The 230,686-nt window shown below is 39.9% G+C and carries 218 protein-coding genes, 1 tRNA gene, 4 pseudogenes and 1 other annotated feature (2 of these 224 cut by a window edge); of the genes and pseudogenes, 173 read left to right on the top strand and 50 right to left on the bottom strand.

The features are described from left to right. The 4 genes from EGX73_RS15435 to EGX73_RS15420 form a co-directional block, all read left to right on the top strand. Positions 1-1,981: the 3' portion of an HAD-IC family P-type ATPase gene (locus tag EGX73_RS15435; RefSeq protein ID WP_123867068.1), read on the top strand. The gene continues 674 nt to the left of window position 1, outside the view; only the last 1,981 of its 2,655 coding nucleotides appear in the window; its start codon lies beyond the left edge, outside the window; its stop codon occupies positions 1,979-1,981. Positions 1,982-2,125: 144 nt separating this feature from the next. Continuing rightward, positions 2,126-2,527 carry a MarR family winged helix-turn-helix transcriptional regulator gene (locus EGX73_RS15430; protein ID WP_005470921.1) on the top strand — a complete coding sequence of 134 codons (402 nt, stop codon included), beginning with the start codon at positions 2,126-2,128 and terminating at the stop codon, positions 2,525-2,527. 14 nt (positions 2,528-2,541) lie between these two features. Then, the gene (locus tag EGX73_RS15425) at positions 2,542-3,180 is read left to right on the top strand and encodes a nitroreductase family protein (RefSeq protein WP_021150054.1); all 639 of its coding nucleotides are present in this window, start codon (positions 2,542-2,544) and stop codon (positions 3,178-3,180) included. Between the two features lie 124 nt (positions 3,181-3,304). Next, entirely contained in the window at positions 3,305-3,664 is a 360-nt protein-coding gene (locus tag EGX73_RS15420; protein ID WP_003126026.1) for a DUF1304 domain-containing protein, read from the top strand. A gap of 181 nt (positions 3,665-3,845) precedes the next feature. Here the strand turns inward: EGX73_RS15420 and EGX73_RS15415 are convergent, their stop codons facing one another. Next, on the bottom strand, positions 3,846-4,448 hold the full coding sequence (locus tag EGX73_RS15415; protein WP_003126027.1) for an ECF transporter S component: 603 nt from the start codon (positions 4,446-4,448) through the stop codon (positions 3,846-3,848). Between the two features lie 103 nt (positions 4,449-4,551). Here EGX73_RS15415 and EGX73_RS15410 point away from each other — a divergent pair, with 103 nt between their 5' ends. From EGX73_RS15410 to EGX73_RS15395, 3 genes and pseudogenes are all read left to right on the top strand, one after another. After that, a complete protein-coding gene (locus tag EGX73_RS15410) occupies positions 4,552-5,148 on the top strand; it encodes a TetR/AcrR family transcriptional regulator (RefSeq protein ID WP_003126028.1) in 597 nt (198 codons plus the stop codon). 415 nt (positions 5,149-5,563) lie between these two features. Next, positions 5,564-6,927: pseudogene (locus EGX73_RS16035) on the top strand (NlpC/P60 family protein). 92 nt (positions 6,928-7,019) lie between these two features. Beyond that, positions 7,020-8,861 (top strand): glucosaminidase domain-containing protein, encoded by a 1,842-nt coding sequence (locus EGX73_RS15395; protein WP_123867065.1) that lies wholly within the window; start codon positions 7,020-7,022, stop codon positions 8,859-8,861. A gap of 218 nt (positions 8,862-9,079) precedes the next feature. Here the strand turns inward: EGX73_RS15395 and EGX73_RS15390 are convergent, their stop codons facing one another. After that, a complete protein-coding gene (locus tag EGX73_RS15390; protein ID WP_096710668.1) occupies positions 9,080-9,703 on the bottom strand; it encodes a hypothetical protein in 624 nt (207 codons plus the stop codon). Positions 9,704-10,312: 609 nt separating this feature from the next. On the opposite strand from EGX73_RS15390, the gene EGX73_RS15385 reads away from it, so the two are divergent. The 3 genes from EGX73_RS15385 to EGX73_RS15375 all read left to right on the top strand — a co-directional run bounded on the left by EGX73_RS15385 (position 10,313) and on the right by EGX73_RS15375 (position 12,987). Next, positions 10,313-10,675, top strand: coding sequence for a hypothetical protein (locus tag EGX73_RS15385; protein ID WP_005470943.1), 363 nt, complete (start codon positions 10,313-10,315; stop codon positions 10,673-10,675). Positions 10,676-10,819: 144 nt separating this feature from the next. After that, the gene (locus EGX73_RS15380; protein WP_005470945.1) at positions 10,820-11,590 is read left to right on the top strand and encodes a membrane protein; all 771 of its coding nucleotides are present in this window, start codon (positions 10,820-10,822) and stop codon (positions 11,588-11,590) included. Between the two features lie 203 nt (positions 11,591-11,793). After that, positions 11,794-12,987, top strand: a complete 1,194-nt coding sequence (locus tag EGX73_RS15375) for a 3D domain-containing protein (RefSeq protein WP_029486609.1) — start codon at positions 11,794-11,796, stop codon at positions 12,985-12,987. A 106-nt stretch (positions 12,988-13,093) separates the two neighbouring features. Here the strand turns inward: EGX73_RS15375 and EGX73_RS15370 are convergent. Together EGX73_RS15370 and EGX73_RS15365 are read right to left on the bottom strand one after the other, a co-directional pair. Beyond that, a pseudogene (locus EGX73_RS15370) lies at positions 13,094-14,040 on the bottom strand (L-lactate dehydrogenase). A gap of 159 nt (positions 14,041-14,199) precedes the next feature. After that, positions 14,200-15,669 (bottom strand): helix-turn-helix domain-containing protein, encoded by a 1,470-nt coding sequence (locus EGX73_RS15365; protein ID WP_029486610.1) that lies wholly within the window; start codon positions 15,667-15,669, stop codon positions 14,200-14,202. Positions 15,670-16,397: 728 nt separating this feature from the next. Here EGX73_RS15365 and EGX73_RS15360 point away from each other — a divergent pair. The 26 genes from EGX73_RS15360 (at position 16,398) to EGX73_RS15230 (ending at position 41,839) form a co-directional block, all read left to right on the top strand. Then, a complete protein-coding gene (locus EGX73_RS15360) occupies positions 16,398-17,261 on the top strand; it encodes a hypothetical protein (RefSeq protein WP_123867064.1) in 864 nt (287 codons plus the stop codon). A 27-nt stretch (positions 17,262-17,288) separates the two neighbouring features. Further along, positions 17,289-18,221 (top strand): LCP family protein, encoded by a 933-nt coding sequence (locus EGX73_RS15355; protein ID WP_029486612.1) that lies wholly within the window; start codon positions 17,289-17,291, stop codon positions 18,219-18,221. A 15-nt stretch (positions 18,222-18,236) separates the two neighbouring features. Further along, positions 18,237-19,016: a YveK family protein gene (locus EGX73_RS15350; RefSeq protein WP_005470963.1), complete on the top strand. Its 780-nt coding sequence runs from the start codon at positions 18,237-18,239 to the stop codon at positions 19,014-19,016. Between the two features lie 11 nt (positions 19,017-19,027). Beyond that, positions 19,028-19,732: a CpsD/CapB family tyrosine-protein kinase gene (locus EGX73_RS15345; RefSeq protein WP_029486613.1), complete on the top strand. Its 705-nt coding sequence runs from the start codon at positions 19,028-19,030 to the stop codon at positions 19,730-19,732. 20 nt (positions 19,733-19,752) lie between these two features. After that, a complete protein-coding gene (locus EGX73_RS15340; RefSeq protein ID WP_123867063.1) occupies positions 19,753-20,517 on the top strand; it encodes a tyrosine-protein phosphatase in 765 nt (254 codons plus the stop codon). A 12-nt stretch (positions 20,518-20,529) separates the two neighbouring features. Further along, positions 20,530-21,474, top strand: coding sequence for an NAD-dependent epimerase/dehydratase family protein (locus tag EGX73_RS15335; protein WP_123867062.1), 945 nt, complete (start codon positions 20,530-20,532; stop codon positions 21,472-21,474). A 43-nt stretch (positions 21,475-21,517) separates the two neighbouring features. Further along, positions 21,518-22,120, top strand: coding sequence for a sugar transferase (locus tag EGX73_RS15330; protein WP_253764173.1), 603 nt, complete (start codon positions 21,518-21,520; stop codon positions 22,118-22,120). Continuing rightward, positions 22,121-23,245, top strand: a complete 1,125-nt coding sequence (locus EGX73_RS15325) for a glycosyltransferase (protein ID WP_123867060.1) — start codon at positions 22,121-22,123, stop codon at positions 23,243-23,245. Between the two features lie 17 nt (positions 23,246-23,262). Further along, on the top strand, positions 23,263-24,294 hold the full coding sequence (locus EGX73_RS15320) for a glycosyltransferase family 2 protein (RefSeq protein WP_113849509.1): 1,032 nt from the start codon (positions 23,263-23,265) through the stop codon (positions 24,292-24,294). 13 nt (positions 24,295-24,307) lie between these two features. Then, positions 24,308-25,429, top strand: coding sequence for a hypothetical protein (locus EGX73_RS15315; protein ID WP_123867059.1), 1,122 nt, complete (start codon positions 24,308-24,310; stop codon positions 25,427-25,429). A gap of 1 nt (position 25,430) precedes the next feature. Beyond that, complete coding sequence (locus tag EGX73_RS15310; protein WP_113849511.1) at positions 25,431-26,390, top strand: glycosyltransferase family 2 protein; 960 nt, start codon at positions 25,431-25,433, stop codon at positions 26,388-26,390. Between the two features lie 256 nt (positions 26,391-26,646). Beyond that, positions 26,647-28,083, top strand: coding sequence for an oligosaccharide flippase family protein (locus EGX73_RS15305; RefSeq protein ID WP_123867058.1), 1,437 nt, complete (start codon positions 26,647-26,649; stop codon positions 28,081-28,083). 82 nt (positions 28,084-28,165) lie between these two features. Beyond that, positions 28,166-29,332 (top strand): nucleotide sugar dehydrogenase, encoded by a 1,167-nt coding sequence (locus EGX73_RS15300; protein ID WP_123867057.1) that lies wholly within the window; start codon positions 28,166-28,168, stop codon positions 29,330-29,332. 21 nt (positions 29,333-29,353) lie between these two features. Continuing rightward, positions 29,354-30,229: a UTP--glucose-1-phosphate uridylyltransferase GalU gene (gene galU / locus EGX73_RS15295; RefSeq protein WP_123867089.1), complete on the top strand. Its 876-nt coding sequence runs from the start codon at positions 29,354-29,356 to the stop codon at positions 30,227-30,229. A 64-nt stretch (positions 30,230-30,293) separates the two neighbouring features. Continuing rightward, positions 30,294-30,875, top strand: a complete 582-nt coding sequence (locus EGX73_RS15290; protein WP_113849514.1) for a VanZ family protein — start codon at positions 30,294-30,296, stop codon at positions 30,873-30,875. Between the two features lie 10 nt (positions 30,876-30,885). Continuing rightward, a complete protein-coding gene (gene rfbB / locus EGX73_RS15285) occupies positions 30,886-31,827 on the top strand; it encodes a dTDP-glucose 4,6-dehydratase (protein ID WP_003126058.1) in 942 nt (313 codons plus the stop codon). A gap of 97 nt (positions 31,828-31,924) precedes the next feature. Continuing rightward, entirely contained in the window at positions 31,925-33,031 is a 1,107-nt protein-coding gene (locus EGX73_RS15280) for an NUDIX hydrolase (RefSeq protein ID WP_003126059.1), read from the top strand. A gap of 752 nt (positions 33,032-33,783) precedes the next feature. Continuing rightward, positions 33,784-34,545, top strand: coding sequence for a PTS sugar transporter subunit IIC (locus EGX73_RS15275; protein WP_034707002.1), 762 nt, complete (start codon positions 33,784-33,786; stop codon positions 34,543-34,545). Continuing rightward, positions 34,546-35,403, top strand: a complete 858-nt coding sequence (locus EGX73_RS15270) for a PTS system mannose/fructose/sorbose family transporter subunit IID (RefSeq protein WP_003126061.1) — start codon at positions 34,546-34,548, stop codon at positions 35,401-35,403. It begins immediately after the preceding gene. 21 nt (positions 35,404-35,424) lie between these two features. Further along, positions 35,425-35,895: a PTS sugar transporter subunit IIB gene (locus EGX73_RS15265; protein WP_021150025.1), complete on the top strand. Its 471-nt coding sequence runs from the start codon at positions 35,425-35,427 to the stop codon at positions 35,893-35,895. An 11-nt stretch (positions 35,896-35,906) separates the two neighbouring features. Beyond that, entirely contained in the window at positions 35,907-36,896 is a 990-nt protein-coding gene (locus EGX73_RS15260) for a D-isomer specific 2-hydroxyacid dehydrogenase family protein (protein ID WP_041119618.1), read from the top strand. Then, positions 36,893-37,294, top strand: coding sequence for a PTS sugar transporter subunit IIA (locus tag EGX73_RS15255; protein ID WP_029486633.1), 402 nt, complete (start codon positions 36,893-36,895; stop codon positions 37,292-37,294). Before EGX73_RS15260 ends, EGX73_RS15255 begins: the two co-directional genes overlap by 4 nt. Positions 37,295-37,313: 19 nt before the next feature. Continuing rightward, positions 37,314-37,586, top strand: a complete 273-nt coding sequence (locus tag EGX73_RS15250; RefSeq protein ID WP_253764172.1) for a UxaA family hydrolase — start codon at positions 37,314-37,316, stop codon at positions 37,584-37,586. Further along, the gene (locus tag EGX73_RS15245) at positions 37,586-38,761 is read left to right on the top strand and encodes a UxaA family hydrolase (protein ID WP_086269113.1); all 1,176 of its coding nucleotides are present in this window, start codon (positions 37,586-37,588) and stop codon (positions 38,759-38,761) included. Before EGX73_RS15250 ends, EGX73_RS15245 begins: the two co-directional genes overlap by 1 nt. 484 nt (positions 38,762-39,245) lie before the next feature. Beyond that, positions 39,246-40,088, top strand: coding sequence for an acyltransferase domain-containing protein (locus EGX73_RS15240; protein WP_123867052.1), 843 nt, complete (start codon positions 39,246-39,248; stop codon positions 40,086-40,088). A 386-nt stretch (positions 40,089-40,474) separates the two neighbouring features. After that, complete coding sequence (locus tag EGX73_RS15230; protein ID WP_123867051.1) at positions 40,475-41,839, top strand: peptidoglycan DD-metalloendopeptidase family protein; 1,365 nt, start codon at positions 40,475-40,477, stop codon at positions 41,837-41,839. Between the two features lie 219 nt (positions 41,840-42,058). On the opposite strand, the gene EGX73_RS16410 is transcribed toward EGX73_RS15230, so the two are convergent. After that, positions 42,059-42,190, bottom strand: coding sequence for a hypothetical protein (locus tag EGX73_RS16410; RefSeq protein ID WP_005471013.1), 132 nt, complete (start codon positions 42,188-42,190; stop codon positions 42,059-42,061). A 249-nt stretch (positions 42,191-42,439) separates the two neighbouring features. Continuing rightward, on the bottom strand, positions 42,440-43,216 hold the full coding sequence (locus EGX73_RS15225) for a hypothetical protein (RefSeq protein ID WP_003126087.1): 777 nt from the start codon (positions 43,214-43,216) through the stop codon (positions 42,440-42,442). Between the two features lie 168 nt (positions 43,217-43,384). Between EGX73_RS15225 and EGX73_RS15220 the strand changes: the two genes are divergently transcribed. The 3 genes from EGX73_RS15220 to EGX73_RS15210 all read left to right on the top strand — a co-directional run bounded on the left by EGX73_RS15220 (position 43,385) and on the right by EGX73_RS15210 (position 46,030). After that, complete coding sequence (locus EGX73_RS15220) at positions 43,385-43,870, top strand: sigma-70 family RNA polymerase sigma factor (RefSeq protein ID WP_021150014.1); 486 nt, start codon at positions 43,385-43,387, stop codon at positions 43,868-43,870. Between the two features lie 544 nt (positions 43,871-44,414). Beyond that, a complete protein-coding gene (locus EGX73_RS15215; protein WP_034704267.1) occupies positions 44,415-45,236 on the top strand; it encodes an ABC transporter ATP-binding protein in 822 nt (273 codons plus the stop codon). Then, positions 45,233-46,030 (top strand): ABC transporter permease subunit, encoded by a 798-nt coding sequence (locus EGX73_RS15210; RefSeq protein WP_003126093.1) that lies wholly within the window; start codon positions 45,233-45,235, stop codon positions 46,028-46,030. Before EGX73_RS15215 ends, EGX73_RS15210 begins: the two co-directional genes overlap by 4 nt. Positions 46,031-46,120: 90 nt before the next feature. Here EGX73_RS15210 and add read toward each other — a convergent pair whose 3' ends face one another. Further along, positions 46,121-47,143 carry an adenosine deaminase gene (gene add / locus EGX73_RS15205; RefSeq protein ID WP_003126094.1) on the bottom strand — a complete coding sequence of 341 codons (1,023 nt, stop codon included), beginning with the start codon at positions 47,141-47,143 and terminating at the stop codon, positions 46,121-46,123. 336 nt (positions 47,144-47,479) lie between these two features. On the opposite strand from add, the gene EGX73_RS15200 reads away from it, so the two are divergent. From EGX73_RS15200 to EGX73_RS15175, 7 genes are all read left to right on the top strand, one after another. Next, the gene (locus EGX73_RS15200; RefSeq protein WP_005471020.1) at positions 47,480-47,986 is read left to right on the top strand and encodes a hypothetical protein; all 507 of its coding nucleotides are present in this window, start codon (positions 47,480-47,482) and stop codon (positions 47,984-47,986) included. Next, positions 47,970-49,316, top strand: a complete 1,347-nt coding sequence (gene celB / locus EGX73_RS15195) for a PTS cellobiose transporter subunit IIC (protein WP_123867050.1) — start codon at positions 47,970-47,972, stop codon at positions 49,314-49,316. Before EGX73_RS15200 ends, celB begins: the two co-directional genes overlap by 17 nt. A 153-nt stretch (positions 49,317-49,469) precedes the next feature. After that, complete coding sequence (locus tag EGX73_RS15190; protein ID WP_005471022.1) at positions 49,470-50,201, top strand: GntR family transcriptional regulator; 732 nt, start codon at positions 49,470-49,472, stop codon at positions 50,199-50,201. A 698-nt stretch (positions 50,202-50,899) separates the two neighbouring features. Next, the gene (locus tag EGX73_RS16345; protein WP_005471024.1) at positions 50,900-51,916 is read left to right on the top strand and encodes an adhesive domain-containing protein; all 1,017 of its coding nucleotides are present in this window, start codon (positions 50,900-50,902) and stop codon (positions 51,914-51,916) included. Further along, on the top strand, positions 51,913-53,916 hold the full coding sequence (locus EGX73_RS15185) for an Ig-like domain-containing protein (protein WP_253764171.1): 2,004 nt from the start codon (positions 51,913-51,915) through the stop codon (positions 53,914-53,916). The genes EGX73_RS16345 and EGX73_RS15185 overlap by 4 nt, the downstream gene beginning before the upstream one ends. Next, on the top strand, positions 53,913-53,984 hold the full coding sequence (locus EGX73_RS16485; RefSeq protein WP_081131684.1) for a hypothetical protein: 72 nt from the start codon (positions 53,913-53,915) through the stop codon (positions 53,982-53,984). The genes EGX73_RS15185 and EGX73_RS16485 overlap by 4 nt, the downstream gene beginning before the upstream one ends. Before the next feature lie 331 nt (positions 53,985-54,315). Beyond that, a complete protein-coding gene (locus EGX73_RS15175) occupies positions 54,316-55,029 on the top strand; it encodes a demethylmenaquinone methyltransferase (RefSeq protein WP_041119635.1) in 714 nt (237 codons plus the stop codon). A gap of 173 nt (positions 55,030-55,202) precedes the next feature. On the opposite strand, the gene EGX73_RS15170 is transcribed toward EGX73_RS15175, so the two are convergent. The 5 genes from EGX73_RS15170 to EGX73_RS15150 form a co-directional block, all read right to left on the bottom strand. After that, positions 55,203-57,011 carry an ABC transporter permease gene (locus EGX73_RS15170; RefSeq protein ID WP_005471034.1) on the bottom strand — a complete coding sequence of 603 codons (1,809 nt, stop codon included), beginning with the start codon at positions 57,009-57,011 and terminating at the stop codon, positions 55,203-55,205. 12 nt (positions 57,012-57,023) lie between these two features. Then, a complete protein-coding gene (locus tag EGX73_RS15165; RefSeq protein ID WP_003126103.1) occupies positions 57,024-57,776 on the bottom strand; it encodes an ABC transporter ATP-binding protein in 753 nt (250 codons plus the stop codon). A 7-nt stretch (positions 57,777-57,783) separates the two neighbouring features. After that, on the bottom strand, positions 57,784-58,149 hold the full coding sequence (locus tag EGX73_RS15160) for a YxeA family protein (protein ID WP_005471036.1): 366 nt from the start codon (positions 58,147-58,149) through the stop codon (positions 57,784-57,786). 242 nt (positions 58,150-58,391) lie between these two features. Further along, positions 58,392-58,739, bottom strand: a complete 348-nt coding sequence (locus EGX73_RS15155; RefSeq protein WP_029486646.1) for a hypothetical protein — start codon at positions 58,737-58,739, stop codon at positions 58,392-58,394. Further along, a complete protein-coding gene (locus tag EGX73_RS15150) occupies positions 58,736-59,398 on the bottom strand; it encodes a DUF1576 domain-containing protein (RefSeq protein ID WP_005471045.1) in 663 nt (220 codons plus the stop codon). The genes EGX73_RS15155 and EGX73_RS15150 overlap by 4 nt, the downstream gene beginning before the upstream one ends. Before the next feature lie 227 nt (positions 59,399-59,625). Here EGX73_RS15150 and EGX73_RS15145 point away from each other — a divergent pair, with 227 nt between their 5' ends. After that, positions 59,626-60,513, top strand: a complete 888-nt coding sequence (locus tag EGX73_RS15145) for an SDR family oxidoreductase (protein ID WP_003126107.1) — start codon at positions 59,626-59,628, stop codon at positions 60,511-60,513. A gap of 136 nt (positions 60,514-60,649) precedes the next feature. On the opposite strand, the gene EGX73_RS15140 is transcribed toward EGX73_RS15145, so the two are convergent. Then, positions 60,650-62,170, bottom strand: a complete 1,521-nt coding sequence (locus EGX73_RS15140; RefSeq protein WP_123867049.1) for a helix-turn-helix domain-containing protein — start codon at positions 62,168-62,170, stop codon at positions 60,650-60,652. 216 nt (positions 62,171-62,386) lie between these two features. Here EGX73_RS15140 and EGX73_RS16340 point away from each other — a divergent pair, with 216 nt between their 5' ends. Genes EGX73_RS16340 through EGX73_RS16325 form a run of 5 tightly spaced genes read left to right on the top strand, consistent with a single transcriptional unit; the run spans position 62,387 to position 66,169 of the window. Beyond that, complete coding sequence (locus EGX73_RS16340; RefSeq protein WP_005471050.1) at positions 62,387-62,671, top strand: hypothetical protein; 285 nt, start codon at positions 62,387-62,389, stop codon at positions 62,669-62,671. Then, complete coding sequence (locus EGX73_RS16335) at positions 62,613-62,963, top strand: WxL domain-containing protein (RefSeq protein ID WP_253764170.1); 351 nt, start codon at positions 62,613-62,615, stop codon at positions 62,961-62,963. Before EGX73_RS16340 ends, EGX73_RS16335 begins: the two co-directional genes overlap by 59 nt. A gap of 14 nt (positions 62,964-62,977) precedes the next feature. Continuing rightward, positions 62,978-64,000, top strand: a complete 1,023-nt coding sequence (locus EGX73_RS15130) for a DUF916 and DUF3324 domain-containing protein (protein ID WP_123867048.1) — start codon at positions 62,978-62,980, stop codon at positions 63,998-64,000. A gap of 5 nt (positions 64,001-64,005) precedes the next feature. Beyond that, positions 64,006-65,235, top strand: a complete 1,230-nt coding sequence (locus EGX73_RS16330) for an L-type lectin-domain containing protein (protein ID WP_253764169.1) — start codon at positions 64,006-64,008, stop codon at positions 65,233-65,235. Continuing rightward, positions 65,192-66,169, top strand: coding sequence for a hypothetical protein (locus tag EGX73_RS16325; protein WP_253764168.1), 978 nt, complete (start codon positions 65,192-65,194; stop codon positions 66,167-66,169). The genes EGX73_RS16330 and EGX73_RS16325 overlap by 44 nt, the downstream gene beginning before the upstream one ends. A gap of 71 nt (positions 66,170-66,240) precedes the next feature. On the opposite strand, the gene EGX73_RS15120 is transcribed toward EGX73_RS16325, so the two are convergent. After that, complete coding sequence (locus tag EGX73_RS15120; protein WP_005471055.1) at positions 66,241-66,417, bottom strand: hypothetical protein; 177 nt, start codon at positions 66,415-66,417, stop codon at positions 66,241-66,243. Between the two features lie 333 nt (positions 66,418-66,750). Between EGX73_RS15120 and EGX73_RS15115 the strand changes: the two genes are divergently transcribed. The 3 genes from EGX73_RS15115 to EGX73_RS15105 all read left to right on the top strand — a co-directional run bounded on the left by EGX73_RS15115 (position 66,751) and on the right by EGX73_RS15105 (position 69,956). Beyond that, positions 66,751-68,583, top strand: coding sequence for a heavy metal translocating P-type ATPase (locus EGX73_RS15115; RefSeq protein WP_005471057.1), 1,833 nt, complete (start codon positions 66,751-66,753; stop codon positions 68,581-68,583). Between the two features lie 356 nt (positions 68,584-68,939). Further along, positions 68,940-69,329, top strand: a complete 390-nt coding sequence (locus EGX73_RS15110; protein ID WP_003126117.1) for a hypothetical protein — start codon at positions 68,940-68,942, stop codon at positions 69,327-69,329. A gap of 249 nt (positions 69,330-69,578) precedes the next feature. Further along, positions 69,579-69,956, top strand: coding sequence for a hypothetical protein (locus EGX73_RS15105; protein ID WP_123867047.1), 378 nt, complete (start codon positions 69,579-69,581; stop codon positions 69,954-69,956). Between the two features lie 109 nt (positions 69,957-70,065). Here the strand turns inward: EGX73_RS15105 and EGX73_RS15100 are convergent, their stop codons facing one another. Both EGX73_RS15100 and EGX73_RS15095 read right to left on the bottom strand, forming a co-directional pair. Further along, positions 70,066-70,497, bottom strand: coding sequence for a MarR family winged helix-turn-helix transcriptional regulator (locus EGX73_RS15100; RefSeq protein WP_003126119.1), 432 nt, complete (start codon positions 70,495-70,497; stop codon positions 70,066-70,068). Positions 70,498-70,554: 57 nt separating this feature from the next. Continuing rightward, positions 70,555-70,965 (bottom strand): Ohr family peroxiredoxin, encoded by a 411-nt coding sequence (locus EGX73_RS15095; protein ID WP_003126120.1) that lies wholly within the window; start codon positions 70,963-70,965, stop codon positions 70,555-70,557. A gap of 233 nt (positions 70,966-71,198) precedes the next feature. Here EGX73_RS15095 and EGX73_RS15090 point away from each other — a divergent pair, with 233 nt between their 5' ends. Together EGX73_RS15090 and EGX73_RS15085 are read left to right on the top strand one after the other, a co-directional pair. Further along, positions 71,199-71,411 (top strand): hypothetical protein, encoded by a 213-nt coding sequence (locus EGX73_RS15090; protein ID WP_029486656.1) that lies wholly within the window; start codon positions 71,199-71,201, stop codon positions 71,409-71,411. Beyond that, on the top strand, positions 71,408-72,364 hold the full coding sequence (locus tag EGX73_RS15085; RefSeq protein WP_005471067.1) for an SPFH domain-containing protein: 957 nt from the start codon (positions 71,408-71,410) through the stop codon (positions 72,362-72,364). Before EGX73_RS15090 ends, EGX73_RS15085 begins: the two co-directional genes overlap by 4 nt. A gap of 146 nt (positions 72,365-72,510) precedes the next feature. Here the strand turns inward: EGX73_RS15085 and mprF are convergent, their stop codons facing one another. Then, positions 72,511-75,057 (bottom strand): bifunctional lysylphosphatidylglycerol flippase/synthetase MprF, encoded by a 2,547-nt coding sequence (gene mprF / locus EGX73_RS15080; protein ID WP_003126123.1) that lies wholly within the window; start codon positions 75,055-75,057, stop codon positions 72,511-72,513. 1 nt (position 75,058) lies between these two features. Then, positions 75,059-75,784 carry an alpha/beta fold hydrolase gene (locus EGX73_RS15075; RefSeq protein ID WP_003126124.1) on the bottom strand — a complete coding sequence of 242 codons (726 nt, stop codon included), beginning with the start codon at positions 75,782-75,784 and terminating at the stop codon, positions 75,059-75,061. A gap of 614 nt (positions 75,785-76,398) precedes the next feature. Between EGX73_RS15075 and EGX73_RS15070 the strand changes: the two genes are divergently transcribed. Together EGX73_RS15070 and EGX73_RS16010 are read left to right on the top strand one after the other, a co-directional pair. Continuing rightward, a complete protein-coding gene (locus tag EGX73_RS15070) occupies positions 76,399-77,268 on the top strand; it encodes a cation diffusion facilitator family transporter (protein ID WP_021149989.1) in 870 nt (289 codons plus the stop codon). 152 nt (positions 77,269-77,420) lie between these two features. Beyond that, on the top strand, positions 77,421-77,585 hold the full coding sequence (locus EGX73_RS16010; RefSeq protein ID WP_003126127.1) for a hypothetical protein: 165 nt from the start codon (positions 77,421-77,423) through the stop codon (positions 77,583-77,585). Positions 77,586-77,838: 253 nt separating this feature from the next. On the opposite strand, the gene EGX73_RS15065 is transcribed toward EGX73_RS16010, so the two are convergent. Beyond that, entirely contained in the window at positions 77,839-78,159 is a 321-nt protein-coding gene (locus tag EGX73_RS15065) for a multidrug efflux SMR transporter (RefSeq protein WP_003126128.1), read from the bottom strand. Positions 78,160-78,598: 439 nt separating this feature from the next. Here EGX73_RS15065 and EGX73_RS15060 point away from each other — a divergent pair, with 439 nt between their 5' ends. From EGX73_RS15060 to EGX73_RS15025, 8 genes are all read left to right on the top strand, one after another. Then, a complete protein-coding gene (locus EGX73_RS15060) occupies positions 78,599-79,090 on the top strand; it encodes a GNAT family N-acetyltransferase (protein ID WP_021149988.1) in 492 nt (163 codons plus the stop codon). Between the two features lie 135 nt (positions 79,091-79,225). Next, positions 79,226-80,524: a PTS sugar transporter subunit IIC gene (locus EGX73_RS15055; RefSeq protein WP_123867046.1), complete on the top strand. Its 1,299-nt coding sequence runs from the start codon at positions 79,226-79,228 to the stop codon at positions 80,522-80,524. A gap of 271 nt (positions 80,525-80,795) precedes the next feature. After that, positions 80,796-81,047 carry a hypothetical protein gene (locus EGX73_RS15050; RefSeq protein WP_202399198.1) on the top strand — a complete coding sequence of 84 codons (252 nt, stop codon included), beginning with the start codon at positions 80,796-80,798 and terminating at the stop codon, positions 81,045-81,047. Then, positions 81,044-82,138 carry a DUF871 domain-containing protein gene (locus tag EGX73_RS15045; RefSeq protein ID WP_029486662.1) on the top strand — a complete coding sequence of 365 codons (1,095 nt, stop codon included), beginning with the start codon at positions 81,044-81,046 and terminating at the stop codon, positions 82,136-82,138. The genes EGX73_RS15050 and EGX73_RS15045 overlap by 4 nt, the downstream gene beginning before the upstream one ends. A gap of 1 nt (position 82,139) precedes the next feature. Next, on the top strand, positions 82,140-83,255 hold the full coding sequence (locus EGX73_RS15040) for an amidohydrolase/deacetylase family metallohydrolase (RefSeq protein ID WP_123867045.1): 1,116 nt from the start codon (positions 82,140-82,142) through the stop codon (positions 83,253-83,255). Beyond that, positions 83,236-84,348 carry a DgaE family pyridoxal phosphate-dependent ammonia lyase gene (locus EGX73_RS15035; RefSeq protein ID WP_123867044.1) on the top strand — a complete coding sequence of 371 codons (1,113 nt, stop codon included), beginning with the start codon at positions 83,236-83,238 and terminating at the stop codon, positions 84,346-84,348. The genes EGX73_RS15040 and EGX73_RS15035 overlap by 20 nt, the downstream gene beginning before the upstream one ends. Next, the gene (locus EGX73_RS15030; RefSeq protein ID WP_021149981.1) at positions 84,345-85,085 is read left to right on the top strand and encodes a KDGP aldolase family protein; all 741 of its coding nucleotides are present in this window, start codon (positions 84,345-84,347) and stop codon (positions 85,083-85,085) included. Before EGX73_RS15035 ends, EGX73_RS15030 begins: the two co-directional genes overlap by 4 nt. Positions 85,086-85,101: 16 nt before the next feature. Next, a complete protein-coding gene (locus EGX73_RS15025; protein WP_034704280.1) occupies positions 85,102-86,115 on the top strand; it encodes a sugar kinase in 1,014 nt (337 codons plus the stop codon). Between the two features lie 194 nt (positions 86,116-86,309). Here the strand turns inward: EGX73_RS15025 and EGX73_RS15020 are convergent. The 7 genes and pseudogenes from EGX73_RS15020 to EGX73_RS14990 form a co-directional block, all read right to left on the bottom strand. Beyond that, positions 86,310-86,888 (bottom strand): annotated as a pseudogene (locus EGX73_RS15020) (TMEM175 family protein). 201 nt (positions 86,889-87,089) lie between these two features. Further along, positions 87,090-87,338: a hypothetical protein gene (locus tag EGX73_RS15015; RefSeq protein ID WP_005471087.1), complete on the bottom strand. Its 249-nt coding sequence runs from the start codon at positions 87,336-87,338 to the stop codon at positions 87,090-87,092. A gap of 46 nt (positions 87,339-87,384) precedes the next feature. After that, complete coding sequence (locus tag EGX73_RS15010) at positions 87,385-87,933, bottom strand: TetR/AcrR family transcriptional regulator (RefSeq protein WP_005471088.1); 549 nt, start codon at positions 87,931-87,933, stop codon at positions 87,385-87,387. Then, positions 87,923-88,813, bottom strand: coding sequence for a phytoene/squalene synthase family protein (locus EGX73_RS15005; RefSeq protein ID WP_003126141.1), 891 nt, complete (start codon positions 88,811-88,813; stop codon positions 87,923-87,925). Before EGX73_RS15005 ends, EGX73_RS15010 begins: the two co-directional genes overlap by 11 nt. After that, positions 88,803-90,290 (bottom strand): NAD(P)/FAD-dependent oxidoreductase, encoded by a 1,488-nt coding sequence (locus EGX73_RS15000; protein WP_003126142.1) that lies wholly within the window; start codon positions 90,288-90,290, stop codon positions 88,803-88,805. The genes EGX73_RS15005 and EGX73_RS15000 overlap by 11 nt, the downstream gene beginning before the upstream one ends. Before the next feature lie 34 nt (positions 90,291-90,324). Then, a complete protein-coding gene (locus tag EGX73_RS14995) occupies positions 90,325-91,014 on the bottom strand; it encodes an ABC transporter ATP-binding protein (RefSeq protein WP_003126143.1) in 690 nt (229 codons plus the stop codon). Between the two features lie 10 nt (positions 91,015-91,024). Next, the gene (locus EGX73_RS14990; protein ID WP_005471092.1) at positions 91,025-92,089 is read right to left on the bottom strand and encodes an ABC transporter permease; all 1,065 of its coding nucleotides are present in this window, start codon (positions 92,087-92,089) and stop codon (positions 91,025-91,027) included. Positions 92,090-92,399: 310 nt separating this feature from the next. Between EGX73_RS14990 and EGX73_RS14985 the strand changes: the two genes are divergently transcribed. Beyond that, positions 92,400-92,846 (top strand): DUF305 domain-containing protein, encoded by a 447-nt coding sequence (locus EGX73_RS14985; protein WP_123867043.1) that lies wholly within the window; start codon positions 92,400-92,402, stop codon positions 92,844-92,846. Positions 92,847-92,873: 27 nt separating this feature from the next. On the opposite strand, the gene EGX73_RS14980 is transcribed toward EGX73_RS14985, so the two are convergent. Together EGX73_RS14980 and EGX73_RS14975 are read right to left on the bottom strand one after the other, a co-directional pair. Beyond that, positions 92,874-93,509 (bottom strand): HD domain-containing protein, encoded by a 636-nt coding sequence (locus EGX73_RS14980; protein ID WP_005471094.1) that lies wholly within the window; start codon positions 93,507-93,509, stop codon positions 92,874-92,876. A 160-nt stretch (positions 93,510-93,669) separates the two neighbouring features. Further along, positions 93,670-95,283, bottom strand: a complete 1,614-nt coding sequence (locus tag EGX73_RS14975; RefSeq protein WP_123867042.1) for an ABC transporter ATP-binding protein — start codon at positions 95,281-95,283, stop codon at positions 93,670-93,672. Positions 95,284-95,384: 101 nt separating this feature from the next. On the opposite strand from EGX73_RS14975, the gene EGX73_RS14970 reads away from it, so the two are divergent. The 5 genes from EGX73_RS14970 to EGX73_RS14950 all read left to right on the top strand — a co-directional run bounded on the left by EGX73_RS14970 (position 95,385) and on the right by EGX73_RS14950 (position 99,230). Then, positions 95,385-96,287: an Rgg/GadR/MutR family transcriptional regulator gene (locus EGX73_RS14970; RefSeq protein ID WP_005471096.1), complete on the top strand. Its 903-nt coding sequence runs from the start codon at positions 95,385-95,387 to the stop codon at positions 96,285-96,287. Positions 96,288-96,354: 67 nt separating this feature from the next. Then, positions 96,355-97,335, top strand: a complete 981-nt coding sequence (locus tag EGX73_RS14965) for an aldo/keto reductase (RefSeq protein ID WP_086269130.1) — start codon at positions 96,355-96,357, stop codon at positions 97,333-97,335. Between the two features lie 42 nt (positions 97,336-97,377). After that, on the top strand, positions 97,378-97,770 hold the full coding sequence (locus tag EGX73_RS14960) for a MerR family transcriptional regulator (RefSeq protein WP_003126151.1): 393 nt from the start codon (positions 97,378-97,380) through the stop codon (positions 97,768-97,770). 145 nt (positions 97,771-97,915) lie between these two features. Beyond that, positions 97,916-98,272 (top strand): hypothetical protein, encoded by a 357-nt coding sequence (locus EGX73_RS14955; protein ID WP_156137050.1) that lies wholly within the window; start codon positions 97,916-97,918, stop codon positions 98,270-98,272. A gap of 316 nt (positions 98,273-98,588) precedes the next feature. Then, a complete protein-coding gene (locus EGX73_RS14950; protein WP_003126154.1) occupies positions 98,589-99,230 on the top strand; it encodes a YitT family protein in 642 nt (213 codons plus the stop codon). A 163-nt stretch (positions 99,231-99,393) separates the two neighbouring features. Here EGX73_RS14950 and EGX73_RS14945 read toward each other — a convergent pair whose 3' ends face one another. From EGX73_RS14945 to EGX73_RS14930, 4 genes are read right to left on the bottom strand one after another with little or no spacing between them, the layout of a single operon-like run. Beyond that, the gene (locus tag EGX73_RS14945) at positions 99,394-100,158 is read right to left on the bottom strand and encodes an ABC transporter permease subunit (protein WP_003126156.1); all 765 of its coding nucleotides are present in this window, start codon (positions 100,156-100,158) and stop codon (positions 99,394-99,396) included. Further along, complete coding sequence (locus EGX73_RS14940) at positions 100,155-101,063, bottom strand: ABC transporter ATP-binding protein (RefSeq protein ID WP_029486674.1); 909 nt, start codon at positions 101,061-101,063, stop codon at positions 100,155-100,157. The genes EGX73_RS14945 and EGX73_RS14940 overlap by 4 nt, the downstream gene beginning before the upstream one ends. Then, positions 101,060-101,281, bottom strand: a complete 222-nt coding sequence (locus tag EGX73_RS14935) for a PLD nuclease N-terminal domain-containing protein (RefSeq protein WP_003126159.1) — start codon at positions 101,279-101,281, stop codon at positions 101,060-101,062. Before EGX73_RS14935 ends, EGX73_RS14940 begins: the two co-directional genes overlap by 4 nt. Further along, positions 101,278-102,471, bottom strand: coding sequence for a helix-turn-helix domain-containing protein (locus EGX73_RS14930; RefSeq protein ID WP_041119647.1), 1,194 nt, complete (start codon positions 102,469-102,471; stop codon positions 101,278-101,280). The genes EGX73_RS14935 and EGX73_RS14930 overlap by 4 nt, the downstream gene beginning before the upstream one ends. A gap of 184 nt (positions 102,472-102,655) precedes the next feature. On the opposite strand from EGX73_RS14930, the gene EGX73_RS14925 reads away from it, so the two are divergent. Together EGX73_RS14925 and EGX73_RS14920 are read left to right on the top strand one after the other, a co-directional pair. After that, positions 102,656-103,816 (top strand): glycerate kinase, encoded by a 1,161-nt coding sequence (locus EGX73_RS14925; protein WP_003126161.1) that lies wholly within the window; start codon positions 102,656-102,658, stop codon positions 103,814-103,816. 123 nt (positions 103,817-103,939) lie between these two features. Further along, on the top strand, positions 103,940-106,504 hold the full coding sequence (locus EGX73_RS14920; RefSeq protein WP_123867041.1) for an HAD-IC family P-type ATPase: 2,565 nt from the start codon (positions 103,940-103,942) through the stop codon (positions 106,502-106,504). Position 106,505: 1 nt separating this feature from the next. On the opposite strand, the gene EGX73_RS14915 is transcribed toward EGX73_RS14920, so the two are convergent. Beyond that, positions 106,506-107,960, bottom strand: a complete 1,455-nt coding sequence (locus EGX73_RS14915; protein WP_021149954.1) for a helix-turn-helix domain-containing protein — start codon at positions 107,958-107,960, stop codon at positions 106,506-106,508. A gap of 204 nt (positions 107,961-108,164) precedes the next feature. Next, entirely contained in the window at positions 108,165-109,037 is an 873-nt protein-coding gene (locus EGX73_RS14910) for an AraC family transcriptional regulator (protein WP_005471117.1), read from the bottom strand. Positions 109,038-109,306: 269 nt separating this feature from the next. Here EGX73_RS14910 and bsh point away from each other — a divergent pair, with 269 nt between their 5' ends. Continuing rightward, positions 109,307-110,281 carry a choloylglycine hydrolase gene (gene bsh / locus EGX73_RS14905; RefSeq protein ID WP_003126166.1) on the top strand — a complete coding sequence of 325 codons (975 nt, stop codon included), beginning with the start codon at positions 109,307-109,309 and terminating at the stop codon, positions 110,279-110,281. A gap of 693 nt (positions 110,282-110,974) precedes the next feature. Here the strand turns inward: bsh and EGX73_RS14895 are convergent. From EGX73_RS14895 to EGX73_RS14880, 4 genes are all read right to left on the bottom strand, one after another. Then, on the bottom strand, positions 110,975-112,255 hold the full coding sequence (locus tag EGX73_RS14895; RefSeq protein ID WP_005471119.1) for a Y-family DNA polymerase: 1,281 nt from the start codon (positions 112,253-112,255) through the stop codon (positions 110,975-110,977). 153 nt (positions 112,256-112,408) lie between these two features. Continuing rightward, entirely contained in the window at positions 112,409-113,011 is a 603-nt protein-coding gene (locus EGX73_RS14890; protein ID WP_005471120.1) for a hypothetical protein, read from the bottom strand. 213 nt (positions 113,012-113,224) lie between these two features. Further along, positions 113,225-113,298, bottom strand: a tRNA-Arg gene (locus EGX73_RS14885). 89 nt (positions 113,299-113,387) lie between these two features. Continuing rightward, positions 113,388-114,083, bottom strand: coding sequence for an O-methyltransferase (locus EGX73_RS14880; RefSeq protein WP_123867040.1), 696 nt, complete (start codon positions 114,081-114,083; stop codon positions 113,388-113,390). Positions 114,084-114,701: 618 nt separating this feature from the next. Here EGX73_RS14880 and EGX73_RS14875 point away from each other — a divergent pair. Genes EGX73_RS14875 through leuD form a run of 4 tightly spaced genes read left to right on the top strand, consistent with a single transcriptional unit; the run spans position 114,702 to position 119,226 of the window. Further along, positions 114,702-116,222 (top strand): 2-isopropylmalate synthase, encoded by a 1,521-nt coding sequence (locus EGX73_RS14875; protein ID WP_005471121.1) that lies wholly within the window; start codon positions 114,702-114,704, stop codon positions 116,220-116,222. Continuing rightward, positions 116,219-117,256: a 3-isopropylmalate dehydrogenase gene (gene leuB, locus EGX73_RS14870; RefSeq protein ID WP_005471123.1), complete on the top strand. Its 1,038-nt coding sequence runs from the start codon at positions 116,219-116,221 to the stop codon at positions 117,254-117,256. Before EGX73_RS14875 ends, leuB begins: the two co-directional genes overlap by 4 nt. After that, positions 117,257-118,636, top strand: a complete 1,380-nt coding sequence (gene leuC, locus EGX73_RS14865; RefSeq protein WP_003126173.1) for a 3-isopropylmalate dehydratase large subunit — start codon at positions 117,257-117,259, stop codon at positions 118,634-118,636. Next, the gene (leuD, locus tag EGX73_RS14860; protein ID WP_005471126.1) at positions 118,636-119,226 is read left to right on the top strand and encodes a 3-isopropylmalate dehydratase small subunit; all 591 of its coding nucleotides are present in this window, start codon (positions 118,636-118,638) and stop codon (positions 119,224-119,226) included. The genes leuC and leuD overlap by 1 nt, the downstream gene beginning before the upstream one ends. A gap of 19 nt (positions 119,227-119,245) precedes the next feature. On the opposite strand, the gene EGX73_RS14855 is transcribed toward leuD, so the two are convergent. Next, positions 119,246-119,893, bottom strand: a complete 648-nt coding sequence (locus tag EGX73_RS14855) for a uracil-DNA glycosylase (RefSeq protein WP_003126176.1) — start codon at positions 119,891-119,893, stop codon at positions 119,246-119,248. Positions 119,894-120,038: 145 nt separating this feature from the next. After that, positions 120,039-120,110: a sequence feature (ribosomal protein L21 leader region), on the top strand. A 19-nt stretch (positions 120,111-120,129) separates the two neighbouring features. Here EGX73_RS14855 and rplU point away from each other — a divergent pair. The 43 genes from rplU to EGX73_RS16405 all read left to right on the top strand — a co-directional run bounded on the left by rplU (position 120,130) and on the right by EGX73_RS16405 (position 162,309). Continuing rightward, the gene (gene rplU / locus EGX73_RS14850) at positions 120,130-120,438 is read left to right on the top strand and encodes a 50S ribosomal protein L21 (RefSeq protein WP_003126177.1); all 309 of its coding nucleotides are present in this window, start codon (positions 120,130-120,132) and stop codon (positions 120,436-120,438) included. Between the two features lie 26 nt (positions 120,439-120,464). Beyond that, positions 120,465-120,809, top strand: coding sequence for a ribosomal-processing cysteine protease Prp (locus tag EGX73_RS14845; protein ID WP_003126178.1), 345 nt, complete (start codon positions 120,465-120,467; stop codon positions 120,807-120,809). A gap of 12 nt (positions 120,810-120,821) precedes the next feature. Further along, positions 120,822-121,115: a 50S ribosomal protein L27 gene (rpmA, locus tag EGX73_RS14840; RefSeq protein ID WP_003126181.1), complete on the top strand. Its 294-nt coding sequence runs from the start codon at positions 120,822-120,824 to the stop codon at positions 121,113-121,115. A 90-nt stretch (positions 121,116-121,205) separates the two neighbouring features. Next, positions 121,206-121,658, top strand: a complete 453-nt coding sequence (locus EGX73_RS14835) for an N-acetyltransferase (RefSeq protein ID WP_003126182.1) — start codon at positions 121,206-121,208, stop codon at positions 121,656-121,658. A 524-nt stretch (positions 121,659-122,182) separates the two neighbouring features. Beyond that, positions 122,183-123,109, top strand: coding sequence for a phosphate/phosphite/phosphonate ABC transporter substrate-binding protein (locus EGX73_RS14830; RefSeq protein ID WP_003126183.1), 927 nt, complete (start codon positions 122,183-122,185; stop codon positions 123,107-123,109). An 81-nt stretch (positions 123,110-123,190) separates the two neighbouring features. Then, entirely contained in the window at positions 123,191-123,979 is a 789-nt protein-coding gene (gene phnC / locus EGX73_RS14825; RefSeq protein WP_123867039.1) for a phosphonate ABC transporter ATP-binding protein, read from the top strand. Next, on the top strand, positions 123,976-124,758 hold the full coding sequence (phnE, locus tag EGX73_RS14820) for a phosphonate ABC transporter, permease protein PhnE (protein ID WP_003126185.1): 783 nt from the start codon (positions 123,976-123,978) through the stop codon (positions 124,756-124,758). Before phnC ends, phnE (EGX73_RS14820) begins: the two co-directional genes overlap by 4 nt. Further along, complete coding sequence (phnE, locus tag EGX73_RS14815) at positions 124,755-125,540, top strand: phosphonate ABC transporter, permease protein PhnE (RefSeq protein ID WP_172956420.1); 786 nt, start codon at positions 124,755-124,757, stop codon at positions 125,538-125,540. The genes phnE (EGX73_RS14820) and phnE (EGX73_RS14815) overlap by 4 nt, the downstream gene beginning before the upstream one ends. 151 nt (positions 125,541-125,691) lie before the next feature. Then, on the top strand, positions 125,692-126,600 hold the full coding sequence (locus tag EGX73_RS14810; protein WP_003126187.1) for a diacylglycerol kinase family protein: 909 nt from the start codon (positions 125,692-125,694) through the stop codon (positions 126,598-126,600). A 96-nt stretch (positions 126,601-126,696) separates the two neighbouring features. Then, positions 126,697-127,233, top strand: coding sequence for a GNAT family N-acetyltransferase (locus tag EGX73_RS14805; protein ID WP_005471134.1), 537 nt, complete (start codon positions 126,697-126,699; stop codon positions 127,231-127,233). A gap of 231 nt (positions 127,234-127,464) precedes the next feature. Beyond that, positions 127,465-130,290 (top strand): sigma-54-dependent transcriptional regulator, encoded by a 2,826-nt coding sequence (locus EGX73_RS14800; RefSeq protein WP_005471136.1) that lies wholly within the window; start codon positions 127,465-127,467, stop codon positions 130,288-130,290. A gap of 226 nt (positions 130,291-130,516) precedes the next feature. Then, the gene (locus EGX73_RS14790; RefSeq protein ID WP_029486684.1) at positions 130,517-131,011 is read left to right on the top strand and encodes a mannose/fructose/sorbose PTS transporter subunit IIB; all 495 of its coding nucleotides are present in this window, start codon (positions 130,517-130,519) and stop codon (positions 131,009-131,011) included. 70 nt (positions 131,012-131,081) lie between these two features. Next, complete coding sequence (locus tag EGX73_RS14785) at positions 131,082-132,071, top strand: mannose/fructose/sorbose PTS transporter subunit IIB (RefSeq protein WP_003126193.1); 990 nt, start codon at positions 131,082-131,084, stop codon at positions 132,069-132,071. Between the two features lie 29 nt (positions 132,072-132,100). Next, positions 132,101-132,904 (top strand): PTS mannose/fructose/sorbose transporter subunit IIC, encoded by an 804-nt coding sequence (locus tag EGX73_RS14780; RefSeq protein ID WP_003126194.1) that lies wholly within the window; start codon positions 132,101-132,103, stop codon positions 132,902-132,904. Between the two features lie 20 nt (positions 132,905-132,924). After that, positions 132,925-133,836, top strand: a complete 912-nt coding sequence (locus tag EGX73_RS14775; protein WP_003126195.1) for a PTS system mannose/fructose/sorbose family transporter subunit IID — start codon at positions 132,925-132,927, stop codon at positions 133,834-133,836. Positions 133,837-133,949: 113 nt separating this feature from the next. Continuing rightward, complete coding sequence (locus tag EGX73_RS14770) at positions 133,950-134,315, top strand: DUF956 family protein (protein ID WP_005471141.1); 366 nt, start codon at positions 133,950-133,952, stop codon at positions 134,313-134,315. Positions 134,316-134,387: 72 nt separating this feature from the next. Continuing rightward, a complete protein-coding gene (locus EGX73_RS14765) occupies positions 134,388-134,627 on the top strand; it encodes a GlsB/YeaQ/YmgE family stress response membrane protein (protein WP_005471142.1) in 240 nt (79 codons plus the stop codon). 80 nt (positions 134,628-134,707) lie between these two features. Beyond that, positions 134,708-135,220, top strand: a complete 513-nt coding sequence (locus EGX73_RS14760; protein WP_005471145.1) for an RNA polymerase sigma factor — start codon at positions 134,708-134,710, stop codon at positions 135,218-135,220. Then, positions 135,213-136,271 (top strand): anti sigma factor C-terminal domain-containing protein, encoded by a 1,059-nt coding sequence (locus EGX73_RS14755; RefSeq protein WP_003126200.1) that lies wholly within the window; start codon positions 135,213-135,215, stop codon positions 136,269-136,271. Before EGX73_RS14760 ends, EGX73_RS14755 begins: the two co-directional genes overlap by 8 nt. Before the next feature lie 108 nt (positions 136,272-136,379). Then, positions 136,380-137,444: a Xaa-Pro peptidase family protein gene (locus tag EGX73_RS14750; protein ID WP_003126201.1), complete on the top strand. Its 1,065-nt coding sequence runs from the start codon at positions 136,380-136,382 to the stop codon at positions 137,442-137,444. A gap of 202 nt (positions 137,445-137,646) precedes the next feature. After that, positions 137,647-138,072: an Asp23/Gls24 family envelope stress response protein gene (locus EGX73_RS14745; protein WP_003126202.1), complete on the top strand. Its 426-nt coding sequence runs from the start codon at positions 137,647-137,649 to the stop codon at positions 138,070-138,072. After that, positions 138,065-138,517: a transcription antitermination factor NusB gene (gene nusB, locus EGX73_RS14740; RefSeq protein WP_003126203.1), complete on the top strand. Its 453-nt coding sequence runs from the start codon at positions 138,065-138,067 to the stop codon at positions 138,515-138,517. Before EGX73_RS14745 ends, nusB begins: the two co-directional genes overlap by 8 nt. A 249-nt stretch (positions 138,518-138,766) precedes the next feature. Continuing rightward, on the top strand, positions 138,767-139,084 hold the full coding sequence (locus tag EGX73_RS14735; protein ID WP_005471157.1) for a cupin domain-containing protein: 318 nt from the start codon (positions 138,767-138,769) through the stop codon (positions 139,082-139,084). A 15-nt stretch (positions 139,085-139,099) separates the two neighbouring features. Further along, complete coding sequence (locus EGX73_RS14730) at positions 139,100-140,740, top strand: peptide ABC transporter substrate-binding protein (RefSeq protein ID WP_003126205.1); 1,641 nt, start codon at positions 139,100-139,102, stop codon at positions 140,738-140,740. Between the two features lie 261 nt (positions 140,741-141,001). After that, positions 141,002-141,853 carry a bifunctional methylenetetrahydrofolate dehydrogenase/methenyltetrahydrofolate cyclohydrolase gene (locus EGX73_RS14725; protein ID WP_005471160.1) on the top strand — a complete coding sequence of 284 codons (852 nt, stop codon included), beginning with the start codon at positions 141,002-141,004 and terminating at the stop codon, positions 141,851-141,853. A 1-nt stretch (position 141,854) separates the two neighbouring features. Next, complete coding sequence (gene xseA / locus EGX73_RS14720; RefSeq protein WP_123867037.1) at positions 141,855-143,207, top strand: exodeoxyribonuclease VII large subunit; 1,353 nt, start codon at positions 141,855-141,857, stop codon at positions 143,205-143,207. Further along, positions 143,188-143,406 (top strand): exodeoxyribonuclease VII small subunit, encoded by a 219-nt coding sequence (locus EGX73_RS14715; RefSeq protein ID WP_003126209.1) that lies wholly within the window; start codon positions 143,188-143,190, stop codon positions 143,404-143,406. Before xseA ends, EGX73_RS14715 begins: the two co-directional genes overlap by 20 nt. An 8-nt stretch (positions 143,407-143,414) precedes the next feature. Further along, on the top strand, positions 143,415-144,299 hold the full coding sequence (locus EGX73_RS14710; RefSeq protein WP_003126210.1) for a polyprenyl synthetase family protein: 885 nt from the start codon (positions 143,415-143,417) through the stop codon (positions 144,297-144,299). Further along, positions 144,299-145,129 (top strand): TlyA family RNA methyltransferase, encoded by an 831-nt coding sequence (locus EGX73_RS14705; RefSeq protein ID WP_003126211.1) that lies wholly within the window; start codon positions 144,299-144,301, stop codon positions 145,127-145,129. The genes EGX73_RS14710 and EGX73_RS14705 overlap by 1 nt, the downstream gene beginning before the upstream one ends. 93 nt (positions 145,130-145,222) lie before the next feature. Then, complete coding sequence (gene argR, locus EGX73_RS14700) at positions 145,223-145,672, top strand: arginine repressor (protein WP_003126212.1); 450 nt, start codon at positions 145,223-145,225, stop codon at positions 145,670-145,672. A gap of 12 nt (positions 145,673-145,684) precedes the next feature. Continuing rightward, positions 145,685-147,355, top strand: coding sequence for a DNA repair protein RecN (recN, locus tag EGX73_RS14695; protein ID WP_003126213.1), 1,671 nt, complete (start codon positions 145,685-145,687; stop codon positions 147,353-147,355). A 122-nt stretch (positions 147,356-147,477) separates the two neighbouring features. Then, positions 147,478-148,206: an alpha/beta hydrolase gene (locus tag EGX73_RS14690; protein WP_003126214.1), complete on the top strand. Its 729-nt coding sequence runs from the start codon at positions 147,478-147,480 to the stop codon at positions 148,204-148,206. Between the two features lie 410 nt (positions 148,207-148,616). Next, positions 148,617-149,471, top strand: a complete 855-nt coding sequence (locus EGX73_RS14685; protein ID WP_003126216.1) for a phosphate ABC transporter substrate-binding protein PstS — start codon at positions 148,617-148,619, stop codon at positions 149,469-149,471. A gap of 118 nt (positions 149,472-149,589) precedes the next feature. Next, complete coding sequence (pstC, locus tag EGX73_RS14680) at positions 149,590-150,510, top strand: phosphate ABC transporter permease subunit PstC (RefSeq protein WP_003126217.1); 921 nt, start codon at positions 149,590-149,592, stop codon at positions 150,508-150,510. After that, a complete protein-coding gene (gene pstA / locus EGX73_RS14675) occupies positions 150,510-151,394 on the top strand; it encodes a phosphate ABC transporter permease PstA (protein ID WP_003126218.1) in 885 nt (294 codons plus the stop codon). Before pstC ends, pstA begins: the two co-directional genes overlap by 1 nt. Positions 151,395-151,407: 13 nt before the next feature. After that, positions 151,408-152,214 carry a phosphate ABC transporter ATP-binding protein PstB gene (pstB, locus tag EGX73_RS14670; RefSeq protein ID WP_003126219.1) on the top strand — a complete coding sequence of 269 codons (807 nt, stop codon included), beginning with the start codon at positions 151,408-151,410 and terminating at the stop codon, positions 152,212-152,214. Between the two features lie 31 nt (positions 152,215-152,245). Further along, positions 152,246-153,004 carry a phosphate ABC transporter ATP-binding protein PstB gene (gene pstB / locus EGX73_RS14665; RefSeq protein ID WP_003126221.1) on the top strand — a complete coding sequence of 253 codons (759 nt, stop codon included), beginning with the start codon at positions 152,246-152,248 and terminating at the stop codon, positions 153,002-153,004. A 12-nt stretch (positions 153,005-153,016) separates the two neighbouring features. Continuing rightward, on the top strand, positions 153,017-153,694 hold the full coding sequence (phoU, locus tag EGX73_RS14660; RefSeq protein ID WP_003126222.1) for a phosphate signaling complex protein PhoU: 678 nt from the start codon (positions 153,017-153,019) through the stop codon (positions 153,692-153,694). A gap of 407 nt (positions 153,695-154,101) precedes the next feature. Then, on the top strand, positions 154,102-155,670 hold the full coding sequence (liaX, locus tag EGX73_RS14655) for a daptomycin-sensing surface protein LiaX (RefSeq protein ID WP_005471173.1): 1,569 nt from the start codon (positions 154,102-154,104) through the stop codon (positions 155,668-155,670). 51 nt (positions 155,671-155,721) lie between these two features. Continuing rightward, positions 155,722-156,027, top strand: a complete 306-nt coding sequence (locus EGX73_RS14650; RefSeq protein ID WP_003126224.1) for a PspC domain-containing protein — start codon at positions 155,722-155,724, stop codon at positions 156,025-156,027. Next, positions 156,027-156,386, top strand: a complete 360-nt coding sequence (locus tag EGX73_RS14645; RefSeq protein ID WP_003126225.1) for a phage holin family protein — start codon at positions 156,027-156,029, stop codon at positions 156,384-156,386. The genes EGX73_RS14650 and EGX73_RS14645 overlap by 1 nt, the downstream gene beginning before the upstream one ends. A gap of 603 nt (positions 156,387-156,989) precedes the next feature. Next, a complete protein-coding gene (locus EGX73_RS14640) occupies positions 156,990-157,715 on the top strand; it encodes a LytTR family transcriptional regulator DNA-binding domain-containing protein (protein WP_003126227.1) in 726 nt (241 codons plus the stop codon). 28 nt (positions 157,716-157,743) lie between these two features. Continuing rightward, positions 157,744-162,309, top strand: coding sequence for a bacterial Ig-like domain-containing protein (locus EGX73_RS16405; protein WP_005471174.1), 4,566 nt, complete (start codon positions 157,744-157,746; stop codon positions 162,307-162,309). Positions 162,310-162,536: 227 nt separating this feature from the next. On the opposite strand, the gene EGX73_RS14630 is transcribed toward EGX73_RS16405, so the two are convergent. Beyond that, entirely contained in the window at positions 162,537-164,237 is a 1,701-nt protein-coding gene (locus EGX73_RS14630) for a M3 family oligoendopeptidase (protein ID WP_123867035.1), read from the bottom strand. Positions 164,238-164,398: 161 nt separating this feature from the next. Here EGX73_RS14630 and hprK point away from each other — a divergent pair, with 161 nt between their 5' ends. The 6 genes from hprK (at position 164,399) to EGX73_RS14600 (ending at position 169,509) form a co-directional block, all read left to right on the top strand. Beyond that, complete coding sequence (hprK, locus tag EGX73_RS14625; protein WP_003126230.1) at positions 164,399-165,334, top strand: HPr(Ser) kinase/phosphatase; 936 nt, start codon at positions 164,399-164,401, stop codon at positions 165,332-165,334. Between the two features lie 15 nt (positions 165,335-165,349). Beyond that, positions 165,350-166,180, top strand: coding sequence for a prolipoprotein diacylglyceryl transferase (gene lgt / locus EGX73_RS14620; RefSeq protein WP_003126231.1), 831 nt, complete (start codon positions 165,350-165,352; stop codon positions 166,178-166,180). A 74-nt stretch (positions 166,181-166,254) separates the two neighbouring features. Beyond that, positions 166,255-167,277, top strand: a complete 1,023-nt coding sequence (locus tag EGX73_RS14615) for an NAD(P)H-dependent glycerol-3-phosphate dehydrogenase (protein WP_003126232.1) — start codon at positions 166,255-166,257, stop codon at positions 167,275-167,277. Positions 167,278-167,295: 18 nt separating this feature from the next. Beyond that, complete coding sequence (gene galU / locus EGX73_RS14610; RefSeq protein WP_003126234.1) at positions 167,296-168,216, top strand: UTP--glucose-1-phosphate uridylyltransferase GalU; 921 nt, start codon at positions 167,296-167,298, stop codon at positions 168,214-168,216. Between the two features lie 172 nt (positions 168,217-168,388). Next, positions 168,389-168,814, top strand: coding sequence for a DUF948 domain-containing protein (locus EGX73_RS14605; RefSeq protein WP_003126235.1), 426 nt, complete (start codon positions 168,389-168,391; stop codon positions 168,812-168,814). A 14-nt stretch (positions 168,815-168,828) separates the two neighbouring features. Beyond that, a complete protein-coding gene (locus tag EGX73_RS14600; protein WP_003126236.1) occupies positions 168,829-169,509 on the top strand; it encodes a YtxH domain-containing protein in 681 nt (226 codons plus the stop codon). 166 nt (positions 169,510-169,675) lie between these two features. On the opposite strand, the gene EGX73_RS14595 is transcribed toward EGX73_RS14600, so the two are convergent. Then, a complete protein-coding gene (locus EGX73_RS14595) occupies positions 169,676-170,542 on the bottom strand; it encodes an NAD-dependent epimerase/dehydratase family protein (RefSeq protein ID WP_003126237.1) in 867 nt (288 codons plus the stop codon). A gap of 15 nt (positions 170,543-170,557) precedes the next feature. After that, positions 170,558-171,658 (bottom strand): aminopeptidase P family protein, encoded by a 1,101-nt coding sequence (locus tag EGX73_RS14590; RefSeq protein WP_003126238.1) that lies wholly within the window; start codon positions 171,656-171,658, stop codon positions 170,558-170,560. A 195-nt stretch (positions 171,659-171,853) separates the two neighbouring features. On the opposite strand from EGX73_RS14590, the gene ccpA reads away from it, so the two are divergent. Continuing rightward, a complete protein-coding gene (gene ccpA / locus EGX73_RS14585) occupies positions 171,854-172,852 on the top strand; it encodes a catabolite control protein A (protein ID WP_003126239.1) in 999 nt (332 codons plus the stop codon). 134 nt (positions 172,853-172,986) lie between these two features. Here the strand turns inward: ccpA and EGX73_RS14580 are convergent, their stop codons facing one another. After that, a complete protein-coding gene (locus EGX73_RS14580) occupies positions 172,987-175,446 on the bottom strand; it encodes a transglycosylase domain-containing protein (RefSeq protein ID WP_123867034.1) in 2,460 nt (819 codons plus the stop codon). Between the two features lie 193 nt (positions 175,447-175,639). Between EGX73_RS14580 and tyrS the strand changes: the two genes are divergently transcribed. The 4 genes from tyrS (at position 175,640) to EGX73_RS14560 (ending at position 179,372) form a co-directional block, all read left to right on the top strand. Beyond that, the gene (gene tyrS / locus EGX73_RS14575) at positions 175,640-176,902 is read left to right on the top strand and encodes a tyrosine--tRNA ligase (protein WP_123867033.1); all 1,263 of its coding nucleotides are present in this window, start codon (positions 175,640-175,642) and stop codon (positions 176,900-176,902) included. A gap of 89 nt (positions 176,903-176,991) precedes the next feature. Then, positions 176,992-177,903 (top strand): AEC family transporter, encoded by a 912-nt coding sequence (locus tag EGX73_RS14570; protein WP_003126243.1) that lies wholly within the window; start codon positions 176,992-176,994, stop codon positions 177,901-177,903. Positions 177,904-178,004: 101 nt separating this feature from the next. Beyond that, the gene (locus EGX73_RS14565; RefSeq protein ID WP_123867032.1) at positions 178,005-178,895 is read left to right on the top strand and encodes a deoxyribonuclease IV; all 891 of its coding nucleotides are present in this window, start codon (positions 178,005-178,007) and stop codon (positions 178,893-178,895) included. A 90-nt stretch (positions 178,896-178,985) separates the two neighbouring features. Then, positions 178,986-179,372: a cytidine deaminase gene (locus tag EGX73_RS14560; RefSeq protein ID WP_029486697.1), complete on the top strand. Its 387-nt coding sequence runs from the start codon at positions 178,986-178,988 to the stop codon at positions 179,370-179,372. A 93-nt stretch (positions 179,373-179,465) separates the two neighbouring features. Here the strand turns inward: EGX73_RS14560 and EGX73_RS14555 are convergent, their stop codons facing one another. Beyond that, complete coding sequence (locus EGX73_RS14555) at positions 179,466-180,083, bottom strand: FMN-dependent NADH-azoreductase (protein WP_005471177.1); 618 nt, start codon at positions 180,081-180,083, stop codon at positions 179,466-179,468. Positions 180,084-180,241: 158 nt separating this feature from the next. Between EGX73_RS14555 and EGX73_RS14550 the strand changes: the two genes are divergently transcribed. The 16 genes and pseudogenes from EGX73_RS14550 to EGX73_RS14485 all read left to right on the top strand — a co-directional run bounded on the left by EGX73_RS14550 (position 180,242) and on the right by EGX73_RS14485 (position 198,909). Next, positions 180,242-180,937, top strand: coding sequence for a response regulator transcription factor (locus EGX73_RS14550; protein ID WP_029486699.1), 696 nt, complete (start codon positions 180,242-180,244; stop codon positions 180,935-180,937). Beyond that, positions 180,934-181,881 carry a HAMP domain-containing sensor histidine kinase gene (locus EGX73_RS14545; protein WP_123867031.1) on the top strand — a complete coding sequence of 316 codons (948 nt, stop codon included), beginning with the start codon at positions 180,934-180,936 and terminating at the stop codon, positions 181,879-181,881. The genes EGX73_RS14550 and EGX73_RS14545 overlap by 4 nt, the downstream gene beginning before the upstream one ends. A 90-nt stretch (positions 181,882-181,971) precedes the next feature. Continuing rightward, positions 181,972-182,745 carry an ABC transporter ATP-binding protein gene (locus tag EGX73_RS14540; protein ID WP_003126250.1) on the top strand — a complete coding sequence of 258 codons (774 nt, stop codon included), beginning with the start codon at positions 181,972-181,974 and terminating at the stop codon, positions 182,743-182,745. After that, the gene (locus tag EGX73_RS14535; protein WP_003126251.1) at positions 182,717-184,801 is read left to right on the top strand and encodes an FtsX-like permease family protein; all 2,085 of its coding nucleotides are present in this window, start codon (positions 182,717-182,719) and stop codon (positions 184,799-184,801) included. Before EGX73_RS14540 ends, EGX73_RS14535 begins: the two co-directional genes overlap by 29 nt. Before the next feature lie 187 nt (positions 184,802-184,988). After that, positions 184,989-185,684 carry an Ig-like domain-containing protein gene (locus EGX73_RS16005; RefSeq protein ID WP_172956419.1) on the top strand — a complete coding sequence of 232 codons (696 nt, stop codon included), beginning with the start codon at positions 184,989-184,991 and terminating at the stop codon, positions 185,682-185,684. Between the two features lie 135 nt (positions 185,685-185,819). Next, positions 185,820-186,068, top strand: coding sequence for a hypothetical protein (locus EGX73_RS16000; protein ID WP_143352204.1), 249 nt, complete (start codon positions 185,820-185,822; stop codon positions 186,066-186,068). Positions 186,069-186,196: 128 nt separating this feature from the next. Next, positions 186,197-186,268, top strand: a complete 72-nt coding sequence (locus tag EGX73_RS16305) for a hypothetical protein (RefSeq protein ID WP_229073500.1) — start codon at positions 186,197-186,199, stop codon at positions 186,266-186,268. Between the two features lie 309 nt (positions 186,269-186,577). Further along, positions 186,578-187,111 (top strand): hypothetical protein, encoded by a 534-nt coding sequence (locus EGX73_RS14525; protein WP_003126254.1) that lies wholly within the window; start codon positions 186,578-186,580, stop codon positions 187,109-187,111. 412 nt (positions 187,112-187,523) lie between these two features. Then, positions 187,524-189,047 (top strand): helix-turn-helix domain-containing protein, encoded by a 1,524-nt coding sequence (locus EGX73_RS14520; RefSeq protein ID WP_005471181.1) that lies wholly within the window; start codon positions 187,524-187,526, stop codon positions 189,045-189,047. 307 nt (positions 189,048-189,354) lie between these two features. Continuing rightward, positions 189,355-190,263: an ABC transporter ATP-binding protein gene (locus EGX73_RS14515; protein ID WP_005471183.1), complete on the top strand. Its 909-nt coding sequence runs from the start codon at positions 189,355-189,357 to the stop codon at positions 190,261-190,263. A 1-nt stretch (position 190,264) separates the two neighbouring features. After that, positions 190,265-191,068, top strand: a pseudogene (locus tag EGX73_RS14510) (ABC transporter permease). Positions 191,069-191,175: 107 nt separating this feature from the next. Then, positions 191,176-191,394, top strand: coding sequence for a YneF family protein (locus EGX73_RS14505; protein WP_003126258.1), 219 nt, complete (start codon positions 191,176-191,178; stop codon positions 191,392-191,394). A gap of 600 nt (positions 191,395-191,994) precedes the next feature. Further along, on the top strand, positions 191,995-193,746 hold the full coding sequence (locus EGX73_RS14500) for an ABC transporter ATP-binding protein (protein WP_003126259.1): 1,752 nt from the start codon (positions 191,995-191,997) through the stop codon (positions 193,744-193,746). Then, the gene (locus tag EGX73_RS14495; protein ID WP_029486710.1) at positions 193,743-195,527 is read left to right on the top strand and encodes an ABC transporter ATP-binding protein; all 1,785 of its coding nucleotides are present in this window, start codon (positions 193,743-193,745) and stop codon (positions 195,525-195,527) included. Before EGX73_RS14500 ends, EGX73_RS14495 begins: the two co-directional genes overlap by 4 nt. Before the next feature lie 505 nt (positions 195,528-196,032). Then, entirely contained in the window at positions 196,033-196,875 is an 843-nt protein-coding gene (gene licT, locus EGX73_RS14490) for a BglG family transcription antiterminator LicT (protein WP_003126263.1), read from the top strand. A 114-nt stretch (positions 196,876-196,989) separates the two neighbouring features. Then, the gene (locus tag EGX73_RS14485; protein WP_003126264.1) at positions 196,990-198,909 is read left to right on the top strand and encodes a beta-glucoside-specific PTS transporter subunit IIABC; all 1,920 of its coding nucleotides are present in this window, start codon (positions 196,990-196,992) and stop codon (positions 198,907-198,909) included. Positions 198,910-198,984: 75 nt separating this feature from the next. Here EGX73_RS14485 and EGX73_RS14480 read toward each other — a convergent pair whose 3' ends face one another. Beyond that, the gene (locus EGX73_RS14480) at positions 198,985-199,905 is read right to left on the bottom strand and encodes a MurR/RpiR family transcriptional regulator (protein ID WP_003126265.1); all 921 of its coding nucleotides are present in this window, start codon (positions 199,903-199,905) and stop codon (positions 198,985-198,987) included. A gap of 260 nt (positions 199,906-200,165) precedes the next feature. Here EGX73_RS14480 and EGX73_RS14470 point away from each other — a divergent pair, with 260 nt between their 5' ends. From EGX73_RS14470 to EGX73_RS14460, 3 genes are all read left to right on the top strand, one after another. Further along, positions 200,166-201,542, top strand: coding sequence for a 6-phospho-beta-glucosidase (locus tag EGX73_RS14470; protein ID WP_003126266.1), 1,377 nt, complete (start codon positions 200,166-200,168; stop codon positions 201,540-201,542). 33 nt (positions 201,543-201,575) lie between these two features. Next, a complete protein-coding gene (locus tag EGX73_RS14465) occupies positions 201,576-203,009 on the top strand; it encodes a 6-phospho-beta-glucosidase (protein WP_021149897.1) in 1,434 nt (477 codons plus the stop codon). A 73-nt stretch (positions 203,010-203,082) separates the two neighbouring features. Beyond that, positions 203,083-204,540 carry a family 1 glycosylhydrolase gene (locus EGX73_RS14460; protein ID WP_123867030.1) on the top strand — a complete coding sequence of 486 codons (1,458 nt, stop codon included), beginning with the start codon at positions 203,083-203,085 and terminating at the stop codon, positions 204,538-204,540. 104 nt (positions 204,541-204,644) lie between these two features. Here EGX73_RS14460 and EGX73_RS14455 read toward each other — a convergent pair whose 3' ends face one another. Next, on the bottom strand, positions 204,645-205,118 hold the full coding sequence (locus tag EGX73_RS14455) for a glutathione peroxidase (RefSeq protein ID WP_005471196.1): 474 nt from the start codon (positions 205,116-205,118) through the stop codon (positions 204,645-204,647). 380 nt (positions 205,119-205,498) lie between these two features. Next, entirely contained in the window at positions 205,499-206,884 is a 1,386-nt protein-coding gene (locus EGX73_RS14450; protein WP_021149895.1) for an MATE family efflux transporter, read from the bottom strand. Between the two features lie 186 nt (positions 206,885-207,070). On the opposite strand from EGX73_RS14450, the gene trxB reads away from it, so the two are divergent. From trxB to thrB, 6 genes are all read left to right on the top strand, one after another. Further along, a complete protein-coding gene (gene trxB, locus EGX73_RS14445) occupies positions 207,071-208,003 on the top strand; it encodes a thioredoxin-disulfide reductase (protein ID WP_003126271.1) in 933 nt (310 codons plus the stop codon). 146 nt (positions 208,004-208,149) lie between these two features. Further along, entirely contained in the window at positions 208,150-209,877 is a 1,728-nt protein-coding gene (locus EGX73_RS14440; protein ID WP_005471201.1) for a phospho-sugar mutase, read from the top strand. 230 nt (positions 209,878-210,107) lie between these two features. Further along, the gene (locus EGX73_RS14435; RefSeq protein ID WP_003126275.1) at positions 210,108-210,401 is read left to right on the top strand and encodes a metalloregulator ArsR/SmtB family transcription factor; all 294 of its coding nucleotides are present in this window, start codon (positions 210,108-210,110) and stop codon (positions 210,399-210,401) included. A gap of 116 nt (positions 210,402-210,517) precedes the next feature. Further along, on the top strand, positions 210,518-211,753 hold the full coding sequence (locus EGX73_RS14430; RefSeq protein ID WP_123867029.1) for a homoserine dehydrogenase: 1,236 nt from the start codon (positions 210,518-210,520) through the stop codon (positions 211,751-211,753). 3 nt (positions 211,754-211,756) lie between these two features. Beyond that, a complete protein-coding gene (gene thrC, locus EGX73_RS14425; protein ID WP_003126277.1) occupies positions 211,757-212,815 on the top strand; it encodes a threonine synthase in 1,059 nt (352 codons plus the stop codon). Beyond that, on the top strand, positions 212,812-213,681 hold the full coding sequence (gene thrB, locus EGX73_RS14420) for a homoserine kinase (RefSeq protein WP_003126278.1): 870 nt from the start codon (positions 212,812-212,814) through the stop codon (positions 213,679-213,681). Before thrC ends, thrB begins: the two co-directional genes overlap by 4 nt. Before the next feature lie 99 nt (positions 213,682-213,780). On the opposite strand, the gene EGX73_RS14415 is transcribed toward thrB, so the two are convergent. Further along, the gene (locus tag EGX73_RS14415) at positions 213,781-214,629 is read right to left on the bottom strand and encodes a pyruvate, water dikinase regulatory protein (RefSeq protein WP_003126279.1); all 849 of its coding nucleotides are present in this window, start codon (positions 214,627-214,629) and stop codon (positions 213,781-213,783) included. Between the two features lie 93 nt (positions 214,630-214,722). On the opposite strand from EGX73_RS14415, the gene EGX73_RS14410 reads away from it, so the two are divergent. From EGX73_RS14410 to recO, 9 genes are all read left to right on the top strand, one after another. Next, positions 214,723-215,154, top strand: a complete 432-nt coding sequence (locus tag EGX73_RS14410) for a Fur family transcriptional regulator (RefSeq protein ID WP_003126280.1) — start codon at positions 214,723-214,725, stop codon at positions 215,152-215,154. A gap of 168 nt (positions 215,155-215,322) precedes the next feature. Further along, positions 215,323-215,499: a 30S ribosomal protein S21 gene (rpsU, locus tag EGX73_RS14400; protein WP_002356740.1), complete on the top strand. Its 177-nt coding sequence runs from the start codon at positions 215,323-215,325 to the stop codon at positions 215,497-215,499. Positions 215,500-215,532: 33 nt separating this feature from the next. Next, a complete protein-coding gene (locus EGX73_RS14395; protein WP_003126298.1) occupies positions 215,533-215,982 on the top strand; it encodes a GatB/YqeY domain-containing protein in 450 nt (149 codons plus the stop codon). 211 nt (positions 215,983-216,193) lie between these two features. Then, positions 216,194-217,168 (top strand): PhoH family protein, encoded by a 975-nt coding sequence (locus EGX73_RS14390; RefSeq protein ID WP_003126299.1) that lies wholly within the window; start codon positions 216,194-216,196, stop codon positions 217,166-217,168. A 21-nt stretch (positions 217,169-217,189) separates the two neighbouring features. Then, a complete protein-coding gene (locus EGX73_RS14385; protein ID WP_123867028.1) occupies positions 217,190-219,391 on the top strand; it encodes an HD family phosphohydrolase in 2,202 nt (733 codons plus the stop codon). Then, entirely contained in the window at positions 219,391-219,867 is a 477-nt protein-coding gene (gene ybeY, locus EGX73_RS14380) for an rRNA maturation RNase YbeY (RefSeq protein WP_003126301.1), read from the top strand. Before EGX73_RS14385 ends, ybeY begins: the two co-directional genes overlap by 1 nt. Next, complete coding sequence (locus EGX73_RS14375) at positions 219,851-220,240, top strand: diacylglycerol kinase family protein (protein ID WP_029486721.1); 390 nt, start codon at positions 219,851-219,853, stop codon at positions 220,238-220,240. The genes ybeY and EGX73_RS14375 overlap by 17 nt, the downstream gene beginning before the upstream one ends. Positions 220,241-220,267: 27 nt before the next feature. Continuing rightward, positions 220,268-221,167, top strand: a complete 900-nt coding sequence (era, locus tag EGX73_RS14370; RefSeq protein ID WP_003126304.1) for a GTPase Era — start codon at positions 220,268-220,270, stop codon at positions 221,165-221,167. A 115-nt stretch (positions 221,168-221,282) separates the two neighbouring features. Further along, entirely contained in the window at positions 221,283-222,059 is a 777-nt protein-coding gene (recO, locus tag EGX73_RS14365; RefSeq protein ID WP_021149887.1) for a DNA repair protein RecO, read from the top strand. On the opposite strand, the gene EGX73_RS14360 is transcribed toward recO, so the two are convergent. Further along, positions 222,050-222,856, bottom strand: coding sequence for an AraC family transcriptional regulator (locus EGX73_RS14360; protein ID WP_003126306.1), 807 nt, complete (start codon positions 222,854-222,856; stop codon positions 222,050-222,052). The genes recO and EGX73_RS14360 overlap by 10 nt on opposite strands. A gap of 110 nt (positions 222,857-222,966) precedes the next feature. Between EGX73_RS14360 and EGX73_RS14355 the strand changes: the two genes are divergently transcribed. From EGX73_RS14355 to glyS, 5 genes are all read left to right on the top strand, one after another. Beyond that, the gene (locus EGX73_RS14355; RefSeq protein WP_041119731.1) at positions 222,967-224,979 is read left to right on the top strand and encodes a beta-galactosidase; all 2,013 of its coding nucleotides are present in this window, start codon (positions 222,967-222,969) and stop codon (positions 224,977-224,979) included. Then, positions 224,976-226,730 (top strand): beta-galactosidase family protein, encoded by a 1,755-nt coding sequence (locus EGX73_RS14350; RefSeq protein WP_123867027.1) that lies wholly within the window; start codon positions 224,976-224,978, stop codon positions 226,728-226,730. Before EGX73_RS14355 ends, EGX73_RS14350 begins: the two co-directional genes overlap by 4 nt. A gap of 484 nt (positions 226,731-227,214) precedes the next feature. After that, the gene (locus tag EGX73_RS14345; protein ID WP_003126309.1) at positions 227,215-227,454 is read left to right on the top strand and encodes a hypothetical protein; all 240 of its coding nucleotides are present in this window, start codon (positions 227,215-227,217) and stop codon (positions 227,452-227,454) included. 12 nt (positions 227,455-227,466) lie between these two features. Further along, positions 227,467-228,381, top strand: a complete 915-nt coding sequence (gene glyQ / locus EGX73_RS14340) for a glycine--tRNA ligase subunit alpha (RefSeq protein WP_147587160.1) — start codon at positions 227,467-227,469, stop codon at positions 228,379-228,381. Between the two features lies 1 nt (position 228,382). Further along, positions 228,383-230,455 carry a glycine--tRNA ligase subunit beta gene (gene glyS, locus EGX73_RS14335; RefSeq protein ID WP_005471223.1) on the top strand — a complete coding sequence of 691 codons (2,073 nt, stop codon included), beginning with the start codon at positions 228,383-228,385 and terminating at the stop codon, positions 230,453-230,455. A 99-nt stretch (positions 230,456-230,554) separates the two neighbouring features. On the opposite strand, the gene rlmD is transcribed toward glyS, so the two are convergent. Beyond that, a protein-coding gene (gene rlmD / locus EGX73_RS14330; protein ID WP_003126313.1) for a 23S rRNA (uracil(1939)-C(5))-methyltransferase RlmD crosses the window boundary here: on the bottom strand, positions 230,555-230,686 show its 3' portion. Its footprint extends 1,245 nt past the window's final position; 132 of the gene's 1,377 nt are visible here — the last part of the coding sequence; its start codon lies beyond the right edge, outside the window; the stop codon is at positions 230,555-230,557.

The following is a 230,686-nucleotide window of genomic DNA, read 5'->3' as shown; positions in this document are numbered from 1 at the left end:
GACTGGAAACAAAAGCGCGAAAACGCCTTTGGATATCGAGCTGGATAAATTAGGGAAAGCTATCATTATTGCGGCACTCTTTGCCGCCGTGACGGTCCTAATTGCAGGTCTTCTAACGGATCAGCCTTTGGTAGAAATGCTGCATATCTCGATTATCCTTGCAGTAGCAGCCATTCCAGAAGCGATGCCCGCTGTCTCAACCATTACTCTTTCTCGCGGCATGCGGATCATGGCTGAACACAAAGCATTAGTCAAAAACCTCTCAGCGGTTGAGACTTTGGGCGCTACGAGTATCATTGCCAGTGATAAAACCGGGACATTGACAGAAAATCAGATGACGATCGCTGAGATCATTCTAAGTAATGGAGAGCAATACACTGTGACCGGTAATGGGTACGAACCGACGGGGAGCTTCCATAAAGAAGGACAAGAAATCTCAGTTAATGAAGAGCCAGCACTTCAAGCGATGATTGAAAACGGTGCACTATGTACGTCCGCTTCTTTGAAAGAAACGGATGGCCAGTTTGAGGTCCTAGGAGATCCAACCGATGGAGCGTTTGTTGTATTAGGAAAAAAAGAAGGCATCGATCGTCAAACACTGATGGATCAAGGCATTGAAAAAATCGCTGAGCTTCCTTTTGACTCAGAAAACAAATTTATGATCACCGTCTATGAAAAAGAACAGCGAACGTTGATCATGAAAGGTGCACCGGATGTTTTGATCGAGAAAGCTGCCGTCGATCCGTCTGTGAAAGAGCAGTTGAAAGACATCAATCATACACTAGCTTCCAATGGGCAACGAGTGATTGCGGTGGCACAAATCAGTAACTATCAGGGTGGTTTGTCGGAGTCTGAGCTGACAGAATCATTGGATAATTTAGAGATCCAAGGTTTTGTTGGCATCATTGATCCCCCACGAACAGATGTTAAAGAAGCTGTCAAAGTCGCTCAAGAAGCGGGGATTCGTGTCAAAATGATCACAGGTGATCACCCGCAAACTGCCTCCATGATCGCACAAGAAATTGGTTTGATCGATTTTGATAAGACGATGACGGGAAAAGAGATCGACGCCTTGGCAGGTAAAGAAGCGTTTAATGAACGGATCGAAGAAGTGGCTGTATTTGCTCGGGTTTCGCCGGAAAATAAACTTCAACTAGTCAAAGCACTGCGGGAAGAAGGAGAGATCGTGTCGATGACCGGTGATGGCGTGAATGACGCTCCTGCTCTTAATGGTGCCGATATTGGGATCGCGATGGGCATTCGCGGCACGGAAGTAGCTAAGGAATCTTCTGATATGATCTTGACTGATGATCGCTTTGGGACGATCGTCGACGCAATCAAAGAAGGAAGAATCATCTTTGACAATATCAAAAAATACGTTTCTTTCCTTTTTTCTTGTAATATGGTCGAAATCGTGACAATCTTTCTAAGTGTCATTTTTCTTCTTCCCATGCCGATTCAACCGCTGCATATTTTGTTCTTGAATCTAGTGATCGATATCGCTCCTGCGATGGCGTTGGCCTTTGAACCTGCAGAAGAGGACCTGATGAAACGTCAGCCTCGTTCCAAAGAAGACAGTTTGGTCAATAAACGATTCTTAGGTCGAATTATTTTAAGCGGGATAGTGATCGGATTGACGGCATTTGGTTTTTTTAGTTTTTTGATACAAACAAATCATGAATTAGCTTATGCCCAGACCGCTACGTTTACCTTTATGGCGATCGCACAACTGATGCATATTTTTAATGTTCGCAAGCAAGGCGGATTTGGATTAGACAAGTCTTTCTTCAAGAATAAACCGTTGATCGGCGCACTGATCCTTTCGATGGGATTGCAGTTGTCAGCTGTTTATCTCCCTTTCATGAATGAATTATTAGGGACTTCACCATTGCAAGTTGGCACATGGGGAATCATTTTCTTAGCGGCTAGTCTTTCCACACTGGTTGTAATGGGATTAAAAAAAGCCTTTCAGTTGAAGTGAAAAAAACAGCAAGAAAACCAACGATGATGTTGGTTTTTTTGTTTGCTTTTTGTCTATCGCAGGAAATTATTTACAAAAGCAAGAAAAAAAGTTATTATTGACGAGTCAACGATTGATGAGTCAATTATTAGAGAGGAGTATTCCATGCAGCTAAGAGAAATCAGCCGCCTGCTTTATCAGTTGAAAATTGCCAATCAAGAATTGACGACAACTTTTGAAAAAAGCACCGGGTTCAGTCTGACCCGATATGAATTGCTGATGTTCATTAATGAAAATGGCCGTTGTTCGCAATCTGAGTTACAGACTGAATTGAAGATTGATAGTGCAGCAGTTACAAGACATCTAAAAATTTTAGAACAAAAGAATTATGTAGTGCGGGAAAGGAACAAAGACAACAATCGTGAAGTCTTTGTGGAAATAACACCTAAAGCCAAACAAGAGCTGTCTGCTTGCGAGAAACACCAAGAGAAGGAAGCATTCGCCCTATCGCTGACCGAAGAAGAAGCAGCTGCGTTTTTGCAGTTGTTGAATAAATTAATGAAATGAAAGAGGCTACTAATATGTCAACCAATAGAGTAAACAACGATTTTTCAGCTATCACTTTTGGAAGAAAATCCGTCCGTGTCTATGATGAGACGGTCAAAATCTCTCATGAGGAAATGTTAACGATGATTCAAGAAGCAACGACTGCCCCCTCATCTGTTAACATGCAACCATGGCGTTTCGTTGTTGTTGAAAGTGCTGAGCAAAAAGCAAAACTAAAACCACTGATCCGCTTCAACACACGCCAAAACGACACATCGGCAGCCATGATCTTGATTTTTGGTGATTTAGCTTGTTATGAATACGGGGAAGAAATTTACAATCAAGCAGTTGAAGCAGGAAAAATGCCGGCAGAAGTCAGAGACCAACAATTGGCTACGATCATTCCTTACTACAAGAGCTTCACGAAAGATCAAATGACCTCCATCGTAAAAGTTGACGCCAGCTTAGCGGCAATGCAGCTGATGTTAGTCGCGCGTGCCCATGGCTACGAAACGAATCCAATTGGTGGCTTTGAAGCAGACCAATTAGCAGAGGCTTTTGATGTCGATCCAGAACGCTACGTTCCAGTTATGATTCTATCAATTGGTAAAGCTGAAGAATTAGGCTATGAATCCATTCGTTTGGATGCAGAAAAAATCACGACATTTAAATAAATCTACTCTTACTTTCTATGTGGTCTTCCGTTTGTCTTTGTGTTCGCTAGAAGCATGAAGGACGGAAGATTGCTTGGTTTACTTTATAATAAAGAAAACCAGATTTAAAAAAGGAGGAAGCAAAATGTCCACTATTACTATAGGTTTAATCATGTTCGTTGCACTTGAATTTCTATTTATCATGTATTTGGAAACTTTTGCGACTACTTCAAAGAGAACACAACGGGTTTTCAATTTATCAAAAGAAGAATTAGAACGCCCTTCACTGAATACATTGTTCAAAAATCAAGGAATCTATAATGGGTTAATCGGCATCGGCTTGCTCTATAGCGTGTTTCTTTCCGCTTCTCCTGTCGAATTGAGTCGCCTGATTTTGATTTATATCATTTTAGTTGCTCTGTATGGCAGCATCACTAGTGACAAAAAAATTATATTGACACAAGGCGGTTTAGCAATCCTTGCATTGATAGCAACTTTTTTCTGATTTTTGAAAGATAATCAAAATGACCTCTCACAGTTATGTGTTCCATTAAATGATGGAACCGTTGCTAGTGAGAGGTTTTTTTGTTGATTTCATTTGTTAAATGAGAGGACAAGTTTGCACTTGTCGTAAAAAATGATAGGATAAAGCTAACGATACAAACCTAAAAGAATCGGACTTTTACTCAGCGGTTTTCTGGACGTAAACTGGTGGCTGCGAAAAGCGCTTTGACTAATATTGGTGTCAGGATCACTGCTGTGATCACTTCAGAAACGCCGTTAGTCACTGCAATAGCTCCTAATGTGACAAACAAAGCGGAAGCATCAACACCATAGGTAGTGGCCACCAAACTAGTGTACAGGGTTCCCATCAACGTTAACACGAGAACCGTGTTGGTAAGGGTACCAAAGATGGCTGCAACAATAGAAGCAAGGACGACTTTCTTTGTTTTACGATAGAGCCAAGTAAACAATATACCAGCGACGAGACCTACTAAGACCCTTGGCAGGACTGAGATGATCGGATTAGTGAATACTGTGATATCCAAAGGGGTCGTAGGGGAAGTGAATGCCCGAATAATCGTGAAAATCCCCCAAACCAAGCCGATAAACATCCCATCTTTCGTTCCTAAAACAATGGCAGCAACAATGACCGTGATATGAATGATCGTCAGACTAGTGATGCCGATAGGAATAAAGCCAAGGAAAGGCACCATCGTTTGTAAAATAATGATTGCGGTTAGAATTGCACGGATCACTAAACGATACGTTTTGTTTTTTGTGTTCATGAGAAAACACCCTTTCTTATAGAATGACACTCGTGTCATTTTTATGTTAGGATGATTATACAATAAAATGACACAGGTGTCATTAATAAAGTGAGGTGGAAGCATGAAAAAGCCGATCGAAGAAAAAAAACGGCAAAAACGAGAAGCGATTTTGGAAAGTGCCAAAGTAGTATTCAGCAAGAAAGGATTGATCGATGCGACGATGCAAGACATCATCGAAGAATGCGGCATCAGTCGCGGCGGGATCTATCTGTACTTTCAATCGGTGGATGCGATTTTCTTAGAAGTGCTGCAACAACGTTCGCAACGACGGTTTAATGAAGTTCGAGCAATGATCAAAGCAAATGCTTCTTTCGAGACTATCTTGACGAAATATTTTGAAGATCATAAATACCGATTGCTTCATAGCATATCCGACAGCATGCTGCGAGCGACGTATGAGTATTATTATACGCATAAGTCAGTTGAGACGAGTTCGTTGCAGCAAACGCAGTTGACTGAGACGAAACGCACGATCCAAGAGATTTTTCAAGTTGGGGTCGCGCAAGGTGTGATTGCCGATCGGAATCTGGAAGCAATCGCGGAAAACTATATGTTTGTTATAGAAGGTCTGGGTATTTTAGCTTTGACGGGTCATATTCAAGAAGAACAAATCGATCATCAAATTCAAGTGATGCGAACACTGTTGCCGTACCAATAAAAGATTTTAGAAGCTGTGATAGAAGATAATACAAAAAATGGAGAAATAGCCTTTCTCAAGTTCGATTGAGATCGAACGATCTCTGGACTTTTTTGTAGTGAATTCTTTTGTTACGGCTTTTTTCTACGGCTTTTTTTCTACGGCTTTGTAATCTTTTTGAAATCAAGAACGGTTTGTATCTTACAGATACTGCTTGATTTCATAAACTCACCAACTTAGATGTCTTTTCGAAAAGTGATCATAATGGAAGGTTGAGTGTTTTTTAAGAAACTATCGAGAATTAAAAAACAAGTGATTTCACTTGTAATGAAAATGTAAACGGGAAATCAATTGGGTTGTGAATAGGAGTATGTTAAAATGATAAATGTCAAATAAATGTAATTTGATGATCAAAATTGACGAATTGGAGGAGAAAATGAAAAAGAAACTTGCATCATCTTTGTGCATTTGTGCAATAGCGCTGACAAGTCCTGTCATCCCAACCGCCGTGTTCGCCGATGATTACGATCAATTAATTCAGCAAAAAAATAACGAAGTAGCTGAATTGAAACAACAGCATCAATCGGTGCAGACACAAATAGATCAGTTAACAAATGAAGTGTCTGACATCAATGAACAAGCAGCTGAATTAATCGCTCAGCAGAAAAAACTAGGGAATGAAATCAATGATTTAGAAAAAGAAGTGACTGATTTGGAAGCACGGATCGAGAAACGACAAGTAGCGATCCAGAATCAAGCACGAGACACTCAAGTCAATGGGAAAAGTGATCGCTTTATTTCCGTGCTTTTGGATTCCGAATCTTTCGGTGACTTTGTTCAGCGGTTCCACGGAATGACGACGATCGTCAATGCCAATAATCAGATGATCCAACAGCAACAAGCGGACCAAGCAGCTGTTAAGACAAAGAAAAATGAAGCAGAAACCAAAATGGCGGAAATGCAGCAAATGCAAGGCCAGCTGGAAGCCCAAAAAGGAAGCTGGCGTCCAAGCAAGCAGATCTGAATGTCTTGCAGACAAACCTTTCTTTACGGCAAGCAAATAAAGAAAGTGAAAAGGAAGCATTGCTCGCTCAAAAAGAAGCCTATGAGGCAGAACAAACTCGAATAAGAGAAGAATCAGAGCGGGTCGCAGCAAGACAGCAGGCAGCAGCTGAAGATCAGCTCATACCAACGACTACCAAGTCTTCTGAAAATTCTTCGATTTCTGAAGCTGATTCTTCTGAAACCGAACGTTCTGCTCAAGGAGAATCCACTGATGTTCAAGGGGATATCCAAGAAACACCAACAAATAATGAAACAAGCCCCGTAACTACTCCAGATTCTTCTTCGACGGCAGCAAGTACGGAAAGCAGCAGAAATCCTGCTCCTCAGCCTGCTCCTAGCTCTGAGCCTGCACCTCCGACACCATCTGCGCCAATTGGGAACGTTGGAGCTGCGATCGTAGCAGAAGCTTACCATCATCTCAATAAGCCGTATGTCTGGGGAGCAAAAGGACCAGATAGTTTTGACTGTTCAGGATTTACCCGTTATGTCTATTTACAAGTAACCGGAAAAGATATCGGTGGCTGGACAGTACCGCAAGAAACTGCTGGTACAATGATTTCTGTTAGTCAAGCGCAAGCTGGTGACTTACTGTTCTGGGGTGCTGCCGGCAGTACCCACCATGTAGCCATCTCTTTAGGAGGCAACCAGTACATTCATGCCCCTCGTCCAGGACAGACAGTTTCTGTGGGGAATACAGCATACTACACTCCGAGCTTTGCAGTTAGAGTCAATTAATTATTTTATCTTTATAAACACTTGATCCAGTGGACTGATTCTCATTGGACCCAATGGGCAGAATGAATCAGCGCTAGTAGAAGGAGAGAAAAATGAAAAGCAGAAAACAAATCCACAAAGAGTTGCAACGGCAAAAACGCAGTCAATTGTACCGAAAAGGAGCAGCTACCACTACCGCTCTCGTTAGTTCGCTGAATTTAGTACCGGTTAGTGTGCTCGCAACTTCTGTTGAAGAATCGAATGACACGGGTGTACAAGTGGTTGAACAGCCTACGGTAGCTTCGTCGGATGATACAGCCGATTTACACGATTTAGTAAATGAATCACAAGCGAGTCAAGCAACAACCACCGAGGATACTGGAACCGAAACATCGTTGACTGAGGACACAGATTCCACAGTATCATCAAGTGAGTCAGCAACCAGCGAGTCTTCAGAAGAACCTCTAGGAACGGAGCCTGCCAGTGACGCTGATTCTGCAGAATCGTCAAGTGAGATCCCAATGTTGTCAGAGGCAGAGCGAATTGCATTAGAAACAAAGATTATGCCTAATATCGATCGTGTGATGGCAAGATCTAATACACAACAAGCCTTCATCCAGCAAGTAGGACCAATGGCGCAACAAGTAGCAAGTGTCAACGATCTTTATGCCTCCGTCATGATGGCACAAGCGATCCTTGAATCAGGATGGGGACAATCCACACTTACGACGCAAGCAAACAATATGTTTGGGATCAAAGGTTCATACAATGGTCAATATGTTGAGATGCGAACAATGGAAGATGATGGCAACGGCAATCTTTATGAGATCGTTGCAAAATTCCGCAAATATCCGTCTTTAAAGGAATCATTTGAAGATAATGCCCATGTCTTAAAAACGACTTCTTTTTCACCAGGCGTTTATTTTTACAGTGGGGCTTGGAAATCCAATACCTCTTCCTATCGTGATGCCACACAATGGCTTCAAGGAAGGTATGCGACAGATACGACTTATGCCGGCAAGCTGAATAATTTGATCGAAACCTACAATTTGACACAATTTGATTCCGCGACCGGTGGCGGCAGCGGGAATGGCAACAACACCAATAATTCAGAACAAACGATCAATAAGCAATTCAAGACCATGGCAGCGCTGAATATTCGTTCAGATGCTTCAACCAGTGCCAGTGTAGTGGGGTCATTAGCCAATAATACGACCTTCAAAGCAGTAGACCAAAAACAAGGAACCAGTGTTAATGGCAACAGTACTTGGTATCGGGTGGAAGGCAAAGGCTGGGTCAGCGCTGCGTATGTGACGGAAGTAGGATCCAACAATAACAGCAATAATTCAGAGCAAACGATCAACAAGCAATTCAAAACCACGGCAGCGCTGAATATTCGTTCAGATGCTTCAACCAGTGCCAGTGTCGTAGGGTCATTAGCCAATAATACGACCTTCAAGGCAGTGGCCCAAAAACAAGGAACCAGTGTTAATGGCAACAGTACTTGGTATCGGGTGGAAGGCAAAGGCTGGGTCAGCGCCGCGTATGTTACTGAGGCAGGGTCCAACAATAACAGTAATAATTCAGAGCAAACCATCAACAAGCAATTCAAAACCACCGCAGTTTTGAATATCCGTTCCAATCCATCAACCAGTGCCAGTGTCGTAGGGTCATTAGCCAACAATGCGACTTTTAAGGCAGTGGCCCAAAAACAAGGAACCAGTGTTAATGGCAATAGTACCTGGTATCGGGTGGAAGGCAAAGGCTGGGTCAGTGGTGCCTATGTGAAAGAAGTCAGCAGTACCTCTAGTTCTAAGACATATACCGTAAAATCAGGAGATACCTTATGGGGAATTGCACAGAGCTATGGGGTCTCAATCAATCAGCTGATGCAATGGAACAATATCAGCGGCTCATTGATTTTTGTGGGACAACGATTGATCGTCAGCAAATGACCCTAATAATAGGCACTAGATAGAAACATTAAGATGAAAGTACAATGATGAAAGCACAAGAGGGCAATATTCGAATAGCTGCCAGATAAAAGAAATATGAGAAAAAAATCAGATGTAAATAATTTCCAAACGAAGGAAGGAGACCGCACAATTTTTGTGTTGGTCTCCTTCTTTTGTTCGTTTGAGTTTAAAGCAACGGCTGTTCTGCAATCATGCCTTTATTGAGGGCTCTCTTGGAAACTATCCATGATCTTTGTTAGTTCATCTTTTGAGGAATCAAAAAGACTTGCTAAGGTCCAACCATATAATTGAACATAATTATTGTCGGTTTCTGTTACATAATATAAGTAATGTATGTTCAACCCTTCTACAGTTGCAGCAAAATCAACCATTTGGGTTTGAGTACCAGGAACCGGTAAAAATGTCGCGTTGGTACCAAAATTCGATGCTAAACTGTCTTGAACCAATGCAAGATAACTGTCGAAATCTGCAAAGTCTTGTTTAGACTCCACAACAGCCGCCAGAAATTTTGTTTGTAACGAATCAGAAAGCATAAAATCATTATCTGGATTTAGTGACTCAAAATCGGCTACAGTTTGCCAATTTGTCGGCAGTTCCAGCGAATAGGAATAACCGCTTACACCAGTGATCGTCTGCTTCTCAACAGGAATCACATTTTCTGAAGTGCCAGTGCTGGCTGTTTCAGAAGATCCTACAGTGGAAGAAAATTGTGTACGCTCTTTTTCTTTTGTGGAAGAATCAACCGATCCCGATGGTTTTTCTGTACATCCTGCTAAAAATAACCCAAACCCAACTAAACCTAAAACCATGTGCTTTTTCATTTTTTTACTCCTTCTAGTTTTTTTAAAAAACTTATTTTATTTATCCTATAATAAGCTCGTAAATAAGGCAATAGAAGAATCTTTCTAAATGAGCACTATTGAAAGTAGTTTATCGAATTTTAAAAATTCAAGTTTCGTTTATCTGCTGGCTAAGTCTGGATAGTATAGGAGATTGTACACATTTTTCCTTACATGATGCAAAAATTGATTATAAAACCCACAAATCATTTGCTATGCTATATAAAAAGTGAATGCATCCCTCGCTGCTCAGGATGATTATTGTCGGAATAGAAGAATCTTTCTAAATGAGCACTATTGAAAGTAGTTTATCGAATTTTAAAAATTCAAGTTTCGTTTATCTGCTGGCTAAGTCTGGATAGTATAGGAGATTGTACACATTTTTCCTTACATGATGCAAAAATTGATTATAAAACCCACAAATCATTTGCTATGCTATATAAAAAGTGAATGCATCCCTCGCTGCTCAGGATGATTATTGTCGGAAAGGTACACTTGTGCTGTCATTGGCAATCAGAACTTTTTGTTAGCTGTCGATTATCCATTGATAGTCTCCTAAGCAGGGAAATGCTAGAAAACAGAGGTGAGTGGATGTTTTATCCAGATGTCAAAGAGTATTTGCGAAAGATGCGTGGGAATATTGATTTTGCAGTGATGAAGGAACGTCTGCCATTGGTCCATAGATACTGGCAAGTGACGGAAGCAGAAGTAGAAAGAATTGTTCGCGAAGAATCTGAGGAAGATTTCTGGACAAGTGTACAACAAATCATCTTACTCGATGCCAAATTGGTCCTTTTGCGAAGCTATATCAGCGAATTTGATTTCCAAGGTTTTTCAGAGGAAGAAATCATCGAGAATATCGAACTAGATCATAGCACCTATACAAAAGAATTGTGCGGTTACAATTTAACAGATACAGGACATCCCTCGATCCTTTTTGGAAAGGGCAGATGACTCGATCAGATTAACGCAAATCTTTTCTTTACCGACAAACGAAGCGTATACTGGAATAAGAAAGAAAAGTTTTCTACTATTATAATGCTCTTTTATAATGCTTTTCCAAAAATAGTTATTTACCATTCGTTAGGAGAGATTTCCATGACTGAATTTACTCAGATCGTTTTGCTGTTTTTCTTGTATTCTTTTGTGGGGTGGCTGTGGGAAACGGTTTACTGCTCGATAAAAGCCAGACATTTTGTTTATCGAGGATTTTTGGTAGGACCGATCACTCCTATTTATGGCTTTGGAATTTTAGGTGTCTTGTATTTACTGCGACCGTTACATAACCAATTGCTGCTGCTCTTTTTTGCAGCAGCTGTTTTAGTGACCTTATTAGAGTACGTGACGAGCTTTTTATTAGAAAAACTGTTTCATGCTTCATGGTGGGATTACCACAATGTTTTTTTGAATATCAATGGTCGCGTGGCTGTCCCAATTTCAATCTTTTGGGGCATTTGCTGTGTCTTGATCGTCCGCATTGTTCATCCGCAAATGTTGATCATTGTCCAAATGTTGGCTGAAAGATTCAGTTTTTATCTACCTGTTGGATTGTTGATGGCGATGTCGTTGGATATGGGCTATACATTGGCTAATCTTGCTGCTTTTCAACGAACGGTTCAACGACTGGACCGTGCTATTGAACAGCAGAAAGCCACTTTATCAGAAAGTTTGGAACAAAAGAAAAACAATTGGCAGGAACGTATTTCTGAACTGCCAATCGATTGGCAGCAATTGCGTGAAACGTTACCGAAGCTGAATTTTCATCAGCGAAGACTTTTAAAAAACTTTCAAAAACTGCAAATCAATGAGATTACCAATGTTCAAGACTTAAGGCGGTTTGTGGAAGAATTACGTAAGAAGAGAGAGTAATATTACAAAAGTATTACAATAAAAAAAGCCTTTTCAAGGCTCTGATTTCCCACTTTCACGTGAATTATTTTTTAATAGACTCTTATTTCTCCCACTTTGGCTAAAAATTGTAATAAATTGTAAAAGAGTTGCAATATATCTTGCCCCCAGAATTTGTATAATAATAAGCGTTGGAAACCTTAGTGAGAAGTGAGGGAATTTTTTTGAAGGCAAAGAAATTACGTACCATGGTCGTCGCAGTCTTTGCGGCAGGTATCGTTTCGCCGATCTTTGCGCAGGCTGAATCTCTGGAATCATTGAAGGAGAAAGAAAGTGCCGTTATGCAGCAAAGTCAGCAAATCAGTACAGAAGTACAAATCGCTTTGACCGATGTCAATAATAAATACAGCGAGGTTGAAGCATTAAAAGCACAAATCGCTAACAATGAAGAAACGTTGGCACAAACCAAAGAAGAAATAAAGGCAACTCAAGAAACGATTGAAAAACGTGAAGCTGTAGTTGCAGAACGAATGAAAGACATTCAGGTCAACGGTGGAGTAACTAGAGATTGGACAGTCTTGTTGGAATCTTCCAATATCCAAGATTTCATCAACCGGGCTTACGCCATGACAATGCTCCAAAATCTAGAAAAAGAAAAAATCGACTCGTTGACATCTGAAAAAGAAAAATTAGAGTCTCTGCAAGAAAAAGCCGAGTCTACCAAAGAATCCTTACAGCAGGATCAATCCTCTTTGGAAGCACAGGCGCAAGAGTTGGATAGTAAGATCGCCAACTTGCAGACACAGTTGAAAGAAAACGAATCGACCTTAGCAAAGATTGCTTCCAGCAAAGAAGCAGAAGAAGCTCGGATAGCTGCTGAAAAAGCAGCCAAAGAAAGAGCAGCCAAAGAAGCGGCCGAACAAGAAGCTAAAGAAAAAGAAGCGAAGGCAGCGGCAAAAGCAGCGAGTGAAAGCTCAAGTCAAGAGTCGTCATCTTCAAGTGAGAGCGCGCAATCAAACAGCAGTTCAAGCAGCAATTCAGCTTCAAGCAATACGAGCAGCAGTTCGACGAATAATAGTTCAAACAACTCGAATAACAGCTCCAACAATTCGGGTAGCAGCACACCTTCCAGCGGCAAGACAATGATCATGGAATCAACCGCATATTCTTATGCAGAGAAAGGTGCTAGCCACCTGACTGCCAGCGGAACAGATCTTCGCAGCAATCCAATGGCGGTCGCAGTCGATCCAAGTGTGATCCCATTAGGTACCTTGGTGAATGTTGAAGGATATGGCGTGGCGCTAGCGCTAGATACAGGAGGCGCGATCAAAGGAAATATCATTGATGTCCACTTTGATAATGTAGCCAAATGTCTGCAATGGGGCCGACGTCAAGTAAAAGTAACGATTCTAGACTAATAAACGAAAAAGCGTATCTTGTAATCCTACCATCATTCATGATTGATGGTGGACAAGATACGCTTTTTTATTTAGTGGGTAAAAGCATCATCTAGAAAAGCTCGTTTCATTCCTGCAACTGTGCCTGCATCGTTTTCAATGTTTGGATGGAATCGTACATTTGTTGTTGCTCGGACTCATTGAGAGGCATTTCAATAATTTCGCGAATGCCTTGACTATTGACGATTGCAGGGGAACTAATACAGACATCGGTTGCTTGATACTGTCCCTCTAAGTGTACAGAAACCGGCAGAACTGCATGTTCATCGTTTAAAATACTGCGGGTGATCCTAGCCAGCGAAATTGCTATCCCATAATGTGTCGAACCTTTGGCAGCAATGATGTCATAAGCGGCATTTTTCACTTTTTCTGCAATCAGGCCGAGATCTTGCTCCGAAAAACTTGGGTGTTTTTCCAGCCACTCGTGAACACTTAAGCCACCAATATTGCCATGGGACCAGACTGGAAATTGGGTATCACCATGTTCCCCTAAGACGTAAATCTGAATATCCCGTGGATCAATGGTCAACTGCTCGCCAATCGCATTACGCAAGCGCGCACTATCAAGCGCGCACTATCGAGAGAAGTTCCAGAACCAATCACTTTGTGAGCGGGAAAGCCAGTGATTTTTTTGACATAGTGAGTCAAAACATCTACTGGATTACTAGCAATCAAGAAGATCCCTTGAAAACCGCTAGCAATAACAGATTTCACGATCTTTTTCATGATCTGAGCATTCTTTTTCGTCAAATCCAGTCGTTTTTCATGGGGCAGCTGTGCTGCACCAGCGGTGATCACTACAAGATTTGCATCTCGACAATCCTCATAATCAGCAACGTATAGTGTTTTTGGACCAACATATGCCAAGCCATGATTTAAATCCTGAATATCACCCGCTGCTTTTGCCTTATCTAAATCAATAATACCAATTTCATTGCCAATCCCTTGAGCGACTAATGCAAAACTGTAACTCGAACCTACATCCCCATTTCCGATCAGAATGATTTTCTCCATGAAAGATCCTCCCAAATTTGATTCGACTTAAATACACCTAAACTGTATCAAAGAACCAGAAAAAAGAGTATTGATACGTTCTCAGGGGCGTTGCTGTCTTATAATTAGGGAAGCAATAGACGCTTAAGAGCACTTCCCCTGTCATAATCGGAAGTGCTCTTAAGCATTCATATGAGGATTGAGACATTTGGCTAGCTTATTCCAGTCATTTTTGTCAGGGAAAGTTTTAAAAATCAAACAATCAATGTCATTAGCATAATCGGAAACATATTCTGTGTAATTTGTTACCACGAGATCAATGTGATTCATCATTAAATAATCAGGTGACAATTCATTTGAATCAGGAAAGAAAAAGTTTTTTGAGCTATGCAAGTAATGCATCGATTTGCTTTTTAAATACTGACAGAGAATATATGAGCCTTCAAATAAGAAAGCAACATTTTTTTTGGTATGCCAATAAAGCGATTTGATAGATTCCAAATAGATCGTCAGACTGGCACTTAAATGGGATAAACTCTTTTTATTCCAAGTAGCAACAGCTAATGGATTTTCTGTGAGAAAATTCCGACATTTTTGATAAGACTCAGGAAACAAGCGCTGGGCGTAAAGATTGACATCGGCAATATTATGATTCAACAAAGGGGAGAGCAACTGTTTGATTTTGGCTACGGTAAAAAAAGATTCGATCAAGATATGATCGCGGGAGGAATTTTTGGTTTCAGGAATACAGGTAGCTACAAAATCACTGGCCAGCTGAGTGATTTCTGCCCACTGATTGTATTTTTGGCAGAAGACTTCCTCACCAGTAACGTCATTAATCGAACGCCGGCTCCAAACCAACAGAAAGAGATAGAGAATCTCTTCTTGGGGAAGTCTTTGTTGGTAGTGTTCAAAGATATGCTGATTGATTTCCGCAAATTCTTTGAAATCTTCTTTAGTTGAAAACAGTTTGCTGATTTTTTTTGGTAGTTTCACTGTGTGTCCCCCGCAATAGCGCTCAAGGGTTATGTACAAATAATAATTGAGCTCTCCAAATGAGCAGGCTTGCTTGTTGGTTCGCTGGCAGTCAGAAAAAGCTTTGACGGTGATGTCGTGAATCGCAATAGGGGGAAAGATCGTGTGTGCCGTGATTTCTGATTCATAATAAAAATCATGAAAAAATTTACGGATATCCATTTCATCACCAATGAATGTGATTGGGTTATAATCTAGCTGCAAGTGGTAGTCGCGAAGAACAGGTTGTACTTTTCTCAAGTAACGAAGAACCGTACTCTCAGAGATATGATACCTTTCTGCCCATTCTGAAGAACGCATTTCTTCATGCTGAAAAATACTCTCGACAATATGGAAAAGAATCTCGTCAGTAATCAGTGCTCGTTTCGCTGCGAGGTACTTCGCCGGGTTCAATACGGTGAAAATATAACCCTTGTGGGACGAATCGATATGGAGGGCATCCTTGAAATGGGACTTCATGTCTGTGATATCAGTCACAATCGTTCGCGTCGTACTTGAGGAAGCCTTTGCCAGTGCACGAGTAGAGCAAAGCGGCTCTAACTCAAATAAGTCGAGAATGCGCATCCAACGGATCGTTGCAGTATTCGTAACGAATTTCATCTGAAGCTCTCTCACTGGTGTGCTCCTTTCATTTTCCAATTAAAGAATTGAATCTGTCTATAGCTATCTTAATGAAGTTAGAATCGCAATAACAAATCACGTATTTCATCAAGCGGTGAAAAAATTGACATGAATTGCCGATAAACCATTCTTTTGCAGTCACTTATTGGCAAAAAACCAGATGAAAAAGAACAAACACCTTCCCATTTCAAAGAATAGAATATTGAAAAATAAGGTGGTTTATAAAAACAGATCAAAGCGAGCACTTAAAAATAGAAAATTAAATGAGTAAAAAATGGTTTTTTCAACTATTTAAATTATTTAATTACTAGATTGAAAAAAGACTCAAAAATAATTGCAAACATCCAAGAATCCTTTAAGAAACAAAATCGTGATTTTCTCGTTGTTCATGATGCTAGTTTTATTACAAGGGATACACCTTAACGAATGCCTAAATAAAGATGAAAAAGAGAATGAAATTATTTTAATGAAAAAATTGATCGTCAGAAATTAAATAACAAAATATATAGTTTTTAGTGTTTTTTTATATAAAAGAAATCGCTGTTTTATTCAAGTTAAATCACAATTTTTGCAAAAACATTGTTCTTAATGATGTAAAAACTTGGTAAATTACCTTTATTTAATTTCAATTTTCTCTTATAATTAACTAGAATTGAGCAAATTTGCTTTTCTTGATTGAAAAGATAAATTTATAAAGCACAAATAATTTAGGGAGTGTGTTCATGGGAAAGCCGTTACTTAAGACTTTGACCGTTGTGGCAGTCGGTGTTGGATCCGTTGCCATCTGTTTGGTTGGATATCGCCAGAACAATCAGCGACAATACCAGCAGCGGGTAGAATATGCGCAAACTGCGATCGCCAGTGAGACCGACAGTATTGCATCATTGAAGAAGGAGGTCGCAAGCCTTTATCTCAATGAGGATCGAACATTCTTAAAAGCGGGCATCACCGCTGATGATATCAGCCAGCTCGTCGGAAAGTTGTCCATGATCAAAGTATCTGGTGAAGAATACGGCATCGAAGAGAATGCATTGCCGGCAGATGCCAAAGAGATCCAAAAGCAGAAACAAGCCATTGACGATGAATTGAAGGATATCGAAGCAAAGCAAAAAATCCAAGAAGCAACCGATAAGCTCTTCAAGAAAGGCGTCTCCAACTGGCAGAAAGCCGAAAATGACGTCATCATCAAAAAAGATCTGAAAGAGACTGACGTTGGCAGCATTCGTGAAAACTTGAATTTTTTTGAGGATGACAAATGGACAGCGTTAGTGAAAGAATACCTTGGTTTTGCAGATGCGCAGCTTGATCGCGTGACAAAACTGCAAAAAGAATTTGATCGTATGCTCAAAGACGATAAAGTGACGGATGCAGTGACCTACGAGAACTACTTATCAGCCGTTGACAGCATCAGCAAAATTCGCAATAAAGACTTGAAAGAAAAATATACCAAGCTTGCAGAAACCGTTGCTTCACAAATGGGCTATGCTGGTTATTACGGTAATACAACAGATACGGCAACGACTGGTGATGGCTATTCAGATAGTATGACGGATAGTTCAGAGACAGATTCAGAATCCTATTATTGATAGGAAGAGCCAACTGGAGGAATAATTATGTCAAAAGGAAAAAAGATTTTTTTGATTATTTTTGGAATCGTTGCAGTGCTCGTGATCGGTGTGGTAGGAATCGGCGCCAAGTTATACATGGATCTATCCGGTTCGATCCAAAAGACCTATGAATCAGTGGAGCGTTCACAAGATGAAAAGAAACGGGAAAATCCTGTTGATTTAAAAAAACAAGAGTCCTTTTCAGTTCTATTGATGGGGATCGATACTGGGGACTTGGGACGTGTCGATCAAGGCCGTTCAGATACGATGATGGTAGCGACGGTTAGTCCAGAAGATCAACAAACAACGATCGTTAGTATTGCTCGGGATACTTATGTGGACATTGTCGGTCATGGTACGAAAGACAAAATCAATCATGCCTATGCATTTGGTGGTCCTGCAATGTCGATGGATACCGTGCAAAAATATTTAGATATTCCAGTAGATCATTACATCTCAATCAATATGGCCGGTCTGAAAGAATTGGTAGATGCCGTGGGAGGCATTGAGGTCAATAACGACCTGACTTTTAGTCAAGACAATTATGATTTCACGATTGGAAAAATCACTCTAGATGGCGATCAAGCATTGGCGTATTCCCGTATGCGGCATGAAGATCCCAATGGCGATTATGGCCGTCAAGAACGACAACGCAAAATCGTTGAGGGAATTGCTAAGAAAGTGTTGAGCTTTGATGGCGTCAGCAAATACCAAGATATCTTGAGTGCTGTCGAAAGCAATATGAAGACAGATATGAGTTTTGATAATATGCGGACGATTGCATTGGATTATCGGGATGCTTTCAAAACGATCAAACAAGATCAACTTAAAGGGGAAGGCTTCATGCAAGATGGCATTTCCTACCAACGGGTTAGTGAGGAAGAACTGAATCGAGTTCAAACAGAACTGAAAGAACAATTAAATCTTGAGAATGAATAAGAAAGTGGAGAAGAAATGGAAGAAACAATTAGCTTAAAAGAGATATTTGAAGTCTTGCGAAAACACTTGGCTTCAATCATTATTGCCATGTTTGCCGGCTTGGCACTTGCAGGAATTGCAACGTTCTTTGTGATCACACCAAAGTATAGTTCACAAGCCCAATTGATCGTGACACTGCCGCAATCGGAAACCGCAAATGTCAATGATGTCAATACCAATCTGCAAATGATCAATACGTATAAAGACATGATCGTCAGTGACTTAGTATTGAACGAAGTCAAAGATCGTCTGGAATCAGAAAGCAATGTCAAAATGACGGCTGGAGAGATCAAAGATGCGATTGCCGTCAATCAGTCACAAAATTCCCAAATGTTTTCGATTCAAGCAACCAACCCGAATGCGGTGACTGCCCAAAAAATTGCCAACACCACAGCACTAGTCTTTCAGGAAAATGCCAAAGACGTCATGAATGTGGACAAAATTTCCATCATTTCAAGTGCTGTTGCCAGCACATCACCGGTATCGCCAAATAATAAATTAAATTTGGCTATTGGATTAGTGCTGGGGCTGATGGTCGGTGTCGGACTTGCTTTCTTATTTGAATTATTAGATCGTACCGTAAAAGACGACAAATTTGTTACCGATACGATTGGCTATACGATTTTAGGGACTGTACCTCAAATGTCGCAAAAAGAATTAAATGCGACGATCCAAAAGAAACCAACAAGACCAACTTTGAAGAAACCAACGAATGACAAAACGACGGAATCTCGTCGCAGCCGTTCGAGAGTATAGGAGGAAGAGACATGGCTAAACAACAAGAACGTAAAGGGATCCAAACCCATGCAGTAAGTCTGATCACTTTAGTGGATCCTTCTTCTCCTATTTCAGAACAATATCGGACGATTCGAACCAATATTCAATTTGCGTCTTCAGCGGATCAACAAATAAAAACATTAGTCGTCACTTCTTCGGGACCAGGCGAAGGCAAATCGACCACATCTGCTAACCTAGCAGTGGTCTTTGCAAAATCAGGACAACGAGTATTGTTAGTGGATGCAGATATGCGGAAACCCACCGTCCACAAAACGTTTAATTTACTGAATAATGTGGGCGTTAGTACAGTTTTGAGCACTTCAACGAATCTAGCTGAGGCAGCCCAACAAACAGTGATCGACAATCTCTCCATTTTACCAAGTGGTCCTAAACCACCAAACCCTTCGGAATTATTGGGATCATCTAGAATGAACCAAGTGATGGCGGAAGCAAAGAAACTCTATGACATCGTGATTTTTGATATGCCGCCAGTAGTGGCAGTAACGGACGCCCAGATCATGGCGTCCAAAGCAGATGGGACGATTCTCGTTGTGCGCGAAAATGTTTCCCGCAAAGAGCCATTAACAAAGGCAAAAGAATTATTGAATATGGTGCAAGCTCGCGTATTAGGGGTAGTCTACAACGGAGCAGAGAATAACAAAGATTCAGGCTATTACTATTATTACGGGAATTAATGAATTAGGAGACGAACGAAATGATTGATTTACATTGTCATATTTTACCTGGTATCGATGATGGTGCCGAAACGATGGAAGCAAGTATTGCGATGGCCGAGAAAGCCATCAGTCAAGGAATCACTCACATCCTGTGTACCCCACATCACAATAACGGGAAATATCACAATCCAAAATCTGACGTTATTTCGTTGGTCTCTTCTTTGCAATCAGAATTAGACCAGCGAAATTTGCCGTTGACCGTATTAGAAGGACAAGAGGTACGGATAACAGGAGATTTAATTGAGGATATTCGTAATGATGAGATTTTATTTACGGATCTGGACGATACGTATATTTTGATAGAATTTCCTACCATGGAAGTACCAACATATTCCAAACAAGTCTTTTTTGAGTTGAAGAGTCTTGGAAAGACACCAGTTATCGTGCATCCAGAGCGAAACGCCTATTTTAGAAAAAATCCAAATAATTTGATTCCATTCCTAGAAATGGGGTGTATAGCACAATTGACAGCTCCAAGCTATATGGGAGTCTTTGGAAAAGACATTCAAAAAACGGCCAAATCAATGGTTGAATACAATTTGGTTCAGATGGTAGCTTCAGATGCTCACGGAGTCAAGAAACGGACTTTTTATATGAAAGAGGCTTATGAGCAAATCGCCAAAGATTTTGATCCAAATAAAGTGGCTTTAATGAAACAAGTGGCGAAAGATTTGATAAATGGAGATCAAATCGATTATCCAGAATACACAATGATAAAAAAGAAAAAGTTTGGGTTATTTTAGGGGGCTTAGTTTATGACTTATTTTATAACAGGTGGAGCTGGGTTTATTGGTTCATCACTAGCAAATTATGTTCTATCCATTGGTGAAAGAGTGGTAGTAATTGATGACCTTTCAATGGGGAAGAAATCTAATTTGTTGAAACATGAAAATTTAACTTTTATTGAAGGCTCGGTGACTGACTATGATTTAATGGAAAAAATATATAAGGACTTTAAATTTGACTATATCTTCCATTTAGCAGCAGTAGCTAGTGTAGCTGATTCAATTTTGAGACCTATTGAAACACATGAAGTAAATTACATTAGTGTGTTGAGGAATATAGAACTGTTAAAGAAATATCAAAAATATATTTCTAGAGTTGTTTTTGCTTCCTCAGCTGCAATTTACGGAGATGATCCTATATTACCTAAAAAGGAAACTTCTCGAATTATACCGTTAAACCAATATGCAATTGATAAATTTGCTTCAGAAAGAACCGTCATTAATGCGTATAAATTATATGGTATAAAAACTTCAGCTGTTCGCTTTTTTAATGTTTTTGGTAAAAATCAAAATCCAAATTCACCATATTCTGGGGTTATTTCAATATTAATGAAGAATTATTTTGATTGTTTAAATGGAAAAGAATCTCATTTTAAACTTTATGGAGACGGAAATCAGAGTCGGGATTTTATCTATGTTGAAGATGTTATAACTGCGTTAATGTTGATATCACAGCACAAAGAATCAGTAGGTCAAGTTTATAATATTGGAACTGGGAAAGAAACATCTCTAAATCAGATAATTAATTTTTTAGATAATGTTTACTCAATAAACCTTCCAATAGAATATATGAATAAACGAATAGGAGATATTGAAAAATCCGTAGCAGATATATCGAATCTAAAAAAACTCGGTTTTTCTTGTCAATTTTCAACGTTCGAAGGATTAAAAGATTTTATTCAGAAAACAAATTAAAAAAGGGGAACTAATTGTGGAGTGTAATAGGAAAAGTGAAAGTGTGAGAAGAATAAAAAATAAAAAAATAGTATATCGAATAAGTAAACGAATTTTTGATATTTTATTTTCAATTGTTATTGGTATAACTGTTTTTCCAATTGTTTTTGTTTTTTGTATTTTAATACTTATTGAAAGTCCTGGGTCCCCAATTTATCAGCAAAAAAGGGTAGGATTAAAAGGTAAAGAATTCACGCTATACAAATTACGATCAATGAGAAACAATGCAGAAATTAATGGAGCACAGTGGGCAGATAAAAATGATAAAAGAATTACCGGTATTGGAAAGTTTATTCGAAAAACTAGAATTGATGAATTGCCTCAATTAATAAATGTATATAAAGGTGAAATGAGTTTCATAGGACCAAGACCAGAGAGAAAAATCTTTATTGATGAGTTCTTAAAAGCAATACCAGATTTTAATGATAGATTACTTGTTAAACCTGGTTTAACTGGATGGGCACAAGTTAATGGAGGTTACGAAATAACGCCTCAAGAAAAATTAGAACTTGATATGTATTATATAGAGAATCGATCATTCCTTTTAGATTTGAAGATTATTTTTAAAACAATCAAAATTATATTTACTGGTGAGGGAGCAAGATAAATGTGCAAGAAGATTCTAATGGTTGCTACTGTAGACCAGCATATAAGACATTTTCATTTACCACTTATCAAAAAACTTTCAGAAAACGGAACAGAAATTCATGTTGCTGCCAGAGGAGAAGAGAAATTTGCTAAGGTATCGAAAAAATACTCTATACCTTTTGAAAGAAGTCCTTTTAAGTTTAATAATATTAAATCGTTTTTTTTATTAAAAAAAATTATAAAGAAAGAAAATTATGATGTTATTCATGTAAATACACCCGTTGGTGCTACTATTGGGAGACTTGCAGCTATATCATTTCTGCGGAAAAGCCCTAAAATAATATATACAGCTCATGGCTTCCATTTCTTTCAAGGAGCGCCATTATCTTTTTGGCTTATTTTCTTTCCTATAGAATATTTACTAGCAAAAATCACAGATGTAATCCTTACTATGAACAGAGAAGATACTTTGATTGCAAAAAAATTTTTTGGAAAAGAAAAAATTATACAAATTAACGGTGTTGGTGTAGATAAAAAAAAGTTTCATAAAACCACTAAGCAAGAATACCTAAGTGCAAGAAAAAGATTAAGTATAAAAGATAATGATATAGTGCTACTATATGTAGCAGAAATATCTGAAAGAAAAAATCAACGATTAATTATAGATATTATGTCGGATGCTGTAAATAATATTCCTAATTTAAAATTATTTTTACTCGGTGAAGGTTTGCTTTTTCCAGAAATTCGAGAGTTAATAAAAGAAAAGCATTTAAACAATGAAATTATAATGACTGGATATACAACTAGCGTTTCAGAATATTTAAAAGCAGCTGATATATACATATCTACTTCATTACAGGAAGGATTGCCGATAAATATAATTGAAGCAATGTTTACAAATATTCCATGTCTGGTTACAGGTTGTAGAGGAAATGTTGATTTAATTGAAGGATATTCTAATGGTAAAATAATTGCTTTGGATCAACATGTAAAAGAAAATTTTGTGCAAAGTTTGAATGAATTTGTTAATAAATTAGAAATTACTAATAAATTTATTGAAACAAGTAATGACGAAATTAATAAATATGACTTAGAACAGGTAACTAATGTACTATGGAAAATCTACAAAAATAAGTTGTTCTAAATCTATAAGGAGATAAAATGAAATCAAAATTAATTAGCATCGTGATCCCTTGCTATAATTCTGAGTTATACATTAGTAGAACCCTAGAATGTGTCTATAAGCAAACTTATAGACCACTTGAAGTTGTTATCATTGATGACGGTTCAAATGATCGAACTATAGATATAGTGAATCAATTTTTTGCAAGCCATGTAGATACTAAAATATACTCAAAAATAATTAAAAAAAATAACTCTGGAGTTTCAAATTCAAGAAATATAGGTATAAATATAGCTAAAGGAGAGAATATTTTCTTCTTAGATAGCGATGATGTTATTCCTCCCACATATATTAAAGCTCTCTCAGATAATATGAAAAATTATTATAGCGTAGTGTCTACCAATATGAAAAGGTTCGTTCAAGAAGAGAATATCGATTTTACTGAGAACAATCCCTTTGAGAAGAAAACTATTGCAGGTAACTCCAATATTTGCAGTTATTTTCGCCCTTTTTTCAATAAGTATTATTTTAACTCTGCCTCCAACAAGTTGTATAACTTAAATCTGATTAGAGAAAATAATATTTGGTTCAATACAGACCTAGATATGGGAGAAGATTTATTGTTTAATATATCATTGTTGCCATATATAAAAACATGGATTGTTCTTGACGAGGTATATTATTACTATAGAATAAATTTTCAGTCATTAACCTTTTCTTTTAGAGAGGATTATTTAGAGAAAAGATTTTTACTAATTGATTCTATTAGAAGGAGTCGTACATCGAGTTTTATTACCTCTAGAGATTTAAAAAAAGAAGAAATTAAAGCAATGTATTCAAACTTGATAATGCTTAATAATCATTCGAGAAAAATATCACGAAACAAATTGGATAAGGAAATAAGAAAAAGTAACCAGCTTATGAAAAATAAGATAACAATTAAGCAGTTGAAGGAAGTATCTTTGATGTTCAAATTTATGGGATCAATGTTATTTCTTCCTAATTTTATTCTAAATATATGGATTTCTTTAATTACATTTTTATGGAATACGAAAATGAAATCCAAATAGAAGGAGATATAAATTGAAAATGTATTTAGATTCAACTCAAAGACTTAATTTGTGTTCATTTTTATATATGATAGCAATGTTGATACTAGGCAATCCCTCTTTTAACTCAAATGCAATAGTAAATAATTTGAGTATGATATTACAAATCTTTGTACTTGTAATTCTTTTCTGTAATTTTATTGTAGGAAAACATATGATATACCAATGGATCTTTGTTATATTTGGGATATCGATCGTTATGCTTTCTACTTTTTTTTCTGGAACATCAACATTTCTCTTTTTTAGTCTTTTTTTTATTGGAGCATTTAATATAGATATTCATAGTTTTCTTAAAAATGATCTCAAAATAAGAATTTTTATGCTATTATTAATTTTTAGTCTTTTTCTTATTGGTGTTTTTCCAGATATGATTTCTTACCGAGGTGACATTATTAGACACTCTCTAGGTTTTAGGCATCCAAACACTCTGGGGGCATTTATCTTTTTGATCTGTTTCGAAATATTATTAGTGAATTGGAACAATCTTCGTTTCAAACACTACTTTATTAGTATAAGCCTGCTTTTTCTTAATAATTATATTAATAATTCTAGGAGTTCTCTACTTACAGGAATTGTAATTATATGTTTTATTTTCTTGATTAAAACTTTCCCCTCATTTTTGAACAATTCAATTGTAAAAAAAATATTGTTAATCAGTCCTTTTATAATAATAAGTATAATTCTTCTCATTGTTACTAAAGAAAAGATAGGGCCACTAAACTTTGATAAACTTAATTTGTTGTCTTCTGGACGTATTAGCCTTTATAAATCTATATATAATTATTATGGGGTAGATATTTTTGGACAACAATTACCGACTCTTTCAAAAGAGTTTGCAGAAAGATATTTTCTACAATATCATATATTAGATAATGTTTATCTCACATTGCTTATTAATTATGGCATCGTAGCTATTTCACTCTCTGGCATAATAATTTTCAGTATACTGAGTAAAGCTATTAAAGATAAAAAATACATATTTTTAGTAGTGGTTGTTTGTTACCTTATATTTGGGATAACAGAAAATACACCTTTACATCCAGAAATAAGTATTTTATGGATTATATCTAGTATATATTATAAAGGAGAGGCGTAAAATGAGTAAAAAAATAGATGTTTCAATAATAATACCAATGTATAACGTGGAAGATTACGTAGAAAGATGCGTTGAGTCAATAAAGTCACAAAAGTTTACTAATTATGAAGCTATATTTATAGACGACGGATCTACAGATTTGACAAATAAAACTTTTTCGGAACTCTTATTAGACACAAGATTTAAATTATATACTAAGAAAAATGAGGGGAGCGGCCCTGCAAGAAACTATGGTTTAAATATTAGTCAAGGTGAGTATGTTTATTTCATGGATCCTGATGATCAGATTAATGAAAACTTATTAAGCGAAAATATACCTTTAATTAAAAATAAAAATGCAGATATATTGATTTTTGGCTATCAACAGTTTGATTTAAATAATAATAAAATAACTAATTTTATACCTACTGAATTTAAATATGCTATAAACTCGGCTGATTTTCAAAAAAGTCTAAATGATATATATTTAGAAACAAGCATTCATGCTGTTTGGAATAAGATTTATAAAAAAGAATTTTTACAAAAAAATGATTTTTTGTTTTCCAACCTTTCTACTGCTCAAGATGCTAAATTCAACTGGGAAATTTTTAGAAAAGTAAAGAGAGCAATTATAAATAATAATAGTTATTATATGTATTATTTGAATAGAGAAGGCTCGGCTCGTACAAAATATAGTTCTAATACTTTTTTTAATGAAATAGAAGTGCTGAAAACTATGGAAGATACTGTGAATAATTGGAGATGTGAAGAAAAATTTAACTTCATAGTTAATAGCTATAAAATAAATATCATTAGAAATGAGTTTAAGAGCATAAAAAGAAGTGACATTGTAGGATATTCACATATTTTAAAAAATGGAGTGTATAAAGATGTGTTGAACATAAAGTATAGTGAGCTTTCAACACTTAAGGACAAAATCAAACTATTTTTGATAAAGTCAAATTTAATTTCTTATGTTTGACTTCGTTTTTTGTTTGTAAATAAATTTCTCAAAATAAAAAAACACGAAATATTTAGTTCAAATCATTCAATGAGAGTGTTGTAATAACTGTTTGCGTAAGAATAATTTGTATAATAATATAAAAGATAAAAAAACACGGATGTACAAACCTAAATAATTTCTTTGGTAACCAAAGATAATTCAGTGAATAATTTTTTGAGCAAGAGAGTTATCTTGTATAAGAAATAATTAATTATGAATAATAGAAAGGTTTAATATGAGTACTTTAAAAAAAAATTTTTTTTATCAATCGTTATTTCAACTAGTAAAAATTTTGATTCCAATTATAACGATTCCTATTATTTCGAAAGCATTAGGTCCAGGTGGTATTGGAGCCTATAATTATACTTTCTCTATTGTTCAGTACTTTGTATTATTTGCTGGACTAGGTGTAGCAACTTACGGCAATAGAGAAATTGCTATATCTTGGCAAAAAAAAGAGAATTTTTCAAAAACATTTCTTGAAATTTTTATTTTTAAAGCTGTTATAGCAATTTTATTAGTGGCTATTTACTTTATATTGATATTATTCCTTCCCTATAAGATTATTTTTCTTATACAAGGTATAAATATTATTTCAGTTATCTTCGATGTATCCTGGTTTTTTATGGGGATTGAAGATTTTAAAAAAACTAGTATAGTAAGCTTATCGATCCAAATTGTTAACTTTGTTCTGATAATAATTTTTATAAAAACACCAGATGATTTGGGTATGTACACTTTTTTTCAGTCAATGTCCAATTTATTATCTCAATTTTTTATACTTGCATTTCTGAAAGATTATATTCGGATTGAAAAAATAAAATTCAGCGATTGTTTTAAACATGTTAATGGGTCAATTAAATTCTTTATACCTCAAATTGCTATTATGTTTTACACAAATATAAATAAAACCCTTTTAGGGGTCTTTTTGGGAACGACTGCAGTAGGATTTTACACCAATTCTTTACAAATAAATAATGTATTTATCACTGTTATTACTACGCTTGATATTGTTTTGTTACCGCATATGAGTAGTTTATTTGCGAAAGATAATATTGATCAAATCATAAAATTAATTAGGAAAACAATTAATCTCCAACTATTTTTTTCTATTCCTATAATGTTTGGGATACTAACTGTCTTTGATAAATTAGTTCCATGGTTTTTTGGTGAAAGTTTTCTATTTATTAATAAGGTAATACCACTATTTTCAATACTAGTAGTTATTATACCCTTAGGAATGTCTGTTTCACGTCAATATCTTATGCCCATTGGCGAAATCAATGTATATAATAAATCAGTTTTGATAGGTGCCGTAATTAATATTCTTTTTAATGTTTTGCTTATCCCTTCCATAGGATTTTTTGGTGTAGTAGTATCAAATATTTTGGCAGAAGCATTTGTTACCTTAGTTAGAGTCTTATCCTTTTGTAAAAGTACCAAATTTAAGTTTGATTTTAAAAAAATAGGGATTTATTTTATATCAGGAGTAATTATGTGTGCTTTTACTAGATATCTAACAAATTCCTTGAAAGCTACTATGATAACTAATGCAATACAAGTGGTAATTGCTGTCCCAATTTATTTTGCTTTAACTTCACTTTTTAGGGCAAATCCGTTATTTAGTTATGTAAATGCGAGAAAGATAGATAAAAATCCAAATAATGAATAACTTTTAATTTTTTCCTACTTAATGATATTGGTTGAATCAAAAAATAAATATTTTTAAAATTTTAAGTATGGGGGTAGTGTTTATGAACATCAGCATTTTTGGTCTAGGATATGTTGGCCTAGCGAACGCATTGTTATTATCACAAAGACAAAATGTAAAAGCTTTTGACATTGTTGAAGAAAAGATTAATATTTTACAGCAACATGTTTCACCTATTGAAGATAAAGAAATTTGTGAATATTTACAAAGAGAAGATTTGAATCTGGAGTTTACTAGTAATTTTGAAGACGCGGTTAACTTTGGTGATATAATAATTATCGCAACACCCACAGATTACGATGAAGATAAAAATTACTTTAATACATCTACGGTAGAAGATATTATTGAAAAATCAATAAAAATTAAATCTGACGCGGTCTTTATTATTAAATCAACAGTACCCGTTGGGTATACAGAAGAGCTCAAATCCAGATTTAATACAAATAATATTATTTTTTCACCAGAATTTCTTCGAGAGGGGAAAGCTCTATACGATAACTTGCATCCATCTCGAATTGTAGTTGGAGAAATATCTGATCGAGGAAATGATATCGCGAATATATTTAAAGAAAGTGCTTTGGATGATAACGTACAAGTTCTATTGACTAATTCAACAGAAGCAGAAGCTATTAAATTGTTTTCAAATACTTATCTTGCCTTGCGAGTTGCTTATTTTAATGAATTAGATACTTACGCAGAAACAAGAGGATTAGACAGTCGTCAAATTATTGAAGGAGTGGGATTAGATCCGCGTATTGGCTCTCATTACAATAATCCTTCATTTGGCTATGGTGGTTATTGCTTGCCAAAGGATACCAAGCAGTTAAGAGCGAATTATGAAAATGTTCCTAGCAATATTATTGGTGCTATTGTAGATTCGAACACTACCAGAAAAGATTTTATTGCGGAACAAATCCTTTCCAAAAAGCCTAAAGTAGTAGGTATTCATCGATTAACAATGAAATCAAATTCTGATAATTTTAGATATTCTTCAATACAAGGTATCATGAAACGTATTAAAGCAAAAGGAATTGAGGTAGTGGTTTATGAACCTACCCTTGCTGATAAAACTTTTTTCAATTCTAAAATTATAAATGATTTTAATGAATTCAAGAGGATTTCTGACATTATTGTAAGTAATCGCTTTGAACGGTCGCTAAAAGATGTAGAAGACAAAGTATACACTAGAGATATTTTTGGTGATAATTAAACTTTATTTTTGATAATATTGATAACCAAAAAAGTTCGTAAAGCAGTTATTCCAGTAGCAGGATTGGGAACTCGTTTTTTACCTGCAACTAAAGCAATAGCTAAAGAGATGTTACTAATTGTTGACAAACCAACGATTCAATTTATTGTGGAAGAGGCTATTGCTTCAGGAATAGAGGATATTCTGGTTGTCACGGGTAAGGGCAAACGCCCGATCGAGGATCACTTTGACTCAAATTTTGAGTTAGAATCAAATCTTTCATCAAAAGGAAAAAAAGAGTTGTTGGCACTTGTCGAAGAAACAACAGGAATTAATCTGCATTTCATCCGTCAAAAACGACCTTTGGGATTAGGTCACGCCGTCTTGCAAGCAAAAGCATTTGTGGGAAATGAACCCTTCATAGTAATGCTTGGGGATGACATCATGGAAGATTCGATACCTTTGACTAAACAATTGATTAATAACTACGATAAAACATTAGCTTCTACATTAGCAGTTATGAAAGTTCCTCATGAAGAGACATCAAAGTATGGCACTATTAATCCAAGTGAAGAAATCGCTGAAGGCCTATACAATGTTAGTCATTTTGTAGAAAAGCCTGCTCCTAAAGATGCCCCTAGTGACTTAGCAATTATTGGTCGCTATCTACTTAAACCGGAAATTTTTGATGTGTTAGAAAATCAAAAACGGGGGGCGGGTAATGAAATCCAGTTAACAGATGCTATTGATGAATTGAACAAGACGCAACGTGTATTTGCCCATGAGTTTAAAGGTAAGCGATACGATGTAGGGGATAAATTGGGCATGATCGAAGCAAATATTGAATATGGCTTGAAACATGCAGAGATTAAAGATGATTTACGATCTTATCTTAAGAGACTAGCGGAAAAACTTTAAAATTATAAAAAGATTTAGTGATCAGCAATTTTGCTGATCACTTTTTTAAAAGGCGGGCATTTTCATGAGAACTTTGATGAAATATATAATAACTTTTGTGGCATCTTGTGTATCGAGCTACGGAATCATTCATTGGGTTGCGTTCCCAACATTGATGCATTATCCTAAACTAGTAAGAGCAATGAATCGTTTTGAGTATACTGAGTTAACACTAATTTCATTTCTATCTCTCAGTGTGTGGTTGTTTTATATTCAGTTTTCCAGAAAGAAAATATCTATTGTTTATTTGTATTTAGTATATAGTGTTTATCTGTTTTTGCTTTTTGTTGTTTTATTTGCAAAAGCTTCACACTATCGAGCGCTGGTTTTAGATCCTTTTGACTTTTTGGTAAAAGATAGGCGAGTGATTTTAGAAGCTATCTTGAATGTTCTGTATTTTATTCCTTTAGGTGGCTTATATGGATTGAAAGAAAGATTTAATGAGTTTCTTTTTACTTCACTGCTAACAATTTTAGGTATTGAGACTCTGCAATATGTTTTTTATGTAGGAACTTTTGCAGTCAGTGATATTCTATTAAATTGGTTAGGATGTTTCATAGGCTATGAGTTATGTAAATTTCTTAGACTTCGGATGAAGGTCATTTAGGGGGGATATTATGAATTTGTTGATTACTGGTGGAGCAGGATTTATTGGCAGCAATTTTATTCGACATATGTTAAAAGAGGATGATCATTGTTTTATCTTAAATGTAGATATTTTGACCTATGCTTCAAGTATTTTGTATTTATCGGAGATTTCCCCTGATCACCGTTATAGATTTGTAAGAGGCAATATTTTAGATAAGCAGCTCATTAGAAGACTGTTGAAGGATTATAAAATTGATTGTTTAATAAATTTTGCCGCAGAATCTCATGTTGATAATTCGATTAAAGATGCAAATTTATTCGTACAAACAAATGTTCTAGGAACAACTTGTTTACTGGATTGTGCGAAAGAAGCCAATATTCGGTTTATCCAAATTTCCACAGATGAAGTTTACGGATCGCTGTCTGAAGGTTATGCAGATGAAAATTGTCCGTTAAATCCAAGCTCTCCTTATTCGGCATCAAAAGCGAGTGCTGATCAGTTTGTATGTGCTTATCATAAAACGTATGGCTTACCATTTAACATCGTGCGTGCGGCAAATAATTATGGACCCAATCAACATTATGAAAAGATGATCCCACAGATGTTGATGAGAATGCAGAACAACGAAGCTTTACCAGTCTATGGTGATGGAACAAATATCAGAGACTGGTTGTATGTGGAAGATTTTTGTAGAGCCATTCATTTAATCTTACGTAAAGGTGTGAACGGAGAAATCTATAATATTAGTTCTCATCAAGAAATTGATAATTTATCATTAGTCAAAAAGCTATGTGATTTGATGCAACACGATGAAAAACGAATCACTTTCGTAAATGATCGTCCAGGTCATGATTTTCGTTATGGTGTAGATACAAGAAAAATTGAAAAGCTAGGATGGCAAGGTAACATTTTTCTGGACGAGGGATTAGCAAAGACAGTGTCATGGTATAATAAAGCAGAAATTAATTAAAAATTTTGATTTTGTTTATACAAAAATTTTTCTATTTTAAATATACTTTCAATTAGGTAGTTCAATAGTACTGATTGGTGGGAAAAAGGAGAACAAAATGAATGAGTCATTAGAAGAACAATTAAAAGCGATATACTCTGAGGGAAATAATCATCTACGGGAACAAACAACTAAAAGAGATCAAGTACTTGCGGCATATTTTATATTGATTTCTTTTTATATAACAAATCTGACTACATTGAAAGAATTTGATAGTTCTCTTTCTTTGTATAATGGCTTGGGTATAATGATTTTTTTTATTGGAATCATTGTTTGTTTTGTTATTGTTGAATTTCGCGTTTGGCATCAAATATACTTGGATGCATTGAAAATTACTACCTACTTACTCACGCACAAAGAAAATTATCAAACGGTGTATGATGTGAAAGCAACAATTGATAATTATTATTCTTCATTTAAAAAAGAAAAATTTAACTATAGCAAGTTCTTTTCAGGTTCAGATAACAAAATTATGACGGCACTTTTCTTTATTGTTGGAACAACAATTTATTTTTTCAATGGCATTATGCGTTTAGTACAGGCTAAGTATGATAGCCTTTTAGTTATTGGTAGCGGGTTGCTCTTTTTGCTCCTGTTTATTTTACAATATGCATGGAGACTTAAGAAAGCTCGATCTCGTACACCGTGGATTTTATGGGGAATCACAACTGTTTTTAATGAAGGATTAAATAACCCGTATTTTGAAGTCAAAGAGTTGAGTAAAGCGAAGATTTTTCTAAAACAAAAAACAGGTGGTGTCATTCTTGTTCCAAAGTACCAAGATAAATTTCTTTTAATCAACATCATACGAAATGGTCAAGAATTCTTAGAATTTCCACGTGGATTTTCTGAGAAGGATGAACCGCTTATCGAAGCGGCTAGAAGAGAAATAAATGAAGAAATTGGTATTCAAGTAACCCGTAATCAAATCACTAATTTGGGAAAGTTAATGACTGATTCAGGGCTAATCGAAGATAATATAGAATGCTTTGAAGTTATCCTGCAAAACTTAGACAATGTTTCACTACAATCAAGTGAGCAAATAATTGGTTATAAACTTTTAACTTCAAAGAAAATTAGTAAATTGATCAACGAAAAAAAAATAATTGATAATTTTACAATTGCTGGATTTACCTTATCAATTTCAAAACAAAAAATGAACTAAAAAAATTTCAATAATAGAGTTAAACTTTAAAGTTTTAATTTAACAGCTAAAATGGCTTCTTGTTATATTTTCAGTTCTGTTCAATAAAATATATTTAATATTTTAAGTGACACACTAGGTAAATAGAAACGACTAGCTAAAATAATGTATACGGCTAAGCTACACTCATTCGTATTTTCTTTTAACTCGAAAACCTATAACACCCCAAAGAAGATACTCCGTATCTTCTTTTTCTTTCCCAAAAAATCCCCTCAAAAAAACGCCGCGAAAACATATGTTCCCTCTTGCCAAAAGGTAACGCTTTCTATATGATGAAATGGAATAGAAACCAAATAAAAAAGGCACTTTCTACGGGTGTTGGCGCACCTGTAGAAAGCCCTGATCAGTCACCAAGTTTACACAGCTGACCAATCAAGTTGCCATAGTTGTTTCCCGAAGGAACCAACGTGTTTATTTTACCGAAAGTTGATAGCGATTACTAGTCGCTTTGTGCAATTTTTTGAAATTTTCACGTTTTTCCTGAGGTTTATTTCGCTATGTCAAAGGCATTGGACACGCTGGTCTGATGCCTTTTTTGCTGTTTCTTGATCGAGTGGTTTTCATGGGAATGGGACGCTGTTTCGTTATTGGAAGCTGCTTTTGTTGGCGGATCAAGAAATGCTTTCATCCTAGGTAAAAAGCAAGAGTTGGTTTCTATTCGCCTTTCATTTTTCACTGTTGGCATTGATAGAATTAGAAACGGAGGAAAACATATGTCAGTGATCCAGGCGTTGATCATCTCAATTTGGGTGGCGTTGATTCAAGCCCGCTTCTTCGGGTATGCAGGCTTGAATTTGCGGTTTAGTCCGCTTATGACGAGTTTATTTGTCGGTGTCGTTCTGGGAGATGTTGCCCAAGGGGTAACGGTTGGTGCAGCTATCCAATTGATTTCTATGGGTCAGATTGCGCCAGGCGGCCAGATGGCAACAGAACCGGCTGTCTCGGGAACTGTGGCTACAGCAGTCGCTATCTTGGGTAATCTAGAGCCGACAGCGGCAGTAGCAATCGCGATTCCCGTCGGAATTCTAGGAAGTTATTTATATACATTAAAAATTATCGTGAATTCTTTTGTGACCAAATACATTGATCGGGTGGTCAATAATCTGGAGGACAAGAAATTTACTTTTGCAATCGGTCTGTTGCCAACCCTATTGACGATGCTGACTCATGTGCCGGTATTGTTTATCGCTTTATATTTCGGGGCAGATTCGATAGCTAATGTTGTGACACAATTGGAAGGCACGGTTGTCTTTCATATACTGGATGTTGTCGCCAGTGCGTTAGCAGCTGTTGGGATCGCGATTTTGATTCGGATCATTGGTCAAAAGACCGATATGTTCTTTTTCTTTTTGGCATTCTTCTTAACGATTATTTTGAAAGATTTAGGAATCACCATGGTTACTTGGGCTGTACTGGGTATCGTGACTGCAGGCATTTACACCATGATTATGATCAATGCAAAGGAGGCAGCCTAGATGGATGCAGAGAATACTTCGACTGAAAACAATGGACTGACTAAAAAGGAACTGAACCAGATTTGGAATCGCTGGTACTGGATGAACGAGATCCCTCGCACCTATGAGCGACAAGTCGCACCAGCGTTGATGTATGCATTGACGCCTTTGCTCAAAAAAATCTATAAAGATCCTGAAGACTTGAGGGATGCCTACAATCGGCACTTGACCTTTTGGAACACTGATGCGATCTGGGGCGGTAGTACCATTTCTGGGATTACTGCATCTCTGGAAGAACAGCGGGCCAAAGAGTTGACAGAAACAGGTTCTGAGCAGACCGTTTCAACAGAATTGATCGAAGCAACGAAAGTCGGATTGATGGGACCAATGGCAGGGATCGGGGATTCCATTAATAATGGCACGTTGCAGTATCTATTGATTGCGATTGCACTGCCTTGGGCTGCAGATGGTTTATGGTTCGGTGCGGTTATTCCCTGGATCGTCTTTTCTGTTGTGACGTATCTCTATGGCCGTGCATTTGTCCACTTTAGTTATCGGTTAGGGAGGCAAGCGGCTCGAGAACTGATTGCTGGGACAAGAGCCAATTTAATCATGAAAGCGTTGACGATTCTTGGTATGTTCATGATGGGAGTGACGGCGGCACGGTTTGTGACGATTCAATCTTCATTATCTTTTGTCCTGTCAGAAAGAGAATTTGCTTTACAGAGTATTCTGGACTCTATCTTGCCAGGCATCTTACCACTTTCACTAGTCATGGGCTTGTACTTCTACTTTGAAAAGAAGGGTCTGAATGTACTAAAAGGGATGTTATTGTTGACTGTTATCGTTGGATTGCTGGCAGCGATCGGAATTTTATAAATCAGAAAGAGGGTGTCACAAATGGGGAAAATTACTTTTGCTCGAGTAGATAGTCGTTTGATTCATGGCCAGATCGTGACAAAGTGGGCCAAGTCTTCGGGTGCGAATACAATTTATATTATCGATGACGCGGTGCGTTCCGATGATTTTTCGATGGATATTTATATGGCTTCAGGAAAACGTTACGGTTTTCAAGTGAAGGTATACAGCATAGCGGAAGTACTGGCAGCTTGGGAAGCCAATCAGTTCGGTGCAGATAAAGTATTTGCTTTGTTCAAAACGGTAGCAACAGCGATCAAGTGTTTGGAGTTGGGGTTACCGTTACCTTGTTTGAATCTAGGCGGCACGCCAAAAAGACAAGCGGCCGAGTTCTTTATCAAAAATGTTGCCCTAACCGAGACAGAGTTGGAACAATTGCAGCAGTTATCAGCTGAAAAGGGCATCAAGATTTATGCGCAAACGGTTCCCGAAGCAGCGAAGAAATCGATCTAGGGGGGATGTCGATGAAAAAAATTGCAGTAGTCAATTCAAAAAGTTTTGGTAAGTTTTTTCCGGAACATATCCAACGACTGCAAGCATCTGGTGAAGTGGACTTTCATCTGTTTGAACCAACGATTAAAGGGGCACAACTGGCTGAGGCACTCAGGGACTATCAGTGCATTATCGCTAGTGTCACGCCAACTTTCGATCGTACGTTTTTTCAGAATACACCAAATCTTGGACTGCTTTGCCGTCATGGTCTAGGGGTCGATAATGTAGACCTTAGTGCTGCAACCGAAAATCAGGTACTGGTGACCAAAGTTTTAGGACCAATCGAACGGCAAGCGGTAGCAGAACATGCGATTGCTTTGTTAATGAACGAACTTCGTAAGATCAATAAAGGGCAGCGGCTGATCAAAAATGATGAGTGGCACTTGCGGTCGAGTTGCAATAGTTTTGAACTCAAGCACGCAACGGTCGGTGTGATTGGCTATGGCAATATCGGCTCCAAGGTTGGCCAGATTCTGCATGAAGGCTTTGGTGCTGAAGTGCTAGTCTATGATCCTTATAAGTCTGTTGAAGACATTCACAAAGCAAAAGGAAAAAAAGTATCTTTGCCGGAATTATTGTCAGAAGCGGATGTCATCACACTTCACTGCAATCTTTCAGATGAAAACCAGCGGATGCTTTCTGATGCAGCTTTTGATCAAATGAAGCAGCATGTCTTGCTGATCAATACTGCACGTGGGGAATTGGTGGATGAAGCAGCTTTGATCCGTGCGTTGGCTAGAAAAGAAATTTCCGGTTATGCTGCCGATGTCTTTTGCCACGAACCGTTAGATCCTGCGCATCCATTACTGGCTTTTGAAAATGTCACATTGACCCCTCATATCGGTGCGTATACTTCTGAAAGTTTAGCCGGAATGGGAGATCATGTAGTGACGAATATTGAGCGCTTTTTTGCGCACTTAGAACCCTTTGGTCTGGTGAATGAAAGGAGTTGGTCGGTATGATTGGTATGCAAATTATTTCTCATGGCGAATTCAGCCAAGGGATCGTTCATTCGTTACAAATGATCATTGGTGAGACACAGCAGATGGCGTTCGACACACTTGCTGAAAATGAAGAGGTCGACAGTTTCCGTCAAAAAATTTTAGATCAAAGCCGCAAGCTGGATAGGGGGCATGGGGTCTTGGTATTTGTCGATATGTTTGGAGCAACGCCTTACAACTGTGCTTATTATAATTCACAATTTTTTGACCCTAACCACTATCAGATCGTTGCCGGGTTCAATCTGCCGTTAGTGATTGAAGCAATCATGCAACGTGAACAGATGTCTTTGTCACAATTAGTCGCACATTTGCGTCAGGCAGCGATCGACACGATTGTCTTTCAAGACAAATATGAGTGAAGAGAAAGTGAGGCAGTCTATGTATACGTCATTAATGATGCGTCCCGAGGACAATGTTGCCGTGGTTTTGCAACCAACGCCGGCGGAATCATCCGTGAAGATTGTTAATCAAGCGACCTTAAATGAATTCCTGATTGTCCAGTCTATTGACAGCTACCATAAATTTTCTGTAAAAGATATTGAATCTGGCGAAGAGATTATCAAATATGGCGAAGTGATAGGGATTGCTACAGCAGCGATTACCAAAGGTGAACATGTGCATACACATAATGTGAGGAGCATCAGAGTCTAATGAAACCAATAATGGGTTATAAACGATCCGATGGGCAATATGGAATCCGCAACAAAATTTTAGTCATTGCGACAGTGGGCTGTGCCAATGAAACTGCACGCCGTCTGGCTGAACGAATTGCCGGCACGGTCTTTATCCCAGCTGGAAAAGGCTGTGGTCAAATTGGAGATGCAGTAGAAATCACCAAACGAACGTTGACGGGATTTGTCTTAAATCCCAATGTCTATGGGGCAGTCTTTGTCGGGTTAGGCTGTGAGACGATTCAGCCTCACGAAATGGTGGCTCGGGTTCAGAAGGTATCAGACAAACCGGTCTACTCTTTTAGCATCCAGGAAGAAGGCGGGACAACAAAAACAATCGCGACAGTCGTTCCTTTATTAGAAAGACTGGTAGGCGCGGCTGCCCGGATTGTGAGGGAACCCGTTGAACTATCTGCTCTTACTTTAGCGACCAATTGTGGCGGCAGTGATGCAACCAGTGGGTTATCCGTCAATCCTGCTTTGGGAGTTGCGACAGAACTTTTGGTAGCTGCAGGCGGTCGATCGATCCTAGGAGAAACGACAGAATTGATCGGTACAGAGCATATCTTGATCCGTCGTGCCAAAAACCAACAAGTCAAACGGGATATTCAGACTATCATTGGCGGTCTCGAAAAACAATTTGAACGTCTCCAAGTAGATATTCGAGGAGCAAATCCTTCACCTGGTAATCAAAAAGGTGGTTTGACGACACTTGAAGAAAAATCGTTAGGCGCAATCATGAAAGCAGGACACGCCACGATCAATCAAGTCGTCAAATATGGAGAGATCGCCACTGAAAAAGGGTTGATCATCATGGACACTCCAGGATATGATATTGAATCTGTAACGGGGATGGTGGCTGGTGGCGCCCAGATCTGTGTCTTTACAACGGGGAGAGGCACGCCCATTGGAAATCCCATCGTACCAATGATCAAGATTACCGGTAATCATGAGACGTATCAACGAATGACCGAACATATGGATCTTGAGTTATCTGCAATCATTACCGGCGAAATGTCCATCAAGGAAGGTGGCGAAAGAATCCTTTCTGAGATGATCGCAGTGGCAAATGGAAAACGAACTGCAGCGGAGAAATTAGGCTTTCAGGAGCTAGCGATTTATCGCAACAATGAAGTCTGGGGCTGTGATTTATAAAACAGCCCCAACTAAATACTGCTAAACATCCTATCTAGGTGATTTAGCAGTTGCTATTAAGCCGATCGTACTTTTGAAAAACTGTCACTTTTAACAATCGTCATTACTGCAATAAAAAAGAAATATTAAGAAAGTACAATCAAGAAAGAACTGTTATCGAAAAACGATGTAGCCCCCTCTAAAAGTTAGCTGTTTCAGCTATCCTATAGAGGGCGCTCTCTTACGAATAGATTCTTGAAGAAACGTGTGAGAGTGCCTTTTCGGATAGAGGACGGATTTCTTCGTGAAAAAATTGTCTAGAGAGACGACCCAAATGAGTCTATCTTCTTTGAAGCAATAAATGGGTTAGGATTTTAGTATAAACCGGTATATTTTAGTATCATTTAAGCCCTAAACTTTTTATAATTGGATGAAGCGGTTACAAACAAGCTTTGATGTCATTGATCAAAAAGAAAGATTCCACGTTGATAATAGGAGGAACAACATGTTAGCTAACAGTGAGCCATTACAGCAATTGATGGATTTAATTGAAATCCCCGTTTTAGTCCAAGAGAAAGTGAACGCAGCCTTAGAGGAGCTGCAAGAACAAGAGATGATTACTAGTGTACATAAATTGCTCGATCCAGTAACAGCTTCAGCAGAAGCCAAGTGGTTATCCCAACTGTACAAAGAGGAGTCGATGAAGGAATTGGCGATCCATTTGTATGCAGCGACCATCAGCTGGAAACATATTTATCAACCGCTGCAAATTCCTCATGAGATTTATTTGGCTACGATGAGGGCATTTACTCGATTCTTAAAAGAAACGAAACAAGTCGGTAATCAGGATGTGTTTGATCGTGGATTTTGGACATGGCGGTATTTGTGCGGATTAGAATTTAGGATCGATCAGCTAGAATTTGAAATGATCGCCGCTGATCATAAGAGTAAAGCACCACAACTTGAAGGTCAAACCTATCTTTCTCTTCACATCCCTTCAGATGCAAAACTGGTTCATGAGCAAGTCCAAGAAAATTATCAGTCAGCCAGAATGTTTTTTGAAACCTACTTTCCTGCATACGCTTCAGCACCAATTGTGACGGATACTTGGCTGCTTTCGCCCAAGTTGAAAGAATGGCTGCCAGCAACTTCCAACCTCGTTTTGTTTGGAAATGACTACGAACTGCTGTTGACAGAACCAGAAAAAAATGACAGCGTACTCTGGCTCTTCAATACTATTTCTAACGATGTCAGCAAGTATTCCGAAAACACCACCTTACAAAAAGCAGCGAAGGCATGGCTGTTAGCAGGGAATGCGATTGGATCGGCTGTCGGGCGCTTGCAGTAATTTTGCACTAGTAGGAACATGACTATCCCAATGCTTTTACCACCGGAATGGTTTTTCCTGAAGAAGCGATTGTAGTAGCTGCAGCTGATTTGGCAACTGGACGATTCAATTGACTGTGGTGTCGATCATTCAATGAAAATCAAACAGAGATAGAGGCGTGCGCAATGAGTGAGCATGCCTCTATCTCTTTGTGTAACAAACCTCCGATTTATTTAGTCTGAAAAGAATCAAAAAGCAATTTACGATTCATGCGGGAATCTAACAAGTTGATTGCAACGAGATGTCAGAATTTTGCATCCAGATGTTTTTCCTGTGATTCTGCCCAAAAGCAGCAAAATATTCGGTATGCTAGTAGAAATGAAAAGTAGGATTCAAAAGGAGATAGCATGAAAAAACTGGAAAAATTGATAGTCGCAAGCTCGTTGATGTTGATAGGTTTCCCATTGGTTGCAAACGCAGAGGATGTCGATCGTCAAATTCAACAACAAACCCAGCGAATCAATGAAATCAAAGGGGAATCTGCTTCAATAGAAGCGTTCAAACAAAAGACGGAAGCGGAGATCCAACAACTTGAATCTGAAATGGATTCGATTTTGGCGTCAAAGGCCAGCACCGAGCAAAAGGTCAACAAAATCGCAAGTGAAATCAAGGAATTGGAGGAAAAAATCGCCAAACGGAAAGAAACACTGGCGAATCAAGCACGAGAGATTCAAGTTTCAGAACCTTCGAATGCCATGATGACGACATTGCTTGATGCTGACTCACTAGGTGAAGCAATTCAACGAGCCATTGCTTCTGTCACCATCATGAATGCCAGCAATAGTATCGTTGAGCAACAGCAAAAAGACATCGAGACAAGTATCAAGCTCGAAAAAGAACTAGAAGAAAAACTATCCGAAATTGAAACTCATGCGAGCGAGCTGCAACAAAAGCAAGAAGAGCTTGCAGATGTACGATTGAATCAGGATGTGGCATTGGCCGACTTACGATTGTCTCTGAATCAAGAAGAGAGCAAAAAGTCTGATTTGGAAGCAGAAAAAGCGGCTGCTAAAAAGAAACGGGAAGAAACACTGAAACAATTAGCAGCAGAAAAAGCGTTAGCTGCAGAAGCTAAGAAACAGGCACAAGCTGAGGCAAAAAAAACTCAGGAACAAGCGAAAAAACAAGTAGCCGCTGAAGCAGCGGTCTCTCAAGAAAAAGAGTCGGCAAAAGAAACCGGCACAGAAGCAACGACATACGCTAATGCTTCTACACCAATCAATGAAGAGACCAACATTGAAGAAACAAGTAAAAAAGAAACCAATCAAGATACTGACCAAGAAACACCGGAGCTTGCTAGTGGAAATCAAACAAGCGGTTGGTCTTTACCGGTCGATTCTGTCCATATCTCGAGTCGTTTTGGATACCGTACAGATCCAACGGGCTCTTCCGGCAACCAGCACAATGGGATCGACTTTACCGGCAGCAGTGGAACACCGATTTATGCGATTCAAGGTGGGAAAGTGGTAGAAGCCGGTTATGGTCCGTCCACAGGAAATTATGTGATCATAAAGCATCCGAATGGCATCTATAGTTATTACATGCACTTCAATGCATTGCCTGCTGTTAGTAGCGGTCAAAATGTCACAGCACGTCAATACCTTGGTGGAATGGGAACAACTGGAAATTCGACTGGTGTCCATCTACATTTGGGAATGGCGACAGGACTATGGTCAGGCTTCTTTGACCCTGCGTCTGAATTAGGCCTCTAAATAAAAAAAGCAGCGGCTGCTTGCAGTGATCCGAAAAGTTGGACCAAAAGTCAACTTTTCGGACACACTTCATTTTTGCCGCTGCTTTTTATTATGGTCATTGCTTGCTGTTCTCTTTTGAGAAAAGAAAGGCATTTCAGGCATTGCATCAGCCAACTGCCAATGGGTTCAGCTGACTTGCGGTTTCGCTTGCGGATCTTGCTTCGAAGATCAGTTGCTCTACTCGGCTAAACCTTCTAACAACGCTAGCCATCGCTCAGCGAGCTGCTCACTGCTGCAAGTAACTGTAAATGATTCTTTCCCTGTCATTTCGACATAGATCTCTGTCTCTGAAATTTTAACAATACGCATACTAGTTTTCCTCCTTCGCAGCATTCCGCCACTATTTTCTTAAAGTAATTTTTTCTTAAAGCACTACTTTCTTAAAGCACTATCTTCTTAGAGCACTATTTTCTTAAACTAGTACCTTTTTGTTTCTCAAAAATAAAATACGCGAAAAGATCAAAAAATTTTTTTCTTTTGCATTTTCTTTTAAATTAATTGCAATTGCCCCTTTTTGGATCAAATGCGTTGGTAAGAGTAAAATTTGGCCAAATGCACTCATTTTTGGCGCATTTTTTGTTGGCTTTCTTCTGCATAGAGATCTTGATAAATCAGACTAAAACTTCCTCGTTTGCCGGGGAGATCGTGAAAATGAAGCTCCCCTAGTAAATGATTGGTGAGAGGAGAAAAAGAAAGGTCCAGAAATTCAGTGAGGCTAGTATTCGCCCGAGGCAGTTGATAGCTATGTTCCCGTTTGATAATGCCATGAGCAAGGAAACTGATCAGCATGGTTTGCTTTAGACGACGGGATTCAACCGAGCTGGGAAAAGAGAACTGATTGTGCAGTTCAATGAACAGCTGCGGTCCAGAAGCGGACAACGTCATGATTTTTCCAGGATTGACCCAAATGGTGTCTTTTTTGGTGGCGTTTGTTAGTGGTAGCAAGCTGTATTCGCTAGTTGCACAAGGAATCTTGTATTGACGTTTGATATTCGACTGGCTGAATAAATGGTACAGTGTATCTTTGAAAAGCGCGTACTCATAAAAATGGAAATGGAGAAGAATCTGTTTGATGATAGGAAATGGCGGCTGTGGAAGAAGTGAACAATAGTCTTGATAAATGATCAAAGAATGCGTGCGATCATCACGAACAAAAGGCAGAATGGCAAAAATTTCTTTCTCGAAGTCAATTGTCATGGTTGGACGGATCAAAGCAGCAAGTTCCTGGCAAGTGGCCTGATCACTAGAATTGAGGAATCGTTTACATTTTGGCTCAAAGGACAGACGATAAGGATCAAGTTTATTCGAACTTATAGGGGAGTAGCATCTCTTCATAGAAAAACTCCTTCATTTTAGATACTTCAACTATAAAATTATCTGACTATTTTTGCAATAAAAAGTGCATAATTCAAATGATTTATTGATTTTTGATAAAAATAGTCACTTCCTCTTTTTGCTATGGTTAATGTACCCGCGGGAACACCAAGCAAAAGGAGGAATACAATGAAAGAATGGCATACACTGATGGCTTCTTATGAGCGCCTCTTTTACAAAGTGCTGATTCGGGCGGGCATCTTCCCCAGTCATCCAGATTTTGAAGATTATTTGCAAGAGTTGCGACTCATGCTCTTTGAGCGCGCACGAAGGTATCCTGATGAAGGGATCTTTCGCAACGAAAATGAAGTGAATTATCTATTTGGCTTTTTGCTATGGCGAGTGATTGATTTACAACGAAAAAGTAATCGTCAAAAACAACTGATTCAAGCAATCGCATCAGAGCAGGAAGAAACGATTGATCTGAAAGAAGACATCGACAATCATCTATTGCTGATGCAATTCTGGGCATTTCTGAAACCGAAAGAACGACAAATGTGGCTTGATTGGGTCAATCAAGAGGGATCAAAACAGTCTCGCTATTATTATCGTCAGAAGTTGAGAGCCCGTTGGCAGCAATTTATTCACGAGGAGACGACAAGCAGCAAAAAATAGGTGTTCTATTTAGTCAGAATAAAAGTGAAGGACCCAGACAGGAGCTTTCTTACTCGTTCCTCTTGTATCGTGCAGCTTCTTTTTGTAAACTGAAATCAAGGAACAAAAGGCACCTTTTGTCTAAACTGTTTTCGCATTATCGACAGGTAATGACAGTTTTTCTTGGTACTTGATAAACTCCTTTTATGTTGACCATGATTTGGTGCCTTAAGTTCTAATTGAATGAGAAGCGTCATTTTTCCAAATCATATTAACAGCAATCGTCGAATAAAGCGGTCTTCGAATGGAAGAGGCCGCTTTTTTTCGTCAATTCGCGACTTAAAAAGGCGCTTTTTTTGGTCAGACTATTTCTAGAATACGGTGGATATTTTGGTAGTCAAAAACAGCAACATAGGCTATACTTTGGCTATCATCATACGATATGTATGGCAAAGACCGAGGGCCTTGACTGATCACTTGCAAAACGGGAGTATCAAAAAGCAAGTGGGCAAACCAGCAAACGATTTGCTAGTGAATAGACGTTGGTCAATAGGAGGAATGAATGATGGGGAAAATTGATATTTCCAATCTGACACGAGATTATGGCAATGGCAAAGGAATTTTTGACCTGTCATTTTCTGTGGAAGCAGGAGCGTTTGGTTTTCTGGGTCCTAATGGCGCTGGGAAGACCACAACGATCCGTCATCTAATGGGGTTCATCAAACCTCAAAGCGGCAACTGTTTGATCAATGGGATGAATTGCTGGCAGCAACGAGAACAAATCCAAAGAAATTTAGGCTACATCCCTGGCGAAATGACTTTTTTTGATGATATGACCGGAAGCGAATTTATTAAATTTATCGCAAAGTATCGGGGAAATGCTGAAAATGGACGGGCCAAAGAATTACTTGATCGATTTGAGTTAGATCCGAACGGCAAGATCAAGAAAATGAGTAAAGGGATGAAACAAAAAATTGGCATCGTTGTGGCTTTCATGCACGACCCAGAGATCTTGATTTTAGATGAGCCTACTAGTGGCTTAGATCCCTTGATGCAGTCACGTTTTATTGATTTAATTACTGAAGAAAAAAAGCGCGGCAAAACCATCCTCATGTCTAGCCACATGTTTGAAGAAGTTGAGCGGACCTGTGATCGAATTGGCATCATTCGTGCCGGAAAATTAGTTGCGTTGGATTCCACCGACACATTAAGAGAAAAACATCTGCGTCGTTATACCGTCACTCTGCCAAATGAACAACTGGCGGCAGCCTTTGCAGCAGATTTCAATGGAGAAATCGATCCGGCACAACCTAGTCAAGTTCAAGTCAGTACGAGTCAAACATTGGAACAGATTTTTATGGATTATTATGGAGGTGAAGAGAAATGATCAATTTCACCCTTTACAAACGCGAATTGCGCCGCAGCATCCTGACGCTTGTGATTTTTGGTGCCGTCATGACCCTCTACATCTCAATCATTGTCAGTATGTACAATCCAGAAATGATGCAGTCTCTTGAAGAAATGCGCAAGATGCTGCCAGAATTGATGTCGGCAGTCGGCATGAAAGCCGGCGCTAACTCATTATTGGGTTTCATGTCTTCTTACCTCTATGGTTTTATTTTGATCATTTTTCCAATGGTATTCTCGATTCTTCGAGGGAATGCATTGATTGCCAAATATGTGGACAGCAACGCGATGGTGGCCCTTCTGGCAGCACCCATCAAGCGGAGAACGATTGTCATGACGCAGATGTCGGTTCTTTTAACGGGTATTTTCTTTTTGATCATCTATGGCACTGCATTAGAGATCCTTTGCGGATTACAATTTAAAGGAGAACTCGAGATTCCCAAACTGTTGCTGCTGAATGGTGGGTTGCTTTGTTTGCAGTTGTTTATCGCAGGAATCTCTTTCTTAGCTTCTTGTGTTTTTAATGATTCAAAATACAGTATTGCTGTCGGCGGTGGGATACCTGCATTAATGTACGTCTTACAGATGCTTGCCAACACCGGCGGAAATGCAGAAAAAGTAAAGTATTTTACTTTCTTTACATTGTTTGATCCAGATGCTTTGATCGCAGGAGATCGTAGTGGTCTCATCGGAATCTTTGTCCTATTGATTGGAGCGTGTATCCTGTTCGTGGCATCGGGCATGGTCTTTTGTAAGAAAGATCTTCATATTTAGTGAACAAGCAAAAAACAATCACTCCAATCCTGTATTTGGAGTGATTGTTTGTTTTACCCTTGTGCAGCTTTGCCTGTATAAGAATAAAAATTAATTGTTTTTCTCCGCGACAAAAGCATCGACTTCCGCTAGATACAACTTCTTCTCTTCTTCTGGTAACCAAGCAATCTCAAAGGCATTTCTGACCAATTGAATGATTTGGTCCTCTGTTAGCTGATAATTTTTGCTCAATGCATAAAGGTCGTCAGAAATATAGCTTTGGAAATAAGCTGGGTCATCTGAATTGATCGTCACTTTGACGCCTTTTGCCAATAACTCGATGATTTCTTTTCCTTTCATATCATCCACGACGAAACTGTTGGAGACAGGGCAACACGTCAATCCGATTTGGTGCGTCCGCACATAATCGACTAACCGTTCATCTTCTACGATATTTGTTCCATGATCGATTCGTTCCACTTGGATTTCTTCAATGACTTGGCGAATGTGTTCGATCGAATCTTCCTGATCAATGTCGCAGTGCATCGTCAAATGAAATCCAGCGGCTTTTGCTTTTTCAAAAACTTTTTTGAACTTCAGTGGTGGATTGCCTTTTTCATCCGAATCAAGCCCGATCCCCAAAATCTTATCTTTAAAAGGTAGTGCTTGTTCTAAGGTTTCTGCTGCTGATTCAGCAGAAAAATCCCGTAAGAAGCACATAATTAGGGCACTTCGTACACCAATTTGTTCACTTTCTTGTGTCGCTCGATAATAGCCGTTGATGACGGTTTCAAAAGAAATACCGCGAGAGGTATGGGCTTGCGGATCAAAAAAAACTTCAGCATAAGTGACGTGATGTTCGGCAGCTTTCTTGAAGTAAGCCATTGCCAATTCATAAAAATCTTCTTCTGTTTGGAGGACATTCATCGCTGGATAATAAATGTTCAAAAAAGAAGGCAAGGAGTCGAACTGATAACTTGCTTCCACCTCTTCGATTGTTGATTGACCAATATCAATTTGATTTTTTTGTGCCAATCGTAATTTCAAATCAGGCTCCAATGTTCCTTCTAAATGCAGATGGAGTTCAGCTTTGGGAATTTCTTTGATAAATTCGTAGGTTACTTCTTTTGCCATAATTTTCGTTTTTCTCCTTTTAAAGTAAGTATTTTACACCAAAAACCTTTTTTTATAACTTGAAAAGCGAACATCTTGTTGAATCAACATTCCTTTTATTCATTTTTAACATAAAATCCCCGTTTTCACAAGAGCAAAACTTTGCTGGAAGATACCTGAATAGTCCTTAAAAAGTTGTGCGAATATAGACGATTTTCTTCAGGAGTTTATTTTTTACAACCAAACATCAAAAAGTAATCGCTTGCATGATTTTTGATTTATGCTAAAATTAACTTGTTCGAACAAGTTTGGTTGTTATTCGCGATAATAATGATGAGAGAGGAGTGGATCATAACTATGAGAGGACAAAATCAGTCGTCCGGTGCCAATGCGTACGCACAAAAAAATATGCGATTTAACCGCTATCTGATTTTTCGCTATATGACAGCAATTTTTTTCTTTATCAATCTTTATTGGGCGTTGCTTAGTCTGGCAAATTGGACAGTGATGGGTCTGGTACCGGTGTTCTTGCTTTTGGTCGATGGCGCCATCATCTTTGAGCAGACACAAAAATATTGGCAGACATCAAATCGATTGCACTTGACTAAAGTTGGTTATTGGATTCAAACAGGGGTCAACATTACTGGTATCCTTTTTATCCTGTTAGGGTGGCAAGACGGATTTTTCCCATTTTTGAATCTTGCGGCCAGACCGATTTTACTGGTTAGTCTGACTCTGGGATTGATTTGTTGTTTATATATGGAACGAAAAGCATGGTTGATCGAAAAAGATCGGGATAGTTACTTGAACTATCTGCGGACATTTGAGAATAAAGGAGGAAAAATAGATGAACACAGAAAATAGTAAAATGTTTACCTTTCTGGATAAGTACTTAATGGGACCAATGGGGCGAATCTCGCAATTTCGAATCGTCCGTGGGGTGATGGCGGCCGGGATGGCTTCGATTCCGTTTACGATCGTTGGTTCAATGTTCCTGATTATTAGTGTCTTATCTCAAAGTTTTCCAGCTTTAGCATCGATTTGGGCGGCTTCTTTTGATAAGATCCAAAGTTTATATATGCTAGGAAATACTGCAACAATGGGGATCTTGGCCTTATATTTCTGTATTGTTTTTGGTTATGAATATACCAAGATCCAAGCGCAGGAAGAAAAAATTTCGTTAAGTCCTGTAAACGGGGCTTTGTTGTCAATGATGGCATTCTTCATGTGTCTACCTCAATTAGTATTTGAAGGCGGAGTAGCGACTCTTGTGACCCTTATTTCCGATGATCAAAAAATCATTGATGGTTGGGAAATGGCGGGTGGTGTGACACGTTTAGGAACGACTGGTATTTTTACTGCAATTATTATGGCTATTATTGCAGTGAAAATTTACGCGTTTTGTGTCAAGAGAAATATCTACATCAAAATGCCTGATACTGTACCAACTGGTGTTTCAAGTTCATTTACTGCATTGATTCCGACTGCGTTGATTGCTTTAGTCGTGATCGTGATCAACGGTGCTTTAGTAGCTTTAGGGACCGATATCTTCAAAGTCATTGCGATTCCCTTTAGTTTTGTTTCGCAATTGACGAGTACGTGGGTTGGGTTGTTAGTCATCTATTTCTTGATGCATGCATTGTGGATCGTCGGAATCCACGGAGCAACGATCGTGACCTCATTCTTGACGCCCATCGTTCTTTCCAACATGGTTGAAAACCAAAGCGGTGCAAATATTGCTTTTGCCGGTGAATTCAATAATAGTTTCGTGACCATTGGCGGTTCAGGAGCGACACTGGGCATGGTGATCTTCATCGCCTTCTTTGCTAAATCGGCACAACTAAATGCATTAGGTAAAGCCGCGATCGTCCCATCATTCTTTAACATTAATGAACCAATTTTGTTTGGGATGCCTGTTGTGTATAACCCCTATACGGCAATTCCTTTCTTTTTGGCACCAATGGCTTCTATGTCGGTGGCATATTTTGCAATCAATTTAGGGTTTGTCAAACCACCGATTGCTCAAGTCGCTTGGCCAACCCCAATTGGTCTTTCAGGGTTTATCGGTTCAGGTGGCGATTGGCGCGCATTTGTCCTTGCGCTAATTTGCGCCTTGGTTGCTTTTCTTATTTGGTTCCCATTCATCAAAATGTATGATGGCAAACTATTTGCAGAAGAACAAGGAAAAGCTTGACCGAAAGTGTAAGTTTGAATCAGCAGAACCCAGCTAAACATGTCTTAGCTGGGTTTTCTTTTGTCTTCATGATATTAAAGAAATAAAGATTCCCACTAAGGCAATAGCTTTTGCGGTAAAATAGGAGTAGTACAACATTGGGGGAGAAGTGAAATGACAAAACAATGGACGATCGATTTATTAGTTGCAGATTTAATCGCACGAATCGAAAAAAAGGATTTAGCTGATCGCAACGGAAAGTTGCCTAGCGAGAAAGAATTGATGGAACACTATCAAGTCTCTCGGTATTCCTTAAGGCAAGCACTAAGCAGATTGAGTAAACGCGGCTATATTTACCAAATTCAAGGCAGAGGCTCCTATGTCCATGATCAATTGACGCAAGAGCAGAAAGCAGTCCAAAGTGATCTTGGGTTTACCGAAGATCTTGCTAGAGAAGGAAAACTGATTCAAACCGTTCAAGCAACACAGCGTTTGGTCTCGTACGCTGAGATCGATTTTTCACCAAGCCACCAGCGATTTTCTGATAATCAGCTTTTTATTGAAGTTGAACGATTTCGCACACTGGATGATCAGCCGTATTTGATTGAGAAATCCTATTATCTGGCAGATATCGTTGGTCAGATCCCAGAATCTGCTATGTACGGTTCCATGTTTGAATATTTTGCACAAGAAAAGGGAGTGACTGTCAGTTTCATCGATAAATTTATCCGCTGTGAATTACTGACTGCTAAACAAGCTGCTTTTTTTGGCATGAACGCGGGGAGCCCTAGTTTGGTTGTTCGAGACGACAGTTACTTGCGAGAAGGTGATTTGATGGCCTTCTCAAAAATCTTCTATGACTATCGAGAAACAACGTTGTTTATGCATAAGAAATTACAAGATTGATCCTTTAGAAGTAGCTCATAAAATGGTCTAAGCCACCAGAAATCATTCACGATTTCTGGTGGCTTATTTGTTTGAAAATTGTTTTAAAAAGGAGAAAGCGGTGAAAATCGCCTTTTTTAAGGAGTTTTTTTCTGTTTTTTTTAAAAGATTTAAAAAAAACAGAATACTGTTCAGAAAATAATTCTTATTTCACTTTTTTACAAAATAAATATTAGAAGAAAAGATGGAAGCGTATTCTGAGAACATTAAAAAGTTTCTAATTTTTGTTAATAAAAAGGAGTAAAATCAAAAAAATCTCTTTTTAATGATTTTTTTGCGAAAAGAGGAGCACAGGTAATAAATAATTAACGATGGCGATAAAAGTAAAAGGTTTTTGTTATTTTATTTCCAATAAAATTTTTTTAATTTTTCATGGTGTTAATAATTTGTTGTATAAAAATAAAAATGCTAGAATTTGCTTAAATAACTGAATATTTTAGTTATTTAATCACAAAAAAGCACGGAAATCGTTCTGGTATGTTGAAAAATGTAATTGAGATTTTTTCGAGTATTTGAATGGGTGTTTTTTTATTTTGTAAACGTTTTTTGTTTGTGATCTCTTTCTCCGAATATGTGATCATAGCGAACATCAAAAGACGAATGCCAAAGTTGGTTGGTCACTTTTGTTGGTTGTATTTATTTGAATAGGAGGAGTAAGAATGAAGGGCAATGACTATAAAAAAATAATGAATTCAAGGAGAAAAAGACGCGCAATAAACAAAAAATCGCTACTAGCGAATTTAACGGTCAGCGGGATGTTACTGACGAGTTCTGTGGTTGTTCCCACTACATTGTTGTGGGAACCAAAGATCGCAGAAGCATCATTGGTTTCTGCTGAGATTTTTAGTAATGTCCAAGCATCAAATGATTCTGCAACAAGTGCTGCAGCGCCATATTCAAATCCTGGAGATACCAACCCAGTCAACTTTACCATCAGCGGATCGAATGCGGTGACGCTTGACGTCTTAAACGGTGATAAAGTAGCAATCGTTGGTGTGCCAAAAGGGCTGACTGGCTTTGTACAACCAAATGGCAATGCCCGGGTATCAACAAATATCACTCTGCAACTTGAAAATATTGCCGCTATCCAAACACTGATTGGAACGCTTACGCCTGCTGTTGACACATTGGTAGGAACGGTGGATGCTCTTGTGAATCAGAACTTAGCGGATGCATTAGGGATTCCAGAGACGATTAATGGCTTTCCAAATTTATTGTATCAAGCAGCTTCCATCGTTGATATCAGTCAAGTAGTATCCGTCAATCTAGATGACATCTATGAACAATTGGATTTATTGAATCAGTTAGGACAATTTGGACAAGCCGATTTTGAAGTGCCTGCTGGATTGACAGATAATGAACGTGCCTTGATTGCCAATGTGAATGACGGCTTATTTATTGTGGTCAACCAACGCATCCAATCCATTTTGGAGAACTTGAAACAGGCGCAAATCCAAGTGAGCATCTTGGGCGGAGCAAGTAACATTCCTGGGATTGGCTCATTGATCGATGGCGTCAATACACTTGTCCAAGAAACAGTCAACACAGCTAAAGCCACTCTGAATGTTACCGTCGATGCTGCACAAGCTGTGTTGAATGGAACGACAGATCTTGCTGATCAAATCGCATCGGCATCTGTTTTAGGTCAAACGACAGTTGGATGCCAACGACCGTGACGACACCAACGACTTCAGAGCTGATTGCAAATGGTGTGACGAATCCGTCGAATCCATACGAAGCTCGATTTGCAGGTACTTTTTCTCAATCTAATCTACTCACACTTGATTTATTTACAGATGAGGATGGCAATAATTCCATCTGGTTAGCAGCAGAACCTGCAGCAGAACAAACGGAAACACCAACCATCGATCCTGTTGCGGCTGGTGACACCACTATCAGCGGAACAGCAGAACCAGATTCAACAGTAACAGTGACTATCGGAAATGAACAGCCAGTCACAGCAGTAGCGGATGCCCAAGGCAACTGGACAGCCGAGGTACCAGAAGTCTCTCAAGGGGAAACAGTGACCGTTGTGGCAGAAGCAGATGGCAAAGATCCAAGCGAGCCAGTGACAGTGAGCGTCGCAGGTTTGACCGTTGCAGCACCTACAGCCTCCATTAGTGGCAATGAAACAGATGGCTATCCGGTCATTGGGAAAGCAACACCGCATGCAGCGATTGAGATCACGAACGCTCAAGGAGACGTTGTCGGCAGTGGAACGACTGACAGCGATGGCAACTATCGCATCGTAATTGCCCCCGATCGAGTCGCCCCAGAAGAAAACTTGAATGTTACAGCAATTGTGACTGCCGGAGGGCAAGACTATCGTAGTGGAGCAACACCGGTTGTTGTGCCAGCCGATACTCAAGAAAACCAAACTGAAACGCCGTCGATCGATCCGGTGAATGCCGGGGATCAAACGATCAGCGGTACAGCTGAACCGAACGCCAATGTAGTGGTAACTGTCAGCGGAGAAGAGCCAGTGACGGTCGTTGCGAATGACCAAGGTGATTGGACTGCGAATGTACCGGAAGTTTCTGAAGGCGAAACAGTGACTGTGGTAGCTACTGTTGGTGACAAAGAGCCAAGTACACCCGTCAGTGTCATCGTCAGCGGAATAAGTGTTTCTGCACCAACTGCATCAATTACTGGTAACCAGAGAGATGGTTATCCTGTAGCTGGTCGAACAACTGCGAATGCAGACATTGAAATCACCAATGCCCAAGGAGAAGTCGTAGGTAGTGGTACTGCCGACGGTGATGGCAATTACCGGATCGTGATTGCGCCAGATCAAGTAGCTCCAGAAGAAAACTTGAACGTCGCAGCGATCGTAACCGCTGGTGGCAAAGACTACCGCAGTGGTAATACACCAATCACAGTACCTATGGAAAAAACGGCTACGCCACTCATTGATCCAGCGATTGCCGGGGACGAAACAGTCAGCGGAACCGCAGAGCCGGGTTCTTCAGTCATTCTGATCATCAATGAAGCAGCACCAGTGATGGCGCGAATTCTGGGTGGGTTGAACACCACCCGTGCCTTTGCCGCACCACTTGAATTAAGAGCGGATGAAGCTGGCAATTGGCGTATCAATGTAGCCGAGCTATCGGAAGGAGATGTGTTGACGGCTACTGCACAAACTGATGGGAAATATGTCAGTGATCCGATGAGTATCGTCGTTAGTCCCGTGACGGTTGCCGCACCTACTGCAACAATCAGCGGCAATGAATCATCTGGGTATCCGGTTACGGGGAAAGCTGATCCAAATGTAACCATTGAAATCTCTAATGCTCAAGGAGAAGTGGTGGGCACTGGTACGACAGACAGTGAAGGCAATTACCGGATCGTAGTAGCAGCCAATCGCGTCGAACCAAAAGATAATTTATATGTTGTTGCGAGTGTCGTTGCTGGTGGCAAAGAATACCGCAGTGCAGCTGCTACAGTCACAGTACCGGTTGCTGGAGTTGACGACGGTAACACTGGCGGTGGCAACACTGGTGGTGGTAACACTGGTGGCGGCAATACCGGAGGAAATAATATCGGTAATGGCAATAACGGTGGAATCAATATCATCGGCAATGGGAACATCAGCGGTGGCAACAACATCAATAGTAATAATAGTGGAGGCAAATACTTGCCGAAACTGGCAGTGAAAGTACTTGGTTTGCATCAATGATCGGTGCTGCACTGGTTGCGATCGGTAGTCTTGGTTTCTTCAAATCAAGAAAGAAAAAAAATCAGTAACTGCTGAAACTGGACCAAAGCAAATAATTGCTGATCTATAAGAGAAAGCTCTTGCGATGTGTCCATGTCGCAGGAGCCTTTTTTTAGAAATGTTCCTGAATCTATATAGCCTTTCTGCTGCGTTACCACCAATTCTACTAATGGTTTGAAGAGTTACGAAAACTGAGAGCGAAAAGAATAGAGACGCTAATAGAAAATATGCAGATTTAAACAGGAATTTTTTCTTTTTTGACTATCCATGCTACACTAAATTTTGTAGTAAATGGAAAAAGCTTTCAATCGTTTGGTTACGCAGGTTGCGTGATTGGAAGGCAAAAGGATGGTGTAGAGGTTGATAGGCGACAAAGGCAAGGAAGCACGTGTCCATCACGTTTTTGAGCGTGTTGCGGAGAACTATGACCAGATGAATACCGTGATTTCTTTTCAACAACATAAACGCTGGCGAAAAGATACGATGAAACGGATGCAAGTCCAAGCAGGTAATGATATCCTTGATGTCTGCTGCGGAACAGGAGATTGGACATTGGCACTGGCAGAAGCAACAGGATCTACTGGGAACGTGATCGGCATTGATTTTAGTGAGAATATGTTGGCTGTGGCAAAGAAAAAAGCAGCGGAGCAAAAGACAAAGATCGAATGGATGCAAGGAAATGCAATGGCACTTCCTTTTGCAGACAATACGTTTGATGTTGTGACGATCGGGTTTGGTCTGAGAAATGTTCCTGATCTTGTAACCGTTCTAAAAGAAATGCAGCGGGTCGTAAAACCTGGCGGAAAAGTGGTTTGTCTGGAAACATCACAGCCCACTTTAATTGGTTGGCGGCAGCTGTATTATGCGTATTTCCGATCCATTATGCCGCTGTTAGGAAAACTGTTTGCTAAAAGTTACCAAGAATATTCTTGGTTGCAAGAATCAGCTAGAGATTTTCCTGGCAAAGAAGAGTTGTCTCACTACTTTCAATCAGCAGGACTGACTAATATAGTTGTCAAAAGCTATAGTGGAGGTACTGTAGCCATGCATCTCGGATATAAACCAACCAACTGAATCCAATAAAAAGCATGTGTTGACATAGAAGCTGTTAAAGGGATGTTGCTGAGAAAATCAGCTCATTTTCGAAAACAAAGACAAGTGCTTCAGATCAAAATAAAAACCAACGTCAGTTCACACTGGACGTAGGTTTTTTGCTGTCTATTTCACTGTGTTCATTTTGCGGGTGCTTATTGTTTTCCGGTATTTTTTAAAACGATATTGGTGTAGAGCCATACCGTTAAAAGATAATAAACGGCATAAAGGGCAACAAAGATCGCAAATGGTAACCAGATCTGATCATAGGGATCACTCAATAGCATTTTAAACATTTGCAGTCCGAATAGTACGTGAACGATTCCTAATAATCCTGGGACTAAGAAAAGCACGCCGATCTCTTTGCGGATCGATTTTTTCAGAAGCCCATTGCGAGCACCGATTTTTCTAAGCATGGTGTAGCGCATAATATCACTATTAGCCCCTGAAAGGATTTTGAACATCAAGCAACTAGCTAACATTGTTAGAAAGGCAATTCCTAAGAAGAAGCCCATGAATTCAAATCCTGAGAAAATGCCGTTGAATGTGTCATAAGCATCCGCTCGTTGCATAAGATTACTTTCTCCTGCTAAGGATGGATTGTTTTTTTGATCCAGCTTAGCAAGTGCTGTTAATTTTGGCAGGACAGCTTCAAAGTCTTTGACTTGAATGACTTGTAAGATCGTTTCGGGTGCGTTCACTTGTTCAAAGGCATTGGCAGAAAGCAGCTTGACTTCTTTCCCTCGCTGTTCTGGCAATTCAAAGCTGCGCAGCTGGTCCTGTTCTGCAAGATCAGCTGCGATCGCTTGGCCATTTAGTGAGCGGTAACCATCTCTCTGACTAAGATCTCCCTGTTCTGTAACGATCAAAGGATCTTTGTCAAATTCTTCTTGAATGTAATAAACGGCTGTGTCATCCTCTTTTTGGCGATAGCTGACATTCAATGTTGGGTGTAAATCCGCAATTTTTTGTTGGTCGACAGTTTGGGCATTATTCAGAACCAAGTCATAAGAGGTCATCGCTTTGGTCATTTTAGGGATTTCATTTCTGAAACCAAGGCCAACGGTTAATGCGCCCAGTGCTAATGCGAACAGCATGGATACTAACGAAAGCATCTGCGTATAGTCACGGATACGGAAGTTTAACTGAGACAAAGTGAAATTATTCAATTTTTTCAGTGCGATGGCATCTGATTTCTTTAATAATGTCAAAATCAATACGATCACAGAGCGGAAAACTAGATAGGTTCCCAAAACGATCGTGACTAGGGCAATCGCAATACCCATAATTTGAAATTTCATTAGATCGCTCATAACATAATAACCGATTCCAAGAAAGATGATCCCCAAAAGGGTTTGAACCAATAAGAATGGGAATTTTTGCTTGATTTGTGCAGGTGTACTAGTTTCTCTCAACAAATCCAAGATGGCTTTTTTGGCAATGGCTGAAGCATTGACGATTGCTGCGATCAGGAAGAGAATGGCAAAAAAGACCAGTGTGATCACAAGTGCTTTTACATTGAATGGCGAAAAATGAGTAATCTTTATATTTAACTGTTGTACTAAAAGATCATTGACAATTTTCGTCAATCCGATACCTGCTAAAGCACCAGCAATGGTTGCAATAATCCCTACAAAAAATGTTTCGATGAAGATCATTTGGGCGATTTTTCGTCCTTTTGCTCCTAACATCATAAACATGGCATAATCCTTCTGCCGCATCGACATTAGGAAAGAATTGGCATAGAGAATGTAGGCAAATGTGATGATTCCTAGTAAGACCGTTCCAAAGTGAAAGATAATGACAACGACACCAATCGTTGAATTGTTTTTCAAGAATTCTTCATTACTAGCCATTGATTGAAACATATAAAAGATGGCAGAAGCCATAACCAGACCAGAAAACAAGACGATGTAGTCTTTTAAGCGGCCTTTGATACCAGTAAGTGATAATTTCCAAAGCATACCATTATCCTCCTACTGTTCCAGATTTCCTAAGATGACTAAGATCTGACGATAAAAGTCTTCTTGGGTTTGATTATTTCGTTTGATTTCTTGATGGATCTTACCATCTTTGATAAATAAGATTCGCTTGCAATAACTTGCCGAAAGGGGATCATGTGTTACGAGTAAGATCGATACTTGGTCATTTTTGTTTAAATCATCCATCATGTCTAATAAATCTTTGGCACTTTTTGAATCCAAGGCACCCGTTGGCTCATCCCCAAACAAGATCGTTGGTTCGGTGATTAATGCTCGCGCAGCGGCTACCCGTTGCTTTTGACCACCAGAGATCTCGGAAGGATATTTATCCAAAATTTGGCTGATGGATAAGCGATTCGCGACTTGTTGAATGAGCTGTTTGATCTTTTTCGGCCGTACGCCTTGTAAAGAGAGAGGCACAGCAATGTTTTCGGAAGCCGTTAGATTTTCTAGTAGATTGAAATCTTGGAAGATAAAGCCGATTTCTCTACTGCGAAAATCTGCCAATGCATCACCGCGTAATTTTGTGATATCTTTTTCGTTGATGCGGATGTTTCCGGAAGATGGATGGTCCAATGTGGATAAAATATTCAACAACGTTGATTTACCAGAACCGGAAGCACCCATAATACCAATAAACTCGCCTTTATCAATCGCAAAGCTGATCCCTTTTAGGGCTTCGGTTTTTTTCTCATTATTTTTGCCGTAAACTTTCGTTAATTCGTTTGCTTCAATAATTTTTGCCATTTGTTTATCACCGTTCACTTTCTAATTGTTTCAACGCTTTTTCAGGAATAGCATTCTTTTGCACTTCTTCATAGGAAGTCACGCCCTTGTTTTGATTCCAGGTAATTTTTAAGTAAGCGTCTTTTTTCAAAGGACGATCTTTCATCCCTAAGAATTCCAGATTTTTCTTCTTTGCGTCTTTGTCGTAACCAGGTAGTTCATATTTATATTCGATCACTTGATTGCCTCGATCGTCTTCGGTTTCGATCTTTTCGCCATCGGTCGTGATCTGAACATAGTAACTTTGGCCGCCCATGATGACTTTCTCAGCAATTTGTAACCCGGCAAACAAAACGATCATTAGGATACCCAGGCCGATCCAAAATTTCTTCATCTATTCTCACTTCCTTTAATTTGTAAAGTCTAAAGAGAATTATAGCGGGCGTAAAAACAATTGTAGTGTGAAAAACCTATCAATAAACTTTCATTTTTGTCATGAAAACAATTTCATGATGCCCTCCTTTGTATTGGGAGCTGTTAACCAAAGGTTCACCTTTTCAACGCATTCCGTGTATCAAGAGACCGTTGTAAACGAAAAACCATGGGACCTCCTTCATCAAAGAGATCCCATGGCCTTCAATATTTTTTTCGAAACAATGTAATGATCAAGCGATCCTTTTCGTAACTGATTGTTGCTTCATCGATCAACAATCCTAATAAATAAAAGTCTTTTTCTTCATGAATCGACTGGTGCCCGCCTAAAAGTTCAATATAATAACTTTCTAGCGCAATGTCTCGTGGGGGATTCAACATTTCCGCAAATACGGCTAAATCACTGGGCTCTTCTGGACAGGTCCCAGCAATAATGGCTCGAAATCCTGTTTTTTCGAAAGACATCTCAGTAGTGATATGAGGGCAGTCGTGGGAAAGAAAGTAGGTGACCACTTCATCCACGATCCGCCGTGCTTGTTCCTTTTCTATCATTGGTTCATCCGCCTTTTGATTTGGTTGATCTCATCTAACAAAGGTACCATAGCTGCCGCCACAAAGCCACTGGAAAAACCATTATTATAAAGATTCAACCCGCCATGTAAGTAGGTAATATTGCTTACTAACGCCGCATGGGCAATACCGGCAAAGATTCCTGCAATTGGTCCATAGTAGCCGCTGATTGGTGCTAAACTTGTTCCAAAAATCGCAGTCAACAGCAATTGAAAGGTCGAAGTCTCAGTGGTAAAGCCTAAACGTGTGGCAAGAACGACCCCAATCAAAATCGGCAGACTATTTTTCCAGTGATTTCCGAAAGCACTAAAGCCAACCACTGTCAGAACAGCACCAAGTAATGGGCCTGATAGCTGGCCCCCAAGCAAGTAGATGAATACAAGCAGCAGCATCCCCATGATCGCCATGTTCATCAGTGTGACCCCTAATGCAAAAATCGTGACGAAGTCTGTCACCAGTTTACCGGAAACATCGAATAGATGAGCCAATCCTTGGAAAGAACGGTGATTCAATAAATAACCGGTTAAAAAGAGCAACCCGCATAAGCCGCACAAAAAGAAGAGTAAAAAGGAACTGTACTCAGTCGTCAAATACGGTAGATAGTCACCAAAGTCAGCCAGATCTGTTCCTACAAACAGCATCTGATTATGAGGCTCTCCGTGACGCGCTATTAACAATAACCGCAAAATAAATCAAAGGACCACGAATCCTTAAGGATTCGTGGTCCTTTTTTTCAAAAATTGCAAAAAAAACGCATTTTTCCATGAAGTGAGCGTTTCGTTTTTCATTTCATGAACATTCCTCTACACTTTTAAGTAAGGTCATGGTTCTACATGACGAGCATGAAAAAAATAAGGAGGAAATGAACATGTCAAAAAAAATCAATGATCCATTAACGAAGTACTATAACGGCACATTTGAAAAGCAGGAACAGGAAGCACCAGCGGTCCAAGGAAAAATGCAGCCAGTACCAGATTGTGGTGAAACTAGCTACAATGGTTCAGGACGATTAGCAGGCCGCAAAGCATTAGTCACAGGCGGGGATTCAGGCATCGGTCGTGCAGCAGCCATTGCCTTTGCTAAAGAAGGCGCGGATGTGGCTATCAACTACTTGCCTTTTGAAGAAGAAGATGCCCAAGAAGTGAAGACTATCATCGAAGAAGCAGGTCAAAAAGCTGTATTGATTCCTGGCGATTTGAAAGACGAATCTTTTGCGCGTCAGTTGGTTCATGATGCAGCGAAAGCGTTGGATGGTTTAGATATTTTGGTCTTGAATGCAGGTATGCAACAAGCGGTCAAAGATATTAAAGATTTGACCACCCAACAAATCACGGACACATTTACAACGAATATCATCTCCATGTATTGGACAGTTCAAGAAGCCCTGGATTATTTACCGGCTGGCGGCAGTATCATTACCACTACTTCCATCCAAAGTGCAGAACCTAGTGCTCATCTGTTAGACTATGCAGCAACCAAAGGAGCGATCACTTCATTTAGTAAAGGATTGGCAGCACAATTGAGTTCAAAAGGTATTCGCGTGAATACTGTAGCACCAGGACCAATCTGGACACCACTACAAATTTCAGGAGGACAACCACAATCAGCGATCCCTGAGTTTGGACAAAAAGAATTATTAAAACGGGCTGGCCAACCCGTTGAATTAGCGCCAGTTTATGTTTTCTTAGCGTCAGATGAAGCCAGCTATGTCACAGGACAAGTCTATAGTGTAACAGGCGGAAGCTTCTTTGCTTAAAACCCGTTGTTAAAAAACGCTTACGACAATAAAAAATGCGAAGTAAGAAATACAGAGGCCTTGCATTGCTTTAGCAAGGAACCCATCTGATATTTCAGCTTCGCTTTTTTTATGGAATCATGATAAAAAATTTGTTTCAACAAGAGGATTTGCAAGTGAGGGCAAACATTTTTTTGGTAATTACTTGATTGATTTTTGCAAACAAAGATTCCCATTCATACATATTAAGTATATCTGAGAGTAGCAGAAGCTTTGCCGTTATCGCTACTTCTTCGTAATTGTCGGTAATAATCAAGTCCGCCCCTTCGATATCTTTAGTGAATGAGACCGACTTCTCTGAGTAGATGGATCGGATACGGGCTTCTATCAGCATTTTGGTTCGATATTGAATCGTTGTTCGAATGTAAATCCGAATAGTTGGACTTTCATGCATGGTGGTTTCCAGATAGAGTAGTTGGGCAAGATAACGCAATTGTTTACGGTGAAAGAATTCTTTGTCTAAATCATTGTTTGGAAAGGTATTGACATGTTCTGTTAACAAGTGAGCAATTGCTGTATAAGTTTGACTATTGTTGTCAATCGAACTTTCATCGGGCAAGTTATAGTCTAAATTCCAAACTTTCAGCAAATCAACATCGATAAAAATCGATAGATTAAAAAATAAGAGACAACTGTTTAGAAGTTGGTCAAATGAATCTTGCTTCATAGTCGGCACAAATTTTTGTCGCCAATCTTCGATCATATCAATAAAAAAATGAACGAGAGGCTTTTTTGATTGGTAAACCAGCGCAATACTCTCTTGAATCTTTTGGCGATCAACAACTGCAGGAAGGAAAATATGCAAAAAGAAATTTAAATACAAGTATTCGGCTTGAGCGATCCGTTTATCTAAATTAGTTTTGGAGAAAAAGAACGAATCGAGAACTTCCATCGGCAAAAAGGAGTAAAAGTTCAAGAGTGCTTGAGCTTTTTTCTCGATTTCAGGCAAATATTTCTTTTGAGAAAGTCGGATGGTAATTGTTTTCCAAAAGGCAAACAATTTATTTTTAGTCAACTGATCTAAGAGAGTAGCATCAAAAAAGCTGTTGAATTGCTCGAATTCTGTTATATATTGATCTGATAAAAGCTGAAACTCGGTTGGTGTACTTTGCGTAAGAAAACTATAAATAAAGATGCGGATATCCAACTCTCTTCCAGCAAGTTCGACAATATTTTCTTCATTGGAATAGATTGAGAGGTGAAATTTCTTTAATATTAGACTGACTTTTTTTATCAGACGATACATGTGAGATTGGCTAACGTGAAGATCCGAACATAACTGGGACATTGAAGAATCTGTATGCCCAATAAGGTACTGAACCAGTTGATATTGTGGAGAACTGAGCAAGTAATGATAGACCAGCTGTGAATAAGAAGGTTCGGCACTATCTCCATTTCTTTCGATACAATATTGGTTGTAGGAATTTTTGGCGAGACAAAGGTTGACGGACAGATATTTCAAGTCTTCATTCAAAAAGTAGATATGTTTTTGCAAGCTTTTGATGGGGATTTTCAATACTCTTGATAATTTTAATAAGCTGATTCCATTGGTGTTACATACTGCTTTGAATATATCAAGCTTTTTTTCCTCTGCGGGAGAAATGAACTTTCGGTACATCAGTATTCTCCTTTTTTGCTCCATTTTTACGCACAATATGAAGCCTATTTGTAAGGTTTTGTGATCCGTTTTTTTGGTACTTTTGATTATACTAAGTACAAATGAGAAGTTAATGTGAGGCGATGAAGAAACAATCATTTTTTTGTGGTTGAAAAAATGAAAGTATTGCCAGAAAATTGGCATCTTGTTTAATAAACAAAAAAGAAGGAATGACTTATGAAAAAAATGGTGTTGGCATTAGGTATTTTAGGAATAAGTAGTTTAGGGGTCCCAGTGACTGGTTTAGCTGCGGAAGCAAATCCATCTACTTCAATGACCAGTGAAGCATCACTAACCATCAATCCAGGGATTTTGTCCCTTGATAGTGTTTCAAATTTTGATTTTGGTACTGGGAATATCGCAGATTTCGCTCAACAAGAGAAAGTGATCACCACGGTATCAAATGAAACGTTATCTGTTTCTGATTTTCGTGGTCCACAAACACAGTTGGTTGGCAATTAACAGCAAAATTATCAAAAATCTCGAATGCGATCAAAAAGAATTAGCAAATGCAAAGATTACACTAAAAGGTACCGAAACAGCAGGAGATGCAGCTTTATCAGCAAATGCTGAATTGGTTGCTGGAGCTACCGATCCTACTTCAGTAGCAACCGCAGATGGCGCAACTGGGTTAGCAATCAATACCTTTGATTTTTCGACCACAACGTTGACCGTTCCCCAACAAAATGTTTATAGTGGTGACTATACAGGAACGATTACGTGGACATTATCTAATTCTTATCAAGCACAGTAATAGGATGGATGACAATGAGAAGACTTCTTCAGAATGCAGTATGGATCTTTTTATTTATCAGCTTTGTTTATTTTCCTGTGACTCGTGGTTATGCTGAGACCCCCAGATTTACTGTTATACCAGAACTTCCCCAAAATCAAGCAAGTGAAGCAACTTATTTCGATTTGCTGGTAAATAAAGAGACTGTTCAGGAATTGATTATCGCCGTACACAATACGAGTTCCGAAGAGATAACGATCACCGCTGATGCACTGAATAGTTATTCTGCTTCCACTGGAATCATCAGTTATCAACGAAAGAAAACGGCCGAATACTATGGAGGTAAGTCTTTTACTAGCTTTGTTTCAAACCCCATTCAAGAAGTACGCCTAAAATCTGGTGAGGAACGAAAGGTGATTTTTACACTTGATTTAAAGGAAACAGTGTTTGACGGAGAAATCTTAGGGGCTTTTTTGTTCGAAGAAGTCAAACCTCAGGAAACTGCTCACGAAGCTGATGCAAGTTTGGAATCAAACTATCAGTTGCAGTTAGGGGTACGAATGCGTCAAAGTCTACAAGAGCTGCCAAAGCCAGATTTAAAACTAGTTGAAACTAAAGCAGTCGAAAAAAATGGCAAGCCAACTTTAAAAAGCAGTATCAGTAATATTCGTCCCGTCGCATTTGGGAATATTTCCGTGAATACGACGATACGTGACAAGAATCAAGCTATCGTCGGTGGCTTTAAGTCAGAAAATTTTCAATTCGCACAAAACTCTGTCTTAGATCTCTATAGTGAATTTGAACAAGAAGAACTCAAACCGGGCACTTATACGATTCGCATCGAATTATCCTCTCAGCGAGGCACATGGGTTTTTGATGATAAGGTCGTTATCGATCGTCAAGCAGCAAAAGCTGTCAACCGAACTACGATATATGCAGCGGCTATCGCTCAAAGAAATTTTCTGTTCTATCTATTGATTGCTATAATCATTCTATTGATTGCAATCATCCTTTTCTTGTTAGTGAAGCGGCGTAAAAACTCCGATGAAAGTGAGTGAGAAGAATGAAAAAAATGCTAAAATCTTTTTGTTTATCGCTTCTTTTTATAGGAACTTTTTGGCTGTTGCAAGGACAGCAAACAGTCTTTGCGGCGGTCACTGCGCCGGACTTTGCTACTTTACCAATTAATCAAGTAATGATCTCTACTGCAGGTAAAGCAGGTTCATTGCAAGGTGTAGAAGGGCATAACTACGTTCAAATCAATGACACAACCATAAATTCTAGCGGGGCAGTTTGGTTCAACAATCCGACTTCTTTCACACGAGATTTCCATTTGGAAATGGCTTTCTATATTGAGAATACGGCTAATGATAGCGACGGACTGGCTTTTGTGTTGCAAAGTAGCGGGCCTCAAGCACTAGCTTCAGAAGCTGGATCAACAATTGGAGTTTGGTCGAATATTTCTGGATCAGACCCACTTAGTCAAGGTGCAATCGCAAATAGTATCGCAATTGAATTTGATACATATTACAACAATAATGGCGGTATCCTTGCTACTGATCGGATGATGGATCGTGATGTGACAACAAAGGGACACCATATTGCTTGGTCTTACCCTGGTTCCGATGCTTCTTATACGACAGACGGCTGGCTGATGGTGGATAAAGTCTTAAATCACTATAACACGGTTGGCGTTACGGACATTTCCGATGGAAATTGGCATACCTTTATCGTGGATTACAATGAATCTACGCAACAATTTCATTATGCTGTTCCAGATTTTAATGTAGATGTATCGATTCCTGTCGATGATACTTTTAAAAACAATCTTAATTTAACAAATTCGGCGCCAGTTTATTTTGGTTTTACCGGTGCCAATGGCGGATTTGCCCAAAACAAAGCAGTCGCTTTCGTCGATGTTCAAGGTCTAGTCGAAATTGATATGCGGACGGGCGTCTTCCAAAGAGAGCCAGATCAGTTTATGCTGGACACGGGAACAGTAATGGATAAACCAATTGAAGTGGATGCAAGTAAAGAGATTACTTATGCAACCTATATTGATTTTAAACAAACAAGCGATCTATCAAGTTTGAATCCAGGGATTAAACTCAAACTCACACTTCCAGATAATGTATCTGTGAAAGATACTGTCTATTTTGGTAAACCAGAAGATACCATGATCAACGGTTTTCCTGATGGGGGGGTCCCCAATCGAATATATAAGAGAGACAGGACAAATAAGTGTAGTATTGCCGAAATTGGAAAAAGGGAATGCCTATATTGTTCATTTTAGGGTCAAGTATAGTGGGACTCCTATAGATGCGAATATTGATGAAGTAATACCAGTTGAGACTACCTTTAGTGGAAATGCTTTTATATCCAGTTTTACTTCAGGAGGAGCCGCTACCCATTTTTATACGGTAAAAGGCAAATTCCCACCAACATTGACCAGCGGACAAGCCACAATGTCAGAAGCGCAGAAAACTGCGCCGATCCTTCGACAAAATCGAAATGCCTATACTGACATCTCTGTGGAAGATAGTAATTCTACGCAGGCGCAATTATTTATAAGTGATTTATTTTCACAAGAGAAGGAATTACAGGAAGAAGACTTTACTCTAAAAACAGTTCTTGAACGAACAGATTTGTCAGATCCCTTCCACTACACTTTAGAGTCAGAGACGAGTGATCTTTCCCCAGGGACTACCTATTATTTTGCAACATATGTCGTCGACACAGAAGGCAATTCATCAGCAATCCATTACTTTGCCATTGATTTTCGAGGAATCGTCGAATTAAAATCAGTCCCAGAATCTTTCAAAGGAACAACAGTCACAATCAACGAGTTGGCTCGAGCAATGGATTCTAATGGCTTGGTACCAATAAAAGTTCCAATTGCAACAACCAGCAAGCCTCTCGCAATCAGCAATACGAGTGAAGGTACATGGAAATTATCGGGACAAACCACCCCATTTATGAATAGTGGCGCCTCATTGGCTGATGAAGTCCAACTAGTTCTATACGATTCTACTGATAATTCATTGTTTTGCACCATTACTTCAGATAAAAAAGTACTTTTTGAGCAGACGCCTAGCGATACAGCTCTCTCTCTCGATTTAAGTCAGTATGATTGTTATTTACGGTTTGCCCCTAAGATAGAGACCCTTTCCCCAGGAACCTATCAAGGAAAAGTCAATTGGCAGTTAGACAGCACGATCACAGACTAATGCACGTTGGTCAGAAAGACAGACAAAAAAACGCCATTTCGGCGTTTTTTTGTCTGTCTAAGGATAAGAACTCAGCTTTCCCGATCTTTGACTACTTTTAGTACTAAAGAAAGGGCGGCCAAGGCAAAACTGCCATACTTGACAAATTTCTCAAGTGACTCGATTTTTTGTTTTTTGCTTTGTTTGCAAGCAGCACATTTCGTTTCAGCACCATCTAGTTTTTTTCCGCACCTACAGTGTTTTTTCATTTGATCCGTCTCCTTTACAATTTTATCGATGTTTCATCAATCTCTTACTATCAATTATACATGGACAACGGGTTTATGTCCGAGATAACGCTGTTCTCCTCGCAAAGCAATCAGTGAACGCGGATAGGCTATTTTCTTGGGTATGAATGATTCGGGAGATTTGACGTGCTACCTTAAAACACCAGCAGTAGGTTTATCTACAATGAGGCGGATGAACTTTGAAAACGGCTTGAAAGCCTGCTACGTTAACGATTCTCTTTCTCATTTAACGGTTTTTTGTTTCATTTCATTCCTGCAAGTGGTACGCTTTTGGTGAAAGGTGAGGTGCATAAAATGAATCGTTTAAGTAAATTTTTGATTGCCATCGGCGTAGGAGCTGCGGCGTTGATCGCTGAATTTGGCTTTGATCGACCTCCCATTGCTTTTGGTTTGATCGCGATCATCGGCGGATTGACAGCGTTGACGATGTTGATCGACATGATCCAAACATTGCGTTCAGGAAAATATGGCGTGGATCTGTTAGCGATCACAGCCATTGTTGCTACACTTGCTGTTGGCGAATATTGGGCCAGTTTGATGGTTTTGATCATGCTGACAGGCGGCGATAGTTTGGAAGAATACGCCAGCAAACAAGCCAGCCGAGAACTTCGGCAACTGTTGCAACGTTCTCCACAGACCGCCCATCGGCTGAATGATAAAAAAGATGTTCCGGTTGAAGAACTAGCTATTGGTGATCTGGTCATCGTCCGCCCGGGAGAAATCGTTCCCGTAGACGGCTGTGTCACTGAAGGAAATACCCTTGTCGATGAATCATCCTTGACTGGTGAGTCACGACCTGTAGAGAAAAATCCTGGTGATGAATTGATGTCTGGCTCAGTCAATGGGGAAACTGCGATTACTTTTGAAGTGACGAAAAAAGCAGCAGATAGCCAATATCAAATTCTTGTTCGTTTAGTCAAAGAATCTGAAGCAAAACCTGCGCGCTTTGTTCGTTTAGCGGATCAGTATGCCGTACCATTTACGTTGGCAGCCTATGTGATTGCGGGGATTGCTTGGTTTGTATCAAAAGATCCTGTCCGCTTTGCGGAAGTCCTAGTAGTGGCGTCACCTTGTCCATTAATCTTGGCAGCACCAGTAGCTTTAGTAGCAGGCATGAGTCGCTCAAGCCGCAATGGGATTGTCATGAAAAACGGCACCACGATCGAAAAATTAGCCAAAGCAAAAACGATCGCTTTTGACAAAACAGGCACATTGACAGAGGGAAAGTTGCACGTTGAAAAAATAACTGTGACTGCTGATCAACTATCGGTCGAAGAGCTTTTGCGCATTGCGGCTAGTGCTGAGCAGGATTCCACTCATATTCTCGCCCGCTCTCTGGTTGCTTCTGCTATGGAACGAAAGCTGACTTTGCTGCCAGTCACCAACTTGAAAGAAGTGGTAGGGCAAGGGATCGAAGCAACAGTTGCTGGACACAAGATCAAAATCGGTAAACCTGAATTTGTTGGAGCAGTTGGTGTAGATGAAGCTAAAACCAATGTTTGTGTTGGGAAAGATGACCAATGGATAGGAACGATCTTTTTTGAAGATACATTACGCAAGGAAGCCAAACAAACGGTTGAGCAGTTGCGTCATCAAGGATTGAAAAAGACGATCATGTTGACAGGTGACCAAGCATTCGTTGCTCGGAAGATCGCAGCTGAAGCAGGGATCGAAACCGTTCTAGCAGACTGCTTGCCGGCAAAAAAAATTGCCGTTATAAAAGAAACAGAACCAGCTGAACGCCCGATCATCATGGTGGGGGATGGGGTCAATGATGCCCCAGCTTTAGCAGCAGCTGATATAGGCATTGCTATGGGAGCCCATGGTACTAGTGCTGCAACGGAAGCAGCAGATGCGGTAATACTACAAGATGATCTCAGCAAGGTCTCTCAAGCCGTACAGATTTCTCAAGACACGATGAGAATCGCCCGCCAATCCGTGTTGCTAGGAATCTTCATTTGTATCGTTTTAATGTTGATTGCCAGCACGGGTGTGATCCCAGCGTTGTTTGGCGCTTTGTTACAAGAAGTGATCGATACAGTATCCATTCTATCTGCACTTCGTGCTAAGAATGATCATTCTACTAGCACAGCATCATCTCTTTCAGTCAATCATCAGGCACATTAATAGGTGCAGGTCCGTGACTAAGAGCAAACAAACCTGATAACTGTGATTTTTGTGATAGCAGATGCAAGACACTTAGATTATCTGGCTATGTTTGCCTTATAAGTTACGGGCCTTTTTGATTCTTAAAGCAGGTCCGTAAAAATCCTCCTTTTTTTTAATAATACTACCGTTATATATAACGAATTTTTCTTAGCTAAAATCATTGTTTTGTTGAGTATAATTCAGCTTCACTCATACTTTGTGATGTTATTCTCATTTTTTTCTTCGTTATTCCCTCAAAATGAGAATAATTTTAGCCGATTTTATGATATATATATACGTAGGAAGTTTCAGTAGATTGACTGTGAACTGTCCGCATGAAAGGATTGATAATTCGCGTGATTGATTTAATGCTCTATAAAGAAACAGCCGACTATTTGGAGAAAGTGATCGATAAAGAGGTGCTTGACCTTGTGGAAGTAGAGTACCCTAAGGTATATACTTACATCCACCAATTGATTGATTCTTTCAAATGTGCTGTCCAACAAATAGATGGTTCAAATTTTTGGGAACTTTTTCCAGAAATACTTGGGTATGATTCACGGTTTGTTTTATTGAACTCATTGATTCTAGTAAGAGATGAATTCTTGACAGAAGAAGAAATCATCCAAATGATCGAAACCGATTATACTCATTTAAATAAAGAATCTTGCGGTTATTCTTTGAAAGATCAGGAACATGAAAGCCTTATCTTCAATATCAAATAAATGATTTCCTAAAATCGTAAGGAGCAGCCGACCAGCATCAGTGGTCGGCTGTTTATTTGTTTAAATTTACGCTTTATTTATTCAATAATCTTAAAAATATTTTGAAAAAATGGTAAATATAGATTATTATTGATATATGAATGAAGAATAACTGAAATGTCTTTTCAATTCAGCGTTACAGTTAGACTGGATTCAGGAAATTAGCTATATAACATTGTTCATGGAATGAGCAAAGAGAAAGGGGCATATATGGATTATTTGAATTTTTCAAAAAAAGAGTGGGAGATTCTGATTTGTTTTTGGAATGCTCAGGAACCACTATGTTGCAGTGATTTTAGTGAGCGTTTTAACTTAAATCGCAACACTTCGTTATCAGTCATCAGAAAATTATTCAATAAAGGCATACTGGAAGTTGCGAGCATCAAAATGAGCGGTTCGGTTTTAGCACGTCGTTTTCAACCCAAAGTGACTGAATTAGAAGTACTGCAGTCGATTCTTAATCAAGATCAGATTTTTGCTATGCTTCAGGTGGCGATTGGTCGTCTCGAAGAAAAGCAGTTAGCGATGTTAATGGACAAAATTACTGCCAAAAAACAAGAGCTTTCAATGCCAAAAGACCATCAGTGATCTTGCTTGTCCAAAGAGAGCCAACAAAAAAAGATCTGACTTATGGACTGCGCTTAAGAAGTTAGTTTTTCGGCTAACGTTTCGAGCAATCCGGTAAGTCGGATCTTTTTTAGCTAGTTTTCTGAAACTGATGCAGCATTTTTGTCGTCAAGCGATGTAAATCAGCTAGTTCTGTAGGAGACAATGGCAGGAAGTCTTTGACTTTACTGGGAATATTCACCGCAGAATCATGGAGCAGCTGCCCTTTTCCTGTCAATGACACATTTAAAGAACGTTCGTCCTCTTGATTGCGAGTTCTTGAAAGATAGCCTTTCATTTCGAGTTTCTTTAAAACCGGAGTCAAAGTTCCAGAGTCCAGACACAGGGAATCGCCCAATTCTTTTACTGTCAATGTTCCTTGCTCCCATAAGACGAGCATCACGAGATATTGCGTATAGGTCAAGTCCAGAGGGTCCAGTAATCCTTTATAATGCTTGATAATTTCTTTCGAAGCGGCGTATAGAGGAAAACATAGTTGGTTTTCAAGTGCTAAGTCATTCATGTCCTCACTCCTTTTTATACTGACGCTTCTTATCATAGCTTTTTTGTATCGGAAAGTCTACTCACTAACAGCTTTGACGGTTACTTCAATATTGCCGGCTGTTGCTTTTGAATAAGGACATACGGTATGAGCAATTTCTAGTAATTCTTGTGTTTCATCTAATGAAAGACCTTCTACGAATCCTTCAATCTCTACTCCTAAAACAAAACTACTTTCATTCTCGGCATAAAGTGAAACTTGTGCACTTACAGTTGATGCGCCATCAATTCCTTTCCTTTGCTTTACAAGTTCAAGAGCACTGTTGAAACAAGCACTAAAACCAGCGGCAAAAAGTTGTTCTGGGTTAGTGGCATTTTCGACCCGTTTACCAGGTGCTGCGATGGATAATTCGAAGGAATGATCAGGACTATGAACTTCTCCTGAACGGCCACCTGTGTTGATCATCTTTGTAGAATACATTTTTTTCATCTAACTTCACTCCTGTTTTTTGATTTTGTACAATTAGATTGTATGCAATTTAATTGTGGAAAGCAATTAAGTTGCTTGCAAAAGCAGGTTTTTTTATTTTTACTTGTTTTTACATTAAATTGAAAGTAAAAGTTTAAATAATTACTGTGTAGCAAGGCAAAACATGATATGATGATAGCACAGAATCTAAGGATAGTTGGTTAGTGAAGAGGGTGACTAAAATCGTAGAATATATGGAAAACCGCGCAGTCGGGAAATATTTTCGTTCCACGACAGATCATTATGCCGGATTCATTCGAATCTTTGGTACGTATACTGAATATCGGGTTGTTGCCGGTATTCCAGCAGAGAATGTGATGCTGGAGATCATCGGCGTTGAAAATGGGATCTTGCTGACACAAGTGAACAATACATTATTTGAAAATGGAAGAGGGTATATTCAATGATCATCGTACAAATTATCTTAATCGTTCTTGTCATAGCGATCGCGATTTGGCTGTTGGCAAGCACTGCTGTTATCGTTCGACAAGGTGAAGTAAAAGTAGTTGAGAGTTTTGGGAAGTATGTTAAGACACTTGAACCAGGTCTACACTTTTTAGTCCCTATTTTATATACAGTCAGAGAACGAGTATCACTTAAACAGATTCCTTTAGAAATTGAACCGCAAAGTGCTATCACGAAGGATAATGTTATCGTTCAAATTGATGAAGCCATCAAATACCATGTCACAGATGTCCGGGCGTTTGTTTATGATAATGAAAACTCGGTCGTTTCTATGATCCAAGATGCGCAATCCAATTTGCGAGGAATCATTGGGAAAATGGATCTAAATGAAGTTCTCAACGGAACAGAAGAAATCAACGTGGCGTTGTTTACTTCCATTAAAGATATCACAGCGGGGTATGGGTTGGCGATCGACCGAATCAATATTGGTGAGATCAAAGTTTCGCAAGAAATCATTGAATCAATGAACAAACTGATCACTGCTTCACGGGATAAAGAATCCATGATCACGCGGGCACAAGGGGAGAAATCTTCTGCTGTCTTAAGTGCGGAAGCCAAAGCTTCTCAAATGACGATCGATGCCCAAGCCCGAGCGGAACAAACTCAGATTGATGCGGAAGCTCGTGCTAAACGTGTACGGATCGATGCAGACGCCGAAGCAGAACGAATTGCTAAAATTACTGAAGCAGAACGTAAACGGATCTTAGCCATCAATGAAGCAATCAAAGAAAGTCAATTAGACGAACGTTCACTCTCTTACTTGGGCATTGAAGCCTTTAAAGATATTGTCAACAGTAAGACGAATACAGTCATTCTACCATCAAACATGACAGAATTAGGCAATATTCCAGTTGTGAAACAACTCTGGGAACAAACAGACAAAACCAGCGAATAACAAACTAACTGAATCAACCAACATAAATGAGCTTCACCCATTGTTTGATAAACATGGGTGGAGCTCGTTTTTGATTTGTTGAACAATAGTTTGATTACTGGATAGTTGTTGTCTTATTGGTACTTGTGGCGCAGTCTTTTTTTATCCTAAAGAGAAGACGTAGTAATAGTTCGATTGTCTACTATCAACAATGCGATCATCACATAACCGATCCAACTATCTCTGGAATAGAGAATATAACGAGGAGACCAATAAGCTGCATACTTGCTCTTGTACTCCCGCAATCCCTCAAAGGAATAAAAGTGAGAACCAAAGTTATAGATCAAATAGGCGATCCGTTCTTGAATGAAACTGCTTCTGAACGTCCCTACATTCGCCAGCGGGGCCATCCCTAAGTCGAACTGTTCGAATCCTTGGTTTTTAAAATAATCGAAGAGATTGATGAACAAAAAGTCCATTGTGCCATTAGGTGCTTTTTCAGGATCATGACGCATTAAGTCGATTGACCCACAACCTGTCTGATAAGTAGGCATAAAAGAAGCAAATGCCACAATTTCTTGCTGTTGGTTCTTGACGACAGCGATTGGGACGGTGCTCAAGTAATCTTCAGAGAAAAATCCTAATGAGAAACCTTTCTCTTTGCGACCATCTAGCCAGCGATCAGAAATATCTCGTAGCTTGGCAAATGTTTCCGCATTGTACGGTGGTTGTAGGACATCGAAAGTAAAGCCTTCTTTATTGATTTTGTTGTTTAATGCCCGTTGACCCTTCATTTTTTTGCCAGACAAGGTGAAATTCTGTAGGTCCACGAAGGCTTTCTCACCAAATTTGATGAAGTCATAGCCGAATTCATGAAGCAGCATGACCATTTCTTCACTGCTTTCATAGAAGACAGGCAAATAATTCCACTGATCCATTTCTGTGATAAAGGCTTCTAGTGCAGCAGCAAAATCCTCTTGCTTACCAGCTGGGTCCCCCATGACCAAACATTTATTGTTATAGGTCGTAAACTGGAAAAAGACGGTAGGATCGGTCTCGTTCGGATAGAAATAGACTTCTTTATCTTTCAAAAAGACAAGATGGCTATCACTAGTACCACCGTAGGTCTCTAAAAGAGTCAAGATTTTTTCATTCTCAGGTCTCTGTCCAATTTGATGTTTGGGTCCCATTAAATAGCGTGAGAAAAGCAAGACCGCGATAGCGACGATCATGATAGCCAGAAAGCCTTGCAACCATAACTTTTCAGAAGGAAACAAAAGAAAATCAATGGAACGATGGGCGGGATGACGATTTAAATGGGGCATGTTATAGACCCCAATAATCACATAAAGGACAGTCAAAGATCCCATCAAAAGGCCATCGATCGTCAGCCATTCCCAAGAATAAACCAGTTGCTTACGAAATAGTTCACTTTTGGAAAGGACCATAATCGCCAATAAGAAGAGCAAGAAACACATGGTTGAAAAGCGGAAACCGGCTAAGACCGCATAGCCGATCGTTGCTGCAATCAACAGCAATGTTGGAAAATAAGCGCGCGAAACACGAGCTGAAACCCCACGACCAGCAATGATGAAAAGATAGCCTAAGAAAATACTTGGGTATTGCATGACAAAATTCAACCGTATCGGATTAAGATGGGCTAACCATTGAATGTGGTCAAATGCTTCCGGAATCGTTGCTGACAAAACCAGCATCGTACCAGTCAAATAGAGCAACAGTACTTCAATCTTATGGAATACTTCTAAAAGCAATCCTTTAGGAATACCAGAAAAGCGTGTGTTGAGCGTTACACTGACATTTTTAGAGAACAAAAGAACCCCAATCAAAAACGGAATGATGTAATAGAATAGCCGGAATAGCAGAAGCCACGCTACGACGCTTTCTCGGGGAATATTCAATGAACCCATTCCCATGATCATCATGACATCAAAGGTTCCTAATTCTCCGGGAATCATTGATACGATCCCTATCACAGATGCAGCAATAAATAATGGCAGTATTTGAAAAATATCCACAGAGATCCCCATCAGCATACCGGTGGTGATAAAGGCCGTAAATACCCCTACCCATTCCAATAATGAAACCAAAATCAGTTGACCGCGGTCAGAAGGGGTCAGACCGCCTAAATAGCCATTCTTCTTCGACAAACTTAAGACATAGACCACTGGAAAGTACAAACTTCCTCCCAATAGCCAAATCCAATATTGCTGCAGATAATCAGTTGTTGGCCCAAAGACGACGAACCCTAATGCCAGTAATGATAAAAGCGATAACCCAGACATCAGATAAATAAAAATTTTCGAAATTGCTTGAGCAACATCTTTGCCATTTTTTTCTTTGCCATAGAATTCGGAGCGAAGACCAATGCTGATAAAACCGCCGAATCCTACAAGATTATTCATGGTATTGATGATCCAGCTTGTTTCACTTAAATAACGGGCAGAAAGCTTTTGTCCTAAGAGCCGATTTAAGATAATGTCATAACCAATCATTGGCGCAATACAAAGCAAACTAATCAAAAGCATCAATGCAACACGCCAAACCGCTAATTCGGAAAACAGTGTCGTCAATTGATCGACGGAAATCGTCTTGCTTAAGGAAAGCAATTCACCTAAAACGATCACTGCTACAGCGATCAAAAAGAGTCCTTTGAACAAGGAGAGATGGTTACGAATCCATGTAAAAAGTTTCATTTTATTGTCCCACCTTATCTAAGAAAGAAAGAACTTTCTGATTGAATATATTTGGATTTTTGCGAGCAAAACTATGTCCTTGTCCCTTTACTACCATGAAATTGGCATTCGGAATATGATTGGCTAGATAAAATGAATGAGACAATTTGATTGAATCTCTTTTTCCTACCAAAATCAGTGTTGGGACAGTAATTTTTTTTAAATCGGTGGCTGATAAACCGATGTTACGAAAGAGTAGTGCAAGAATCGGTAAAAAACCACGCATGCCTTTATCGAAAGGCGCGCAAAGCCAAACGACTGCATATTGGATCAGACTGCCGATCCGTGCAAACAGCCGAACCCCTTTAGGATCCGTATTGCCGGAATTTAAAATCAGACAACTCACTAATTCCGGATATTTAAAACAAAACACCATAGCTAAATTTGCGCCATCACTAAAGCCTAGAAGAGCTACCTTTGACAGGTGTTCTTTTTGAATAATGGCATACAAGTCATCAGCCATCAAGAAAAAATCAATTTTTTTGCGGGTATTCGTTGATTTGCCATGCCCACGGCTGTCTATCAAGTACAGCTGATGTTTCTGACTTAATTCAGCTATCTGATTAGCAAAGTAAGCACTGCTCCCGCCATTGCCATGCAATAAGAATAATGGCTTGCCTTTTCCAATTTTCTCGTAGTAAAGGACCGAGCCATCTTGCATTTTGGCATAACACTTTTCAGATTCCATTTTTTCACCTACTTTCTTTGAGTATACCTTGAAGCCCGCGATTGATAAAATCAAATGGTGATTTTTCACTAGAAATAATCATCGTTTATTCATTTTTGTCTTAGAAAACTGCTATCTTATTATATTAAGAAATCAGACAGATGCTGCTCTTTAGATTCATTTCTAGCCATATCTTAGGAGATCACTTCGAAATGGAACAGAAAACTTTGCCAAAATAGAAAATTTTCACATTTTCCCCCGTATTTTTCCCTCTTATTTCTTTAGAAGGAAACTATAGAAGAGAACTATATAAGAGAACTATAGAAGAGAACTATAGAAGAGAACTACGCAAAGCAGCAAGGACACCCCATAGTGTCTCCCATTCAGTGACAATGGTTTTCATTAAACGGGGGGAACAATGAATGATTTAAAGCTTGTTTAACATGTCTAAAGGAAATCAACAAGGTGCCTTCTGAATTTTTTTTTCATTCAGTTTGACCTGCAAGATGCATTCGTGGCGCAGAAAGCAAATGTTTGTTATTCCTAAAAGATTATATCTCTCCAATAATTACTGCAAAGTTTCAGGAATTCAGTTATTATTTTCAAGTTGTTATCTTGATGCTGGAGGGAAATAAATGAGAGAGACTAGATATGAAGAATTGAAGCGAGCAGAAAAGGGCGCTCTGCTTAGTATCATCGCCTATCTATTGATTTCATTCGTTAAATTATTGATCGGTAAAATAGCTGGGTCGGAAGCTTTATGGGCAGATGGTTTAAATAATGCCACCGATATAATCGCTTCAGTGGCTGTTTTGATAGGTCTACGCTTAGCTCAAAAACCGGCTGATGAAGAACATAAGTATGGACATTGGAAAGCAGAGAATGTAGCAAGTTTGATTACGTCATTGATCATGCTTGCTGTAGGGCTGCAAGTACTTTATTCCTCTGTCTGGTCCTTGATCCAAGGGGAGACAGAAAGTCCTGATATGCTTGCGGCAATTATAGGTGTGGTCTCGGCTATTCTCATGTATGGTGTGTATACCTTTAATCGAAGATTGGCTGCACAAGTAAAAAGTTCCGCACTGCTTGCTGCTGCCAAAGACAATCGCAGCGATGCTTGGACCAGCATCGGAACCGCCATTGCCATTTTTGCCGCTTCTTTTGGCTGGGGGTGGCTTGATAGTCTAACAGCGATCGTTGTCGCTGTTCTGATCCTAAAAACGGCCATTGATATTTTCAAAGAAAGTGCCTTCTCATTGTCAGATGGTTTTGATCAAACATTGGTCAACGAGTACGAACAAGTCGTAGCCGATTTTCCGGAAGTAAAATCTGTCAAGAGTATTCGCGGCAGAATGTATGGCGCAAATGTGTTTCTTGATATTGTTATTACGATGGACAAATATTTGACAGTTGAAAAAAGTCATGCAGTAGCTGATGCCATAGAAGCATTGCTGTCTGATCGTTTCAATGTCTATGATACAGATATTCATATTGAACCAGATTAATCGCCGATTTATTTTTAAGGGTCATTTTGTGTTGTGTAAGTTAAAAAAAACAGTGTAAACACCACGTTTCTAGCATGTAAACATCCCGTTGCTTCTTTTTTTATTGAAAGAATGGCAAACTATTCTTATCAGAAAAAGAAAGTAGGGATCGTATGGAGACGATAAATATCACTGACCTTCAAGCAAAGAAAATTAATGAAGTGGGACAACCTGTCCTTTTAGAAATTTGTAAAAATTATATTTTATCAGTAGAAGATAGACAGATACTAGCTCTTCTTCAGAAACAAATTACAGAAAAAAAAGCTGAACTCGTTTGAGATTCAACTCGTTTTAGTCAAGTACAAAAAGAAAAGCAGCAGTTTGATCCATCAATGATCAAACTGCTGCTTTTTTAGCCTTTGAGAAAAGAAAGAATGAAGGTAATCCAACTTTTCTTTTGTAAGAGAAGATCAGTAGTCTGATGATATCCTAGAGGAAAGCAAAAGTAGAAATAAGAAAGATTTCGGTAGAAAGAAGTGATTCGATTTTTATAAAAGTCTTTTAAAAGACTTCAAAAAAACTTTTTTGAGGTTAGTGACCGCTAGTCATTTTAATGCCTACAATACTGATCAATAATAATCCAACAAAAAGCCAAGTGGCTGGGTTTATCTTGTCATGGAACAATACCACACCAATGATGACTGAACCCACCGCACCGATCCCAGTCCAGATAGGGTAGGAGAAACTCATTGGCAGTTGTTTGATTGCTTGCGACAAAAAGAAAAAACTGGCGATCATACCAATAATGGTGTAAATCGTAAAATTGATTTTTGTAAATCCTTCACTCCATTTCATCGTTGTGGACCAGAATACTTCCAGTACGCCAGCTAAAAATAGTTCGAGCCAAGCCATTCTATTTCCCTCCTTTTTGATTATTTAGAAAACAAAAAGAGGAAGACCATTCCTTCTAAGACCTACTGGAATGATCGTCCTCTTTTAACTACCCGGTGGCAGTCTCTATTTTCTTGTAACCAGTATAGCACACTCGGATTTTTTTGGGGAATGAAAAAAACTTATCGAAAAAATGTGGGGTAGCACTTTCGGATAAAAATTGAAAGAAAGAGAAACTGTTCCAGAAAATGAGCTGGTCCTGTTTCTCGTCATCGCATCTAATTTTTCCTAACAAACTTGATGCGATCAGCAGAACTTTCTGATGGTGCTAAATCTTTCTTTCAATTGCGGATAGACAACATTATCAATAGTTAAGACAAAGAAAGACTTTTCTATTTATTTAAAAAACATTCCGATATAATAAAGATATGTAGGGATACATCTTTGAAAGGAGTCCACCATGAAAATTACATTTCAACCAGTCCGATCTTTAGAGGAGATTCAAGAATTAGAGCTTGTCGTTAAGGAGATTTGGTCAGAAGTCTTTACACCTATCATCGGGTCTGCTCAAGTCAGCTATATGCTAGAAACTTATCAATCTCCAGAAACGATCCAACAAGAAATCAAAGAAGGCGCCGCTTATTTTATTCTTCGATTAGAAGATGAGATTATTGGCTACACAGCTTACGAAGAAGAGGCAGACCGTCTGTATTTGAGTAAACTTTATTTAACACCTGCTATGCGAGGAAAAGGCGTCTCCAGCAAAGTATTTGATTGGGTTGAATCTTTAGCCGCTGGCAAAACACTCTTTTTGAACGTCAATAAAGGCAATCAACAAGCGATTGCCATCTACGAACACCGGGGTTTTGTCCGGGTCGGGGAACGAAAGGTTGATATCGGTCAAGGTTTTGTAATGGATGACTATATCTACGAAAAAACATTCAAACAATGAAAGACATAAGCTTTTTTCCATCGCTCAGTTTGTGGGAAGAAAGCTTATTTCCTATTAAAAAAACGTTTACACACCTTTTTAACTGTGTTATATTGTCTTTGTAAAGATTATAATGTTATAATTAGGAGCGCTAAAATGAATGGATTTGTAGGGTTTATTGAACAAAAGTTAATGCCAGTGGCAAATAAGGTAGGTATGCAGCGACATATGGTGGCCATACGTAAAGGAATCATTGCCACATTACCATTGACGATCGTCGGTTCCTTTTTCACGATATTATTGAATTTTCCTATTGAGTCAGTTGCAGCATTTATTGAACCATATCGTGAAGTTCTAGACATTCCGTTTCGCTATACTGTTGGTCTGCTTGCACTTTATGCGACCTTTGGTATCGCATCTTCATTGGCAAAAAGTTACAAACTAGACTCATTGACAGCAGGTATTTTGGCAACAATGTCCTTTTTGATCACGGCAGCACCACCAATTCGGGTTCTTGAATCGGTAGAAGGTGTGATCGATGCTGGACGTTTCATCAATGTTGCTAACCTTGGTTCTGGATCACTATTTGGTGCAATTGTCACAGCTATTTTGTCAGTGGAAATCTATCGCTTCTTTATTGTCAAAAATATCACGATCAAAATGCCTGATGGTGTACCCCCTGAAGTGACCAATTCCTTCATGGCATTGATTCCCGGGGGAGCGATTCTTGTTTTGTTTTGGGTCATTCGTCATATCATCGGTTTTGATATCAATGGCTTCTTAAGTAACCTTTTGATGCCGCTGAAAGATGTTTTAGCAGGAAACAGTTTGTTTGGCGGCTTATTGACAGTTTTCTTGATTTGTTTCTTCTGGGTTCTTGGAATTCATGGACCAGCAATCATGGGTCCGGTGATCCGTCCTTTCTGGGATATCTCGATTGCAGAAAATATGGAAGTTTTTCAATCAACCGGCAATGCGCATGAATTACCAAACATCTTTACAGAACAATTTCTGCAATGGTTTGTTTGGATTGGTGGGGCAGGAACGACGCTTGCGCTGGTTGTCTTGTTTTTATTCTCAAAATCAAACTATTTGAAACAATTAGGACGTCTTTCGATTTTGCCAGGTATTTTCAATATCAATGAACCGGTCATATTTGGGGCTCCGATTGTGATGAATCCGATTCTTGGGGTTCCGTTTCTTGTAGCACCTTTGATTACAACGACAATTTCGTACTTTGCTACGACGACAGGGATCGTTCCAATGATGGCTGCCCGTCTAGGATTTGCCATTCCAGCACCCATTGCTGCTTGGATGAGTACAAATTGGAGTGTTGCCGCTGGAATCTTAGTTGTGGTGAACTTTTTGATTACATTGGCGATCTATTACCCATTCTTTAAAGTCTTTGAAAAACAGCAATTAGAACGTGAAGAAGGACAAGCGACTCAAGAATGAAGGGTCTCTTTATCAAGAAGTCAAACGAGACGATGGGATAGGAGCAAAGAACGATCCATAAATGACAACCAAATGAGCTCTCTGGGAAATACCGAGTTCTTCTAGGTGAACAGAAACAATTCTACGGGATCATCCCAGTAAACACCTCAATCCCAGAGTGCTTTCTAGATGGTTCTTTTGAGTGAAGCAATTAGGGTTCATTTGTTGCTTAAACAGTGGTGCATGCGCGAGGATCCGCGTTTGATGATCGAAAGGAGACTAAGTGCATAAAATGATGCTGATGTATGCATGTTTATTATTTATCGGATTACAAATTTGGCTAACCAGACATGGAGCATTTATCCAGCAGATTCGCTTCCGCACACTGATAGCCGAATCCTTATTAGTATTAGTCATTGCCGTTATGCTATTTGGCAGGACAACAATTGCCCTGGTGATCTTGACAACACTGACTGTTGGTTGCAGTACGTTGCTGATCACAAAATTTTCTCAAATTGGTGCGCAGAAGGAGTGGACAAAATGAAAAGACAACTAGGAATCTCTATTTATCCAGACCACAGCAGTAATGACGAAGACAAAGCTTATTTAGAATTGGCTCAACGCTATGGATTTAGTCGAATTTTTATGAGCATGTTAGAAGTGACAGAAGGGAAAGAAATTGTTCGCAAGAAATTCACAGAATTATTAAGATTTGCCAAATCACTTGGCTACGAAACGATTTTGGATGTTGCACCGGCAATTTTTGAAGAGCTGGAAATTTCTTATGATGATTTGACGTTTTTCCACGAATTGGGTGCGGATGGCATCCGCTTGGATTTAGGTTTTGACGGCAGCAAAGAAGCAATGCTGACTTATAATCCGTTTGGATTGGCGATCGAGCTAAATATGAGCAACGACGTCGCTTATTTAGACAATATTTTGACGTATCAAGCAAACTTGCCTTTCTTATATGGCTGTCACAATTTTTATCCTCAGGAAGGCACCGCATTACCGTATGAGTTCTTCGAAAAATGCAGCCAGCGTTTTAAAGCCAAAGGAATTCGAACTGCCGCTTTTATCACTTCACAGTCTGGAACGATCGGTCCATGGGATATCAATGACGGATTACCGACATTAGAAATGCATCGGCATTTACTTGTAGAGATCGCAGCAAAACATCTTTTTGCAACAGGATTGATCGATGATGTAATCATTGGGAATGCCTATGCCTCAGAAGCAGAACTTGCAGCACTTGGCGCAATCAATCGTTACCAAACAGAATTTTCGGTGACTTTTACACCGGAGAGCACTTCATGCGAACGAAAGATCGTTCTGAAAGAGCAGCATTACCGTCGAGGGGACATTACTGATCGGATGATTCGATCAACAGAAGTCCGAAAAAAATACAAGCAATTTGATAACCCAGCCCACGATAATCTGGAGGAATTCCAACCTGGAGATATTGTGATCGGCAACGATGATTTTGGCAAGTACAAAAACGAATTACAGGTGGTGTTGACCCCTCATTGCGATCCGCGAAAAAATAAAGTTGGATCAATTGTCGAGGAAGAACGGCTGTTGTTGTCGTATATTCATCCGTGGACCAAATTTAAATTTACCGAGAGGAATGATTAACATGTTGGATATGATTATCCGCCAGGCACGTACACTCAATGAAGAGATTTTCGATATCGGGATCAAGCAAGGGAAAATTTGCCAGATCGCAAAAACGATCGAAGAATCCGCACAAAAGGAGTGGACACTTCTTCCGAATCAGTATCTTTCGGCAGGCTGGATTGATGATCATGTCCATTGTTTTGAAGAAATGAGCTTGTACTATGATTATCCCGATCAGATCGGTGTGGCAAAAGGTGTAACGACAGTAATCGATGCGGGGACTACTGGCGCCGAAAATAGCCATCGTTTCTACGAATTTGCACAAGCAGCCAAAACGAATGTCTTTGCGCTTATCAATATTTCAAAATGGGGCATCGTCGAACAAGATGAATTAGCCGATCTTTCTAAGATCAAGGGGGATCTGATCACAAAGGCCCTAAATGAATTTCCTGACTTCATCGTGGGGTTAAAAGCGAGAATGAGCAGGACGGTGATTGGTGAAAATGGCATCACTCCATTGAAATTAGCCAAAAATATCCAAAAAGAACACCCAGGCCTACCATTGATGGTTCATATTGGTTCAGCACCACCAGATTTAGCTGACATTTTGTCTTGTTTAGAGAAAGGTGACGTTCTGACCCACTGTTTCAATGGCAAGGAAAATGGTATTTTAGATCGTCAGTCAAATACCATCAAATCGTTTGTTTTTGATGCTTATGGCAAAGGTGTTGCTTTTGATATTGGTCATGGTACAGATAGTTTCAATTTTTCGGTGGCAGAAAAAGCCTATGCCGCCAATTTGAAAGCTGCTTCTATCAGCACCGATATTTATATACGTAACCGTATGAAGGGTCCGGTATATGATTTGGCTACTACTATGGAGAAATTAGCCGTTGTCGGTTATAGTTGGCAAGAAATCATCGAGAAAGTAACATTGGCACCAGCTCGTCAGTTTCAACTAAAAGGAAAAGGTGCGATCGAAGAAGAAATGGATGCTGATTTCACGATCTTTGAATTCAAAGAAGCAGCCAAAGTACTGATTGATTCAAATGGGAACAAGCGAAGTATTGATCGACAGATCATTCCGCTAAAGACTATAATTGGAGGACAAGTATATGACATTGAACCTGACTAAACTTGGCTTGAAGCAAGTCATCAATGCTTCTGGTAAAATGACGATTCTCGGTGTTTCTAAAGTGAGCGAAGGTGTCTTAACAGCCCAACGCTTTGGTGGGGAACACTTTTTTGAGATGAGCGAGTTAGCAGTCAAAACAGGGGCCTATTTGGCCAAACTACTTCAAGTTGAAGATGCTCAAATCGTCTCTTCAGCTTCTGCTGGAATTGCTCAATCTGTGGCAGCAGTCATTGGACAAGGCTCATCATTCCATCTTTACCATCCTTATTCAGAAAAGATTCAGCGTCGAGAGATCATCTTGCCGAAGGGACACAATGTGGATTATGGCACACCTGTTGAAGTGATGGTTCAACAAGGTGGAGGCCAAGTTGTTGAGGCAGGCTATGCCAATATGTGCTCTGTTGACCATATTGCTCAGATGATCAGTCCCCAGACAGCTGCGATTCTCTATATCAAAAGTCATCATACAGTACAAAAAAGTATGCTTTCAGTAAAGGAAACAGCTCAAGTCGCAAAACAGTCGGGCATCCCTTTGATCGTGGATGCGGCAGCGGAAGAGGATCTTTTCAGGTACATCCAGGAGGGTGCCGATTTAGTGATCTACTCCGGAGCCAAGGCTTTGTCTGGGCCAAGTGCTGGTTTAGTGATCGGTCGTAAAGAACTAATAGAATGGGTGAGACTGCAATCCAAAGGCATCGGGCGTTCCATGAAGATCGGTAAAGAAAATATGATGGGGCTTACACAAGCAGTAGAAGAGTATCTGGCTGAAGGAAGCGAGTCTGGCGCTTCCATGAAGCATCGTTTGGAACCCTTCATCGCAGCGCTCAATCAAATTATTGGCTTGTCTGCAGATATCGTCCAAGATGGTGCAGGGCGAGACATTTATCGCGCCCGGGTTCGGGTCCAAAATGGGCCATCGGCGATGGAAGTGATCCAGAAATTAAAAGTAGAAGAACCAGCCATCTACACGAGAGAATATCAAGCAAATCACGGCATTATTGAATTTGATATTCGGGCAGTCACAGAAACTGAAATGCATGTGATTGTCAATCGATTAAAAGAAATCATGAATCCGGAGGAACCAAAAGAATGAAAAAATCCCCGACTTATTTAGAAGATCGAATTTGTTTAAACGTTTTAGCTAACTCAGTGGAAAACGCCAAAGAATGTTTTGAAGCAGCCGAAGGGAAAATCTTATTAGGCGTTCTTTCCAAAAATTATTCCACGGATGAAGCAGCGATTGAAGACATGAAAAAATACCAAGCAGAAATAGAAAATGCGTTATCAGTTGGTCTCGGTGCCGGTGATCCGAATCAGAGCGAGATGGTCTCTCGAATTTCTGCTGTGTTGCAGCCGCAACATGTCAATCAAGTATTCACGGGAGCTGCAACATCTCGGGCGTTGTTAGGACAAGAAGAAACTATTGTTAATGCATTAGTTTCTCCGACAGGCAAAGTCGGCTTTGTCAATATTGCCACTGGCCCGTTAAGTTCACAGGAAGAACCCACTGAGGTTCCTCTTGAAACGGCGATTGCATTACTCAAGGATATGGGCGCTAGTTCAATCAAATATTTCCCTATGAAAGGATTGGCGCACAAAGAAGAATATCAAGCGGTAGCAAAAGCTTGTGCAGCTCATGACTTTTATCTTGAACCGACCGGTGGGATTGATTTGGATAACTTTGCAGAAATCTTGCAGATTGCTGTGGATGCAGGAGTCAAGAAAATCATTCCTCACGTGTATAGCTCGATCATTGATTCAGAGACGGGCGATACCCGTCCGGAAGATGTGAGACGATTACTGAAGATGATGAAAGATTCATTGAAGTAAGAGTGAAGGAGGAATTGTGATGCGAATCGGTGCATACGGTGAAGTCATGCTGCGCTTGACACCGCCTGAATATCGGACATTAGAACAAACCCATTCGCTGCGGATGGATTTTACAGGAACGGGCGTAAATATTTTAGGAAATCTGGCGCACTTCAATCTTTCAGCATCCCTATTGACGAAAGTACCAAAAAACCGTTTGGGTGATGCGGCCAAAGCGAATTTGCGAACTTATGGTATCAAGACAGAATTTATTGGTCAGGCACACAATCATATCGGCAGTTATTTTGCTGAAGTTGGTTTTGGCGCTCGCCCCACCTATGTGACGTATCAGAACCGCCGCGGTAGTTCATTTGGGGTTTCCGGACCTGCAACTTATCCCATCGCTGAATATTTAGAAACGATCGATCTTTTACATATTTGTGGTATTTCGTTGAGCTTGACCGAAGAAACGTGGCAAACCGCGATAACATTGGCAAAACAAGCTACTTTGAAGAACATCAAAGTTTGTTTCGATTTTAATTTTCGTCCCAGTCTGAATTTGGAAGAAGGACAGCGAGAAATCTTAAAAAAACGTTACGAAGCGATTCTGCCTTATTGTGATTTGGTATTTGGGTCTGTACGAGATTTGCACGGTCTTTTGGGATTTGGTGAGCAGCTGCCTATTGATGGACTAGAGGAACAGCAAATCGTTCAGGCCTTTATGGCGCAGTACGGGATTGAATGGTTTACAGGAACCAGACGGATAGCCAGTGAAGACAAACAGTTTATCAGCGGGATGATCTACACTAAAGAAGAAACTGTTGAAACTGCACCTCAATTGTTACAAGTGCTAGATCGAATCGGTGCAGGGGATGCATATGCAGCAGGTATTCTTTTAGGATATGCCGAGAAATGGCCACTAAAAAAAACCGCGGATTTTGCTATCACCAATGCTGTATTGGCCCATACGATGTTAGGAGATGTTCCCTTGATTACACGGGAACAAGTAGAGCAAGTGCTAAAGAATCCTGGGGTAGATTTATTTCGTTGAGTATTATTCGCTAGGATATACAAAGCACGCGTAAACAATAATAAATCATCCAACAAAGTGCGTTTGATGGCGAATCAGTGACTGCCGTCAAAAGGGCTCTTTGTTGGATGATTTTTGTTTTATTCGACAGGTAAGAAGACGAACAACAAGTGAATGGATTGTCGAGGGGGATATCAAGCAGTCGTTTTCATTGATTATTGATTCAGGTAGCGTTCGGCTTTCTTCTCAGGAATCACCCAAAGAAGTAGAACGAGACTATCGAGACTGATCACAAAAAGCGGATGAATCAACCAGCCAAGGAGCAATGCCACAATGTTGACAAAAAGAGTAAAGGTTAATTTCTGATAGCGTTGAAATAGTTTCCTAATGGTTGGATTATTTTGGCTTTCCCGGCTTAATGCCCGTCCTAACAAATAATAGCTAAAATCAGTCAAGAAAATCACAGCACCATAGAGCATTTGAGGAGCGAGGGACAGCGGGTATTGACTGACCCATGAAGTAACAAAAGGAAAAAGCGACAACGAGAGTATCAGCAAATGATTGGCCCATAATGTCCATCCATCAATATCTTCTGCAACTTAAAAGAGATGATGATGATTGTTCCAATAAATGGCCAGCATCACAAAACTGATCAAATAAATGATAAACTGATGTTCGATGCCTAGAAACGCTTGAAAGGTATCGTTTTTTGGTTGGTGAAGTTCTAAGACCAGCAAAGTCATCACGATAGCAATCACTGCATCTGTAAAGGCCTCGATTCGGTTCTTTGACATAACATGCTCCTTTCAGAATAGTAAATCAGTGTTAGTTTACGTCAATAGATACGATTCGTCTATCAAAGAGAATTGCAATAAAAAAAGGACAGTGATATAAGATCAAAGCTAACTCAAAAGGCAACGGTGAGTATGCCTTTGTGTCTGAAACTTCTCATTGCGAGAAGCATTAGCAGTATCTTATTTCATCGTCCTAATGGATTATTGTTTGACAGTGAATGTCAAATCAAATTGAGAAGGATGGATGTAACGAAATTTTGGTCCTTGGCTATCGTCGATGATCAATTCGATCAATTCGCTGTTGATTTTTTTGACCTCAGTGATTTGATGCCCTTGGTCGTCACAAAGCTCAATCACCGCTTCTGGATAAATTGATTTGAGCTGATTGTATTTTGTGATAAAGGCGTTGACGATAGCAGCAGACGCAGTCAAGTCAGTATATTCTGGCATATTCTTCCTCCTTATTTAGTAATCAGGAATGAGTGGATACGTTTGTCTAGTTAGACTCTTTATCTAAAACACCATATAAAAATAAATCAATGGCCTGATAGAGTTCAGTTTCTTTCTCTGCTGAATCTAAGTATGAAGCAATGAGAATAAACATTTGGCTGACAATAAACTGGTAGGAAAGTTCGTTTCGTAATCGTAGTTCACTTGTTTGAAAAAGGCGAATAAATGGTTGCTGATAGTTTTCTTTCCAAATCAAGTAGAGTTTTCTGGCGGTTTCTTCAGAGACGGTATGTTTGATATCATCCATCATTAAGTAGAAATTGAAAGGGTGACGTTTTTGCAGAAATCGAGCCATCCGTTGCAGTTTCTCTGCTAAGGAGTCATTGGGATCATTAACGATCTGATATAAGTTTTCAGATACATCTATCGCTAACCGCGCAAGAACACCGTAATAAATATCTTCTTTTCTTTTGAAATGATAATACAAATTAGGCTGAGTAATGCCTAACAACTCCGCGATTTGTCTTGTTGAAGTTCCTTTATACCCTTGTTGCATGAACAACTGTTCAGCCACGTCTAAAATCTCATCTTGCATTATTTTCACTCCGGTTGGTTTTTATCTGCTGTTTTACAGAACGTAATAAAAAAGCTTTTCTTTGGATAGAGACAGCATTTTTTTTGAGAAAAACCTGGTAATTTTTCTCACGAATGACCGTCAATAGTTCGCGATAGATCAATAAAGCAGCCATAAGCGCTTCCTGGCAGTCTTCATCGATCTGAGGCATCATGGACAAGGCTTCATCGTACAGTTTTTCTGCTAGCAGAGCTTCAAACTCCCAAAGCTGGATAAAGGATTCAGTGACCTTTTTTTGTCTGAGGTGTTGAATGGTAATCTCAAACCGCTGCATCGTTTCTTTTGGTAAATAAATTCGATTCATCGCAAGATCTTCCCCGATATCCCGGAGAATATTCGTTCGCTGCATAGCTTCCCCTAGCTTCTTGGCCGGTTCTTGGATCTTGCCTGCCTGACTAGATAAAATCGGCAGCAACATCAACCCGACACTTCCAGCAACAAAGTAGCTGTAGCTACTCAAATCAGCCTCCGTTTCAGGTGGCTGAAAATTTAGATCCATCCTCTGTCCTGCGAGCATATCATAAAATGGCTGGAACTGTAAATCATATTTCGCAAAGACAACAGAAAGAGCCCGCCATAAAGGGGTATCCAGAACCTTTCCGCAAGCCATTTGTCGTAATCCGTGTTCTAGTTCATTTAATTTAACGATGTCTTGATAACGATCGATGGCATCATCTGCTTGCCGACAAAAGGCATAGACGGCAAACACGGAACGTGCTTTTTCTGGGGGTAATTGCGAAAAAGCACTGTAGAAACTTTTCGAATGTTTTTTGATGATTTGCTCGCAATAAGCAAAGTCTTCCTTATATCGTTCAAAAAGCGTGCTTTCCTTATTGATCATCTTTTAGTAACTCCTCTACGGCAAGCTTTGCACTTTGCATCACGATTGGGACACCGGCTCCTGGGTGAGTGCTGCTGCCACAAAAATACAAACCTTCTGCGTAAGCAAACTTATTATGAGGACGATAGTAATTGCTTTGAGATAATGTCGGTTTCAATCCGAAAGTCGCCCCGTTATAAGCGTTGTAGTGGTCTTTGAAATCTTGTGGTGTATAGTAGGTTTCAAAAACGATATGCTCATCGATATCATTGAAAATCGTTTTTTCTTTTAGCGTGTGGATAATTTTGTTGCGGTAATTCGTGATTGTATTAGGTTGCCAATCATTAAACTTGGACAGCTCGGGAACTGGAACCAACACATACAAGCCTTCGTGACCCTCGGGTGCTAGTGAGGCATCTTTCAATGTGGGACGATAGAGATAAAAGGAAGGATCTTCTGGCAAAACACCAAACTCAAAAAGGTCATCGACATTTTTTTTGAAGTCTTCGGCAAAGTAGATGCTATGCAAGCCATTGGCTTCATATTTTTTATCCAGCCCTAGGTACAAGAGAAAACACGAACAAGAATAGGCCATTCGGCTGATTTTTTTATTGGTGTATTTGCCCCGATTTTTTTCATTAGGAATCAATTCTTGCATCGCATAAGGAAAATCAGCCGCACAGACAATCGCATCTGCTGAATGGATGTGCCCATTTAGACGAATCCCTGTTGCTCGCTTGTTTTCAATGATCAATTCTTCGATCGGTGAGTCATAATGAATCACGCCGCCTAATTCTTCAAATAAGCGAGCCAGCGAAGTCGCTAATGTATACATACCGCCTTTGATGAAATAGACGCCATAGAACAACTCGATCATAGGGATGATCGTATAAAGAGAGGGCCCTTGATAGGGAGAAACCCCGATATACAATGTTTGAAAGGCTAGCGACTTGCGCAAGCGGTCATCTTTAACAAACTTTGAGATCGAAGTGTAGGCATCGTTGAATGTTTTCAATTTCATTCCTGCCCAAAGGGATTGAGGATTATAAAAATCCCAGAATCCTCGAAACGATTTAGTGATGAAAGCTTTTTTTGCAATCACGTAGCGTTTATAAATATCTGCCAGAAAGGCGAAATAACCTTGGGCATCTTCTTCAGAAATCCCTTCTAATGTTTTAGTGAGTTCAATCAGATCATTGGAAAAGGTGAGAGGTGCTTCATCAGCAAAGTAGAGCTGCAGCATAGGATCAACCTTTTCCATCGGGATATAGTCATCTGGATCGACACCGCATAGTTCAAAAATCTCGCGATAAATCTCCGGCATCATAACAATGGTCGGGCCGACATCAAATGTAAAACCAGCTTGCTTGATTTGGTTCATTTTGCCACCGGGCTGGCTTTCTTTTTCGTATAGTGTGACCGCATAACCTGCTTGTTGCAATCTGACAGCGGCGGATAGTCCTGCGACACCGCCGCCGACAACGATAATTTTTTTCATGAGAACTCCTTATCAAATATTTCTTGGCTTCAGATTAATCGTGTTGTGTTTTTGTGTGTTCTTTTTCCTTTAAGACACCGTCTTCCATTACAAGCACCCGATCACAATAATCAGTTAGTCGGGTATCATGGGTCACCATAATCGTCGCTTTATTTTTTTCCTTTGTTTCTTGCGCAAGAATTTTGACTACTTCATAGGCTTTTTCGGAATCCAGACTGGCTGTTGGTTCATCCGCCAAAATAATTGTTGGGTCATGATACAAAGCTCTAGCGATCGCCACCCGTTGACGTTCACCACCGGAGAGATCTTCGGGGTATTTGTTTTGCAATTTATCGATTCCTAATTGGGTAAATAAATCTTGGGCAGATTGGGTTTTATTCTCTTTGCTGACTTTGTCGACTAGTTTCAGTTGCTTTTTAACGGTCAAGAATGGGACAAGATTGGAAGCTTGAAGAATAAAACCGATCTCTTTGAATCGTAATTTGGCCCGATTTTTTTCTTTCTGGTCACTAAAAGGCTGATCGTTGATCAAAACTTCACCAGCTGTAGGTGCTTGTAATCCTCCCGCAATAGTTAAAAAAGTACTTTTACCTGAACCAGAGGGTCCAATGATGGCGACAAATTCTCCTTTTTCAACGGAAAAGTTTGTCTCTTTCAAAGCCTCAATCATCGTATCTCCATCTTTGAAGGTTTTCTTCACATCTTTAAATTCAATGGCACTCATTTTTATCCTCCTATCCAATAGCTTTCAATGGGTCAATCTTAACAATCGTTCTTACTGAGAAGAAAGCACCGACAATCGCAATCAAAATCATCAACACACTAATACCTGCAAAAAAGAGGCTGTTTACTTGAAAGGGCACAGCTTGCGGCAAGACCAACGCCGTTCCGATCGTCGCCGCTAATCCTACCAATACGCCCACCATTGCTAAAAGGAAAGTTTGTGCGATGACAGAAAATGCGATGTAACGACTAGAAATTCCTTGTGCCTTCATGACACCAAAAATATCAGATTTCTGCATAGTCAAGACATAAATAAAGATCCCGATAACGATGGCAGCAATGACGATCAAGAAGCCGATCATAAACCCAAAGGTTAGCACTTGAGCACTATAACCAGGCAATTCATTGATGAAATCACTAATTTTGGTTGCTGTTAATTCATCCGGTACTTCTTCAACTGTTCCTCGCGTAACGATGGCATTGATGCGGGCTTTATCGCTGGTATCTTTTGTTTCAAAGCGAATTTCTTGATAGGCACCAATCGTCGTGTAGAGAACAGGTGCGACATTGAAGCGAGCATTTTCTGTAAAGCCGACGATCTTCAGTTTCTTTTCATTGCCGGCTAATTTGACGGTATCGCCGATCTTAATGTCGTATTCCTCTTTCAAACTGCTGTCAGCAACTGCCTCATCGTCGTTCGCGAAAAGTTCGCCTTCCGTGAGTTTAGGAGCCAAGAATTGATCTGGTTCGATCCCAAAAAAGCTGACATCAACTTTTTCACCACCGGATTCCCTGGTGATCACACCCGCAGTTTGAGCCAATACAGCTTTCTCATCTGCTTTGACTTCATCATAGAGATTACGAGGGATCATGGACATATTCAAATTGTTATTCGCTTCCTCGGCTAATAAAATCTCTGATGCCGACCATTTATCGACAGCAGTTCGGTTTTCTTGGGCAAGACCATAGGCTAGCCCGGTCAAGAAAAAAACTAAGTAAGCGATCAAAAACATGACACCGGTAACCAGTGCATACCGCAATTTAGAATGGCGGATTTCATTTATTGCTAAAAACATACAACTTCCTCCTAGAAATTTTATCATGTGATAAAATCAAGTTACCACATTCTTATTCAGCTGCAAAATTTATTGCTTTGGTATGGATTCTTCCTTCCTGCAAAGATCTGACAGAAAAGCTGAAAAAAAGCCTAGGAAAAGCGATAGAACAAAAATCCTGATACCTGGCAATCCATAGAGGAACCAGGAAAAAACTTGCAAGAGTGAACAATGCTTCGTCTCCTAATCACAATTAAGCGTTTCGTTTGAGTAGGAACAATCAATCCTGATAGACTAATAGTGGATATTTTTATGGAAAGAGGAGATAGAAATGAAACAGTATGTGCGTTTTGGTGTGATGATTTTAGTAACGACGGTCGTGATGTTTGGGATGATGTACCTGAATGTTTTTCAATGGGATCATATCTTTTATAGTCAGACTCGATTATTTATGGCGTTGATGATGGGGGCCGTGATGGCGATGATCATGCTCTTATTTATGTGGAAAATGTACGAAAATAAGAAATGGAATCTAGCGATTTTAGCTGTCAGTGTACTCGTATTCTGTGGTTCACTTTTCATGGTGCGCTCCCAAACGGCTGTTGATGATGTGAAATGGATGAAAGCAATGATTCCTCATCATTCGATTGCCATTTTAACCAGTACCAATGCGGCCATCAAAGATCCTGAGGTCAAAGAACTAGCGGATGATATTATCCAAACTCAAAAAGAAGAAATTGAAAAGATGAAAGAAATGATCGAACGACTAGAAAAATGAAACAAAGCCGGATCTTGACGTCTTAGCTCAAGAAGTCGGCTTTTTCATTCGTTGTTCATAGCAATCAGAAAAAGCGCTGTTAAATTTGATCGGATCTGTGAGCATTTCATGGATCTCTGCTAAGCCTGCGATATTTTTTGAATAGCCGAGCCAAAAGGTCAAGTGATGGTGGGGACCGTATTTTTGCTGAATGTATTCAAATGCCTCTTGGCAAAGATTATCAGGATCAGAAAGACTCTTTTTTTCGATGGCAAAGTAAATCGTGCGTTCGAGAATCCGATAAAAATCAAGATCACGATCAGCTTCTGAAATGATTTTGCCATAGATGGATCGTGGCTCATAGGAGAGGGAAGCACGATGATCTTCGACGGCTTCTCCGATTATTTTACGCTGTTCTTTGGTAAAGTAATCCGCCAAAAAAGCATCTGATTCTACCATAGATCTTGAAGCGCGTTCATGATTTTTTCGTCCTTTTAATAGACCAAGATCATGAAAGACAGCAACAGTAGAGACAATGTCTAAGTCAACCGATAATGGGGCAGCGATTTCTATACTGTTTTCGAGCACTTGATAGACGTGCTCAGGGGAGTGACTTGTGTCAAATTGCTTGTATTGTGGAATGATTGTTGTTTCTAAATAATGCATTAGCTGTGGGTTGACCATCAAAAACCTCCATTGGCTCATTTCTTGTTTAGCAGACAAAAAGTCATCACAACAAAAGTCAATGCTTTATTAAGAATCAAAGCATTGATTTTTGTTGAATCAGCTACTTTCAGTTTAGCAAATAGGACCTATTGATAAAAGAGTCATCGCGATCAATTTGCTAGGAGGGGGTAAGTGAGAGAACACCATCTAACTTTTGGACGATTTCGTCTCGAAGGTGGTGGGTAATAAACAGGACGGTTTGCGGTTGTTGCAACAGTAATTTCTCGATCTTTTTAGCATTTTCTTGATCAAGATTAGAGGTTCCTTCATCAACTAACAAAATAGGTTTTTTCCATAGGAAGCCTCTAGCTAGTGCAAGACGCTGCAATTGTCCCCCTGAAAGATTACCACCTGTTTCGGTAAGAACTGTGTCTAACTGCTCAGGTAGTTGTTCAATAACTGCAAAGAGTTCCGCTTTTTTTAGCGCTTGCTCGATTTCTTCATCGGGAAAAAATTGTCCTAATGTCAGATTCTCGCGAATCGATGCTTGATAGACAAAGGGACGTTGATCAATAACTGTCACATTGTCTTGCAATTCTTCTAAAGGGAATTCTTTTATTTCCGTTTCTCCCAAGCGGATCGATCTGCTATAGTCTTTGCGCCGTCCAGTCAACAAACTGAATAATGTTGACTTGCCTGAGCCGCTTTCCCCCACGATGGCATACTTTTGTCCAGCTTTAAAAGTGGTTGAGAGATTGAACAACATTCGTTGCGGTTTTCCATCGGTCGTTTGATAACAATAAGAAGCTTGTGCCAACACAAGATCTTTTGCATCGTTTGTTTTTTTGCTGGGTAGCGAAATCTCATGCGCTGGCTTCTCATAAGCAAATGCATCGAATAAAGGGAATGTGCCTTGTATTTTTGACAGATAGGAACTGATATTTCCTAATGTATTAAAAATTGTCGAAGCAAGATTTCCTGTTGCTGTAATCGCTCCGATGGGAACGATTTGCAGAAAAGCCAAGTAGCCAGTAAAACCTAAGACACTCAATTGACCAGTCACATTGCCAATTCCGCCAGTTACAGAGACAGCAGCCATCACTTGTGCTTGTTTTAGCTTTGCAGACTGGATTCTTTGTGCGGAACCCAAGAGTTTATTTTTAAGAAAATCAAGACGCTGGAAATTTAGGAAAGTATCAAATCCAGCTAACAGTTCGTTGGTTTTACTCAAAAAAGCTTCATTTGCCTGGGCGGTAGCGACAGCTGATTGTTTCATCTTTTTTTGGAAGATTTTCGGCAACAAAAGCAACAAACAGGACTGACCTAAGGTGAGCACGATCAATGACCAATGAAATTGGGCTAATGCGATAACGGCAAATAGTGAAGACAATACACCTTGCATGACCTGATAGATATTGGCGAAGCCATCTGTTTCGATCATGGTTATATCGTTACTCAATTTTGATGCATAGTTGCCTACGGTAACTTTGTGGAATGTCTGATAATCACTGTATCGTAGCCGAGTCAATAATTGATCTCGCAAATAAAGGGACATCTTCTGAGATGTATAGGCTGTATAACGGATTTGCAGATAAATAAACATCAGGAAACAACTATAGGCTAAGACCATCCCTACAACACCTTGGATAAATCCTTTTTGATCGAATTGGATGAGACTGTTTAGAACCTGCACATTTTGCAAGCTGGCTATCGTTTGTGAAAGTGCGACTCCTGCCATTAAAAGCAGGACGACTCCCTGATTTTTCCAATGTACCAATAACACCTTTTTCATTATTTTTTGCTCCTTTCTTATTACCTTTCTTGATACCTTTATTGTAAAAGGGTAAAGTAAAAGCGAAGGAATAATTACATATATGTAAAGAGGTGCTGTGAATGGACTATGGAGCGACATTTAAGAAACTGCGTTTAGAAAAAGGGATTACTTTGAAGGAAGCATGTCAGCAAGGGATATCAAGTGCACAACTTTCACGTTTTGAAAATGGAAAATCAATGTTGACGGTCGATCATTTTTTTACATGCTTGCAAAATATCAATGTGACGATCGAGGAGTTTCAATTTGTTGGGAAACAGACTTTTAAAGACCGTTTTGAAAAGTCTATCGAGCAGATGCAGGAGTATCTTAATACGAATCAAGAAGAGTCGGCTCGTTCGTTGGCACAACGTTTTTTTGCTGAAAGTCAGAGTCCGTATGATTGGCCGCAGTTTTTAGGCTGTTTCATTGAAGATGTACTCAATGCAGGAAATAATCGTCCATTCATTCATTCTCAAAAAGTACTCAGCTATCTCCAGCAAGTCAATAATTGGGGTGAGATGGAGTTGCGTTTGATCAGTATTTTTACCTTTGCATTGGACACAGAACAGATGGATCTATTACTGAAAAGCATTTTGAAAAAAGCCAAGCTGTACCAAAGTGTTCCGCAAACCAATGCCCTTTATTATGATCTGTTGGAGAACTTTTTTTCTAAATATGTGTTTCACCGCAATCTTCCAGCAGCTAGAAAGATCCAGAAACTGTATCGGCAGAGTCTGGACGAACGCACAATTTTATTGCGCCCCAGAATCACCTATATTTTTAACCAAGGAATTCTTTTTTATCTGGAAAAACAACCAGAACAGGGCAATGGATGCTTTGACCAAGCAATTTCTTTAGCGAGAATTTTTTATCAGAAGGAAACCGAACACTATTTTGAGAAGCGGGCCAAGAATTGGCGGGAAAATTATCAAGATACGAATTATCGTGAGCTGACGATCAATCTGAATTTTTTTAATTATTAAAAAGGGGTTGACTTGGAGTTCACTCGAAGGCGTATGCTAGAAGTATCAATCTTAAGGAGGAACGACAATGGATTATGTAAAATTTGGACATACTGGATTAGAAGTCTCCCCCCTTTGTTTAGGGGCAATGGGCTTTGGTGATCCGAAAAGCGGCTTTCATGAATGGGTATTGGAAGAAACGGAAAGTCGAGAAGTCATCAAAAAAGCCCTTGATCTAGGAATCAATTTTTTTGACACAGCGAATATCTATTCCTATGGTGCCAGCGAAGAAATATTGGGAAAAGCGTTGAATGATTTTGCCTCACGAGATGAAATCGTCGTCGCAACCAAGCTCTATTCTAAAATGAAAAAAGCCCCCAATAGCGGTGGGCTTTCACGCAAAGCGATCTTTTTTGAAATTGAACAAAGTTTAGAACGATTACAAATGGACTATGTAGACCTCTACATTATTCATCGCTGGGATTATACAACACCGATCGAAGAAACGATGGAAGCACTTCACGATTTAGTGAAAACAGGGAAAGTTCGCTATATTGGTGCCTCAGCAATGTACGCTTGGCAATTTGCCAAAGCACAGGCGGTTGCAGATAAACATGGCTGGACCAAATTTGTTTCCATGCAAAATCATTTGAATTTATTGTATCGAGAAGAAGAGCGGGAAATGCTCCCCCTTTGTGATGATCAAAAAATTGCGATCACACCCTACAGTCCATTAGCTGCCGGTCGTTTGACTCGTGATTGGGATGCACAAACGAAACGTTTTGCGACAGATAAAACAGCACAATCAAAATATGATCAGACTAAAGAACAAGATCAATTGATCGTTCGCCGTGTGGCAGAGATTGCTGAGACACGTCAAGTCAAACGAGCACAAGTGGCCTTGGCATGGCTATTGCAAAAAGAATCAGTCGTGGCACCAATCATTGGGGCGACAAAAGAAAGTCATTTACTGGATGCTTTGCCAGCCATTGAGTTGAAGCTATCCACAGAAGAAGTTGCTTACTTAGAAGAACCTTATCTTCCGCATGCGGTTGTAGGCGCCAATTGATTTTACTAGAGAAATATCGTAGGAATAGCAGGAGGAATCTATGTGAATATCAAAAAAATAAGTGAACTTAGCGGTCTTTCTGCAGATACGATCCGCTACTATGAAAAGATTGCCCTTCTACCACCAGTCAAACGCAATGCTCATGGTGTTCGAGTCTTTGATGAAGAAGATCTCAAGTGGATCGAGTTTACCAGTAAGATGAGAAAAGCAGGACTTTCGATTGAGGCTTTGTCAACCTATTTGGCGTTATTTCGTGAAGGGAGTCAGACAGTTCCTCAAAGAAAACAATTGCTAGCAGAGCAAATCGCAGCGTTGCATGAACGAATTGCAACCATGACAGAAGCGGTAGAACGATTGGAATACAAATTGGAACATTATGATGACCACATCATTCCTGCTGAAGCTCGGTTACGCAAAGAAACGTTTACGAATTAATTTTGCAATTACACGTAATCCCTTTTAGGATACAGCCGAAATAGGAAAGAAATCGTATGACAAAAGTAATGATTTTCGGTACCCAAGATCTTCTTCTGTTATCAGAAAACAATTATTAGCGAGAGACGAGACGCTTGTTTTGTACGTGCCAAAAAAGAATCAGACGACATTGCTTGATCCTCAACGAGAAAGCATGTTTCAAGGTGATTTACTAGATCTAGGCAGGATCTTGCGAGGAATGATTGGTTGTGAAATCGTTTACCTTTGTGAGATGCCTGAGCCACAAGTCACCTGGCGAATCATAGAAGCGATGAAACTACTTGACTTAACCCGAATCATTTGCCTGGTGAAACCAGAGGAAAGCTTCCTGTCAGATCAAATCCCGGAAACAAAAACGACGCACAAGAAAGCTCGAAGCAGTCAAATGACATTATCTATTCGGATGATTGAAGAAGCGATGTGTGACTATACGATTTTGCATCTTCCTGCTTTTTTTGCATGAGTGTTCACCTGAATCTGATCTGCAAACGAGCAAGGACAATCAGATAAGAGAAGTCGAATTACAAGTAGCAGATCTACTTGCGCAAATCAGTGAGCAGCCAACCTTCTTGGCTAAGAGAACTTTGTTTATTTCGAATCATTTGTTATAAAAAAATCCGTTGAATTAAATAAAGGTTGTCGTTTTAGCGATTACCAGAAGAGTCAAATTTTTCATAGCGACATGAAAAATTTGACTCTTCTTTCTGCTGCTTTTTTTGTTAAAATTGCAGCAATATCAAGAAGATCAATAGATTGAAATACAGAAAGGAAACAGGTGGATGACTATCAAACGAATAGGCTTGATTTCATTAGGGGTGTTATGGATCTGTATTGCATTGAACTTCTTTCTTTTACCTCACAGCATTGCCTCGGCCGGGGTGGGCTCAATCGGGTATCTTATAGAAACAGGATTAGCCATTGATCGCCATCTGATTGTCTGGGGAATCAACTTGATTATGTTAGGACTAGCGTTTCTTTTTTTAGAGCGGAAAGTCTTTATCAATACCGTCTTTGGAAGCCTGTTGTTTCCTGTCATATTAGCATGGATTCCTGAATGGATGGTTTGGGAATTTTACCCAGCCTCTTTGATTCTAGGAAGCTTCTTCTTTAGCTTAGGGATATTTACCCTTTACTGTATCGGTGCATCCAATGGGGGAGTCACGATCCCACCGTTGATTTTTGAAAAATATTTCGGCATAAAAAAAGCAGTCGGGATCTTCTTGACCAATACAACGATCATTGTTTTGAACTTTCTGGTCTTTGGACTGAGAGAAGCGATCATTTCTGCTTGCTCGATCTATCTCATTGCTTTCTTTATGAATATCTTGCTCAAAGGGCAGCGTCAATTTGTCAAAAGAAAGGAAGCAAAGGAGTCCACACTTGCATCCGCTCCTGTCAAAGAAAAAAGAACGGCTGGATGAGGGAACCTCTCTTCGATTCCCTTTGTTGATAATCGCGTTCGCGAAGAGAGATTGAGATTACTGTCGGGACTAAAAAATATCACTTATTCAAAATAACAGCCTCTCTGACATCAATTGTCAGAGAGGCTGTTATTTACTACTTCCCAGAAATAATCAAATTAGTCTAAAGCTTTCTTTTTTGAAAAATCGAACGACTAATGATTAATGACAAAAACGATCCGACTACAGCTATCAGAACAGCTGGTAAGAAGTCCATCAGCTCTGAATTTCCTTGAATATAAGCAATTGTCTGGCTGGACAATGAATAAGGATTGATCTTTTGGAGAGATTCAAAGAGACTGCCCAATACGCCAATACCATAAAAAGCAGCTAAAAAGAGTAAGACTTGGTAAACATTTTTAGCAAATGCGGAGCTTAACAGCAGTAAGCTGATTGACAATAGCCCAAATAACCAATAACTAAAACCCGCACTGATAAGATGATGGGTCAAAGAGTCATTGAAATAAATTCTTGTATAAAGAAGACAAATGAGAAAAGCGGCAGCATAGAAAAGTGTCCAAAGGAAATAAAGATAAAGTGTTTTTGCTAAAAGAATCGTTTGTCTTGGCAATCCCTTTGTGATTAGATTGATCAGAGTTCCTTGCTCAATTTCCGCACAAATCGTATCCGCAAAGAGTATCACAAAAACCAAGAGACCCAATGAACCGATATTGCCATAAAATTGCATCCACGAATCGACAGATGTCGGCGTGGAAACAGTGATTTGGATCCCATCTGTCACCATGGAAGAAAAGATATCCGGCATTATTTTTGCCAGAAAAGGCGAGAGCATGCCCACCATCAGAAAAATCACTCCACAAATGATGATCTTTTTATTCCGCCAGCCGCCTAATACTTCTTTTCTTAAAAAAACTGTTAGCTGCGTCATTTAACTACCTCCAAATAGATTTTTTCTAGCGAGGATTCATTTTTTTGGAAGAGTAAGGGGACCAATTCATTTTCAGCCATGAGTTGCAGCACTTTTTGGCCTTGTTGAAAAGTTTGATTTTCTGGAATAATCAGTTGATGTTTTTCCCTCGTCCAATTAATCGCCGCACCTTTCGCGAGCTGACAGAAATGCTCTGTTTCTTGTGAGCTGGCAAATTGAAGAAGATAATCTTCTTGGCGAAATTGTGTCTTTAATTCTTCCATTTCACCAAAGAGTTTGATCTTTCCCTGATGTAAAATCGCCACGTAATCCGAAATTTGTTCAACATCCGATAAAATATGTGAAGAAAAAAGAACTGTCGTTTCTTGTTTGATGGCAAGTAAAAGATCTAGAAAGGCTTTGCGTCCCAGCGGGTCCAGCGCAGAAGTCGGCTCATCACAAATCAATATTTCTGGTTTTGACAATAAAGCTTGTGCAAGACCCAGCCGTTGCCTCATCCCCCGTGAGTAGCTGCTGATTTTTTTGGTGTTTTTTTCAAGATTGACCAGCTGAAGAATCTCATCGATTCGGCTAGTCAGCTGTTTGCCAAGACCGCTTATTTTTCCGCAAAAATTCAGGTATTCTGTTGCGGTCATGAAAGAATAGAATTGGGGAACATCCGGTAAGTAGCCTATCTTACGGTTTGTTTGAGCATTTCCATAGACAACTGGCTCATCGCAGACCGTGATCTGCCCACTATCTGACTTTAGCAAGCCTAAAATCAGCTTCATCGTTGTTGTTTTACCAGCACCATTTTCCCCGACAAAGCCGACAACACTCCCTTTGGGAACGACAAAAGAAATGGCATCTAGAATTTTTCTTTCGCCAAAAGACTTAGATAATTGATTGATCTCAATGACGTTCATTCTTTTTCTCCTTTCCCAAAAGTGAAATACAAAATTGGTCCAATAATACTAATCAAACAAGAAACAAGTATCCATAACGTGCGGTTGCCGAATTTAAAGTGTTTCTGTTTAACGATATCTAAAACAGCAACAAGTATCAACCCGAATTGCAAAAGTGCTAATGGGATCAGAATGGGTAGATAGTCACCAATATTTTCTGGAATGCTCGTGGTCATCATCGTGTTTCCTCCTTTCCATGAGTGTCATCTGCAGTATGGGCGGCTACTGCTTGCAAGCGCTGGAATAATTCTGTAAATGATTGTTGATCTTTGAAGGGCTGCAATAGGGGTGATTCAAGAATCAGCCCTGTCAATTGTTTTTTTACCATATTAGAACTACGGGGCATCTGATTTCCAAGTTCCAACTCATCAATCCAACTTTCGATCTGATCAAAGTACGCATCACCATGAAGGAGATAAGGATCTTCTGTTTTTTCCAGCAATGAGACATAACGAGTCAAAGCGCAAAGCAAGCGGGCACTATTGCCTTGTACAGCAAAAGTGGTCAAACAGGCAGCCAAAAAATTGAGCATAATGACTGGATGTAGTCTGGATAAGTCAAATGTTTCACAAAAGGCCAGCCCTCGTTGGTAAGTTGCTTCCATAGCTTGGGGTTTTTTGGTCAGCAAAAGCGTGTAGTTAGTCAACAGACTGAGTAAAACTGTGACATATTGATAAATGGCACTTTGAAGAACAGTTTCTGCGGCTGAGCCATCTGCCATTTGTTGGTGCGCAGCTGCAATCAAAGATTCCACTGGCAAGAAAACGGGTGTCTTATTTCCTAATACACCTAAAATGTCCTCTGCCTGACCAAGCATAAGCATTGAATAGGCTTCATAATAGCTAGCTTGTTGCAGGAGGTCAGCGGAACCGTTAGTTTTGACTAATTCAAATAATTTAACCGCCTCTTGTAAGTAATACTTTCGTTGATCCTCAACAGTTTTCTCATTATTTGGTACTTGTTCTGTCCTAGTAACTTGAGCTGGAATAGGCAACAGATCCCAATGATTCAGATAAAAAAGTCCCATCTGCATCAGAAATGGATAGCAGGAATAATAACGGCGAATGAATCCTCTCAGCATAAGTAACACGTCATCAGCGGATTTAGTTTCAAACGAGTCTTTCAACAACTGGTAAATCCGCTTGATTTCTTGAGTTGTTAGCTGAGAATTGATCACTAAAAGATCATCGACGCTGCAATCAAAGAAAGCAGCCAAGAGTGGCAACAATGTAATATCTGGATAAGATTGGCCCGTCTCCCATTTAGAAACCGAGGCCTTAGAAACACTCATAAAATCAGCTAGCTCTGTTTGAGTGATTTGTTTGTCCTTTCTTCTCTTAGCTATTTCCTGTCCAATTGGTAATTCCATGACGCACCTCCATTGAATTGGCTAACTTTATTGTAGAACAGGAAAGAGAGGAGCACAATGGAGAACAAGTTAACTTTTGATTGATAAAGTTAACCATGGGTTGATAAAGAGTAGCAACACTCTTTTTTCTTGTTGTAAGACGTATTTCAGTGTTTAATGAAAGAAAACGAGGTGAGGGTTCGATATGAAAGTGATAGCAATGATTGACTCATTTAAAGGGAGTGCTACCTCGGAAGAATTAAATCAGGCAGCACTTAAAGGGTTTCCAGTACAATGGGAAAAAGAATCAATCCCCATCGCAGATGGTGGAGAAGGAACAATGGCTGCGTTATTTGCTGCCTATGGAGGACAGTATAAATCCGTAACAAGTGTCGGTCCCCTAGGAGAAGAACGAGTAGTTTCGTATTTACTGACAACAATCAATCAAAAGCGAATAGCGATTATTGAATGTGCAGCAATCATCGGTATCCAATTACTTGATCCTTCAGATCAAACAACCAGACAGGCTAGTTCCTACGGGCTAGGTCTTTTGATCGCAGATGCAATCAATGAAAAAGTAGCACAGATCTATGTAACGTTAGGTGGCAGTGCAACAACAGATGGCGGACTGGGTTTACTGGAAGCATTAGGTGCGGAACTAATGTATCAACCTGCGGCAGATGCGCGCAATCCTTTGTTGACCATAAATTATTTTTCGATAACAGCAGTGCAGAAACTGCTTTCTGGTATCGAACTGTTGGTTTTAGCAGATGTAACTAATCCTTATACTGGAGCTGAAGGATTTGCAACTACTTTCGGACCTCAGAAAGGTGCTTTACCTCAAACGGTACAGGTATTGGAGCAGCAAGCAAAAAAAGTAGCGTATTTCGTGCAGCAAGAATACCAAATTGATTTAAATGGGATCGCTGGAACGGGTGCTGCTGGAGGTATCGGCGGTGCGACGGTCTTACTAGGGGGACAGATCTGTCCTGGATTTATGACCATTGCGAAACTGTTGAAATTAGAGACTAGAATCAGTGATGCTACGTTGATCATCACCGGTGAAGGCCGTTTTGACCGTCAAACTGCAGCCGGAAAAGTGCCATTAGGTGTGGCCAAAATCGCACAGCCCCATGCTATTCCAGTTGTTGCATTGTGTGGGCAAAGGGAGCCTGATCTAGGAGAGATCGGTCAGTATTTTGCTGGTATTTTCAGTATTCAACCAGGCCCACTTCTTCTTGATGAAGCAATGAAAAAAAGTGTAACGCTCGCAAATATGGCAGAAACCGCACAGGCTATCGCGATGTTTCATGAAAAAATCACAAGAGCGAATCATGGTGATGGTGGAGGAAATGGATCTTTCTAATAGAGCATTTTTTTAATGGGCATTTTTTTCATATTAGACTGAAATAATCGACCGTTTATTTTTAAGAATCCCCCCTATACTTATAGACAAGCGAAAGCTAAAAAGACATTAGGGGGAATGACAATGAAGTGGTATCAAATTTCAAAAGAACAATTGATGAAGCAGCTACAGTCCGATCGTCAGGGACTTTCAAATAAAGAACGTCAGGCACGGTTAGAAGCAGATGGTGCAAATCGCATTGCAGAAAAAGTTCAAATCAAAACTTGGCAAAAAATCGCAAAACATTTTACGGATTTGTTGATGATCGTGTTGATGGTTGCTGCAGCTTTAAAGGCTGTTACAGGTGATTATGTAGAAAGTGGCATCATTCTTCTAGTTGTTATCATCAACGGCATTGTGGGTTACTGGCAGGAACGAAAAGCGGAAGAATCTTTGGACGGCTTAAAACAAATGATGGGCCAAGAAGCCGTAGTCATTGTGGAAGGACTGCAGCAAACTGTTGCCGCAGAGTCGATCGTTCAAGGAGATTTAGTCTCATTGAAGGCGGGCGATGTCGTACCAGCGGATATGCGATTGATCGAAAATCATGGATTGGTCGTAGAAGAGTCGATCTTAACTGGAGAATCTGAGCCAGTCAAGAAAACAGAACACGTCATCACAGAAAACAGTATTATTGGAGATCAAAAGAACATGGTCTTCTCTGGTACACGTGTTCAAAGTGGGTCAGCTATCGGTGTGGTAGTAGCAACTGGCGACGAGACAGAAATCGGTAAGATCAATCAAGCTTTGCAGTCAGTGAAATCACAAGAGACACCGTTGGTAAAGAAAATGCATCAGTTGAACAAGCAGATTTTTCGCGGTATTGTCGCGCTGATTCTCTTCTTAATTTTCTTTACCGCATTCCGGTATGGTCTAGAACTAAACGTGTTGTTTTCCTCAGTGATCGCGTTAATCGTAGCAATGGTTCCGGAAGGATTACCAGCTGTTTTAACCATGATTTTGTCAATGGGTGTCAAAGAAATGGCAGATCAGCAAGCAATCATCAAGACGATGCCGTCGGTGGAAACGCTTGGTGCAATGACAGTCATTTGTTCGGACAAAACAGGAACGTTGACAAAAAATGAAATGACCGTTGTAGATACTGTCACTGTAACCGAAAAAGAGCAAGCGCTCATGTACGATATCATGGCAAATTGTCAAGATCTGAAACAAGATAGTTCTCAGCGGGCAGCAGATTTGCAAGGTAATCCTACTGAGCGGGCGCTGCTGCAGTTTGTGGAGACTCAGGAATTACCCTTGCAACAAGTTGCAGCAAAAATTCCTTTTAGCTCTACTTACAAGTACATGGCAACTTTGCATCCTTTGCAAGAGGATCAATCAATCTTATATGTAAAAGGCGCTCCAGAAGTTTTGCTAAATAAAAGTCAGCTATCAGAAGATCAAGTATCCTATTGGCAGCAAGCGGCTTCTGAGCTAGCACAGAAAGGACAGCGGGTCTTAGGGTTCGCATACAAGACAGTTCCAGCATCCAGTCAAGTTGCTCATGAAGAAGTCACTGATTTAGTCTTCATAGGTCTTGCAGGAATCATTGATCCGCCAAAAGACAGTGCAATCAAAGCAGTGAGAGAGTCCTTACAAGCGGGGATCAGAGTCAAAATGATCACAGGAGACCACAAAGAAACGGCGCCAGCCATCGGCGAGCAAGTCGGGTTGAAACATACGAAGAAAGTTCTTGAAGGATTAGATATCGACCAAATGACCGATGAGGAGTTGGCACAGCAAGTCAATCACGTGGATGTTTTTGCTCGGACGACGCCAGAGCACAAGCTACGAATTGTGACCGCTCTACAAAATAATGGTGAGATCGTAGGTATGACCGGAGACGGTGTCAATGATGCTCCCGCCTTGAAAAAAGCAGATATCGGGATCGCTATGGGGATCAAAGGAAGTGAAGTAAGCAAGCAAGCAGCCGATATGGTTTTGGCAGATGATAACTTCCATACAATCGCGAATGCAGTCAAAGAAGGGCGACGGATCTTTGACAATCTGAAAAAAACCATCAACTTCTTTTTGCCAACAGCATTAGCGCAAGGATTGATTGTCATTTTTGCTCTCTTGTTAAATCGCCCATTACCTTTGACTCCAGTTCAGATCCTCTGGGTCAATATGGTAACAACAATTACATTGTCTTATGCACTAGGATTCGAAAAAGCGAGTAAAGATGTGATGGATCGGCCGCCACGTCCAGTCAATGAAGGAATTCTTTCCATGTACAGCATGTTCCGAATCGTCTATGTTTCTCTACTGATCATGATTCCTGCTTACTTTTTGTCCATGCAATTTGAAGGGCAAGCAGTCCAGCAAACGATTCTCCTGCAGAACATCGTATTAGGACAAGCAGTATACATGTTGAATTGTCGGGAGCTTTTAGAGCCAGCATTGAACAAGAGTATGTTCCAAAATCGGGCACTGTTCATTTCTCTAGGAATCTTGGTGATCTTGCAAGGAATGGTTCTGGTGTTGCCAGTTGCGCAGCAACTGATTGGGACAACTACATTGACGCTTGTACAGCATCTTAGTATCGCGGTAAATGGCTTCTTACTCTTTGCGGTGGTTGAAGTTGAAAAGCATCTAATGAAGCGGCGCGCCAATCGGCAAAATACAAAAACAACCAATGAATTAAGCTAAGTCATTGGTTGATCAGATAATAGGTTTGGATGAGCTCAGTCAATTGATTGAGCTCATTTTTAGTTGGCAGCATTGAAAGATAGAAGACTGGTAATTTGGGATCATCCAAAGGGACGTTCGAAATAATGAAGTCGTCATTTCGAGTAGTCATCCCTGCGAATTCAGCTGGTTCGACTGGGACTAATTCGATCCTAGAACCCAAATAATCACTTATTTCCTGTTGCAAGAAAACTTTCCATGCTGGTTCTCCTTGAAAGAAGAAGAAAGCTCGGGTCGTTACTGGTCGTGCCTGAAGCACAGCTTGTTGTACGAGGAGTGAAGCCATATTCAAGATATACTTAGGTTCATCGGTTACAATGGCAAATTTTGGATCTAAGATAAATTTCCGTAATCGTTCAAAAATTGCTTGATAGTTGTGTTGACGAATGTGCATCATTTCTTGATACTCTAATTGAAATTGTTCAGACAGTTTTGCGGATTCATTGAATTTTAAGACCAAAAGCAGCAAATTGTCCGCTAACTGGGTTTCAGAAAGTAGGGGAATCGCCAATTCTTGCCCAAGTTCTTGAACAAATCGCTGGACGGATTGTTTGATTTCCTGATAGGCATCTAGTGTGACAGCAATTTTGCTTGTCCACTGATTGTTGTAATTCCAACTTTCCAGAAAACAATAGAAACTAAAGAAACACTCCTCCTGATTCAAATAGACGCCTTCTTTTTGATAAACTTGCTGGAGCGACTGATGATATTGTAAAAAAAGCGGATCTAAAGGATCAAAAGCGAGTGCATTGACCCGACAATTGGCTTTGATTCGGATTGTATTGATGAAGAACCAGCAAGTGCCAAAAATTTCTTCAGAAAGAACGTCCAACTCTTGACGTTTCAGTGACTGTAAAAAGATAAGATAATGTGATTCATGAATAGCATAATCTTCAAAGAAATAATTATTGTGGGTAAAAGGCAGCAGCAGACGATGGAAGAAAACTCGAATGCTGATCTCACTACCTGACAGTTTGACTTGCTTGGCGTTCAACTGAATTCGAATATTGTATGGTTTAATGCCACGGTTGATTTTTGTAACATGACGTTTCAATGTTTCAAAAGAGATACCACTGTCATGCAAGAAAGATTGTGTTGAGATTCCTTTTGCAAAGAATAACTGTTTGATCAACATAGCGCCAATTGAAAGCGGCAAGAAGCTTTCCCATAATTGATTGGTTAGTTGGGAATCTTTTTTAAGTAAAGAAAAGCCATTACTTGTCGCTTCGATTTCCCATCCGTCAGGCAAATGCTCTCGAATATACTGAATATCTGTAAAGACAGTCCGCTCTGTAGTTTGAATCGAAGCAGCCAATGCCTTTGCCGTAATCGTTTTGTGATTGGATAACTCTTCGAGAAGCAGGATCTGCCGTAATAAATCTTTTTCTGTAATGATACTTTTCATCATTGTATCCATAGAAAGCTTCCTCTCCGATTCAGAATAAGCTGATTGGTAAAAAGTTTTCTTTTATTTTACCTCGCATTGATTCAGAATGCTATTTCTTTTTCGTATAAGAAAAGGAGGGGAGCAGGATTTTTGCTTGGATCCTTCAAGCACAGTAGTATTCCATAAGGTCTTGTGGCATCTTGAATTCTACTGTAGCTCATTTATTAACTATTCTTATTCCGAAAACGACAAGTTTTGGGGTTCCGTTGGGTAATACTGTTCACTATTAAATTCGGTTGTTTGAATATCATTGGGAACGATTTCTAAACAAAAATCATCAGCCCACAAAGTGCCTTTTCCCTGCAACAAAAACCCAAAATTTAAAACTTCAGCTTCCTGTGAGACATCTAAGACAGAAGAATAATAATTCCAATCATTTGTGCCTGTTACTGGACGATTCTGCATATTATCGAACGCTAATTGTTCAAAATTTTTGCCATCAATTCTCAACCAAATTCCTCCCCAACCTTCAATTGATTCTGATTTTAGGTATGCGCTTAATCGCACACGTTGATTAATGTAATTTTTTGCACTCACTTGTTGCATAACAGTTGCAAAATTCTCTGTGTATAAGCTCTCTGTTTGGCTCATTTTTACTGACTGATTTCCACTATGAAAATTCATTTGATCAATTGTCACTTCATATTTGTCAAAATTATTTCCAGAAAGCAACCAGCCATTTATTTTTGTCTCACACATTTTTTGATTCCCCCTAAAAAAGTTTTTAAATTGGATTCTATATTGTCGAGGAGGGAGTTGATAATAGGACTTAAAAACTCTGGAAAACGCCTCTTGTGAGGAAAAACCGCTGATCAGAGCAATTTCGATAATCTTCAATTCGCTCTTCAAAAGTAGTAGGGAAGCATGGGCCATACGTCTTTTTTGAAGATATTTATATACTCCCATGCCCAGTTGTTTTTTAAATACACGCTGAAAATGAAATTCTGACATGCCGGCTTTTTTTGCAATTTCTTTTGAGGAGAGATCGCCAGTCAAATTATTTTCAATGTAGAGTAATGCCAGTTGAATGTCTTTTGTATAATCCATAATCACCTCACTGCCTCCTTGTATGTAGAATACATCTTTTATTGGAAGGTTTTTTGATAATTAATGCTTTTTTACGATAGGTATGAAATCTAGTGTAACAACGATAAGTTTTATTGAAAAGTACGAATAGAGTACTTGTTAACGTTCATTTTCCTAGAGATGATTATAACCAATAAAAGAACTGAGTTCGAGACACAATCATTTCTTTTGAAAAAAAAGTGAATAGGAGTAAAATATAAGTGAAAAAAAGAACATTAGGAGGAAAAAATATGTGTACATCAATTACTTATTCAACGCGAGATCACTATTTTGGTAGAAACTTTGATTATGAGCTGTCTTATGAAGAAGTAGTCACGATTACTCCTAGGAACTATAAGCTGTCTTTTCGAAAAGTTGGTGAGTTATCACAGCATTATGCGATGATCGGGATTGCTGCTGGTATAGCGGATTATCCGCTGTATTATGATGCTACCAATGAAAAAGGTTTAAGCATGGCTGGGTTAAATTTTGCTGGTTTTGCAGATTACAAAGAACCGGTTGAGAATAAAGACAATGTCACACCATTTGAATTCATTCCCTGGATATTAGGGCAATGCAGCACAGTAGCTGAAGCAAAAGAATTGTTGAATAAAATCAATTTGGTTAATATCAATTTTAGCGAAAATCTTCCGCTGTCGCCTTTACACTGGTTATTAGCGGATAAAGAGTCTTCAATCGTTGTAGAAAGTATGAAAGACGGACTTCATATCTATGATAATCCTGTTGGTGTCCTAACGAACAATCCTTCTTTTGACTATCATTTGTTTAATTTAAATAACTATCGTTCTTTATCTAGTAAAACGCCAACCAATACCTTCTCAGATGCAATCGAATTGAATGAGTATAGTCGAGGAATGGGCGGAATTGGGTTGCCTGGGGATTTGTCCTCGATGTCTCGATTTGTGAAGGCTGCATTCACAAAACTGAATTCTGTATCTGGTGATTCAGAATCAGAAAGTATCAGCCAATTTTTCCATATTTTAGGGTCTGTCGAACAGCAAAAAGGATTATGTGATGTGGGAGACGGGAAATATGAATATACCATTTATTCTTCTTGCTGCAATGTCGACAAAGGGATTTATTACTATCGGACCTATGAAAATAGTCAAATCGTCGCCGTAGATATGCATAAAGAAGACCTAGACAGTGAAAAACTGATTAGTTATCCGTTAGTTGAACAACAGCAAATACACGTTGCTAATTAATCGGTAAATAACTTTCAGAGAACAACGGTAGCGTACGTATCGCTTGGATGACGTGATCGAAAGAGAAGTTGGTTTTTATTGCTAAGAAATACGACAGAAGATGATTGATGACTAGCAGCAATGACCAACGTCTTTAGATAATTGATTTATGAATCCGTGTGTTACAGTTTTTTCGTGATAACTCGGACATTCGTGAGATGAAAAAATAAAAGAACTTGCTAGTTTGATAAGATGCACTTTTTGGTTGAACAAAGAGTGCATCTTTGATTTATATTGGGCACAAAGCAAAACAAAAACCGCTAAGGCCAAGGGTCCTTAGCGGTAAAACAACGTTTTTTGAATACGGGTTCACCTAAGTAATTTCAATTAAGGAAGTTCATGAGTTTTATCCTTCTGGATAATTGATTCGTATATTCGTGCAATTCGTTGGGCTAGCAACCAAATCAAAGAAAATGGGGTTATTGGTTTCATTACTAATAATTCATTTATAGATGGAAATGCCATGGATGGAATGCGTAAATCTTTGATAGACGAATTTTCTGCTATTTATATTTTGAACCTAAAAGGAGCCATTAGAGGGAAAACTAAAGAACAATCAAAAATTGAAGGAGGAAATATTTTTGATATCATGACGGGAGTAACAATAGTTATTTTGGTTAAAGATACATCGAAAAAACAACAAGGAATTTTACATTATTTAGATATTGGTGATGGGTTAACAAAAAATGAGAAGTTATCAAAACTAGAAGTAAATCCGTACTTTTCACGTATTTTATCGATGATTTTATCCAGTTTAATCTGCTTTATCTGCTCCTCAGCATCAGCAAATAAATCAAGCTGAATACTTGATGTGTAAATTAACTTTGAATAGGTGATACCTACATGACGGACGACTTGACCAGTATAATATTTACGAAATAAAAAAAGGCAATGTTCAACTAGCTTCTTTGTGTTATCAGTAGGTGGGACCGTCATCTGTCGTGAGAACCCTTTTTGTGTTTCTCCAAAAGCAACACCAATGTAAATGGAAACACAAGAAGTTTGGCAGTGATGTCTACGAATACGTGCAGCAACCTGTTCAGCCATCTCTTTAACAACAATCTCGATTTCATCTTGGAGATAATAATTTCTGTTTAGTACTTGGCTATTACCATAACTCTTGTCTCTCGTCTGAGGAGCTGGCTCAGAGATTATTGTTCGATCAATTCCATTAGCGTGATGATATAACTGCTCACCAATAATTCCCATTCGACTTCGCAACAAATCAGGATTAGCCTTCGCAAGTTGCTCAATCGTTTCTATACCCATTCGCTCAAGTCGTTTTTGTGTGCGTGATCCAATGCCCCAAAATTCTGTGATAGGAGAGATGTTCCAAACCTTGCTTTCCACGTCTTGATAGGTCCATTCCGCAATAAGTGATTTATTATGCTTCGATTCGTTGTCTAATGCTAGTTTGGCCAAAAGAGGATTGTCTCCAATCCCAACCGTCACGTATAGCTTTGTCGTGTCATAGACATCACGTTGAATCATCTTAGCTAGTCGCCATCGTCTTTCGCTTCGAGACAAGCTTTTGTCTGGCACAAACAAGTTCAGCGATTTAGTTACGTCCATCATTGATTCATCAATAGAGTAGAGGAGTAGATCCTCATCGGCTACATATTTTCTAAATACATTGTTTACTTTCAGATTTTCTTTTATATATAAGTTCATGCGTGGAGGGACCTTGAATAGGAGCGGATGGTTCGGTAAATTATCAGCACGAGTAACGTTTGAGATTCCCAATTTCTTTTTTGCCAATGGAGAAGCAGCAAGAACCAGTCCGTTTCCTGTATTATCAGATTGGGACATGACAACCAACATGGTCTTCATTGGGTGAAATCCACGTTGAACACATTCAACTGAAGCATAAAATGATTTTACATCAATAAAAAGAATGTCACGTTTGGGCTCAAGTTCGTATCGAAAACTTCCCATAATAGCTCACTCCTTACGGAAAGTATACGAACTTACGTTCGTTTTGTAAAGCGAACAGAAAATAAAAAAAGCTCTCTACCAAATAAGGTAGGAGCAATTTTAATGATTTTATTCATATCAAACAACCTTAGTATAAGTTCTGCCACTCATCGATTATTTAGTTAAATCGAATGTAACATCAAAATCTTTATAATTATCCTCGTCATAATTTTCGGTGTCGTAGCTAGCAGACCATTTCAATCGAATATTAGAAACGTTGCTAACATCTTCTATTTTAGGTACTGAAAATGTCACAATTCCTTCTTTTGTTACACCGCTTAAGATTTCTCCACCAATACTATCACTTAAAAACATCTCAGCTTCGATTTGCTGACCTTCCACAACCATTGTTGCTTGGTCTGGATAAGTATCAAAATCCATGTCCGAATTGTTGGTAATTTCGAAATATACTTGAACAGCGTATTTATTTTCTAGACCTTGCATTTCAATCTCATCATCGGATAGTTCTACAATCACTACTTTATTGATGTTCGTGGTCAGGCCATTCCAATCTTCTGAAAAATTCGCTGAATATTCGGCACGGTCCACGGTGGCACTATTGCTTTCTACGGTGCTACTTTCAGTAGTATTTTCAGCAGAAGATTCAACAATTGATTCGGTTTGAGCAGTGGCAGAACCTTGAGTAACTGTTTTCTTATCTTCGGGACTTGAGCAAGCCGATAAGAATAATAAATTGATACCAATAAAAACACCCAATTAAACTTTTTTCATGTTCGTTATAAACTCCTCTTCTTTTTTCTTAATTGTATCAGAAAAAGAGGTAAAGAATCTATAACTTATTTGGCGCTTATATATATAATTCAACTTTCTAGTTAGCCTAATTTCAAAAAAACTAAATCAATTTGGCACACATTTGGCACAAGAACAAACAAAAACCGCCAAGAACAAGGGTTCTCGACGGTTAAATAACGTCACAGGAGGGATTCGAACCCCCGACCGTCCGCTTAGAAGGCGGATGCTCTATCCAGCTGAGCTACTATGACAAGTCAGCAACAAATAACATTATAGAAAAAGGAGCGCCTAATGTCAATCGCTTTTCGCTATTTTTGCCAACTTTCTTTAAAATGACTCGTTACTCGCTAGTTGTAGCCAAGTCCACATGATCTGCTTCTTTCGTAATAAGGATAACGCCATCTCCTAAGGGAATTAAGCTAGAAGTCAGTTGGGGATGATCCATCACTGTATTGAGGAAAAGGTTTAGTTTACGGTGGATGGCCCGTTGTCCTCGTGGAATGTCTTCTATAGGATCTAAAATCGTTCCTGCCTGAAAGACGTCATCGACCATTAACACGCCGCCTTTACGTAAAAGTCGTAAGCATTCCGGTAAAAATTCGATGTATTTAGACTTTGCACTATCCATGAAAATAAAATCGTAAGGGCCATCAAGTGTCGGCAAAACGTCTGCTGCCTGTCCCTCTAAAAGAGTGACTTTATCCTCAAGGCCCAATTGTTTGTAAGTTTCTCTGGCTTTTTTGATCATGACATCATAGCGATCGATGGTAGTTACGTGACCATCACCTACATACTGTGCCATCAAACTTGAAGAAAAGCCGATTGCTGTACCGATTTCTAATATTTGCTTGGGCTTCATTTGTCCTAATAAAAATTGCAGGAACACCACTGTCTCATGCGGAATAATAGGAACTTCTTTTTCATGAGCTGCCTGTTCGATTTGACCTAATTTCCCAGTTAATTGCTTTTGTTTTTCCCGCATAAACGCCACTAGTTCTTTTTTTACTACTGGACGATGCATCATTTCGTTACGCATCCTGATCCTCCTAAATAATTTCTGTTACTTATTATACGGATAACTCTCTTTGAGTTCAATCCTTTCTACTTGGGAAAAGAACAGATCTTTTGCTCAGTAAGACAAAAAAACCAGTCGAATGACTGGTAGGGGAGAAAGGTTGAAAAATAATTTTTGGTATACAATGATACTAACAGAGCAATGTTTAAATTGTGTTAAGAGTCTGTGAAGATATAACCAGTATTCGCTGAAAAAAATCTGTTTTAAAGGAACGTATTTCAAAATAATTTCTTACTTCTAAGAGATATGAAGAGAGAAAAGGACACTTTTATTTCTTTTTCTCTAATATTATCTATCTAAATATTCAGAAAATTCAATTAAAAGCATTGACAGATGCAGTGTCTTTCGGTATCTTCTTATATAAGGTAACGAGAAGCAGAAAGTGACAGGTGAATAAAATGAATAGAAATAGGCCGATGAACACTAGCAACTTATTATTACCGTGAGGACTCTTTTTTGTATTTCATGATCTGATGACGTGAAACAGAAGAGTCCTATTTGCATTGCATAAAGGGAAGACCTTTATGGAGTGCTTTTTTTATACCCTAAAAGAACAAATGAGCCAGAGGAGGAATCAGTTTGAGACAGATCCAGTTTTTTGACACCACCCTTCGAGATGGAGAACAGACTCCAGGAGTGAATTTCAATACGAAAGAAAAGGTACAGCTTGCTTTACAGCTGGAAAAATGGGGAATTGATACAATTGAGGCAGGTTTTCCAATTGCTTCGGAAGGAGACTTTGCAGCGGTTCAAGCAATCGCAACTGCTGTATCCACGATGACAGTGGCAGGTCTGGCACGCTGTCAAATTAAAGATATTGATCGCGCTTATGAGGCATTAAAGCAAGCAGTAAGTCCCCAGATCCATGTATTTTTGGCAACCAGTGAAGTCCATCGCCGTTATAAATTAGCCATGACTAAAGAAGAAGTAATCCGAGCAATCAAAGAACATGTTACCTATGCTAGAACCTTATTTGACAAGGTTCAATTTTCTCCAGAAGATGCGACCCGCACAGAAAAAGATTTTCTGTTAGAAGCGGTTCAAACAGCGATCGATGCCGGGGCGACCATCATCAATATTCCAGATACCGTTGGCTATAGTAATCCCACTGCCTATGGCGAATTATTTGCCTATTTGATTGCCAATACCAAAAGCAAGGAACCGATTATGTTTTCCTCCCACTGTCACGATGATCTGGGAATGGCAACGGCGAATGCTCTGGCAGCTATTGAGAACGGAGCCACTCGTGTGGAAGGAACGATCAATGGCATTGGTGAACGGGCCGGAAACACGGCGTTGGAAGAGGTGGCATTAGCATTGCATGTGCGTCAAGATTTCTATGACTGCACAACGAATATCCAGTTAGGCGAAACCAAACGAACCAGTGACCTAGTCGCTCGACTATCAGGGATCGCTGTTCCTAAGAATAAAGCGATCGTTGGAGGAAACGCCTATGCACATGAATCGGGCATCCATCAAGACGGCGTCTTGAAGAATCCTGAGACATACGAGATCATTACGCCGCAATTAGTCGGTGTTCAAACAAATTCGCTACCGCTGGGAAAATTATCTGGTCGGCATGCGTTTATAGAAAAGATGAATCAATTAGGCTATCAGTTTGACTCTGAGGAAACAAATGCATTGTTCAAACGATTCAAAGAACTGGCAGACAAAAAGAAACAAGTAACGGAGCAGGATTTGCTGGCGTTAGCAGCGGATCAAGGTCGCACGCAAACAGAGGGCGTTGAATTAGAGGCTGTTCAGCTACAATATGTCTCCAATGGTCATCAAGGTGCCGTGGTATCGATCACAAAAGATCATCAATCTTATGTTGCCTCAGCAATTGGCGCTGGGAGCATTCAAGCAATCTATAATTCGATCGACCAGATTTTTGATCAGCAACCGCGACTGCTAAATTATGAAATCACGGCTCTTACGAGTGGAGAAGATGCGCAAGCAGAAGTTCATGTAGCTATCGAATGCGCAGAGACAAACCGACAAATCAGTGGGATCGGTGTTGATTTTGATGTGTTGCAAGCTTCTGCAAAAGCCTATGTACAAGCCAGCGCTGCTTTGAAGAATCGAGGCGAGAATAAATGAAGAAAATCGTCGTTCTTGCTGGTGATGGCATCGGACCGGAGATCATGACCAGTGCATTGCAAATTGTAAAGGCGTGTTTGCCAAGCAACCCGTATTTCTCTTTTGAGTCTTATGCATTTGGCGGACAAGCCATTGAGCAGTATGGCACACCACTGCCAAAAAAAACATTGCAAGCTTGTCAGCAAGCGGATGCCATTTTGCTCGGAGCCATTGGGGATCCCAAGTGGGAAAATGCAGCTTATACACCGGAAAAAGGTTTATTGGACTTGCGGCGCGCGCTTGATCTTTATGCCAACATTCGCCCCATCAAAGTAACGGATGCTTTTTTACCCTTTTCTCCTTTGAAAGAGCAGATCGTTAAAGGAACCGATCTGGTACTGGTAAGAGAATTGACGAGCGGCATTTATTTTGGAGAAAAAAAGCTATCGACAACAGAGGCTTCGGATCTGAATTATTACCATAGGGAAGAGATTCGCCGTATCTTACGAAAGGCGTTTCAGATCGCACGAACTAGACAACGGCGAGTAGTGTCCGTGGACAAGGCCAATGTTTTGGCAACAAGCAAATTATGGCGAAAGGTGGCGAATGAAGTAGCGCAAGAATTTCCCGATTGTCAGTTAACACATCAATATGTTGATTCTGCCGCTATGAAGATCTTGCAACAGCCAACTGTATTCGATGTGATTGTGACTGAAAATCTTTTTGGCGATATTCTCAGCGATGAGGCGTCAGTCCTACCAGGATCATTAGGTGTTTTGGCTAGTGCAAGTCATAGTCTTTCTGGGGTTTCACTGTATGAACCGATTCACGGTTCAGCACCGGATATTGCCGGCAAAGATATTGCTAATCCCATTTCAATGATTCTGTCTGTGGGGATGATGCTAACTTCTTTTGGGATGAAATCAATTGCTGATCAGATGGAGCAGGCGTGCTATCAAGTGATGGAAGATGGGGTCGTGACTTGTGATCTTGGAGGGAATACTACTACAACAGAATTTACGAATGCGGTAATCAAAAAATTAGGGGGCTACTGAATGGGGAAAACATTATTTGACAAACTCTGGGAACGTCATGTAGTGCTGGAAGAAGGTGAGGCACAGCTGTTATATATCGATCTGCATCTGATCCATGAAGTGACTTCTCCTCAAGCTTTTGAAGGACTGAGGCAAGCTGGCCGGCGTGTTCGTTGCCCTGAAAAGACCTTTGCAACGATGGACCACAATGTCCCGACTAAAGATATTTTTACGATCACGGATTTGGTTGCAAAGAAACAGATAGATACACTGCGCAACAACTGCCAAGCATTTGGGATACAGTTATGTGACAATGGCTCAGCCCGACAAGGAATCGTACACATGGTTGGCCCGGAAACCGGTCTGACACAACCGGGGAAGACGATCGTTTGTGGAGACTCACATACAGCCACACATGGCGCGTTTGGAGCTATCGCTTTTGGTATTGGCACAAGTGAGGTGGAGCATGTTTTTGCAACTCAAACGATTTGGCAAACGAAACCAAAACGTATGGGGATTGAGATCAAGGGAACTTTGCAACCAGGCGTCTACGCTAAAGATATCATTCTTGCCCTGATCGCCACTCACGGTACGGATTTTGGAGTAGGTCATGCCATTGAATTTTATGGAGAAACAATCCGGAATCTGTCAATGGAGGAGCGCATGACGATTTGTAATATGTCGATTGAAGGTGGGGCGAAGATAGGGCTGATTGCCCCTGATGAAACAACCTTTGCTTATGTCGCGGGTCGGGAATATGCACCCAAAGAGCTCGCTGACGCAATTGCAGACTGGCAAACGCTAAAAACCGACGAAGATGCTGTTTTTGATACCCAACTGACTCTTGATGCCTCTCAGCTGGAACCTTATATTACGTGGGGAACCAATCCTGAGATGGGAGTGCCTATCAGTGGAGTCTTTCCTGAAATTCGTGACCATAATGATGAACAAGCTTATCAATATATGGCATTGCACCCTGGACAGCGAGCCGAAGATATTCCAATTGAATATATTTTTATCGGTTCCTGCACAAATGGTCGACTCTCTGACTTGCAAGAAGCCGCAACTATTTTGGAAGGAAAAAAAATCAAAGATGGGGTCACAGGCATCGTGGTTCCAGGATCACGTCCAGTTAGAAAAGCGGCAGAAAAACTGGGGTTAGATCAGATCTTTAAAGATGCAGGTTTCGAATGGCGAGAGCCTGGTTGTTCCATGTGCCTAGGCATGAATCCAGATAAAGTACCAGCGGGCGTCCATTGTGCTTCTACATCAAATCGGAACTTCGTTGGACGTCAAGGTAAGAATGCCCGTACCCATTTATGCAGTCCAGCAATGGCTGCGGCTGCCGCTGTTTATGGACGCTTTGTAGATGTTCGAGAAATCGTCGGGAGGAAAAATTAATGGAAGCCTTCACTTACTATCAAGGGAAAACGATCCCATTAATGAATGATAATATTGATACGGATCAAATTTTACCGAAAAATTATTTAAAACGGGTTGAAAAGACAGGATTTGGTCAATACCTTTTTGATGACTGGCGCTATTTATCAAATCGCCGTTCAAATCCTGAATTTATTTTGAACTTTCCAGAATACAAAGAAGCATCTATCCTCATTTCTGGAGATAATTTTGGTTCTGGTTCTTCGCGTGAACATGCGGCTTGGGCGCTGATGGACTACGGCTTTCGTGCAGTGATTGCCGGCAGTTTTAGCGATATTTTTTATATGAATGCAACGAAAAACGGCTTGCTGCCTATCGTTTTATCGCTTTCTGCTCGTCAAGTATTGGCAGCATTGGCTCCTGATGAGAGGATCGCTATTGATCTTCCCAAACAGCACGTAACTGTCAAACAAACGGTCTATCCTTTTGAGATCGATGCAACATGGAAGCATAAACTGGTCAATGGATTAGATGAGATTGGCATCACGTTGCAAGAAGAAGAAAAAATCACTGCTTATGAAAAAACAATCCCTCATTATCGCCGCAACTAAAAGACAGAATTGCGAGATGCTAGTGCAAGCCATGCTCTCTGATGCGATTCAAGCCAGACCAATCTTGATGGATCCGTTCAGCCAATGTTCGATTATAAAAAATGGCAGCGGGATGATACATTGGAACAATCAGGTATTGTTTGTCAGACCACGTATAACCATTTTTTTCAGCATTCAACTGTTGAATCGCACTTCTGATTGGCTGCCCATGAACATTTGTAATGGAATAGCGATTGCCTAATAATCTTTGTAACCCGATGTTTCCAACCGTAGCAATCAAAGGCGGATCCACCTTTTGGATTTCGTAATCCAATAAAGGCGCATGCAACAAGACTTCTTTTTTTGTTGGCGTTCGATTGGGGTGCACTACTTCATGTGCGCCACTTCGTTTGTTGATTCGTTCTTTGATCGAATAGGGACGGCTCCGTACTGCACTCGTGATATATACCTCTTCACGTGTCAGTCCGACTAACGCCAAAGAGGCCATCAGTTCTTTGCCTGCTTGGCCACTGAAAGGAATAAAATTCTCGATTTCGGTCCGTCCAGGTGCTTCACCAACGATCATTAATTTGGGATGAAGCGGTCCTTGACCAGGAACAAAACCTTCAAGCTGATAGGCTTTTGATTGTTCAATGATTGGCTCAGCTAGTTTTTTTGGGTAGTTCATTTTAACACCTCATTTGTTTCTTTCTTCTATAGTAAAACAACTTACTTAAAAAAAATAGTAAAGCGGCATGACAAAAATAAATCATTATTTTTCATTGACTTTACGGAAACATTTTGATAAAGTTAATCTGTTGTAATTGTGGACTCCACAGCTACAACCGCACAGAACAAGTTATTAAGTACGAAAGTCACTTGGGATGGCGAGTCTAAGTATAATAGAAGGAGGTGCTTTAGAGCATGTACGCAATTATCAAAACTGGTGGTAAACAAGTAAAAGTTGAAGTGGGTCAAGCAATCTATGTTGAAAAATTAGATGTAGAAGCTGGACAAAAAGTTACTTTTGATGAAGTGATCTTAGTAGGTGGCGAATCAACAAAAGTAGGTGCCCCAATCATTGCTGGTGCAACTGTTGAAGGAACTGTAGAAAAACACGGCAAACAAAAGAAAGTCGTAACTTTCAAATACAAACCTAAAAAACATTCACACCGCAAACAAGGTCACCGTCAACCTTACACAAAAGTTGTTATTGACGCAATCAATGCATAATTCTTACGAAAAGTAGGGTAACGAATATGATCAAAGGGACATTCAAGCGTAATGACTCTGGTCGGATTGTTTCTTTTGAACTTACCGGTCACGCGCAAGCAGGAGAATATGGCAAAGACATCGTCTGCGCAGCTGCTTCAGCATTAGCGATCAGTGCGGTAAATGGGATCGATGCTTTGGCTGGTGTAACACCAATCGTTGAAGCGAACAATGAAGAAGGTGGCTACCTTCTTGTTAAACTTGTTCCTCGTTTGACCCAAGAGCAGTCGAATATCTCTCAGATTCTTTTAGAGAATCTATTGATTGGTCTGCAATCTGTTCAAGAAGAATACAGCGATTATATCCAAATTAAAACAATCAAAGAAAACTAGGAGGTGCATCTCATGTTGATGAAAATGAATTTGCAATTCTTCGCTCACAAAAAAGGTGGCGGTTCTACTTCTAACGGACGCGACTCTCAATCAAAACGTTTAGGTGCTAAACGTGCTGATGGTCAAACTGTTTCAGGTGGATCAATCCTTTATCGCCAACGCGGTACTAAAATTTACCCAGGAGTAAACGTAGGTATCGGTGGAGATGATACATTATTTGCAAAAGTTGACGGTGTTGTTCGTTTCGAACGTAAAGGCCGCGACAAAAAGCAAGTTTCTGTATACCCAGTAGCGCAAGAAGCTTAATAATACAGTTAGATGATTTACTATATCCTTAGTAAGTCATCTTTTTTTATTCGGTTTGTTTGAAAGCGATTTAATTAGAGGAGGTCTGAAATGATCCGGCTAAAACCAATCACAAAAGAGAATTATCGTGGCTGTATTGAACTAAAAACAACCAAAGAACAAGAAAAATTTGTTGCGCCTAATTGGTATTCTTTGCTGGAAGCTGTATATGAAGAAGCTCGGCAGGCTTTTGCGATTTATCATCAAGAAGAAATGATCGGTTTCTTATTGTTTAGTTATTACGAAGCGGATGAAGATTATGCAAAAGAATCATGGTGGATCGAGCGTTTTATGATTGATCATCGCTTTCAGCAAAAAGGATATGGATCACAGGCAATGGAAGCAGCGATTGAATGGTTCCGGCAGGCGATCCAAGCAAAAGAACTACGAATTTCTTCCGTTAAAGAAAATACGATCGCTAAACAAATGTACGAAGGTTTTGGATTTGTTGCAACTGGAGAGTTTGTAAATGATGAGACCGTGTTGTTGAAAGAATGGAGATAATCTGGTTGAAAATAAACTCATGGTGGTGTTGGATGTGAGGAGCCGACAGCCATGAGTTTTTTTGCACTTGAAAGACTGCTGTTGTAAGTCCGGGGAAGAATAGGCGATCGTCTTTTCGATCTGTCTCTTCAAACTTTTGTTTTGGTAATCTTGGTCAAACTAGTTACCGGTAGATGTGAAGAGAGAATTATAGCCTCAAAAGTAGAGAATTTCCTGATTGATGACATGTCCAATAGATCACAACTATCTTCGAGAGGATTAACAGAAACTTTACGTGTTGTAAATACAAACGATAAATTGCTTTGGTACTCTTTTTAAAGTAGAGCAAAGCAATTGACAGACTGTGAAATACTCTTTGATTGAGAAAAGGTACACAAGTTAATGTTCGTGATTAGATTGATTTTACTAAAAAATATCCATTTATAGTGAAAAAATAGTTGTAATTAAATGTACGTTTTTCTATAATCAAAAAGGTAAAGTTCGTTAATTGGTTGTTCTGATTTTTAACACAAAGGAGAAGAAGAATGAAGCTTTGGAAAAAGGTAGGAATCGTTGGATTAGGGTTAGCAACTGGATTGGCATTAGCAGCTTGCGGAGCGGGAGAATCTAGTTCGAGTGCAGAGGAACAATATGTTCCAGAAAAGTTGACAGTTCAATTTGTGCCCTCGCAAGCAGCAGAAACGTTAGAGGCTAAAGCGAAACCGCTTGAAAAGCTGCTAAGTGATAAATTAGGAATTCCAGTTACCGTAAGTGTTTCAACAGATTACAATACGATCGTCGAAGCAATGGCTTCTAAGCAAGTGGATGTGGGCTTTTTGCCTCCAAATGCTTATGTTTTGGCTCATGAACAAAGCAATGTAAAAGTATTACTGCAGGCACAGCGATATGGAATCAAGCAGCCTGGTGGTGAAGCGACAGATGAATTGGTGGATAGCTATCGATCAATGGTTGTGGTCAAGAGCGGCAGCGATATCAAGGAATTAGCTGATTTGAAAGGGAAAACGATCGCTACACAAGATGTAACCTCTTCGGCTGGGTATGTTTGGCCAGTTGCGGAACTTCAAAAAGAAGGGATAGACATCAATAAAGATGTAACGACAGTTCAAGTCAAAGGTCATGACCAAGCAGTTTTGGCTGTCTTGAACGGAGATGTAGATGCGGCTTTCGTTTTTGAAGATGCGCGAAATACAGTGAAAAAAGATTATCCTAAAATCATGAATGACGTGGAACCTATGTATTTCACAGAACCAATCCCGAATGACACCATTAGTGTTCGCAGTGATATGAGTGAGGAATGGGACAAAAAAATCCAAGATGCCTTTATCGAAATTGGTAAAGATGAAGAAGGTCATCAAATCATTTCAGATATCTACTCTCATGAAGGCTATGTAGTCTCCCAAGACAGTAATTTTGATATCGTTCGTGAATATGCAGAACAAGTAGGACAATAAGCGGCAGAGAAAGGGTATCGTATCAACAGATACCCTTTTCAATTTTATAAAAGTAGTTTAATGAGAGAAAGTAGGAGAACCATGGCGTTAGCAAATAAAAAGATCATTTCGTTTAGAAATGTGACAAAAGAATATCCAAACGGTGTGCTGGGGTTAAAAGATTTGAATATTGACATCGATCAAGGGGAGTTTGTGATCGTTGTTGGGTTGTCTGGTGCGGGGAAATCAACCATGCTGCGTTCCATCAACCGCTTGCACGAAATCACCAGTGGCGAAATTTTGATCGATAATCGCTCCATTACAAAGGCAAAGGGCAAAGAATTACGTTTGATTCGCCGAGACATTGGCATGATTTTCCAAAGCTTCAATTTGGTAAAACGTTCGAGTGTCTTAAGGAATGTTCTCACTGGAAGAGTCGCTTATCACCCCACTCTTCAGATGCTTTTGGGATTGTTTCCACAAGCGGATAAGGAACTAGCTTATCAATCGCTACAAAGAGTGAATCTAGCCGAAAAAGTTTATTCAAGAGCCGATCAATTGTCTGGTGGGCAGCAACAACGGGTCTCGATTGCACGGGCATTGACTCAGGAACCAAAAATCATTTTAGCGGATGAGCCGGTAGCTTCTCTGGATCCTATGACAACGGAGAAGGTCATGAGTGATTTAAAGCGGATCAATCAAGAGTTAGGTATTACGATCGTTGTCAATTTGCATTCCGTGCAATTAGCGCGAGAGTATGGTACACGGATCATTGGGTTACGTGATGGTTGCCTTGTTTTTGATGGACCAGTTAGCGAAGCCACTGACCGAAAATTAAAAGAAATCTACGGCAATGAGATTATCGAAGAGCAAGGAGGCACAGAAAAATGACCACTCAATTGTTGCCTAAACGAAGCGGACTATGGAAGAATATTCTTTGGTTGGTGCTTTTTTTGCTCGTCTTGATTTTGAGTGGATCGATTACGGGAGTCGATCTTCGCCGTTTTTTTGAAAATGCGGATCAAATGAACGTGATACTGATAAAAATGCTGCGACCAGATTGGTCGTATAGTACGATCATTGTGGAGCCTCTTCTTCAAACCATTCAAATGGCAATTGTCGGAACAACGTTTGGGGCGCTCATTGCTTTGCCTTTTTCTTTGCTGGCAGCCAGAAATATCCTAACAATTCCTTGGTTATCGGGGATTTTTCGCTTTCTTTTGAATATCGTACGAACGATTCCTGATTTGATGTTGGCGGCGCTGTTCGTAGCAGTTGTCGGTATTGGTCCGGTAGCTGGTGTGACTTCAATTTCCATCTTTTCTTTTGGGATGATTACGAAATTATTTTATGAGTCGATCGAAACAATTGAAGCGGGACCGATCGAGGCTGTCACCGCTTCAGGGGGATCAAAACTGGCGATTATCCGTTACGCGGTACTTCCGCAGGTAACGAGTCATTTTTTAAGTTATCTTTTGTATGCCTTTGAAATCAATGTTCGCGCCTCAACGATCTTAGGGTATATCGGCGCGGGAGGAATCGGTGTCTTTTTGCAACGATCATTGAGTCAATTTCGCTACGACCAAACGGCAATTATCGTTTTGGCGATTTTTATCGTTGTTCTTCTTATAGATACCATCAGTAATAGAGTAAGGGAGCGATTGCTATGATGTTGCCAACGGAACCCCAGAAAAAAAGAAAATGGCTTTTCGTGCTCGTTCTGGTTGCTATTTATATTTGGGCATTTGCAGGAATCCCCTTAGCTACTATCAAAGAAAACGTTGGTCAAATCTTAGGGGCAATTTTCTACGGATTGATCCATCCGGATTGGAGTTATGTCTATACCGGGGATGGCGAAGATTTGTTCAGTTTAATGATTGAAACGGTAGCCATCGCTTTTGTTGGTACATTTATTTCTTCTTTATTAAGTATTCCTTTTGCGTTTTGGGCAGCTCGAAGCAAAAATACACCTAGATTCTTGTCGGGCACAGGAAAAGTCGTCTTAACAGCGATTCGCACGTTTCCTGAGATTGTTCTAGCCGTCATGTTTATTAAAACTGTTGGTCCAGGATCTTTTGCGGGCGTTTTAGCCGTCAGTGTCCATTCCATAGGTATGTTGGCCAAGTTATATAGTGAAGCGATCGAAAATATGGATCAGGGACCTTCTGAATCTGTTGTGAGTGCTGGCGGAAATCGCTGGGCGGTTTTAGGATTTGCGACTTTACCGCAGTTGATTCCAGAGTTTTTGTCGTTTACTTTATATCGTTTTGAATTAGCTGTTCGCTCTGCATCGATTCTGGGAATAGTGGGAGCAGGAGGGATTGGTACACCGATGATTTTTGCTATCAATGCACGATCTTGGAGTCGTGTGGGCATCATTTTGCTTGGTATTATTTTGACAGTTACCTGTATTGATTTTATTTCGGGGCGTTTACGCAAACGATTGGTCTAAGAATAAGAAATAGGGCAATTACACACAGCTCTATTCGATTCAATTGGAGATTCGGTCAGAGTTATTCGCGGTGGTTTGCACAAAAGACAAATCTGGTGGCTCTTTGTTATACTAAAATGTGAAACGAAGTAGCATTAAGGAGGCAGAGGAGATGAAAGCACTATTGATCGTCAATCCTAGTTCAGGAGGCGAAAAAGCTGCAGGATACGAGGAATTAGCAACAAAAAAATTGCAGGAACTATTTGATGAAGTGGCTGTTGCACACACAGAAAAAGCGGGTGATGCCGAGCGGTTCGCATCTGAAGCTGTCGGCTCCGTGGATAGCGTGTTTGCAATGGGAGGTGATGGTACAGTTAATGAGGCGATCAGCGGAATTGCTAGTCATGAGGAGCGTCCGCGTTTTGGCTTTTTCCCTCTAGGTACAGTCAATGATTTGGCTCGTGCATTGGCCATTCCTCTTGATCCTGAAGAAGCAATCGAATCATTTTCGTTGAATCATTCTCGCAAAATCGACATTGGGAAAATCAATGACGACTATTTCATGAATGTAGTGGCGATCGGCATCATTCCAGCAGCTATCAACAATGTTGAAGTTGAAGAAAAAACGAAACTTGGAAAAATGGCTTATTTCCTTTCCGGGTTGCGGGAAGTACGCAAAAATGAAAGTCATCAATTTGAAATTATCACTAGTGGTCAGGAAGCAACAGAAACCAAAATTGAAAGCAGCACACTGATCGTAGGATCGTCGAATACGATCGGTGGTTTTGAATCGCTGTTACCAGAAGCGAGTACGAATGATGGGAAATTGCATCTTATCTACATTAAAGACAGCAATCTTTGGGAAACCATCAAGAGTATTCCCGAACTGCTAAAAGGAGTAACGGAATCCAACGAATCCCTTGGATATCTAACGTTTGAGAAAGCGCAGATCAAACTACTGGATGATACAACGATCGAAACCAATGTCGATGGAGACCCTGGTCCAAGTCTGCCGGTTGAGATCCAAGTATTACCACAACATATTACTGTGTTTTGCGGGCAAGAAAAAAATCAAGCGTAAGCTAGTGGGTAAAGATGATCCTTGTTTTTAGACAAGGATTGTCTTTTTTTTATTAGAAAGGTATACTGATAAAAATTTGAAGAAAGAAGGGAATATATGAACATTCGAAAGGCTGCTGTTGCAGATACCAAATCATTGTTAAAAATTTATGCGCCTTATGTAGATCATACGGCTATTACTTTTGAAACAGAGATACCAACTGAGGAAGAGTTTGCGCACCGGATCACTCAAACGCTTCAGCATTATCCATACTTGATTGCTGAAGAAAATGGTGTCATTCTTGGCTATGCTTATGCCACCGCTTACAAAACACGAGCTGCCTATGACTGGACGGCGGAAGTGACGGTTTACATCGATCGAGAAGTAAAAGCAAAAGGGATAGGAACGATGCTTTATCATCATTTGGAGTCAGAGTTGAAAAAACAAAATATCGTAAATTTGACCGCTTGTATCACGGCTGGGAATAAAAGCAGTGTGAGGTTCCATCAAAAATTTGGTTACAAAGAAGTTGCATATTTCCCACAAATTGGCTATAAGTTTGAGCAGTGGCACGATGTTTTATGGATGCAAAAAGAGTTGCAGCAGTTTGATGGTGACGTGCCAAAATTTATTCCCTACCCATTGACACAATAATCATAGCATTAGATTGTCTTTTTTTTGCTAAATGCTTTATTCTTAAGTTAATCAAAAGGTGCTATGAAAAAATGGTTAGTGCTGTATGCAGCAAGATTTTTCAAGGGGCGTGTTTAAGGGTGGCTAGGTTATTGGCTGGTTTGAGTAGGGAAAGTATTCAGAAAAGATTTGCAATTTTTATTCAAACCCATTAAAGTATTCAAGGATAAAACTTTCAAGGAGGCGGAGCTGTTGGGGAAACGGATTGAGCGTATTTATCAATTTTTATTGGAAAATACAGAAAATGGCTTGAATGAAAAGGGAACGACGACATCAGAGGTCGCTGATCAATTGATGATCCAACGAAGCAATGCCAGCAAAGATTTGAATCAACTTGTCAAAGAAGGCCGCGTTCAAAAGAGTGATACCCGGCCAGTGAGGTATTGGGTAGCTCAAGATGCACGGTCTGGGCCTGAGAAATATGTTCCAAGTTATAAAGAGAACCGCCCCCAAAGAGAGAAAGCTACGCCGCAGCGAGTGGATGTCAAATTGGGAAACCGTGATATTTTTTCAACGATCATTGGTGTGAACGGCAGCATGAAAAATGCTGTCGAACAAGCCAAAGCGGCAATTCTGTATCCTCCTAAGGGGCTAAATTGTTTGATCACTGGACCAACAGGTTCAGGGAAGACGTATTTTGCTCACGCCATGTTTCAGTTTGCGAAAAGCAATCAGGTGATCGAAGAGGAAAAAGAGTTGATCGTTTTCAACTGTGCCGATTATGCCAATAATCCAGAGTTGCTTATGAGCCATTTGTTCGGTTATGTTCGCGGTGCTTTTACCGGAGCGGATCAGGAGAAAACCGGAATCATTGATCAGGCGGATGAAAGTATGCTATTTCTAGATGAAATACATCGATTGCCGCCTGAAGGACAAGAAATGATTTTTTACTTTATGGATCATGGAACCTTTAGTCGATTAGGTGAGACTGGTAAAAATCATCAAGCCAATGTTCGCATCGTCGGAGCAACTACTGAGGATCCCAATTCGACATTGTTGGACACTTTTACTCGGAGAATTCCGATCAATATCCAACTGCCGTTTTTTGAAAAACGACCTGCCTCAGAAAAAGTGGATCTTGTTCGGGTACTTGTAGGACAAGAAGCAACACGAATCCAACGCACGATCACATTGACTGAAGATGTCGTTAAAGCGTTGATTGGCAGTGTCAGCTTCGGAAATATTGGTCAATTGAAGTCCAACGTTCAGTTGGTCTGTGCACGAGGGTTCTTGAATCATATGCAACAAGATGAAATCGAGATTGATTTGGACGAACTTCCCGAAGGAATCCGCTCAGGATTAATGGTCTTGGGGAATCGCCGAGATGAGTTAGCAGAGCTGTCCAAAATTCTTGAGCCGACTGTGCGTGTTCAACCAAACCAAAATCTTAATAATATTCAATCCGATTCTTATGAATTACCGTATAATCTTTACGATATTATCGGCGATAAAGCTGCTTTATTAAAAGCGGATGGGCTGGATCAAGAAGCCATCAATCATTTCATATCTACAGATATCAATGTTCATTTGAAATCATTTTACAAAGATCACGGCTTTTCTTTCAATTCAGAAAACAAATTGAGCGAGTTTGTGGATCAAAAAGTGATCACAGTGACAAATCGTATTTATGATCTGGTACGCACAAGGCTGAACTATGAATTTCAGCAAAATTTTGTGTATGCGATGAGCTTACACATTAGTTCTTTTTTGAAAAAAATTCATCTGGGAGAAGAACGGCATACCAATGACAATATTCGTCAAATGGTCGCCGACTATCCGAAAGAGTTTGAAGTTGCTAAAGAAATTCGTACATTTATTGGTGATAGTTTCAAAGTATCGATTCCTGAAAGTGAAACCTATTATTTGGCTGTTTTACTCGTATCTTTGCGGACTGCCCATTCCTCTGGAAAAATTGGTGTAGTTGTAGCAGCCCATGGGAACAGCACGGCAAGCAGTATGGTTCAAGTGGTTCAACAACTTTTAGAAGTGGATCAAGTGGCAGCAGTAGACATGCCTTTGGACATGCCGCCTACCGTTGCATTGAAAAAGATCGAAGAAAGTGTTCAAGCAGTTAATGATGGTAGCGGCGTGATTTTATTAGTAGATATGGGATCTTTAGCTACCTTCAACAATGAGATTCAGAGGGAAACAGGTGTGATTGTACGGACTGTCGATATGGTGACGACATCAATCGTTTTGGAAACAGTCCGAAAAGCCTCAGTTATCGGCACGGACATCGATAGTTTGTATGAATCGCTTAGAAAATTTCGCGGCTATGGTTCCGTTGAACAGCCGGAGGGTCACTTAAGCAATCATCATCGCAAAGCCATCTTAGCCATCTGTGCCTCGGGTAAAGGAACGGCTCAGAGGATCAAAGAACTAATTCAAAGTTCCCTCTCGAAACGTCAAAATCAGAATGTAGAGGTTGTGACACTTTCAGTGGCTGATTTAAAGACTGAGTTAGAACCCATACAAAGACAATATCAACTGATCGCCACGACAGGGATCATAGATCCAAAAATCGATGCGCCTTTTATTTCTCTGGAACGATTCATTGATCAAGATGTAGATCAATTGTTGGAAGAAATTTTGTTAGAGAATGATCTGAGTTTTGAACAAGACGTTGAACTTGGTGAAGAACAAGCAGAAGAAATTTGTTTTAAATATATGGAGCAAAACCTGACTTTTGTCAATCCGCGAAAAGTTATCGAGCCATTGTGGCAATTTGGCCATCAATTGATCAATGATTTAGAATTGACGGATGCAATACCAGGGTTTCAAATCAATTTTGTGCTCCACTCTGCTGGAATGATCGAACGGATCGTATTAAAGCAACCTTTAACTGTCGATGAACCCCTTGTTTCTGAACTGAAGCAAGAGCCGATGTACAAAAAACTTCACATCCATGTTCGCTCGTTCTCGCGCTTGTTAAATGTAGAAATACCAGAAAGCGAAGAATATTACTTAGCAGAGTTGATTAAAAATCATCAAGAAAAAACGGTTTTGGCTGATCAATAATACATTAAGAATAGAATACACTAAAAAAGATACACTTTTTTTCAGTGTATCTTTTTAGTGTATCATCAAGAGGCCGATTCTTAAGCCTTTCCAAAGATTAGTGTATTGTATAAAAGTTGGCACGCTTCTTGCTTCTATATAAGTGGATACAGGAGGTGAATGAAAAAAGTAAGGGATCCACAAATAGCCAGCGGATCGATGGATGTAGGAGGTTTTTACGATGGGAATGGATATACGTCTTGCTCGAATCGATGATCGTTTGATTCATGGTCAAGTAGCAACAGCCTGGTCGAAAATGACTGGTATTAACCGAATCATCGTTGTCAGTGACGAAGTCGCAAATGATCAGCTTCGCAAATTTCTTTTGAAAGAAGCCGCTCCGCCAGGAATCAAATCCAATGTCGTCACAGTGGCGAAAATGCTTGAGGTTGCACATAACGCATTATTTGATACCCAAAAAGTCATGTTATTATTTACCAATCCTCAAGATGTTGTCACACTAGTCAAAGGCGGATTACCGATTCATTCAATCAATATTGGAGGAATGAGCTTTTCGATAGGAAAGCGGATGATCACTAATTTTGTTTCTGTCAATGATCAAGACCTCGAATCACTGCTTTATTTGCAGAAACAGGGCATTGAAGTCGAGATTCGAAAAGTTCCTGCTGATCGTAAAATCTATTTGATGGATATTTTGGAAAAAGAGGGTAGTCACACTTGATTTTTCGTCGTTGCTTTTTTTCTTTCATTTAAGTGTCACATTTATCAATTTTGAAATAGGAGGTAAAAAGATGGTAGGAATTATCCTAGCAAGTCATGGAGAATTTGCAAACGGCATTTTGCAATCTGGTTCAATGATTTTCGGCGAACAAGAAAATGTTAAAGCTGTAACATTGATGCCAAGTGAAGGCCCAGATGATATCAAAGCAAAAATGCAAGAAGCAATCGCCACATTCGACGATCAAGAAGAAGTGTTATTCTTAGTTGATCTTTGGGGCGGTACACCTTTCAACCAAGCAAACAGCTTGTTTGAAGACCACAAAGACAAATGGGCAATCGTAGCTGGTATGAATTTACCAATGGTCATCGAGGCTTACGCTTCACGTTTTTCAATGAATACAGCACATGAGATTGCTGCACATATCATTGAAACAGCTAAAGAAGGGGTCAAGGTGAAACCAGAAGAACTTGAACCGGCAGAAGCTGCTGCTCCAGTTGTGGCTGACGATCAACCTAAAGGATCACTTCCTCCAGGTACTGTACTGGGCGATGGCAAGATCAAAATTGTATTGGCTCGTGTTGACTCTCGTTTGCTTCACGGACAAGTAGCTACAGCATGGACAAAATCAGTGAATCCATCACGGATCATCGTAGTATCAGATGCAGTTGCAAAAGACGACTTGCGTAAAAAATTGATCGAACAAGCAGCTCCTCCAGGAGTAAAAGCCAATGTTATTCCAGTAGAAAAAATGATCGAAGTGTCAAAAGACCCTCGTTTTGGTAATACGAAAGCATTGCTATTGTTTGAAAATCCAGAAGATGTATTGCGAGTAGTAGAAGGCGGCGTAGACATTCAAGAAGTCAACGTTGGTTCAATGGCTCACTCAGTCGGAAAAGTTGTTGTAAGTAAAGTATTGTCTATGGGTACTGAAGACGTTGAAACGTTCGAAGAACTAAAATCACGGGGCATCAAATTTGATGTGCGTAAAGTACCAAACGATTCACGCGACAACATGGATGAAATTTTGCGTAAAGCGAAAAACGAATTGTCGAACAAGTAAAAAGTATACAACTAAATAGGAGGTCTATCATGTCTATTATATCTATGGTATTAGTAGTAGTCGTTGCCTTTTTAGCTGGTATGGAAGGGATCTTGGATGAATTCCAATTCCATCAACCGCTAGTGGCATGTACATTGATCGGTCTAGTGACCGGTAACTTAGAAGCATGTATTATTTTAGGTGGATCATTACAAATGATCGCGTTAGGTTGGGCAAACATTGGTGCCGCTGTCGCACCGGATGCTGCATTGGCATCTGTTGCATCTGCAATTATTTTAGTTTTAGGTGGACAAGGACGTGGCGGTGTTGACACAGCCATTGCCGTTGCGATTCCTTTGGCTGTAGCTGGTTTGTTCTTAACAATGATCGTACGTACATTAGCTGTACCAATCGTTCACTTTATGGATGCAGCTGCTGAAGAAGGTAATATCCGCAAAATCGAAATGTGGCATGTGATTGCCGTATGTATGCAAGGGATCCGTATTGCGATTCCAGCAGCAGCATTGCTAGCAATTCCAGCTGCAACTGTTCAAAACTTCCTAGAATCTATGCCAGCTTGGTTAACAGATGGTATGGCTATCGGTGGTGGTATGGTTGTTGCCGTAGGTTACGCAATGGTTATCAACATGATGGCAACTCGTGAAGTATGGCCATTCTTCATCATTGGTTTTGTGATTGCAGCGATTTCTGAATTGACATTGATTGCGATCGGTGCATTGGCAGTAGCTATTGCATTGATTTACTTGAACATCACCAAAATGGGCGGATCATCAAATGGAGGCGGCGGCAGCAACACTGGCGACCCTCTAGGCGATATCTTGAATGACTATTAGAATCGAAGGAGGAGAAAAAAATGGCAGAAAAAATTCAATTAAGTAAAAAAGATCGTTTAGCCGTAGCATGGCGCTCTACCTTCATTCAAGGTTCATGGAACTATGAACGTATGCAAAATGGTGGTTGGGCATTCTCAATGATTCCAGCAATCAAAAAATTATACAAAACAAAAGAAGACCGTGCCGCTGCTTTGAAGCGTCATTTGGAATTCTTTAACACTCACCCATATATTGCTTCACCAATTCTAGGGGTAACTTTAGCATTGGAAGAAGAACGTGCCAATGGAGCCGCTGTCGATGATGTAGCGATCCAAGGGGTAAAAGTTGGTATGATGGGTCCTTTGGCTGGTGTCGGTGACCCTGTATTCTGGTTTACTGTTCGTCCGATGTTAGGAGCTCTAGGTGCTTCTCTAGCGTTAGGAGGAAACATCTTAGGCCCAATCATCTTCTTCTTGGCTTGGAATATCATTCGTTGGGCATTTATGTGGTATACACAAGAATTTGGCTACCGTGCCGGATCAAAAATCACAGATGACCTTTCAGGTGGTTTGCTGCAAGACGTAACAAAAGGTGCTTCAATCCTAGGGATGTTCGTATTAGGATCGCTTGTTCAACGTTGGGTATCAATTTCATTTGCACCAGTTGTATCTCGTGTCCCTCTTGATGAAGGAGCATATGTGGATTGGGCAAAATTGCCATCAGGTCCAGAAGGGTTACAACAAGCATTCCAACAAGTCGCTGAAGGCCGTGCATTAACAGATACGAAAGTAACAACCTTGCAAAACAACTTGGATCAATTGATTCCTGGGTTGGCTGCACTATTACTTACTCTGTTATGTATGTGGTTATTGAAGAAAAAAGTTTCTCCAATCATCATCATTATCGGTTTGTTCTTAGTCGGTATCGGTGGACACTTGATCGGATTGTTCTAATCTTTCAACTAAAAGTGCTTGGGGAAACCCAAGCACTTTTTATCTATTCGCCAAAAATCATCAGAACAAGTATAATAAGAAACAATAAGACGTAGAAATGGAGCAAACAAATTATGGTACAATCCCTGAACACCAAAGTTGATTTGACGATCGATGCGACCTCATTTTTGGGTATCAACGAATATGGCAAAATTATGATCGGCGACAAGGCTTTTGAATTTTACAACGACCGTGACCAGCGGAAGTTTATCCAGATTCCTTGGGAAGATGTAGATTACGTGATTGCCTCTGTCATGTTCAAAGGTCGTTGGATCCCAAGGTACGCTATTCGGACGAAAAAAAATGGCACCTATACTTTTTCTTCGAAAGAGCCCAAGAAAGTTTTGCGGGCGATTCGCGTCTATGTTGATCCGGATCATATGGTTCATTCTCTTGGCTTTTTCGATGTGCTAAAGCGGGCGTTCACTCGCAGAAAATAACATGCAGGCATATTCTTGTTCAAACCATAATTGATGTGGTACCCTTTTATTAGAAAGTTTAGGAGGGGTATTATGCATTTTTTATGGACATTGATCGTAGGTGCGGTCATCGGATCAATCGGAGGCGCAATCGCTGGTGAGAAACGCGGTTGTATCTTTGATATCGTAGCCGGGCTAGTTGGGGCATCGATTGGTCAAGCACTATTTGGAACATGGGGACCACAGATTGCTGGAATGGCAATTGTTCCTGCCATTATCGGAGCGGTCATTTTTGTCGCTGTTGTTTCGTTCTTCTTGGGACGTAGAAAATAACTTACAGCCATTCATTTTTTAATGAATGGCTTTTTTTTTGTGACTTTTTCTCTGTGAGTTCGTATAGTAGGTATGGAGGGGTGACTGAGTTGGGAGATGAACTGTTAGCAAAAATATATAAAGATTACTCGCAAGACTGTTATTTGTATGCGTTTTATTTTACAAAAAATAAAGAGCAGGCCCAAGATTTAGTCAGTGAGGCATTTCTCGTCATAGCGGAATCTCTCGATGAGCTAAACGAAAAGCAAATCAACTATTTTTTACTAAAAATAATCAAAAATCGCTTCATTGACTGGACGCGTAAACAAACGGTGGCACATCGATGGCGAAAGTTTCCTTCACACGTTTTTCAAGCAGAAAGCCAACAGTTGTCTACCCCATTGGAAGAAATAATAGGACAAGAGAGAAAAAGAGCATTGTATCGCAGTATTGAGAAATTACCTAAAGATACGCGAGAAGTGATTTTACTATACTATTTTTTGGAGTGGCGAATTGAGGAAATTGCAACGTATAAAGAATGGAGCTACACGCAAGCGAAGAATCGTTTGTATCGAGGAAGACAATTACTTAAGGAGGAATTAACAAATGAATGAACCATTTCACTTTGAACAATTGCAAAGGAAAATCAAACAACAACGTTACAAACGAGGGATTTTCTTTCTTTTTGCAGCTGTTGTACTGACAATTGCAGTTTTACTTGTAATGCCAAAATTTGTTGACCTCTTTTTCTATGATCCTCGGCAAAGTAGTCTACAAGTAAATCAAGATAGTTACATCATGAATCGTCAAATCAATAACGAGTTAACGACGCAAAATCATTTTCTATCGAAGTATGAAATACGTTCATTAGGTTTTGGCAGTTATGAGGTGACAGAAGTTTATCAAAATCTCGATCAGAATCATTCTACGATTCAGACAGTAACGATCGATAAAAATCACTTGCTGAAGAATTATCTCTCTAATTCGCAAAAAAAAGATTTTCTTTTTGAATCACGTATGAGAGATTCATCGAGTCTTGAATTCTCTGAGAATCAGACAATGAAGCAGAACCTTTTGAACAATTTAAAAAAATTGCCCAAAAGCACTTCATTGATCACCACATTAATTTTTGAGAAAGACTTATCTTTGGAAGAATTGAGAGACTGGCAGATGTATCAAATACCCAAAGGAGAAATTCTCTGGACAGCTGTTCGAACAGGGGGGGCAACTGGAAATCAAGATTTTCAGCCGCTTGGGTTTTCCAATAGTTTTTCTCGTGTAGTCCCAGAAGAAAAGACACTTGAAGAGAGTTTTTTAAAAGACTTTCCTTTTCTGGATTTATCAGAAGCAACTAGCAAACAACAATCAGACTATTCAGAAACAGAACAATCCGCTGCGCATTTTGAATCGATGTTGAAATACTTACTAACCCAGAAAGACTTTTTAGCCTTGGAATCGAATGACGCGCGTGATATTCTATCTGTTGAACAAATTGAAACAGCGTTGACCTACATTCAAAAAAACGGTGTACAAACCTATGGAATTTCAGCACGCATGTCCGTAGATGCACTGATTACCCTTCTTGAAAGCGGTGAAAACATTTTAACGGCGCGTGTGATGGAGACGAATTTGTTTTCTTTGATAGACCAGATTAACGAGGATTAAAGAATGTCTAAAAGCAATCTGTCTTTTTTTGTATAAATTTTTTTCATTCTTTTCGCTTTTCTGGGAAGTTTGCTATAATAATACAGAACAAGAAAGTGGGGAGAAAGAATGTTAAGAGTTGAAAAATTAAGAGAAGCAATGAGAAAAGATGCCGTTGATGGTTTTTTGATCACGAGCCCATACAATTTGCGTTATTTGACTAATTTTACCGGCACGACTGGTTTAGCTGTCATTACATTGGAAAAAGCTTTTTTCGTTACTGATTTTCGTTATACAGAGCAAGCGGCTGCTCAAGCACAAGGATTTGAAATCGTAAAAAATAGCGGACCGATTTTTGAAGAAGTTGCGGCTATTTGCGAAAAAGAAGAGATCAATGTTTTGGCTTTCGAAGAAAGTTACGTCAGCTTTTCTGATTATTCGGTCTTGGAGGAGATTATTGAAGAATCTTCATTGGCTCCTGTTTCAGGTATGATCGAAGCATTGCGGGAAGTCAAAGATGAGTCAGAAATCGCGTTGATCCAACAAGCTTGCCATATTGCGGATCAAGGATTTGAACATATTTTGAAAATGATCCGTCCCGGAATGTCAGAAATAGAAGTAGCCAATCAACTTGACTTTTTCATGCGTTCTTTGGGCGCTACAAGCGTTTCTTTTGATACAATCGTTGCCAGTGGATTACGTTCAGCTATGCCCCATGGGGTAGCTAGTGAAAAAGTAATTGAACAAGGAGATTTGATCACTCTGGATTTTGGTTGCTACTATCAAGGATATGTTTCTGATATGACTCGGACGTTCGCCGTAGGTGATCCCGGAGACAAATTAAAAGAAATTTATCGAATCGTCCTTGAAGCTCAAGAAAAAGTTTTAGCTGCAGCCAAACCGGGCATGACAGGAATTGAATTAGATGCAATCGCACGTGATCATATTGCTTCATTCGGCTATGGAGAAGCTTTCGGACATTCAACGGGTCACGGAATCGGTCTAGAGATCCATGAAGGACCAAACGTCTCTTTCCGAGCAGACAAAGCATTTGTTACGGGCAACGTCATTACAGACGAACCGGGAATTTATCTTCCAGGTATCGGCGGCGTTCGAATCGAAGATGATTTGTTGATCACAGAAACTGGTAATCAAGTTTTGACGCATTCTCCTAAAGAATTGATCATCTTGTAAATCAACATCCTCGTTTATTTCAGAAAATTCATTGAGAATAGTGGGTTATTATAGATTCTCAGTGCAGAAAATGATAAACTTAGGGCGAGAAGAAACCTCTATACAAATGAAACTGTCTATCCAAGTCATGACTTATTGAGACGAAACATATCGTGAAGGGATAGATAACAATGTGTGGAAGTTTAGAATGGAGGCAAAACTTATGAATGAAGATAAAAATCTAGTCTTAGACGCAAGTCCTGAATTAGGCGAAATTGTGATCGCACCAGAAGTCATCGAGATCATTATTGGTATCGCAGCATCTAAAGTGGAAGGTGTCTATGGGATGCGGGGGACATTAGCCAATAGTGTGACTGAATTGCTTGGACGCTCCGCGCATGGCAAAGGGGTCTACTTGACAATCGATGAAACTGGGATCAAGGTTGATCTTTATTGCTATCTAAGCTATGGCGTTTCTGTGCCTAAAGTAGCAATGGAAATTCAAGATCGAGTGAAACAGCAAGTATTGTTCATGACAGATGTTCACTTAGCGGAAGTCAATGTACATGTGGTAGCTGTAGTACCAGAAAAGATTGAGCAACCTGATATTGAAGAATTATTCGGAAACGACGAGGAAGAAAATGAGTAAAGAATTATCACGTCACGAGATTCGGAAAATGGCTCTGCAAGCCTTATTTCCTTTAGATTTTAATAAAGATTTAACGAAACAAGATGCGATCATGCATGCAATTGAGTTGGAACACCATGAGCTGATTGATGAAGAACAGGAACACTTCGTTCCAGCGTATTTGGATCAACTTGTAGCAGGGGTATGTCAGTACAAAGAAGCGTTGGATGAAGTGATCCAGTCCCATTTAAAATCCGGTTGGAAGATCCAACGATTATCAAAAATGGATGTAACGATTTTACGAATTGCATTATATGAAATGGTGTATGTTGACAATGTTCCTAATCGAGTCGCGTTAAATGAAGCCATTGAATTAGCCAAAACATTCAGTGATGACCAATCAAGAAAATTTGTGAATGGTATTTTGTCTAATGTGAACAGTGAAATTGAAAGTAAGAATGACTAGTTAATCAAAACAGCCTCAGCTAAAAGCTGAGGCTGTTTTTTGGTTATTTGCGATACAATGCCATAGTTGTTATTAAGTTGGTTGAGGTGAAAAACTGGATCTTTCTACAGAGAGAAGTGTTAATAAAAGTAATTTTTTCAAAAAAACAGCTGAAAAATAAAAATAAAAGCGATATTTTGAATAAAAGTATTGACTTTAGAATATTCTGACGATTTAATTGAAAGTAATAATTGAAAGGAGTCAGAAAAAATGAAAATTATTTCAGCGGATAATGGGAAAGAATTTGAAACGATATTTGATTCATTGAATCAAACCAACGGAAAGGTTCAAATGGGAGTGGTTCGGTTAGCTCCAGGTGAGAAAAGACCATTAGAGGGATTTGCACGTCACACACAAGATGAATTTTCCTATGTGATCAAAGGAAGCGCTCATACAGTTTTAGAAGACGGAACAGATCTCACTGGAAATCCGGGAGACTGTCAATGGATCGAAGCCGGAGAAGGGCATATCAACTACAATGATGGCACAGAAACGGCTGAGGTTGTGTGGTTTTTGGTGGAACGATAAAAAAGGAGGAAAAGAATGAGAAAAGGATTTAACAGATTGTTGGGGTTGATAGTAGCAATGATATTTTTGACTGGATGTACAGCAGGTACAACAACAAAGCAGAAAGAAGATTCAGCCTCTCAAGTGATTCGACTAATGTCTATGACAGAGCTAACTTCATTGGATCCGGCTGCCATGTTGGACTTCCCAGATGCAATTATTCAAACAGCCACTTTTGAAGGCTTATATCTATTGGATGAAAAGGATGAAGTGCAGCCGGGTGTAGCAGTTGATTTACCGGAAATTTCGTCTGACGGCAAAACTTATCGCTTTAGGTTACGCGAAAATGCACAATGGAGCAATGGGGATCCGGTGACAGCGAATGACTTTGAATATGCTTGGAAACGGATGATTGATCCTGAAAATGCATTTCAGTATAGTTTCTTGATGAATGGATTGATCGAAAATGCGGAAGAAATTGCCCGTGGTGATCAGTCGGCGGATACGCTAGGTGTTGAAGCAAAGGATGACTATACATTAGAAGTCCGTCTTACACAACCAGCTCCGTATTTTACTTCCTTGATGGTTTTTCCGATTTTCTTTCCTCAAAATCAATCGGTTGTCGAAAAATTTGGACAGGAATATGGGACAGCCAGCGACAAAATTGTTTATAATGGACCATTTGTTGTAAAAAACTGGCAGCAAACTGAGATGAATTGGGATTTAGCCAAGAATGAATCTTATTGGGATCAAGAAGCTATTCTGGCAGAAGAGATCCATTATGATGTGGTAAAAGAATCTGCAACCGCGCTAAATCTTTATGAAGATGGACAGTTGGATGTCGCAATCATCAGTGGAGAGATCGCCAAACAAATGCAGTCAAGTGACCAATTTGCCTCTTATCCTTCGGCAACGATGAATTATATCCGGTTAAATCAAGAAAGAAAGGGACAACCGACACCTTTACAAAATGAAAATTTACGAAAAGCTCTCGCATTGGCCATTGATAAAGAGAATCTTGTCAATAATATTATGGCAGATGGATCCAAACCCTTGAATGGCGCGATCACAGAAGGCTTTGTCGCTAATCCTGATACTGGCGTGGACTTTCGTGAGGAAGCCGGTGATTTGATGGCCTATGATAAAGAAAAAGCGCTAGCCTATTGGGAACAGGCAAAAGCAGAATTAGGCGATGAAATCGAGCTTGATCTGTTAACGACTGATGATGGTTCCTACAAAAAAATGGGTGAGAGTATCCAATGGAGTTTGGAGGACCTCTTTACTGGTTTGAAGGTCAATATGCGCTCGCTGCCAGCCGAAACAGCGTTGAATCTTGCTAGTGAAAGCGACTATGATTTGTTCCTAATTTATTGGACTCCCGATTACCAAGATCCTTATTCTACACTTAAGATGATGTATAGCGGAAACAATCGCCATTACTCGAATCCTTTTTATGACCGCTTATTGGATGATGCCAGCACTACCTATGCTCTTGATGAGAACAAGCGATGGGAAACGATGATTGCAGCCGAAAAAGAACTGATGGAAACAACTGCCGGTATGATCGTTATCAGCCAAAATCAAAACTCAGTGTTACAAAATCCTTCAATCTCAGGATTAAACTATCACACTTTTGCGGCACCGATGACTCTCAGAAACCTTGTGAAAAATGAGTGAAGAATAGCTGATCAATCAGACTCATTATATCAAAACTGCGGGTTTTGAATTGATTAGGTTTCTACAAATAAATAGTGAAAACTAGGCAGTCCTTTTGCAAAAGAGGCTGCCTTTATTGTTCTGTGTGAGTCTTTGGTTAAGCAGTTGCAATGAGAAAATGCTATGATACTAGAGATGGGAAACGATGATTTTCCTACCAGAAATCATTTTTCTTCAAAGCGAACTATGCTAGAATAGAAAAAAGTCAGAGGAGTTGTCAAGATGGGTATTTTGATTAATGGAAAAGAATTAGCAGAAAAAATGCAAGCAGATCTTACTGCAGAAACCGCCCTTTTAAAAGAACAAGGAATTGTTCCCGGCTTAGTTGTTCTACTGGTAGGGGAAGATAAAGCAAGTCAAACGTATGTGCGAAACAAAGAACTGGCTGCGGCAAGAATCGGCATACGATCTAAAGTTGAACATTATCCCGAGTCGATAACTGAAGAAGAACTACTTAGTGAAATCGACAAGTACAATCAGGACCCAGACTTTCATGGTATCTTAGTCCAGCTGCCACTGCCAAAACAAATCGATGAAGAGAAAGTGTTGCTAGCTATCCGACCTGAAAAAGATGTCGATGGTTTCCATCCTATCAACCTTGGTAAATTGTTTGCTGGTGTTCCCGATCGAATCCCTTGCACCCCTTACGGTATTATGAAAATGTTTGAAGCGTATGATATTCCACTTGAAGGTAAAAATGCATTAGTGATCGGCCGAAGCAATATCGTAGGCAAACCGATGGCACATTTGCTTCTCGGTAAAAATGCTACCGTCACGATCGCACATTCAAAAACACAGAATTTACCAGCATTGGCTAGACAAGCCGATATCTTAGTGGTTGCGATTGGACGCGGTCATTTTGTAACTAAAGAATTTGTGAAAGAAGGAGCAGTCGTTATTGATGTAGGAATGAATCGTGATGAGGCAGGAAAATTGATTGGGGATGTGAAATTTGCTGAAGTTGAACCTATCGCAAGCTATATCACGCCAGTTCCACGAGGCGTCGGACCAATGACGATCACGATGCTGATGGCACAAACCTTAGCAGCGGCAAAGGAGACTGTAAAGAGATAACATGGCACAACAATATTTAACTGTGACCGCATTGACCAAATACTTGAAACGCAAGTTTGATGCTGATCCTTACTTGGAACGGGTCTATTTGACTGGAGAAATCTCCAATTTTCGCAGACGGCCAAACCATCAATATTTTAGCTTAAAAGACGATGGCGCAAAAATTTCGACAGTCATGTTCAAGGGAGCTTTTGACAAGCTGCGATTTCAGCCGGAAGAAGGAATGAAAGTGTTGGCTGTTGGCCGCATTTCACTCTATGAGGCCAGCGGAAATTATCAGATGTACATTGAACACATGGAACCTGACGGAGTGGGGGCGTTGTATCAAGCCTACGAACAACTTAAGAAAAAATTAGCAGAAGAAGGGCTATTTTCAGCTCCCAAAAAAATCCTTCCACGATTTCCAAAACGAATCGCGGTACTTACAAGCCCCAGTGGCGCAGTGATTCGGGATATTATCACCACTGCGCAGCGGCGCTATCCGATTGCCGAAATCGTCTTGCTTCCAACCGTAGTCCAAGGAGACAAGGCAGCAGATGATGTAGTAAAAAATATCCAACGAGTAGAAGCAGATGGCACCTTCGATACAATGATTATTGGCCGCGGCGGAGGTTCTATCGAAGATCTCTGGCCATTTAATGAAGAACGCGTTGCACGTGCCATATTCGCTGCCGAGACACCAGTCATTTCTTCTGTGGGACATGAGACAGATACCACCATCGCTGATTTAGTGGCTGATGTACGAGCAGCCACACCAACTGCTGCTGCTGAATTAGCAGTGCCAGTTCTTTCAGAAGAAATTTTACGGATCGAAGAGAAGCAAACAAGGCTTGAACAAGCATTTATGTATCAAATCCAGCGGAAACAAGAACGTTTCCAACGGGCAGTAGGTTCTTATATTTTTCGTCAACCAGAGCGCTTATATGAGGCCCAAGCGATTAAGCTGGATCAGTTGCAGCAACGAATGAATCAATCGTTGCAAACACAGCTCTATGATAAAGAGAAGGTGGCCAGTCAGTTGATTCATCGTTTGGAACAACAGCTACCTAAGGCACGGCTATCAGCTGCAGGACAAGAAGTTACTTATTTAACGCAACGACTAGAAAAAGCCATTCAACTTAGCGTTGAAAAAAAAGAACAGCGATTTTTAAGTGCTCTCCAATCGTTAGATCTTTTGAGCCCTCTAAAAATCATGGGACGAGGCTACAGTTTTACGACGAAAGACGAGCAAGTCGTTAAAACCATCGCAGATATTGAAGCTGGTGATGAGTTGAACGTCCATTATCAAGATGGTCAAGCGCTTGTTAAAGTTATTGCAACAGAAGGAGAAGATCATGGCAAATCCAACATTTGAAGAATCATTACAAGAATTAGAACAAATCGTTACTCGGCTGGAACAAGGCGATGTACCATTAGAAGAAGCTCTTGACGCTTTTCAAAAGGGAATGGTATTAAGCAAACAGTGCAAAGATACATTGGCTAAAGCAGAAAAATCATTAACAAAAATGATGACTGAAAACAATGAAGAAGTTCTTTTTGATGAGGAAGACTAATGGATAACATGCAACAATTTCAAGAAAAATATCTTTCGGAGATCGAAGCTGTGATTGTTCGATTTCTAGAAGAGCATACAAGTGATCAAACGTTGAAAGATAGTATGCTCTACTCCATTCATGCTGGCGGTAAACGAATTCGTCCACTGCTGTTGACAGCGACCGTTGCTTCTTTCCATAAGTCAATGACTTTGGGAGTATACCAGACTGCAGCAGCCCTAGAGATGATTCATACCTATTCACTGATTCATGATGATTTGCCGGCGATGGACGATGACGCCTTGCGACGAGGCAAACCAACAAACCATAAAGTCTATGGAGAAGCACTAGCAATCCTTGCTGGGGACGGTCTATTGACTGCTGCGTTTCAGTTGTTATCGTTAGCTGATCTTGAACCAGATAAGAAAATTTTGCTTTTGCAGCAGCTTAGTCATACGGCAGGCACAGCGGGAATGGTGGCTGGACAGGCAGCAGATATCCAAGGGGAAAATCAGCAACTCACACTTGATGAGCTGATCAGCATTCACGAACGCAAAACAGGTGAACTGATTCGTTTTGCAGTGATTGCAGGTGGTATTTTAGCGGATCAGACAGAAGAAGTTATCCAGCTGCTCGATCAATTTGCTCGTCATATGGGCTTAGCCTTCCAAATCCGCGATGATCTTTTAGATGTCACCAGTACAACAGAAGTATTGGGCAAGATTGTCCATCGAGATGATGCACTAGCTAAAAGTACTTATCCGGCTTTGCTAGGACTTGATGGCGCTAGTGAAGCGTTGAAGGATGAATTGAATCAAGCGTATGCTGTGTTAGATGAACTGAGCAGTTATGGACATTTCGATCAACGATTGATCACATCCGTTGTCAAACAATTCGAGATTAGAGGAAAGTAATGAAAAAAGAACGAGTAGATGTTTTAGCGGTCCAACAAGGACTTTTTGAAACCAGAGAACAAGCGAAGCGCGGTGTCATGGCTGGATTAGTTTACACAGAGAAAAATGAACGTTTAGACAAACCAGGTGAAAAAATCAGCGGGGAGACACAGTTGCAAATCAAAGGCAAAAAGCTACCTTATGTCTCCCGTGGTGGCTTAAAACTTGAAAAAGCTTTGAAAATTTTTGACTTTGAGGTGAAAGACCAAATTCTGCTGGATATTGGTGCGTCTACCGGCGGCTTTACTGATGCAGCTCTGCAGAATGGGGCAAAAATGAGTTATGCCTTAGACGTTGGCTACAATCAGTTGGCGTGGAAACTACGTCAAGATCCGCGAGTAGTCGTGATGGAACGTGTGAATTTTCGTTATGCCAAACCTACTGATTTTTTAGAAGGATTACCAGAAAGAGCAACCATCGATGTGTCATTTATCTCTTTGAAGTTGATCTTGCCGCCGTTACATGAAATTCTCGTAGACCAAGGAGAAGTCATAGCGCTGATCAAGCCCCAATTCGAAGCAGGGAAAGCATCTGTCGGAAAAAACGGCATTGTTCGTGATCCTGCAGTCCATCAAAGGGTTCTCGAAGAAATCTTGGACTTTGCCCAATCGAATGGCTTTAATATTCTTGATCTTAGTTTTTCACCGATCACGGGCGGTGAAGGCAACATTGAATTTTTGGTTCATCTACAGAAAGTGCAGAATGGTGATGGCACAAGGAAAGCCGAAATCTCTGTCCCTCAGATCGTTGCTGAAGCACATGAAACCTTTCATCATCCAAAAACTTACTGATTTTGCAGAGCTGGTATTTTACATGCCGGCTCTCTTTCTTTCTGTCTAAAAATAGGATAAAATTAGTAGGAATTCAATCAGGAGGAACGAGAGATGAGAAAAAAAGAGCGTCATCGTTTGATAACACGATTGCTTAGTGAGCAAGATATTCAAAAACAGGAAGAATTTGTCGAATTGCTTCAGGAAAAAGGGGTGTCGGTCACACAAGCGACAATTTCCCGCGATATCAAAGAAATGAAGCTAGTCAAAGTCCCTTCACAAAAAGGTGGCTACCGCTACAGCATTCCTCAAGAAACGTCAGAAGATGTCATTGCCAAATTAGAAAAGATTTTGAAAGCTGCCTTTGTTTCTGTTGATCGAATGGATAAATTCGTTATTTTACGCACATTGCCGGGAAATGCTTCCGCTTTGGCAAATTTGATCGATAAACAATATGCAAAGGAACTGTTTGGTACCTTAAATGATGATGACAATGTATTGATGATCACTAAAACAGAAGCAGATGCAGAAACTTTGTTTAAAGATTTTCAACGATTTATGTAGAGGAGGCAATCCATGCTTTTAGAGTTGACCATTCAAAATTTCGCAATTATTTCCCACTTACACCTTTCTTTTCATGAAGGAATGACAGCTTTGACAGGTGAAACAGGTGCCGGGAAATCAATCATTATTGATGCGATGGGCTTGTTAGCCGGCGGACGCGGATCTACTGACTACTTGCGTCAAGGAGCAGAGAAATGCCGACTGGAAGGCCTTTTTGAATGGCCGCAGCAGTCTGAGTTTCAAGAACTGACAGAAGAATTAGGCATTGATCAAGAAGATGTGCTGATCGTCCAACGGGATATCACACAAGCAGGAAAAACAATCTGTCGTGTCAATGGACGTACGGTCACCTTGGCAAATCTGCGAAAGATTGGTCTTTTTTTAGTTGATATTCAAGGACAAAACGAACATCAAGAGTTATTACAGCCGGAAAGGCATCTTAGCTTGGTAGATGGGTTTGGCGATGATGGTTTCAAAGAAGAACTGCTGCACTATCAGGATGCCTATCAGGAATACCGCAATTTAGAAAAACAGGTTCGCAATATTCAGGAAAATGAACAATTATATGTTCAACGGATGGATATGCTGCGATTCCAACAAGAAGAAATCGCACAGGCTGAATTAATCGAGGGCGAAGAAGAAAATCTGATCGAAGAACGTGAGAAGTTAACCAACTATCAGAAAATCGTCGATGCACTGGGGCAAAGTTATGGTGCGCTCTCTTCAGAAGAAATGAGCAGTGTCGACGGTGTGAGTGTGGCACTGTCCGAGATCCAATCTATCGCCCACTTAGATCAAGCCTATGAAAAAATCACTGAAACGATCCAGAGCGCTTATTATTTGTTGCAGGATGCTGCTTCTGATATTTCACGACAATTAGATAACCTTGAACTTGATGAAGGACGTCTAGAAGAAGTTATCAACCGACTGGAAACGATTCGTCAATTGAAGCGCAAATACGGCGAGTCCATCTCCGTCATCCTAGCTTATTATGAAGAAATTAGTAAGGAGATCTCTGAATCTGCCTATACTGAAGGCCAGCTGGAACAGTTAGAAGAGCAATTGACAGCTAAGGCCGATGCTGTTTGGGCTCTTGCTGAACAACTCCATGTCAAGCGGCGAGAAATCGCACATCGATTAGAAAAAGAAATTGTGCAAGAATTGAACGACCTCTATATGGAACATGCACAGTTTGAAGTTCGCTTTGCAAATGGCAAGCAGTTGACAGCTACTGGATTTGATAGTGTGGCTTTTTATCTCACGACCAATCCTGGGGAAGGCATGAAGCCGTTGGTTCGGGTAGCATCTGGGGGTGAGCTGTCTCGTATCTTATTAGCATTGAAATCGATTTTTTCACGGAAACAAGGGATCACGAGTATTGTTTTTGACGAAGTAGATACCGGAGTCAGTGGCCGCGTGGCGCAAGCAATTGCTGAAAAGATCTCAAAAATTGCGTTGAATTCCCAAGTATTGTGTATCACTCATTTGCCGCAAGTAGCCGCAGTAGCTGATTATCAATATTTTATTGAAAAAGCGATCCAAGAAGGACGGACGGAGACTCGAGTTCGTCAGTTATCCTATGAAGAACGAGTGACTGAGATTGCTCGTATGTTATCAGGAGCAGAAATCACAGAACTGACAGTAGAGCATGCGCGTGAATTGTTAGCCTTGGCTCATCAGTAAATACTTGAAAGAAGTTACCCACAAAATGGAAACGCGAACGCAAGTGCCGCTCCCTTCAAACTAGTTAAGAAGCGACTGCTTGGTTCAGGCGGTTCCATTTTGTTGATTTTGGAGGATGGAAAATGAAAAAATATCAAAAAATACTACTTGGTCTAGTGATCGGCCTACTGCTGATCGGTGCAGGTGGATGGTTGGGCTGGCAAAAATTACACTATCCGGCAAGTGAAGCCGCTCAAGCAGCTCTTTCAAAAGGGCAAGAGAAACGAGATGCGCTTTATTTCTCTGGAGACCCTGAAAAACCACTCGTTGTTTTTTATCCGGGAGCACTAGTAGATGCAGAAAGTTACAGTATTTGGGCAAAAGAGGTGTCTGAAAAAGGATACTCGGTTGCAATCGTCAAGATGCCCTTTGATATGGCGGTCCTTGGGGGAAATCGAGCAGAGAATATTTTAAACGAATTTCCACATAGTGGCTATGTGATTGGCGGGCATTCATTGGGTGGCGTGATTGCAAGCCGTTATGCCGCTAGTCAAAAGAATGGGTTAAAGGGAGTCTTTTTCTTAGCGAGTTATCCAGATGAAAAAGGCAGTTTAGCAGAGACTAATTTGCCTGTGCTTTCTCTCACTGCTAGCAATGACGAGGTATTGAATCAAGGGAATTATCAAGCAGCAAAAACCTATTTGCCGGATTCAGCTATTTTCGAAACAATCTCAGGAGGCAATCACGCTGGTTTTGGTAGTTACGGCTCACAGCGTGGTGACGGAGCTGCCTCGATTTCAAATGAGGAACAACAACAACAGATCGCTGAGAAACTCACACAATGGTTAGATAACCTGGATAAAACACAATAATCCGTTATTTTGGACAAAAAAAGACGGCAGAAGCTGGTACATAAATGACCACTTCTGCCGCCGTTTTGATTCAACATACATTTGGGGAAATGTTGATGAAATCACGAAAACGTCGAACATAATTTGGGGCTATTCTTGATTGGGGAAGCAAGAAAGGTTATTATGTTCTTTTAATAATTGTTTTCTTATCCAGTATAGCACAGTAAGAATTGACAATATACTTCTTTTTACTAATTGAAAAAAATTTTTACTTTTTTACTTTTAGTTATTTTCTGTAAGTGATTGTAGGAAATGGAGTAAATTTTTGTCAGGAGTGAGAAATATTAGCAAATAATAATTTTCAACAATTCCATAAAATGGTAAAATGGAAATAATTGTATTTAACTTTGGAGAGAACAAGGAGCGTTATCATGAAAAAATTGAAATTTTTGGGACCAGTTTTAGGCTTGGTCATTCTATTATCAGGATGTGCAAAATGGATCGATCAAGGGGAATCGATCACCGCTGTCGGCTCATCCGCATTACAGCCGTTAGTAGAGACTGTGGCAGAAGAATTCCAAAATGAAAACCCAGGCAGATTTATTAATGTTCAAGGTGGCGGTAGTGGTACAGGATTGAGCCAAGTTCAAGCAGGTGCTGTAGATATCGGCAACTCAGATCTGTTTGCAGAAGAAAAGTCTGGTATCGATGCTAAAGCACTTGTGGATCATAAAGTAGCTGTAGTAGGAATCACTCCTATTGTAAATAAAAATGTCGGTGTATCTGATATCTCTACAGAAAATTTACGAAAGATTTTTCTAGGCGAAATTACCAACTGGAAAGAAGTAGGGGGGAATGATCAAAAAATCGTTCTATTGAACCGTGCGGCAGGAAGCGGAACAAGAGGAACCTTCGAAAAATGGATCATGGATGGAGAAACAGCAATCCCATCGCAAGAACAAGATTCAAGTGGAATGGTCCGTTCGATTGTTTCGGATACGCCGGGAGCTATCAGTTACGTTGCATTCTCTTATGTGACGGATGATGTCAATGTTCTTTCTATTGATGGCGTAGCACCGACAGACGAAAATGTGACGACAAATGACTGGAAAGTCTGGGCGTATGAACACATGTATACGAAGGGAGAACCTACAGCACTGACAGCAGAATTCCTAGAGTATATCCTTTCGGATGAAGTTCAAGAGCACATTGTTGGGGATCTTGGTTATATTCCTATTTCAAGAATGCAAGTTGAACGTGATTGGGAAGGAAATGTCATCAAGTAACCTTTACACAAAATTTACAATGTTGCCGAAAAATTTACAAAAGGTTTAACAGAAATTGATGTTCGAGCGATAAACTAATATTTGTGAATTTAGTTTGATTTTTGAGGAGGAATCCCTCGTGGAAAATGTAAAAGAAGTGTTAACGAAAAAATCTAAGCGAGCAAAAATGGAGCAGCGGGGAAAGCTCATTAGTTTTCTTTGTATCGCATTGATCGTTTTGGTTGTGATCTCAATTTTTTATTTTGTAGCAAGTCGTGGGCTTGCCACGTTTTTCGTTGATAAAGTAAATGTGTTTGATTTCTTGTTTGGTACACAATGGAACCCTAGTGCTGTTGGTCCAGATGGACAGCCGCTTGTCGGCGCATTGCCGATGATCGTCGGCTCATTTGTGGTAACTTTCTTATCAGCGATTATCGCAACACCATTTGCGATTGGTGCAGCTGTCTTTATGGTAGAAGTTTCCCCTCGCAACGGTGAAAAGATTTTGCAGCCAGTTATCGAGTTACTAGTGGGGATCCCATCCGTTGTTTACGGATTTATCGGACTATCCGTGATTGTTCCAGCGGTCCGTTCTGTTTTTGGCGGTACTGGTTTTGGGATTCTGGCAGGGACATTTGTTCTGTTTATCATGATCTTGCCAACTGTGACGACAATGACTGTCGATGCGTTGCGAGCAGTCCCAAGACACTATCGCGAAGCCTCACTTGCTCTTGGAGCAACAAGATGGCAAACGATTTACAAAGTTGTTTTGCGGGCAGCAGTTCCAGGGATTTTAACAGCAGTCGTCTTTGGAATGGCTCGGGCATTTGGTGAAGCATTGGCCATCCAAATGGTGATCGGGAATGCGGCATTGATGCCGTCTAGCTTGGTGACACCTGCTTCAACATTGACATCGATTCTAACGATGGGAATCGGAAATACGATCATGGGGACTGTTGAAAATAACGTGCTATGGTCATTAGCGCTGATCTTATTATTAATGTCTTTATTGTTCAATATTGTGATTCGATTGATTGGTAAGAAAGGAGCGTTGAAATAATGAATGCAAAACGCTCAGATAAAATTGCGACTGGTGTGCTTTATGCTGTAGCAGGAATCATTGTTTTGATTTTGGCTTCTTTATTGCTTTATATCTTAGTACGAGGGATTCCTCATATCAGTTGGGAATTTTTGACCTCACCTTCCAAAGCTTATCAAGAAGGTGGTGGGATTGGGATTCAGCTATTCAACTCATTGTATCTTTTATTGGTTACAATGATCATTAGTTTCCCGATTTCATTAGGTGCCGGGATCTATTTATCCGAATATGCGAAAAAGAATTGGTTTACAGATGTAGTGAGAACATCGATTGAGATTCTTAGTTCGTTGCCTTCAGTTGTAGTCGGTCTTTTTGGTTTTTTAGTCTTCGTTATCCAATTCGGTTACGGATTCTCGATTATTTCAGGAGCCCTAGCACTAACGTTTTTCAATTTACCATTACTAACAAGAAATGTAGAAGAATCATTGCAAGCCATCCACTATACACAGCGTGAAGCTGGGTTGTCGCTTGGATTGTCACGCTGGGAAACAGTCATGCGAATCATCGTTCCTGAAGCAACACCAGGGATATTGACTGGTGTGATCCTAAGTTCAGGACGTATTTTCGGGGAAGCCGCAGCATTGATTTACACCGCAGGTCAGAGTGCGCCAGCGTTAGACTTTTCAAATTGGAACCCGCTGAGTGTTTCCAGCCCGATCAGCATTTTCCGACAAGCGGAAACATTGGCTGTCCATATTTGGAAAATCAATACAGAAGGAACGATGCCTGATGGAATCCAAGTTTCAGCTGGCGCTTCAGCTGTCCTGATCATCGCTGTTCTATTGTTTAACTTTGGCGCTCGTGCAATCGGTAAACGATTGTATAAGAAAATGACGTCAGCATAAGGAGAATCACTGTATGAATGATTATAATTGGGAAGAACGCAATATCATTACCTTTGATCGACCAGAAGACGTCGCTCTTTATACAAATGATCTGCACGTATGGTATGGAACGAATGAAGCGATCAAAGGAATCGATCTGCAATTTGAAAAAAACAAAATTACCGCATTGATTGGACCTTCTGGTTGTGGGAAATCGACCTATCTTCGTTCATTGAATCGCATGAACGATGGTATTGCGAATACGAAAGTAACGGGTCAAATTATGTACAAGGGTGTCGATGTCAATACGAAAGAAGTCGATGTCTATGAAATGCGCAAACGGATTGGCATGGTTTTTCAACGTCCAAATCCTTTCAGTAAATCAATTTATGACAATATCGCATTTGCTTTGCGTCGTCATGGTGAAAAGAACAAGAAGAAATTAGACGAGATCGTTGAAACAAGTTTGAAACAAGCCGCTCTGTGGGATCAAGTCAAAGACAGCCTGGATAAAAGTGCTTTAGCATTGTCCGGGGGGCAACAACAACGTCTGTGTATTGCTCGTGCCATCGCTATGAAGCCGGATATTTTACTTTTGGATGAACCAGCGAGTGCGCTAGATCCAATCTCTACCGGAACGGTTGAAGAAACATTGGTCAACTTAAAGCAAGATTATTCGATTATTATCGTGACGCACAACATGCAGCAAGCTGCACGGATCAGTGACTATACCGCGTTCTTTTACTTGGGAAATGCAATTGAATATGATCACACACGAAAAATATTCACGCGTCCTAAAATCCAAGCAACAGAAGATTATGTATCAGGTCACTTTGGCTAATCTGATCCGATCAGTAAACGGAGGCTAAGAAATGGCAGAAGAAATTATCACATCAAAAGATCTGCATTTATATTATGGAAAAAAAGAAGCACTAAAAGGAATCGATCTTTCCATCAATAAAGGAGAAATTACTGCAATGATCGGTCCTTCCGGCTGCGGCAAGTCGACTTATCTTCGTTCGTTGAATCGGATGAATGATTTGATTCCTGGTGTCACGATCACAGGGAGTGTCGTATATAAAGGAAAAGACATCTACAGTCCGCAACAAGATACAGTAGATTTACGGAAAGAAATCGGTATGGTTTTCCAACAACCGAATCCATTTCCCTTTTCGATTTACGAAAACGTTATTTATGGGTTAAAATTAAAGGGTGTCAAAGACAAAGAGATTCTCGATAAAACCGTGGAAGAAAGCTTGAAAGCTGCCTCAGTATGGGATGATGTCAAAGATAAGCTTCATCAAAGTGCGCTTTCTTTGTCTGGCGGCCAGCAACAGCGGGTTTGTATTGCCCGAGTATTGGCTGTCGATCCGGAAATCATTTTATTAGATGAACCAACCAGTGCGTTGGATCCTATTTCATCAGGTAAAATCGAAAATACCCTTTTGACACTAAAAGAACGATACACAATGATCATTGTGACTCATAACATGTCTCAAGCTTCAAGAATCTCTGACAAAACAGCCTTCTTCTTAGATGGCAACTTGATCGAATTCAATGATACCAAGAAAGTATTCTTGAGTCCGAGGGAGAAAGAAACAGAAGACTATATTTCAGGAAGATTTGGTTAGGAGGAAAAAGCAATGTTGCGTACACAATTTGAAGAAGAATTACTGAATCTTCACAATCAATTTTATGAAATGGGGATGCTTGTAAGTAGTGCGATCCATAAATCTGTTCGTGCTTATGTGAAGCATGATAAAGAGATCGCTCAAGAAGTAATAGAAAACGATGAAGCAATCAACAATATGGAAGTTCGACTTGAGAAGAAAAGTTTCGAAATGATTGCCTTGCAACAACCTGTAACGACTGATTTGCGAATGATCATCACTGTGATGAAAGCTAGTTCCGATTTGGAACGAATGGGAGATCACGCGGTATCTATCGCAAAGTCAACGATTCGTGTTAAAGGCGAGACCCGAATTGCAGAGATTGAGAAAGAAATTTCCGATATGTCTGACTATGTCAAAAAAATGGTGGACAATGTTTTGGTCGCTTATGTAAAAACGGACCAAGAAGATGCCCGGATGATTGCACAAATGGATGAGCGGGTAAATGATTACTATCGAGATATCTATTATAAAACGATCGATAGCATGAAAGCCAATCCTGAGACAGTTGTCAGTGGTACGGATTATCTTTCTGTGGCCCAATATCTCGAGCGGATTGGTGATTATGTCACAAATATTTGCGAATGGATCGTTTATTTGGCTACTGGTAAGATCAGTGAGTTAAATAGTAATCGTTCTGAGCTGATGTAGTGAGCATATCTTTGTTCAAAATATAGATTTAGCTCATCAGCTTTCACATGAATGTATATTATTATTGTACGGACTGTACTGTAAGAAGAGAGATGAAAAATAGCGTATCATTGATCTGGGATCATGGATAAACTATTGGAAAACGTGTGAGGTTATTCTTGCGCTATTCGGTTCTTCTGTAGTACAGTTTTTTTGTAGTTTTTTAGATAAAGCTGATAAGCACAAGTTTTCCTTTCACAAAGAATCATCTTCTCTGATTTCAAGCAGAACAATTACTCTTTTATTGAAAGAACTTCGGATTGATAAAAACTTGGTACTTAAGACCTATGACAGTTTGCGGAAAAACAGGCATAATAGGTTCGTAAGCTAAACTTGCAAACAAAAATTTGCTGAAGGAGGCAATTTCCATGAACGAAAGAGAACGTGTATTGGATTTAGTGAAAAAAGGTGTGCTTTCTACAGAAGAAGCATTGGATTTGCTGGAAGGAATGGCAAAAGCCAAAGACGAGAATCAAATCAACAAAGCTGCAGCTGAAGTATCCGCTGATAAGACAAATAATGACTTTTTTGAAGAAGTTGAAGAAGCCCACGAGAAAGAAGAAGCTTCTTTTGATGGTGAAGAAAAACTTCGTCAAAATGAAGCACAAGATAAAGAAAATCTTGAAAAAATCTTGGACGGATTGGCAACTGAGGCAAACCAAGCTTCTGCTGAATTAGATGAGATCAATGTAGAAATTCAAGGTGTAAAAGAGGAACTGAAAGAAGCACAAGAAGTCCTCATGCAATTGAACACAAAAGAGGAATTGGATCAATTATCTGAAGAAGAACTTGCAACACGGCAAGAGACGGAAGCGACAATCGCTTCTCTAGAAGATTCATTAGATAGTTTGAGCGAAGAAAAAGCGACATTGGATGCGAAGTTGAAAAATATTCGCAAAGACCAATGGTCACAAACAAAAGAAAAAATCAGCCAAAAACTTGATATTCCAGATGACTGGAAAGAACAAGCCTCTGATACATTTACTCAAGTCAGTGAAAAAATGGTTGATGCAGGTACTCAATTTGGACAATTCTTGAAAAAAACAGTTCGTGCTGTTTCAGAATCAGTGAATGACAACATGGAATGGAAAGATATCAATCTGAAAGTTCCAGGAGTAGCAGCAACGAAATTTGAACATACCTTTGAATATGCTGAAACAGAAGCAACATTGATCGATGTGAAACTAGCAAACGGAAATGTTGAATTCCGCTTGTGGGATCAACCGGGTGTGAAAGTGGATGCTAAAATCAAACTCTATGGTAAAATGGATGCTGCAACACCTTTCGATGCTTTTGATGCACGAAGCCAAATTGATGTCGACGATGAACGCATTTCATTCCAAATTCCAAACAAGCGTATCCGCGCTGATCTGGTTTTCTATCTGCCGACACGTACCTATGATCATGTTGCAGTGAAATTGTTGAACGGGAATGTAACATTTGACGAATTGGTGGCAAGAGATGTTTATACGAAATCAACCAACGGTACGATCGATTTCCGCAAAGTAGATGCTACGATGTTGGAGATTGAAGGTGTCAATGGAAATATCTTGGTTCAAGATGGAGATATCCTTGATGCTATCATTGAAACTGTCAATGGGGATGTTACTCTTACCGCGACACCACAAAATACTGGAATTTCTCTAGTGAACGGTAATATCCGAATCACTTACAAAGAAGACCGACTACAAAAATTAAATGCTAGCTCAGTCAACGGAAATGTCAAAGTAGCATTACCACAATCAGTTGGATTTGAAGGCTTGGCAAAAACCAGCTTAGGAAGTATCAATCAACGGCTGAGCAATTTTGAAATCGTGCGTGAGAAAAAAGAACGTATGAACCAATTATTGCAATTCCGCCGCGTAGCTGATAAAGTAGCACAAGTCGATCTTTCAACAACGACTGGGAATGTCTTTATCAAAGACACAGAACAATAATCTGATTCCATCAGATCTATAGATAGATTGTCAGAAGGAAGGTGAAGGTAAATGAACAAACGATTAACGAAATCAACCAATAATGTAGTGATTACAGGTACTCTGGGAGGTTTAGCAGAATACTTAGGAATCGATCCAACGATCATCCGTGTGATCTATGTCTTTCTATCATTAGTGACAGCTGGTTTCCCTGGGATCACCCTTTATGTCATCATGGCGATCTTGATCCCTTCTGGACGCAAAAGCTCTGGTGGATATGGACACGACAATCAGTACTACAAAGCGAACAACAAAGAAACAAATCGTCCGCGCAAAGAAGCAGATAAAGTCGAGGATGAGGACTGGAGTGACTTCTAATGTCCTACTTTCAACGACTGATAATGAATACACTCACCTTTGTTGCTCTGGCAGTATTGCTGCCAAACATGGTCCATGTACGTAGCATCATGATGGCATTAGTAGCCAGCTTTGTTCTCTCTATTTTAAATGCGTTGATCAAACCAATCTTGAGTATCATCTCATTTCCATTAACGCTGTTGACATTTGGGCTTTTCAGTTTTGTCATCAATGCTTTAATGCTGAATTTGACTTCAACTTTTGTAGGAGCTGCTAACTTTGGCTTTTCCTCATTTGGTGCAGCGATTCTGGTTGCTTTGATTATGTCAGTGATCAATATGATTGTGACTGAACACCATATCGAAAAATATACAAAATAAAACATCCACACGTTTCTGATACATAGCTAGCTATGTTGAAAGAACGTGTGGATGTTTTTGTTGTTTAATATTAAAGAACAATGTGAACAAACAAACTGTAATAATAAGAAAAGCAAAACATCTTTTTTTGTAATTTTTTATAAAAGAAAGACAAATCCGCCAATTATTTCTTCGAAATAACCATTTTTTGTCATGTTCATCTAGCTGTGTCATGTTAAATTGAGTAGAAGAATCTGTGAAAATACTCGTGTCTATTAGTTTCATTTGTTATTGTTTCGCAGTGATAAATATTGATAGAAGTAGTATTTTATGAAGGGGATCGATGGGAATACGAGCAGTATCATCGCACCACTTTTTTGACTAATAGCTATTCACTAAAACGAATAGTCTAAGCAGTTAAGCCGCCCACGCTAGAGTACCATTCTAAAATCTACGGAAACAATTCTTGCTGAATATCCACTACTACTAACTAAGTGAATAGTTATATTGTTCTTAAATACAGCTGAATTTTTGCACAAAGGTTCTTTTAATGCGCTTGAAAGTGCAAGCGGGCATTTTTGATTAATAATACAATTAAAAATGATGTAAAAAAGGAGAACTTAGATGTCTGCAAATTTAAGCAACTTTGCTGTTTATGTAGTAGATGATAATTTTTTTAATGGAGAGTGGCTAAAAAAAGCGATCCAAGAATGCCAACTTCCGTGTGCTTCAGTAGAAATTTTCCTGCCGGACCAATTTGAGCGTTTTATTAATGAACACCTTACCGATATCAATGATTTATTCTTATTTTCCACTGATATGAAAGGATATGATCGAGGTTTTCAATTAGCAGGAAGATTGAGAAGCCAATGTAAAAAATGTCAAATAGCTTTTTATGGAATAGATGCTTCAAAGATACAGATGAAAAAAATGAACCTCCTGTGCCCATTAGGGATCATTGATACAAAAGAAGCGTTTAAACACCAACTAAGAAACTTATTAATTGAAGCAATAGAAATAAAGCAATCATTATTAGGCAAAAAGCACTTATTAAAGCTTGAAAACAAACGAGAATTGATCGTTATGGATGCAGAATCAATCAACTATATCACAACGGTCAAAGAAGAGCGCAACCAAATCGTTCTTCACCAAAAGAAGTCGATCGAATACATTGAGATGTCCTTGAAAGTCATCAAGCAATTGGACCTACCCGCTTATTATAAAGTGTTTAAATCCTACATTATCAATACAGGACAAATCAGGAAAATTGATCGAACAAACAACATTCTTTCTTTTTTTAGCGGTGAAGAATTAGAAGTGGGTAAGAAAATAAGAAAAGCGATTGATTAAAAATACATATATAAATTGGAGGAGAATAATGAAGAAAATCACTAAAAAAATAGAACAAAGTATGGTTGTTATTGCATTGAGTCTTACTCAGATCACAACGCCAATACTGGTGATTGCTGAAACATCTGAGGCTGATCAGCCAGCTGAAACAATTAGTAAAATAGACAAAGAAAAAGATCCTATCTTGGCTTCATCTGAAAAAGAAGCTTCCTCATTCACTTCAAGTGCTAGTAGTCAAGAAGAAGTTGATACTTCTTCCAGTGAAGAGAACGAAGTGGATCAAAGTGAGGAAACATCAGGTATAAAAGATTCTAGTGTTGCAGAAACTGAAACCAACAAATCTTCTACTGATCCCAAAATAGTTAAGAAAGAAGAAAATGCTTCTCGTTCCAATCGACAAATAAAGGCGCAAGAACTTTTAAAGAAAGGAACACTGCTTACGATGGCTGATGAAGAGTACAGCCAAACACAGGAAACAAGAGTGCTAAATAATACACCAGTTAAACTAAAATTGGATTTTGAAATCATTGACGAAGATTACTTAGCTGGAACAACTGTTGTTTTTAGTTTGCCGGACACCCTTGGATTTACCGATAATCAAGGGACGATTCAAGGCATCGATGCGACTTGGCAAGTAGACAGTGCCAATCGTCAAGTAACGATCACTTTTAATCAAGCTATCCACGATGCAACATTTTCCCTTGAATTAAAGAGTTATCTTTATTCAGAAAGTACCCCGCAAATCAAAGTGACAATTGATGATCTAAATAAAACCAGTTATGCGATCGATCTTTATGAAGATGTCGAATCATTGAAGTACGAGCAACAAAAAAACATTTTTGGTCTAGATGGTACAGTGTATTATAATTTAGACCGCAAGCTCTCGGGAACGGAAACACTCTCTTTGCAACTTATTGACACCCCAGGAGCAGTTTTCAAAAAAATAGAATCGCAACCACTAAAGGTTTATAGCTATGATGTAGATATCAAAGGGAATATCACGCCAGAAACGCAAACGGAGCTAGCCGCTGGCACAGATTATACAATTACAGCTAATGACTTACAAAATACAGCAGTTGAGATCAAACAAATGGATCAGCAAAAGGCTTATGGTGTTGTCTATCAATTCACGATGAGCATATCTGAAATTAGTTACCATCAGTATTCTTATTACAAAAACTATCCAACCACCGGTTTTGGATCAGTAAATCTTGAACCATCGGCTGGGGAGTACCGTGGAATTTCTTTTGTGGCAAAAACAAGTCAAACTGAAAAAGAAATTTCATCAAGGTATTATACAGCTGTTGCCGGTGGAAATTTATATTCCAATGAAAAGGGATCCTACTATTTAACATTACATGGCATGCCAACTGAAATGAAAAAAGGACAGCAGATAACGATATCCGCTGAAAATGGACAGGAACTTACAGTGAAGCAACTAATGGTCAATGATGCTTTTTATCAAAATGTACCTTTAGATGAATACTTTAAAGTCGAAAATTCTAACGGCATGTTGACCTTGACGGCAACCAAAGACAGTAACCTAGCATTTTCCATGATTCATCTTACGGTTCCTTTTGATCAAAAAGACATCGTCATGAATGTCACGACTCCTTTGATTCCCAATGAAAAATTCAAAGTGATTGGGGATGATTATGTACAACCAATCTCAGTTTTATATCCTAATTCAGCTGAGACAGCTTGGGGGAACTACAACCAAAATGGTGCCTATTCAAATGATACTTCAGTCAACGTTGAAGGAAGCACAACACAACCTGTCGAAAATCTTAAAATCTTCGTCGAACATCCAGATTATTTGACACTTAGAAAAGTTCCAGAAGTGAACTATTATTACAAGATCGATCAAGATTACCGTATCGAGAAGGTTGAGGGAGGGTCCTTAGTTACTTTTATTACGCCAATCAATCGTTCAATTCAATTTGACATTGGATTTAATTATGTGCCAGACAGTCTCGCTTCTACAACGCGGATCCCAGTAGATAAAATTCCGATTAGTATCTCAGCGGATGGCTTGGATACTGTCAATACAACAGTTACCACTGGAAGAAAAAACTATTCAGAACAAACGTTGCAAGGAAGCAAAAATCAATTTTTAGTTAATGCCCGGCAAGATACCATCAAAGATCTGAAGGTAGAAACACATGTACCAATGAATACAGATGTCGTATTTTCCATTATCGATGTCTCCAATGATCAAGTGGAAGGGATTTATCCTCAATACTGGGCTCGGGGGCAATACAATACGCAAGTCATGAAAGAATCAGATCCGAATTACCCTACCATCACGCATGATGAAGCGACGAATTATTATACGTTCGATTTTGGGACAACTGATCACAGATACATCATTGCCTATCATTATGCAAATGGTTGGCAGGAAACGAAATCAATTCTGATACCGGGATTTGCTAAAGAACCACTGTATGGTAATCAACAAGGGTCATCGACGGTCACTGTCTCTAATACCGCAACAGACATTATCGATATTAGTCAAAGGACAGTTACTAGCGCAAAAAACGTAACCCAAGTCACTGTGAAAACGAAAAACATTGATGATGGAACAAAGAAAGTTGTAAATCCAACGTTCAGCTTAAAATCTATTGGCAACACCAATGGAGAAATCGATCCAAACTCCATCAGAATCTCAAATGTTCCTGATGATAGTTATAAAGTAGAGAAAGTTAATGGTGAGATTCAGCTGGTTTTTGCAAACTATGTGCTTAAGGAGAACGTGGAGATCAGCTATACCGTCCTTTCTCAAAACGCTGGTCAAATTTCTGCATCAGCCACCATTTCATCCGAGACGATTGATACATTGTCCGAAGCAAAGCGCACCGCGACATCCACTATCGCAAATCTGCAATTTTCAGCAGGTGATTCGGAAGGGATTATCTATAAAACGTCTGCTTTACTTGATGTCTTTGATACAGAAAGGCCGACAAAAAAGATTGCTGGAGTTTCATTAATGTTAATCAATCAGTTGACTGGAACTGTGATCAACACCACCACTGATCAAGTAGGCGAGTCACAGTTGACAGATATTTATACAGGTAAATACAAGGTATACGTTTCAAAAGTTCCTGAAGGATATGTTGTTCCAGAAGATATTCAATCTGGTATGGATGTAAAAGTCAATCGAACGGGTAACCAGATATCTATTGGAATCACACCAGAAAAAGATTTATCCAGTATTTCAGTAAAAGACAGCACATTATACGTAGGAGACACATGGCAAGCCGAGGACAACTTTGTCTCTGCGTCGGACAAACAAGGCAATAACGTAACATTTTCAAAAGTAACCATTAGCGGCGATGTTGATACATCAAAAGTAGGTAGTTATCAAGTGACTTATACCAATGGAACAGCTAAGGCAGTGGCAACGATCACCGTCGTGTCTGATCAAGCAACCGTGGTAGCCAAAGATAGTACGCTCTATGTGGGAGATTCTTGGCAGGCGGAAGACAATTTTGTATCCGTCACAGATAAAGACGGAAAAGCAGTATCACTCGCTAATGTAACCGTCACAGGTACGGTAGACACTACGACACCCGGAAAATATGAAGTCAGCTACCGCAATGGTAAAGTTGAAGCAATAGCTACGATCACAGTTTTAGCAGATCAAACAAGCGTCAAAGCAAAAGACAGCACATTATACGTAGGAGACACATGGCAAGCTGAGGACAACTTTGTTTCTGCGACGGACAAACAAGGCAATAACGTAACATTTTCAGAAGTAACTGTTAGCGGCGATGTTGATACTTCAAAAGCAGGTAGTTATCAAGTGACCTACAAAAATGGAAACGCCGAGTCAGTGGCAACGATCACCGTCGTGTCTGATCAAGCAACCGTGGTAGCCAAAGATAGTACGCTCTACGTAGGAGACACATGGCAGGCAGAAGATAACTTTGTCTCTGCGACGGATAAAGAGGGAAAAACGTTGTCAGTAGCTGAATTGGATATAACAGGGGATGTCGATACTACGACACCTGGCAAATATGAAATCAGCTACCGCAATGGTAAAGTTGAAGCAATAGCTACGATCACAGTTTTAGCAGATCAAACAAGCGTAGTTGTTAAGGACTCAGTAGTGTATGTAGGCGATCAATGGGAGGCTAAGAACAATTTTGTCTCAGCAACTGATCGTGAGGGCAATACCCTATCAATTGAACGACTTCTTATTGAAGGATCTGTTGATACCAGGAAGGTCGGTACTTATCAGGTGAACTATTCTGTTGTTTCAAATGAGAAAGTAGCAAATCCAGCGCTGTTTGAGCGCATATTTGGGACAACCAAACAATTGACTGTTACGGCAACGGCTACGATTCAAGTGATCGAAAAACAACCAGCAACCGACGATGGAAAAAAATCTAACAACAATGATCAAACTAAACCAGTTGATCCAAAGTCAAATGATGGAAGTAAACTGATCAAAGCAACTGCTAAAGATCGTCAACAGCGAGTTTTGCCAAAAACTGGTTCGAGTGACAATCAAGTTTATCCATTAGTGGGGATTGCATTCATTGGTCTTGTTGTTACCTTCTTCTTTAGAAGAAAGAAAAAAGCGAACGAATAAGCTTATAAAATTGGCTCAATAGCCAAGCAAGAAAGCAGCGAGTATTCGTTGCTTTTTTGTTGGTCCTTAGTAAGTTAGTCCTAGCAGCTGGCAAAAAAAGAGCTGACTATTCTTTTAACGTACCTGGTTGACTAGTTCGTGACTGCATGTCGTTTATTTAAAGGACTGCAATGAAAAATGGAACGAACAAATCAATGATGATTCGTTCGTTCCGTGGATTGTGTGGTCTATTTTAGTTGTTCTTCGGAAACATTCTCTAGGTAATCATCAACAGCCTTCAGAGTATCATCTAACGCACCTTTTTCAAAGGGCGAACGTAAGTGAGCTGTTTCGAGAATTTCAAGAAATGTTTGTGTACCGCCGACTTGACAAATGGCCAAATAATCTTGCCAAGCAGTAGGATCTTGGGCTACGATCGAACGATACCAAAATTGAAAGGCACAAACTTGAGCTAACGTATAGTCGATATAATAAAAGGGTGACTCAAAAATATGTCCTTGTCTAAACCAGTAAAGCCCGCGATCCAAATCAGGAAATTCACTGTAGTCACGTTCTGGACAATAGCGGCGTTCCAGGTCTCTCCAACAAGTTTTTCGTTGCTCTGGAGTCCAATCAGGATTTTCGTAGACTTCTTGTTGGAAGTGATCAACTAACACGCCGTAAGGTAGAAATAGTAGACTGCTAGCCAGATGGGCGAACTTGTACTTTGCAGTTTCCTCTTCAAAAAAAGCATCCATCCAAGGCCAAGCGATAAATTCCATTGACATGGAATGAATCTCACAAGACTCGAAATTTGGAAAAAGAATTTCTGGCTCTTTGATCCAACGAGACTGAAACGCTTGAAATGCATGACCAGCTTCATGAGTCAAGACATCTACATCAGCAGCAGTCCCGTTGAAATTCGCAAAAATAAAAGGAGAGTGATATTCCTGGATAAAGGTACAGTAACCCCCAGATTGCTTGCCTTTTTTGCTTAAAAGATCCAAGAGCTCATGATCAACCATGAAGTCAAAGAATTCACCTGTTTCTTGAGACAGTTCATGATACATGGTACGGGCTTTCTCCACTAATTCGTTTGCGGTGCCTTTCGGTGTTGCATTTCCGTTCGGATAGACCAATGGCAAATCCGCAAAAGTGGCTTTTGATAGCTGATTACGTTTTGCTTGGCGGGCATACAGCTTTTGAGTGATTGGGACAACTTTTTCTAAAATTTCCTTTCGATAGGTTTCGATCATTTTGCGATCATAATCCCAGCGGTTCATTTGGACATCTGCAAAAGCAACATAATTTTCGAAGCCTAATTTATGGGCGATTTCTGTACGCACTTTGATCAATTCATCATAAATTGTGTCGAATTTCGTTTCATTTTCAGCAAAAAATGCTGTTTGAATGTTTATTGCTTCCAAACGAATTTCACGATTTTTGTGTTCAGTAAAAGGGCGTAGTTGTGCAAGGGTATAGCTGTCTCCTTGGAACTCCAGCTGGGCGGAAGCAATCAATTTGCCATAATCAGAAGTCAGTTGATTCTCTTTTTGGAATAATTCGATCAGTGATTCATCAAATAACTTCACGCGACTTTCAGCAAATAAAAAGAACGTTTCTGGATAGATAGTTTTTAATTCTTCCACTAGCGGTGAAGCGAGTAGACAACGGTAGAAACGAAAATCCAGTGATTCAAAATGAGGCTGGTACTCATTCCAAAATGTATCTTCTGCTTCATAATACGGATCCGTCGTATCAATTGAGTGTCGAATAGAAGCCAAGTTGACTGCCGTGTCGATCGTTCCCCGCAAATAATTTAATTCATCGATGGCTGTTTTTGCAGATTCAAGGTTGGCTGCTTCCTCAAGGTTGTGTAACGCTTCCAAATAATTGTGTTTGTAAGAATCAAAATCTGGTCGTACGTAAGTATAGTCTGAAAATTTCAATTAAATCCCTCCTCTTTAAAAATAATAGCATAAAATAAAAAGAAATAGGTAGTTCCAATAACACGTGTAGTAAGTTTTAAGATAGAATGATAAAATAGAGAGGAACAGTTTGCGAAAAAGAAGCAGCTGAAGAATCAATGGAGATGAAGAGAGGGACTATTATGACAGAAACCGTCAAGGTCAATGAGTTGGCTGAGGCTTTGAACTTAGAGATCGTCCAAGGGGATGAAACAAGTTTGGAACGGACAATCATCACCGGGGATATTTCGCGACCGGGGTTGGAATTGACCGGCTATTTCAATTATTATTCCCATGATCGATTACAACTATTTGGAAGTAAAGAAATTACTTTTGCTGAACGAATGATGCCGGAAGAGCGGTTGATGGTCTTGCGTAAAATGTGTTCAGAAGATACACCTGGATTCATTGTTTCCAGAGGATTGGCTATCCCAGAGGAAATGATCCAAGCTTGTGCAGAGCACAATATCGCAATTTTGCGTTCGCCTATTTCAACTTCACGATTGCTAGGTGAACTTTCGAGCTATTTAGATGGACGATTAGCAGCTCGAACAAGCGTACATGGAGTTTTGGTAGATGTTTATGGATTAGGTGTCTTGATTCAAGGAGATAGTGGCATCGGGAAAAGCGAGACGGCATTAGAGTTGATCAAGCGTGGACACCGGCTGATTGCTGATGATCGAGTAGATGTTTATAAGCAAGATGAACTGACACTGGTGGGAGAACCGCCCAAAATCCTCCAACATCTAATTGAAATTCGCGGAATCGGAATTATCGACGTCATGAACTTATTTGGTGCCAGTGCAGTCAGAGGCTATATGCAAGTGCAGTTGGCAGTTTACCTTGAAGCGTGGGCTAAAGATAAAAAATATGATCGCTTAGGTACGGATGATACAACTGTTCAGATTGGTGAAGTAGATATCCCGCAAATCAAGATTCCAGTAAAAACCGGACGAAATGTCGCCATCATTATTGAAGTTGCAGCCATGAATTTCCGGGCAAAAACAATGGGTTATGATGCGACACAAACGTTTGAGAATCGATTGACACAGTTGATCGAAGAAAATTCTGGAAATTAGAGAGGAACAGTTTATATGTTAGCTTTAGTAAATCGTGTTGCTTTTGAGTTGTTCGGTCTGCCGATCTATTGGTATGCGATCATTATTGTCTCCGGTGTCATCATTGCGATGTGGTTGAGTACGAGAGAAGCAGTCCGTGTGGGATTGAAGGCCGATGATGTAACGGACTTTATGTTGATTGGCTTGCCAGTTTCAATTATCGGGGGCAGACTGTATTACGTCCTATTTGATTTAGAACCTTATTTGAAAGATCCAATTCAAATTTTCAATACTCGTTCTGGGGGATTGGCAATCTATGGGGCTTTGATCGCTGGAGGAATATGGCTGTATTTCTTTTGCCGACGCAATTTTATTTCACCAGTGACCTTTTTGGATATTGCAGCACCTAGCGTGTTGTTGGCACAAGGAATTGGACGTTGGGGGAATTTCATGAATCATGAAGCTCACGGCGCAGAAGTCAGCCGTTCCTTTCTAGAAAGTCTCCATCTACCTAATTTTATTATTGATAATATGAATATCGATGGAGCTTATCGACAACCAACATTCTTATACGAATCTGTCTGGAATGTTTTAGGTTTTATTGTTTTGATCTTACTCCGTAAGAAAAAGGGACTTTTAAAAGAAGGCGAAGTCTTCCTAGGGTATCTGATCTGGTACGGTTTTGGACGCTTCTTCATTGAAGGAATGAGAACGGATAGTTTGTACTTGTTTGGACCGATCCGAGTATCGCAAGTCTTATCAGCTGTGTTATTCTTTGGTGCAATCATCGTCTTGATCTGGCGCCGTAAAAAAACAAAAGTAAAAGATTACAACCGTTCCTATGGAGAAAATGAATATGTAATCTAGCAGTTATTTTTCGGCAACTATGGTAAAATGATTGAGTGAAGTTTTATTGTAAATGAACAGAGGAGGTTTCCATCGTGAAACAAAAAATAGCCGTATTAGGCCCTGGCTCTTGGGGGACTGCGCTTGCGCAAGTGTTATCCGAGAATGGTCATGAAGTGAAAATTTGGGGCAACAATCCAGCTCAAATCGATGAAATCAATACGTACCATACGAATCGTCATTATCTGCCGGATTTGAAGCTACCAGAAAATATTTTAGGTGTTAAGGCTCTTGAAGAAGCGATCATTGATGCAGATGCCATTCTTTTCGTTGTACCGACGAAAGCAATTCGGGCGGTCGCTAAAGAGTTTGCCGAAAAGGCAACCAATCGTCCCGTGATCATCCATGCATCGAAAGGATTAGAGCAAGGAAGTCACAAGAGAATATCTGAAATTTTGGCAGAAGAGATTCCTACAGAGAAACGACAAGATATTGTTGTGCTATCCGGGCCTTCTCATGCAGAAGAGGTGGCTGTCCATGATATTACTACCATTACTGCAGCGAGTGAAAATGAAGAATCAGCAAAATATGTGCAGGAATTGTTCATGAATGACTATTTCCGTATTTATACGAACAATGATGTAATCGGGGTTGAGACTGGTGCAGCATTAAAAAATATCATCGCAATCGGTGCGGGAGCAATTGCTGGTTTAGGCTTTGGAGACGACGCAAAAGCGGCGATCATGACCCGCGGGTTAGCTGAAATCAGCCGACTAGGAGTAGCTATGGGAGCCAATCCATTGACCTTTATCGGTTTGAGTGGTGTTGGTGATTTGATTGTGACTTGTACGAGTGTTCATTCACGAAATTGGCGTGCGGGAAACTTACTTGGTAAAGGACACAGTTTGGATGAAGTATTAGAAAACATGGGAATGATCGTTGAAGGTGTATCGACGACAAAAGCAGCGCGAGAACTGGCAGCAGCTTTAGGTGTTGAAATGCCGATCACCGAAACCATTTATTCTGTTCTTTATGAAGGAAAAGCAATCGAACAAGCAGCCAAAGAAATCATGCTGAGAGATGGCAAAGAAGAGAACGAGTTTACGCTTGAAAAGTAACGATAAGGAGAGAGACAAATGAATGTAAAAAAAGCAGTTATTCCAGCAGCAGGATTAGGAACCCGTTTTTTACCGGCAACAAAAGCAATGGCTAAGGAAATGTTGCCGATCGTTGATAAACCAACGATCCAATTTATTGTTGAAGAAGCTTTACAATCAGGTATCGAAGATATTTTGATCGTTACCGGAAAAGCAAAACGCCCAATTGAAGACCATTTCGATGCAAACTTAGAACTAGAAATGAATCTGCAAGAAAAAGGCAAAACTGAATTATTGAAATTGGTCGAAGAAACCACAGATGTTAATCTTCACTTCATTCGTCAATCACATCCTAAAGGGTTAGGGCATGCTGTCCTACAAGCAAGAGCCTTTGTAGGAAATGAGCCCTTCGTGGTAATGCTTGGCGACGACTTGATGGAAGATGAAGTCCCATTAACGAAGCAATTGATCGATGATTACGAAACAACGCATGCTTCAACGATTGCTGTGATGGATGTTCCGCATGAAGACACATCAAAATATGGGATTATTGATCCTGGCATGCAAGTTGATAAAGGATTATACAACGTGAAGAACTTTGTGGAGAAACCTGCTCCAGACAAAGCGCCTAGTGATTTGGCAATTATTGGCCGCTATTTGTTGACCCCAGAAATTTTTGATATCTTAGCTAATCAAAAACCAGGTGCCGGCAATGAGATTCAGTTGACTGATGCTATTGATACGTTGAATAAAACACAACGCGTATTTGCTCGCCAATTTACTGGTAAACGGTATGATGTTGGTGATAAATTTGGTTTCTTGAAGACAAGCATTGAATATGGCTTGAAACACCCAGAAGTCAAAGACAGTCTAAAAGAATACTTGATTGAATTGAGTAAAGAATTAACACCAACTGAAAAAACAGCAACCCAGCCAAAACCAACAAAAGAGAACAAGTAAAAAGAACGCTTGCCGAACAACTGACGATCAATCAAAGTTGTTCGGCATTTTTTTGGTTTTGTATGAAAGCGGATAGATTTTAGTAAAAAAACAAAATTCGCTAGTCTTTTATTTGTAGAACGCCGTTTGAAATGCTATTCTTAATATAAGTAAAAGGGGAAGGAGACATTTTATGACAGGAGGAGAGATTGCAGCATTGATCGCTGCGATTGCATTCGTCGTACTTGTCGTTTTTGTTGTACGATTATTGATGCAAGTAAGCAAAACGATGACCAAAGTGGATAAAACAGTGGAAGAAGCCAATACCACGATTCGAGTCATCACCCAAGACGTAGATATCCTTTCAAAAGAAGTGGAGGGATTGTTGGTTAAGACCAATGAATTGCTGCAGGATGTAAATGGCAAAGTTGCGACCATTGATCCGCTCTTTACTGCAGTAGCAGATTTAAGTACCAGCGTCTCTGAATTGAATAGTTCAGGAAAGAACTTGGTCTCGCGAGTTGGCAGTTTAGGTCGAACAACGGCTAAAGCAACTGTTGCTGGTAAAGTAGGTCAAACAGCAATGAAATTTTTCAAAGACCGTAACAAACAACAATAAGAGGAGGAATTTCAATGAGTAAAAAAGGTGGATTTCTATTAGGTGCAGTAATTGGTGGGACAGCAGCAGCGGTAGCAGCCCTGTTATTAGCACCCGAGTCAGGTAAAAACTTGCGAAACAAACTAGCCAAACAAGCCGATGATTTATTGGATAAAGCTTCTGATTATGGTGATATGGCTAAAGATAAAAGTACCGATTTAGTGGAGATCGCTAAAGATAAAGCAGCTAAACTTGGCGAACAAGCTTCAGGTTTTACTGATTCATTGACTGCAAAAGTAGATGACTTAAAAGATAATGCAGCTAGTTCTTCTAGCGATACAGTTGAAGAATTAAAAAAACAGGCAGGAGATTTATCTGAGCGCTTCAAAAAATCTGCTGACGAAGTCAAAAATTCTGCTAGTGATCTTCATGAAGACGTCCAAGAAACAGCAGAAGACATTTTTATTGATGCAAAATCTTCCGCTGCAGACATGAAGGAAACGGTAAAAGAAGGGGCAGAAGAGGCCAAACCAATCGTAGATGATGCTGCAAAAGAAACAAAATCAGCAGCAAACGAATTGAAACATGAAGCAAATAAAAAAGCGGCTGATGTAAAAGCAACAACAAAATCAGAAGCCAAAGATGCGAAAGAAGATTTTGAAGAAGTCAAAGAAGAATTAAAAGATAAAATGGAAAAAAATAATCCAGAAGCATAATCTTTCTCTTTTGAAAGTTAAAGGAGCTGCTTTTAATCGGTAGCAAAAAAACATCCAAACGAAGATAAAATGCCGAGCCGTGACAACACGGTTCCTGCGATCAAACAGATCACAGACGCATTTATTTCTAGTTTGGATGTGTTTTTTTTAGCGAAGGCGCACATAGTTAAGCGTTTTTGATCTCTTGATCACATAGTGAGTAGATCCAATCAGATAGTTGGGAGAATTGAAAGCCATTTGCTTCAGCTAGTGCTACATTTATCGAATATTCAGGCGTGCCATTGTATTTTCCAGCTTCTCCGGTAGGTGATAAAAGTGGGTCAATGCCAGTTTCTTTTGAGACATAAGCTAAAATTTCTGCCAGTGAGAGGGTACCTTTAGCAGCAGCGTTGACGGGGCCTGTAAAGGAACTGGTTCCTAAAAATGCTAAAAATTTTCCTGCTTCTTTAGAATCGATAAAACTCATTTGATGGGAAAGATTGTCAATAAACATGGCTTTTTTTTGACAAACGGATTGAATATAGAAAGACAACCGTTTGGTATAGTCATCAATTCCCACCACATAAGGAAAGCGGACAAATGCCGAATTTTGTGAGTATTTTTGGCTTAAAATCTCCTCGACACTGCGTTTTCCTTCTGCATAGTTCACTTGTTCTGAGGTCACAAGACGATAAGCATGTGCTGTTGGATCAAAATCTTTTTCGACCAGATTGTCATGGAAAGTTGGATAAACAGACATAGAGCTTGTGACAATATAGCGTTCGGTAGTGACATGACGCATCAAAATATCAATATCATTGGAGGTATAGGCGATATTATCGTAAATCACATCATAAGTTTCTTTTGTCAAAACAGATCGGATACTGTCTTCATCTTCTCTGTCAAAAATCAATCGAGTTACCTTTGGACCAAATGAGTCTGGTGTTTTTCCACGAGTAGCAATCGTTACGTTCGCACCCTGTGTAAGCAGTTCATTGACGAGATGTTTGCCAAAAAAGCGTGTCCCACCTAAAACCAATACATTTTGCGTCATAATCCATCTCCTTTGTTAATTCAATACTAGTAGCTCTTTTGCAGTTTTTGTAAACGGCACACAACCAGTTTCAGTAACATAGATACAATCTTCGATACGAACACCGACTTGTTCAGGAATGTAAATCCCAGGTTCGATGGAGAAACACATGCCTTCTTCAATCACCAAATCATTCCCGGTAATCAATGATGGAAATTCATGAACCGTTGTGCCGATCCCGTGACCCAATCGATGATTGAAGTATTCACCGTATCCATGACTTTCGATGACCCCACGAGCAATTTCGTCCAGTTGACCCGCAGTAATGCCTGGTCTAACAGCTGCTTGGGCAGTCAGTTCCGCTTCAAGGACGATATCATAGATATTTCGTTGCAATTCAGTCGGCTCGTGATAGGCAATGGTACGCGTTGCGTCGCTGCAATAGCCATTCCAGATCACACCTAGGTCGAAGAGAACTAGTTCATTTGGTTTGATTTGTTGTTTACCTGGAACCCCATGAGGGCTTGCAGCATTGGCACCTGCTAAGACCGTCGTATCAAAGGACATGTGGGAAACGCCGCGTTTTTTGAGTTGATATTCAATCTCTGCAACGATCTCCATTTCAGAAATACCTTCTTTGACAGCAGAAAAACCAATCTCAAAAGCGACGTCTGCCCAATTACCTGCTTCAAGCAATGTGTCGATTTCCGCTGCTGTTTTGGTTAATTGCATTTTCTGGATCACAGGAGTGATATCAAGTGAAAAATCAGTTCCTGGAAGGAAACCATTCAATGCTTCGAAACGTTCAACAGTCAAATCATTCTTTTCTAGTGCTAATCGTTTGAGGTGATAACGAGATTCTAGCTCTGAACAGATTTTTTTCCAAGGATCTTCACTATCTAAATAACCAATCACATCGTAGGGCCAGCCACTATTTTTAGCTTCTTCAACTTCTAAAGCTGGTGTAAATAGGAAAGGGTCTTTATCAGGTGAAAGAAAGAGTGCTAATACGCGTTCATGAGGTTCACTCTTGAAACCTGAAAAATAGGCAATCGTTGAAGGATTTGAGATATAAGCGACCTCAGCTTGATTGCTGGCTAACCACGTTGTCATTTCTTGTATTTTTTCTTTATTCATGAAAAAACCTTCTTTCAAGTATTCTTTCTCCATTTTAGCACGCTTTACTGGAGAATGCTTGTCCGTAAATATGTAAAATTGACTAAGTTTTCATGAAAGCGGAATTAAAACGGTTGCATATTCGCAAAAAGTTTGCTATTCTATCAAAGAAATGTAAATAAGATTTTCTGAAAACAGAATAAAGGGAGATATATCATGGAAAAACAAACAATTACGATTTATGATGTTGCTCGTGAGGCAAATGTTTCGATGGCGACGGTTTCTCGTGTCGTGAACGGCAATCCAAATGTTAAGCCAGCGACACGTAAGAAGGTTCTGGAAGTCATTGACCGCTTAGATTATCGTCCAAATGCTGTTGCACGAGGATTGGCTAGCAAAAAAACAACTACAGTCGGTGTAATCATTCCCGATGTCAGCAATATGTTCTTTTCTTCATTGGCTCGTGGGATCGATGACGTAGCAACGATGTACAAATACAACATTATCTTGGCGAATTCCGATGGCGATAGTATGAAGGAAGTAAACGTACTGAACAATCTTTTGGCAAAACAAGTAGACGGTGTGATTTTCATGGGTCATCGGATCACTGATGAAATCCGTGGCGAATTTTCGCGTTCAAAAACACCAGTGGTACTTGCTGGCTCAATCGATCCCGATGAACAAGTGGGGAGCGTGAACATTGATTATACAGCAGCTACGAAAGATGCAGTAAGTTTACTAGCCAAAAACAATCAAAAGATCGCTTTTGTCAGCGGTGCATTGATTGATCCAATCAACGGTCAAAACCGGTTGAAAGGGTATAAAGAAGCGTTAAAAGAAAACAACTTAGACTATTCAGAAGGCTTGATTTTTGAAGCGCCTTATAGCTTTAAAGAAGGCTTGGCATTAGTTGAACGAATCATGAACAGTGGAGCGACAGCGGCATATGTAACAGACGATGAACTTGCTATCGGTGTTCTAGACGGTTTGATTGACCGAGGTGTCAAAGTACCTGAAGAATTTGAAATCATTACAGCCAACAATTCTTTATTGGCAGAAGCTGCCCGTCCACGTTTATCTAGCGTGACACAGCCTTTATATGACATGGGTGCTGTAGCGATGCGTTTACTAACGAAAATGATGAACAAAGAAGAAGTAGAACAAAAAACAATTGTTTTACCATATGGTATCTCTGAAAAGAGTTCAACGAAATAAGTGAGAAAAAAGAAGAAACCGTTCTTAGGAGCGGTTTTTTTATTTACATATAGATATAAAAAAGAACAGGAGCAACGATGTGCTTCCCGTTCTTCAGGTAAAACAGATTTTGGCAAATGACTGTGATGACGTAATCAGTCATCCTCTTTCTGCTCGTTTTTCTTTTCTTCCGTTTTTTCTGCTTCTTTTTGATTATTGTTATTGTTCGTGGCGTTTTCTTCTTTATTGGTACTTCTAGAGCCATTGTTCGTGGCTGTATTGGTAGAAGTAGATGTTGTTGTTCGGCTAGGGGCGATTTTCTTCCAATAATCTGCATAATTGGCATTCGATCCGCCAATCCCAAATTCAAAGGATGCTTCTTTGGGACCGCCTTTTGTCCAATACGAAGTAACTGTGTCGCTTGGATTGGTTCTTCTTGTGTTATCTACTGTGACCGTGCCGCCTGGAAGTGTTCCTGTAGCCTTAGACACTTTGATCTTTTTGACATCATCGGATAACTCGAATTTTTTATCCACTCCAAAGACCTTCTGGTCGGATTGATAAATGCGATTGATCAAATAAGCCATGTATTGAGCGGTACGTGTTCCGGCACTACTATCGGTGGCTTTGTTGTCATCACGACCAGACCAGCTACTGATGGTAATGGAAGGAGTTGAGACCACGAGCCAAGAATCGGACCAATTGTTTGTCGAACCTGTTTTACCGACCCAATCGGCATTTCCAAGGTTCCAATCCAGACCACTAACAACGGATTTAAAGTTAGACGTCTTTTGTTCGTCAATTACACTGCGCATCATGTCATTCATGATTGATGCTGTTGCTTCAGAGAAGACTTGAACTGGTTTTTGTTCATGCTGATACAAGACTTCGCCTTCATTGTTCTTGATCGATTCGATCACATAACCTTCCTGGTAAACGCCTTTGTTTGCTAACGTTTGGAATCCATTGGTCTGAGTTAAAACAGTTACGTTGGTGACTCCTAAAGGAGCAGACTCATAAGCCCAACTATTGTCTTCAGGATAGTTCATCTTGCTCAAATAATTCTTATAAGAGAAGAATGGGTCACCTTCTTGCTCCCAAATGTCTTGAAAAATGTTTGTCGCAGCGATATTACTAGAGACTTCTAATGATTCTCGAATCGACATAAAGGTATTGGTTCCCTTATTTGTCGCGTTAACGATTGGTTCATCCGCATTTTCACCAGTGCGCCATTTAGCTGCGTAATCAGAGACCATTGATTCAGAACCCATCAAGCCTTCATCGATGGCAGGACCGTAAACGAGCATTGGCTTAATACTTGATCCAGCTTGTCTTTGGGCATCGAACGCATGATTGAATTGATTTTGCTGATAATCGCGACCACCAATGAACCCAAGCACACGGCCTGTTGCATTATCCATCATGACATTCCCAACTTCAATGGGCGCATCGCCCCAATTATCCAGCATATAGCCATATTTGGACACAGCGTCTTGCATGGCATTATAGATGTTTTTATCAATGGTAGAGGTAACTATGTAACCACCATTGACTAATTTTTGTTGTGCTAATTCTAAATATTTCTGATAGGTTTCTTCTTTACTGTATTCTTCTGCGCTAACTTTATCTTCGTCCGCCAATTGTTTAGCGATGATATCTTTGGCTTCATTGAGAACCGTATAATAGAGGAAACTCTGATCGGTCTGCTCAATGGCTTCTTGTTTTTTGAAGTCTTGTTTCAAATCATAAGCCATTGCTTCGTCGTATTCTTTTTTTGAGATGTCATGATTACGATACATACTAAAGAGGACGAAGTCTTTTCGATCTAAACCGGCACTGAGATTTTCTTTGATTTCACCAGTATTCGTGTACGGACTATAGACGATCGGGCTTTGTGGCAATCCAGCAATAAAAGCAGCTTGGGGAAGTGTAAGATCGGCAGCATTGACGCCAAATATTCCTTGGGCCGCTTCTTGCACGCCGGCAATATTTTGCCCTTTATTATTTCTACCAAATGGTGAAATATTTAAGTACATTGTGACTATCTCATCTTTAGAGAAAAACTTTTCGACTTCCATCGCCAAGAGAATCTCATTGGCTTTGCGTTTAAAAGTAGTTTCGCTTGAGAGAATTTGCTGTTTGACTAATTGCTGAGTTAATGTCGATCCACCGCCACCACCAAAGCCAGTTGCTTCAGAGAGGAGGGCACGGACGACCGCTTTAGGAACGACGCCATTATGCTGATTGAAATATTCGTCTTCTGTTGCAATGATCGCTTTTTTGAGATAATCAGAAATTTTATCTGAAGAAACCGATGTACGCATCAGATCTGATCGAATCGTGGCGATTTTACTACCATCCGCATAAGCTAGCTGTGAAGTCTCTGTGATGTCGGTTAATTCTTGCTGCAGTTCTTCTTTTGACGGGGCAGCGGTATCTTCTACTAAAAATGCAAAATAGCCAACACCGATACCTAGTGCGAGTGAACCGCCCAGAATCAAAAAGGAAATTGCGACTAAAAAGAGCGAATGGAGCACGCGCAAGCTGATATTGAAATAAAACCAGCTCTTTTTCGTACTTGGAGATTTTGGTTGTTTTTTCTTATTTTGGGGCAAAAATGGTCACCTCAATGATATTAGAATAGATTCCGTTGTATTATAGCAAAAATCAACGCACTTGGATAGTTTTGCTCGTTATCACAATCAAATTATAACAAATACGGGATTGATCCAAAATGGGATTAAGGCTTTTCTTTAGGCGGATTTTCAGTTAATATGAACAGTGAGTAATGATTTAGGAGGAAAAAAAATGAGTTCAGACTTTTTTGAAGAATTAAAAAGTCGTGGTCTGGTTCATCAGACTACTGACGAAAGTGCATTGATCAAACAATTAAACGAAGAGTCTGTGAAACTATATATTGGGTTTGATCCAACCGCTGATAGTTTGCACATTGGCCATCTTTTACCGATCTTGATGCTGCGCCGTTTCCAACAACGAGGACATGTTCCTATTGCATTAGTAGGCGGAGGAACAGGGATGATTGGGGATCCATCTTTCAAGGACCAAGAACGGCAATTAAATACATTAGATACCGTCAAGGAATGGTCTCAAAGTATCAAAAATCAATTGTCTCGTTTTATTGACTTTGAGGATCAAACGAATCCAGCAATTTTAGCCAATAATTATGACTGGTTAGGCGAATTAAAATTGATCGATTTCCTACGTGATGTAGGGAAGAACTTTACCATCAACTACATGATGAGCAAAGAAAGCGTAAAACGCCGCATTGAAACGGGAATTTCTTATACCGAATTTGCTTACCAATTGCTGCAAGCCTATGACTTCCTAAATCTTTATGATGAACATGGCTGTCTATTGCAACTTGGAGGCAGTGACCAGTGGGGAAATATCACGTCAGGAATTGAACTGCTACGTCGCGAACGAGAAGTCCAAGGGTTTGGTTTGACGATGCCTTTGATTACTAAGGCAGATGGTACCAAGTTTGGTAAAACTGAGGGGAATGCAGTTTGGCTAGATGCCGACAAAACAACACCTTACGAATTTTATCAGTTTTGGATCAATACGGATGACCGTGACGCTGTGAAATTCTTGAAATACTTCACTTTCTTATCACTTGAAGAAATTGCAGCAATTGAAAAAGAATTCTTAGCTGCACCAGAAACACGAGTTGCCCAAAAAGCGTTGGCCAAAGAAGTGACCACATTAGTTCATGGTGCAAAAGCATATGAGCAAGCTGTTCATATTTCTGAAAGCTTGTTCAATGGGGATATCAAAGGACTGTCTGCTGACGAAATTGCACAAGGATTCAAAGGGGTCCCAACCTATCAAGTCTCGAATGATGATGAGTTAAACATTGTAGAATTGTTGACTACTTCGAAAATCGAAGCATCGAAACGACAAGCCCGGGAAGATATCCAAAACGGGGCAATCTATGTGAATGGCGAACGCCAACAAGACTTAAATTACGTGATCAACGAAGAAGACCGTATCGGCGGCAAATATGTTGTTATTCGCCGTGGGAAGAAAAAATATTTCTTGTTGACATTTTAGCTAGTTGCTAGAGAGTGAAATGAGTAAAAAGCGAACCGCTGAGTGGGTTCGCTTTTTTTCAAATCAATAGAGGAGGAAACAGATCGTTTATGGGACAATTATTTTTGAATGCCGCTGGTCTCTTTGCAATGATCTTTTTGGGGTATTTTCTTAAACAGCTAAAGGTCCTATCAAAAGCGGATGGATCTATTCTGTCTCGGATGATCCTCAATGTCACTCTGCCAGCAGCAATCATTCTTAATCTTGCCGATATGCAGATCCAAATGGACGCACTGGCATTAATTTTAATTGCGGTAATCATCACGTTCGTGCAGATTATGACTGCCTTTTTCCTAACCAAAAAAGAGAATGATGTGTTACGTCAGTTTTCGATGTATTGTGGCTCCGGGTTCAATATCGGAAATTTCGCGATTCCTTTTGCACAAAGTTTTTATCCATTAGGAATCCCCTTGATTTCATTGTTTGATATGGGTAACAGTATTATGTTGGCAGGAGGCACCACCATTTTGATTGAGTATCTAATCGGGAAACGGACAGTTTTTGAGCCAGGAAAAATCATTCTTAATTTATTACGATCGCCAACCTTTACTTGCTATTTATTCATGTTGCTGATCCGCAGCTTTGGGCTCTCATTACCGCAAGGGGTGATCCAGCTAGTCCAACCTATCGGTAATGCCAATACCTTTCTATCGATGTTCATGATTGGTTTGTTTTTAGATTTTCGTTTACCGAAACATGCTGCTGCAACGGTAGGAAAGATTTTGAGTTTGCGTTATGGAATCGGTTTGCTATTATTTCTCTGCTTTTTCTTTTTACCTCTTCCCGCTTTTTTGAAGCCCGTGTTGTGTTTACTGGTATTTGCTCCAATTCCTTTATTCGGTGTGATCAATTCTGTATTGGCAGGTATGGAGGAAGAGGCAGTCGGCTTTGTGTCTTCTATCAGTTTCTTGATTAGTTTGCCTCTCATGACACTCGTACTGATTTTATTTGGATTGGCTTAATATAGTGGATAAAGTCAAAGAAAACGGCAAGCAAAAAACTAGCGTGAATGAATGTTTTTTCGCATAATAGACAAGACTTATTTTTAGGAGGAAGACAATCAATGTTAATTGGATCACATGTTTCCATGAGTGGGAAAAAAATGTTGCTGGGAGCGGCAGAGGAAGCAGCAAGCTACCAAGCAACTACCTTTATGATTTATACGGGGGCTCCACAAAATACCCGTCGTAAGAAAATTGAAGAGATGAATATTGCTGCTGGACAAGATTTCATGACGAAAGCAGGCATTTCGAATATTGTTGTCCACGCACCTTATATCATTAATTTGGGAAATACCATCAAACCAGAAAATTTTGGCTTTGCGGTGTCGTTTTTACAAGCGGAGATTCAACGAGCACAGGCATTGGGCGCAACGCAAATCACATTGCATCCAGGAGCTCACGTTGGTGCAGGGCCAGAAGCAGGTATCAAGCAAATCATCAAAGGATTGAACGAAGTCTTGGAAAAAGGGCAAACGGCTCAGATTGCTTTAGAAACGATGGCTGGTAAAGGAACGGAAATCGGACGCAGTTTTGAAGAAATTGCTGCAATTATTGATGGTGTTACGCTGAATGAGAAGCTTTCGGTGACGTTTGATACTTGCCACACCAATGATGCTGGATATAACGTCAAAGAAGATTTTGATGGTGTCTTAAATGAGTTTGATAAGGTCATTGGACTGGAACGTTTAAAAGTAATCCATGTCATTGATTCCAAAAATCCCCAAGGCAGCCATAAAGATCGGCATGCGAATATTGGTTTTGGAACGATTGGTTTTGAAGCATTGAATAAAATCGTCCATCATGAACAATTGAAGCAACTCCCAAAAATTTTAGAAACTCCTTATGTTGGAGAAGACAAAAAGAATAAAAAAGCTCCTTATGGTTTTGAAATCGCCATGCTGCAGCAACAAACGTTTGATCCAGACTTGTTGACTAAGATCATGGAGCAATGAACCACATTATCCTATGGCGTAAAAAAAGTCTAACCTAGTCTGGAACTGTTTCGATTATTGAAGAAAGAATGGGTTTAGCAGGAGGAATAGATGGAGTTTGATGAATTGATTACTTTCGCCCAAGCGAAGATTGCACCAAGAAAACTGTCTCCCTGGGCAGAATCAGGCGGTGTTGCAGCAGCCATCCTTACCAGAGAAGGGAACGTTTTTACTGGAGTGTGCATTGACACTAGTTGTTCTATGGGTTTTTGTGCAGAACATGCAGCTGCAGCAGCTATGATCACTGCGGGAGAACATCACATTGCAAAAGTTGTGGCTGTGGACTGGCAGGGGCATCCGATCTCACCTTGTGGTCGTTGCCGCGAGTTTCTCAGTCAGCTGTCTGAAGACAATCTTTCTGCGCAAGTCTTGACGAAGGCGGGCAGTCTGCCGCTTGCTCAGCTTTTACCACTTGATTGGAAAGACGGTCTTGTTTAACAGTAATAAAAAAATCTCAGGAATAAAGCTGTCCCATAACTGCTAGTTCGCATTGTTGGTTCGCTTATCATTCCTGAGATTTTTAATTTTTTATTAGAATTTTTTTGCTGCTTCTGCCACTTTTTCTAGGCCGGCTGCAATGATTTCTTCAGTTTTTGAAGGGTCTGCATTGTGACCTTCAATGATTACTTCATCGCTGATCGTCATGCCAAACATACCACCAAATACTTTTTCCATAAATGTAACAGCACTTTCCATGCCGCTCATTTCACCTGAGTAAACACCGCCACGGGCATTTAACAAGACAACTTCTTTGTCTTTCAATAATTGGTTCATAGATCCATCTTCATTGTAGGAGAAAGTGAAACCGGCTTGGAAAATATAATCGATAAATGTGTGCAATGCCGCAGGAATCGTCAAGTTCCACATAGGAAATGCAAAGACAATCGTATCTGCTGCTGCAAATTTATTCATGACGTCTTGACGGACGGTCATCAATTCTTGTTCTTCTTGGTTTAAATCTTGTTCTTGTGCTAATTTTCCGAATGCTTCGAACAATGTTTGTCCGATATAAGGCATTGGTTGTGCGTAAACATCAAAAGTAACTACATCTACTGCTGTTCGATCTAGATTTTCTACAAAAGTATCGAACATTTTTGCAGATACTCCGTCAGGACGGTTATTTGCTTTTACAACTAAAACATTTTTCATCAATTTTCCACCTTTTAGATATATTTAACATGTCACGAGAAATAGTTTACTATAAAATCATTTTGCTTACAATAAATAAGTGGACAATCTTTTTCTGATTTTTTTAAGGAAGTGATCCGTTGCTTTTGGTAAACTAGAAGTACTTTAGGAGGTGCACTGTGAAAATATTTCTAATTGAAGATGAAAAGTCATTAGTCAAAATGATTGAAAGTCAGCTGTCTCGCTATGCCTTCGAGACTTTTATTCCGCAGGATTTCGAAAAGATCTTGGAAGAATTTCATAGAATAGAGCCAGATTTGGTTTTGTTAGATGTTAATTTACCTTTTTTTGATGGTTTTTATTGGTGTCAAAAAATCCGCGAGCAATCCTTGGTACCCATTTTGTTTATTTCGGCTCGTGACGGTAATATGGATCAAGTGATGGCACTTGAGTATGGAGCAGATGATTTTCTGATCAAACCGTTTTCTTATGAATTACTCTTAGCAAAAATAAAAAGTCATATTCGGCGAGTATATGGAGACTATGCACAGAGCAATTGTGCTCGCCAACTAAAAGCTGGGGAATTGATTTATTATCCTGAGGCTTTAAAGATGAATTATCTAGAAAAGGAAGAAGTGTTAACTGTTCGTGAAGGAGAATTGCTTACTTTACTAATGATGGCTTATCCAGAAATGGTCTCCAGAGAACAGATCTTGAATAAATTATGGGACGATGAACGTTTTGTAGATGATAACACATTGTCAGTAAATGTTGGTCGTCTGCGAAAAAAAATGGTAAGTCTCGGTCTTGATGAACCAATCCAAACGATTCGTGGAAAGGGTTATGCTCTTTTTATTGCCGGGAGACCAGAATGAAAGAATATTTGAAAGTTCAATTACCAGCAATTGCTTTATTTGGGATGTCGATTGCTTTGATCCTTTTGCTCGTTTGGTTAGATGGGTATCGCAATGGTTTTGTGATCGGCTATGGCTTACTATTAGTGGGCTTGTTAGCGATAGGAGTTTTCACGATTGATTATCTCGCCAATCGCAGTTTCTACCACTATCTAAAAACAGGATCATCTGGAAGAAGCGCTGGTTACTTAGCTAGAAGAGTCAAAAAGCTTTTAGATGACGACCATCATCACGTACAAGAGCAACTAGCAGCGATTGATGCCCATCATCAAACCCATATCAAATTTATGAATATCTGGGTCCATCAAATGAAAACACCAGTCTCAGTCCTAGAACTGATGGCAGAGAGTAGTCAAATTGACCCTTACGATCTTTTAGCAGAGACGGATCGTTTGAAAAGCGGATTAGCCACAGCCTTGAATTTTGTTCGTCTGGAAGATTTTGAAGAAGACTTTTTGATTGAATCAACCTCCTTATTAGCATTGATCAAGCAAAGCATCGGTGAACAGAAGCGCAATTTCATCCGGCATGAAATTTATCCGAAAATTAAGGATGAGACTGATTTTTGGATAACAACAGACAAAAAATGGTTGCAGATTCTACTTTTTCAATTGATCAGTAATGCCATCAAATACTCGAATCCGAAAGCAACAGTCACTTTTGCATTAGATGATGCGAACAGAAGTCTGACGATTACAGATACAGGTTGTGGCATTTCAGCGGCAGATTTGCCACGGGTGTTCCGACCTTTTTATACCGGTGACAATGGACGGCAGCGGGGAGAAGCTACCGGTATGGGACTCTATTTAGTCTCTCTCATTAGTCAAAAACTCTCGATTACGGTTACGATTGCTTCTGAAGTCGGTCAAGGGACTGTCCTGCAATTAAAATTTCCCGAGAGCTAACGAAACTTACAAAATTGTAAGTTATCTTTCAAACAATCGATAAGTTTGTTTCAGAAAACCTGTTACACTGACAGCAAAGGAGTGAGTGCTATGGCTTTACTAGAGTTGAAAAATATCACTAAAACGTATACTGGTGAAGTATCTGTGGAAGTGTTGAAACAAATTGATCTCAAAGTGCCTGCCGGAGAATTTATTAGCATTATGGGTCCTTCTGGCAGTGGTAAAACCACCATGCTGAATTTAGTTGCGACTCTGGATCAACCAACATCCGGCTCGGTCATCATCAATGGCGCCCAACCGCTGACATTGCCAAAACAACAGCTTGCTGAGTTTAGACGCCGACAGTTAGGTTTCGTGTTTCAAAATTATAACTTATTGTCTCCGCTAAATGTGGCAGAGAATGTTATGCTGCCCTTAACATTGGATCGAGTACCGGTTGATGAGATGAAACGGCGCTGTGAAGCGCTTTTGACAGAGTTAGGAATCAATGACAAAAGAAAAAAACGGATCTATCAGTTGTCCGGTGGAGAACAGCAGCGTGTTGCGATTGCTCGAGCGCTGATACATCAGCCAGAACTGTTGCTTGCGGATGAGCCGACAGGTAATCTAGATTCTAAAGCAGCCCGTGATGTCATGGAAATTTTGAGCCGAATGAACAAACAGCGACAAGTGACAACGATGATGGTTACCCATGATCCCTATTCCGCAAGTTTCTCTGATCGTGTTGTTTTCATCAAAGACGGCAAACTTTACAATGAGGCCTATCGCGGAAGTGATCAGCAACAATTTTACCAAAAAATTCTTGATGTTCTTGCACATCTAGGAGGTCGCCGTCATGAATTTCAGACAGTTGATCATTCGTAATTTAAGAGGTAACTTCCGCACCTATGCTGCTTATTTCGTAAGCAGTACATTTGCTGCCATGGTTTTTTATATATTTAGTCTGCTTTTGTTCCATCCGCAACTAAAAGAAAACTTGTCAGCGAGCGATACCATTTCCAGTCTAGCTAAGATGGGATTAGCGGTTGCTTTAGTAGTAATTGCATTTTTATCTTTGATGTTTCTTTGGTACACCTTTGTTGTTTTCTTAAAACGTCGCAAACGTGATCTCGCGATCTATCTCATTTTAGGGATTGAAGAGAAGGATTTGCGAAGAATTCTATTTATTGAAAATGCGTTATTAGGATCGCTGGCCACCTTTCTAGGGGTTGGCTTAGGAATTTTGGGAACAAAGCTATTATTGCTTGTTGCTCAGAATGTAATGCATCTCAATCGCGGATTGTCTTTTATGGTTCCATTGACTAGTTTGGGATTAACAATCGGCGTGTATCTTTTGATGTTCCTGCTGATCTCATTTTTTAGTACGCGTGCTTTACAAGGGGAAAAGATCATATCATTGATCAAAGAAAACGAGAAGCCCAGGCCGGAGCCTGTGAGTCGTCGGATCTATGCATTCCTTGGGGTGCTTTTGCTCTTTGTCGGCTACGGATGTGTGTTTTATTTTTCTTTCAAAGCTGACGGTTTTTTGATTCTTTTATTAGGCGTTTTGTTGACGGTAGCAGGCACGATCTTGTCCTTCTATCAGTTTAGTGTTTACTTATTGAAACAACTTAAAAGAAGTCCTTCTTTTTTACAAGGAACACGCTTGTTAACGATTAGTGAATGGATTTTTCGTATGCGGGACAATGCGGCAATGTACAGTCTGATCGCCATTAGTACATCAGTGGCTTTTGTAGGAATAGCAGTAATGATGGCGATTGGCAACACTTCGTTTTCTTCGATTCAAGGAATTAGTGTAGCGTATGTTTTTTCGGAATACGAAAAAGATGAAATAGGTAAAACGAAGGCGTTTGAAGTGAAAGAAAAATTGGAAGCGCAAGGCTATCATCCGGTTATGGAACAAGTGGATCTCATTGAGACCTACACAAATCTTGAAAATCCAGCGATTGCTACTGATCCATATTACATGAACAATGCATTTTCATTGATGAGAGAAAGTGATTATCGCAAATTGATGAGCCAAATCGGAGAAAAAGCTGAACCTGTTATGGATGATCAAGTGCTTGAACTTAGCAGCAATTATTCAAGACGTAAAGAACTGTTGTCGGTTGACCAAAGCCAACGACAACATGTGTATCCGCTGGAAATTGGCGGAGATAGCGATTTTCAGCAAGATATGACGATCGTTCATAGTCCCTCAATGCTTTCGTTGAACTATTTTGGCCTTGGTGTTGTAACTGATCAAACTTTTGAGAAGTGGCAAAAAGAAATTGGTGATTCTGAAGATTCGGGAGGATTTGTTTGGTTAGATTACCCCGAGTGGGCAGACGATCCTACGTTAATTGATGGTATCAATCAGCAAATCGATCAAGAAAATAAAGAAACAGATGAAAAAGTATCCGCTATCTACGATGAATTAGGAGCAGACAAAGTCAACGAGATGTCCGATGAAGAGTGGTCAAAAGCACTTGAAGGCATTCCGTCTCATATTGGTTATCAATCAAAATACAAAGTTTTCCAGGAAACACGTCAAGGCAATGGTCTCATTTTAATGATCACTGTTTTACTGGGCTCCGTTTTCTTTATTTTCTCTGCATCAATCATCTATTTCCGCCTGTTTGCGGATCTTGACAAGGACGGCGCTTACCATCGCTCTTTGCATGTGCTTGGTGTTTCACCAAAAGAACGGCATAAAATTCTGCGTCATCAGCTACAAGTTATGTATTTTTTGCCAACTATCGTGGCAATGATTCATTTTGCTGTTGCGATGACCGCACTGCGTTTATTAGTTGAATTGCCCGTTTGGCAGTTCTATGGTGAAATCGTAGGTATTTACTTATTGTTCCAAGTTATTTTTTATATTTGTTGTCAACTACGTTATAATCAACAAATTGATCGCTATGCAGATCCAACAGAATAATCAGTCAGTCTTTTTCCAAAACCTATCGCTTTGTTTGAGTGATAGGTTTTTTTCTGTGAAAAGCAGATGATTAATTTGAAAGTGAAGCCCTGCCTTGTGATATAACTCGCACAGTTCGTATGACTTGCTTCTGAATTTTCCGTAAATTATACTGGCGGTGACCTATTAACTATCAGGGAGGGATCACATGCTTTCAAAGATTGCAAAAGTACTTGTTGCTCTGTTGCTAACTATCCCCATTTTTACCGGTATGGAAATCGTATACGGAGAGACGGATGTGGGGGCAAACTTAATCACTGATGTATCCGTTGTCAATAGTCAGAATCAAGAAGTGACGACTTTAGATGAAGACGAATCTTTCAAAATTGATCTCAAATGGAGTCTCGAAGGATTAGGTGACTTAAAGGCCGAGGACAAAGCGACGATTATCCTCCCAGTAGAGATTGAAGGTGTCAATAATAGCTATGAACTGTATGATGAGAACGGTCATTTAGTAGTAAATCTCACCCAAGTTGGGAATCAGCTTACTTTTGTATTTACTGAGTTTGTTGAGCAGAACAACAATGTGCATGGAGATTTTTACTTTTGGACAAAATTTAGTGAAGACATTACCGTCGATCAGATCAATCAACTCGATTTTGAAACAGTTAATGGAATTAAGACAATTCCTTTATTTATTCGAGGGGTTGAGGATACTGGAACAGGTGCATTACTTACGAAACAAGGGCTTTATCTAGGCACACAAGAACCCAAACGAACGATTGATTGGCGTATTTATATCAATTCTTATGATACGAATAAGGTTTCAATTAAAAATGGGAGATTCATTGATACTCTTGGACCCCATCAAGCATTGATCAGCACCACGGCACGAGTGGTGTAAGGTCCAAGCGTAACTAATCCCACTTATGTTGACCAAGTCCCAATTACGCTTAATTCAGACGGCACTTTTGAAATTCCTTTGCGGGATACGAGTGAGAGAATCTATATCACCTATAAAACAGAAACTGATGGGTCTTTGGAGCAATATACAAACAAGGGAACCATTCAAGCATTGATCAATGATTCAGCAGCAGTCCACACAACTACTGGCTACACGCCGAAATATGGAGGCGGGGGCAGTGGTACCGGAGAAACGAGCACTTCAAGCGAAAGCACGACCGAAAGCAGTGAAAGTACAACAAGTAGCACAAGTAGTGAAAGTACGACCGCAAGCAGTGAGAGTACAATGAGTAGCACAAGTAACGAAAGTACGACCAATAGTTAAGTAGCGAGAGTGCGACTTCCAACAGTAATGGTAATAGCGTGGACAACTCTTCATTATCCGCTCCTAAAGTAAGTCAGAGTGGGGCACCGCCAAAGAATGGAGGGAATCCTCAATTACCGCAAACCGGAATGACCAATGATAAATGGATGATTCTCGGGGGCATGCTTTTGATTTCTTACGTTATCTATAAACGAAAATAAAAAGAAAAAATGAATTGGAGATTGGATGAACGTGTGAATATATCGTTTCAAATCTAATATCCTTACAGATTTAAAAGGCTGAACATAAGAAGAGACAAAATATTGATCTAGTTAGTGGTAGTTTGCTGCTGGATTTTTCGAAGAATTCGCTGCGACTTTTTGTCTTTCTTGTGTCAGTCTTTTTTGGTTGTTTTCTGAAAAATGCCAATTTCCACCTGATTCTGTCTTTTTTTTGGCGCGTGGTTAACTAAAAAAACTACTATAATCTCATTATCAAGTTAACCTGAAATAGATTTAGGAAGTGAGCAAATGAATAAAATCCCCTTGTTGATTGCCTTTTTTATTATTTTACTTATTGTTTTCTTTAAAATAGATAGTTTGGCAAATGAACGAGCTCCCGGTAAACTATCTTTGACTTTACGAACGAACCGTATCATTTATGATGAGCAGTCAAAGTGGATCACGATACCTATTCGTCCGAATAAAACACGATCAGCCAAATCGGTTCGAGCAGTGTTAACTTATGGTTGGGATGGTAAGGGTACTGAGAAAAAGGTCATTGGTGAAACGACTTTAACGAATGTAGAATGGGTTTCCGGTATTGAGAATTTTTTAAGAATTCGTGGAGATTTACCAATGTCTGAGATCAAGTGTAAAAACAAAGTGGATTTAGTGATTGTTTACGATGGTGACGTTACAACTATAGAGAATTTAAAGCCAAGTAAATGGAGTATTGTTGATCTACCGTCTTCTTCTGAGAGTTCCAGCATTGACACTAGTATACTTAAGGAGACGAGCAATCCCAATAGTCTTTCCTCATACGATAATAATGATGAAAATTAATTGTGGCAGGACAAACACTCAGAACAGAAAAAGACATTTAAGAAGTTCATTTAATATTGTAAATAAAAAAGCGGTCGCTGCTGATAATGAAGTAAATAAAGAATAGTCAGATTGGCATGTAAACTCTCCTGAGAGATTGTCGCAAAAAGGCAGAACAAGCAAAATGATTGGAAATTTCTTCCCCAGAAATGAACAGTTACAATTTATTCGGCTCAACAAATCGCAAGATTTGTTGAGCTGATATTTTTTAATAAAAGACTTTGACGGGTAGTTTGACAATCGTTCCTTTGAAGTGGTATGATCGCAAAACATTCACTAACTTACAATATTGTAAGATCTTTTTAGTTGTCCAGATGAAATCAAACTTAAATGAAGGCAAAGTTTGAATAACTATTTAAGCGAGGGTCAATCAGTGTTTCATGTATTATTTGACACAACAGAAAAACAAATCAACCAGTTTCTCACCTATTGTTATGAAAGGAATCAAACAACTTATTCAACCAAAGAGCTGATGGCTGTGTTTAACTATAAAACTAGCAAGCTATTGTCTGTTATTCAACAGGTAGAATTATTTCAGGAGCAATATTCTGAGTATACGGTTAATTATCAATCAGAATCAAAAACTATCAAGATAGAATTTTCACCTAGATTTCTGCTAAGCAAAGTTTATGCAATCTTGGTGGAAAGAACTGTCGGATTTACCTTTCTTGATTTGTTGTTTAAGGGAAAGTACCACTCATTAGAGCAATTAAGCCAAGAGACATATAGCAGTTTACGGACGATTCAAAGAAAATTGACTGAATTGAATCAAGTGTTAGCAAATTATCATTTATCATACAGTTTAAGAAAAGGAAATCCACTTGAAGGAAAAGAGTACTACATACGTTATTTTTATCATGTCATGTATTGGCAGTTGTTTGATGAAACGGACTCAGATCTTTTAGCAACGATAAGGGACAAGCAAACTATTGCTACTCAAATTGAGCGTCACGCTCCTTACATGCGAAAAATTGATTGCAATAAATTTTTATCTCTGCTGGCTATTTCATTGCAGCGAATCAAACAGCGACATTTTATCGTAGAAATTCCTGATGAAATAACGACTTTCGAGCATCCATTGATGACTAAAAGAAAGTTCACCGAATGCATACTGGCACCTTTTTTTCAGGCAAATGTTTACGCTGTGAGTGATCTCACGGACGAAGAAATCAGTTTTCTTTATTTTATGTTTGCAGTAATGAATACATATTTGGAAGAGGATCTGACTGAAATCCATCAGGATTGGTTTGATAATGAGCAGTATTCGACTGAGGAGATCATTATTGACAAACTGTCTGCATACTTTGATTTGGCACTCACTTCGAAAGAAAAAAATTATTTATTGGTCAACTTACTCATGATTCATTCCTACTCATCAGTTTTTGGAACAGAACATAAAATAGATGGGTTTGGAAAACAAACGAGGGAAAGTGAGCTTGAAGCTTATTTCCCAGTCATGTACCCAACGATGAGACGATTTTTGATCGCAATAAAAAGAGAAATCCCTCCACTTGTCGGGTTTGCAAAGAAGAATGATCGTCTTATCTTTCAATACTGCATGCTCGTTCGAACAGTCTTTATTAAATATGAGCGTCCAGTAACTTTTTCTATTCAATCGAAATTTGGCAAGACACAAGAATTATGGATCAAAAATCGATTGTTGAACACCTCCCATCGAGCAATCCAGCATGTTCCTTCAGTTGATGAACCAGATATTCTAATCAGTGATTACCCAATCTATCGCCAGCTAGGGGCAAACAAACAAATGGAGATTTTTTATTGGAATGGTCAGCCCACCAGCAGTGACTGGGAACGTTTGAAAGAAAAGATTCATAAAATTCGGAGCGAAAAGCATAAACAGGTTTTTGACAGCCTAAGTTTCCATCAGTTTTCCTAGCAGCAGATGAATTATTCACATTTCGGAGAAAACACCTCTTTATAAATTTATATGTTCAGTCCAATTCCATCATTTGTTAAATGACAATTTGATTTCTACTACGTTTATTTTTTATTAAATCATGTCATTAATTTAAAATCCCAATTTGATGAAGCTGGCTCGTATTCTTTGAAGTTCATTCGGAAGTAAGAAGACCAAATTGAAAAGATCATTCTTTTTCCTGTTGACTTTTTAATACTCTAGTGGGATGGTAGTAATAACTATTAGCATGAAAGTAAAAAAATAGCGAATAGGAAGTAGGGATGAAATGACAGAAATACTAACACTGAAAAATGTATCGAAACTGATTGGAACCAAGCAAATCATTGATAATGCTTCTTTCTCAGTGGAACAAGGGCAAGTGGTCGGGTTATTAGGACCGAATGGTGCGGGTAAGACGACGATTATTCGAATGATCGTTGGCTTAATGAAGCACAATAAAGGCTCAATTACGATCATGGGGAATTCCCTAGAAACGTCTTTTAAAGCAGCCATTGCCTCGGTAGGAGCGATTGTAGAAAATCCTGAGTTCTACAATTATCTGACTGGTTACGAAAATTTGATGCAATACCAGCGCATGGCGAAGACAAAAATGACGGCAGTTGAGATGGATGACTTGATTCGCCAAGTTCATTTAGAAGAATATATCAATCAAAAAGTCAAAACGTATTCACTAGGGATGCGCCAACGATTGGGTGTGGCACAGGCATTAATCCATCGTCCTACTCTCTTAGTATTAGATGAGCCAATGAACGGACTTGACCCAAAGGGTATGAGAGAGTTTCGGGAAATGATTCTCATGTTAAGAGAACAGGGTGTTTCTGTTTTAGTATCGAGTCACCAATTAAGTGATATCGAACAGATTGCAGATCATCTGATCGTTGTCCAAAAAGGGAAAGTGACCCATCAAGTCGCGATGGATACCTTGAAGGCAGAAAAAAGCCTACTGATCATCAAAACAGATGACGATCAGGAAGCATTAAATGTCTTGAAGACTAAATTCCAAATCGATGGGCTTGCTTTGACGGATGGATTACAGATTTCACTTGAAACGGATAATCGTTCTGAGATCGCTGCTGCCCTCGTTAATGCAGGGATTGGTTTAAAGGAAATGAAATTGCAGCAATCTTCGTTGGAAGAAACATTTTTGGCTTGGACGGAAGAGGGAGGGCTCTAGAATGAGGACACTAATAAAAAATGAATGGATCAAAGTCACGAAAAAAAAGTCTACATGGATCATGTTGGGACTTTTGGTGGTTTTAACATTCGGACTCACCTATGTGGTCCGCTTAGGCTCGCCTGATACTAAAGCCAACGATCTATTTATTTTTCTAAGCGACATGACGTCATTTTAGAATTTATTTGTTGTTATTGTGGCAGCTTCAGCGGTAGCAGAAGAATTTAGTCGAGGGACCATCAAGTTTTTGTTGATTCGGCCATTTTCAAGAAGTCAGATATTAGCCGCAAAAGCCATCAACACACTCTTATTTGCTTTGCTTGGCACACTGGTTTTATTTCTAAGCAGTTTTCTTGCCAGCAATTTGTTTTTGGTATCTGAATCTCCCTTCACATCAACGGATTATAATCAATTGCCAGCTATAGTTGTGGCTCTTGTCTATGCAGCAACGAATTTACTGTTGATTGTATTTTATATGACCATGACTCTGTTCATCTCTGCCGTCATTCGCTCTCAAAGTATGGCAGTGGGATTAGGAGTAGCTGTGTTGTTCGGGAGCAGCATCATCAACTCCATCATGCTTTTTGCGATAGAAAAATATCCTTGGTTGAAGTGGAATCCATTTAATTTTATGAATATCAAAGATACGGTTCCCACATTATTGCATCAAACGGATATGCAAAATGCAATAATTGATCCGGGTTTGAATTATTGGGAAATGACGATTGGACTTTTGTTATACAGCTTATTGATCTACTTTTTGACAAACTGGTTGTTCAACAAACGAGATGTGGCATTAAGCTGATATATAGAGGGAATGTTTTTGGAGAAATCCTGCTTTCTCTCTTTCTTTTTGTATTTTTTTCTAGTAAAATGATTCATTGAGAGTACAAGAGAAAGGAGAGATTTCAAATGGTTAGTTTAGGAATTGTAATCGTGATCGTTGTTATCGCGGTATTATTAGGCGCTGTCGGCGGCTTCTTTTTGGCGCGTAAATATATGCAAGATTATCTGAAGAAAAATCCTCCCGTTAATGAGGATATGTTGCGTTCGATGATGATGTCAATGGGCCAAAAGCCTTCTGAGAAGAAGATTCGGCAAATGATGCAACAAATGAAAAACCAAAAATAGGTTTTTTAGCGCAAAAAGCGGGCTGATCCCATCAGCTCGCTTTTTGTTGCGAGTCACTGCGATTGACCGCGTCAGCGAGGCAGAGCAGATGAGGAGGAATACCTACTCGGTGTTGCGAGTCACTGTGATTGACCGCGTCAGCGAAGCATGCAAGTTCATCTTAGTGATTTTCGCTAGAAGAACTGTAAGCGAAGCAGAGCGTAGATAAACAGATGAGGAGGAATACCTCGTGTTGCGAGTCACTGCGATTGACCGCGTCAGCGAGGCATGCAAGTTCATCTTAGTGCTTTTCGCTTAGAAGAACTGTAAGCGAAGCAGAGCGTAGATAAGCAAATGAGGAGGAATACCTCGTGTTGCGAGTCACTGCGATTGACCGCGTCAGCGAGGCATGCAAGTTCATCTTAGTGATTTTCCCTTAGAAGAACTGTAAGCGAAGCGTAGATGAGCAAATGAATTGTGCCTATCGTTGGGTAGGTAACAAAACGTGTTTCGCGAGGAATTGAAATGTAACTACATCGGAAGGTCAGTCATTGCCAAAATAGTCCGAAAATTTCGATGATTCAAATCGTAGCCAACAGGAGTGAATAATAGGAGGGTGTTATGTCGATTTTTAGAAAGTTAGGTTGGTTTTTTAGACAAGAAAGGAAACATTATTATATAGGAGTAGCCGCATTGGTTTTGGTGGCTCTCGTTCAATTAGCGCCACCCAAAGTGATTGGAATCATTATTGATGAGATCGCAGAAAAAGAGATTTCGATAGAAACGATTTTATTTTGGATAGGTATTTTGCTTGCCGCTGCATTAGCACAATATATTTTTCGTTTTGTCTGGCGGATAAATATTTGGGGGAGTGCTGCACGCTTGGAAAAAAGCTTACGTCGTCAATTATTCGATCACTTCACCAAAATGGATCATCTTTTCTATCAAAAACATCGAACTGGAGATTTGATGGCCCATGCCACCAATGATTTGAACGCCATTCAAAACGTTGCTGGGGCGGGTATTTTAACCTTTGCGGATTCGTTTATCTCTGGAGGAGCAACGATCATCGCCATGATCCTTTTTATCGATTGGCGTCTGACCTTGATTGCGTTGATTCCTTTGCCATTTCTTGCGGTCATGGCTAGAGTGTTAGGCAGCAAACTACATGATGCTTTTCGTGATTCGCAAGAAGCTTTTTCAGCGATTAATGACAAAGCACAAGAAAGTATTACTGGGATAAAAGTCATCAAAACGTTTGGACAAGAGACAGAAGATATTCAAGATTTTCAAGCCAAAATTGATGATGCCATCATCAAGAACCGTAAAGTCAATTTTTTAGATGCACTTTTTGATCCTTTCATTACATTGATTATCGGTGTCTCATATGTCTTAACGATTATTGTGGGTGGTCGTTTTGTCATGTCAGGAGAGATATCGATTGGCCAATTGGTTTCATTTATTAGTTATATTGGTATGCTGGTTTGGCCTATGTTCGCCATTGGCCGTCTGTTCAATGTTTTAGAACGAGGGAATGCCAGCTATGATCGGGTATCTGAATTGCTGGGGGAAAGAACCCATATTGTTGAAAAAAAACACGCGATCCAAGAGCCGGCTCAAGGTAAAATTGAAGTGGCGTTAGACGCTTTTCGCTATCATGATGCCGAAGAAATCACGCTGCAACAGATAGCATTTACCTTACATGAAGGACAGACATTAGGAATCGTTGGCAAAACCGGTGCAGGTAAAACCTCCATTTTGAAGTTGCTGATGCGGGAATATGATCATTATGAGGGTGACATTCTTTTTGGCGGGCACAGCATCAAAGATTATACTTTGAATGCGTTATTGGGCTCTATCGGGTATGTTCCCCAAGATCACTTTCTTTTTTCCATGTCGATTCGAGACAATATCCGTTTTGCGGTACCCCAAGCACCACAAGAAGCGGTTGAAGCGGCTGCTGATTTGGCGTCAATCAATGATGACATCAAAGCATTGCCAGAAGGATACGAAACAATGGTCGGTGAACGAGGGGTCTCATTATCTGGCGGGCAGAAACAGCGGTTGTCCATCGCACGGGCATTGATTGTTGATCCAGAATTACTGATCTTAGATGATGCCTTGTCAGCTGTCGATGCCAAAACAGAAGAAGATATTTTGCACAAATTGCGAGACTATCGAAAAGACAAAACAACGATTATTTCTGCGCATCGGCTAAGTAGTGTGAAGCATGCCGAAGAGATCTTAGTTATCGATGAAGGAAGAATCATCGAGCGAGGGACCCACGAAGCCCTGTTAGCCAAAAATGGCTGGTACAAAAAAATGTGGGACAAGCAACAACTGGAAGCCAAAATTGAAGGGAGTGAAGTATAATGGAACGTCAAGAATCTGAATGGTCAAAATCAATTCCATTTAAAGAGCAAAAATTGATCATCAAGCGGATGTTACAATTTGCAAAACCCTTCAAGAAGACATTTTTTGCAGCCATTTTCTTTGCTTTTCTCTTATCAATCGTCAACATTCTCCTGCCTAGAATTCTGCAGACATTCATGGATAACTATCTGACACAACAGTCAGCAACCAATCAAATCATCTATTTCTTTGCGGGTCTCTATTTCTTTGGGGTAGTCATCAAAGCAGTCATCTGGTTTTTTCAATGGTTTCTATACTCGATGGCTTCCTTGCAGACGTATCAATATGTGCGGACCAAGTTATTCGAGAAGCTGCATAGTTTAGGTATGCGGTATTTTGATCAGACTCCAGCAGGTTCGATTGTGTCGCGGGTCAGCAATGATACCGAAACATTGTATGAATTCTGGTATGTGTTTTTGATGGTTTTGACTGGTATTTTTGCAGTCCTATCTTCTTTTGCCGCCATGTTTCAGATCAACGTAAAAATTGCTTTATTGAATCTGATTTTCTTACCTATCTTGATGATCGTCATCTGGTATTATCAAAAATTCAGCTCCCGAATCTATCGTCAAATGCGAGAAAAATTAAGTCAATTGAATACGAAATTGAACGAGTCGATCTCGGGAATGCAGATTATCCAGCAGTTCCGACAAGAAGCACGTCTGAACCGAGAATTTGAGGAAACGAATGATGAATACCTCAAGACAAGGTATGCAATGATTCGTACTAATTCGTTGCTATTATCGCCGATCATCAATTTTCTCTATGCGATTGCAGTTGCGATGTCATTAACGTTGTTTGGGTTTGATGCTTTGCATTCTCCGATTGAAGTGGGGTTGATTTATGCTTTTACCACCTATGTCCAAGGCTTCTTCAATCCTATGACACAGATGATGGATTTTCTCAGCGTCTTTACTGATGGCATGGTGGCTGGTAGCCGTATTCTTAAAATCATGGATAATGAAGAATTTACCCCACAACAACATCCGGATGCGAATCAAGTCATTGAACAAGGAAAGATTGAATTTCGTAATGTCAGTTTTTCTTATGATGGAGAAAATCATGTATTGAAGAATATTTCCTTTACTGCTTATCCAGGAGAAACCGTCGCTTTGGTGGGACACACTGGTAGCGGCAAAAGCTCGATCATTAATGTTTTAATGCGCTTTTACGAATTTGGTGAGGGACAAATTTTGATTGACGATCATGATATTCGCGATTTTACGATCGAAGAATTACGAAAAAAAGTCGGATTGGTTTTACAAGATGCTTTCATGTTCTATGGAGATATTTCTGACAATATTCGTTTATTGAACCCAGAAATCAGCGAAGAACAAATCCGAGCAGCAGCGAAATTTGTGCAAGCAGATAAATTTATCGAAAAACTGGAGGGCACTTATCATGCCAAAGTGATTGAACGGGGCGCTAGCTACTCCAGCGGGCAACGACAGTTGATCTCATTTGCTAGAACGATGGTGACTGATCCTAAAATCCTCGTTTTAGATGAAGCTACTGCCAATATCGACACCGAAACAGAAGGATTGATCCAGGAAGGGTTGGCGAATATGCGACAAGGGAGAACTACGATTGCCATCGCCCACCGATTATCCACGATTCGGGATGCTGAATTGATTTTAGTTTTAGATAAAGGACGTATCGTCGAACGAGGAAACCATGATTCATTGTTAAAACAGCAAGGCCTTTATGCAGATATGTATAAATTACAGTCCAGTGACGTGTGATTAGTCGGGAATATTTTTTGCTGTTTCCTTCCAGTGGACACTAACTAATTACTAGAATTCTATGTATAAATTACAGTCCAGTGACGTGTGATTAGTCGGGAATATTTTTTGCTGTTTCCTTCCAGTGGACACTAACTAATTACTAGAATTCCATGTATCCATCACTCCATCACTTTGTTGGTGTTGGCTTGGGAGCGGGTATGTGGGGTTCTTGTTTTTCATCGATTCATTTTATAAAAGGAATCAGGAGGAAGTAAAATAACGAATCCTTTTTTCGGTCAATGTATTGACAGCGTTTTCTCTGTTTGCTATCATAAGGATAAGTTAATCATTCGTATGGATAGTGATTGTTGAAAAAACAAGCTAAACCTGATGAAAGTAAGGCTATTTGGTCTGCTCTCATTAGGTTTTTTTCTGGAAAAAAGGAGTATGGATCAAAATTGATTTGAATGGCTATCTCGTATAAAAATAGGTTAGTACGTCAATAATCAAGTGGGGGTAAAACATGAAAATCAGTAAAGTGTTAAACAATAATGTCGTGATAACTACTGATGAAAAACAAAACGAAATTATTGTGATGGGAAGAGGGATCGCATTCAAGAAAAAAGTTGGTGACGATATCAGTGATCAAACGATCGATAAAGTATATCGTTTAGAAAATCGTACGATTGCTTCCCAATTTCAGGAATTATTGGCCGACTTGCCATTAGAATATTTGGAACTTTCGAACCAAGTAATCGAATATGCAAGAGAAGAGTTGTCCTCACCGATCAACGATTCGATCTATATTTCTTTACCTGATCATTTACATAGTGCAATCGAGCGTGCCAAAAAAGGGATCGTTGTCAAAAATGTTCTTCTCTGGGACATCAAGCGATTTTTTCCAGATGAATTCAAAATCGGAAAACGAACGATTGAAAAAATTAGTGAGCGCTATGGGATTGAGTTGCCGGAAGATGAAGCGGGTTTCATTGCACTGCATTTGGTAAACGCTCAAACAGAAAACAATGATCAAAGCAATCTTTATGAATTGACGAAAACAATGCAAGATATCATCAATATCGTCAAATACTATTTTAAAACAACTTTCGATGAAGAATCGGTTTATTTTTATCGTTTTACTACGCATTTGCGTTTTTTTGTTTCCCGCATGCAGAACCACTCTACCCATGCGGAAGAGACTGACGATGAGCTCCTTGAGATGGTAAAGATAAAATATCGCAACGCCTATCAATGTGTGCAAAAAATCAAATCATTTCTGGTAACGAATTATCGTTACGATATGTCCAATGATGAAAGTTTGTATTTAACGATTCATATTGCGCGATTGGTGCAAAAGAATCGCTAACCATAAAAGAAAGGAGGTCATCCCAGAATAAACTGGGGAATAGTAAAGCATTTTTTGGATAGTGACATTCAGTTGGCTAAACCTTCAATCAAACAAAAATTGGAGGAAATAAAAATGGGAAAATATCATGAATTAGCAGAAAAAATCGTGGCAAATGTGGGCGGAAAAGAAAATATCAATAGTTTGACCCACTGTATCACTCGGCTGCGGTTTAAATTGAAAGACGAAGGAATCGCGAACGATGACATCTTGAAAAATATGGATGGGGTCGTAACAGTGATGAAAAGTGGCGGTCAATACCAAGTAGTTATCGGTAATCATGTGCCAGATGTCTATGCAGAAGTAGTGGATGTTGCGGGGATCAGTGAAAACAGTGAAGAAGAAAGTTCCGGAGGGAATATTTTCAATCGTCTGATCGATATCCTCAGCGGTTGTTTCCAGCCTTTCTTAGGTGCGTTAGCAGCTGCCGGTATGATCAAAGGGTTTAATGCATTATTAGTCTTTTTGGGTACACAGGGTTGGTTCAACTATACAGCAGAATCAGGCACATATGTAATGTTGAATGCGATCGGTGATGCAATATTTATGTTTATGCCGGTTATTTTAGGTTATACTTCTGCAAAAAAATTCCGTTTGAATCCGATGGTCGGTATCGTTATTGGAGCCGCTCTATGCTACCCAACGATTCAAGGCACTGCGCTGCAAACAGCCTTTACCGCAGTTGCCGGAGAAGGAGCAGCAGCACCTTATAGCTTACTTGGACAATCTGCCTATCAAACTTTCTTAGGTATTCCATGGGTAGGGGCAACCTATACAAGTAGTGTCGTACCAGTCATTTTCATTATTGCATTTGCTGCACAGATTCAAAAACTTGCTAAAAAAGTGATTCCAAGTGTCGTGCAAACTTTCTTGGTACCATTTTTCGTCTTACTGATTGCTTTACCTGTTGGGTTCTTGATCATTGGTCCAATCATCAGCATGTTGACAGATCTCTTGAGTGCCGGATTCCAAGCGCTAATGGACTTCTCGCCAGCGGTTTATGGATTGATTCTAGGATTCTTCTGGCAAGTATTGGTTATCTTCGGCTTACACTGGTCGGTTGTGCCACTAGCGATCATGCAAGTTACGCAACAAGGATTCAGCCAAGTGTTGACAGGTTCCTTCGGAGCTAGCTTTGCTCAAACAGCAGTTGTCGTTGCCATGTATTTCAAATTAAGAGACAAAAAGATGAAAGCATTATGTCCGCCAGCGATCATTTCTGGTATCTTTGGTGTAACTGAACCAGCTATTTATGGGATCACTCTTCCTAAAAAGACTCCTTTCATATATTCTATGATCGGTGGTGCTGTCGGTGGACTGTTCTTAATGGTCAATGGTGTAACGGGCTACACGATGGGCGGACTTGGTATTTTCGGGATCTTTAACTTCATCACACCGGATGGAGATGCGAGTGGCATGTGGACTTCACTGATTGCTATCGCCATCTCTGCAGCGATTGGTTTTGGTTTGACGATGGCATTCTGGAAAGACAATACAGTAGTCGAAGAAATTGCTGAAGGCGAACCTACAATGTCTGTACGTAAAGAAATCATTAGTTCTCCTATCGAAGGAACGGTTGCACCTTTAAGCAGTGCCAAAGATGAAGCTTTTGCCCAAGGGATCTTAGGTAAAGGAATCTTGATCCATCCTACAAAAGGGGAAGTCGTTGCTCCATTTGATGGTACCGTTATGACATTGTTCCCAACGAAACACGCCATCGGGTTGATCTCAGATAACGGATTGGAATTGTTGATCCATATCGGTTTAGATACCGTTCAACTCAATGGGCAATACTTCGAAGCGCATGTCAAGCAAGGAGATAGAGTAACTCGAGGTCAAAAATTGATTACCTTTGACAAAGATGCGCTGATCAAAGCTGGTTTCAACATTGAGACCCCTGTTTTGGTAACAAATTCTGCTGATTACTTAGATATTATTGAATCAGATAAAAATGAAGTTGCTTGTTCAGATGATTTGATCACAGCTCTCGTTTAGCAAAAACTTTCTAAAAAGAGCTATATATGCATAAAAGCGATCGGCCATGTGGGGCGATCGCTTTTTGTCAGCCGTTTAATTCGGAAACAGAGAGTCTTTGTATTGAAGATTTTTATCGTAGGTTGGTTCAGCGATAATCGTTGAGGAAGTAGGACGTTTGTCATAAGCCATGCCAATATCGATCAAATGCTGAAGATTTTTTTCATAATGTTCCGAAAAGACGATTCCATACAGCACATCCAGTAGGTAGCAAACGGACGTATTAATTGTGAAATTTGCGATCTTTGAGTAAAGCCTTTCTCGGGTTGTGATATTTAAGACACAATCACTTAATTTTGCCAATGCGTTCTCGCCAATACTAGTCATTCCAATAATTGAAACTTGACGTTCGGCAAGAATTTTACCGATTTCTTTGATCATCTTGTTTTCACCAGTATAAGAAATCAAGATGGCTGTCGTATCAGAAGTACAGTTGGATGCTTCATAAGCACTTTCGCCAAAAGTGTCACAAACATGGATGTTTTTTCCTAAACGCCGCATCTTCAAAACAAAGTCTTGAGAAATCAAGGTATTGGCATTACTTGCGAAAATCTTGATATGGCTGGCATTGAGTAGCGATTGTTTCGCTTTTTGCAGTTCATCGTGATGGATCAAGGAAAGCGTATCTTCAATTGTTGTTTGTTCGAGTTTCGCTAACTTTTTGGCGATCGTCATAATGCCGTCATGGGAGGAAAAGGGAAAGTTGGCATCAACATCTGTAAAATGACTGCTCATATAGGTTTGCTCTTCCAAAAAGGCTGTCTTTAAGTCGAGCCAACCGTTGAAGCCTAATTTTTTGGCGATCCGAATAAAAGTAGAAGGATGAACGTAGGTTTTTTCAGACAATTCCTTGATGGTTTGATCAGCCATCGCAGTTGGATTGGCTAATAAAAAATCGATCAAAGATCGTTCAGCAGGGGCCAACTTGATTTGGCGCATTTTTTCTTGTAATAACATGGTATCCACATTCCTTTTTACATTTTTATATAGTTGTTTGTAAATAAAATTATCGGAAATTTTTCTTTTTTGAGTATTTGAATAATTGTCGATATAAATATTATTCCTTATATCATTCGATTTGTAAATGCTTTTTACAAATCACTCGCAAGATATCCCTAGATTTGCAAACGCTTTTTCTAAATAATAAATTTACATTGAATCGAATTATTTTATAAATAATAATAAGGGTGTAAATAAAATAGCAAAGGAGCAATACAATGACAAAAGGAATCAAAATCGCTACCATTGGTGGCGGCAGTAGTTATACTCCGGAGTTAATGGAAGGCTTTATCAAACGCTATGAAGAACTGCCAATTCGGGAAATTTGGTTAGTAGATATCGAAGCAGGAAAAGAAAAACTGGCAATCGTTGGAGCGATGGCACAGCGAATGTGGGATGCTTCTCCTTATGATGTGAAAATCCACATGACGCTGGATCGAGAAGAAGCCTTGAAAGATGCAGATTTTGTTACGACTCAATTTCGAGTAGGCTTGCTGAATGCCCGGATCAAAGATGAGCGTATTCCTGCCTATTATGGCATGATCGGTCAAGAAACCAACGGTCCTGGCGGGATGTTTAAAGCATTTCGGACAGTACCAATTATTCTGGAAATCGTAGAAGATATGAAACGCTTATGTCCAAATGCTTGGTTGATTAATTTTGCCAATCCAAGCGGCATGGTCACAGAAGCGGTTGTCCGTTATGGGAAATGGGATAGAGTGATTGGACTTTGCAATGTTCCTGTGATGGCGACCATGATCGAACCTGCATTGATCGGTAAAGAGCCGGATGAGTTAATCTACAAATTTGCTGGCTTAAACCATTTCCATTGGCATAAAGTCACTGACTCACACGGAAATGATGTGACGATGGATATTATTGATAAAATGTATCAGGAAGATAATGGTTTGCCGAAAAATATTTTTGATGTGCCGTTTTATCGTGAACAATTAGAACAAATGAGAATGATTCCTTGCGGTTATCATCGCTATTACTATCGTCAAGAAGAAATGTTGAAGCATGCACTGGAAGAATATCAGACTGTAGGAACGAGAGCGCAGCAAGTGAAGCAAACAGAGGCAGAACTTTTTGAACTTTATAAAGATCCAGAATTGGATCATAAACCAGAACAGCTGCAGCAACGTGGGGGAGCCTACTATTCAGATGCGGCTTGCGAAACGATTGCCTCGATTTATGCAAACAAAAATACCCAGATCGTGGTCTCAACCAAAAATGAGGGAGCTGTTCCTGACCTACCGGCTGATTGTGTTGTCGAAGTTACCGCGTATGTTGGGGGACAAGGTGCCCGCAATGTGGCTTTTGGCGAGCTGCCGACTGCAGAAAAAGGCTGGCTACAAGTAATGAAGGCTATGGAGCTTTTAACGATCGAAGCAGCGGTTACTGGCGATTACAATACCGCATTACAAGCTTTCACCATTAACCCATTGGTGCCATCAGGAGAAACAGCTAAACGCGTAATGGATGAATTATTTATTGCTCACAAAGCTTATCTACCAAACTTTAAATCAACGATTGAGCGTTTGGAAAAAGAAGGAATCGAAGTTCAAGACGAACTGGCAAAATCACTTAATTAATCAACAAAATATCAAGAAAGTAGGAATGAAATAATGGGATTTAGAAAAGACTTTTTATGGGGCGGCGCAACTGCTGCCAATCAGTGTGAAGGAGGTTACAACGAAGGTGGGCGAGGCTTAGCCAATGTCGATGTTGTACCGATCGGTAAAGATCGTTTTCCAGTCATCACAGGACAGATGAAAATGTTTGATTTTGATGAGGATCATTTTTATCCTGCCAAAGAAGCAATCGATATGTATCATCGTTACAAAGAAGATATTGCTTTATTTGGAGAAATGGGCTTTAAAACCTATCGTTTGTCCATTGCTTGGAGTCGTATTTTTCCAAAAGGGGACGAACAAAAACCAAATGAAGACGGCTTGAAATTCTATGAGGATCTCTTCAATGAGTGCCATAAATATGGTATTGAACCACTGGTAACGATCACGCACTTTGATTGTCCAATGCATTTAGTAGAAAAATATGGTGCTTGGCGTTCACGAGAATTAGTAGGCTTTTATGAGAATTTATGCCGAGTTATTTTTAATCGTTACAAAGGATTGGTCAAATATTGGTTAACTTTCAACGAAATCAACATGATTCTTCACGCGCCATTTATGGGAGCTGGCCTCTATTTTGAAGAAGGCGACAACGTGGAGCAGGTCAAATACCAAGCGGCCCATCATGAATTATTGGCATCTGCGATTGCGACGAAAATCGCTCACGAAGTAGATCCGGAAAATAAAGTGGGCTGTATGCTGGCTGCAGGTGCCTACTACCCTTACACAAGTAAGCCTGAAGATGTTTGGGCATCAAGAAAATCAGATCGCGAAAACTATTTCTTCATTGATGTCCAGTCTCGGGGAGAATACCCACAATATGCATTGAAGGAAATGGCCCGTAACGGGATTGAGATCAAAATGGAAGAAGGCGACTTAGAGTTATTGAAGGCCCACACAGTTGATTTTATTTCATTCTCTTACTACTCTTCTCGGGTATCGACAACAGATGCTGAGCTATTGGAACAAACTTCTGGAAATATTTTTGCTTCAGTAAAAAATCCTTATTTGGAAGCAAGCGAATGGGGCTGGCAGATCGACCCATTAGGTTTGCGGATTACTATGAATGACCTTTATGATCGTTACCAAAAACCATTATTCATTGTAGAGAACGGTTTGGGTGCTGTTGATACACCAGATGCTGATGGCTATCTGGAGGATGATTACCGAATTGATTATCTTGCAGCACATATACAAGCCATGAAAGACGCCGTTGAACAAGATGGTGTTGATCTATTAGGGTATACAACATGGGGATGTATCGATTTGGTCTCTGCGGGAACAGGTGAGATGAAAAAACGCTACGGTTTTATCTATGTTGATCGCGACAATGAAGGCAATGGTACGCTGAAACGGACAAAGAAAAAATCCTTCGACTGGTACAAACAAGTCATTGCTTCAAATGGCGAAGACTTAACAAACAAATAATCATGCTTGCGGCTTCTTCTTGGATGAATTCTAAGAAGAAAGCCGCTGATAGTCTTTACGATGGAGGGATAATATGGGGTTTCCAAAAAATTTTCTTTGGGGTGGCGCAACAGCTGCGAACCAATATGAAGGCGGCTATCTTTCTGGCGGAAAAGGGTTAAGCACCCTCGATGCCATTACAGGAGGCAGTATGGATCAGCCGCGAATGATTACCTATAAAACAAAAGACGGCCAGATCGGGAAAGTTACTCGGGATACCGAATTACCTGAAGGTGCCGTTGGGTACATCGATCCAGAGCAGTATTATCCTAGTCATGTGGCGACAGACTTTTACCATCATTATCAGGAAGATATTGCGTTGTTTGCAGAGATGGGCTTTAAGTGTTTTCGGATGTCTATTTCCTGGGCGCGGATTTGTCCAAAAGGAACCAGAGAGATCAACGAAGACGGCCTGGCTTTTTATGATGCAGTTTTCGATGAGCTGTTGAAGCATGGCATTGAGCCAGTGGTGACGATCAATCACTTTGATATTCCTATGTGTTTAGCGGATGAATATGATGGTTGGTCGAATCGCAAAGTGATCGACTATTTCTTGTTTTTCTGCGAAACGATCTTCACTCGTTACCAAGATAAAGTGAAATATTGGATGACGTTTAACGAGATCAACTTTTTGAGAAGTTGGACACAAATTGGTATTCATAAAAATGATAAGCAGCATAAGTATCAAGCTGCTCATCACTTGTTTGTAGCAAGTGCTAAAGCAGTACAAATGGGACACCGAATCAACCCGGATTTCATGATTGGGATGATGGTGGCGTATATTCCAAGTTATCCGATGACAGCTAATCCAGAGGATGTTTTAGCTGCATTGCAATTCAATCGGGAACAAGAATTCTATATTGACGTTCAAGCAAAAGGCTATTATCCTGCCCACAAGGTAAAAGAGTTCGAACGTGAAGGGATCGAAATCAAAAAAGAAGCTGGAGATGACGCGGTCATTGCGAACGGAACGGTTGACTATATCGGTTTTAGCTATTATATGTCAACCGCTTCTTCAGCAAATCCTGAAACAGTCAAGTATGTTGGCGGCAACCAAATGCCTGCGGTGAAAAATCCTTATTTAGCCGAATCGGATTGGGGCTGGGCGGTCGATCCATTAGGGTTGCGGATCTCATTGTGTCAATTGTCTGATCGTTATCATCTTCCTTTATTTGTAGTAGAGAATGGATTCGGTGCCATAGACAAAGTGGAATCTGACGGCTCGATCAATGACGATTATCGAATTGATTATTTCAAAAAACACATTGCAGCCATGAAAGATGCGATAACTCTTGATGGCGTAGACTTGATTGGCTATACACCTTGGGGATGTATCGATCTTGTATCGGCAGGAACTGGTGAGATGAAAAAACGCTATGGCTTTATTTATGTGGACATGGATGATCACGGGAACGGAACATTGGCCCGGAAAAAGAAAAAATCATTTGATTGGTACAAAGAAGTGATTGCTTCAAATGGAGAACAACTTTAAAGAATAAGAAAACATCCCCGCATTCATGGCGCAAACAGCAGTGAGAGAGTATTCATTGCTGTTGCAAACCGATGAGTGAGTGGATGTTTTTTCTGGTTAGATCATTAGCCAAGAACCTTTTCAATACTAGGGATCATTTTGGTTGGATTGGTCTGAGGGGCAAAACGTTCAACGACATGTCCCTTGCGATCAATTAAAAATTTAGTAAAATTCCATTTGATCGCTTTCCCCATCGTTCCTGGGGCTTCTTCCTCCAAGTATTGAAAAAGCGGATCAGCTTCTTTTCCGTTGATGACTGTCAATTGATGCATCGGAAAGTCAACACCATAGGTTGTGCGACAAGCTTCGGCAGCTTCACTAGCAGAATGAACTTCTTGTTTGAATTGGTTGGAAGGGAAGCCTAAGACCATCAATCCTTGGTCGCGATATCGTTGGAACAATTCTTCAAGTTCGTTGAATTGGGGGCTCAATCCGCATTTTGTCGCCGTGTTGACGACAATGATGGCTTGCCCCCGATAGCGTTCTAATGAATAGGTTTCACCGTTTTCCAAAGTGGCTTGAAACGCGTAAATTGACATTTTTTTGCTCCTTTCGATAGTTGACAGTATTTTCTAATTGTTGATTGTTCAGTAGTTCTAAACTTGTAATTAGTATAGTTCAATCTGGAGGAAAAACCAAAAATAATTGATTTTCTTTCAGCAGTAAATAGACACAAGGCAGCAAAAAAAGGTTGGGATCAGAAGTGTTAAACTTCGATAAATAAGGAGGAATATATGGAAATTGCTTTTCAATTTTTTGGTATTTCGACTTATTTCCGAAGACATTGTTTCGGCTACCGCTGTTTAGACGTGTTTAGAGCGTGAAACAAAAGTATTTTTTACTTTTGTTTCACGCTCTTTTATTCGCTTTGACATTCGATTGTCTAATTGGCAGAAAAGATGACCTTTTTAGCAAGTCATTAGATTTCTGAAGCGACTTCGCCTTCAATTTCTTTTCCATGGACTACCGATTTGGTTTTCCACACACCGGAATACCAACGATAAATCATTAAAATACTCCGCAATGCTTCATCAATTGCGTAAGCGATCCAGACACCAATCAAGCCAAATTTAAAGACGATGGCCAAAGAGTACGAGAATGGTAAGCTGATGACCCAAAGAACGATCAAACTGCAGAATAATGGGAATTTAACATCCCCGCTGGCATTTAAAGAGCCCACTAGAATCATATTGACCGCACGTGCTGTCTCTAGGACGATTTCAACGAGAAATACGCCTTTAGCGATTGAGATGACTTCAGTATTGGTAGTAAAGATTCCCATAATCGGTTCGATAAAGAGATAAGTCAATAAACAAATTGTAACAGAAGCGATGATGCCAATGATCATTGTGCGCATGCCCCGTTTTTGTGCTCGCTCAAATTCTCCTGCGCCTACATGACGACCAATCATGATTTGATTTCCCTGACTTAACGCCGAGGCGATCAAATACACAAATTGAGTGATCGCTGTAACATAAGACTTAGCAATCAGCACGCTTGAACCTAATTGCGCAACGATCATCGTTACTACCACTTGTGCTCCTTGATAAGACAAAGATTCTCCTGAGGAAGGTAGGCCATAGGTTAAGACATTTTTCATTACATCCCATGATAAATACTTCAATCGGGCAGAAAGAACAGAAAAACCAACGTGTTTTTTCAGTAAAAATGCCGCAACAATCAAGCCAATCGTATTGCCGAAGACACTGGAGAAAGCTAGTCCTGTTACACCGAAATTAGGTAAGCCAAAAGGACTGTAAAGTACAAAGTAGTTACCAATAACAGCTAAGATACTGGCAAACATCGGTACAAGCAAAGCAGGTTTCGTAAAGCTGTGGCTACGCATGACCGCGATAATGACAGCTGTCAGCGAAGAAATAAACAAGCTTCCGCCATATACTTGCAGGTAGCCGCGACCCAAATCAACCAATGCTTCTTCTAATCCCATAAAATGCAGCAATTGATCAGAGCCAAAGATAAACATCAAGCTGATCAAAATACCTAAGAATAGAGAACCAAAAAGTGCTGTATTGATCACAGTAGGGATTTTATCTCGCTGCTTCGCACCAATTAGTTGAGCAATAATGATTTGCGTACCAACAGTGATGAAACCATAAATAAAGACGGTCAGATTCAGCAATTGATTTGCTGCGCTGACGGCAGCGACTGCTGGTTCAGAATAATGGGAAATCATCCATACATTGACATTCCCAATAATCACACGTAAAAATAGTTCAACAAAAATCGGCCAGCTAAGAAACAATAGTTCCCGATCAGATCTTTTCAAAAGTTTTTTCTTATTCAATTGTAAGGACTCCCCGTTTTCTATATAATAGATGTATCGTGAAAATTTTACAAAAAATGAAAAGAAAGTCAATGTAATTTTCAGAGAAAAAAACGGGAATATCTTATTATTTTTTGTAAGCAGAACATTCGACAGAAATTCTTTTTGAAAGTAAAGTATGGGTAGTCGAAAATGGAGGGAACAATTATGTATGATGTAATTATTATCGGCGCTGGACCTGCCGGCATGACAGCAGCGCTGTATGCGTCACGGTCAAATTTATCTGTTCTGATGATTGAGCGGGGAGCTCCTGGCGGTCAAATGAATAATACTGCTGAGGTTGAAAATTATCCTGGCTTCGATTCGATCTTAGGCCCAGAACTTGCTTTTAAAATGTATGAAAGTGCCATCCGCTTTGGCGTGGAGAATGCCTATGGCATCGTTCAAGGGATCACGGATCATGGAGAGTACAAGGAAGTCTGCACAGAAGACAAGAATTATCAAGGGAAAACTGTGATCATTGCAACAGGCTGTGTACATAGAAAATTAGGAGTCAAAGGCGAGGAAGAATTCGCTGGACGCGGAGTTTCATATTGTGCAGTTTGTGATGGCGCCTTTTTCCGCAACAAACGGTTGATCGTAGTTGGTGGTGGAGATTCTGCAGTCGAAGAAGCGATCTACTTAACACAATTTGCTTCAGAAGTAACGATTGTCCACCGTCGGGATGAGCTACGTGCGCAAAAGATCATCCAAGAACGAGCATTTGCCAATGAAAAGATCTCATTTATTTGGGATTCTGTCGTGGAAGAAATCAAAGGCAACGAGATGGTCGTAACTGGTGTTCAAGTGCGAAATGTCAAAACAAATGAAGTAACGGAAGAAGCGGCTGGTGGTGTCTTTATCTACGTTGGGCTAGATCCATTGACTGAACCATTCAGAGCTAGTGGACTCACGAATGAAACAGGTTGGATCCCAACCAATGAAATGATGGAAACAACTATGCCAGGCGTCTATGCGGTAGGGGATGTTCGAGAAAAAGGCTTACGACAAATCACTACAGCAGTCGGGGACGGCAGTATCGCTGGCCAACAAGTATTTGATTTTATAGAAACACAAAAAGACCAGCAACCAGTTAAATAATTATCGAACGCACTGTTATTTATAAAACGTTATTCGTTTTTGATAGCAGTGCGTTTGCATTTTCGTTTGGTTATTCTTTGAGAAAAACAGAAGTAGTGTTATACTAAAATTATAGTCATTTTAAAGTTAGAAGGAGTGGTTTTTGTATGGGATGGGAACAAATTTATGAGCAATGGAAAAATCATCAACAATTAGAAGCAGGGTTGAAGGATCAGTTAACAGAACTGGAGAAAGATCCAGAAATGTTGCAAGATGCTTTTTATATGCCGCTTGAATTTGGTACTGCTGGGATGCGAGGGATCTTAGGACCTGGGATCAACCGCATGAATATCTATACGGTCCGTCAAGCAACAGAGGGATTGGCGCGCTTCATGGATACACAAGATCCAGAAACCCGTCGCCGCGGTGTCGCAATCGCATATGATTCTCGTCATTTTTCACCAGAATTTGCGATGGAAGCAGCCAAGACATTAGCAAAACACGATATTCCTGCCTTTGTGTTTGAAAGCTTACGTCCAACCCCTGAATTATCTTTTGCGGTACGTTATCTGCATACGTTCACTGGAATCATGATTACAGCATCTCACAATCCGGCAGCTTATAATGGATACAAAGTATACGGCGAAGATGGTGGACAAATGCCTCCAGCAGATGCGGACGCCTTGACAGCATTTGTTCGAGAAATTGAAAATCCATTAGAAATTCCAGTTTTATCAGAAGAAGAAGCAAAGCATAGTGGATTGATCACGATTATCGGCGAAGAGGTCGATACTGCGTATCTAAAAGAAGTCAAAACAGTGACAATCGATCAAAAATTAATCGAGACAACAGGGAAAAATCTTAAATTAGTTTACACACCATTACACGGAACAGGTCGGATGCTTGGTGAAAAAGCTTTGAAACAAGCAGGGTTTGAGCAATTTATTATTGAACCTTCACAAGCTGTTGCGGATCCAAACTTCAGTACAGTCAAGTCACCAAATCCAGAAGAACATTCTGCCTTTGAATATGCGATTGCTCTGGGAGAAAAAGAAGACGCAGACTTGTTGATTGCAACTGATCCGGATGCGGATCGCTTGGGTGCTGCAGTCCGGATGCCTGATGGAAACTATCAAGTATTGACAGGAAATCAATTAGGCGCATTGATGATCCGTTACATTCTAGAAGCCCACAAGAATGCCGGCACACTACCGGAAAATGCAGCAGTCCTAAAATCGATCGTTTCTAGTGAATTGCCAACAGCGATTGCCCAGTCTTACGACGTTGAAATGGTCAATGTATTGACTGGCTTCAAATTCATTGCCGAAAAAATCCAACAGTATGAAACAGATCATTCCCATACGTTCATGTTTGGTTTTGAAGAAAGTTACGGTTACTTGGTAAAACCTTTTGTGAGAGATAAAGATGCGATCCAAGCACTTGTCTTGTTGGCTGAAGTCGCTGCTTTTTATAAACAATCGGACAAAACACTTTATGATGGATTGCAAGATATCTTTGAGGAATATGGTTATTATGCCGAAAAAACGATTTCTGTTACGATGAGCGGTATGGAAGGTGCAGCCAAAATCACTGCATTGATGAAAACATTCCGAGAAAAAGCACCATCAGTTTTCGCGGGTATACCAGTCGTTCAAACAGAAGATTTCAAAGAATTGACAAGAGTTGGTTTAGATGGTCACATGCAAAAAATGACTACACCACCGTCAGATGTATTGAAATATACTCTTGAAGATGAGAGCTGGATTGCGGTTCGTCCTTCTGGAACTGAACCAAAAATCAAATTTTACATTGGTGTCAAAGGAAACTCTTCTGAAGATGCAGCAAATAAAATTGCTGAACTTGAAGCTGCCATTAATGAAATTACAGAAGTTTAAGCGATAAACAAGAGCTAGATCCTTTTCAAATACTTGGATGAGAATCAGATAGATTATTTTGCTGATATTCAGTTCTTCTTGGAGAACTTATTATAGGAAAATGTGCTGCTTCTTTTCCAGGTATTTGGGTGGATCCTGCATTTATTTTGACGCCTTGTTTTCAATGGGGCTTGACAAAGAATGCTTGAACCAGCTAGAATTTTATTCACCATCAAGAAAGGAAGACCAGCATGACTCAACCAGATCAAGAAGATATCCAAAAAGTCACTCAAATTTTTAAAATGCTTGGTGATCCTACACGTTTGAAGATATTGCTTTCTTTAGAAGAAGGAGAACGTAATGTAACTTCGATCGCAGAGCAAGTGATGATGGAACAATCTGCGGTCTCTCATCAATTGAAACTATTGAAAGATAATCGGATCGTAAAATCGGAACGACAAGGAAAGACAATTTTATATAGTTTAGATGACAAGCACGTAGTCGACATCTTACAAAAAACATTCGCTCATATCCATCACCGCTGAAACTAGGACGAGAATTTCTCGAAAGTCCTAGTTTTTTCTTATGCTTTTTGGTATGCTAGTAGAAAATTAAAAATGGATGAACGATTTTTTAATAACGTTTTCGGTAAGGAGGCTATATGAAAGAGCAATTAAATATAGGACTACTAGGAATGGGTGTCGTAGGCACTGGAGTCTGCCAACTATTAGCGGAACAAAGAGAGGCAATCGCAGCCCGAACTGGTGTCGAGATTTTTATTACGAAAGCATTGGCCTCTCCTTATGATGATAAAAGCGCAATTGCCCAAAAATACGGGTTTGAACTGACTAGTAATATTCAGGAAATCTATCAGGATGAGTCCATCGATGTCATTGTGGAATTGATTGGCAAGATCGATCCTGCGAAGGATTTTATTCTTGGTGCGTTAGCTCACAAGAAACATGTTGTAACCGCCAATAAAGATCTCTTGGCGTCTCATGGCCCAGAACTGACTGCCGCTGCTAAAAAAGCCGGTGTTGCATTGTATTATGAAGCCAGCGTGGGAGGCGGGATTCCTATCTTGCGAACATTAAGCACGCATTATTTACCCGATACGATTACCTCGATTTCTGGCATCGTCAATGGTACGACGAATTATATGCTGACAAAAATGTTAACAGATAACTTAAGTTATGAGGAAGTTCTAGCTGAAGCACAGGCAAAAGGATTTGCAGAATCGGACCCGACCAATGATGTGGACGGTATTGATGCAGCTTATAAGATGGTCCTCTTGACAAAATTTGCATTTGGTATGACGATCGAGATGAAAGATGTTTCTATCGGCGGCATTCGTGGATTAGCAATTGAAGACATCATTTATGCCCAACAACTAGGGTATGAAGTGAAACTTATTGGTACGGCACAAAAGACACCAAAAAATCATGTCGCTGTTTCTGTTGGTCCAGTTCTTGTCCCTAAGCCCCATCCGCTAGCCTCAATCAAATATGAGTTTAATGGCGTGTATATCGAAAGTACGGGCATCGATCGTTCCATGCTTTACGGGCCTGGAGCGGGGGCTCGTCCTACTGCGACGAGTGTGCTGGCAGATGTGACGGAGATCGCTAAAAATAAATCTGCTGGGATCACTGAATCATTTCTAACCTTTGAACAGCCGACTCAGATTGCAGTACCAGATGAGCTTCGTCAACGTTATTACATTGCGTTGACTGGACCATTAGCAGCGCAGCAACAGACATTGGACTGGATCGACCAAGAATCTATCTTGGAAAAGAAAGCATTTTTGACGAAGCCATTGAGTCCCTCGGAATTAACAGCAGCATTATCGATTTTTGAAGATGGTCGAATTAGCCAAATCATGAAAGTAATGGAGGAGTAGCAGATGTATGAAGGACTATTAAAGCACTATAAAGAGTATTTACCGGTGACAGAAAAAACACCGCTAATCTCATTAGCAGAAGGAAACACACCGCTGATTCCATTGAATAACTTATCAGAAGAATTGGGTATCACATTATATGGGAAATACGAAGGACTAAATCCTACTGGATCTTTCAAAGATCGGGGAATGGTGATGGCAGTAGCCAAAGCGGTGGAAGAAGGCGCAAAAGCAATCGTTTGTGCTTCTACTGGTAATACCAGTGCTGCAGCAGCAGCGTATGCGACACGAGCAGGAATCAAAGCCTATGTGGTGATTCCAGATGGTAAGATCGCAATGGGCAAGTTGGCACAGGCAATCGTTTATGGCGCGGATATTATTTCTATTCCCGGGAATTTCGATGAAGCACTAAAAGCAGTTAGAGAAATTGCCAAAACAGAAGCTGTGGCCCTCGTGAATTCAGTCAATCCTTACCGTTTGGAAGGACAAAAAACCGCTGCCTTCGAAATTTGCCAGCAGTTGGAGAAAGCGCCAGATGTACTAGCAATTCCAGTAGGAAATGCTGGAAACATCTCTGCTTATTGGAAAGGATTCAAAGAATGGCATGACAAACAAGGGACTTCACTACCAAGAATGCATGGATTTGAGGCAGAAGGTGCCGCAGCAATCGTAAAAGGCGCGGTAATCGAAGAGCCAGAAACAATCGCAACAGCGATTCGGATCGGCAATCCAGCAAGTTGGAAGCTAGCAGAAGCCGCTCGTGATGAATCAAAAGGGTTTATCGATGCTGTAACCGACGAAGAGATCTTGAATGCTTACCGAAAGGTAGCTGCACAAGACGGTGTCTTTATTGAACCAGGATCGGCTGCTTCACTAGCAGGCGTGATTCAGCACGTGAAAAACGGGAAAATTCGTCCTGGTGAAACCGTAGTGGCAGTCTTTACTGGAAACGGCTTGAAAGATCCTGATACAGCTATTCAGGCTACCGAAGTAGCGATCCATAAGATGAGTGATCTAGAAGAAATGCGGCAACACCTGCGTAAAGGAGTGTCTCAACTATGAAGATTCGCGTTCCTGCAACCAGTGCAAATTTAGGACCTGGTTTTGATTCTTGCGGGATTGCTCTCTCAAAATATCTATTCATTGAAATTATGGAAGAAAGTGACCGATGGGAGATCTTACATGAACTCGGCAGTGAAATCCCTAATGATGAAAGTAATCTGCTGTTACGTGTCGCGCTGAAGCTTGCACCTACACTTACACCGCGTAAAATCCGCATGTACTCAGATATACCTTTAGCACGGGGATTAGGCAGCAGTTCATCGGTTATCGTGGCTGGAATCGAATTAGCCAATCGTTTAGGACACCTGAACTTAAGTGATGCACAGAAAGTTGATATTGCAACGGCCATTGAAGGCCACCCCGACAATGTGGCACCGGCAATTTATGGCGATTTTCTGATTACGGCCTTTGATCATGAACATAAACAAACTTATGTTGTTAAACATCATTTTCCGGAATGCAATATTGTTGCTTATATTCCGCAAGAACAATTGTTGACAGAAGCTAGTCGGAATGTCCTCCCTAAAACACTGGACTTTTCAACTGCTGTTGAAGCCAGTGCAATCGCCAATGTGATGATCGCAGCAGTGATCAAAGGGAATCTACCTTTAGCAGGTAAAATGATGCAGGCGGATCGTTTTCATGAGAACTATCGTGAAAAATTAATTCCGCATTTATCCACGATCCGCCAAATTTGTGAAGAAGAAGGCGGCTATGGCTGCTTCCTGAGTGGGGCTGGACCAACTGTCTTAGCGATTGTCCCACCCGAAAAGGCAGATAAGATCTGCCGCCTTCTCCATGCGCTTGAAACCAATGCAGCAATCGAACAGCTGCAGATCGATCGCGAAGGCGTCCAAGTCTTTTAGACTTTTCTGATTTGACACAAGCAAAAATCCCCAGAATAATGGTACAGTCTAGCTGACCATTACTCTGGGGATCTTTTTGTCTAAAATGTATGTGGCTGGTTATTCTTCTGTTTCTGACGTGTAGTAACTATGGTCTTCCAAATTCAATGCATTCAAAATCATGGAAGCTGTCTCTTCAATTGAAAGAGAGGCAACATTAATGACGATGCAGCCTAATTTTTGATAAAGATCATTGGCAAACTCTAATTCAGCCCGGATTTTTTCAATATCTGAATACGCCGTGTCTGGATTCAATCCGTAAGAACGCATCCGTTCTTTGCGTATGCTGTTTAAAACGTCGGGATCATTCGTTAACCCAACGATTTTGCTCGGTTCGATTTCCCACAACTGCTTAGGAATATGTGCTTGGGGCACAAGAGGCAAATTCGCCACCTTCAAGTTTTTGTTGGCTAAGAAAAGACTTAGCGGTGTTTTTGATGTTCGGGAAACACCTAACAAAACGACATCGGCTTCGAGAAAACCTCGTGGGTCTTTTCCATCATCGTATTTAACAGCGAATTCCATTGCTTTGATACGTTTGAAATAATTTTTGTTTAAATGATGCAATGCGCCGGGTTCTCGCGACGGAGCGACACCTGTGCGTTTTTCTACCTCGGTGACAGGAGGAGTCAATACATCAAAATGATATAGGTCGGCTTCTTCACAAAAGTGATTGGTTAGCGAGACTAGCTCATCGTTAATCAGTGTGTGCAAAATAATGGCATCGTGTTTTTTGGCATCAGTCAACGCCTGGATCAAGTGTTCTTTGGTGTGAATAAAGGTACGCCGAAATAAGTTGAATTCAACACTTGGGTACTGTGCCATGGTTGCTTGAGCTAATTTGGAGGCCGTTTCTCCTGCTGAATCGGACAAGACAAAAATCGTGACAATCGTTTCTTGTGGGTTCATAGTAAAATCCTCTCTTGCATTTTTGATAATTTCATTATACCATACTTACGATCGCTAAAAATCGGAATGATTTTGATTTACTGGAGGGATTCGATGAAAAATCAACCATTGATTGAGCAAGCTATGTCGATATTAAAAGAACATGGCTATAAATATACCAAAAAAAGAGAAGCTATCATTACTTATTTAGTGAAACGCAACCGTTATTTGCCGGCAAAAGAAATCCATGATTTCATGTCTGAAGAATACCCGGGTCTAAGTTATGACACGATCTATCGGAACCTTCATGATTTTTCTGAGATTGGCATCTTGGAAGAGACTGAATTGAATGGAGAAATGAAATTTCGTTATAATTGCTGCGTGGAATTGGAAGATCATCACCATCATCATTTTATTTGCACGGTTTGTGGCAAAACAAAAGAGCTGCATATTTGTCCAATGGATTTCTTTCAAGAACAATTGCCCGGGTGCAGTATCGAAGGCCATCGTTTTGAAATTCTAGGCAGATGTGAAGATTGTCGCTGATTGTTCGGATTCTAAGATTGAATCAGGAAGTTCATCGACTTTTTTACTAGAATACCTTGACACTTTTTCAGGGGTTAGCTATAATTTTCAAAGGACAGTCTTGTTTTTTGAGATTTTATTTCAATGACAAATACGGTTACTTTTTAAGCTCGGAGGGAGGGAATTTACATGTCAAAAACAGTCGTTCGCAAAAACGAATCACTTGACGATGCTCTTCGTCGCTTCAAACGTTCCGTGTCAAAAGCGGGTACTTTACAGGAATCTCGTAAACGTGAATTTTACGAAAAACCAAGTGTAAAGCGTAAGAAAAAATCTGAAGCAGCTAGAAAACGTAAAAAATTCTAATTTTCTACTGTTTTGAGAATTGGAGCTGGTAGTGTGACGCTACTAAGTACACTGAATGATGACATGAAAACAGCGATGAAAGCCAAAGACAAGGAAACGTTGCAGGTGATTCGCATGTTGAAAGCATCGATTCAAAACGAACAGATCAAAAAAGGTGCCGACTTGAACGAAGAGGAAGAATTGACTGTGTTGTCTCGTGAAATGAAACAACGTCGTGATTCTCTGACTGAATTTGAGAAAGCCGACCGTACCGATCTGGCTGAAAAAGTCAAAGGTGAAATTGCAATTGTTGAAAAATACTTGCCGGCACAACTTGATGAAGCGGAAATTCGCCAAATCGTTGCTGGTGCGATCGAAAAAACAGGAGCTTCTTCTCCGAAGGAATTCGGAAAAGTGATGGGCGCTGTGATGCCTCAAGTAAAAGGCAAAGCAGACGGCAACCAAGTCAATGCGATCGTCAAAGAATTATTAGGGCAAATGTAAGGACACGCCGTAAGCATCTTATTGGATGCTTACGGCTTTTTTGTTCTTTCTTAGTGAGTATTTTTAAGTAGAATCAATGATCGAAAAACAAACTTTTAATAAATTGCAAAGAACGCTGCCAAAACGCTTCTTGAAGCTTACAAGTAATTTTGCTTTTAGCGATTGTGTGGTATTATAAACTAGAATGCCTAAAAAAGGAGCTGTAACTTATTTGACAGAAGAGCGTATTTCTTTGGAAATCCAACTGACTCAAAATGATGATATTAGTTTGTTGTTGGGTTCCCATGACAAACATATCAAAGTCATCGAAGATGCTACACAAACAACGATTCATACCCGCGGAGAAATGATCCAAATCATTGGTGAAAAGACAGCCGCTGAAAAAGCCCAATCCGTGATCCATGCGTTGCAAGAGTTGATCAAACGAGGGATCAATATCAGTACGCCAGATGTTATTACGGCATTGAACATGGCAAATAAAGGAAACTTAGATTATTTCACAGATATGTATGAAGAAGAAATCATCAAAGATCGTAACGGTAAGCCGATCCGCGCAAAAAATGCCGGACAAAAGAAATATATTGAAGCCATCAGAACCCATGATGTCGTTTTTGGCGTTGGACCAGCAGGAACCGGAAAGACGTTTCTTGCCGTTGTCATGGCCATTGCGGCATTGAAGAAAGGACAAGTTCAAAAAATCATCTTGACGCGACCCGCTGTTGAAGCAGGTGAAAATCTTGGCTTTTTACCAGGTGATCTGAAAGAAAAAGTCGATCCCTATTTGCGTCCCGTTTATGATGCCCTTTATCAAATCTTTGGTATGGATCATACCAATCGTTTGATGGAACGCGGCGTGATCGAGATTGCTCCGCTAGCCTATATGAGGGGGCGGACTTTGGAAGATGCTTTTGTGATTCTTGATGAGGCACAGAATACCACTATTGCCCAAATGAAAATGTTTTTGACCCGCCTAGGATTTAATTCAAAAATGATCGTTAATGGCGATACAAGTCAAATTGATTTACCAAAAGGAACAACGAGCGGACTGATTCATGCGCAACGAGCGTTAGAAGCAATTCCTAAAATTGCGTTTGCGCACTTTGAAGCAGGAGATGTCGTTCGTCATCCAGTCGTTGCAGACATTATACGTGCCTATGAGGAATCCGATAGTAAAGAACAACGTTGATTGTCGGACAGGAGGGGTAAAATGATCATACAACCGTTACGGAATTTTCGAGAAAAATTAGGCCGCTTTTACCTGCCGCTGCTTATGGTGCTCTTTTTTGTTTTATCTATTGGGATCATGTTTTCCAGTGTAAAACAAAACAATGTCGACTATAGCGAGGGGCAGGTTGCGGAAGAAAATATCCGAGCCAACAAAACGATTGAAAACACAACTGCTACTGAACAAAAACGTACGCTAGCCGCTGAAGCCGTCTCGCCTGAATACACGTATCAAGACGATTTGGCACAAGTTCAACATGAACGGATCAATCATTTGTTTGAATTGATTGATACAGTCAACAAGACTGTCAATACGAAATATGAAGCTGCGGTCAAAGCTGCTGGTGAAAATGAAAATGTTCCTAAACCGGATACAGAAGAGTATATCGCCACTTTAAAAAAAGAATTTGAAAAAATGAGTGATGATGAACTTGATTTTTATCAAGCGCTGACCAATAATTTTTTGTCGACATTGTTTTCATTGAATAGTGATCAGCTGAACACGGTAAGAGATTATGCGCTGCAGCTTGTTGATGAACAAATGGCTAAACAGATCCGCCAATCTGAATTGAGTACTTTTCGATCAGAAGCCGAAGAAAAGATCCAGTTTTTGGATGTAACTTCTGAAATGGCAACAGCATTACGCTTTTTAGTCAATCAAGGGATCGTTGTCAACGATTTTCCTAATGAGAAACGAACGGAAGAAGCTCGGCAGGCTGCCAAAGACGCTGTTCAGCCTGTTATGATCTATCAAGGTGAGATCATTGTCCGGGAAGGCTCGCAGATTGATTCAAATGCATTAGAAAAATTGCAGCTTCTCGGTCTGACGAGTCAAACCTTCTCTGTATTTCCGTTGATTGCTTTAGTTTTTACTGCTGCTTTACAGATGCTCATGCTCTTTTATTACACACGGCAGACAAAAAACGAAGACAAACGGATGAATGCTGTGACCTTTTATGTCATTGCGATGATTTTTAGTATTTTATTGATGAAGTTTTTCCAACTATTTCAGTCTGAACTCATCGCGTTCATTCCGTTATTCTTTCCAGCTGCCTTTACCCCGCTGATCTTGAATATATTCTCAAGTCGGCGTTTGGGAATTTTAGCTGCGATGTTTCAAGTAATCAATGCGATTTTCATTTATTTTGATTCCAGCGGTACGAATATGCTGACTACTGTCTTGGTAACCTATTTGTTCTCTGGATTGATGGGAACGATGATCAGAAGGAAACGAATCGCCAGTCAAGGACGAACAGCCATTATGTGGGTCATCGTCTTTCCGTTCTTATTAAGTGTCATGTTAGTGATTTTCCAAGGGATGGATTTCGCGAGAGGCAATACCTGGACGACGATCATTTGTGCCTTAGCGGGTTCATTACTTAGCTATCTACTAACGATTGGTTTGCATCAATACATTGAGTTATTGGTCTCAGACAATAGCATGATCGTTCTGAACGAACTAAGTAATCCAAATCACCCGTTACTTAAACAATTACTGGAAGAAGCACCAGGAACCTATCATCATAGTATGATGGTCGCCAATTTGAGTGCTAATGCTGTAGCAGAGATCGGCGGACAAAGTTTACTGACACGGGTCGCTTGTTACTATCATGATATTGGTAAATTAAAGCATGCGAATTTCTTTGTTGAGAATTTACCCGCAGGGGCTGAAAATCCCCATAACTTTTTGCTTCCGGAAGACAGCAAGCAGATCATTTTCGGACATGTGATCGATGGAGCGGTTCTTTTAGAAAATGAGAAAATGCCTCAGATGGTGGTGGATATTTGTCGCCAGCACCATGGAACAACCTTGATGCGTTATTTCTATGTCAAAGCGAAAGAACGTAATCCAGAAGTGACAGAAGCCGATTTTCGCTATCCTGGACCAAAACCACAAACAAGAGAAGCAGGGGTCGTTAGTATCGCGGATAGTTGTGAAGCTGCTGTGCGGGCAATGGATAATCCCACAGATCAGAAAATCAAGGAATTTGTTTCGAATTTGATCAATGATCGGATTCTTGATGGACAATTAGATGAGTCCGGACTGACATTGCATGAAATTCGTATCATTGAAAAGTCCTTAGTCAATGGATTGTGTAGTACATTCCATTCACGGATCAAATATCCGAAAATGAAGTCCGAAGCGGAAAAAATGAAAGAAGAACAAGAAAGAAGAGATCGGTAATGGAGATTGCTTTTTTAGATGAAACAAATACAGTGAGTCAAGAGAAAATCAATGAAATTGATGAACTGCTGCAGTATGCGGCAGACTATTTGAAGCTGCCTGAGGATACGGAAATGTCTGTCACCTTCATGGACAATGCCGCTATCCAAGTCATCAATCGGGACTATCGTGATAAAGATCAACCGACGGATGTCATCAGTTTTGCTTTGGAAGAAGAAACGGAAGAAGAGTTGCCGATCATCTTTGATGATGAAATGCCAGCTATGCCGAGAAATCTTGGGGATATCATGATTTCAGTCGAGCGGGCAAAAGAGCAAGCTAGTGAGTATGGACACAGCTATGATCGGGAATTGGGCTTTTTAGCGCTGCATGGATTTTTGCATATCAATGGTTATGATCATATGACACCAGAAGATGAGAAAGAAATGTTCGGTCTGCAAAAGGAAATATTGGATGCCTATGGACTCAAAAGATAAGAATACAGAAAAAAACAAACAATTTATCACATCCATTGAATTTGCCTTTACAGGAATCAAGACCGTCTTTGACGAAGAGCGCAATATGCGCAAACATGTCTTGTTAGGCATCGTTGCAATCATTGCGGGATTTGTCTTTAGATTAAATCAAATGGAATGGCTCTGGTTGTTGTTGTCGGTATTTTTGGTTTGGATCGTGGAAATCGTCAACACAGTCTTTGAAAATGTCGTTGATATGTTTACCGATTTTCACTTCCATCCCATTGGCAAAAAAATCAAAGACATGGCGGCAGGAGCAGTCCTGATGACAGCATTCTTTGCATTGATCGTTGCGGCAATCATTTTTATACCAAAAATTTTAGCGTTCTTTTAGAAAGATAATACACAGAGGAGATCACCTATGACAACACATAAATCAGGCTTTGCTGCCATTGTTGGCCGGCCCAACGTTGGTAAATCCACATTACTTAATCGCGTAGTAGGTCAAAAAATCGCTATCATGAGCGACAAAGCACAAACGACCCGAAATAAAATCCAAGGGGTTTACACAACACCAGATGCACAAATCGTTTTTATCGATACACCTGGAATCCATAAGCCAAAACATCGCTTAGGAGATTTCATGGTGGAAACTGCTTATAGTGCACTTCGTGAAGTCGATGTGACCTTATTTATGATCAGTGCCGATCAAAAACGGGGGAAGGGCGATGACTTCATTATCGAGCGGCTGCGGAAAAACGAGACGCCGGTCTTTCTAGTCATCAATAAAATCGATAAAGTACATCCAGACGAACTTTTAGCTATTATCGAAGATTATGCGGCTCAAATGACGTTTGCGGAGATCGTGCCGATTTCGGCAACGGAAGGAAATAATTTTGAGACATTGATGAGATTAGTCATTGATCAAATGCCGGAAGGTCCCCAATATTTTCCTGAGGATCAAATCACAGACCATCCAGAATATTTCATCGTTTCGGAATTAGTGCGGGAAAAAGTGCTGTTACTGACTAGAGACGAAGTGCCTCACTCAGTCGCTGTGGTGGTTGACTCGATGAAACGGGATGAAAATGATAAAATTCATATTCAAGCAACGATCGTCGTTGAACGGGATAGCCAAAAAGGAATCATTATTGGGAAAGGCGGCAAAATGCTGAAACAAATCGGAACAAAAGCACGATTAGATATCGAGCATTTGTTAGACGATAAAGTTTACTTGGAATTATGGGTCAAAGTTCAAAAAGACTGGCGAGACAAACAAACCTTCCTGACAGACTACGGTTATCGGAACGATGATTACTGATCTTCTCTAAACAAGATCAGCTAAGAAGTTTGATGAGAGAAAAGACAAAGAAAGCTGGAGCAAGCGAAGGGGATTGAGCTGCTTCAGCTTTCTGGTTTAGAAAGGAGCGTTATTCATGAATTTAGTTGAAACAAAAGGGATCTTGTTATTTACTAGGGACCATAAAGAAAAAGATAAACTGGTCAAAATATTCACTGAATCGGCTGGAAAGCAAATGTTCTATGTAAAAGGTGCCCACCGCAAGAATAATCCTTTAACGCCAGCTTTGCTTTCGTACACTGAAGCGACCTATATTGGAAATATTCGTTCTGAGGGCTTGTCATTCTTGAATAATGCCAAAGATATCCATTCTTTTCGCAAAATCCAAGGTGATATTTTTCTTGCAGGCTATGCTACGTATCTATTGAATCTGGCTGACTCTGCGATCGATGACCGCGTGTACGATCCAAATCTCTATCATTTCTTACATGAAGCTTTGCAGTTGATGGATACTGATAATGATGCAGAGATCATCACTAATATTTTTGAGATTCAGTTGCTGCAGCGTTTTGGGGTCTCACCGATATGGACCCACTGTGCGGTCTGCGGACAAACAGAAGGCCGCTTTGATTACTCCTCGAAATACAATGGCGTCATATGCGAAAAGCATTGGGCCTTAGATGACCATCGTTATCACGGTGATCCAAGGGCAATCCATTTTATTCGTTTGTTTGCACAAATCTCTTATGAACAAATCGCATCGATCAAGTTAAAACCAGAAACGAAGCAAGCCATTCGTCAGGTAATTGATTTATTGTATGATGAATATGTTGGCTTACATTTGAAAAGCAAAAAATTTATTGATCAAATGGGACAGTGGCAAGATATCCTGAAACCCAAAGATCAACGATAAAGTTGGCGAAACTTCTTTGGAGTAGCGCCAACTTTTTTTTTGAAAAGAGCAGTGAAATGACTTGCATCTGGGATTCCTACCAAGAAAGCGACATCTTGGATATCCAGATGAGGCTCGCCTACCAATAATTCTTTGGCACGATTCAGGCGATAATTCAGCAAAAATTGGGAGGTTGACTGCCCCAAAAAGCGCTGAAAGAGACGCGACAAATACTGCGGAGTTACAAAAATTTTTTCCGCAAGTTCAGCGACGGTCAATGGATGAGCATAATTGGTTTCGATTTCTAGTAGTACAGGCGCAATGTAGCGTTGGTACAAATGATGCTTTTCATTTGCGTCAGCATTTTGTTGTTGGATCAATGCCAAAAGAAAGTGATAGCAACTGCTGGAAGAGCGCAATGGGTCTAATATTTTTTCTTGATCGTCGCTGATTCGTTGATTGATCCACTCACTGTAAGAAAATAAAGGGCTATCTTGCCCCATCAAGTAGCGCTTTCCGCCAAAAGGTTTCAACAGTTCCTGTACTAAATCTCCTTGCAGCGTAACAAAGTTTGTCTGCCAGTCTCTATGAGGATGGTAACGATGAGGGATGAATGGCAAAATCAAAATGCCAGCCCCAGGAGTTAACACAAAGGATTGATCATTAAAAAGGACGGTCCCTTGGCCAGCGGTAGTTTGCAACCAGTGATAATATGGATAACCAGTGGGGCGAACCACTTCATCTTGTGCCCAATGATTCCCAATGCTCTCGATACTGACAGGGAGCCGAGGGTTGTTCTGATAGAAATAGATAGACATTGAATTCTCCTTGTTTCGAAATATTATAGAATCATGACAATCCTATTATACTACAACTTTTTGAAAAGCCTTACAATAATAATTATCAATGAGAAAAAGGAGCGTCAAACATGAAAAAAGTTTTTGAACGGTTTTTATTCGGTGGCGATTATAACCCTAATCAGTGGCCGCAAGAAATCTGGCAAGAAGATATGCGAATTTTTAGAAATGCACACATCAATAGTGCGACAATCAATGTCTTTTCTTGGGCAAAAATCCAACCTTCAGAGCACAATTATTACTTTAATGAGTTGGATGAGATGATTGATATGTTGAGTGAAGAAGGCTACGACATTGTATTAGCGACTTCAACAGCGGCGTTGCCAGCATGGATGTTCAAGCGCTATCCAGAAGTGGCTCGAACTGACTATGAAGGGCGGCACCATAAATTTGGACAGCGGCACAATGCGTGTCCTAACAGCTTAGTCTACCAAAAATATGCACAACGATTAGCTGGGAAATTGGCACAACGCTATGGTGGTAACCCGCAAGTCACTTGTTGGCATATCAATAATGAATATGGAGGTGAGTGTTATTGCGAAAACTGTGAGAAAGCTTTTCGGGTCTGGCTAAAAGATAAGTATCAAACCCTTGAGGCATTGAATAAAGCGTGGAATCTGGAATTTTGGGGGCATACTGTTTATGAATGGGACGAAATCGTTCTGCCGAATGCTCTTTCTGAAGGAATCGGTCATGACAAAACCGCATTTGCAGGAATTTCTATCGATTATCGTCGTTTCAATTCTGACAGTCTTTTAGAAAACTTTAAGTTAGAACGGGACGCTATTCGTCAATTCGATAGTCAAACACCGATTACCACGAATTTGATGGGAACTTTTAAAGGACTCGATTACTTCAAATGGGCAAAAGAAATGGATATTGTTTCTTGGGACAACTATCCTTCGTATAATACACCATGGAGTTTCGTTGCAATGACTCATGATTTGATGCGGGGATTGAAGCAAGCGCCATTTATGTTGATGGAACAAACACCATCCCAACAAAACTGGCAACCATATAATTCATTGAAAAAACCTGGCCAAATGCGCGCGCAAAGCTATCAGACGATCGCTCATGGAGCAGATACAATCCAGTTTTTCCAACTTCGCCGCTCCATTGGTGCTTGTGAGAAGTTTCATGGTGCGGTGATAGAACATGTTGGGCATGAGAACACCCGTGTATTTAAAGAAACTGCAGCATTAGGAGAAGAATTGAGCCGACTGAACGAAGTTTTGGGTAGTGAAACAAAGGCTGAAGTTGGTGTTCTATTTGATTGGGATAATTATTGGGCATTGGAATATACGAGCGGACCAACAGTTGATTTGACTTATGTGCAACAAATCCATCAATATTATCGTTACTTTTATGAAAAGAATATCGCAACAGATTTGGTGTCAGTTGATGCAGATTTCAGCAAGTACCAAGTGCTGGTAGCACCGGTTTTGTACATGGTAAAAGCAGGTATGAAAGAAGCTCTTGAATCCTTTGTGGAACAAGGAGGCACCTTGATCACAACGTATATGAGTGGCATTGTTGACCAGTCAGACAATGTCCATCTAGGCGGCTACCCTGGGCCTTTAAGAGAGCTAGCAGGAATCTGGGTAGAAGAGATTGATGCATTAGCACCAGAGCAGACGAACGTTATTCAATTAAAGGGGGGAAGACAGGGAGAAAGTAACTTAGTCAGTGAGATCATCCATTTGGAGACCGCTGAATCTGTAGCGGACTATACGAGTAACTTCTATGCCGGTTCACCAGCAGTGACCAAAAATCGATTTGGTCAAGGTGTCGTTTATTATATTGGGACTCAACTTGAAAAAGATCTTTTAGATACGATCTTGGATGAAGCAACCAATAGCGCAAATCTAACTGCTGTGATTGAAGGAGAAACAAATCTAGAAATCAGCTGTCGTCATACGGAAGAAGCGGTTTACTATTTTATCATCAATTTTCAGAAGCAAGCGCAAAAGGTGCCGGCACAATTTGTAGGAAAGAAGGACCTACTGTCCGGTAAGCATTTGACTGAAGACTCCGTTGCAGATCAATACAGTGTATATGTAATCAAGGAAGGAAGAAGCGAATGACTGCTTTTGTAATCAAAGACGAATTTTATTTAAATGATCAGCCCATGAAAATTATTTCTGGCTCGATACACTATTTTCGAGTTGTGCCTGCATATTGGCGGGATCGCTTAGAAAAATTACGTTTGATGGGTTGTAATACAGTCGAAACGTATGTGCCTTGGAATATGCATGAACCGCAGGAAGGAATGTTTGACTTTAGCGATAATCTTGATTTGCGGCGCTTTATTCAGCTTGCACAGGAGGTAGGGCTGTATGTGATCCTTCGTCCAGCACCTTATATTTGTGCGGAATGGGAATTCGGGGGCCTTCCTTATTGGCTGTTAAAAGATCCCTTCATGAAGATTCGCTTTGACTATCCACCGTTTATGGAAAAGATCGCTCGATACTTTACACAGCTTTTTTCTCAAGTGAGTGATTTACAGATCACTCAAGAAGGACCAATTTTGATGATGCAAGTTGAAAATGAATATGGCAGTTATGGAAATGACAAAAGTTATTTGCGAAAGTCTGCTGAACTAATGCGTCACAATGGCATTGACGTGCCCTTATTTACGTCAGATGGTCCTTGGCTGGATATGTTAGAGAACGGTTCGATCAAGGACATCGCACTGCCAACCATCAACTGTGGATCAGACATTCAGGAGAATTTTAGAAAACTTCAAGAATTCCATGGGAAGAAGCAGCCATTGATGGTCATGGAATTTTGGATAGGCTGGTTTGATGCATGGGGAGATGACAAGCACCATACCACATCGGTAACCGACGCTGCTAATGAATTGCGGGACTGCTTAGAAGCTGGCTCCGTCAATATTTATATGTTCCATGGTGGCACGAACTTCGGCTTTATGAATGGTGCCAACTATTATGAGAAATTATCACCAGACGTTACTAGCTATGACTATGATGCGTTGTTATCGGAATGGGGCGATGTGACACCTAAGTATGAAGCATTTCAACAAGTCATAGGTGAAATTACCGAAATCCCATCCTTTCCTTTGACTACAAAAATCACCAAACGGGCTTATGGTAGCTGGAAAGTTAGTCAGCGAGTTTCTCTCTTTGAGACACTAGCTAACATCAGTCAACCAGTCAAGCACAATTATCCTTTAACGATGGAACTGTTAGATCAAGCTACTGGCTATGTCTATTATCGTTCGCAAATTGGCAAATCGCGTGTGATCGAAGACTATCGACTGATCCATTGTCAGGATCGAGCCCATACGTTTATTAATAATCAGCTGCAATTTATTCAATATGATCAGGAAATCGGACAAAAGAAGACTCTCACACTGACGGAGGAGTCAAATGAGTTAGGGATCTTGGTTGAGAACATGGGACGGGTCAATTACTCCGTCCAAATGAATCATCAATACAAAGGTATCAAAGACGGAGTGATCGTCAACGGTGCGTTTCAAAGTGAATGGGAAATATACAGTCTACCGATGGATAATCTTGATCAAGTAGATTTTTCCGGTCACTGGCAAACGGGACAACCGAGTTTCTCCAAAGTGAGCTTTCAAGTGGATGAATGCGCAGATACATTTGTAGAACTGCCGGGCTGGGGCAAAGGATTTATTGTGATCAATGGGCATAATATTGGTCGTTTCTGGGAGAGAGGACCGCAAAGACGGTTATATATTCCAGCTCCTTATTTACGAGAAGGAAACAACGAGGCTGTGATTTTTGAAAGTGACGGTCGGGTATCAGATATGATCATCTTTCACGATCAGCCGGACTTAGGCCCTAATTAATTGCTTTTATATTTTTTGATTGACAAAGTCCCTATACAGCTACTATGATAAGGATAATCAAATAAATACGTTGATCGGAAAAAAGAAAGAAGCCAGAGTCATCCAGCGAGCTTGGGATAGTGAAAGCCAAGTTGAATCCTTTTTTCGCAGGCATCCGGGAGTATGACTCAATGAAGCTGCCGAGTAATCGGAAGTAGGGTGGAACCGCGAGAATATCGTCCCTATATCTATGCGCAAGTATAGGTATAGGGATTTTTTGGTGTGATTCACCATTGCTCGAATCACTGTGATCGACCTGTAAAACAGGACATACAAGTCCTTGTTAGCGAACCCTGCTGGTAGAAGTGACTGCAGGAGTAACACAGAAGAGACGAGCAGATGTGAAACAGTAGGCTCGCAGGGAGAACGTAGTACCTGTGTCCTATTTCATGAAAAACTCAACCTTTGCGGTAGAATCAATGACTTAGAAAAGGAGGGGACTCTCATGCCATTTGATATGACGATTGCTGCATCAGAATTCAAAGAAAAAAAATTAAAAGTGTTAGCAAGTATTCCATTGCAAATCTTAGTCAAGCAAGATGACCAACTAGTCAAAGAGTTAACAACAAAACCGGACCAAATGTTGTATGATTTGTCAGATGTTTTGACGGATGACCATGTTGTTGAAGTAAAATTGATTCCAGGTCATGTTGTTGAATTTTATCCAGTAGTCAATGCGTTGTAAGAAAGGAAGAAAATAATGAGTAAATTAACCGTTCAAGAAATGATCTTGACTTTACAGAAGTTCTGGTCTGATAACGGCTGTATGCTAATGCAGGCGTATGATACCGAAAAAGGAGCAGGAACCATGAGTCCGTATACTTTTTTACGTGCAATTGGACCGGAGCCTTGGAACGCCGCCTATGTGGAGCCGTCTCGCCGACCGGCTGACGGCCGTTATGGAGAAAATCCCAACCGTTTGTATCAGCACCATCAATTTCAAGTGGTGATGAAGCCCTCTCCAGAAAATATTCAAGAATTATACCTTGAAAGTCTGCGTTTGCTAGGGATCGATCCGCTAGAACATGATATTCGCTTTGTAGAAGACAACTGGGAAAATCCTTCTATGGGTTGTGCTGGTCTGGGTTGGGAAGTTTGGCTAGACGGCATGGAGATCACTCAGTTTACTTACTTCCAACAAGTTGGAGGATTGGCCTGCAAACCCGTTACTTCAGAGATCACCTATGGACTAGAACGTTTAGCATCTTATATCCAAGAAGTTGAAAGTGTCTATGATCTGGAATGGTCGACAGGGGTCAAATACGGCGAGATTTTCCGTCAGCCTGAATTTGAACATTCAAAATATTCCTTTGAAGTCAGCGATCAAGAGTTATTGTTAAGCAATTTTGGCCGCTTTGAGGCAGAGGCAAAACGCTGTATCGATGAAAACCTCGTTCATCCTGCATATGACTATATTTTGAAATGCAGTCATACATTTAACCTGTTAGACGCTCGAGGAGCTGTTTCGGTAACTGAACGTGCTGGATATTTGGCTCGTATCCGTAATTTAGCACGACAAGTTGCCAAGTTATTTGTCGCTGAACGGGAAAAACTAGGTTATCCATTATTAGCACCAGAAGAAGCGGAAAAATTGATTGCGGGAGGGAAATAAAATGGCACAAAACCTATTATTAGAAATCGGTTTAGAAGAAATGCCAGCACATGTTGTCACGCCAAGCATGAAACAGCTACAACAAAAAACGGCGGAGTTTTTGACAGCTCATGCACTGCAATTCAGTTCGATCGAAGCTTATTCTACACCTCGACGTTTAGCTGTATATGTGACTGGGATTCCGGAAAGTCAAGCTGATACGCAAGAAGAAGTGAAAGGACCTGCCAAAAAAATTGCAATCGATGCCGATGGCAATTGGTCAAAAGCAGCCCAAGGGTTCGTTCGTGGACAAGGATTGACCACAGATGCAATTACCTTCAAAGAATTAAATGGTGTGGAGTATGTCTATGTCACCAAGCATATTCAAGGTAAACCAGCGCTTGAAGTTTTAACTGGTTTGAAAGAGGTCATTACTAGTTTGGTGTTCCCAGTAACAATGCACTGGGCAAATTTCGATTTTGAGTATATCCGGCCAATCCACTGGATCGTAGCATTGTTTGGCGCTGAAGTCGTACCATTTACAGTCCTTGACGTAGTAACAGATCGGAAATCCCGTGGCCATCGTTTCCTTGGAGAAGAAGTCACCTTTGAAACTGCCGATGACTATTTGAGTCAAATGGAACGCCAATTCGTGATCGCTGATCCATCCAAAAGACAGCAATTGATCGTAGACCAAATTGACGCAATTGCTAAAGAAAACAACTGGCGGATCGATCTTGATGAAGATCTTTTAGAAGAAGTGAACAACTTGGTAGAATATCCGACTGCTTTTGTCGGTGACTTTGATGAAAAATATCTTTCAGTTCCAGAAGAAGTCTTAGTCACTTCGATGAAAGAACATCAGCGGTATTTTGATGTGCGCACCCCAGAAGGTGTTTTGTTGCCCCATTTCATTTCAGCAAGAAACGGCGATCGGGTAAAAATCGATAATGTAGTCAAAGGAAATCAGAAAGTATTGACAGCGCGTCTAGAAGACGCGGAATTCTTTTACAATGAGGATAAGAAACTTACCATCGATCAATGTGTGGAGAAACTAAAACAAGTCACTTTCCACGAAAAAATCGGTAGCTTATATGAAAAAATGCAACGGGTAGCTGTTATTGCTCAAATCATTGGAGAAACCGTCGAATTGTCTGAAGATGAAAGAACAGAATTGAAACGTGCATCAGAAATCTATAAGTTTGATTTAGTAACGAATATGGTCGGTGAGTTTCCGGAATTACAAGGAGTCATGGGTGAAAAGTATGCTCTCTTGCAAGGAGAAACACCGCAAGTGGCACAAGCGATCCGTGAACATTATATGCCTGTCTCTGCTGAAGGTGCGTTACCTGAATCAAGCGTTGGAGCAATTTTAGCAATTGCTGATAAGTTAGACAGTTTACTGTCATTCTTTGCAGTGGGCATGATTCCAAGCGGATCGAACGATCCATACGCATTGCGCCGACAAACTTATGGCATCATTCGGATTATTGCTGAGAAACGTTGGTACTTCCCGTTAGCCCGTTTACAGGAAAAAATCCGCACAGCAATCAATGAACAGCCATCAGTCTATGGCATTCAATTGAACGAAGGACAAGAGCAAGTCATTGATTTTGTTGACGGACGTCTGCGTCAATTCTTAGCAACGAAAAACATTCGTCATGATGTGATCGAAGCAGTGATCAACTCTCGTCAAGGCGATATCAGTCTTTTATTTGAAGCTGCTCAAATGTTGAGAGCACATTTGAATGATTCTGATTTCAAACCTTCGATGGAAGCTTTGACAAGGGTCATTAATCTTGCGAAAAAGGCAGATCTTGAACACAAACAAATCAATCCTGAATTGTTTGAGAACGAATCAGAAAATACGCTTTATGAGGCAGTGGTCGCCATTGAAGATAAGTTCCCGCAACAAACGATGGAACAAAACTATCAAAGCCTAGTTTCATTGAGACCATTAATCGAAGCTTATTTTGATCAGACAATGGTCATGGTAGATGACGAGGCAATACGTCGCAATCGTTTTGCATTATTGGATAAGATCGCCAAAATGAGTTTGGCAGTAGCCAGCCTTGATGCTTTAGTCACAAAATAAGATTTGATCCAGCTAGTGTCCAACAATGTGTGTTTGGATACTAGCTGAATTCCTAAAAAAGCCTAGCCATCTTCATTTACTTGAAGATGGCTAGGCTTTTTATATACGCGTCAATTTAACGACAACTTCACAACGAGCAGTTTGAGGAAACATGTCAACAGACTGTAAATACTCAATCTTGAAGACAGACGCTAATTTGACCAAATCACGGGCTAATGTTGAAACATTACA

It is taken from the genome of Enterococcus sp. FDAARGOS_553 (genome assembly GCF_003812305.1).
Lineage (GTDB): Bacteria > Bacillota > Bacilli > Lactobacillales > Enterococcaceae > Enterococcus_D > Enterococcus_D gallinarum.
Note: the sequence above shows the minus strand (reverse complement) of the source record. Positions and strands in the feature narration are given on the sequence as shown.

Coding starts and splice junctions, on each gene's coding strand:
- EGX73_RS14545 (WP_123867031.1), top strand. CDS start 180,934: ATGAAAGAATATTTGAAAGTTCAATTACCAGCAATTGCTTTATTTGGG.
- EGX73_RS15155 (WP_029486646.1), bottom strand. CDS start 58,739: ATGATAGAAAAGGAACAAGCACGGCGGATCGTGGATGAAGTGGTCACC.
- EGX73_RS14485 (WP_003126264.1), top strand. CDS start 196,990: ATGGGAAAATATCATGAATTAGCAGAAAAAATCGTGGCAAATGTGGGC.
- mprF (WP_003126123.1), bottom strand. CDS start 75,057: ATGAAACTTTTTACATGGATTCGTAACCATCTCTCCTTGTTCAAAGGA.
- EGX73_RS14440 (WP_005471201.1), top strand. CDS start 208,150: ATGGGATGGGAACAAATTTATGAGCAATGGAAAAATCATCAACAATTA.
- EGX73_RS15070 (WP_021149989.1), top strand. CDS start 76,399: ATGAGAGAGACTAGATATGAAGAATTGAAGCGAGCAGAAAAGGGCGCT.
- EGX73_RS14910 (WP_005471117.1), bottom strand. CDS start 109,037: ATGGATTATACAAAAGACATTCAACTGGCATTACTCTACATTGAAAAT.
- EGX73_RS14685 (WP_003126216.1), top strand. CDS start 148,617: ATGAAAAAATTGAAATTTTTGGGACCAGTTTTAGGCTTGGTCATTCTA.
- EGX73_RS15275 (WP_034707002.1), top strand. CDS start 33,784: ATGTCAGTGATCCAGGCGTTGATCATCTCAATTTGGGTGGCGTTGATT.
- EGX73_RS15065 (WP_003126128.1), bottom strand. CDS start 78,159: ATGGCTTGGCTCGAACTATTTTTAGCTGGCGTACTGGAAGTATTCTGG.
- EGX73_RS14690 (WP_003126214.1), top strand. CDS start 147,478: ATGAAAAAATATCAAAAAATACTACTTGGTCTAGTGATCGGCCTACTG.
- lgt (WP_003126231.1), top strand. CDS start 165,350: ATGTTAGCTTTAGTAAATCGTGTTGCTTTTGAGTTGTTCGGTCTGCCG.
- pstB (WP_003126219.1), top strand. CDS start 151,408: ATGAATGATTATAATTGGGAAGAACGCAATATCATTACCTTTGATCGA.
- rfbB (WP_003126058.1), top strand. CDS start 30,886: ATGAATTTGTTGATTACTGGTGGAGCAGGATTTATTGGCAGCAATTTT.
- EGX73_RS15380 (WP_005470945.1), top strand. CDS start 10,820: ATGACTGAATTTACTCAGATCGTTTTGCTGTTTTTCTTGTATTCTTTT.
- EGX73_RS14455 (WP_005471196.1), bottom strand. CDS start 205,118: ATGTCAATTTACGCGTTTCAAGCCACTTTGGAAAACGGTGAAACCTAT.
- EGX73_RS14810 (WP_003126187.1), top strand. CDS start 125,692: ATGAAAGCACTATTGATCGTCAATCCTAGTTCAGGAGGCGAAAAAGCT.
- EGX73_RS15150 (WP_005471045.1), bottom strand. CDS start 59,398: ATGCTGTTTGTAGGAACAGATCTGGCTGACTTTGGTGACTATCTACCG.
- EGX73_RS15050 (WP_202399198.1), top strand. CDS start 80,796: ATGATGCTGATGTATGCATGTTTATTATTTATCGGATTACAAATTTGG.
- EGX73_RS15145 (WP_003126107.1), top strand. CDS start 59,626: ATGTCAAAAAAAATCAATGATCCATTAACGAAGTACTATAACGGCACA.
- leuC (WP_003126173.1), top strand. CDS start 117,257: ATGGGGAAAACATTATTTGACAAACTCTGGGAACGTCATGTAGTGCTG.
- thrC (WP_003126277.1), top strand. CDS start 211,757: ATGTATGAAGGACTATTAAAGCACTATAAAGAGTATTTACCGGTGACA.
- EGX73_RS15360 (WP_123867064.1), top strand. CDS start 16,398: ATGGGAAAGCCGTTACTTAAGACTTTGACCGTTGTGGCAGTCGGTGTT.
- EGX73_RS14780 (WP_003126194.1), top strand. CDS start 132,101: ATGTCTATTATATCTATGGTATTAGTAGTAGTCGTTGCCTTTTTAGCT.
- EGX73_RS14710 (WP_003126210.1), top strand. CDS start 143,415: ATGCAACAATTTCAAGAAAAATATCTTTCGGAGATCGAAGCTGTGATT.
- EGX73_RS14985 (WP_123867043.1), top strand. CDS start 92,400: ATGAAACAGTATGTGCGTTTTGGTGTGATGATTTTAGTAACGACGGTC.
- glyS (WP_005471223.1), top strand. CDS start 228,383: ATGGCACAAAACCTATTATTAGAAATCGGTTTAGAAGAAATGCCAGCA.
- EGX73_RS14940 (WP_029486674.1), bottom strand. CDS start 101,063: ATGAACGTCATTGAGATCAATCAATTATCTAAGTCTTTTGGCGAAAGA.
- EGX73_RS15325 (WP_123867060.1), top strand. CDS start 22,121: ATGTGCAAGAAGATTCTAATGGTTGCTACTGTAGACCAGCATATAAGA.
- EGX73_RS15335 (WP_123867062.1), top strand. CDS start 20,530: ATGACTTATTTTATAACAGGTGGAGCTGGGTTTATTGGTTCATCACTA.
- EGX73_RS14950 (WP_003126154.1), top strand. CDS start 98,589: ATGACTATCAAACGAATAGGCTTGATTTCATTAGGGGTGTTATGGATC.
- EGX73_RS15045 (WP_029486662.1), top strand. CDS start 81,044: ATGAAAAGACAACTAGGAATCTCTATTTATCCAGACCACAGCAGTAAT.
- pstA (WP_003126218.1), top strand. CDS start 150,510: ATGAATGCAAAACGCTCAGATAAAATTGCGACTGGTGTGCTTTATGCT.
- EGX73_RS15270 (WP_003126061.1), top strand. CDS start 34,546: ATGGATGCAGAGAATACTTCGACTGAAAACAATGGACTGACTAAAAAG.
- leuD (WP_005471126.1), top strand. CDS start 118,636: ATGGAAGCCTTCACTTACTATCAAGGGAAAACGATCCCATTAATGAAT.
- EGX73_RS14705 (WP_003126211.1), top strand. CDS start 144,299: ATGAAAAAAGAACGAGTAGATGTTTTAGCGGTCCAACAAGGACTTTTT.
- EGX73_RS16010 (WP_003126127.1), top strand. CDS start 77,421: ATGGAGACGATAAATATCACTGACCTTCAAGCAAAGAAAATTAATGAA.
- EGX73_RS15425 (WP_021150054.1), top strand. CDS start 2,542: ATGTCAACCAATAGAGTAAACAACGATTTTTCAGCTATCACTTTTGGA.
- EGX73_RS14375 (WP_029486721.1), top strand. CDS start 219,851: ATGGACTCAAAAGATAAGAATACAGAAAAAAACAAACAATTTATCACA.
- recO (WP_021149887.1), top strand. CDS start 221,283: ATGAATTTAGTTGAAACAAAAGGGATCTTGTTATTTACTAGGGACCAT.
- tyrS (WP_123867033.1), top strand. CDS start 175,640: ATGAGTTCAGACTTTTTTGAAGAATTAAAAAGTCGTGGTCTGGTTCAT.
- licT (WP_003126263.1), top strand. CDS start 196,033: ATGAAAATCAGTAAAGTGTTAAACAATAATGTCGTGATAACTACTGAT.
- EGX73_RS15340 (WP_123867063.1), top strand. CDS start 19,753: ATGATTGATTTACATTGTCATATTTTACCTGGTATCGATGATGGTGCC.
- EGX73_RS15415 (WP_003126027.1), bottom strand. CDS start 4,448: ATGAACACAAAAAACAAAACGTATCGTTTAGTGATCCGTGCAATTCTA.
- rplU (WP_003126177.1), top strand. CDS start 120,130: ATGTACGCAATTATCAAAACTGGTGGTAAACAAGTAAAAGTTGAAGTG.
- recN (WP_003126213.1), top strand. CDS start 145,685: ATGCTTTTAGAGTTGACCATTCAAAATTTCGCAATTATTTCCCACTTA.
- EGX73_RS15265 (WP_021150025.1), top strand. CDS start 35,425: ATGGGGAAAATTACTTTTGCTCGAGTAGATAGTCGTTTGATTCATGGC.
- phnC (WP_123867039.1), top strand. CDS start 123,191: ATGGCGTTAGCAAATAAAAAGATCATTTCGTTTAGAAATGTGACAAAA.
- EGX73_RS14500 (WP_003126259.1), top strand. CDS start 191,995: ATGTCGATTTTTAGAAAGTTAGGTTGGTTTTTTAGACAAGAAAGGAAA.
- EGX73_RS14970 (WP_005471096.1), top strand. CDS start 95,385: ATGGACTATGGAGCGACATTTAAGAAACTGCGTTTAGAAAAAGGGATT.
- EGX73_RS15170 (WP_005471034.1), bottom strand. CDS start 57,011: ATGCTTTGGAAATTATCACTTACTGGTATCAAAGGCCGCTTAAAAGAC.
- EGX73_RS15095 (WP_003126120.1), bottom strand. CDS start 70,965: ATGAAAAAAATGTATTCTACAAAGATGATCAACACAGGTGGCCGTTCA.
- EGX73_RS14980 (WP_005471094.1), bottom strand. CDS start 93,509: ATGGTCAACCCACAGCTAATGCATTATTTAGAAACAACAATCATTCCA.
- EGX73_RS14470 (WP_003126266.1), top strand. CDS start 200,166: ATGACAAAAGGAATCAAAATCGCTACCATTGGTGGCGGCAGTAGTTAT.
- EGX73_RS16335 (WP_253764170.1), top strand. CDS start 62,613: ATGAAACGTTATCTGTTTCTGATTTTCGTGGTCCACAAACACAGTTGG.
- EGX73_RS14730 (WP_003126205.1), top strand. CDS start 139,100: ATGAGAAAAGGATTTAACAGATTGTTGGGGTTGATAGTAGCAATGATA.
- EGX73_RS14605 (WP_003126235.1), top strand. CDS start 168,389: ATGACAGGAGGAGAGATTGCAGCATTGATCGCTGCGATTGCATTCGTC.
- EGX73_RS15110 (WP_003126117.1), top strand. CDS start 68,940: ATGAAAGGATTGATAATTCGCGTGATTGATTTAATGCTCTATAAAGAA.
- EGX73_RS14735 (WP_005471157.1), top strand. CDS start 138,767: ATGAAAATTATTTCAGCGGATAATGGGAAAGAATTTGAAACGATATTT.
- EGX73_RS14640 (WP_003126227.1), top strand. CDS start 156,990: ATGTCTGCAAATTTAAGCAACTTTGCTGTTTATGTAGTAGATGATAAT.
- EGX73_RS14765 (WP_005471142.1), top strand. CDS start 134,388: ATGCATTTTTTATGGACATTGATCGTAGGTGCGGTCATCGGATCAATC.
- EGX73_RS14920 (WP_123867041.1), top strand. CDS start 103,940: ATGAAGTGGTATCAAATTTCAAAAGAACAATTGATGAAGCAGCTACAG.
- phnE (WP_003126185.1), top strand. CDS start 123,976: ATGACCACTCAATTGTTGCCTAAACGAAGCGGACTATGGAAGAATATT.
- EGX73_RS15260 (WP_041119618.1), top strand. CDS start 35,907: ATGAAAAAAATTGCAGTAGTCAATTCAAAAAGTTTTGGTAAGTTTTTT.
- EGX73_RS14560 (WP_029486697.1), top strand. CDS start 178,986: ATGGAGTTTGATGAATTGATTACTTTCGCCCAAGCGAAGATTGCACCA.
- EGX73_RS16340 (WP_005471050.1), top strand. CDS start 62,387: ATGAAAAAAATGGTGTTGGCATTAGGTATTTTAGGAATAAGTAGTTTA.
- phoU (WP_003126222.1), top strand. CDS start 153,017: ATGTTGCGTACACAATTTGAAGAAGAATTACTGAATCTTCACAATCAA.
- EGX73_RS14525 (WP_003126254.1), top strand. CDS start 186,578: ATGAATAAAATCCCCTTGTTGATTGCCTTTTTTATTATTTTACTTATT.
- EGX73_RS15030 (WP_021149981.1), top strand. CDS start 84,345: ATGAAAAAATCCCCGACTTATTTAGAAGATCGAATTTGTTTAAACGTT.
- EGX73_RS14570 (WP_003126243.1), top strand. CDS start 176,992: ATGGGACAATTATTTTTGAATGCCGCTGGTCTCTTTGCAATGATCTTT.
- leuB (WP_005471123.1), top strand. CDS start 116,219: ATGAAGAAAATCGTCGTTCTTGCTGGTGATGGCATCGGACCGGAGATC.
- EGX73_RS15190 (WP_005471022.1), top strand. CDS start 49,470: ATGACAAAACAATGGACGATCGATTTATTAGTTGCAGATTTAATCGCA.
- EGX73_RS14515 (WP_005471183.1), top strand. CDS start 189,355: ATGACAGAAATACTAACACTGAAAAATGTATCGAAACTGATTGGAACC.
- EGX73_RS14385 (WP_123867028.1), top strand. CDS start 217,190: ATGATCATACAACCGTTACGGAATTTTCGAGAAAAATTAGGCCGCTTT.
- EGX73_RS16410 (WP_005471013.1), bottom strand. CDS start 42,190: ATGCGTATTGTTAAAATTTCAGAGACAGAGATCTATGTCGAAATGACA.
- EGX73_RS14345 (WP_003126309.1), top strand. CDS start 227,215: ATGCCATTTGATATGACGATTGCTGCATCAGAATTCAAAGAAAAAAAA.
- EGX73_RS14930 (WP_041119647.1), bottom strand. CDS start 102,471: ATGGAATTACCAATTGGACAGGAAATAGCTAAGAGAAGAAAGGACAAA.
- EGX73_RS15410 (WP_003126028.1), top strand. CDS start 4,552: ATGAAAAAGCCGATCGAAGAAAAAAAACGGCAAAAACGAGAAGCGATT.
- EGX73_RS15230 (WP_123867051.1), top strand. CDS start 40,475: ATGAAAAAACTGGAAAAATTGATAGTCGCAAGCTCGTTGATGTTGATA.
- EGX73_RS14415 (WP_003126279.1), bottom strand. CDS start 214,629: ATGAACCCACAAGAAACGATTGTCACGATTTTTGTCTTGTCCGATTCA.
- EGX73_RS15310 (WP_113849511.1), top strand. CDS start 25,431: ATGAGTAAAAAAATAGATGTTTCAATAATAATACCAATGTATAACGTG.
- EGX73_RS14925 (WP_003126161.1), top strand. CDS start 102,656: ATGAAAGTGATAGCAATGATTGACTCATTTAAAGGGAGTGCTACCTCG.
- EGX73_RS14915 (WP_021149954.1), bottom strand. CDS start 107,960: ATGGATACAATGATGAAAAGTATCATTACAGAAAAAGATTTATTACGG.
- EGX73_RS15005 (WP_003126141.1), bottom strand. CDS start 88,813: ATGATCAATAAGGAAAGCACGCTTTTTGAACGATATAAGGAAGACTTT.
- EGX73_RS16405 (WP_005471174.1), top strand. CDS start 157,744: ATGAAGAAAATCACTAAAAAAATAGAACAAAGTATGGTTGTTATTGCA.
- EGX73_RS14715 (WP_003126209.1), top strand. CDS start 143,188: ATGGCAAATCCAACATTTGAAGAATCATTACAAGAATTAGAACAAATC.
- EGX73_RS15420 (WP_003126026.1), top strand. CDS start 3,305: ATGTCCACTATTACTATAGGTTTAATCATGTTCGTTGCACTTGAATTT.
- EGX73_RS15015 (WP_005471087.1), bottom strand. CDS start 87,338: ATGCCAGAATATACTGACTTGACTGCGTCTGCTGCTATCGTCAACGCC.
- galU (WP_003126234.1), top strand. CDS start 167,296: ATGAATGTAAAAAAAGCAGTTATTCCAGCAGCAGGATTAGGAACCCGT.
- pstB (WP_003126221.1), top strand. CDS start 152,246: ATGGCAGAAGAAATTATCACATCAAAAGATCTGCATTTATATTATGGA.
- EGX73_RS15225 (WP_003126087.1), bottom strand. CDS start 43,216: ATGAAGAGATGCTACTCCCCTATAAGTTCGAATAAACTTGATCCTTAT.
- EGX73_RS14540 (WP_003126250.1), top strand. CDS start 181,972: ATGGCTTTACTAGAGTTGAAAAATATCACTAAAACGTATACTGGTGAA.
- EGX73_RS15210 (WP_003126093.1), top strand. CDS start 45,233: ATGATCAATTTCACCCTTTACAAACGCGAATTGCGCCGCAGCATCCTG.
- EGX73_RS15345 (WP_029486613.1), top strand. CDS start 19,028: ATGGCTAAACAACAAGAACGTAAAGGGATCCAAACCCATGCAGTAAGT.
- EGX73_RS14350 (WP_123867027.1), top strand. CDS start 224,976: ATGACTGCTTTTGTAATCAAAGACGAATTTTATTTAAATGATCAGCCC.
- EGX73_RS15130 (WP_123867048.1), top strand. CDS start 62,978: ATGAGAAGACTTCTTCAGAATGCAGTATGGATCTTTTTATTTATCAGC.
- EGX73_RS15055 (WP_123867046.1), top strand. CDS start 79,226: ATGAATGGATTTGTAGGGTTTATTGAACAAAAGTTAATGCCAGTGGCA.
- rpmA (WP_003126181.1), top strand. CDS start 120,822: ATGTTGATGAAAATGAATTTGCAATTCTTCGCTCACAAAAAAGGTGGC.
- EGX73_RS15040 (WP_123867045.1), top strand. CDS start 82,140: ATGTTGGATATGATTATCCGCCAGGCACGTACACTCAATGAAGAGATT.
- EGX73_RS15035 (WP_123867044.1), top strand. CDS start 83,236: ATGACATTGAACCTGACTAAACTTGGCTTGAAGCAAGTCATCAATGCT.
- EGX73_RS14750 (WP_003126201.1), top strand. CDS start 136,380: ATGTTAAGAGTTGAAAAATTAAGAGAAGCAATGAGAAAAGATGCCGTT.
- EGX73_RS15140 (WP_123867049.1), bottom strand. CDS start 62,170: ATGTACCGAAAGTTCATTTCTCCCGCAGAGGAAAAAAAGCTTGATATA.
- argR (WP_003126212.1), top strand. CDS start 145,223: ATGAGAAAAAAAGAGCGTCATCGTTTGATAACACGATTGCTTAGTGAG.
- EGX73_RS14650 (WP_003126224.1), top strand. CDS start 155,722: ATGAACAAACGATTAACGAAATCAACCAATAATGTAGTGATTACAGGT.
- EGX73_RS15100 (WP_003126119.1), bottom strand. CDS start 70,497: ATGAATGACTTAGCACTTGAAAACCAACTATGTTTTCCTCTATACGCC.
- trxB (WP_003126271.1), top strand. CDS start 207,071: ATGTATGATGTAATTATTATCGGCGCTGGACCTGCCGGCATGACAGCA.
- EGX73_RS16005 (WP_172956419.1), top strand. CDS start 184,989: ATGCTTTCAAAGATTGCAAAAGTACTTGTTGCTCTGTTGCTAACTATC.
- EGX73_RS15245 (WP_086269113.1), top strand. CDS start 37,586: ATGAAACCAATAATGGGTTATAAACGATCCGATGGGCAATATGGAATC.
- EGX73_RS14805 (WP_005471134.1), top strand. CDS start 126,697: ATGAACATTCGAAAGGCTGCTGTTGCAGATACCAAATCATTGTTAAAA.
- EGX73_RS14835 (WP_003126182.1), top strand. CDS start 121,206: ATGATCCGGCTAAAACCAATCACAAAAGAGAATTATCGTGGCTGTATT.
- EGX73_RS14725 (WP_005471160.1), top strand. CDS start 141,002: ATGGGTATTTTGATTAATGGAAAAGAATTAGCAGAAAAAATGCAAGCA.
- EGX73_RS15355 (WP_029486612.1), top strand. CDS start 17,289: ATGTCAAAAGGAAAAAAGATTTTTTTGATTATTTTTGGAATCGTTGCA.
- EGX73_RS14965 (WP_086269130.1), top strand. CDS start 96,355: ATGGATTATGTAAAATTTGGACATACTGGATTAGAAGTCTCCCCCCTT.
- EGX73_RS15300 (WP_123867057.1), top strand. CDS start 28,166: ATGAACATCAGCATTTTTGGTCTAGGATATGTTGGCCTAGCGAACGCA.
- liaX (WP_005471173.1), top strand. CDS start 154,102: ATGAACGAAAGAGAACGTGTATTGGATTTAGTGAAAAAAGGTGTGCTT.
- EGX73_RS15165 (WP_003126103.1), bottom strand. CDS start 57,776: ATGGCAAAAATTATTGAAGCAAACGAATTAACGAAAGTTTACGGCAAA.
- EGX73_RS15000 (WP_003126142.1), bottom strand. CDS start 90,290: ATGAAAAAAATTATCGTTGTCGGCGGCGGTGTCGCAGGACTATCCGCC.
- EGX73_RS15215 (WP_034704267.1), top strand. CDS start 44,415: ATGGGGAAAATTGATATTTCCAATCTGACACGAGATTATGGCAATGGC.
- EGX73_RS14755 (WP_003126200.1), top strand. CDS start 135,213: ATGAATGAACCATTTCACTTTGAACAATTGCAAAGGAAAATCAAACAA.
- EGX73_RS14355 (WP_041119731.1), top strand. CDS start 222,967: ATGAAAAAAGTTTTTGAACGGTTTTTATTCGGTGGCGATTATAACCCT.
- EGX73_RS14975 (WP_123867042.1), bottom strand. CDS start 95,283: ATGAAAAAGGTGTTATTGGTACATTGGAAAAATCAGGGAGTCGTCCTG.
- EGX73_RS14745 (WP_003126202.1), top strand. CDS start 137,647: ATGAATGAAGATAAAAATCTAGTCTTAGACGCAAGTCCTGAATTAGGC.
- EGX73_RS14775 (WP_003126195.1), top strand. CDS start 132,925: ATGGCAGAAAAAATTCAATTAAGTAAAAAAGATCGTTTAGCCGTAGCA.
- rpsU (WP_002356740.1), top strand. CDS start 215,323: ATGTCAAAAACAGTCGTTCGCAAAAACGAATCACTTGACGATGCTCTT.
- EGX73_RS15430 (WP_005470921.1), top strand. CDS start 2,126: ATGCAGCTAAGAGAAATCAGCCGCCTGCTTTATCAGTTGAAAATTGCC.
- EGX73_RS15105 (WP_123867047.1), top strand. CDS start 69,579: ATGGATTATTTGAATTTTTCAAAAAAAGAGTGGGAGATTCTGATTTGT.
- hprK (WP_003126230.1), top strand. CDS start 164,399: ATGACAGAAACCGTCAAGGTCAATGAGTTGGCTGAGGCTTTGAACTTA.
- ybeY (WP_003126301.1), top strand. CDS start 219,391: ATGGAGATTGCTTTTTTAGATGAAACAAATACAGTGAGTCAAGAGAAA.
- thrB (WP_003126278.1), top strand. CDS start 212,812: ATGAAGATTCGCGTTCCTGCAACCAGTGCAAATTTAGGACCTGGTTTT.
- EGX73_RS14945 (WP_003126156.1), bottom strand. CDS start 100,158: ATGACGCAGCTAACAGTTTTTTTAAGAAAAGAAGTATTAGGCGGCTGG.
- EGX73_RS15250 (WP_253764172.1), top strand. CDS start 37,314: ATGTATACGTCATTAATGATGCGTCCCGAGGACAATGTTGCCGTGGTT.
- EGX73_RS14790 (WP_029486684.1), top strand. CDS start 130,517: ATGGATATACGTCTTGCTCGAATCGATGATCGTTTGATTCATGGTCAA.
- ccpA (WP_003126239.1), top strand. CDS start 171,854: ATGGAAAAACAAACAATTACGATTTATGATGTTGCTCGTGAGGCAAAT.
- EGX73_RS14845 (WP_003126178.1), top strand. CDS start 120,465: ATGATCAAAGGGACATTCAAGCGTAATGACTCTGGTCGGATTGTTTCT.
- EGX73_RS16330 (WP_253764169.1), top strand. CDS start 64,006: ATGAAAAAAATGCTAAAATCTTTTTGTTTATCGCTTCTTTTTATAGGA.
- EGX73_RS15290 (WP_113849514.1), top strand. CDS start 30,294: ATGAGAACTTTGATGAAATATATAATAACTTTTGTGGCATCTTGTGTA.
- EGX73_RS14410 (WP_003126280.1), top strand. CDS start 214,723: ATGAAAAATCAACCATTGATTGAGCAAGCTATGTCGATATTAAAAGAA.
- EGX73_RS15280 (WP_003126059.1), top strand. CDS start 31,925: ATGAATGAGTCATTAGAAGAACAATTAAAAGCGATATACTCTGAGGGA.
- EGX73_RS15390 (WP_096710668.1), bottom strand. CDS start 9,703: ATGAAAAAGCACATGGTTTTAGGTTTAGTTGGGTTTGGGTTATTTTTA.
- add (WP_003126094.1), bottom strand. CDS start 47,143: ATGGCAAAAGAAGTAACCTACGAATTTATCAAAGAAATTCCCAAAGCT.
- era (WP_003126304.1), top strand. CDS start 220,268: ATGACAACACATAAATCAGGCTTTGCTGCCATTGTTGGCCGGCCCAAC.
- EGX73_RS14600 (WP_003126236.1), top strand. CDS start 168,829: ATGAGTAAAAAAGGTGGATTTCTATTAGGTGCAGTAATTGGTGGGACA.
- EGX73_RS15010 (WP_005471088.1), bottom strand. CDS start 87,933: ATGCAAGATGAGATTTTAGACGTGGCTGAACAGTTGTTCATGCAACAA.
- EGX73_RS15090 (WP_029486656.1), top strand. CDS start 71,199: ATGGAAAACCGCGCAGTCGGGAAATATTTTCGTTCCACGACAGATCAT.
- EGX73_RS14535 (WP_003126251.1), top strand. CDS start 182,717: ATGAATTTCAGACAGTTGATCATTCGTAATTTAAGAGGTAACTTCCGC.
- EGX73_RS14460 (WP_123867030.1), top strand. CDS start 203,083: ATGGGGTTTCCAAAAAATTTTCTTTGGGGTGGCGCAACAGCTGCGAAC.
- EGX73_RS15075 (WP_003126124.1), bottom strand. CDS start 75,784: ATGGAATCTGAAAAGTGTTATGCCAAAATGCAAGATGGCTCGGTCCTT.
- EGX73_RS14830 (WP_003126183.1), top strand. CDS start 122,183: ATGAAGCTTTGGAAAAAGGTAGGAATCGTTGGATTAGGGTTAGCAACT.
- EGX73_RS14935 (WP_003126159.1), bottom strand. CDS start 101,281: ATGATGACCACGAGCATTCCAGAAAATATTGGTGACTATCTACCCATT.
- EGX73_RS15395 (WP_123867065.1), top strand. CDS start 7,020: ATGAAAAGCAGAAAACAAATCCACAAAGAGTTGCAACGGCAAAAACGC.
- EGX73_RS15305 (WP_123867058.1), top strand. CDS start 26,647: ATGAGTACTTTAAAAAAAAATTTTTTTTATCAATCGTTATTTCAACTA.
- EGX73_RS15240 (WP_123867052.1), top strand. CDS start 39,246: ATGTTAGCTAACAGTGAGCCATTACAGCAATTGATGGATTTAATTGAA.
- EGX73_RS14995 (WP_003126143.1), bottom strand. CDS start 91,014: ATGAGTGCCATTGAATTTAAAGATGTGAAGAAAACCTTCAAAGATGGA.
- EGX73_RS15085 (WP_005471067.1), top strand. CDS start 71,408: ATGATCATCGTACAAATTATCTTAATCGTTCTTGTCATAGCGATCGCG.
- EGX73_RS15115 (WP_005471057.1), top strand. CDS start 66,751: ATGAATCGTTTAAGTAAATTTTTGATTGCCATCGGCGTAGGAGCTGCG.
- EGX73_RS15200 (WP_005471020.1), top strand. CDS start 47,480: ATGAGAGGACAAAATCAGTCGTCCGGTGCCAATGCGTACGCACAAAAA.
- EGX73_RS14505 (WP_003126258.1), top strand. CDS start 191,176: ATGGTTAGTTTAGGAATTGTAATCGTGATCGTTGTTATCGCGGTATTA.
- EGX73_RS14435 (WP_003126275.1), top strand. CDS start 210,108: ATGACTCAACCAGATCAAGAAGATATCCAAAAAGTCACTCAAATTTTT.
- xseA (WP_123867037.1), top strand. CDS start 141,855: ATGGCACAACAATATTTAACTGTGACCGCATTGACCAAATACTTGAAA.
- EGX73_RS14990 (WP_005471092.1), bottom strand. CDS start 92,089: ATGTTTTTAGCAATAAATGAAATCCGCCATTCTAAATTGCGGTATGCA.
- EGX73_RS15060 (WP_021149988.1), top strand. CDS start 78,599: ATGAAAATTACATTTCAACCAGTCCGATCTTTAGAGGAGATTCAAGAA.
- EGX73_RS14590 (WP_003126238.1), bottom strand. CDS start 171,658: ATGAATAAAGAAAAAATACAAGAAATGACAACGTGGTTAGCCAGCAAT.
- EGX73_RS14880 (WP_123867040.1), bottom strand. CDS start 114,083: ATGCGTAACGAAATGATGCATCGTCCAGTAGTAAAAAAAGAACTAGTG.
- EGX73_RS14895 (WP_005471119.1), bottom strand. CDS start 112,255: ATGGGAAGTTTTCGATACGAACTTGAGCCCAAACGTGACATTCTTTTT.
- celB (WP_123867050.1), top strand. CDS start 47,970: ATGAACACAGAAAATAGTAAAATGTTTACCTTTCTGGATAAGTACTTA.
- phnE (WP_172956420.1), top strand. CDS start 124,755: ATGATGTTGCCAACGGAACCCCAGAAAAAAAGAAAATGGCTTTTCGTG.
- EGX73_RS15385 (WP_005470943.1), top strand. CDS start 10,313: ATGTTTTATCCAGATGTCAAAGAGTATTTGCGAAAGATGCGTGGGAAT.
- EGX73_RS15220 (WP_021150014.1), top strand. CDS start 43,385: ATGAAAGAATGGCATACACTGATGGCTTCTTATGAGCGCCTCTTTTAC.
- EGX73_RS15350 (WP_005470963.1), top strand. CDS start 18,237: ATGGAAGAAACAATTAGCTTAAAAGAGATATTTGAAGTCTTGCGAAAA.
- EGX73_RS14645 (WP_003126225.1), top strand. CDS start 156,027: ATGTCCTACTTTCAACGACTGATAATGAATACACTCACCTTTGTTGCT.
- EGX73_RS15120 (WP_005471055.1), bottom strand. CDS start 66,417: ATGAAAAAACACTGTAGGTGCGGAAAAAAACTAGATGGTGCTGAAACG.
- EGX73_RS16345 (WP_005471024.1), top strand. CDS start 50,900: ATGAAGGGCAATGACTATAAAAAAATAATGAATTCAAGGAGAAAAAGA.
- bsh (WP_003126166.1), top strand. CDS start 109,307: ATGTGTACATCAATTACTTATTCAACGCGAGATCACTATTTTGGTAGA.
- EGX73_RS15160 (WP_005471036.1), bottom strand. CDS start 58,149: ATGAAGAAATTTTGGATCGGCCTGGGTATCCTAATGATCGTTTTGTTT.
- EGX73_RS14770 (WP_005471141.1), top strand. CDS start 133,950: ATGGTACAATCCCTGAACACCAAAGTTGATTTGACGATCGATGCGACC.
- EGX73_RS14360 (WP_003126306.1), bottom strand. CDS start 222,856: ATGTCTATCTATTTCTATCAGAACAACCCTCGGCTCCCTGTCAGTATC.
- nusB (WP_003126203.1), top strand. CDS start 138,065: ATGAGTAAAGAATTATCACGTCACGAGATTCGGAAAATGGCTCTGCAA.
- EGX73_RS14430 (WP_123867029.1), top strand. CDS start 210,518: ATGAAAGAGCAATTAAATATAGGACTACTAGGAATGGGTGTCGTAGGC.
- EGX73_RS14855 (WP_003126176.1), bottom strand. CDS start 119,893: ATGAACTACCCAAAAAAACTAGCTGAGCCAATCATTGAACAATCAAAA.
- EGX73_RS14785 (WP_003126193.1), top strand. CDS start 131,082: ATGGTAGGAATTATCCTAGCAAGTCATGGAGAATTTGCAAACGGCATT.
- EGX73_RS15320 (WP_113849509.1), top strand. CDS start 23,263: ATGAAATCAAAATTAATTAGCATCGTGATCCCTTGCTATAATTCTGAG.
- EGX73_RS14595 (WP_003126237.1), bottom strand. CDS start 170,542: ATGACGCAAAATGTATTGGTTTTAGGTGGGACACGCTTTTTTGGCAAA.
- EGX73_RS14555 (WP_005471177.1), bottom strand. CDS start 180,083: ATGAAAAATGTTTTAGTTGTAAAAGCAAATAACCGTCCTGACGGAGTA.
- EGX73_RS14480 (WP_003126265.1), bottom strand. CDS start 199,905: ATGTTATTACAAGAAAAAATGCGCCAAATCAAGTTGGCCCCTGCTGAA.
- EGX73_RS14565 (WP_123867032.1), top strand. CDS start 178,005: ATGTTAATTGGATCACATGTTTCCATGAGTGGGAAAAAAATGTTGCTG.
- EGX73_RS14465 (WP_021149897.1), top strand. CDS start 201,576: ATGGGATTTAGAAAAGACTTTTTATGGGGCGGCGCAACTGCTGCCAAT.
- EGX73_RS15255 (WP_029486633.1), top strand. CDS start 36,893: ATGATTGGTATGCAAATTATTTCTCATGGCGAATTCAGCCAAGGGATC.